153 protein-coding genes and 1 pseudogene are annotated in these 194,571 nt (G+C 71.1%); 78 read left to right on the forward strand and 76 right to left on the reverse strand.

The window, feature by feature from the left end; genetic code table 11:
- Positions 1-772: 772 nt before the first annotated feature.
- Positions 773-1,789 (reverse strand): NAD-dependent epimerase/dehydratase family protein, encoded by a 1,017-nt coding sequence (locus tag OOZ19_RS10150; RefSeq protein WP_266089806.1) that lies wholly within the window; start codon positions 1,787-1,789, stop codon positions 773-775.
- A 120-nt stretch (positions 1,790-1,909) separates the two neighbouring features.
- The gene (locus tag OOZ19_RS10155) at positions 1,910-2,230 is read right to left on the reverse strand and encodes a putative quinol monooxygenase (protein ID WP_266089807.1); all 321 of its coding nucleotides are present in this window, start codon (positions 2,228-2,230) and stop codon (positions 1,910-1,912) included.
- A 104-nt stretch (positions 2,231-2,334) separates the two neighbouring features.
- Here OOZ19_RS10155 and OOZ19_RS10160 point away from each other — a divergent pair, with 104 nt between their 5' ends.
- Entirely contained in the window at positions 2,335-3,162 is an 828-nt protein-coding gene (locus OOZ19_RS10160; RefSeq protein ID WP_266089808.1) for a helix-turn-helix transcriptional regulator, read from the forward strand.
- Positions 3,163-3,349: 187 nt separating this feature from the next.
- Here OOZ19_RS10160 and OOZ19_RS10165 read toward each other — a convergent pair whose 3' ends face one another.
- Positions 3,350-4,024: a TetR/AcrR family transcriptional regulator gene (locus OOZ19_RS10165; RefSeq protein WP_266089809.1), complete on the reverse strand. Its 675-nt coding sequence runs from the start codon at positions 4,022-4,024 to the stop codon at positions 3,350-3,352.
- A gap of 454 nt (positions 4,025-4,478) precedes the next feature.
- On the opposite strand from OOZ19_RS10165, the gene OOZ19_RS10170 reads away from it, so the two are divergent.
- From OOZ19_RS10170 to OOZ19_RS10210, 9 genes are all read left to right on the forward strand, one after another.
- Complete coding sequence (locus OOZ19_RS10170; RefSeq protein WP_266089810.1) at positions 4,479-5,429, forward strand: SDR family oxidoreductase; 951 nt, start codon at positions 4,479-4,481, stop codon at positions 5,427-5,429.
- A gap of 57 nt (positions 5,430-5,486) precedes the next feature.
- A complete protein-coding gene (locus tag OOZ19_RS10175; protein ID WP_266089811.1) occupies positions 5,487-5,702 on the forward strand; it encodes a hypothetical protein in 216 nt (71 codons plus the stop codon).
- A gap of 187 nt (positions 5,703-5,889) precedes the next feature.
- Entirely contained in the window at positions 5,890-6,117 is a 228-nt protein-coding gene (locus OOZ19_RS10180; protein WP_266089812.1) for a citrate synthase family protein, read from the forward strand.
- A 97-nt stretch (positions 6,118-6,214) separates the two neighbouring features.
- Positions 6,215-6,457 (forward strand): GNAT family N-acetyltransferase, encoded by a 243-nt coding sequence (locus tag OOZ19_RS10185; protein WP_266089813.1) that lies wholly within the window; start codon positions 6,215-6,217, stop codon positions 6,455-6,457.
- A gap of 480 nt (positions 6,458-6,937) precedes the next feature.
- Complete coding sequence (locus tag OOZ19_RS10190; RefSeq protein WP_266089814.1) at positions 6,938-7,693, forward strand: SDR family NAD(P)-dependent oxidoreductase; 756 nt, start codon at positions 6,938-6,940, stop codon at positions 7,691-7,693.
- Between the two features lie 216 nt (positions 7,694-7,909).
- A complete protein-coding gene (gene dgoD / locus OOZ19_RS10195; protein ID WP_266089815.1) occupies positions 7,910-9,055 on the forward strand; it encodes a galactonate dehydratase in 1,146 nt (381 codons plus the stop codon).
- Positions 9,056-9,069: 14 nt separating this feature from the next.
- Positions 9,070-9,711, forward strand: coding sequence for a bifunctional 4-hydroxy-2-oxoglutarate aldolase/2-dehydro-3-deoxy-phosphogluconate aldolase (locus OOZ19_RS10200; protein WP_266089816.1), 642 nt, complete (start codon positions 9,070-9,072; stop codon positions 9,709-9,711).
- Positions 9,708-10,625, forward strand: coding sequence for a sugar kinase (locus OOZ19_RS10205; RefSeq protein ID WP_266089817.1), 918 nt, complete (start codon positions 9,708-9,710; stop codon positions 10,623-10,625). Before OOZ19_RS10200 ends, OOZ19_RS10205 begins: the two co-directional genes overlap by 4 nt.
- On the forward strand, positions 10,622-11,494 hold the full coding sequence (locus OOZ19_RS10210; protein ID WP_266089818.1) for an SMP-30/gluconolactonase/LRE family protein: 873 nt from the start codon (positions 10,622-10,624) through the stop codon (positions 11,492-11,494). Before OOZ19_RS10205 ends, OOZ19_RS10210 begins: the two co-directional genes overlap by 4 nt.
- Positions 11,495-11,624: 130 nt before the next feature.
- Here the strand turns inward: OOZ19_RS10210 and OOZ19_RS10215 are convergent, their stop codons facing one another.
- Positions 11,625-12,371, reverse strand: a complete 747-nt coding sequence (locus OOZ19_RS10215) for a FadR/GntR family transcriptional regulator (protein WP_266089819.1) — start codon at positions 12,369-12,371, stop codon at positions 11,625-11,627.
- 402 nt (positions 12,372-12,773) lie between these two features.
- Between OOZ19_RS10215 and OOZ19_RS10220 the strand changes: the two genes are divergently transcribed.
- The 3 genes from OOZ19_RS10220 (at position 12,774) to OOZ19_RS10230 (ending at position 16,739) form a co-directional block, all read left to right on the forward strand.
- The gene (locus tag OOZ19_RS10220) at positions 12,774-14,105 is read left to right on the forward strand and encodes an MFS transporter (RefSeq protein WP_266089820.1); all 1,332 of its coding nucleotides are present in this window, start codon (positions 12,774-12,776) and stop codon (positions 14,103-14,105) included.
- A gap of 205 nt (positions 14,106-14,310) precedes the next feature.
- A complete protein-coding gene (locus OOZ19_RS10225; protein ID WP_266089821.1) occupies positions 14,311-15,411 on the forward strand; it encodes a zinc-dependent alcohol dehydrogenase family protein in 1,101 nt (366 codons plus the stop codon).
- A 38-nt stretch (positions 15,412-15,449) separates the two neighbouring features.
- Positions 15,450-16,739, forward strand: a complete 1,290-nt coding sequence (locus OOZ19_RS10230) for a DUF4380 domain-containing protein (protein ID WP_266089822.1) — start codon at positions 15,450-15,452, stop codon at positions 16,737-16,739.
- 367 nt (positions 16,740-17,106) lie between these two features.
- On the opposite strand, the gene OOZ19_RS10235 is transcribed toward OOZ19_RS10230, so the two are convergent.
- The gene (locus OOZ19_RS10235; RefSeq protein WP_266089958.1) at positions 17,107-17,427 is read right to left on the reverse strand and encodes a hypothetical protein; all 321 of its coding nucleotides are present in this window, start codon (positions 17,425-17,427) and stop codon (positions 17,107-17,109) included.
- A 137-nt stretch (positions 17,428-17,564) separates the two neighbouring features.
- Positions 17,565-17,747, reverse strand: a complete 183-nt coding sequence (locus OOZ19_RS10240; protein ID WP_266089823.1) for a BTAD domain-containing putative transcriptional regulator — start codon at positions 17,745-17,747, stop codon at positions 17,565-17,567.
- Positions 17,748-17,863: 116 nt separating this feature from the next.
- Here OOZ19_RS10240 and OOZ19_RS10245 point away from each other — a divergent pair, with 116 nt between their 5' ends.
- Together OOZ19_RS10245 and OOZ19_RS10250 are read left to right on the forward strand one after the other, a co-directional pair.
- Positions 17,864-18,247 carry an MmcQ/YjbR family DNA-binding protein gene (locus OOZ19_RS10245; protein WP_266089824.1) on the forward strand — a complete coding sequence of 128 codons (384 nt, stop codon included), beginning with the start codon at positions 17,864-17,866 and terminating at the stop codon, positions 18,245-18,247.
- A gap of 8 nt (positions 18,248-18,255) precedes the next feature.
- A complete protein-coding gene (locus OOZ19_RS10250; protein WP_266089825.1) occupies positions 18,256-18,618 on the forward strand; it encodes an MmcQ/YjbR family DNA-binding protein in 363 nt (120 codons plus the stop codon).
- Here the strand turns inward: OOZ19_RS10250 and OOZ19_RS10255 are convergent.
- From OOZ19_RS10255 to OOZ19_RS10265, 3 genes are all read right to left on the reverse strand, one after another.
- Positions 18,533-18,961, reverse strand: a complete 429-nt coding sequence (locus OOZ19_RS10255; RefSeq protein WP_266089953.1) for a CoA transferase — start codon at positions 18,959-18,961, stop codon at positions 18,533-18,535. The two genes, OOZ19_RS10250 and OOZ19_RS10255, sit on opposite strands and share 86 nt — an antisense overlap.
- A 384-nt stretch (positions 18,962-19,345) precedes the next feature.
- A complete protein-coding gene (locus OOZ19_RS10260) occupies positions 19,346-19,636 on the reverse strand; it encodes a hypothetical protein (RefSeq protein ID WP_266089826.1) in 291 nt (96 codons plus the stop codon).
- A 362-nt stretch (positions 19,637-19,998) separates the two neighbouring features.
- Entirely contained in the window at positions 19,999-20,469 is a 471-nt protein-coding gene (locus OOZ19_RS10265; protein WP_266089827.1) for a hypothetical protein, read from the reverse strand.
- Positions 20,470-20,615: 146 nt separating this feature from the next.
- Between OOZ19_RS10265 and OOZ19_RS10270 the strand changes: the two are divergent.
- Positions 20,616-21,409 (forward strand): annotated as a pseudogene (locus OOZ19_RS10270) (transposase family protein).
- Between the two features lie 202 nt (positions 21,410-21,611).
- On the opposite strand, the gene OOZ19_RS10275 reads toward OOZ19_RS10270, so the two are convergent.
- A complete protein-coding gene (locus OOZ19_RS10275; protein WP_266089828.1) occupies positions 21,612-22,535 on the reverse strand; it encodes a sugar-binding transcriptional regulator in 924 nt (307 codons plus the stop codon).
- Between the two features lie 589 nt (positions 22,536-23,124).
- Between OOZ19_RS10275 and OOZ19_RS10280 the strand changes: the two genes are divergently transcribed.
- Together OOZ19_RS10280 and OOZ19_RS10285 are read left to right on the forward strand one after the other, a co-directional pair.
- A complete protein-coding gene (locus tag OOZ19_RS10280) occupies positions 23,125-24,216 on the forward strand; it encodes an alcohol dehydrogenase catalytic domain-containing protein (protein WP_266089829.1) in 1,092 nt (363 codons plus the stop codon).
- A gap of 14 nt (positions 24,217-24,230) precedes the next feature.
- The gene (locus tag OOZ19_RS10285) at positions 24,231-25,538 is read left to right on the forward strand and encodes an RbtT/DalT/CsbX family MFS transporter (RefSeq protein WP_266089830.1); all 1,308 of its coding nucleotides are present in this window, start codon (positions 24,231-24,233) and stop codon (positions 25,536-25,538) included.
- A 527-nt stretch (positions 25,539-26,065) separates the two neighbouring features.
- On the opposite strand, the gene OOZ19_RS10290 is transcribed toward OOZ19_RS10285, so the two are convergent.
- Positions 26,066-27,040 (reverse strand): 3-oxoacyl-ACP synthase III family protein, encoded by a 975-nt coding sequence (locus tag OOZ19_RS10290; RefSeq protein WP_266089831.1) that lies wholly within the window; start codon positions 27,038-27,040, stop codon positions 26,066-26,068.
- Between the two features lie 290 nt (positions 27,041-27,330).
- Between OOZ19_RS10290 and OOZ19_RS10295 the strand changes: the two genes are divergently transcribed.
- From OOZ19_RS10295 to OOZ19_RS10335, 9 genes are all read left to right on the forward strand, one after another.
- A complete protein-coding gene (locus tag OOZ19_RS10295; protein ID WP_266089832.1) occupies positions 27,331-27,876 on the forward strand; it encodes an isochorismatase family protein in 546 nt (181 codons plus the stop codon).
- Complete coding sequence (locus OOZ19_RS10300) at positions 27,873-28,679, forward strand: hypothetical protein (RefSeq protein ID WP_266089833.1); 807 nt, start codon at positions 27,873-27,875, stop codon at positions 28,677-28,679. The genes OOZ19_RS10295 and OOZ19_RS10300 overlap by 4 nt, the downstream gene beginning before the upstream one ends.
- The gene (locus OOZ19_RS10305; protein ID WP_266089834.1) at positions 28,676-28,948 is read left to right on the forward strand and encodes an acyl carrier protein; all 273 of its coding nucleotides are present in this window, start codon (positions 28,676-28,678) and stop codon (positions 28,946-28,948) included. Before OOZ19_RS10300 ends, OOZ19_RS10305 begins: the two co-directional genes overlap by 4 nt.
- Positions 28,942-30,270, forward strand: coding sequence for a serine hydroxymethyltransferase (gene glyA / locus OOZ19_RS10310; RefSeq protein ID WP_266089835.1), 1,329 nt, complete (start codon positions 28,942-28,944; stop codon positions 30,268-30,270). Before OOZ19_RS10305 ends, glyA begins: the two co-directional genes overlap by 7 nt.
- On the forward strand, positions 30,270-32,732 hold the full coding sequence (locus OOZ19_RS10315) for a non-ribosomal peptide synthetase (RefSeq protein ID WP_266089954.1): 2,463 nt from the start codon (positions 30,270-30,272) through the stop codon (positions 32,730-32,732). Before glyA ends, OOZ19_RS10315 begins: the two co-directional genes overlap by 1 nt.
- Positions 32,729-33,970 (forward strand): class I SAM-dependent methyltransferase, encoded by a 1,242-nt coding sequence (locus OOZ19_RS10320; RefSeq protein WP_266089836.1) that lies wholly within the window; start codon positions 32,729-32,731, stop codon positions 33,968-33,970. Before OOZ19_RS10315 ends, OOZ19_RS10320 begins: the two co-directional genes overlap by 4 nt.
- On the forward strand, positions 33,967-34,779 hold the full coding sequence (locus OOZ19_RS10325) for a hypothetical protein (protein WP_266089837.1): 813 nt from the start codon (positions 33,967-33,969) through the stop codon (positions 34,777-34,779). The genes OOZ19_RS10320 and OOZ19_RS10325 overlap by 4 nt, the downstream gene beginning before the upstream one ends.
- Before the next feature lie 62 nt (positions 34,780-34,841).
- Positions 34,842-39,938: a non-ribosomal peptide synthetase gene (locus OOZ19_RS10330; RefSeq protein WP_266089838.1), complete on the forward strand. Its 5,097-nt coding sequence runs from the start codon at positions 34,842-34,844 to the stop codon at positions 39,936-39,938.
- Positions 39,935-41,017 carry a cytochrome P450 gene (locus tag OOZ19_RS10335; protein WP_266089839.1) on the forward strand — a complete coding sequence of 361 codons (1,083 nt, stop codon included), beginning with the start codon at positions 39,935-39,937 and terminating at the stop codon, positions 41,015-41,017. Before OOZ19_RS10330 ends, OOZ19_RS10335 begins: the two co-directional genes overlap by 4 nt.
- Positions 41,018-41,506: 489 nt before the next feature.
- Here the strand turns inward: OOZ19_RS10335 and OOZ19_RS10340 are convergent, their stop codons facing one another.
- Entirely contained in the window at positions 41,507-42,595 is a 1,089-nt protein-coding gene (locus tag OOZ19_RS10340; protein ID WP_266089840.1) for a hypothetical protein, read from the reverse strand.
- A 445-nt stretch (positions 42,596-43,040) separates the two neighbouring features.
- Here OOZ19_RS10340 and OOZ19_RS10345 point away from each other — a divergent pair, with 445 nt between their 5' ends.
- Positions 43,041-44,639 (forward strand): ABC-F family ATP-binding cassette domain-containing protein, encoded by a 1,599-nt coding sequence (locus OOZ19_RS10345; RefSeq protein ID WP_266089841.1) that lies wholly within the window; start codon positions 43,041-43,043, stop codon positions 44,637-44,639.
- Positions 44,640-44,744: 105 nt separating this feature from the next.
- The gene (locus tag OOZ19_RS10350) at positions 44,745-45,230 is read left to right on the forward strand and encodes a hypothetical protein (protein ID WP_266089842.1); all 486 of its coding nucleotides are present in this window, start codon (positions 44,745-44,747) and stop codon (positions 45,228-45,230) included.
- 67 nt (positions 45,231-45,297) lie between these two features.
- On the opposite strand, the gene OOZ19_RS10355 is transcribed toward OOZ19_RS10350, so the two are convergent.
- The 7 genes from OOZ19_RS10355 to OOZ19_RS10385 all read right to left on the reverse strand — a co-directional run bounded on the left by OOZ19_RS10355 (position 45,298) and on the right by OOZ19_RS10385 (position 74,229).
- Positions 45,298-46,224, reverse strand: a complete 927-nt coding sequence (locus tag OOZ19_RS10355; RefSeq protein WP_266089843.1) for an SAM-dependent methyltransferase — start codon at positions 46,222-46,224, stop codon at positions 45,298-45,300.
- Entirely contained in the window at positions 46,224-47,195 is a 972-nt protein-coding gene (locus OOZ19_RS10360) for a diiron oxygenase (RefSeq protein WP_266089844.1), read from the reverse strand. The genes OOZ19_RS10355 and OOZ19_RS10360 overlap by 1 nt, the downstream gene beginning before the upstream one ends.
- An 88-nt stretch (positions 47,196-47,283) precedes the next feature.
- Complete coding sequence (locus tag OOZ19_RS10365) at positions 47,284-48,495, reverse strand: MFS transporter (RefSeq protein ID WP_266089845.1); 1,212 nt, start codon at positions 48,493-48,495, stop codon at positions 47,284-47,286.
- A gap of 11 nt (positions 48,496-48,506) precedes the next feature.
- Complete coding sequence (locus OOZ19_RS10370) at positions 48,507-49,406, reverse strand: proline iminopeptidase-family hydrolase (protein ID WP_266089846.1); 900 nt, start codon at positions 49,404-49,406, stop codon at positions 48,507-48,509.
- Entirely contained in the window at positions 49,403-65,296 is a 15,894-nt protein-coding gene (locus tag OOZ19_RS10375) for a non-ribosomal peptide synthetase/type I polyketide synthase (RefSeq protein WP_266089847.1), read from the reverse strand. Before OOZ19_RS10375 ends, OOZ19_RS10370 begins: the two co-directional genes overlap by 4 nt.
- Positions 65,296-72,324 carry a non-ribosomal peptide synthetase gene (locus OOZ19_RS10380; protein ID WP_266089848.1) on the reverse strand — a complete coding sequence of 2,343 codons (7,029 nt, stop codon included), beginning with the start codon at positions 72,322-72,324 and terminating at the stop codon, positions 65,296-65,298. Before OOZ19_RS10380 ends, OOZ19_RS10375 begins: the two co-directional genes overlap by 1 nt.
- A gap of 618 nt (positions 72,325-72,942) precedes the next feature.
- Positions 72,943-74,229, reverse strand: a complete 1,287-nt coding sequence (locus tag OOZ19_RS10385) for a glycoside hydrolase family 5 protein (RefSeq protein WP_323055115.1) — start codon at positions 74,227-74,229, stop codon at positions 72,943-72,945.
- A gap of 671 nt (positions 74,230-74,900) precedes the next feature.
- Between OOZ19_RS10385 and OOZ19_RS10390 the strand changes: the two genes are divergently transcribed.
- Positions 74,901-75,737: an alpha/beta fold hydrolase gene (locus OOZ19_RS10390; protein ID WP_266089849.1), complete on the forward strand. Its 837-nt coding sequence runs from the start codon at positions 74,901-74,903 to the stop codon at positions 75,735-75,737.
- Positions 75,738-76,056: 319 nt separating this feature from the next.
- On the opposite strand, the gene OOZ19_RS10400 is transcribed toward OOZ19_RS10390, so the two are convergent.
- Complete coding sequence (locus OOZ19_RS10400) at positions 76,057-77,007, reverse strand: LysR family transcriptional regulator (protein WP_266089955.1); 951 nt, start codon at positions 77,005-77,007, stop codon at positions 76,057-76,059.
- An 85-nt stretch (positions 77,008-77,092) separates the two neighbouring features.
- On the opposite strand from OOZ19_RS10400, the gene OOZ19_RS10405 reads away from it, so the two are divergent.
- Together OOZ19_RS10405 and OOZ19_RS10410 are read left to right on the forward strand one after the other, a co-directional pair.
- Entirely contained in the window at positions 77,093-78,379 is a 1,287-nt protein-coding gene (locus OOZ19_RS10405; protein WP_266089850.1) for an aspartate aminotransferase family protein, read from the forward strand.
- 353 nt (positions 78,380-78,732) lie between these two features.
- Complete coding sequence (locus OOZ19_RS10410) at positions 78,733-79,446, forward strand: haloacid dehalogenase type II (RefSeq protein ID WP_266089851.1); 714 nt, start codon at positions 78,733-78,735, stop codon at positions 79,444-79,446.
- A gap of 217 nt (positions 79,447-79,663) precedes the next feature.
- On the opposite strand, the gene OOZ19_RS10415 is transcribed toward OOZ19_RS10410, so the two are convergent.
- Positions 79,664-80,371, reverse strand: coding sequence for a nitroreductase (locus OOZ19_RS10415; RefSeq protein ID WP_266089852.1), 708 nt, complete (start codon positions 80,369-80,371; stop codon positions 79,664-79,666).
- A gap of 70 nt (positions 80,372-80,441) precedes the next feature.
- Positions 80,442-80,843 carry a MerR family transcriptional regulator gene (locus OOZ19_RS10420; protein ID WP_266089853.1) on the reverse strand — a complete coding sequence of 134 codons (402 nt, stop codon included), beginning with the start codon at positions 80,841-80,843 and terminating at the stop codon, positions 80,442-80,444.
- A 313-nt stretch (positions 80,844-81,156) separates the two neighbouring features.
- Here OOZ19_RS10420 and OOZ19_RS10425 point away from each other — a divergent pair, with 313 nt between their 5' ends.
- The 4 genes from OOZ19_RS10425 to OOZ19_RS10440 are packed head-to-tail and all read left to right on the forward strand — an operon-like array spanning position 81,157 to position 85,325.
- Positions 81,157-81,879, forward strand: coding sequence for a GntR family transcriptional regulator (locus OOZ19_RS10425; protein WP_266089854.1), 723 nt, complete (start codon positions 81,157-81,159; stop codon positions 81,877-81,879).
- On the forward strand, positions 81,876-82,895 hold the full coding sequence (locus OOZ19_RS10430; RefSeq protein WP_266089855.1) for an ADP-ribosylglycohydrolase family protein: 1,020 nt from the start codon (positions 81,876-81,878) through the stop codon (positions 82,893-82,895). The genes OOZ19_RS10425 and OOZ19_RS10430 overlap by 4 nt, the downstream gene beginning before the upstream one ends.
- Before the next feature lie 4 nt (positions 82,896-82,899).
- Positions 82,900-84,378, forward strand: a complete 1,479-nt coding sequence (locus OOZ19_RS10435; protein ID WP_266089856.1) for a purine-cytosine permease family protein — start codon at positions 82,900-82,902, stop codon at positions 84,376-84,378.
- Positions 84,375-85,325, forward strand: coding sequence for a PfkB family carbohydrate kinase (locus OOZ19_RS10440; protein WP_266089857.1), 951 nt, complete (start codon positions 84,375-84,377; stop codon positions 85,323-85,325). Before OOZ19_RS10435 ends, OOZ19_RS10440 begins: the two co-directional genes overlap by 4 nt.
- A gap of 60 nt (positions 85,326-85,385) precedes the next feature.
- Here OOZ19_RS10440 and OOZ19_RS10445 read toward each other — a convergent pair whose 3' ends face one another.
- Genes OOZ19_RS10445 through OOZ19_RS10455 form a run of 3 tightly spaced genes read right to left on the reverse strand, consistent with a single transcriptional unit; the run spans position 85,386 to position 89,388 of the window.
- Positions 85,386-86,435, reverse strand: coding sequence for an esterase-like activity of phytase family protein (locus OOZ19_RS10445; protein ID WP_266089858.1), 1,050 nt, complete (start codon positions 86,433-86,435; stop codon positions 85,386-85,388).
- Positions 86,419-87,663, reverse strand: coding sequence for a 2-dehydropantoate 2-reductase (locus tag OOZ19_RS10450; protein ID WP_266089859.1), 1,245 nt, complete (start codon positions 87,661-87,663; stop codon positions 86,419-86,421). The genes OOZ19_RS10445 and OOZ19_RS10450 overlap by 17 nt, the downstream gene beginning before the upstream one ends.
- A 51-nt stretch (positions 87,664-87,714) precedes the next feature.
- Positions 87,715-89,388, reverse strand: a complete 1,674-nt coding sequence (locus OOZ19_RS10455) for an FAD-binding dehydrogenase (protein WP_266089860.1) — start codon at positions 89,386-89,388, stop codon at positions 87,715-87,717.
- 130 nt (positions 89,389-89,518) lie between these two features.
- On the opposite strand from OOZ19_RS10455, the gene OOZ19_RS10460 reads away from it, so the two are divergent.
- Together OOZ19_RS10460 and OOZ19_RS10465 are read left to right on the forward strand one after the other, a co-directional pair.
- A complete protein-coding gene (locus OOZ19_RS10460) occupies positions 89,519-90,697 on the forward strand; it encodes a PucR family transcriptional regulator (RefSeq protein WP_266089861.1) in 1,179 nt (392 codons plus the stop codon).
- A gap of 521 nt (positions 90,698-91,218) precedes the next feature.
- Positions 91,219-91,638: a VOC family protein gene (locus OOZ19_RS10465; protein WP_266089862.1), complete on the forward strand. Its 420-nt coding sequence runs from the start codon at positions 91,219-91,221 to the stop codon at positions 91,636-91,638.
- Positions 91,639-91,939: 301 nt separating this feature from the next.
- Here OOZ19_RS10465 and OOZ19_RS10470 read toward each other — a convergent pair whose 3' ends face one another.
- The 3 genes from OOZ19_RS10470 to OOZ19_RS10480 are packed head-to-tail and all read right to left on the reverse strand — an operon-like array spanning position 91,940 to position 95,527.
- Positions 91,940-94,114, reverse strand: a complete 2,175-nt coding sequence (locus OOZ19_RS10470; protein WP_266089863.1) for a xanthine dehydrogenase family protein molybdopterin-binding subunit — start codon at positions 94,112-94,114, stop codon at positions 91,940-91,942.
- The gene (locus tag OOZ19_RS10475; protein WP_266089864.1) at positions 94,114-95,088 is read right to left on the reverse strand and encodes an FAD binding domain-containing protein; all 975 of its coding nucleotides are present in this window, start codon (positions 95,086-95,088) and stop codon (positions 94,114-94,116) included. Before OOZ19_RS10475 ends, OOZ19_RS10470 begins: the two co-directional genes overlap by 1 nt.
- Positions 95,075-95,527 carry a (2Fe-2S)-binding protein gene (locus OOZ19_RS10480; protein WP_266089865.1) on the reverse strand — a complete coding sequence of 151 codons (453 nt, stop codon included), beginning with the start codon at positions 95,525-95,527 and terminating at the stop codon, positions 95,075-95,077. The genes OOZ19_RS10475 and OOZ19_RS10480 overlap by 14 nt, the downstream gene beginning before the upstream one ends.
- A 219-nt stretch (positions 95,528-95,746) precedes the next feature.
- Between OOZ19_RS10480 and OOZ19_RS10485 the strand changes: the two genes are divergently transcribed.
- A complete protein-coding gene (locus tag OOZ19_RS10485) occupies positions 95,747-96,322 on the forward strand; it encodes a TetR/AcrR family transcriptional regulator (RefSeq protein ID WP_266089866.1) in 576 nt (191 codons plus the stop codon).
- Between the two features lie 38 nt (positions 96,323-96,360).
- Here the strand turns inward: OOZ19_RS10485 and OOZ19_RS10490 are convergent, their stop codons facing one another.
- From OOZ19_RS10490 to OOZ19_RS10515, 6 genes are all read right to left on the reverse strand, one after another.
- A complete protein-coding gene (locus tag OOZ19_RS10490; RefSeq protein ID WP_266089867.1) occupies positions 96,361-97,614 on the reverse strand; it encodes a DUF2399 domain-containing protein in 1,254 nt (417 codons plus the stop codon).
- Positions 97,611-101,807 carry a TIGR02680 family protein gene (locus tag OOZ19_RS10495; RefSeq protein WP_266089868.1) on the reverse strand — a complete coding sequence of 1,399 codons (4,197 nt, stop codon included), beginning with the start codon at positions 101,805-101,807 and terminating at the stop codon, positions 97,611-97,613. Before OOZ19_RS10495 ends, OOZ19_RS10490 begins: the two co-directional genes overlap by 4 nt.
- Positions 101,804-103,054 carry a DUF2398 family protein gene (locus OOZ19_RS10500; protein ID WP_266089869.1) on the reverse strand — a complete coding sequence of 417 codons (1,251 nt, stop codon included), beginning with the start codon at positions 103,052-103,054 and terminating at the stop codon, positions 101,804-101,806. The genes OOZ19_RS10495 and OOZ19_RS10500 overlap by 4 nt, the downstream gene beginning before the upstream one ends.
- The gene (locus tag OOZ19_RS10505) at positions 102,943-104,484 is read right to left on the reverse strand and encodes a DUF2397 domain-containing protein (protein WP_266089870.1); all 1,542 of its coding nucleotides are present in this window, start codon (positions 104,482-104,484) and stop codon (positions 102,943-102,945) included. Before OOZ19_RS10505 ends, OOZ19_RS10500 begins: the two co-directional genes overlap by 112 nt.
- A gap of 227 nt (positions 104,485-104,711) precedes the next feature.
- Positions 104,712-105,344 (reverse strand): HAAS signaling domain-containing protein, encoded by a 633-nt coding sequence (locus OOZ19_RS10510; RefSeq protein WP_266089871.1) that lies wholly within the window; start codon positions 105,342-105,344, stop codon positions 104,712-104,714.
- Complete coding sequence (locus OOZ19_RS10515; RefSeq protein ID WP_266089872.1) at positions 105,341-105,802, reverse strand: PadR family transcriptional regulator; 462 nt, start codon at positions 105,800-105,802, stop codon at positions 105,341-105,343. The genes OOZ19_RS10510 and OOZ19_RS10515 overlap by 4 nt, the downstream gene beginning before the upstream one ends.
- A gap of 371 nt (positions 105,803-106,173) precedes the next feature.
- Between OOZ19_RS10515 and OOZ19_RS10520 the strand changes: the two genes are divergently transcribed.
- The gene (locus OOZ19_RS10520) at positions 106,174-107,082 is read left to right on the forward strand and encodes a DedA family protein (RefSeq protein WP_266089873.1); all 909 of its coding nucleotides are present in this window, start codon (positions 106,174-106,176) and stop codon (positions 107,080-107,082) included.
- 398 nt (positions 107,083-107,480) lie between these two features.
- The gene (locus OOZ19_RS10525; RefSeq protein WP_266089874.1) at positions 107,481-108,221 is read left to right on the forward strand and encodes a lysophospholipid acyltransferase family protein; all 741 of its coding nucleotides are present in this window, start codon (positions 107,481-107,483) and stop codon (positions 108,219-108,221) included.
- A 31-nt stretch (positions 108,222-108,252) separates the two neighbouring features.
- On the opposite strand, the gene OOZ19_RS10530 is transcribed toward OOZ19_RS10525, so the two are convergent.
- From OOZ19_RS10530 to OOZ19_RS10565, 8 genes are read right to left on the reverse strand one after another with little or no spacing between them, the layout of a single operon-like run.
- Positions 108,253-109,065, reverse strand: a complete 813-nt coding sequence (locus OOZ19_RS10530) for an N-acyl homoserine lactonase family protein (protein WP_266089875.1) — start codon at positions 109,063-109,065, stop codon at positions 108,253-108,255.
- Entirely contained in the window at positions 109,062-110,213 is a 1,152-nt protein-coding gene (locus OOZ19_RS10535) for a zinc-binding dehydrogenase (protein WP_266089876.1), read from the reverse strand. The genes OOZ19_RS10530 and OOZ19_RS10535 overlap by 4 nt, the downstream gene beginning before the upstream one ends.
- Entirely contained in the window at positions 110,210-111,607 is a 1,398-nt protein-coding gene (locus OOZ19_RS10540; protein ID WP_266089877.1) for an MmgE/PrpD family protein, read from the reverse strand. Before OOZ19_RS10540 ends, OOZ19_RS10535 begins: the two co-directional genes overlap by 4 nt.
- Positions 111,604-113,016 carry an MFS transporter gene (locus OOZ19_RS10545; RefSeq protein ID WP_266089878.1) on the reverse strand — a complete coding sequence of 471 codons (1,413 nt, stop codon included), beginning with the start codon at positions 113,014-113,016 and terminating at the stop codon, positions 111,604-111,606. Before OOZ19_RS10545 ends, OOZ19_RS10540 begins: the two co-directional genes overlap by 4 nt.
- 49 nt (positions 113,017-113,065) lie before the next feature.
- Positions 113,066-113,566, reverse strand: a complete 501-nt coding sequence (locus OOZ19_RS10550; protein ID WP_266089879.1) for a flavin reductase family protein — start codon at positions 113,564-113,566, stop codon at positions 113,066-113,068.
- On the reverse strand, positions 113,566-113,877 hold the full coding sequence (locus OOZ19_RS10555) for a DUF4387 domain-containing protein (protein WP_266089880.1): 312 nt from the start codon (positions 113,875-113,877) through the stop codon (positions 113,566-113,568). The genes OOZ19_RS10550 and OOZ19_RS10555 overlap by 1 nt, the downstream gene beginning before the upstream one ends.
- Positions 113,874-115,226, reverse strand: coding sequence for an acyclic terpene utilization AtuA family protein (locus OOZ19_RS10560; protein WP_266089881.1), 1,353 nt, complete (start codon positions 115,224-115,226; stop codon positions 113,874-113,876). The genes OOZ19_RS10555 and OOZ19_RS10560 overlap by 4 nt, the downstream gene beginning before the upstream one ends.
- On the reverse strand, positions 115,223-116,572 hold the full coding sequence (locus OOZ19_RS10565) for an NtaA/DmoA family FMN-dependent monooxygenase (RefSeq protein ID WP_266089882.1): 1,350 nt from the start codon (positions 116,570-116,572) through the stop codon (positions 115,223-115,225). Before OOZ19_RS10565 ends, OOZ19_RS10560 begins: the two co-directional genes overlap by 4 nt.
- 124 nt (positions 116,573-116,696) lie before the next feature.
- Here OOZ19_RS10565 and OOZ19_RS10570 point away from each other — a divergent pair, with 124 nt between their 5' ends.
- Entirely contained in the window at positions 116,697-117,500 is an 804-nt protein-coding gene (locus OOZ19_RS10570; RefSeq protein WP_266089883.1) for an IclR family transcriptional regulator, read from the forward strand.
- 100 nt (positions 117,501-117,600) lie between these two features.
- Here the strand turns inward: OOZ19_RS10570 and OOZ19_RS10575 are convergent, their stop codons facing one another.
- Positions 117,601-118,017 (reverse strand): CBS domain-containing protein, encoded by a 417-nt coding sequence (locus tag OOZ19_RS10575; RefSeq protein ID WP_266089884.1) that lies wholly within the window; start codon positions 118,015-118,017, stop codon positions 117,601-117,603.
- A gap of 405 nt (positions 118,018-118,422) precedes the next feature.
- A complete protein-coding gene (locus OOZ19_RS10580; RefSeq protein WP_266089885.1) occupies positions 118,423-120,234 on the reverse strand; it encodes a thiamine pyrophosphate-requiring protein in 1,812 nt (603 codons plus the stop codon).
- Positions 120,235-120,598: 364 nt separating this feature from the next.
- Here OOZ19_RS10580 and OOZ19_RS10585 point away from each other — a divergent pair, with 364 nt between their 5' ends.
- Positions 120,599-121,204, forward strand: a complete 606-nt coding sequence (locus tag OOZ19_RS10585) for a class I SAM-dependent methyltransferase (protein WP_266089886.1) — start codon at positions 120,599-120,601, stop codon at positions 121,202-121,204.
- A 128-nt stretch (positions 121,205-121,332) separates the two neighbouring features.
- Here the strand turns inward: OOZ19_RS10585 and allB are convergent, their stop codons facing one another.
- The 7 genes from allB to OOZ19_RS10620 all read right to left on the reverse strand — a co-directional run bounded on the left by allB (position 121,333) and on the right by OOZ19_RS10620 (position 130,100).
- The gene (gene allB / locus OOZ19_RS10590; protein WP_266089887.1) at positions 121,333-122,703 is read right to left on the reverse strand and encodes an allantoinase AllB; all 1,371 of its coding nucleotides are present in this window, start codon (positions 122,701-122,703) and stop codon (positions 121,333-121,335) included.
- Between the two features lie 420 nt (positions 122,704-123,123).
- Positions 123,124-123,777, reverse strand: coding sequence for a GntR family transcriptional regulator (locus tag OOZ19_RS10595; RefSeq protein ID WP_266089888.1), 654 nt, complete (start codon positions 123,775-123,777; stop codon positions 123,124-123,126).
- 146 nt (positions 123,778-123,923) lie between these two features.
- On the reverse strand, positions 123,924-125,624 hold the full coding sequence (gene gcl / locus OOZ19_RS10600; protein WP_266089889.1) for a glyoxylate carboligase: 1,701 nt from the start codon (positions 125,622-125,624) through the stop codon (positions 123,924-123,926).
- A 172-nt stretch (positions 125,625-125,796) separates the two neighbouring features.
- On the reverse strand, positions 125,797-126,708 hold the full coding sequence (locus OOZ19_RS10605; protein WP_266089956.1) for a 2-hydroxy-3-oxopropionate reductase: 912 nt from the start codon (positions 126,706-126,708) through the stop codon (positions 125,797-125,799).
- Positions 126,708-127,508 carry a hydroxypyruvate isomerase family protein gene (locus OOZ19_RS10610; protein ID WP_266089890.1) on the reverse strand — a complete coding sequence of 267 codons (801 nt, stop codon included), beginning with the start codon at positions 127,506-127,508 and terminating at the stop codon, positions 126,708-126,710. The genes OOZ19_RS10605 and OOZ19_RS10610 overlap by 1 nt, the downstream gene beginning before the upstream one ends.
- Before the next feature lie 352 nt (positions 127,509-127,860).
- Positions 127,861-128,583 (reverse strand): aspartate/glutamate racemase family protein, encoded by a 723-nt coding sequence (locus OOZ19_RS10615; RefSeq protein ID WP_266089891.1) that lies wholly within the window; start codon positions 128,581-128,583, stop codon positions 127,861-127,863.
- 41 nt (positions 128,584-128,624) lie between these two features.
- Positions 128,625-130,100 (reverse strand): NCS1 family nucleobase:cation symporter-1, encoded by a 1,476-nt coding sequence (locus OOZ19_RS10620; protein WP_266089892.1) that lies wholly within the window; start codon positions 130,098-130,100, stop codon positions 128,625-128,627.
- Positions 130,101-130,451: 351 nt separating this feature from the next.
- Here OOZ19_RS10620 and OOZ19_RS10625 point away from each other — a divergent pair, with 351 nt between their 5' ends.
- The 8 genes from OOZ19_RS10625 (at position 130,452) to OOZ19_RS10660 (ending at position 138,070) form a co-directional block, all read left to right on the forward strand.
- Positions 130,452-131,216 carry a bifunctional allantoicase/(S)-ureidoglycine aminohydrolase gene (locus OOZ19_RS10625; protein WP_416309416.1) on the forward strand — a complete coding sequence of 255 codons (765 nt, stop codon included), beginning with the start codon at positions 130,452-130,454 and terminating at the stop codon, positions 131,214-131,216.
- A 142-nt stretch (positions 131,217-131,358) separates the two neighbouring features.
- Entirely contained in the window at positions 131,359-132,267 is a 909-nt protein-coding gene (locus tag OOZ19_RS10630; protein WP_266089894.1) for a LysR family transcriptional regulator, read from the forward strand.
- A 202-nt stretch (positions 132,268-132,469) separates the two neighbouring features.
- Positions 132,470-133,843: an MFS transporter gene (locus OOZ19_RS10635; RefSeq protein ID WP_266089895.1), complete on the forward strand. Its 1,374-nt coding sequence runs from the start codon at positions 132,470-132,472 to the stop codon at positions 133,841-133,843.
- A 210-nt stretch (positions 133,844-134,053) separates the two neighbouring features.
- Positions 134,054-135,346: a flavin-containing monooxygenase gene (locus tag OOZ19_RS10640; RefSeq protein WP_266089896.1), complete on the forward strand. Its 1,293-nt coding sequence runs from the start codon at positions 134,054-134,056 to the stop codon at positions 135,344-135,346.
- The gene (locus OOZ19_RS10645; protein ID WP_266089897.1) at positions 135,343-135,810 is read left to right on the forward strand and encodes a RidA family protein; all 468 of its coding nucleotides are present in this window, start codon (positions 135,343-135,345) and stop codon (positions 135,808-135,810) included. Before OOZ19_RS10640 ends, OOZ19_RS10645 begins: the two co-directional genes overlap by 4 nt.
- A complete protein-coding gene (locus OOZ19_RS10650; protein ID WP_266089898.1) occupies positions 135,807-136,475 on the forward strand; it encodes a DUF1028 domain-containing protein in 669 nt (222 codons plus the stop codon). The genes OOZ19_RS10645 and OOZ19_RS10650 overlap by 4 nt, the downstream gene beginning before the upstream one ends.
- The gene (locus OOZ19_RS10655; protein ID WP_266089899.1) at positions 136,475-137,620 is read left to right on the forward strand and encodes a M20 family metallopeptidase; all 1,146 of its coding nucleotides are present in this window, start codon (positions 136,475-136,477) and stop codon (positions 137,618-137,620) included. Before OOZ19_RS10650 ends, OOZ19_RS10655 begins: the two co-directional genes overlap by 1 nt.
- 75 nt (positions 137,621-137,695) lie before the next feature.
- On the forward strand, positions 137,696-138,070 hold the full coding sequence (locus OOZ19_RS10660) for an MmcQ/YjbR family DNA-binding protein (protein WP_266089900.1): 375 nt from the start codon (positions 137,696-137,698) through the stop codon (positions 138,068-138,070).
- Between the two features lie 58 nt (positions 138,071-138,128).
- Here OOZ19_RS10660 and OOZ19_RS10665 read toward each other — a convergent pair whose 3' ends face one another.
- Complete coding sequence (locus OOZ19_RS10665; RefSeq protein WP_266089901.1) at positions 138,129-139,445, reverse strand: saccharopine dehydrogenase family protein; 1,317 nt, start codon at positions 139,443-139,445, stop codon at positions 138,129-138,131.
- Between the two features lie 223 nt (positions 139,446-139,668).
- On the opposite strand from OOZ19_RS10665, the gene OOZ19_RS10670 reads away from it, so the two are divergent.
- Both OOZ19_RS10670 and OOZ19_RS10675 read left to right on the forward strand, forming a co-directional pair.
- A complete protein-coding gene (locus OOZ19_RS10670) occupies positions 139,669-140,595 on the forward strand; it encodes a carbon-nitrogen hydrolase family protein (RefSeq protein WP_266089902.1) in 927 nt (308 codons plus the stop codon).
- A 205-nt stretch (positions 140,596-140,800) separates the two neighbouring features.
- Positions 140,801-142,057, forward strand: a complete 1,257-nt coding sequence (locus OOZ19_RS10675) for a DUF418 domain-containing protein (protein WP_266089903.1) — start codon at positions 140,801-140,803, stop codon at positions 142,055-142,057.
- A gap of 45 nt (positions 142,058-142,102) precedes the next feature.
- Here the strand turns inward: OOZ19_RS10675 and OOZ19_RS10680 are convergent, their stop codons facing one another.
- Positions 142,103-143,434: an MFS transporter gene (locus OOZ19_RS10680; protein ID WP_266089904.1), complete on the reverse strand. Its 1,332-nt coding sequence runs from the start codon at positions 143,432-143,434 to the stop codon at positions 142,103-142,105.
- 245 nt (positions 143,435-143,679) lie between these two features.
- Between OOZ19_RS10680 and OOZ19_RS10685 the strand changes: the two genes are divergently transcribed.
- Positions 143,680-144,474, forward strand: coding sequence for an IclR family transcriptional regulator (locus OOZ19_RS10685; protein WP_266089905.1), 795 nt, complete (start codon positions 143,680-143,682; stop codon positions 144,472-144,474).
- Positions 144,475-144,478: 4 nt separating this feature from the next.
- Here OOZ19_RS10685 and OOZ19_RS10690 read toward each other — a convergent pair whose 3' ends face one another.
- Both OOZ19_RS10690 and OOZ19_RS10695 read right to left on the reverse strand, forming a co-directional pair.
- Positions 144,479-144,790 (reverse strand): SCO4225 family membrane protein, encoded by a 312-nt coding sequence (locus tag OOZ19_RS10690; protein WP_266089906.1) that lies wholly within the window; start codon positions 144,788-144,790, stop codon positions 144,479-144,481.
- A gap of 111 nt (positions 144,791-144,901) precedes the next feature.
- On the reverse strand, positions 144,902-145,507 hold the full coding sequence (locus OOZ19_RS10695) for a class I SAM-dependent methyltransferase (protein WP_266089907.1): 606 nt from the start codon (positions 145,505-145,507) through the stop codon (positions 144,902-144,904).
- Between the two features lie 100 nt (positions 145,508-145,607).
- Between OOZ19_RS10695 and OOZ19_RS10700 the strand changes: the two genes are divergently transcribed.
- The 4 genes from OOZ19_RS10700 (at position 145,608) to OOZ19_RS10715 (ending at position 149,545) form a co-directional block, all read left to right on the forward strand.
- On the forward strand, positions 145,608-146,033 hold the full coding sequence (locus OOZ19_RS10700; protein ID WP_266089908.1) for a pyridoxamine 5'-phosphate oxidase family protein: 426 nt from the start codon (positions 145,608-145,610) through the stop codon (positions 146,031-146,033).
- Between the two features lie 174 nt (positions 146,034-146,207).
- On the forward strand, positions 146,208-147,035 hold the full coding sequence (locus OOZ19_RS10705; protein WP_266089909.1) for an SDR family oxidoreductase: 828 nt from the start codon (positions 146,208-146,210) through the stop codon (positions 147,033-147,035).
- 504 nt (positions 147,036-147,539) lie between these two features.
- Positions 147,540-148,535 carry a chitinase gene (locus OOZ19_RS10710; RefSeq protein WP_266089910.1) on the forward strand — a complete coding sequence of 332 codons (996 nt, stop codon included), beginning with the start codon at positions 147,540-147,542 and terminating at the stop codon, positions 148,533-148,535.
- 17 nt (positions 148,536-148,552) lie between these two features.
- Complete coding sequence (locus tag OOZ19_RS10715; RefSeq protein WP_266089911.1) at positions 148,553-149,545, forward strand: chitinase; 993 nt, start codon at positions 148,553-148,555, stop codon at positions 149,543-149,545.
- 285 nt (positions 149,546-149,830) lie between these two features.
- Here the strand turns inward: OOZ19_RS10715 and OOZ19_RS10720 are convergent, their stop codons facing one another.
- Together OOZ19_RS10720 and OOZ19_RS10725 are read right to left on the reverse strand one after the other, a co-directional pair.
- Positions 149,831-151,675, reverse strand: coding sequence for an ABC transporter ATP-binding protein (locus OOZ19_RS10720; protein WP_266089912.1), 1,845 nt, complete (start codon positions 151,673-151,675; stop codon positions 149,831-149,833).
- The gene (locus OOZ19_RS10725) at positions 151,672-153,405 is read right to left on the reverse strand and encodes an ABC transporter ATP-binding protein (RefSeq protein WP_266089913.1); all 1,734 of its coding nucleotides are present in this window, start codon (positions 153,403-153,405) and stop codon (positions 151,672-151,674) included. Before OOZ19_RS10725 ends, OOZ19_RS10720 begins: the two co-directional genes overlap by 4 nt.
- Positions 153,406-153,805: 400 nt before the next feature.
- On the opposite strand from OOZ19_RS10725, the gene OOZ19_RS10730 reads away from it, so the two are divergent.
- Together OOZ19_RS10730 and OOZ19_RS10735 are read left to right on the forward strand one after the other, a co-directional pair.
- Positions 153,806-155,308: an SLC13 family permease gene (locus tag OOZ19_RS10730; RefSeq protein ID WP_266089914.1), complete on the forward strand. Its 1,503-nt coding sequence runs from the start codon at positions 153,806-153,808 to the stop codon at positions 155,306-155,308.
- Positions 155,309-155,330: 22 nt separating this feature from the next.
- Positions 155,331-156,491, forward strand: a complete 1,161-nt coding sequence (locus OOZ19_RS10735) for a glycerate kinase family protein (protein WP_266089915.1) — start codon at positions 155,331-155,333, stop codon at positions 156,489-156,491.
- Between the two features lie 132 nt (positions 156,492-156,623).
- Here OOZ19_RS10735 and OOZ19_RS10740 read toward each other — a convergent pair whose 3' ends face one another.
- Both OOZ19_RS10740 and OOZ19_RS10745 read right to left on the reverse strand, forming a co-directional pair.
- The gene (locus tag OOZ19_RS10740) at positions 156,624-157,478 is read right to left on the reverse strand and encodes an alpha/beta hydrolase (RefSeq protein WP_266089916.1); all 855 of its coding nucleotides are present in this window, start codon (positions 157,476-157,478) and stop codon (positions 156,624-156,626) included.
- The gene (locus OOZ19_RS10745; protein WP_266089917.1) at positions 157,475-158,701 is read right to left on the reverse strand and encodes a metal-dependent hydrolase family protein; all 1,227 of its coding nucleotides are present in this window, start codon (positions 158,699-158,701) and stop codon (positions 157,475-157,477) included. Before OOZ19_RS10745 ends, OOZ19_RS10740 begins: the two co-directional genes overlap by 4 nt.
- Before the next feature lie 276 nt (positions 158,702-158,977).
- Between OOZ19_RS10745 and OOZ19_RS10750 the strand changes: the two genes are divergently transcribed.
- The gene (locus OOZ19_RS10750) at positions 158,978-159,388 is read left to right on the forward strand and encodes a hypothetical protein (protein ID WP_266089918.1); all 411 of its coding nucleotides are present in this window, start codon (positions 158,978-158,980) and stop codon (positions 159,386-159,388) included.
- A 496-nt stretch (positions 159,389-159,884) separates the two neighbouring features.
- Here the strand turns inward: OOZ19_RS10750 and OOZ19_RS10755 are convergent, their stop codons facing one another.
- From OOZ19_RS10755 to OOZ19_RS10770, 4 genes are all read right to left on the reverse strand, one after another.
- Positions 159,885-160,880 (reverse strand): 4-hydroxythreonine-4-phosphate dehydrogenase PdxA, encoded by a 996-nt coding sequence (locus OOZ19_RS10755; protein ID WP_266089919.1) that lies wholly within the window; start codon positions 160,878-160,880, stop codon positions 159,885-159,887.
- 30 nt (positions 160,881-160,910) lie between these two features.
- Positions 160,911-161,669 carry a triose-phosphate isomerase gene (locus tag OOZ19_RS10760; RefSeq protein WP_266089920.1) on the reverse strand — a complete coding sequence of 253 codons (759 nt, stop codon included), beginning with the start codon at positions 161,667-161,669 and terminating at the stop codon, positions 160,911-160,913.
- 90 nt (positions 161,670-161,759) lie between these two features.
- On the reverse strand, positions 161,760-163,475 hold the full coding sequence (locus tag OOZ19_RS10765) for a dihydroxyacetone kinase family protein (protein ID WP_266089921.1): 1,716 nt from the start codon (positions 163,473-163,475) through the stop codon (positions 161,760-161,762).
- Positions 163,472-164,419: a sugar phosphate isomerase/epimerase family protein gene (locus OOZ19_RS10770; RefSeq protein ID WP_266089922.1), complete on the reverse strand. Its 948-nt coding sequence runs from the start codon at positions 164,417-164,419 to the stop codon at positions 163,472-163,474. Before OOZ19_RS10770 ends, OOZ19_RS10765 begins: the two co-directional genes overlap by 4 nt.
- 116 nt (positions 164,420-164,535) lie before the next feature.
- Between OOZ19_RS10770 and OOZ19_RS10775 the strand changes: the two genes are divergently transcribed.
- The 4 genes from OOZ19_RS10775 to OOZ19_RS10790 all read left to right on the forward strand — a co-directional run bounded on the left by OOZ19_RS10775 (position 164,536) and on the right by OOZ19_RS10790 (position 168,535).
- Positions 164,536-165,261 carry a GntR family transcriptional regulator gene (locus OOZ19_RS10775; RefSeq protein ID WP_266089923.1) on the forward strand — a complete coding sequence of 242 codons (726 nt, stop codon included), beginning with the start codon at positions 164,536-164,538 and terminating at the stop codon, positions 165,259-165,261.
- Positions 165,262-165,450: 189 nt separating this feature from the next.
- Positions 165,451-166,407, forward strand: a complete 957-nt coding sequence (locus OOZ19_RS10780) for a tripartite tricarboxylate transporter substrate binding protein (protein WP_266089924.1) — start codon at positions 165,451-165,453, stop codon at positions 166,405-166,407.
- Positions 166,407-166,931 (forward strand): tripartite tricarboxylate transporter TctB family protein, encoded by a 525-nt coding sequence (locus tag OOZ19_RS10785; RefSeq protein ID WP_266089925.1) that lies wholly within the window; start codon positions 166,407-166,409, stop codon positions 166,929-166,931. Before OOZ19_RS10780 ends, OOZ19_RS10785 begins: the two co-directional genes overlap by 1 nt.
- Positions 166,928-168,535, forward strand: coding sequence for a tripartite tricarboxylate transporter permease (locus OOZ19_RS10790; protein WP_266089926.1), 1,608 nt, complete (start codon positions 166,928-166,930; stop codon positions 168,533-168,535). The genes OOZ19_RS10785 and OOZ19_RS10790 overlap by 4 nt, the downstream gene beginning before the upstream one ends.
- A gap of 117 nt (positions 168,536-168,652) precedes the next feature.
- On the opposite strand, the gene OOZ19_RS10795 is transcribed toward OOZ19_RS10790, so the two are convergent.
- Complete coding sequence (locus OOZ19_RS10795) at positions 168,653-170,230, reverse strand: GMC oxidoreductase (RefSeq protein ID WP_266089927.1); 1,578 nt, start codon at positions 170,228-170,230, stop codon at positions 168,653-168,655.
- Positions 170,231-170,433: 203 nt separating this feature from the next.
- On the opposite strand from OOZ19_RS10795, the gene OOZ19_RS10800 reads away from it, so the two are divergent.
- Positions 170,434-171,000, forward strand: a complete 567-nt coding sequence (locus OOZ19_RS10800; protein ID WP_266089928.1) for a TetR/AcrR family transcriptional regulator — start codon at positions 170,434-170,436, stop codon at positions 170,998-171,000.
- A gap of 448 nt (positions 171,001-171,448) precedes the next feature.
- Here the strand turns inward: OOZ19_RS10800 and OOZ19_RS10805 are convergent, their stop codons facing one another.
- Positions 171,449-173,815 carry a xanthine dehydrogenase family protein molybdopterin-binding subunit gene (locus OOZ19_RS10805; protein WP_266089929.1) on the reverse strand — a complete coding sequence of 789 codons (2,367 nt, stop codon included), beginning with the start codon at positions 173,813-173,815 and terminating at the stop codon, positions 171,449-171,451.
- A gap of 121 nt (positions 173,816-173,936) precedes the next feature.
- Here OOZ19_RS10805 and OOZ19_RS10810 point away from each other — a divergent pair, with 121 nt between their 5' ends.
- Complete coding sequence (locus OOZ19_RS10810; RefSeq protein WP_266089930.1) at positions 173,937-174,908, forward strand: TIGR03557 family F420-dependent LLM class oxidoreductase; 972 nt, start codon at positions 173,937-173,939, stop codon at positions 174,906-174,908.
- 51 nt (positions 174,909-174,959) lie between these two features.
- Here the strand turns inward: OOZ19_RS10810 and OOZ19_RS10815 are convergent, their stop codons facing one another.
- Complete coding sequence (locus OOZ19_RS10815; RefSeq protein ID WP_266089931.1) at positions 174,960-175,688, reverse strand: phosphatase PAP2 family protein; 729 nt, start codon at positions 175,686-175,688, stop codon at positions 174,960-174,962.
- Between the two features lie 407 nt (positions 175,689-176,095).
- On the opposite strand from OOZ19_RS10815, the gene OOZ19_RS10820 reads away from it, so the two are divergent.
- From OOZ19_RS10820 to OOZ19_RS10845, 6 genes are all read left to right on the forward strand, one after another.
- Entirely contained in the window at positions 176,096-177,457 is a 1,362-nt protein-coding gene (locus OOZ19_RS10820; protein WP_266089932.1) for an ATP-binding protein, read from the forward strand.
- Positions 177,454-177,879: a roadblock/LC7 domain-containing protein gene (locus OOZ19_RS10825; RefSeq protein WP_266089933.1), complete on the forward strand. Its 426-nt coding sequence runs from the start codon at positions 177,454-177,456 to the stop codon at positions 177,877-177,879. Before OOZ19_RS10820 ends, OOZ19_RS10825 begins: the two co-directional genes overlap by 4 nt.
- A complete protein-coding gene (locus OOZ19_RS10830; protein ID WP_266089934.1) occupies positions 177,876-178,244 on the forward strand; it encodes a DUF742 domain-containing protein in 369 nt (122 codons plus the stop codon). The genes OOZ19_RS10825 and OOZ19_RS10830 overlap by 4 nt, the downstream gene beginning before the upstream one ends.
- Complete coding sequence (locus tag OOZ19_RS10835) at positions 178,213-178,845, forward strand: GTP-binding protein (RefSeq protein WP_266089935.1); 633 nt, start codon at positions 178,213-178,215, stop codon at positions 178,843-178,845. Before OOZ19_RS10830 ends, OOZ19_RS10835 begins: the two co-directional genes overlap by 32 nt.
- 96 nt (positions 178,846-178,941) lie before the next feature.
- Entirely contained in the window at positions 178,942-180,198 is a 1,257-nt protein-coding gene (locus OOZ19_RS10840) for a cytochrome P450 family protein (protein WP_266089936.1), read from the forward strand.
- Positions 180,174-181,403 (forward strand): cytochrome P450 family protein, encoded by a 1,230-nt coding sequence (locus OOZ19_RS10845; RefSeq protein ID WP_266089937.1) that lies wholly within the window; start codon positions 180,174-180,176, stop codon positions 181,401-181,403. The genes OOZ19_RS10840 and OOZ19_RS10845 overlap by 25 nt, the downstream gene beginning before the upstream one ends.
- Before the next feature lie 58 nt (positions 181,404-181,461).
- On the opposite strand, the gene OOZ19_RS10850 is transcribed toward OOZ19_RS10845, so the two are convergent.
- Positions 181,462-181,665: a hypothetical protein gene (locus tag OOZ19_RS10850; protein ID WP_266089938.1), complete on the reverse strand. Its 204-nt coding sequence runs from the start codon at positions 181,663-181,665 to the stop codon at positions 181,462-181,464.
- A 317-nt stretch (positions 181,666-181,982) separates the two neighbouring features.
- On the opposite strand from OOZ19_RS10850, the gene OOZ19_RS10855 reads away from it, so the two are divergent.
- A complete protein-coding gene (locus OOZ19_RS10855) occupies positions 181,983-182,150 on the forward strand; it encodes a hypothetical protein (protein ID WP_266089939.1) in 168 nt (55 codons plus the stop codon).
- A gap of 187 nt (positions 182,151-182,337) precedes the next feature.
- On the forward strand, positions 182,338-182,814 hold the full coding sequence (locus OOZ19_RS10860; RefSeq protein WP_266089940.1) for a SixA phosphatase family protein: 477 nt from the start codon (positions 182,338-182,340) through the stop codon (positions 182,812-182,814).
- 136 nt (positions 182,815-182,950) lie between these two features.
- Here the strand turns inward: OOZ19_RS10860 and OOZ19_RS10865 are convergent, their stop codons facing one another.
- Positions 182,951-183,928 (reverse strand): zinc-dependent alcohol dehydrogenase family protein, encoded by a 978-nt coding sequence (locus OOZ19_RS10865; protein WP_266089942.1) that lies wholly within the window; start codon positions 183,926-183,928, stop codon positions 182,951-182,953.
- Positions 183,929-184,023: 95 nt separating this feature from the next.
- Between OOZ19_RS10865 and OOZ19_RS10870 the strand changes: the two genes are divergently transcribed.
- Positions 184,024-184,974, forward strand: coding sequence for an AraC family transcriptional regulator (locus tag OOZ19_RS10870; RefSeq protein WP_266089943.1), 951 nt, complete (start codon positions 184,024-184,026; stop codon positions 184,972-184,974).
- Positions 184,975-185,087: 113 nt separating this feature from the next.
- On the opposite strand, the gene OOZ19_RS10875 is transcribed toward OOZ19_RS10870, so the two are convergent.
- A complete protein-coding gene (locus OOZ19_RS10875) occupies positions 185,088-186,410 on the reverse strand; it encodes an MFS transporter (RefSeq protein ID WP_266089957.1) in 1,323 nt (440 codons plus the stop codon).
- A 268-nt stretch (positions 186,411-186,678) separates the two neighbouring features.
- Between OOZ19_RS10875 and OOZ19_RS30145 the strand changes: the two genes are divergently transcribed.
- Both OOZ19_RS30145 and OOZ19_RS10880 read left to right on the forward strand, forming a co-directional pair.
- Positions 186,679-186,756, forward strand: a complete 78-nt coding sequence (locus OOZ19_RS30145) for a putative leader peptide (protein WP_416309417.1) — start codon at positions 186,679-186,681, stop codon at positions 186,754-186,756.
- A gap of 166 nt (positions 186,757-186,922) precedes the next feature.
- The gene (locus OOZ19_RS10880; protein WP_266089944.1) at positions 186,923-188,248 is read left to right on the forward strand and encodes an MFS transporter; all 1,326 of its coding nucleotides are present in this window, start codon (positions 186,923-186,925) and stop codon (positions 188,246-188,248) included.
- Positions 188,249-188,265: 17 nt separating this feature from the next.
- Here OOZ19_RS10880 and OOZ19_RS10885 read toward each other — a convergent pair whose 3' ends face one another.
- The 7 genes from OOZ19_RS10885 to OOZ19_RS10910 form a co-directional block, all read right to left on the reverse strand.
- A complete protein-coding gene (locus OOZ19_RS10885) occupies positions 188,266-188,481 on the reverse strand; it encodes a hypothetical protein (protein ID WP_266089945.1) in 216 nt (71 codons plus the stop codon).
- Positions 188,482-188,617: 136 nt separating this feature from the next.
- On the reverse strand, positions 188,618-188,806 hold the full coding sequence (locus tag OOZ19_RS10890) for a DUF397 domain-containing protein (protein WP_266089946.1): 189 nt from the start codon (positions 188,804-188,806) through the stop codon (positions 188,618-188,620).
- Positions 188,807-188,815: 9 nt separating this feature from the next.
- Positions 188,816-189,694, reverse strand: coding sequence for a helix-turn-helix domain-containing protein (locus OOZ19_RS10895; protein WP_266089948.1), 879 nt, complete (start codon positions 189,692-189,694; stop codon positions 188,816-188,818).
- A 704-nt stretch (positions 189,695-190,398) separates the two neighbouring features.
- A complete protein-coding gene (locus OOZ19_RS10900) occupies positions 190,399-191,565 on the reverse strand; it encodes an LLM class flavin-dependent oxidoreductase (protein ID WP_266089949.1) in 1,167 nt (388 codons plus the stop codon).
- Between the two features lie 274 nt (positions 191,566-191,839).
- Complete coding sequence (locus tag OOZ19_RS30150) at positions 191,840-191,914, reverse strand: putative leader peptide (RefSeq protein WP_397545473.1); 75 nt, start codon at positions 191,912-191,914, stop codon at positions 191,840-191,842.
- A 286-nt stretch (positions 191,915-192,200) separates the two neighbouring features.
- Positions 192,201-193,838, reverse strand: a complete 1,638-nt coding sequence (locus OOZ19_RS10905; protein WP_266089950.1) for an ABC-F family ATP-binding cassette domain-containing protein — start codon at positions 193,836-193,838, stop codon at positions 192,201-192,203.
- 91 nt (positions 193,839-193,929) lie between these two features.
- Positions 193,930-194,571, reverse strand: a 642-nt coding sequence (locus OOZ19_RS10910) for a hypothetical protein (protein ID WP_266089951.1), incomplete at its 5' end; no start/stop codon positions are given.

Below are 194,571 nucleotides of genomic sequence, written 5' to 3' on the forward strand. Positions count from 1 at the left end.
CGGCAGCGCTGGAAACACCGTTGCCGGGAGGGGCCCTGGACGGCCTCCGCAGAGTGCCGTCGTGGCCGCAGGTCTCGAGCCGGACCGTGTGACCGAGGACGCTGGCCGCCGTGGTGGAGGAATTCGGCCCGCACTCGTTGCGGGAGCGAGCCGGAGAGCGGTACCCGGCTCCAACAGGACGACGTGACCGAGGAACGCAAGGGCGGCAAGGGTTGTCGCTTCGAGCGATGAAGGTGGTCTGCGCCGCTCTTCGCCACCGCACGGTGGTGTTCAGGCCTGCTGTTGTGACGCTGGTGGCGGGAGGATATCGGGAGGATTGGGCTGTCCTGGACCGCGGTGAACTTCACTGAACTGAAGTGTGCTGCACCGGGATATGCTGGGTTTCCAGGTTTTCGAGGTAGGCGTCTCCTGTGGACGCCGCTGGAGGTCAAGGGGTCGTGGCTTCGAATCCCGCCGCCCCGACGGCCGAGAGGGTCTCCGCAGTCAGACGCTACGGAAGCTCTCTTTTTTGATCTTGGTCGGTTCTTCGGAGTCGAGCCCGCCGTTGCTGGAACAGAGATCGCCGTCCGACTCGCCGATTCCGGAGCGACCGTCTACGCGATCGACATCAAGACGGGATTCGGAGCGTTCCGATTCACATCGAGAGATCAGAAGAGCGCAGTGCGACATCACGAACGCGGACGCCGTGCGCCGTACCGCAGCCGAGGCCATCGCGCCGTACCGAGGGCCGCAAGTTGCGCACGCGGGCGGCGGGCCGGGGGCGGGGCGGTGGCTACCGCGCGAACGTGCGCAGATCATCCAGTCCGGCGGCGAAGGTCACGCTCGGCCGATAGTCCAGGTCGGCTCGCGCATTGGTGATGTCGTAGCTGCGGTCGCACCCCATGCTCGCAATCAGCCAGTTGTTCAGCGGCGGTGGGGTAGGGCGGCGTAGCAGTCGCCATGCCCGATCGAGGATCCTGGCAACTGGCGAGGCGATCGCGAACGGAACACTTCGCGCGTGGCTGACATCGGCACCCATGGTCTCCAGGACTGGGGTGAAGAAGTCCCGGATCGGCATCGGAGTGCCGTCGGTGATGTAGTAGACCCTGCGGTCGTAGCCGCGGCTCAGCGCGGCTGCCGTTGCGGCTGCGAGGTTGTCGACGTGGACGAAATCCATGACGTGGCGTCCATTGTCGATCCAGGCGAATTGGTCAGCGGCGGCTGCCGCGTCGCGCAGCGTTGTCATTCCCTTGCCCCAGATGAACGGTGGGCGCAGTGTTATCAGCGTCATCCCAGGGGTGGCGACGTTGGCCAAAGCCCGCTCGGTCGCAAGCTTGACCCGGCCGTACGCGATGATCGGCCGACCGGTCGGCGTTGCCTCAGCGACCACCGCAGGCTTGCGGCGCCGGTCAGTCGACACCGCGGCGGCGCTGATGAGCACGAATCGTTTGACGCCGGCTGAGGCCGCGGCGGTGAACAAGGAAACGGTCGGCCAGTGGTTGTCCCGCTCGAATCCAGCATCTGGCCCCCAGAACTCCATGCGGGCAGCCGAGTGAATCACCGCCTCACACCGGTCGAGGACAGCCAACCAGGCCGGTGTCCGTCTTCCCGTGGGCATATCGCCGGAGTGCTGATCCGGCCCGCGCAGGTCGGCGAGATCGCCGAGGACGGGCGTCGCTCCAGCTTGCTCCACTCGCCGTGCGGCCTCAGGACTGCGGGCCAGTGCCCGCACAGTATGGCCGTCAGCGCACAGGCGGGTGATGATGTGCTGCCCGACGAAACCGCTTCCGCCGGTGAGAAACATGTCCATGCCAGCTCCTATTGCCATCAATGGCTATCTCGTAAGTCGATCTGTTGCACGAGCGCTGCGAAAGAGGAATATCGACGAGAGATGGTCACCGGGCGTTCCCGGCCCGCTGACCGGAAAGCCTTACTCCCCCGGACGGAACGGCCGCAGGAAGCGCACTCCATCGTCGGCTGCCCCGTCCAGCAGCTCCATGAGCTGAGGCGCCAGCTCCTGCCGCCGGGGGGCCTTCAGGTGGCCTTCAAATGCCTCGCGCGTGTCCCAGCGCTCGAAAACGATGAACGTGCCCGGCTGGCCTTCTACCTCGTGGGGTTCGTAGTCGATGTTGCCCCGGTCAGCGCGAGAAGCGGTGACGGTGCCGGCGATGAACGCCTTCAGTTCGGCTTCCTTCCCGGGCTTCGCTCGAACTTCCAAGAGCACGACGTAGCAGTCGAGTGCGTTTTCCATGAGCTTGATAGTGGGCCTGCGGGCAGGTCCCGTAGAAGCCACCGGTCTTCCTAGTACAGCTGGTACCACGCCACGACAGCCAAGCGTGCGGGAGGATGGAGCCCATGAACGACCTCGGAGTTGCGTTGCGGGCCTGGCGAGATCGGCTTGACCCCGGCGCCGCTGGGCTCCCGCACCATTCCCCCCGCCGGGTCGCCGGCTTGCGGCGGGGCGAACTGGCGCAGCTGGCCGGGATCTCTGCCGAGTACGTGGTCCGGCTCGAACAGGGCAGGACATCGACGCCGTCGGCGCAAGTCTGCTCGGCACTCGCCCGCGCGCTGCGGCTGTCCGACGATGAGCAGGCCCATCTCCTTCGCTTGGCCGGCCACGCCGCGGATCCGGACCGCATTCCGCGATTCGTCCCCGCCAGCGTGCATCGGATCGTGGAGCGGCTCGCCGACAGCCCGGTGGCGGTGTGCGACGCCGCCTGGCAGTTGTTGCACTGGAACCCGCTGTTCGCGGCGACCTTCGGTGATCCCACGAAACGAGGCGATGATGAGCGCAACGCTCTGATCTCCCAGTTCGAGAACCAGCCGACCCGAATCCGGCAGACCCCTGTGGAGCGGACCGCGTTCGAGGAGTCACTGATCGCCGACCTGCGCGCTACGACGAGCCGGTACTCGAACGACCCCGACATCAAGGCGTTGATCTCAAGGCTGAACCGCAGTCACCGGTTCCGTGAACTTTGGGCTCTTCGGTCAGTGGGTGACCACCAGGGCGCACACAAGATCGTCATACATCCGGATGTGGGGGACATCGCTCTCGACTCCAATGTGCTCACCACTCAGAGCACAAACCTCCGGCTCGTGGTGGACACCCCACGCGACGCGGAGGCCAGGAGCAAACTTGATCTCCTGTCCACCATCGGCGTCCAGGAAATGACCTCGAGCTGACTTGCCGCCCCGGTGCGGCAAGGAAAATTTCCGGGCTGTCCACGAAAGCGGGCGGCGGTCTTTCGCGCACGGGTGCCAGCCACGTGGGCGTCGAGGTAGTCACCACGACATCGGTGGGATGCCCATGGATGCCAGTGCTGCAATCAGCGACGTGGCGCCGGGAACCTGACTAGGGTCATCGGTCCGATCACCTGCGGTGCGGGCCGAGCAATCCGTCCGCGATCAGATCCGCGAGTTCGCGCGCGGTGCGTTCCTGGCTTTCGCGGGTGATCGGTTGAGCCCGGCCGAGCCGACGCGCGAGCGGCAGCTGCACCAGACCGGCAACCGGGCTGATCACGGCGAAGAAGAGCACGTCCACGGGCACATCAGGCATGCGGCCCGCCGCCATCAGCCGTTCGACGGCCGGAATCAGCGGACCCAGCGTCGGTGCCACGTACCTCTCGTACAAGTAGTCCAGGCGTTCGGACTCACGGCCGAACTCGTCGGCCAGCAGGCGGCCGAGCAGCGGCGCCTCAACGGCTGCCTGGTAGAAGTGGACGATCACGGCACGAACCCGCTCGGCGTCGTCGACGTCGGATTCGAGCAGCGCCCGGCGTTCCACCTGGTCGCCCTCCAGCAGCGCGTCCACCACGGCTCGCCAGAAGTCGGCCTTGGACCCGTAGCGGTCGTTGATGAAGTTGTGGCTGACGCCGAGGCGTCTCGCGAGCTCTCTCGCCGAGGCTCGGTCGTAGCCGAGCTCGGCGAAGGCCTCCATCCCCCGGCGAAGGATCTCGACCTCGCCCGGCACCGGACGCGCCCCGGCCCCGGCCCCGGGCCGCCCCGGTCCTCGCGCTGCGCCGGTCACCGACTCCTCCACTGCCATGCGTTCATTCTCCCCACGGCTTCGACCTCGACTCACCCGAGGGCCAAATTTGACACCCGTCAGATTACCCTTAATCTGACAGGTGTCAGCCAAGGCTCGGACGGAGGTGTCGCGGGCACGGCGATCCTCGGCGCGGAACAGCGGGAACGGCCGACCGCGCGCAACTCGAGATCGGGCATCCTCGCCCAGTTCGGCGACGGTCGCGCCCGGCGTTCCAGGCCGTCCGAACCCGGCGCACCAGGCTGCGCCGCGATCCCGCGGCCTGGCGGAAAGCCCGGCAGGCCGACATCGCCGCCGCACGCGAACTGACCGGAGAACCGCGGAACCCCAGGGCTACCAGCACGCCACCAAACCTGGTCTCGACCTCTGCTCCACCACGGACGACGCCCCATGCCCAGCACCACGACAAAGCTCCACGTTCATGGCGTGCAACTCGCCAGCAGGAGGAACAACAATGGCAAAGACCCCGCCGGACATCCCGGTTCCCGACCTCACCGGCAAGCTCGCGGTGGTCACCGGAGCAAGTGACGGCGTCGGCTTGGGCCTGGCGACCCGGCTCGCCGCGACGGGCGCGGAGGTCATCATGCCGGTCCGCAACCCGCGCAAGGGCGAAGCCGCGCTGGCGAAGATCCAAGCCAAGCACCCGGACGCGGCAATCTCCCTGCGTGAACTGGATCTGTCCTCCCTCGCGTCCGTCGCCGCGGTGGCGGACCAGCTCGTCGAGGAGGGACGGCCGATCCACCTGCTGGTCAACAACGCCGGAGTGATGACGCCGCCCGAACGGCAGACCACGAAGGACGGTTTCGAGCTGCAGTTAGGAACGAACCACCTCGGGCACTTCGCCCTGGTCGCCCGGCTGCTTCCGCTGCTGCGCGCGGGCAAAGCCCGGATCACCTCGCAGATCAGCATCGCCGCCGACCAGCACGCCATCAACTGGGACGATCTCCAGTGGGAACGGAGGTACAACGGCAACCAGGCCTACAGCCAGTCGAAAATCGCGTTCGGCCTGTTCGGCCTCGAACTCGAACGGCGCAGCCGCAACGGCGGCTGGGACATCACGAGCAACCTCTCCCACCCCGGGGTGACACCCACGAACCTCCTCGCAGCGCGCCCGGAGGTCGGACGCGGACGCGATACCACGATGGTGCGGGTCATCCGGGCACTGTCCGCGCGCGGAATCCTGTTCGGGACGGTGGAGTCGGCGCTGCTGCCCGCGCTCCACGCCGCGACATCGCCCAGCGCCGAAGGCGGCCACCTCTACGGCCCGAGCGGCTTGCGCCACCTCTCCGGCCCCCCGGCTGAACAGAAACTGTATTCGCGCCTGCGCAGCGAGGACGACGCCCGCCGAATCTGGAAAATCTCCGAAGAACTGACCGACTTCCACTTCCCTGCTGGGCGCAACTGACGTCGTCAAGTGCTCCGACGCTGAAGCTCTCGAGGCAGAACCAGGGCGTTCCGGACGTTGAACGCCATCGGGGGAGTTGACACCGGCCCCATCGTCGCATCGGGTGCCGTCGACGAGATCTTCTACGCGGGCCAGTACGCAGCCGCCTACAGCCAGGTCTACGGCGTTCCGCCGCAGCGCTGGTCGCGGGCGGTCTGTGACGGTGCGTCCGACCGGGCCAAGGAGGGGGCTCCCCCCACCTACTGCCGCGAGGCCGCGGCGGACACCGAGTGACACACCGCCGACGACGCGCCGGCCACGGTGGCCGACGGCATCGTCGGGTTTTTCCTGAAGCGCCGCGCCACGGTGCCGGCATCGGTCACCCGGTGCACAAGCCGGTCGACCCGCGAGCCGAGAAGCGGTTCGCGGTCGCAGCCGAGCACGGCATCGACCCGGCCGGCGAACGACTCGTGCGCGCGCCGTGCGGGTGGCGGCCGAGCACCGCACCGGCAAGGTGCTGCGGGTCAACGTCACCGGTGCGATCGGGGTGATCTCCACCGCGATGGACCTGCCCCTGCACGTGGTTCGCGGCCTAGGTGTCATGGCGCGGGCGATCGGTCTCGTCGGCCACCTCGCCGAGGAGGGCGACCGGCCGATCGCCGGCCGGATCTGGCGCGAAGCCGAGGAGCGTGCCGCGCAACGGGACTGAGCGGCGAGAGCACACACTCACGACGATCATCGTCTTAGTTCCATTCTTCTCCCCGGTCGTGTCGAAAGAGGGCAGCGTTGATCGCCCGCGGAAGCTGATGGTGCGACCGGAACAGCAGCGGGCGGGTGCGAGGCGGCGGTTACTTGCGCGGGCGGAGGAGCAGGCCCGGCACCTCGGCCTCCGCCAGCTCGTGCCCGCCACGCACGGCGGCACCGCCCTGCCGGACTTCTACCGGCGGCAGAACTGGATCGAAGCCGGACGGTTCCCCGCCGCTCTCCAGGTCACACCCGGCGACTTCCGCGACGAGCACTGGTTCCAGTACGACCTGGTGACCCGGTGATGACGTTCGTCCGCACCTCGTCGCGGCGTGAATGAGCACGGTGCGCCACATCCACGTGGACGACCTCTCCCAAGACGCCCAAGCGGTCGCCGGGCGGCTTGCCGATTGCGTGACGGCGCACGAAGCGGCCGGCCAAGGCGCGGCCGTCGTAGGTACGGCGTTCGGTCGCGGGGTCGGCGCTGCCGAAGCCTCGCCGACCGGCCGGCTTCCGCTGCCGACCGTGAACCGCGGACCCGGCCCCAATCAGATATTAATTACTAAATAATATTGACACTGGAATCGCTACGAGCAAGACTGCGTGGCGGGCGGGCGAGCAGGTGACGGGCGGAGCGTCGCGCCATCGGCGGCGGCACCGGAGAAGACCGTCGGCTGCCGCCGCCCTGAGTCGCAAGCGAGGCTGCCGGGCGGCGTTCGCGGTTTCGCCACGGCAGCAGTGAACGGGTTGGCAGGCACGGCCCGCGAGCAGGAGGAGGCACGGGGATGAGCGGGCGACTGGACGGCCGCGTCGCGGTGGTCACCGGTGGGGCGCAGGGAATCGGCGAGGCGACCGCGCGCAGGCTGGTCGCGGAGGACGCCGCCGTCGCCGTGCTCGACATCGCCGATCGAGCGCACGCCGTCGCTGAGCGGATCCGGGACGAAGGCGGGCGGGCGATCGCGGTGCGCTGCGACGTCAGTTCCGAGAGCGACTGGGCCGAAGCCGTTCGACGCTGCCGGGCCGAGCTGGGCCCGGTGGACGTGCTCGTCAGCAACGCCTTCGCGGTCGACGTGTCGCCCGCGCACGAGACGAGCCTCGCGTCGTGGGAGCGGCAGTTGTCGGTCAACCTCACCGGCACCTTCCTCGGTTTCCGCGCCTGCCTGGCCGACCTGTCCCGCGCCGGCGCAGGGGCGGTGGTGCTGACGTCGTCCGTGCACGCGCTCGTCGGGCTGCCGGGCAGACCCGCTTATGCCGCGAGCAAGGCGGCGATCACCGGTTTGGCCCGCCAGCTCGCCGTCGAGTACGGAACCGTGCTGCGCGTCAACTCCGTGCTGCCAGGTCCGGTGCTCACCGCGGCCTGGGACGGCATCGACGAGTCCGATCGCCGTCGGAGCGCAGAGGAGACCGCGGTGCGGAGGCTGGGGCGCCCCGAAGAGGTCGCCGCGGCCATCGCGTTCCTCGCGAGCGACGACGCATCGTTCGTCACCGGCGCCGCGCTGACCGTGGACGGTGGTTGGAGCGTTTACAAGAAGTCGTCATGACCGTCGCGGCGAGCGTGAAACGAGACTGCGCTCGCAACTGCGGCAGGGGAAGGCACGGGCGCCGCCCTCGACGCGCATCGCATCCGGGGAGATCGGCTGGACGAGGCCGTCGAACTCGGCTCGGCCGGCCGCGCCGGCCAGGACCACGACCGCCGTCCGAGGGCGGCCGACGACGTCGCCCATCGGCGGCACCGAAGAGAAAGAGATGCACTCCCAGTGAAGATCACCTCCGTAGAGACGTTCCTGGTACCGCCGAGGTGGCTGTTCTGCCGAGTGGCCACCGACGAGGGCGTCGTCGGCTGGGGCGAGCCCGTCGTCGAAGGCAGGGCGGAGACGGTCCGCGCGGCGGTGGACGAATTGTCCGAGCTGCTCGTCGGGCGTGATCCGCGCCGCGTCGAGGACCTCTGGCAGCTGCTCAGCAAGGCGGCCTTCTACCGCGGAGGCCCCGTGCTGTCGAGCGCCGTGGCCGGGTTGGACCAGGCCTTGTGGGACATCCTCGGCAAATCGCTCGGAGTCCCGGTGCACCAGCTGCTGGGCGGGGCGGTGCGCGACGAGGTTCGGGTCTACGCCTGGGTCGGCGGTGACGATCCCTCCGCCGTCGCCGAGGCCGCGTCCGAACAGGTCGAGGCGGGGCTCACCGCGGTCAAGATGAACGCCTCCGGCCGCATGGGCCGGATGCCCAGCCGCGCCGAGGTCGACGACGTGCTCGCGCGCCTCTCGGCCGTGCGCGAGGTCATCGGCGACGCACGGGACGTGGCGGTGGACTTCCACGGCCGGTTCGGCGTGGCAGCGGCTCGACGGGTGCTGCCCGAATTGGCGCCGCTGCACCCGCTGTTCGCGGAGGAACCGGTGCTGCCCGAGTTCGCGCACCGCCTAGGCGACGTGGTGTCGGCGAGCTCCGTCCCCGTCGCGTGCGGGGAACGCCTCTACTCGCGCACCGACTTCCTGCCCGCGTTGCAGGCCGGAATCGCGGTCGCACAGCCGGACCTCTCGCACGCGGGCGGCATCTCCGAGGTCCGCCGCATCGCTTCGCTGGCCGAGACGTTCGACGCACTGCTCGCCCCGCACTGTCCACTGGGGCCGATCGCGCTCGCGGCGAGCCTGCAGGTCGCGTTCGCGACTCCGAACTTCCTCATCCAGGAGCAGAGCATCGGCATCCACTACAACGCCGGCGCCGAACTGCTCGACTACGTCCTCGACCGCCGCCCCTTCGCGTTCCCGCACGGCGCGATCGAACGCTGGGACGCGCCAGGGCTCGGGGTGGAAGTCGACGAGGAGGCAGTGCGGAAGGCCGACGAGCGCGGCCACCGGTGGCGACCGCCGGTGTGGCGGCACAACGACGGCTCGTTCGCCGAATGGTGAGAGGAGAAGCGGTGATGGACTCGAGGGAACTGACGAGCCTGCTGGCCGAGCACCGGCTGCTGGCGATCATCAGGGGCAGCGACCCGGCCGCGTGCCGACGCACCGCGGAGGTGCTCGTCGAGGCCGGGGTGCGGCTGCTGGAGGTGTCGTTGACGTCGGCGGACGCGCTCGGTGTGCTCAGCGGGATCAGCGCGACGCTCGGCGCGGAGGCCCACATCGGCGCGGGCACCGTGCTCACCGCCGACGACGCGCGCAACGCCCAAGCGGCCGGGGCGACGTTCGCCGTCACCCCGGCTCTCGCGGACGGAACGACGACCGCGATCGAGCTGGGCATGCCGGTGCTGGCGGGCGCGATGACCCCGACCGAGGTGCTCGCCGCTGATCGTGCGGGTGCCGCCGCGGTGAAGCTGTTCCCGGCAGGCGGCCTGGGGCCCGGCTACGTCAAGGCGCTGCGGGACCCGTTCCCCGGACTGCACTTCGTGCCGGTCGGCGGGATCGGCCTCGCCGACGTTTCCGGTTACCTCCGAGCGGGTGCGCTCGCGGTGGGCATCGGCAGCCCGCTGTCCGGGGACGCGCCGCACGGCGGCGACCTGGGCGCGCTGCGGGCGCGGGCCCGGGAGTTCGTCGCAGCCGCGGGCGAAGGGAGCGGGACGTGACCGAAGTCGTGACCCTCGGCGAGACGATGGTGGCGATGCACGCGGAAGGGCTGCTGCGGCTCGGCACCACGCTGCGCACGTCGATCGCCGGCGCCGAGTCCAACGTCGCGATCGGGTTGGCCCGGCTCGGACGCCGGGTCCGCTGGGCAGGACGAGTAGGTCGCGACGAGCCTGGCGAGCTGGTGCTGCGCACGTTGCGGGCCGAGGGCATCGATGTGTCTGCTGTGGAACACGATGACGCGCCGACCGGGCTGATCCTGTTCGAGCAGCGGCTGCCCGACGTCACGAGGGTGCAGTACTACCGAACGGGCTCGGCCGGTTCCCAGCTCGGCGAGGACGACGCAGTGGCCGCGTTCGGCGAAGGCGTGCGACTGGTGCACCTGAGCGGCATCACCCCGGCGCTGGGCGACGGCCCCCGCTCGGCCGTGCGCGCGGCGTTGCGCCGAGCGCACGAGATCGGCGCCGAGGTGTCGTTCGACGTGAACTTCCGCTCGAGGCTCTGGTCCGCCGCCGAGGCGGCCGATGCGCTCACCCCGCTCGCCAGGCAGGCGCACATCGTCATCGGGTCAGCGGAGGAGCTGGACCTCGTCGGTGGCCCCGAGCGCCTGCTCTCAACCGGAGTGCGCGAGGTGGTGACCAAGCTCGGGGCGCAGGGCGCGTCGGCCGTCACCGCGGACGGGGAATGGAGCGCGCCGGGCCACAGCGTCCCCGTCGTGGACTCCGTCGGTGCGGGCGACGCGTTCACCGCCGGGTACCTGTCCGCATTCCTCGACGGCCTCGGCGTGCCGGACCGCCTCGCGCGCGGCAACGCCTGCGGTGCTTTCGCCGTCGCGACCTCCGGCGACTGGGAGGGCTGCCCGACGCGAACCGAGCTGGGGCTGCTCGGCGCCGGAGAGGGGACGGTGCTGCGATGACCGGCAGCGGCGAACTCGTGTGGACGGCGTGGCCCGGCGAGCGGTTCGAACTCGGCGAGGGCCTGCGGCACTTCGACGGCGGTCTCGTCATGGTCGACATCCTCAGCGGACGGTTGCTCGGCCTGCCGCAGACCGCGGACGCTCCGGCTCGCGTGCTGGCACGCCTCGCGGAACCGCTCGGCGCGGTCGCGCCGCTGGCCGGTGGCGGTTGGATCGCGGCGGCGGGGACCGGTATCGCCGTGCTCGGCAGCGGTGCCGTGCGCTGGCTGGGCCGGCCTGAGGACGACGCCGCGACGCCCATGCGCATGAACGACGGGGCGGCCGACCCGCACGGCCGCTTCTGGGCCGGGTCGATGGCCTACGACAACGAGCCGGGTGCCGGATCGTTGTACCGCGTGGACCTCGATGGGACGGTGCACCGGGTGCTCGACGGGCTCACCGTGCCCAACGGGCCCGCTTTCGACGCGGACGGCGTCACGATGTACCTCGCCGACAGCGCGCACGGGGTCATCCGCCGTTGCACCGTCGACCCGGAGACCGGCGGGATTGACGACGTCGCGGAGTTCGCCACGGTGTCGGACGCGAGCCCGGACGGCATGGCAGTCGACGCCGAGGGCCATCTGTGGTCGGCGATCTGGGGCGCGGGGCAGGTCCACCGGTACGCGCCGGACGGCGCACTCGATCGGAAGATCACGCTGCCCGCCGTCCAACCGACGAGCGTGTGCTTGACCGGAACCCGGCTCGTCGTCACGACGGCGTCCATAGGCCTCGCGGATCCCGCGGACGCGGACGGCGCCGTGCTCGCGGCACCGCTGCCGGTCGCGGGCCTTCCAGCGTGCGTCGCCAAGATCATCGATCAGCCGCGCTGAAGACCTCGATCGAACAGCCACGCGTCCCCCGAGCGTTCTGATCACTCGGCGCCGGGAGGGCCGGGTAACGGCACCGACGTTCGCCGCTGACCGAGCGAACCTCAGCACGGCCCACGCGACCCGCGCGGAGTCACGTACCCGCGGAGGCCGTGGAAGTCGCCGCTCCCCCGGCACCGCTCGTCGAACGACTCCGAACCGCGCGGTCGAAGTCGGTGGCCGCCTTGGCCAACAGGTCGGCCATGGCGATCGACGCCTGCTCCGGGTCACGTTCCCGGATGGCGTCCAAGACGGCCCGGTGACTCGGAACCGGATCATCGGCCGAACCGTGAGGGGTGTGCACGATGGCGTCGCGCGCACGCAGAACCGGCTCCATCAGCTGGTGCAGACGCGCGAGCATCTCGTTCCCCGAAGCGGTCAGCAACGCACTGTGGAACGCGGAATCTGCGGCGGCGGCATCGGCTTCAGCAGTGCCCATGACTGCCAGGCGTTCCTCCAGGGCCGCCAGGTCCGCGTCCGTGCGGCGCTCCGCGGCGCACCGGACCGCGGCGGGTTCGACGATCGCGCGCAGCTCCGCGAAGTCGCGCAGCAGCGCATCACCTTGACCCCCGGCCAGTCGCCAACGGACCACGTCAGCATCGAGCATGTTCCACTCGGCGCGCGGGCGCACGAACGTGCCGCGCTTCTGCCTGGCGGCGACGAGCCCCTTGCCCGCCAACACTTTCAGGGACTCGCGGATCACGGTGAGACTGACGTCCAGCTCCTGGGAGAGCAACCTCAGGTCGAGCGTGCCGCCGCTGGCGGGCTCACCACCGGCGATGCGAGAGCCGAGCGTCTCCACGATCTGCCCGTGTACCCCCCGACCTGCGTGCGACGTCATCAGTGCTTTCCCTCCTCGAGATTAAATATTAAAAGAGTACTTCGGCCGCGAGTCGCTCGACATCGACCCCTGGCGAGCCGACATCGCGCAGCGTTGCCCCTTCACTGATTTCCTCGCGGGGCATTCGGCTCGGATCCCGAGCCGGGAAGGTACCGCTCCGGCCGGGCCGCGACGATGAGCGGCAGCCACCTTCCAGCGCCGACGGGGCCGACGCCCCCCGGTGGGCGCCTCGCCGGCGCCCGTGCCCGAGCAGCGTTCGGCGATGCACCGGAGCACCGGACGTGTTCCACGTCACCATTGAGCCCACCCATTAATTCATATTTAATGACCCGGTCACGACGGAGTGCACCTGGATCCCCGGCACCCGGGGACGAGGGGCGGAGCGGTAAGAGAGATCTCAGCATGGGAATGACCTCGGACGGCCCCGGTCAGCACGGCAACCCCACCTGGTTGGAGCGGATCGGCATCCCGCGGCAACTGCGCTGGGGATACCTCGCCGTCCTGATCTTCATGATCGGTGACGGAGTCGAATCCAACTACCTCGAGCCGTACCTGACCGGCTGGGGCCTCAGCGCCCAGTCCGCGGGGCTGGTCATCAGCGTGTACGGCGCCTTCGTGGCGCTGGGCTCCTGGTTCTCCGGCGTGCTGTCGAACCTGTGGGGGCCGCGCCGGGTGATGCGGTTGGGCGCCGCGATCTGGCTCGTGTTCGAGGTCCTCTTCCTCGTGGTCGCGCTGCCCAGCGGGAACGAATTGCTCGTGTACGTCTGCTACGGGCTGCGCGGAGTGGCGTACCCGCTGTTCGCCTACGCGTTCCTGCTCTGGATCCAGCTGACCAGCTCCCAGGAGACCCGTGGTTCCGCGGCCGGGTGGTTCTGGTTCGCCTACAGCGCGGGATTGCCCACGGTCGGTTCCGCCATCGCCGCGATCAGCATTCCCTTCATGGGCCCCTACGCGACGTTCTGGCTCTCCTTCGTGCTGGTCGCGATCGGCGGGCTGATCGGTTCCTTCGCCGTCCGCGAAGCGCGAGGCACCCGGCCGATGGTGGACACCACGGCTCCAGGGCACAGCGCGCGCGCCGAGCTGCTTCGCGGGATCAGCGTGCTGCGCCGGTACCCGCGCACCGGGGTCGCGGCACTGGTTCGGATGATCAACACGACGCCGTACTTCGGGTTCTTCGTCTTCCTCCCGTCGTTCTTCAGCGACCGGATCGGCCTCAGCACGTCCCAGTACCTCGCCCTGGTGACCTTCATGGGCGTCATCGGGATCCTCGCCGACCCCGTCTTCGGGAAGCTCAGCGACCGGATCGGCTGGCGGCACACCATCGCCTGGGCGGGCGGGGTCGGGTGCGCCGCAGGCGTCCTGGTCCTCTACTGGGTTCCGCAACTCGCGCCGGGGAACTACGCCGTGGCGCTGGCGGCGACGGTGCTCTACGGCATCATGCTCGCCGGCTACATCCCGTTGTCCGCGCTGCTCCCAGCGCTCGTTCCGGAACAGGACAAGGGCAACGCGATGGGCATCTACAGCCTCGCGGCCGGCCTGTCCACGTTCGTCGGCCCGCTCACCTACGTCCTGCTCGACCCGCTTCTGGGGCACACCGGCGTGGTGCTGGTCTACGCCGCCATGTACGTGGCCGGTGCCGTGCTGACCTGGAAGTACCTGGTCACCGATGAAGACCCCGGTGAGCAGCGCCGCCCCACCGCGGTGGCCGCCCGGAACGTCCCCCGCGCCGGGTAGCCATCGAAAGCAGCGGTTCACCACCACGGGGACCGTGCGGAGCGGGCGCCGCCACCAGCGCGACGGCCACGACCCGGGGTGGTTCGGCACCCGCGATCCGCAGCGCTCGGCCGCGAGTTCGGTGACCTCCGGAAGTCAGTACGAGCGCCTCAGCCGCCACCGGTGTCCCCTGGGCCCACCGACCGACAACATCTAGGAACCACGCATGGACACGAACACCGGTACCAACACCAGCGACGCGAGCTTCGCCTCGGCCGTACCCACCGCCATGACCGGAGCGTTCCTGCCCGGCGACGGCACCGTCGAGCTGCGCGAAACGCCGCTTCCGCGCCCCGGACCCGGGCAGGTGCTGCTGCGCGTCCGGGCTTCCGGAATCTGCGGCAGCGACATCCACTACATCTACAACGGGCACGTAGGAGAAGGAGGCGCCGCCTACCGGGGAGTGGTCGCCGGACACGAACCCGCCGGTGAGGTCGTCCACACCGGGCCGGGCTGCGAGCGCCTCCGCGCCGGTGATCGCGTCGCCGTCTACCACATCTCCGGCTGCGGACAGTGCGACGAATGCTCCCGCGGCTACTTCATCGGCTGCACGTCCGAGTCGCGAGCGGCCTACGGCTGGCAGCGCGACGGCGGGCACGCGCCTTACCTGATCGCCGACGAGCGGACCTGCGTGCTGCTCCCGGAACCGCTGACCTTCGTGGACGGCGCGTTCATCGCCTGCGGCATCGGCACCGTGTACGAAGCGCTCACCCGCATCGCGGTCAACGGGGCCGACCGGCTGCTGGTGACCGGGCTCGGCCCGGTCGGTGCAGCCGCGGCGCTGGTGGCACGCGCACTCGGGGTGCGGACCGTGTACGGCGCCGAGGTGGTGCCCGAGCGGATGGAGTGGGCGCGCGGGCTGGACTTGTTCGACGCGGTGCTGGATTCGCGCGACCGGCCGCTGGAGGAGATCGACCGGCTCACCGCGGGCACCGGGGTGGAGGCCGCCGTGGACTGCTCGGGACATCCCGCCGCACGCACGACCGCGCTGAAGGCCCTGCGGGTGCGTGGACGGTTGGCGCTGGTCGGGGAAGGAGGCCAGATGACCCTCGACGTCTCCGACGACGTGCTGCACAAGCAGGTGCTGATCTCCGGGTCCTGGGTCACCTCCGTCCACGGCATGACGCAGCTCGCCGAATTGCTCGCCCGGCAGAACCTGCACCCGGACCGGCTGGTCGCCGAGCGTTTTCCGCAGTCCCAGGCGGGCCGCGCGTACGAGGCGGCGGCAGGACGCGCCGCGGGCAAGGTCTGCCTGGTCTTCGACTGAACCAGCCGATTCCGCGCACAGAGGGGAGCAACCGCGACATGAGCCGCGAGCACCGCGCACGGGCGGTTCGCCGCCGAGTCGGCGGCCACACCGTGATCGACCTCGGCAACGAGCGGCTGGCCCTCGTGCTGGCTCCTGAGCTCGGTGGCCGCATCCTGTCCCTCCGGCTGGACGGCCGGGAATTCCTGCACCGCTCGCCGGAACTGCTGGACGACCACTGCGGCGCGCGCGATCCCGCGACGGTCGCCGCGCACGGTGGGCGGATGCAGGACTGGCGCAACTGGGGAGGGGACAAGACATGGCCCGCGCCGCAGGGGTGGTCAGGCCCGCAGGAGTGGGCCGGGCCGCCCGATCCCGTGCTCGATTCCGGCGAGTACGAAGCGCGGATCGAGCACGACCCGGACGGCGATTCCGCTCGGGTCGTGCTGACCAGCGCACCTGATCCGCGCACCGGTCTGCGGCTGCGCCGGGACATCTCGCTCAGCGCGGGACGCACGGATTACCGTCTGCGGCTCACCGCGACCAACACCACCGACGGGCCGGTGCGCTGGGCGATCTGGAACGTCGCACAACTCCCCGGGCACCCGTCCGAACGCGACGGCGACGGGGTGTGGATCGGTCTCGACGGCGAGCCGGGGTATGGCCCCGCCTCGACACCGCTGGTCGCGGGTACCGGGAATCCGCGCGTCGAGCAGCCGCGGCCAGGCGTCGCGCACGTGCCGACGCAGGATGTCGTCGGCAAGGTCGGCTTCCCGGCCGCTTCCGGGTGGATCGCGCACACCGGCCCGGCCGGTACCTGGGTGCACCGGTTCCCGGTGGATCGCGACGCCACCTACCCGGACGGCGGATCCCGAGCCGAGGTCTGGCTGGAGCATCCGCTCACCGAACCGCTGGGCCACTTGGGCGGCCTGCGCCCCGCGCACCGCATCGTCGAATGCGAAGTCCTCGGACCGCTCGTGGAGCTGGAGCCGGGTGCCTCGACCGAACTGGCCACGTCGGTGGTGCTGGGACCGCACGGCGGTGAGGTGACCGCAGTCGGTGCCTCGGGTTGGTGGAACGAACCGTTGCGCGCGCTGTCGGTGGGCGACGGGACACGCTTGACCGGTCGCTTCGTCCCGTGCGCTGACAACGCGACGCCGATCGGCATCCGCGTGGTCGCTGACGGGACGGAATTGACCACCCACCGCACGGAGATCCCGGTTCGAGCGGGTGAGCCCGTGGAACTCGACGATCTGGCACCGCTGCGCGCAGTGCCACGAGGTTCGGTGATCGAGGTGCTGTCCGATGATTTCGCCGAACAGCCCGCGGGCCGCATCGAACTTCCCTGATCCGGCCACGAACCCCGGCAGAGCGAGCTCCGCGCAAGCCCGCAAACCGGAGTGAATGAAACCAGACCTGCCCGAGATGAGAACCAGGTCAAGAAGGGCCGGCCCCGCGCACTCGGGGATGGTCGGAACTCCGGCGCGGTTCCGGTTATGGCGCTGACGGTTCCGATGTGGAACTCGACGCCGTAGCTCTCGGCGCCGGCTCGTCCGGCGGCCAGGCAGTACGAAGGGGTACGTCACGTGCCATGAGACGACAGCTCCGTTGCGGCGCAACGGAAGCAGAAGATATGTCGCAGGTCTGTCGTGACCGGAGAAAGGAGAAGACCGGTGGGCCGCAACCAAAGCGGCCCACAGGTCCACGGGTGCAAACTCAGGCGTCTACGTACTCCGCCAGGTGCTCTCCGGTGTGGGTGGAGCGCTTGGTGACGAGCTCGGCCGACGTGTCCTCGAAGACGATCTGACCACCGTCGTGGCCCGCGCCTGGACCGAGGTCGATGATCCAGTCCGAACGACGGGAACTTTCCCCTGGACCGCCGATTCCCTGAAGAATGGGCAGCCGCGCCGGACCGAGGAAACGAAGGATCCGCCGCAGTTCCGATACCGAGACCACCACAGCAACTCCCCCATCGGCGGCCGGGGCGGGTTTTTTGGGCCGGATGCAGCTGGTGAAAGCGGCCCTCGTGCTGACCATGCTTCTTGACTGGGAAAGAAGCATGGTCAACCAAGGTTTCATGAGAAGCCGGGTTGAGGAGTCCTTCGCACGAGGCGACCTGCGTCCGTCGCCACGGTCCCGGCACCGTGGGATCTCCGCGATCGCCCCAGAACGGTTCACTGGGCGTCCCGGCTCGGTTCCCGGTCCACGTCGACGTGCACATCCGATGCGAGAATCGATCGGTGCAGGTACTCGAGAGCTCGGCACGGCTCGATCCCCCACTCCTGGTTGATCACCGTGCGCGCCGACGTGTACGCGTGCAACGCCTCCGCTTTCAAGGAGTGTCGCCTGTCGGCCACCACATGTCCGCAGTTCACCGGTTTAGTCGCCGAGCGTCTGGGAAGAGTGGAAGGGCAGACGGCCGACCCGTCGGAAGACGCCTTCAGCGGCCAGAGCAGGAGGGAGTTTGAGAACCTTGGACGGAGAGACCTTGCTGAAGACCGCGGCCGACTGCGCCGACGAGCTGCCCGGGGCCGACCTGGAGCACCCCTTCGGTGCTGACTGGGACGTCTTCAAGGTGCGCGGCAAGGTCTTCATGCTGATGACCGAGGTCCCCGGGCGCCCCGTCGTGATCCTCAAATCGGACCCCGGCGAGGCACTTGCCCTTCGCGAGCAGTACGAGAACATCACCCCGGGATACCACATGAACAAGAAGCACTGGATCACGCTGGAGAGCGGAGACGCCATCGAAGAACAGCTGGTCAAGGAGCTGGTGACCGAGTCCTACCGCCTGGTGGTCGATGGGCTCCCGAAGTCCCGGCAACCGGTCGATCCGCACACGTACGGCCGCGGGTCCTGATCTGCGTCGTGGCAGCAATCGGCGAGCAGCTCCAGGACACCGCGCGTGAAACGGCCCGCGCGCTGCCGGGGGTCACTCACGGGCGCCCGTTCACCGAGCAACTGGACGTCTACAAGGTGGCGGGCAAGGTCTTCCTGATCATCACGGACGACCCGGGCGAGCTCATCGTCACCGTGAAGGCGGAACCGGAGTACGGTCGGCTGCTGCGAGGTCGGCACACCTCGATCACTCCGGGCCGCTACCTCGACAAACGGCACTGGATCTCCCTGGGAACCGGCCCGGACGTCACCCGGGAGCTGGTCGCCGAACTCGTCGACGATTCCTACCACTTGGTTCTGGAAACGCTTCCGCGGAAGCGTCGTCCTGGATGACCATCCCGCGCCCCGACGGTCGAGACGGCCTCCTCAGGTCAGAACCTCGGAGTCCCTCTCCGGTTTCGGGCCTCCAACTGCGGATGTTCGGCGGCTCCTCAACGGCGCGCATCCGGGTGTTGGCGACCTGAGCACGTTCCAGCCGCTCAACGACCTCCTCCACGGTGAGCTCACCGAAGACGGCTCGACGGCCTTGGTGAGCTCCTGTGAGTTGTCGATCCGGGTTCGTCGCGAACCGCGAATCCACCGCCAGAACGGGATTTTCCAGCACGATCTCGCACAGCTTGCACCACTCGCGGTCGTTCTGGACCGCGAGGAAGGCCTGCGATCCGAACCATCGGATACCAGTCTGAAAGTGCTTTCAGCACCGCTTTTCGGCGCGTTGCCGGGGTGTCACCGCGGGAGTTCCGCGCCTCCCTGCACGCGCAGCCGCGGGACCGCCGGTCCGGGAACCGGCAATGATCACTCGGCCGTCCGCGAGCAGGCCGGCGTTGCGCGGCTTCCCACGCCTCGCGGGTGCACCAAAAGAAGAGCCGCAAGAGCACGACCCTCCCCTTTTTTCATTGCCCGAGAAAGCACTCTGCCCGCTCTGGTCATCAGCGGGACGAAGTGGTCAGGACATCGTCCGAGCGCCGGCCCGGTACGGGGGTGGGACGGAATCCCGCACGACGAAGGGGCCGGTCGCGCCCCACCGCCGGACCGACGGCGGAGCGCGACCGGGCCGGCGTCATCGCCGTGCGAGCTCGCAGGCTGCTCCGGCGTGCTCCGGTGTCACTTGCAGGCTCTGCAGTTGAGTGATGCAAAACTCCGGCTTGGGGAACGGTCCCGAACCCATGTTGCAGGCGTTCTCCACCCCGGCGCCGATGACGTAACCGGCTCCCGAGAGGTAGGTCTTGCAATCCTCGGCGGTCGCCTGAGCCGGAAGCGCCGTAACGAACGGGATGGCCGCCGCCGAGACGAGCACGCCGAGAGCTGCACCTAAACGTCGTTTCATTCGTTCTCCCCAGTTAGTGATCACTGCCGCGCAGAAGCTAACGCACAGCTACTTTTACCCACGCCAATATCCCAAAGACGTCACTCGATTGGAGCAGTATTCGTACCGCTTGGAGCAAGCGGAATGCGGACTTGGCGACGTCAGTGAGCCATTTCCACTTGGGTTCAGCCGACGTGGATGAGGGCCTGAACAGCGTTGATCAGCAGGGATGCGTGGTGTGTGCGTGCCGCGATGGTGATCGCCTCGCTCAGCCCGGCCGCGCGGGCCGACAAGGGTGCTTACCGCGCACATCCGGGATTTCGACTGCGGGTGGATGAGGTGGCTCGCTCCCGGCAGGTGACGCCGCACGCGCTGGCCTGTGGCAGTCGCACGCGCCAGACGGAATGTTATGGCCGTCGTCGGCTCACGCGGCGCTGCGATCTCCGCCCGTGCCACGCTGCTGCAGGGACACCGGCCACGAGAGGACCGATGGTCCACGCCAGCACTCCGCTGGTCACGTGCTCTGATCCGGTGATCGCAGCCGTGAGCACCACGCCACCGAAGACCGCGACAACCGCCGCCTCAATCCCGGCGAGATGCCGCACTCCGCTCGCTGCGGCGATACCGAATCCCGTGCCGAAGACCGCTCCGAGCACGCTACCCACCGGGACGGTGACTACGATGGCCACCGCCACCAACCCAGAGAATCCCGACGCGCCCGGTGCCGATCCCGCACTTAGCAGCGGCTCCACGAGCGCGCCGAGTCCTATCATCAGTGCGTAGACCACCCCAGCAGCGGCGCCGAGCACCACACCGTCGCCGGTGCTGCGCAAGAGGATGACTCCGCGCCCTATTCGCGGTTTCAGCGGATCGCGCACGGCACGCACCTCGTCTCCGGGCGACACGAATGCACCCCAACCCGACTGCACTCCCGCGGCGACGTAGTAGACCGTGTTGGCCGACGTTACGAGCCCATGTGGTGAGAACCAAGCCGAAGACGGCTTTCGCGTCCAGGAGTTTCGAGGTGCTTTCTTACCCGTCAGGGATGTCGGTGTCCAGTCGCGCGCTGACCATGCTGGCCGAGGCATTACGGCACGAACGGCGGCAACGCCGAACGCGCTGGCGGCGGCCGGAAACGGGCCAGCAGGCGTTGTTGGTGCTGGCTTACCCGCGCAAAGGCGAGACCTACGCCGACCTCGCGATCGGATTCGGCATCGGCGTGACCACGGTGTTCCGCTATATCCGCGAGGCCCTGGAGGTGCTGGCCGCACGGGCGGCTGAACTGATGAGGCGATCACCATCGCGGCACGCAAAGCGTTCGTCATCATCGACGGAACGCTCCTGCGCATCGACCGGGTCGGCATGGCCCCGGGTCGAGATCGACCGTTCTACTCGGGAAAACACAAACGGCACGGGGTGAACGTGCAGGTCATCGCGGATCGTGCGGGGAGACTTATCTGGACCTCAGCTGCGCTACCTGGTGCCCGTCACGACAGGGGTGCGGCCCGCGAACACGGACTGATCGATGCCCTCGCGACAGCCGAGATCCGAGTCATCGCCGATAACGCCTATCGCGGCGCCGGCGAAAACCTGAAAACCCCGCAACGCCGCCGAGCACGCGAGAACGACCTCGACCAGCGCCCACGGCTGTCAGCAAACCAGAAAGCCGTCAACTCCGCCCATGCTCCGCTCCGCGGACCCGGCGAACGAGCCAACGCACAGCTCAAGAGCTGGAAAATCCTGCGTCGGATCCGAACCTGCCCATACCACGTAACCCTGCTGATCAACGCTATTCAGGCCCTCATCCACGTCGGCTGAACCCAAGTGGAAAAGGCTCAGTGCTCAGCCGTCACGAACGCGGCTGCCGTGATCGGTGGACCGTCCCGCTTGCGCTGCCGCGGCCGGTTGAGGGCGCAGTCGAGTGACACGCCCCTTCGAACTCGGATATCCGCCTCGACACCACTAGGAAGAATTCTCCGGGGAACGAAACCCGCATTCGCGTGCGCCGCACTTCCGCCGATCATCCGAGCGACAGCAGCTCCTCGGCCGCGGTGGCGTCGGTGACGAGGCCGTGGATGAGGCCGGACCGGATCGCGGCGAGCATGGCTTTGATCTTCGTGGCGCCGCCTCCGACCGCGATGACCTCGGGGACCTTGCGCAGGAGTTCCGCCGGGATGGCGATGCAGCGGTCTTCGAGCCCACCGACCACCCCGCCCTGCGCGTTGAGCAGCGTCCCGCACACTTCGGCCTGCACGCCCTTGGCGAGCAGCGCCCGCCGCTCCTCGACGGGCAGCGAGTCGTGCATCTTCGAATCGGGCGGATCCCAGCTGCCGACCCCGACCACCGCGCGGGTCACCGTCCGGTGCAGCTCCAGCGCGCGGGCGATCCCGGACTGGCTGCGCAGTCCGCGGGCCGTCGCGGTGTCGGCGACGACGAACGGCGCGTAGATCGGAGTCGCCGGGCCGCCGTTGACCGCCGACACCTGCCGCACCAGCTCGACGGTGTTCTCCGAGACGGAGCCCGCGACACCCGTCAGCTGGACCACCGGGCACGTCGCCAACCTGGTGAGCGCGGCGGGAATCGAGCCGAGCGTGCGCCCCCAGGCGACACCGAGGCAGTCGTCCTCGGTGACCACGTCGGCGAGCAGGTCGGCGGCGACCTGCCCGAGCTGGCGCCGACGCGTCGAAGGATCGTCGGCCGTGACGACGGCGAGCGCGCGTTCGAGCCCGAAGTGGCGGCGAAGCCGGTCCGAGAGGTCGGCGTCCACACCGGACGGGAGCTCGACGGTGATCCGCACGATGCCCTCGGCGTGCGCCGCGTCGAGCAGCCTCGCGACCTGGAACCGCGACAGCGCCAGTTCGTCCGCGATCTGGGACTTGGTCTGCTTCTCGAAGTAGTGCTTCGTCGCGACGAGCGCGGCCAGCATCTGGCGCTCCGGACCCACCTGGCCTCCCGACTGCCGCCCACGACCGCTCATTTGAGCGGACGGTGTTGACTGATGAGCGGCGCGGGTCGGAAGGTTAGCACTTCGTCGACATCGGGGTCAGACGTGCGAGGAGAGCAGTGCACGGCAACGCGACAGGACCGGCTGGTCGAAGCCGGGCCAGGCGGCGGGGACGAACCACCGCCGACGCTCGACGCTGCCCGAAGCCTCTCCGCGAGCGCACGGCGGCCCACGAGCGCCCGGCTGATCGCCGCCGCGGCGGCTCGGCAAGGCCGAGCTCCTCCCGCACCTCGCTGCCCCTCCCCCTAGATCGGGCGAGGCGGCACCCTGGCGGCAGTGGCGGCGATACCGCGGAACCGAACCGCACGGGACGATGCCGGAGGCGGCGGACTTCTCCGATGAATCCGCCGGTCCGGCAGGTCCCGACCGCGAAGGCTTCCGCGCCACCGGCGGTCCGCGGCGCGCTGCGCGTCGGCGGTGGCGGGCGCTCACCTCGCCGCCGTGGCCCGCAGCCGGCCCCGGGAACGAAGAGGACCTGCCGCTCCGGCGAGCGGGTCGAGCGATTGTGATGGAACCACTGGAGGCAAAGGTGCCGAACCCCATTCCCAGCCGGATGACGGCTGTCGTCGTCCACGGCCCGGAGGACTACCGCCTGGAAGAGGTGGACGTCCCCCGACCGGCCGCGGGCGAACTGCTGATAGAGGTAGAAGCGGTCGGCGTCTGCGCCAGCGACCTGAAGTGCTACCACGGCGCGGCGAAGTTCTGGGGCGATGAGAACCGCGCCGCATGGGCGCAGAAGGGCATCACTCCCGGGCACGAGTTCGTCGGGACCATCGTCGCCGGTGATCAGGAGGCGCTGGGCCACCACAAGGTCGAGATCGGCGACCGGATCGCCTGCGAGCAGATCGTGCCCTGCGAGGAGTGCCGCTACTGCCGCCGCGGCCAGTACTGGATGTGCGGGCCGCACGACATGTTCGGCTTCCGCAACTACAACGGCGCCATGGCCCAGTACACGCTGGTGCCGAAGAAGGCGCGGGCGCACAAGGTCTCGCACGACCTGAAGCCGGAGCACGCGGCCTACGCCGAACCGCTCTCGTGCGCGCTGCACGCGGTGGAACGGGCGGACATCAGCTTCGGCGACGTGGTGGTCGTGGCCGGCTGCGGGCCCATCGGCCTGGGTCTGATCGCCGGGGCCCGGCAGAAGAACCCGATGACGCTGGTGGCGCTCGACCTCGACGACGACAAGCTCGAACTGGGCCGCCGCTGCGGGGCCGACGTCACGTTCAACCCCGCGAAGGAAGACGTGGTCGCCAAGGTCGCGGAGCTGACCGAGGGCTACGGCGCCGACGTCTACCTGGAAGGCACCGGCGCCACTCCGGCGGTCGGGCAGGGCCTGAACCTGCTGCGCAAGCTCGGGACCTACGTGGAGTACTCGGTCTTCGGCTCGGACGTGACGGTCGACTGGTCGATCATCTCCGACGACAAGGAGCTCAACGTCCTCGGCGCGCACCTCGGGCCGCACTGCTGGCCCGCCGCGATCAAGCTGCTGGAGCAGGGGAAGATCCCGGTCGACGAGATCTGCACCCACCAGTTCGGCTTGAGCGATTTCCAGCAAGCCCTGGACCTGGTCGCCGACACCTCGGGTGCGTCGGTGAAGGTCTCGATCCTGCCCAACGCGTGAAGGCGGAGAACACCATGACCGACACCGCCACCGCGCAGCGCGAGACATTCCTCGACAGGATCGGCATCCCGCATTCCCTGCGCTGGGGATTCGTCGCGGTGCTGATCTTCATGACCGGCAACGGGACCGAGACCAACTTCATCTCCCCGCACGTCGAGGCGGTGCTGGGCAGTCCCGCCACCACCGTCAGCACGATCATCTCGATGTACGGCGTGTCGGTGCTGGTGGGCAGCTACCTCTCCGGGGTGCTGGCCGACCTGTGGGGCCCGCGCCGCGTGATGCAGCTCGGTGTCGTCGTGTGGGTCGTGTTCGAGCTGCTGTTCCTGGCCAGCCTCGCCCTGGGCAGCCTTCCGCTGGTGTTCCTGACCTACTTCCTGCGCGGGTTCGGCTATCCGCTGTTCGCGTTCGCGTTCCTGGTGTGGGTCAACGTCGTCACCCCGGTGGAGCGCAACGGCAAGGCCGTCGGCTGGTTCTACGTGATGTTCACCGGCGGCCTGCCGACGCTGGGCTCGCTGTACGCGCTGGGCATGATCCCCGCCTTCGGCGGCGGCACGGGCGGCGAGACCGGGGCGATGGTGGCCTCGATCGCCCTCGTGGTGATCGGGTTCCTGATCGCCCAGTTCGCCGTCCACGAGCCGCGGGGCGACCGCCGCGTCGCTTCGGCGGAGCTGTCGACCACCGAGGTGCTCACCGCGGGCCTGCTGCTGACCGCACGCCGGCCGAAGATCCTGATGGGCTTCCTGGTGCGGCTGATCAACACCGCGCCGCAGTACGGCATGTTCATCATCCTGCCGACGGTGATCGCCGACGAGCTCGGCTGGGGCCAGTCCCGCTGGCTGATCATGACGACGCTGGTCTACGCGTCGAACATCCTGCTCAACGCCGTGTTCGGCGCCATCGGTGACAAGTGGGGCTGGCGGCGCACCGTGCAGTGGTTCGGCGTCTTCGGGTCCGCGCTCGGCCTGCTCGCCTGGTGGTACGTGGCGCACCTCGTGCCCGCGGGCTCGACGTGGGGATTCTGGGCCGCGACCGCCGCGGGCTGCCTGTTCGGCGCGCTGCTGGCCGGGTTCGTGCCGATGGGCGCGATCATGCCGGCGCTCGCCCCGGAGCAGAAGGGCGCCGCGATGGCCATGTACACCACCGCGGCGGGCGGCGCGGCCTTCCTCGGCGCGGCCGTTCCGGCCGTCGTCCTGGCCGTCGGCCTCGGGAACGCGAGCGTGGTGTGGGCGTTCGTCCTGCTCTACGTCGCCGCCTTCGTGATGGTCGGTTACCTGAAGGTCCCGGAGGACGAGAACCGCTCGGCGGTGGCCGCGAGCCGCTGATCGAGTCCGGCCGATCCCCCCGCAGGTCCGCTCGTGGTCCCTTCGACCACGGGCGGACCTGCGTCGTTGCGCACCCGGCCGATCGGGCTGGTGCACCATCCTCACGAGATCACCCGGCCGCTTCCGCCGGTGGAGAGCTCCACGAGATCGCTCGGCGGCTCGCACCCGTGCGATGACGCTCCTGCGCACTGCGACCGGGACCTTCGCCGACGGGTCTCGCCCTTCCGGTGGTCATCGGGTGCTTCGAAGTCCGCCCTGCCGCATCCCGTTCTCCGCGAATCGAATCGCGAACGTCGACGACCGGTTGGTGGATCGGCGCACACCTGCCCAGGGCGGATCGGATCGTCTTTCACGACGAAGGATCGCGAGTTCTCCCGGCACCGCCACATGAACCTGAACGCAAGATGTCCGGATGGCGGGATGCACGGGTCGAGCAGCGCCGTTCGGAGGGATCGGCATTTCGAAGTGAGGCGGTCACCCAGCGTCGGCGAAGCCGCGACGGCGCTTGTGCTCCGAGCGCCGCGGGCTCATAACCGCAGCAAGGCCACCGCCACCGACATTCCGCCTCCGAAGGTCGCCAGCAGCGCGATCGACCCTGGTTCGACGCCGGGGCTGCGGCGCGCCTGGTCCAAGGTGATCGCCGCCGAGGCGGCGCCGGTGTTGCCGTAGCGCTCGACGGTGGTGTGCAGCCGGGCCCCGGTGAGGCCGAGGTCGTCGACCAAGGTCCGGATCAGATTCCCGTTGCCCTGATGGGTGATCACGTGGTCGACGTCGTCCCGGGTCAGGTCGAGGTCCGCGAGCAGTCGGTCCACCTCCGGCGGCACTCGGCTGCGGACGAAGTCCACGACCTCGCGGCCGTCCATGCGGAAGTGGTGCAGCCCCGCCTCGACCGTCTCGATGCTGGTCGGCACCCGGCTGCCGCCCGCCTCGACCCGCACGACCCCGGCCAGCTCGCCGTAGGACGACAGCCGGGCCCCGAGCACGCTGCGATCGCCGGACGCCGGGCCGATCACCGCCGCGCCCGCGCCGTCGCCGAGCAGCACCGCGGTCCGCCGATCGGTGGGGTCGATGACGCGGGAGTAGACCTCGGCGGCGATCACCAGGGCGGTGCCGCCGTCGGCGACGTAGCGTCGGGCGAGGTCGAGGGCGAAGACGAAGCCGCTGCAGACCGCGTTGAGGTCGAAGGCCGCCGCCCGCTCGGGCGCGCCGAGCCGATGGGCGACGACCGCGGCGGTCGGTGGCTGCGGCGAATCCGGCGTGGAGGTCGCGACGACCACGAGGGACAGGTCGGCGACATCGGTGCCCGCCGCTTCCAGCGCGCGGCGGGCCGCGGCGACGGCGAGATCGGAGGTGGCGTCGCCAGGTGCGGCGTAGCGCCGCTCGCGGATGCCGGTCTTGCGCCGGATCCACTCGTCGTCGACGCCCGCGGGCGCCCCCACGGTTGCGTTGTCGACGACCTGCGCCGGCACGTGGGAACCCGTCCCCACCACTCCGACACCCATTGATGACCTCCCGGACCGCACCCGGCCACATGCATCGGAATTCATTTCCGCAAACATTTCGAGAATCAATTTTCGCGCCCGCGAATGGGAGGATAACATGCCATTTTGGTATATTCCACCCCGCCGACAGGTGGACTTCTCGGGGCTTTTATATTATGAGTCTTCCCTGGCCGTGCCACTCGTGAGGGGTTTCCCCTTTTTTCCTCGCTCGGCTGGATGAGTCGACGCTGAAATAGCTTTCGGTGCCGTTTGTTTGACGCGGGATCCGCGACGCGAACGGGAGGTGTCTCGTGCAATTCGGAGGGGCGCTGGTGATCGTGGACGTCCAGGCGGAGTACATGGAATCGGCGTTCAACGGGGCCGCCACGGTCCGGGTGCTGACCGGCCTCCGCGATCGAGCGGTGCAGGCCGGGGTCCCGGTGGTGCAGATCCAGCACCGCGAACCGGGCTTCGGTCCGGGCCTGCCGGGATGGGAGCTCGCGATCCCACCGGCCCGCTCGGAGCGGGTCCTGGTCAAGGACGCACCGGACGCGTTCGTCGGCACCGGTCTCGCCGAGCTGCTGCGCGCGGAGAGCGCGGGCACGCTGGTGATCGGCGGGTTCAGCACCGAGTACTGCGTGGATTCCACGGTTCGCGCCGCGTTGAGCAACGCGTTCGACGTGATCGTTCCCGGCGACGGGCACACCAGCGGCACGACCGGCGGGGTGCTGCCCCCGGCCCAGGTCATCGCCCACCACAACCACGTGTTCCCCGGCCTGTCCGCGGCGTCCCGCTGCCGCGTGGCCCCGGCGGCGGAGATCGACCTCGGTGCCGTCCGGGCGGAGCACCTCCGATGAGCCCGGCCTGGAACGTGCTGCGCGACGGGCCCGGCTCCGAAATCATCCTGGCCTGCGACTTCGCCACGGCGGGACGGCGCATCGCGACGTTCGCCGAACTCGTCGCGCTGACCGGTGACGGGCCGACCGCATGGGAGAGCGCACCGGCGCCTCCAGCGGACTCGCTGGACGGCGACGCCCAAGTGCAGCGCTGGGCCGATGCCGTCCGCGCGAGCGGGCGTCCGGTCCGCGCGGTGCTGGGGTTCTGCACCGGGGCGGTGTACGCCGCCGCGCTGGCCGCGGAGATCTCCCGGTGGCAGCCGACCCGGTTGATCCTGCTCGACCCCGAACCCGGTGACGCGCGCCCGATGCTGGCGTTCCACCGCGAGGTCGTCTGCCGGTTCGCCGCGCTCGCACCCCCCGGCTCCGAGGACACCCTCGCCGCCGCCGAAGCCGCGGCGGCCGAGACCGCCCTGACGCCCTTGGCCGAGCGGCTCGTGGCGCTGTGCGCCCAGGTCGTGGAACCGGCGTGCGCGAACGCCGGGCTCGGTGCCGCCCGCACCGCCGAATACCTCGACGTCGCCGCGTCCTACCTGCACTGGCTGGCCGGCGCCGGTTCGTTGGATCCGCGACCGTCCTGGGCGACGGCCTCGGCGATCAACTCGTCGACGCCGGGCTCGGGCCTGCTCCGCGTCTCGCCCGCCGAGCGGGCCGGGCTCGTCGCCGACGCCGTCCACCTCGACGTCTCCCACGAGGACCTGATGCGCACGCCGGAGGCGGCGCGCATCGCCGCACGACTGGTGAGCGAGAAGGAGCCGACATGACCGAGGACCCCGTGTCCGTTCTGCTGGCGCTGTGGCGGGAGACGCTCGCCCACGACGACCTCGACGCCGACTCCAACTTCTTCGTCCACGGCGGGCATTCGCTGCTCGGGCTGGTCATGCTCGAGCGCGTCGAGGAGCTCACCGGCGCCGACCTGCCGCTGGCCGCGCTGTTCGAGTGCCCCACCCCGGCTCGGCTGGGTGAGCGGGTGCGGGCCGCGACGGCGGGTGAACCCGCCGACCCCGTCCCGACGCGGGACTCGCCGTGCTGAGCGCGGGCACCACCCGGTTGCGCGTCGAGGACCCGGAACTGGCCGGGCTGCTCGACGACGAACTGACCCGCCAGGACGAGGCGCTGTCGCTGGTCGCCTCGGCCGGTGTCGCGGACGCCTCGGTGCTGGCCGCCGGGGCGGCGGCGCTGTCGGACGTGACCGCCGAGGGCTATCCCGGTTCCCGCTTCCACCCGGGGGCCGAGCGGTTCGACGCGGTCGAGCGGCTGGCCGCCGCGCGGGCCCGCGCGGCGTTCGGGGCGAGCCACGCCAACGTCCAGCCGCACTCGTGCTCCGCGGCCAACCTCGCCGTGCTGACCGCGCTGCTGCCGGTCGGCGGCGTCCTGTTGGGACTGCGCCTCGACGCGGGCGGTCATCTCACCCACGGGGCCCCGGCGTCGGTCACTGGGCGCTGGTTCCGGCCGGTGTCCTACGGGGTCGGGGACGACGGGCTCATCGACTACGCCGCGGTCGCCCGGGTGGCGCGCGAGCACCGCCCCGGCGTGATCGTGGCCGGGGCCAGCGCACATCCGCGCCGGCTCGACCACGTGGGGTTCCGGGAGATCGCCGACGAGGTCGGTGCCTACCTGCTCGCGGACGTCTCGCACGTCGCCGGGTTGGTGGCGGCCGGGCTGCACCCGAATCCGATCGACGTCGCGCACGTCACCACGATGAGCACCTACAAGCAGCTCGACGGCCCGCGGGGCGGCCTGATCCTGCTCGGCCGCGAGCACGATCACCCCGGCCCCGACGGCACTCCGCTGGCCCGGCTGATCGACCGAGCGGTGTTCCCCGGCACGCAGGGCACCCCGGCTCCGGCGGCGATCGCGGCGAAAGCCCGTGCTCTCGACCGGGTGCGCGAGCCGGAGTTCGAGCGCACCGCGCGGCTCGTGCTCGACGACGCGGCGGCGCTCGCCACGGCCCTGCGGGGGCACGGGTACCGGTTGCTCACCGGCGGCACCGATACCCACATGGTCGTGCTCGACCTGCGCCCCGGCGGGCCGTCCGGGCTGGTGGCCGAACGCGCGCTGGAGGAGTGCGGCATCCTCGCCAACCGCAATTCCGTGCCCGGCGACACCCGACCGCCCACGGTGACGAGCGGCCTGCGCCTCGGCACCAACGTGCTCGCCCGCCGCGGCATGGGACCGGCGGAGATGGCGCAGTGCGCCCGGCTGGTCGACCGCGTGCTGCGGTGCGTGGCCCCGGTCGATGCGACGCGGTACCGGCTCGACCCGGCGGTGCGCGCCGAAGTGCGCGCCGAGGTGCGGGAGTTGACCAGGTCCTTCCCCCTGCCCGGTCGGCCCGTGCCGGAGGGGGTCCGGTGATGGAGCGGGATCCCGGCCGCACCGCGGCCTGCGCCGGTCCGGTTCCCGGTGGATCAGCCGTCCAGGAGCCCGGTGCCGACGCGGGGGCGACCGCCGTCCGGTTCCCGGCCGACCGGCGTCGCGACCCGGACGCCCCGCGCGTCGACGGCCACGAACCGGCCCGTCCGCTGCCCGCCGAAGCGGTCCGGGAGCTGGCCCGAGCCACAGGTGCCGGTACCGGCGCCGTGCTCCTCGCCGCGACCGCGGCCCTGCTGGCGCGCTGCACCGGCTACGGCCACCGGGCGTTCACCCTGCACCGCCCGGGGAACCCGTCGCGGGTGGTCGCCGTCGAGGTCGGTGCGGAACTGCCGTTCACGGCCCTGGTCGCCCGCGTCTCCGCCGAGCAGGAGCCGGTGGTCGCGGCACCGCCCGGCACGGGCGTGGCGGTGCTGGCGCCCGACGCGCAGTGGCCCGGCACCACCGACGAACTGTGCTTGCGCCTGATCGACGGCGCGTGCCCGCAGGCCGCGGTGGACTACGACGCCGCCGTGTTCGCCGCCCCGACCGCGCGCCGACTCGTGGAACAGCTCGCGACCCTGCTCGACGGCGCGGCTGCCGCCCCCGGCACCCCGGTGTCCGCGCTGCCGGTGTCGTCGGCCGACGAGCTGCACGCGATGCTCGTGGCCTGGAACGACACCCGTACCGCCCTGCCGCTGCCCGGCCCGACGCTGCACGAAGCCGTGGCCGCCAGGGCACGCCAGGACCCGGAGGCCACCGTGGCCGTCGACGGTGATCGGCGGGTCACCCGCGGCGAGCTCGACGCCGCGGCCGACCGCGCGGCCTCGAGACTGCGCGCCGCAGGCGTGCGCCGGGGCGTGCGCGTGGGCGTGTGCCTGCACCGCTCGCTGGAGCTGCTGGTCGCGGTGCTCGGGGTGCTGCGCGCCGGGGGCGCCTACGTGCCGCTCGACCCGGCGCACCCGCAGGCCAGGCTGCGCTCGGCGCTGGAAGGCGCGGGCTGTGCCGCCGTCGTCACCGGGGACGGCACGGTTGGGCTTCCCGGTTCGGCCGCGGTCCCCGAGGTCCGCCTCGACCCCGGCACCGAGCACGATCCGGCCGGCGCCGGCGGAACCGAACCGGAAGACCCCTGCTACGTCATCCACACGTCCGGCACCACCGGCAGCCCCAAGGGGATCGAGCTGCGCCACGCGGGCGTGCTCAACAACCTCGTCGACCTCGGCACCCGCTTCGGCATCGGGCCGGACGACTCCGTGCTGGCGCTGTCCGCGCCGGGCTTCGACATGTCGGTGTTCGAGTTCATCGGCCTGCCGGTGGCCGGTGGCGCGGTGGTGCTGCCCGAACCCGAGCGTGCCGGGGATCCCGCGCACTGGGTCGAACTCGTGCTGCGGCACCGGATCACGGTGTGGAACTCCGCACCGGCGCTGCTCGAACGGCTCGTGGAGCGGGCCGAACAGACCGGCACCCGCCTGGACTCGCTGCGGCTGGCGCTGCTCGGCGGGGACTGGGTCGGCACCGACCTGCCCGCCCGGCTGCACGCCCTCGCACCGGGGCTGCGGTTCGTCGCGCTCGGCGGCGCGACCGAGGCGTCGATCCACTCCACGGTGCACGAAGTTCCCGACTCCGGACCGGATCCCGGCCGGGCGAGCATCCCCTACGGCCGTCCGATGGCGAACCAGCGCGCCTACCTGCTCGACGAGCGGCGCCGCCCGGTTCCCGCCGGGGTGCCGGGAGAACTGCACCTGGCCGGGGCGGGTCTGGCCACCGGCTACGTCGGCGACGACGAGCGCACCGCCGATCGCTTCACCGACTGGTCCTTCGGCCCGGTCCGGCACGAGCGGCTCTACCGCACCGGCGACCGGGCGCGGCTGCACCCCGACGGAGAGCTGGAGCTGCTCGGCCGCATCGACGCCCAGCTCAAGATCGGCGGGGTGCGGATCGAACCCGCCGAGGTGGAGTCCGTCCTGCTCACCCATCCCGCCGTCGCCGCCTGCGCGGTGGCCGCGCCCGCCGGGAGGCTGACCGCGCACGTGGTGGCCCGCTCGGGCGGACCGGCTCCGGCGAGCGACGAGCTGCGGGCGCACGCCGCTCGGAGCCTGCCCGCGGCGTTCCTGCCCACCGCCTGGGCGTGGCCGACCGCGCTGCCGCTGAGCCCGAACGGCAAGGTCGACCGGCGGGCGCTGGCGGCGCCCGCACCCGACCCCACCGGCACCGGCGATCCGCCCCGCGACGAGTGGGAACGCCGGGTCGCGCAGGTGTGGCAGCAGGTGCTGGGCACGGGACCGCTCGGCCGCGACAGCGAATTCCACGCCTCCGGCGGCGATTCGCTCGCCGCGATGATCGTCGTGCAACGACTCGACCCCGACCTGCCCACCACCGAGCTCTACTCCGACCCCACCGTCCGCGGGTTGGCGCGGCGGCTTCGCGACCGCTCGACCCCGAACGCTCCCGGAGGGCCAGACGCATGACCGACCCCATCGGCACTCGTCCCGACCGCACCGATCCCACCGCCGAGGAGCGCATCCTCGCCCAGTGGACCGGCATCTACGACGCCGTCTACCGGCATGCCGGGGACCGCCCGGACCGGGACTTCGCGGGATTCCGCAGCGGCCTCAGCGGTGAGAACTACTCCGACGCCGAAGTGATCGAGTGGATCGACGGCACGGTCGCGCAGGTGCTGGCGCTGCGTCCGCGCAGCGTCCTCGACGTCGGCGCCGGGACCGGCTTGATCGCCCGCGGACTGCTGCCGCACGTGGACCGGTACGTGGGCACCGACATCTCGCCGCGCGGCGTGGACCGGCTCCGGTCCGGGCTCGGCGACAGGGCGGGCGCCGAGTTCGCGGTGCGCGACGCCGACGGGATCGGCGATCTCGGCTCGTTCGACGCCGTCGTGGTCAACTCGGTGATCCAGCACTTCCCCAGCGCCCGGTACCTGTGGCGGGCGCTGGCCCGGATGGCCGAGGTGAGCTCCCCGGCGGGTGCGGTGTTCATCGGGGACGTGCCCGGCCTGCACCTGCGCGACCTGCACCACCTGTGCGTGGTCGCGAACCGGCTGCGGGCCGCGTCGAAGGTCCCGAGCGCCGGGAACGTGCACGAGCAGCTGTCCGGTTCGGCCGCGCAGGACCGGGAGCTGGTCGTGCACCCCGATTTCTTCACCGCGTTCGCCGCCGAGCACGGCCTGTCGGCCGACATCCGGCTCAAGCCGGGCCGCCATCCGATCGAGATGAACCTGTTCCGCTACGACGTGCGGCTGCACCACCGCGCCGACGGCCTGCTCGACCCGGCCGAGGTCGAGCGCACGCCGTGGGACGGCGCCCCGGCCGGGGCGCTGGCCGAGCGTGCCGCCGCGACCTCGGCACCGATCGCGATCACCGGCATCCCGCGACCCGAGCTGACTCCGATCGCGGCGGCCCTGCACGGGCTGCGCGGGCTCGCCCCGGAAGCGCCCGTCGAACCCGCGTCGCTGCCGACCGGATCCGGCGCCGACGCACCCGGCACCGGGGTGCACCCGGCCGACGTGGTCGACGCCGCCGCCGCGCTGGGACGGGCCTGCTTCGCGACGCCGTCGGCGGCCGACCCGACGGCCTACGACGCGGTGTTCGCCGGGACCGCGCAAGCCCGTGGCCTGGCCGTGCCGCCCTCCCCTGCCGCGGACCGGCCGCTGACCACCGGGCCGTCGCCGCTGACACCGGCGGGTGGCCGGTGACGCCGCGCGTGCACGCGGTCCTGCGGGCGGGCGGTGACGGGCTCGTCGTCGCGGCGGACTTCGCGATGGCGGGGCGTCCCGCGGCGGACTTCACCGAACTCGTGGCGGGTCTGAGCACCGCGCACACCGTGTGGGAGACCCTGCCTCCCCCCGGCGGACCGACCGCCGGGACGCGCGGGCAGGACCACGTCGAGACCTGGGTCGCCGAGATCCGGGCCGCCGGGCGCCCGGTGCGCGCGGTGCTCGGGTTCTGCAGCGGCAGCGTCTACGCCGGTGCGATGCACCGCGAGATCTCCCGCTTCCAGGACCCGCCGGAGCTGGTGCTGTTCGACCCCGACCGGGCCGACCGCGCGATGGTCATCGACTACTTCGCCGAACTGGCCACGACCCGGTTGTCCGCGCTGCTCACCGCGGACAAGGTGGAGGAGGCGGTCCGGGCCGGGCGCGCCGTCGACGCCGCCGCGGCCGGGCCGTTGGAGCTGGCCGCCGGGCTCGGCGCGCTGTGCGCGGAGATCCTGCCGCCCGCCTGCCTGCGAGCCGGCCTCACCGGGCGGCGCAGCACCGAGCTCGCCGACGTCCTCGCCGCGTACCTGCACTGGCTCGCCGCCGCCGCCGAGTTCGACGTGCGGCCCCTGTGGTCGTCGGCGACCGCGCTGAACTCGGCCACCGACGGATACGGCCTCGACGCGTTCCCCGCCGCCGAGCGACCCGGGCTGGTCGGGCGGGTCGTGCAGTGCGAGGCCCCGTACCAGGACCTGCTGCGCGCGCCGGGAACGGCGCGCCTGGTCGACGACCTGCTACCGCGCTGACCGACGCCGCCGACCGACCCGCGTCCCCCACATCGGGCCGCCCGCCAGCCGAAGGAGCCGCCATGGACGTCACGTCGTCGCCGCGGGACACCGTTCGCCAGCAGACCGCGCCGGACTCGCTGCCCCTGACCGCCGGGCAGCACGAGGTGTGGCTGCTGCACCGGCTCGACGGCTCCGGTGCCCGCTGCCGCACCGGGGCGAGCACCCGCATCGACGGCCCGCTCGACGTCGCGCTGCTCGAACGGAGCCTGCACCGGGTCGTCGACGAGACCGAGGCGCTGCGGATCCGCCTCGTCGAGGACGGCGACTCGGTCGCCCAGACCGTCGGCGCCCGCCCCGGGGCGGTGCTGGAGGTGGTGGACCTCGGCGCGGACGCCACCACCGCCGACGCCCACCGGGGCATCGAGGACCGGCTCGCGGTGCCGATGGATCCCACCCGCGGTGAGGTCTTCTTCGCCGTGCTGTTCCGCCTCGGGCCGGACCACCACCACCTCTACTTGGACTTCCACCACGTGGCCTCCGACGCCACCGGGATGACGCTGGTGCTGCGGCGGCTCGCGGAGATCTACACCGACCTCGCCGACGGCGGGGCGGTGCGCGCCGGTCGAGGCGGGTCGCTGGCCGAGCTCGTCGCCGCCGACGCCGCGTACCGCACTTCGGAGCAGCACGGTCAGGACCGCCGGTACTGGCTCGACCGGCTCGCCGTGCTGCCGTCGCTGCCCGAACCCGACCCCGCCGTCGGGGTCTCCTACTCCCGGCACGTGCTCGGCTCCGACGTCATCGGGAGGCTGCGGGGCGTCACCTCGACGCTGCGGGTGCGCCGCACCGCGGTGCTGCTCGCGGCGGTGGGGCTGCTCGTGCACCGCCTCACCGGCCGCGACGTCGTCGGGGTGGGGCTGGCGGTGGCCGCCCGCACTCCCGAGCAGGCCGAGACGCCGGGGATGGTGTCGAACATCGTTCCGGTCGCGCTCGACCTCGACGGTGTCCACGACGTCGCCGAGCTCGTCGCGCTGGCCCAGTCCGAACTGGTCGCCGCACTGGAGCACCAGCGCTACCGCGGCGAGCAGGTGGTGCGCGACGGCGGTGGGCGCGGGCGGCTGTCCGGCCGGGTCGACGCCCAGCTCAACGTGCTGCCTCCCGTCGTCGACGTCGCGTTCGGGCCGTGCCTGGCCCGCGAGGACCGCGGCGTCATGAGCGCGGTCGACGTCCCCTCGTTCTGGGGCCGGATGGTGTCGTCGGACGAGATGCTGCTGGAGACGCTCACCGGGCCGGGCACCGACCGCACCCGCACCAGCGCCGACCTCGGCACGCTGCTCTCCCGGGTGCTCGACGTCGTCGGCGACCCGGCGGCCTCGACCCGGCCGCTGGCGGAGATCGGCCTGACCACTCCGCAGGAGCACGCCCGGTTCACCGCCCCGCCCGCGCCGCGGCCGGTGGGTCCGGCCCGGACGCTGACCGCCGCGTTCGACGAGGTCGCGGCAGCTCACCCGGACGCGATCGCCGTGGTGTGCGACGGCGTCGCGACCTCCTACCGCGAACTCGACCGCGCCGCGCACGCCCTCGCGGATCGGCTGGCCCGGCTCGGCGCCGGTCCGGGGCGGCGGGTCGCGGTCGTCGTCCCCCGATCGGCGGGCATGGTGGCCGCGGCGCTGGCCGTGGTCCGCTGCGGTGCGGCGTACCTGCCCGTCGAGCCGGGCGGACCGCCGTCGCGGTGGGAGTTCGTCTGCGCCGACGCCGCGCCCGTGGCCGTGGTGACGACCGATCCCGGCCACGTCGGCCCGGATCTCCCGGCGGTGGTGATCGATCCGGTGGGCCACCCGGTCGACCCGGCCCCGTCCGGCCCCGGCGTCATGCTCGCACCACCGGGCGTGGACGACCCGGTGTACGTCATCTACACCTCGGGATCCACCGGCGCCCCGAAGGGCGTCGTCACCACCCACCGCAACGTCCTCGACCTGCTCGACGCCGCGAGCGGCTGGTTCCCGGTCGGGCCGGGCACGGTGTGGGCGTCGACCCATTCGTTCGCGTTCGACTTCGCCGTCTGGGAAGTCTGGGGCGCGCTGCTGACCGGCGGGCAGGTCGTGCTGGCCACCGACACCGAGCGGCGCGACCCGGCGCTGCTGCTCGCCCTGCTCGCGAAGGAGGGCGTGCAGGTGCTCAGCCAGACCCCGACCGCGCTGGCCGCGCTGCTGGACGCCGCGGCACACGGTCCGGAAGCGGCGGAGCTCGCCTGGGTGCTGGTCGGCGGCGAGGCCCTCGACCGGGATCTGGTGTCGCGCTGGTTCGCCCGGCCGCCCGGCCCCGGCGCACGGCTGTGGAACGTCTACGGCATCACCGAGACCACCGTGTTCGTCAGCGGCCAGGAGATCACCCGCACCGAGGCCGACGGCACCGGGCCGCTGCCGATCGGGTCGGTGCTGCCGCACCTGCACGGCCACGTCCTCGACGGCGAGGGCCGTCCCGTGCCGCCGGGCGTGGCCGGTGAGCTGCACGTGGCCGGGACCGGCGTCGCCGCGGGCTACCTGAACCGCCCGGAGCTGACCGACGCCCGGTTCGTCGCCGACCCGTTCGCCGCCGACGGCAGCCGGATGTACCGCAGCGGCGACGTGGTGCGCCGGCGCGCCACCGGCGAGCTGGAGCACCTCGGCCGCGACGACGACCAGGTGCAGCTGCGCGGCCACCGCGTCGAGCTCGGCGAGATCGAGGCGGCGCTGATGGCCCACCCCCGGGTGTCGCGGGCGGCGGTGGCGGTGCACGGCGATCGCGGCGCCGACGCCCGCCTGATCGGCTACGTCGTCGAGCACCGCACGGCCGCCGACCCGGACGCGCACACCGGCGGCTGGCAGCGCATGTTCGACGGGCTCTACGACAGTTCCGCGCCCGGGCACGCCGAGGCCTTCCACGGCTGGTCCGACAGCGTTGACCGCAGTGCGATCCCGGTGCGGGAGATGCGGAGCTGGCGCGACGGGATCGTCGCCCGGATCCGCGCGCTCCGACCGCGCCACCTGCTCGAAGTCGGCGTCGGCGAGGGTTTGCTGCTGACCGAGCTGGCCCCGGACTGCGACGGCTACTGGGCCACCGACATCTCCGCCGCCGCGCTGGACCTGGTGGCCCGGCGTTGCGCCGACCGGCCGGAGATCACCGACAAGCTGGTGCTGCGCTGCCAGCCCGCGCACGACGTCTCGGGCCTGCCGGCGGGACGGTTCGACACGATCGTCGTCAACTCCGTGGTGCAGTACCTGCCCGACGCCGAGCACCTCGCTCAGGTGCTGCACGGGCTGACCGCGCTGCTCGCTCCCGGTGGCCGGATCGTGGTCGGTGACGTGCGCCGGTGGGGGCTGGCCCCGTTGTTCCACGACGCGCTCGCGGTTCGCCGGGCCGCCGACACCGACGAGCCCACCCCGTCGGACGCGGAACTGGCGGCGGTGGCCGACCGCGCCCGCGCCGCCGAGTCGGAGCTGCTGGTCGAACCGGCCTGGTTCGAGCGGTTCGTGTCGGCGAGCCCGACGCTGACCCGCGCCGAAAGCGCGCTGCAGCACAGCGGCACCACCGAGATGGGCCGCTACCGCTACGACGTGGTGCTCTCCACCGACGACGAGCCCCGCGACCCGGATCCGGTGCTGCTGCGGTGGGGTGCCGACGTCGACGGGCCCGCCTCCTTCCGGGCGGCGCTGCACGATTCCGGCGCACCGTCGGTGGTGCTGCGCGGCGTTCCCAACGGGCGCTTGGCCGCCGATCTCGCCCGCACCGCCGGGGTGCGGGCGGCTCGCGCTCGGACCGATCCCGTCCCGCCGGACCGACGTGACCCGGTTGAGCCCGTCGAGCTGCTCACCGCGGCGCAAGCGTGCGGATACCAGGGGCGGGTGGACTTCTCGGCGGACGACGCGCACGCGGTCGACGTGCTCGTGCACCGCGAGGGGAACCCGCCGCCCGCCTCGGTGCTCGCCGGGACGAGCGCGACGGCGAACACCCCGGTCGCCCCGCACTCGGCCGAGCTGGGCGCCGGGCTCCGCGAACAGCTGCGCGGCCGGCTGCCCGGCTACATGGTTCCGGCGCAGATCGTCACCGTGCCCGAGCTGCCCCGCTCCGAGAACGGCAAGCTCGACCGGGATCGGCTTCCGTCGCCGGAACCGGTGGCACCGGCTCGGCGTCCCGCGACCGGCGGGGTCGAAGGCACCTTGTGCCGCTTGTTCGCCGAAGTGCTCGGGCGTTCCGAAGTCGGGCCGGAGCAGAGCTTCTTCGACCTGGGCGGGCACTCCCTGATGGCCGCGACGCTGGTGGGGCGCATCCGCGACGAACTCGGCGTCGGACTCGGCGTCCGGTCCCTGTTCGGCGCGCCCACCGCCGCCGGGGTGGCCCGGCTGGTCACCGGGGTGCAAGGCCGCGCCGAGGACGGGGCGACGCGGCGGCTGCTGACGCTGCGCCCCGGCGACGGCGGGCGCCCGCTGTTCTGCCTGCATCCCGGCGGTGGGCTGTGCTGGTCCTACGCGCACCTGCTGCCGTACCTCGACCCCGCGATCCCGGTGCACGGCATCCAGTCCCCGCGCCTCGGCGACCCGGACGCCCCACCGCTGACCACGCCGGACCTGGTGCGCGACTACACGAGGCTGATCCGCGAGACCCAGCCGTCGGGCCCGTACCGCCTGCTCGGCTACTCGCTCGGCGGGCTGATCGCGTTCGCCGTGGCCTGCGCGCTGCAGGAGGACGGCGACGAGGTCGAGAGCCTGGTCCTGGTCGATTCGTACCCGCCGTCGCACGCCGCGGGCTACGAGCGCCCGGTCGACGAGTTCACCGACGACGAGGTCGCGGAGTTCCAGCGCAACGCGATCGGCAACCTCACCACCCTCGGCGCCGCACCGCTGACCGACGTCCGGCTCGACGACGAGGTCGTCGCGGGCCTGCGCCGCTGCATGGAGGACGCCGCCCCGATCGCGGCCACTTTCGGCGACCCGGTGTTCCGCGGCACCGTCGAGCACCTGCAGGCCGACCGCCCGCAGTACGGCCCGGTGCCGGACGGGCGTGCGCTGTGGCAGCCGCTGGTCGACGGAGAGGTCCGCGGCCACCTGTTCGACGTGGGGCACAACGAGATGATGCGCCCGCACTCGATGCTCACCGTCGGCCCGCGGATCGGCGAGATCCTGGAACGGGGGCGGCCGTGAACTTCCCGGGAGTGCGCTACGACGAGACGTTCGACTGCTGGGTGGTGACCGACCCCGAACTGGTCCGGCGCGCGCTGCGCGACCCCGCGCTGTCGGCGCAGACCTTGGAGGCGGCCACCGTCGCGTTCTTGCCGCCCGAGGTGCGCGCGGAGTGCGCGCCGCTGCTCGACACCTTGCGCCGCTGGTTCGTCACCCTCGACGGCGAGCCGCACCGGGAGCGGCGCCAGGCCGTGGCGCACCTGTTCGCGACCCGGCGCATCCGCGAGCTCGACGACGTCCTCACCGGGATCGCCGACGCCGCGGTCGGGCGGTGCGCCGCCGCCGGGGGCGGGGACGTGGTGCCCGCGATCGCCGACGTCGTCGCCGCGCGGGGGATCGCGGCAATGCTCGATCTCGACGGCGTGGCGCACGAACGCCTCAACGACTGGGCTCGGGCGGTGTCGGAGTTCCTGGCGACGTCCTACCGGCCGGACCGGGCTCGCGCCGCGCAGACCGCGCTCGACGAGATGGCGGCCTCGGTCCTCGCCGTGCCGGGCGCCATGCCCACCGTCGCGCCGGGCGACCCGGCCGAGCGCTTGGCGACGGCGTCGATGCTGCTGTTCGGCGGCATGGAGACGACGTCCGGGCTGGTGGGGTTCGCGCTGTGGTACCTCGTCGCCAACGGCCTGTCCGAGCGGGTCGCCGCCGACCCGTCGGGGGCCGAGGCCGACGCCGTCGTGGAGCGGGCGCTGGAGCTGTTCGCCCCGGTCGGGCACGTCGCGCGCCTCGCGCTGCGACCGGTTCGGCTCGGCGACGCCGAGATCCCGGCCGGGGCGCTGGTGATGGTCGCGCTGCACGGCGAGGACGTCCTCGCCGCGCCCGGCATGCCCACCCGGTGCCCGGCGCACGGCCCGGCCCGCCGCGATCACCTGGCGTTCGGCGGCGGACCGCACTTCTGCATCGGCGCCCCGCTGGCGCGGGCGATCGCCGGTTCGACGGTCACCGCGTTCGCCCGCGCACTGCCGGAGGTGGCGGTGCGCGAACTGCGCTGGCGGGACAACCCGACCTTCCGAGGCCCGGCGGCGCTCGTGCTGCGGTGAGCCGGCGGCGGGCGGCTCCCGAGGAATTCCGCACCGCCTGCGGAAGTCCGGTTCGACGACAGCGCGGGTAGTACGCCGGGCGTCGAGTCGTGGGCGGCGAGATCGACTGCTCCGAGGTGTCCGATGCGCGGCGGCAGCGGTCGGAGCTCTTCTTGCACTACCGCCAGGACGACGAGCGGTCAGCGCGGAGCGGGCCGTGGACATGACGACGTGGCACGACTACGCCGTCGAATGGACCCCGCAGCACGTCGTCGGCTACGTCGACGGGGTCGAGTTCTTCCGCTCCGAAGACCCGGCGACCATCCCGCCGCGCGCGATGCACCCCACATCCAGCTCGACTGGTTCCCCGACGGCGGCCCGCACGGCACCGGCGCGATGGAGGTGGACTGGATCCGGCAATACCGGTTGTGAGCCACCGAGGACTCCTCGACGGGTGAGGAGGCGTCCGCCCGGCCCCGCGCCGGGTGGCCCCTCCCGCTCTCCGCGAGGTCAGGCCCGCACCGGTCGCCAGCCCGCTTCGCCGCCACCGCACCAATCCCGGCCCACCGGTTCCGGCCGCGCGGCATCGGTCAGCCACCACGTCGCGTCCGGGTCCCAGCCCGCCAGCACCGAGGCGAGGTCGTCCTCGACGGGGACGGCGGCCCCGGCAGTCGCGAGGTACCCGGCCGCGGTGAGGTGCACCCCGTCGAATTCCCGCGCCACCGCCGCCCAGTCGGGCAGCACCCATCGCCCGTCCCGACCCGTGGCGCGGAACCAGTCGTGCCGTCGACCGGCCGTCACCTCCAGCGGATAGCGGCGGCAGAGCCACGCCCACGCCTCAGGACCGTCGATCTCGTGCACCGCCACGTCGGACGGGGTCGCCACGTCGCGGACCGCCGCGCGCTCCCAGCCCATCGAGTCCTCGACGAACCGCAGCCCCGCCGGACCGAGTTCGCCGAGGCGCCGCGTGGTCTGCAGCAGGTCGGAGAGCACCGGTGCCGACCACCACCGCCCGCTGACCGGGGCCCCGAGAGCGTGGTTCCGGTGTCGCGAACGGGCTTCGCCTTCGAGCTCGCCCGCCCGCCACCGAACCAGGTTCTCGGCCGCACGGCCGGAATGCACGCGTCCCGGCTGGTCGGTGAACTCGACCTGGCACTGCCCGGCCAGGTCGATCCCCGCCGTCCACCACCGCGCCGCCGCGCTCGCGGCGACCTCCGCGGCCACCCGCCCGAGCGGGCCGTGCAACTCCGGCGCCGCCGCCAGCACGTCCTCCCCGTCCGGCTCCTGCCAGTACCGCGCGTTGTCGACGGCCGCCGCCAGGGCCTCGGTCAGGTCGCGCTCGCCGGGCTCGCGCAGCGGCACCGCGGCCAGCAGCGCGGCGACCTCGCCGGGAGTCGGGTGCGGCCTGGGCAGATCGGCTCCGGGGCCGAAGAACACCCGCATCCGGCCGCTCTCCGGATCCGCGTCGTAGGCGGCGTAGAAGATCGCCCGGTGGAGGGCGACGCCTTCGGACGTCCCCTTCCCCCACACGCGCGCCAGTTCGAAGCACAGCCGACGCCCGCGCGGACCAGCGAGCAGCACGTGCGGCTCGAACGACATCGGTTCCCTCCTCCCGGATGCGGATCGCGTGCAGCGAACCACGTGAAAACCCTTCCCCGCCACGGAATTCCGGCAGTCGCACGGAGGGTGCGCGCCCGCCCTGGCCGAGCAGTCCGATGATGCTGCGCAGGTCCGGCAGCGGCGGACGGCGGTGCTGCCGGGTTCTTCCTCGTCGCGCCTCGCGGGTGCCGGTGGCGATCCGGACCGCCGAACGCCGACGGCTCGTCGGCCGCGTGCGGCACCGCGTTCGCGCAGGGCGGCCGGGTGCGGGCGCATTCCTCCCGCGGGTCGACGCGGCCGTTCACCGGCCCGGTCGGAAAAAATCGGTGCGAACGCGAGGCGCGGCGAGTTACAGTGCCCCCATGTCCAACTCCCGGATCTACTAGCTCACGGGCACACCACCGCAGTACCAGTGTGCCCTGAGTCAGATCCGGAGAGTACTTTCGTGATCACGGTTAGTGATGTTTCCGTGCGCGTCGGCGCACGCCTGCTGCTCGACCACGTCGACTTCCGCGTCTCCCCCGGCGACAAGATCGGGTTGGTCGGACGCAACGGGGCGGGCAAGACCACGCTCGCCACCGTCCTGTCCGGTGCCGCCGCTCCCGCTTCCGGCGCGGTCGAACGCACCGGCTCCGTCGGATATCTGCGGCAGGACTCCCACCCGGCGGGGTGCGGCGGAACCGCCGCCGAACGCATCCTGTCCACCCGCGGCATGGACGAAGCCGTCCGCGACATCCGTGCCGCCGAAGCGGCGATGGCCGAGGCCGACGGCGCCGCACTGGCGAAGGCGATGAACGCCTACGCGCGGGCCGAAGACCGGTTCCTCGCCCGGGGCGGCTACGCCGCGGAAGCGGACGCGGCTCAGCTGGCAGCACACCTCGGGTTAGGCGAGGACGTGCTCGAACAACGGTTGGACGCGCTCTCCGGCGGGCAGCGCAGGCGCGTCGAACTGGCCAGATTGCTGTTCGCCGGGCACGACACGCTGCTGCTCGACGAACCGACCAACCACCTCGACGCGGACTCCGTGGTCTGGCTGCGGCGATTCCTGTTGGACCACGCCGGTGGATTCGTGCTGATCAGCCACGACGTGGCCCTGCTCGAAGCGACGGTGAACCGGGTGTTCCACCTCGACGCGCAGCGCAGCACGATCGACGTCTACAACGTCGGCTGGGCCACCTACCGGGCCCAGCTCGAAACCGATGCCCGGCGGCGACGCCGCGAACGCCTCAACGCGCAGCGGAAGGCCGAGTCGCTGCGCGCGCAGGCCGCGAAGATGCAGAGCAACGTCAAAACCGCCGTCAGCGCCAAGAACATGGTGCGCAGGGCAGAACGGATGCTCGCCGAGGCCGAACCGGAACGCCGCGACGACAAGGTGGCCCGGCTTCGACTCCCCGATCCGCCACCGTGCGGCAGGACGCCGCTGACCGCGGACCGCGTCTCCAAGGGCTACGGCTCGCACGAGGTGTTCACCGGCGTCGACGTCGCCGTGGACCGGGGCGCCCGGATGGCGATCCTCGGTCTCAACGGCGCGGGGAAGACGACGTTGCTGCGCATCCTCGCCGGACGGGTGCACCCGGATTCCGGCCGAGTGCGCCACGGCGCCGGCGCGCGCGTCGGGTACTACGCGCAGGAGCACGAGACGCTCGACGGTGAGCGGACGGTGCTGGAGAACCTCACCGCCGCAGCCCCGCACCTCGAACACGGGGAGGCGCGGATGGTGCTCGGTTCCTTCCTGTTCTCCGGCGACGACGCGGGCAAACCGGCACGGGTGCTCTCCGGCGGGGAGAAGACCCGATTGGCACTGGCCGCGCTGGTGTGCTCCCGGTCGAACGTGCTGCTGCTCGACGAACCGACGAACAACCTCGATCCCGCTTCTCGCGCCGAGATCCTTCGCGCCATCGCGACCTACCGGGGTTCGATCGTGCTCGTCACCCACGACGACGGTGCCGTCGAAGCGCTGCGGCCGGAACGCGTCCTGCTGCTGCCGGACGGCACCGAAGACCTCTGGCACGACGAGTACCGCGACCTCGTCTCACTCGCCTGACCGATCCCGTTCCGAAGTGGACGATCCGGTCGCCGCCGCGCGCCCGGATGCCGTCGCCGGACGCGTTCTACCTCGATCCCCCCGTTCCCACTCCTCGGAGGACCGATGTCCCACTACCGGTTTTTCGCCCACGACGCCTCCCGCACGACCACGTGCGCCGCACCGCGCTGCACGACGCCCCGGCCGCTTGATTCCACCGCCCGCTGGAAGTTCTGCTCCACCGCGTGCAGGCAGGCGTCGTACCGGGCCCGCCACCGCGACGACGAGATCGACACGGCCGCCGCGGTGCAGGCCCTCGACGACGAGGTGGGCGACGCGATGCGGTCGCTGCTCGACGCCGTGCTGCGCGGACACCGCGAGCTCGGCGATCCGACTCGGCCGAAGACGGAGGCCGTGGCGGACCTCGTGGCACGTGCCCAGCGGGTCACCGACGCCGCGGTGACCCGCGACCGCGCGGCGGGGTTCTCCTGGGCGGATATCAGCTCCTGGCTGGGAATCACGTTCGCGACGGCGCGACGGCGCTACGGCCCGCGCACGGCGGAGAACCTCATCCGATTCCGCACCTCGACGCGTCAGGACACCGCGAGCTGAGCCCTGCGCCTGGTCGCCGAGATCGCCGCCGCGGGGCCCGGCACCCCCGGGCCCCGCGCGCACGACCTCAGAGCGGGCGGACCGCGGAGATGACGGGCAGCACGCCACCTTCGCTGTAGCCGACGTGCTCCACTTCGAGCCCGGCTTCGGCCAGCTGGGCCCGGGTGTCGGCTTCGGAGACGAAGTTCAGGTACTTCGCCTGGATGATGTCGCCGAACAACGCGAGCTCACGACGCAGATCGTGCTCGGCGATGCCGTAGCGCTCCCACTCCCCGGCCCGCTCCGGCGCCTCCCACGGCGGCGGGGGCGGTGGGGTGAGGAAGCTCAGCAGCAGCCGACCTCCCGGGCGCAGCGCCCGCGCGAAGTTGCGGTACAACTCGACCAGCCTGCCGGAATCCGGCTCGTACATGTTGAGCCCGTTGCTGACCAGCAGGTCGAATTCCGAGTCGATGCCGAGCTTCCACGCGTCGGCCAGCACCACGTCGGTCCGGTCGCCCAGCCCTCGGCTCTTCGCGTTCTCCACGGCCAGGGCCAGGGATTCCTCATCGATGTCGATGCCGACGAGCCGGGCTCCGGGAGCGTCGCCGTAGTCCTGGCGCACCAGATCGTCCATCACGCCGCACGGAACGGAGGCCAGCACCGCACCGTCGGTGATCGAGCGCGCGATCTCCGCCCGGAAGCGGTGGTAGCGCTCGCGGGCGCCGGAGAGCAACGATCGGTTCAGCAACCAGAACTCGGTGTCCGACTCGGTGGGGGTGCCCGGCTCGTAGCGGAAGATGTACGAGGTCCAGTAGCCGTTGAGCCCCTGGTTCCGCAGCAGGAAGCGCCCCAGCGGGAACTCCTGCAACCCGGCCAGCACTGCCAGCTCTTCGTCGAGGTCCAGGATCAGCCGATCCGTCGAGCGCAGGCGCTGCTCCACGGTGGCGGCCAGCTCGGACAGCGCGTCGGCGTCCTCCGAACCGGACCCGGGGCGGTGTGAAATCGTCGAGCTCATCAGATCTCCCAGCCGATCTTGCGGAAACTGGAGCGGACGGCGGGGTGTTCGAGCATCCCCGCCTTGCCGAAGGCGCGCAGCACGTTCTGCACGATCGGCATGTCCGTGGTGACGTCGAAACCCGCGTACAGCTCACCGATGGAGCGCTCCGCCTGTTCGCGGTCGCCGAGCACGCTTTCCAACAACTGCGCGTTGAACCGCTTCTCGGACTCCACCGACAGGTACAGCTTCACGAACTCCCCCATCAAGGAGCCGATGGCCTCGCGGAAGTCCTCGGACACCTCGGCCCACAGGTACTTCATCAGGTCGAGGAAGAAGGCGTAGTGCCGCGACTCGTCGTTCATGTGATCGTTGACGTAATAGCGGATGGACGGGTGCACGTCCTTGCTGTCGAAGAATTCGACGAGTTCCCGCACCAGCGTCGTCTCGAAGCAGCAGTTCGCCAGAATCTCGAACACGTCGTGGTACTGCGGTTCGAGGCGCTTCTTGATCTCGGCGACGGCGTGCTGCGAATCGGAGGTGGGGAAGTCGAACTCGCCCAGGTCGGGGTACTGCTCCCGCAGCTGCATGATGAGGTCTTGAGCGATGTAGACGTGGTAGTACTCGTCGATCACGATCGAGTACGTGTTGAGCTTGATCTCGGGCCCGAACTCGACCGGGAGGTCCGAGTAGAGGACCTTCGTGCAGGCCGAGACGATCTCCTTGATCTCCAGGTTCACGATGTCGTGCAGGTACTTGAAGAACGACTGGATGAGGATTCGTTCCTTCGCCTGCTCCCCCAGCGCCGCGACGTTCTCATCCAGCAGCAGCGGCTGGCGGTCCTCCGGGAAGAAGTACCCGGTCTGGGTGAAGTCGATCGTCTTGCGGGGCCGGGTGCGCACCGAGCCTCGCGCCTCCCAGCGGGCCACGTAGTCCGGCCCCAGGCTGCGCAGCCGCGTGTCGTGCGCGGCGGTCTCGTCGGTAGTGGTCATGGTTCACCTTTCTCGCAGGATGCGATTCGGCCGGCCCCGCGCTCGTGCCGGGGCCCGTGTTCGCGGGCCCTGGCACGAGCGGGAGGACTCAACTCGGTTCGGGGACCTTCTCGGTTCGCGCGTCCAGCAGCCGTCGTCCCGACAGCGCCAGCGGCGCGGCGATGAGGACGGCGACGAGCATCACGGCGGCGGGCACGACCGCGGTGCCGGTGAACAGGCCGCTGGAGACCCCGGTCAGGACCGTCACCAGCAGGGCCCGCGAGCTCATCGTCAGAGATGAGGCGGCCCCGCCGAGCTCTGGGATGACCTCCATCGACCGGCCGAACACCACGGGGTAGCAGATGGCGAAGCCGACGCAGAACAGCATGATCGACACCGTCGTGGCCACCGCGCCACCGCCGACCAGCAGGAACAGCACCACTCCCGCGAGCGCCACGCCGAAGCTGATGCGCACGGTGGACTCCGGGCCGCCGAGCAGCGGGATCACCTTCGTCGCCAGCATGCTCGGAATCGCGAACGAGGCCACGATCAGCAGCAGGTGCAAGGCGAATTCCACCGTCGAGAGCCCGAAAGCACCGACGTAGAGGAACGAGCTGGAGGCGATGAACACCATGTACGAGGCGAACAGCAGGCTCGGCACCAGCGACGTCGCCACGAACAGCCCGCTGCCGAGCAGCCTGCGGTAGTCGCCGACGACCTTGCGGGCGCCGCTGCGGTCCAGCTGCCCCTTCGTCTCGGGCAGGAACAGCGCCACCAGCAGCAAGCCCAGCGCGGTGACGGCGAAGACGACGAGGTAGTTCCCGCGCCACCCGATCGTGCGGTTGACCAGCCCGCCCAGCGGCGGGGCGATCGTCATCAGGATGGACATCGCCGCGTTGGTCATGCCGAACATCGCCATGGCGCGCTCACCGCGGTAGAGGTCGCTGATGATGACGAACACCAGGACCACGGAAGTGCTCGCGCCGATTCCCTGCACGAACCGCGCGGCCAGCAGGAATTCGATGCTCGGGGCGATCGCGCAGCCCAGCGCGCCGATCAGCATGATCGAGTTCCCGATGAGCATGACGCCGCGCCGGCCGAACCGGTCCGAGAGCGGACCGTAGACGAGCGCGCCGAGGCAGTAACCCAGGAAGTTCAGGGTGATGGTCAGCTGCACGACCGAGCCCGCGACGCCGAGCTCACGGGCGATGTCCGGGAAGCTCGGCACGGACATGTCGATCTCGATGATGGTGCCGATCAGGGTGACGACCAGCAGCGCCGGGAGGTACTTCCCGGGTGTGGACCGGGTTTCTTGAGTCATTGTTCCGCTTCTCACGAGGGGACGGCGTTCACGACGTTCTCGAAGAATTCACCCCACTGCCGAGCGCATTCCTCGGGCTCTTCCAGATGCGCCATGTGTGACGCATTTGGGATTACCGTAACGCGAGCGTCCGGGAATCCCCGAGAATACGCACGACACACCTTGGGCGAGGTGAAATCGTGTTCGCCGCACGTTAGCAGAACGGGAATGCCCAACTCTGACAACCGGTCGGACCGGTGATAGGAGCGCAGATTCCCCGATACCTGGAATTCGGTCGGACCCCACATCGCGTCGCGCACGATGGGACTCGCCGCGGCCGAGCCGTGCGCCAGCACGTCCGGCCACGGCTGCCGCCTGCACAGGTACCGCTCGGCGAAGTGCAGCATCGCGTCGGCCTGCGCCGAGCCTCCCGGAACGCCCCGCACGGCCGCGCTGATCGCCGAGGCCACCCGCGGCGGCATCCGCATCAGGAGGTCCTGCATCTCGCGTTCGTGGCGCCGGACGCTGAGCACCGGCGAATGCAGCACCAGGGAGGCCAGGCCAGGCGACCCGCGCAGCGCGAGGTCGCAGGCGATCATGGTGCCGAAGGAGTGGGCGTACAGGTGGAAGCGGTCGAACCCGTGGGCCCGCACCACTTCCGCCAGCTCGTCGACGAACCGGGACAACCGCCACAGCTCTGAGTCGTCCGGGCGATCCGATCGGCCGCAGCCGAGCTGGTCGTAGACCAGCACCGGGTGCGCGGGAAGCAAACCGGCCACCGGCCGCAAGTAGTCGTGCGGGGTGCCCGGTCCGCCGTGCACCACCACGACCGGTACTCCCGGAGCTCCGGGGTTGAGCAGCTCGCTCCACACCCGGCCGCCCGGCACTGCGATCCGCACCCCCGCGCCCGGCTCGGCGTCGTGCTCGATCATCGAGTCCTCCCCAGGCCTTCGGCGATGTTCGCCACGTGCGGCATCGCGTTCATGCTCAAGTGGTTCCCCGGCACCGGGAAGTGCCGCCAGCCGCCATGGGCCAGCTCCCGCCAATGCCGGTCCTGCCCCGCGGGGAAGTCCGGGATCTCCTCCTGGTGCGAGAAGAACACGACATCGCCCGAGTACGGCTGGGGCACGTAGCGGTGCATCGCCTCGTTGTGCCTGCACCAGGTCTCCAGATACCTGGGCAGGAACTCGGCGGCCAGCATCTCCTCGAACACCGTTCCGCGCGCCGACCGGGCCAGGTGGTCGATCTTGTCCTGCAAACCGTCCAGGGCTTCGACTTCGGCGAGCGGGAAGATCTCCGGTGGCAGCCCGTAGCGCACCAGGTAGTGCAGGATCTCCACTTCCGACATCCGGTCCGGCAGGTGCCCGTGCGCGGGACTGTCGATCAGCACCGCTTCGAGCGCGCACCCGGTGCGCCGGAACACCAGTTGGGCCATCTCGTAGGCCACGATGCCGCCGAAGGAAGCCCCGCCGAGCCGGTACGGCGGTTTGAGGCCCAGCTCATCGAGCATGTCCACATAGGACTCGGCCATCCGCTCGATGGTGTCGAACTCGGCCAGCCCGTCGAGCATCGGCGAGCGGATCACGAACACCGGCTGGTTCTCGGGCAGGCACTGCGCCAGCTCCCGGTAGAAGTACACGTCTCCGCCGACCGGGTGCACCAGCACGAGCGGCGCGACCAGGTCCGGCTCGCCCTGCTTGACGCGCACCACCGACCTGGCGGGCGCCCGTTCCGGCGACTGCCGGCGCAGCTGCTCCAGCAGCGCGGCCGGCGTGTGGCGCGGCAACGCCATGAACTCGAGGCGACGACCGGTGCCGCGCTCGATCCGCGACACCAGCTGCACGGCCGCGAGCGAATCGCCGCCCTGCTCGAAGAAGTCGTCCTCCTGGCGCACCCCGGTCACTCCCAGCACGGCTCGCCACGCCTCGTCGACGACGGACTCGAGCTCGCCCACCCCTGCGGGGACCTCCGCTGCTTCGGTGCGGGCGGGACCGCGCCCGATCCAGTGCTCGGTGCGGTCGAATGCGTAGCCGGGAAGCCGAACCCGGTCGGCCGGGCCGAGTCCGAACAGCGCGCCGGCGTCGATCGCCGCCCCCGCCGCGTGCGCAGTGCCGAGCGCGGCCAGAGCGGTGGCGTGTTCACCGCCGCGTCCGGGCATGGCCGCGATCGCCGGCGCACCGCCCCGGCGGGGGTTCTTGCGGGCGAACCTGGTCAGCGCCCGTCCCGGCCCGACCTCCACCAGCAGTGCGTCCTCCGTTCCCTCCGAGTCGTGCAGGCGGTCCAGCCCAGCGGCGAAGGCGACCTGCTCGCGCAAGTGCCGAACCCAGTACCCCGGCCGGGTCACCTCGTCCGGGTCCGCCCAGTCACCGGTCAGCCCGGACACGAACGGCGTTGCCGGGTGGTGCGCCTCGACCCCGTCGAAGGCCTTCTCGAACTCGGCGAGAACCGGGTCCAGCAGCCGCGAGTGGAAGGCCCGCTCCACGGACAGCCGCTTCGCGGTGACACCGCGCTCGGCGAGTTCGGCGGCGCACCGCTCGATCGCCTCGACCGCCCCGGACAGCACGCAGCTGTCGGCGTCGTTGACGGCCGCGAGGTCCAAACCGTGCTCCTCCGCCCGGACCTCATCGGCGGGGAGGGGGACTGCCAGCATCGCGCCGGGCTCGGTCGCGGCCATCGCTCGTGCTCGCGCGCACACCAGCCGCAGTGCGTCCGGCAACGAGAACACCTCCGCCAGGCAGGCCGCCACGTACTCGCCCAGGCTGTGCCCGAGCATCGCGGAGGGCCGCAGTCCCCAGGACAGCAGCAGCTTCGCGAGCGCGTACTCGGCCACGAACAGCGCCGGCTGGGTGAACAGCGGTTCGTGCACCCGCGCGGTGCGCCCCAGCAGGTCCTGCTCGTCCACTCCGGGGAAGGCCTCCCGCAGCAGCGAAGCACATTCGTCCACAGCGGACTTGAAGACGGGTTCGGCGTCGTAGAGACCGGTTCCCATTCCTTCGTACTGGGCGCCTTGACCGGGGAAGAGGAAGACCACCGGTCGCCCCTCCCTCGCCGGGACGCAGTCGTCCACCGGTTGGTCGAGCGCGTCGAGCAGCGCGGCCCGATCGGCTCCGACGACCACTCTGCCGAACTCGAACCGGCGCCTCGCCGCCAACAGCGTGTAGCCCACCCGGCCCAGGTCGGCATCCGGCTTCTCGACCAGGTGCGCCGCCAACGCGCGCGACTGCCGCTGCACGGCCTCCCGGGTGCGGCCTGACAGCACCAGCAGCTTCCGGGTGCCGTCGGGCTCCGCGCGCCGCGCGGGAGCAGGCGCCTGCTCCAGGACGACGTGGGCGTTGGTGCCACCGATGCCGAACGAGCTGACCCCGGCCCGGAGCACGTCCCCGCGCCACTCCCGGTGCGCGGTGCCGACGGTGAAACCGCTGCCGTCCAACTCCAGTGCCGGATTCGGCTCGCGGTAGTGCAACGTCGGCACCAGTTCGCGCTTCTCCAGGCACAGCACGGCCTTGATCAGCCCGGCGATGCCGGAGGCGGCGTCGAGGTGGCCGATGTTGGTCTTCACCGCGCCGAGCACGCGGTCCGGCCCGGTGGCGCCGTCGCCGAACGCCGCGCGCAGCCCCGCGAACTCGATCGGATCTCCCAGGGCGGTGCCGGTGCCATGCGCCTCGACGTAGCCGATCGTGGCCGGGTCGACCCCTGCCCGCCGGTGCGCCGCCCGGATCACCGCGGTCTGCCTGCGGGCGCTGGGGGCGGTGTAGCCCACCTTGTCGTGCCCGTCGTTGTTGATCGCCGAACCCTTGATCACCGCTCGCACCGGGTCGCCGTCGGCCAGCGCCCGCGCCAGCGGTTTGAGCACGACCAGACCGACGCCCTGACCTTCGACGGTGCCCTGCGCCTCGGCGTCGAACGCGCGGCAGTACCCGTCCGGGGAGAACACCATGCCCTCCTGGTGCAAGTACCCCGCGGTGCCGAGCTTGCCGATCGACACTCCGCCCGCGAGCGCCACGTCGCAGTCCCCCACCAGCAGCGCCGACGCGGCTTGGTGCACCGCGACCAGCGACGACGAGCACGCCGTCTGCACGGTGACGGCCGGCCCGGTCAAGTTCAGGCGGTAGGCGGTCTTGGTGGGCAGGAAGTCGGGCCGGTTGTGGATCATCGCTTGGTACTCGCCCGCGGGGTCCAGCGGCGCCAGCGCCGGGCGTACGTGCTCGTCCAGGTAGCCGTTGTGCCCCACCCCGGCGAACAACCCGATGCTGCCGCCGTGGCCGCGCGGATCGTGGAACGCGTCCTCCAGCGCGTGCCAGGCGCATTCCAGGAAGACCCGGTGTTGCGGGTCCATGATCTCGGCTTCCCGGCGGGAGAAGCCGAAGAACGCGGCGTCGAACCCGGCGATGTCGCGCAGTCTGCTCTGGGCGGGCACGTAATCGGGGTGTTCGAGCACATCGGCGTCGACTCCCGCCGCGCGCATCCCTTCGAGGTCGTGCCGGACGATCGACTCGTGCCCGGCGGTGAGGTTGTGCCAGAACTCGGTGACGTCGTCGGCATCGGGGAAGCGGCAGGCCATGCCGATCACGGCGATGTCCTGGTCCGCCACCGGAGCCACCGCTCCCGCGGAATCGTCCACTTCGGACTGTCCGGTGAGGTGCGAGGCGAGCTCGGCGATCGTCGGATGGGTGAACAGGTCGTTGAGCCGGACCCGTCCGCGCCACGGTTCGGCGAGCCTGGCGTGCGCCTGGGTCAGCAACACCGAGTTCCCTCCGAGGTCGAAGAACCGGTCGTGCACGCCGACCCGCTCCAGTCCCAGCACCTCCTGCCACACGCGGGCCAGCTCGGCTTCGACCTCGCCACGCGGGGCGACCTGCCGGATCGCGGACTCCGCACCGGGCACCGGCAGCGCGAGGACGTCGAGCTTCCCGCTGTAGGTCAACGGGATCTCGGCCAACCCGACGAGCGCCGAGGGCATCGCGTGCGGTGGCAGCAACTCCGCCAAGTGCCGCCGCAACGCCTCCTCGTCGACGCCTTCATCGGCTGCGGAGACGTAGTAGCCGACCAGCCGTGCCGCCGCCGGAGCGCCGCGCGGGGAGAGGACGCGCGCCAGGCCGTGCCGCACGGCCGGGTGCCCGGACAGCGCCGCCTCCACCTCGCCGAGGTCGATGCGATGACCCCGCAGCTTGACCTGGTTGTCGCCACGGCCGAGGAACTCCAGTTCACCGTCACCGAACCACCGCACGAAGTCCCCGGTGCGGTACAGCCGGTGCCCGTCGACGAACCGCCGCGCGGTCAGCTCCGGGTCACCGGTGTAGCCGTGCGCGAGTCCGGTGCCGCCGATGTGCAGTTCGCCCACGGCCCCGACCGGCAGCGGCATCCCGCCCCGGCCGAGCACGTGCGCCTGCTCACCGGGCAGGGCGCGGCCGATGCTCACCGGTTCGGGCCCGCCGAGCTCGCCGCGGTAGGTCCGCGAAGTCGACCAAATCGTGGTCTCGGTCGGGCCGTAGACGTTGACGACCTCGGCGAAGTGCTCCAGCGCGACCGCCAGCAGGTGTCGTTCCAGCTTCTCGCCGCCCACCAGCAACCGCGTCGCGGTGGTGCTCCGCAGGACTTGGCGCTTCATCTCCAGCAGGCTCGGAGTCATCTGGACGAAGTCCAGGCCCGCGCAGTCCAGTTCTGGGATCATCGGGTCGGCCAGCACGATGCTGCCGCCGGTGAGCAACGTCAGCCCGTACTCCAACCCGAAGATGTCGAAGACGTGATTGGTCATGCTGCACGTGCGCAGCGGGCCGGAGCCCGCGAAGTGCCGCCGGCGGACCGCTTCCACCGTTCGGGTCACCGCGCGGTGCCCCACCACCACGCCCTTCGGGTCGCCGGTGCTACCGGAGGTGTGCAGCACGTAGGCCGGTTCATCGCCGGTCATCGGCTTCTCGCGGTCGGCGGCGTCCTCCCGGCCGATCAGCGCTTCGGTGTCCGGGTCGTCGAGCACGACCACGTCCAGCTCGGGCCACCGCCGCTCGACGCGGTCGGCGTGGCGCAGTTCGGTCACCACGCCCCGCGCACCACTGCCGGTGATCATGCGGTCGATGCGGGCATCGGGGTAGCTCGCGTCGACGGGGATGTAGGCCCCTCCGGACTTGAGCACGGCCAGCAGCCCGATGATCAGCCGTGGGCCGCGGTCGAGCAGCAACAGGAACCGCTCGCCCTCCCCCGCTGTGCTCTCGAGGTGCCGCGCGAGCCGGTTCGCTTCGGCGTTGAGGCGCGCGTAGCTCAGCACCTGCCCGTCGTGCTCCACCGCCGGGGCGTGCGGGGACCGGGCGGCGTGCAGTTCGAAACCCCGGTGCAGCAGGGGATGCGCGGGTTCGGCGGAGCCGGTGTCGTTCCACTCCGCTTGCCGCGCCAGATCGGACTCGTCGGTCAGGTCGAGCCGGTCGGCTGCCGCGTCCGGAGCTTCCACGAACCGGGTGAGCACCGATTCGATGCCGCGCAGCAACCGACGAGCGGTCTCCGGGGCGATCAGCTCACCCGCGAAGTCCAGCACCAGCGCGACGTTCTCCGCGTCCTCCACCACGGACAGGACCAGCGGGTAGTCGCGCTTCTGGTGCCGGAAGCGGAAGACCGGGCGCGGGTCGGACCCCTCGACCGCGGAAGCCGGGTAGTTCTCGTAGATGAACAGCGTGTCGAACAGCCGCCTGCCCGCCGGTTGCAGTGCCGCGAGGTCGACCGCGCTGCGAGCGTTGGCCTCCTGCACCGAATCCTGGACGCCGCGGATCTCGTCGAGCACGGTGCCGGTCCCGTCGTGGCGCACCACCAGCGGCACGGTGCTCAGGAACAGGCCGACGGCCTCGTCGATGCCCGCCACCGGCAGATCGCGTCCCGCGAGCACCGTGCCCACGACGGTGGTGGTGCTGTTGCCGTAAGCGGCCAGCAACCGGTGCCACGCGTACTGCAGGACGGCGTTGAACGTGACCCCACCGCTCGCCGCCGCGCCACGCGCCTTCCGGACCAGGTTCGCGGCGAGCACCTGCGTCTCCTGGCGCTGGTCCTCGACCTGCGAGCGAGTGCCGAGGTCCACGTGCCGCTGCTCCGGTCGCAGCAGGCCGCCGAGATCGCACGGTTCTTCCGCGCCTCGCACCTGTTCGCGCCAATACGCGTCGTGCGTCCCGACCGCCCGGCTCAGGTGCCGATGGCCGGCAGGCGCGTGGTCGGTCGGCCGTGGCACCGGCGTGCCGTCGCGCAATGCCCGGTAGGCGGCGTGCACGGCGTCGACCAGGAGCGGACTGCTCCACCCGTCGAGGATCGCGTGGTGGGTGTTGAGCAGGCAGGTGCACCGCCCGTCCGAGAACCGGAACAGCCGCACCCGGAACAAGCCCGGGGTGCCGAGGTCGTACGGGACGGCCCGGTCTTCGGCGAGCAGTTCGTCGAACGCCCGCTGCGGATCGGGGTGCCCGGTGAGGTCGTGGTACCGCCAGTCCACCTCAGCGTGGCCGGCCACCACCTGCACCGGCTGGTGGTGCCAATCGAAGTAGGTGCGCAGCGCGCCGAACGAACGCTGCGCGGCTTCCCACGCCCGGCGCAGCAGGTCCGGGTCCAGGTCCGCGTGGTAGTCCCACACCGCCTGCACCCGGTAGGCGTCGTCGACATCGCCGTGGCGCATCGCGTGCGCCAGCAGCCCCTGCTGGAGCCCGGTGGCGGGCAGCACGTCGTCGAGCTCCCGTTCGTCCTGCAACCGATCCAGCTGCGACTGGGGCAGGACGCCGTCCACGTCGCTGCCGGTGAGGTAGGCGCGCGGCCGATCGGCGACGGCGGCGACCAGGTCGGTGAGCCGCCGTTCGAAAGCCCGGGCCAGCTGCGCGCTCTCGGCGTCCGGCAGCCGGGTGCCCAGGCGGAACCGCAACCGCCCCCCGACGACCAGGCCGGCCAGGTTCACCGCGTACGGCAGCGCGTTGTCCGGGTGCATCGCCTGCCCGGCGGGTTCGTCGGTGATCCGCCAGTGCTCGCCTGCGCCGTCGTCGACTTGGCCGAGGTAGTTGAAGCACACCGGCGGCAGCGGGCGCTCGTAGCCGACCGCCGGCCCGTAGTCGACACCGTTGCCCGGCACGGAGCGCAACGACTCCTTGACGTCGATCAGCGTGTCCACCTCCGCGTTCGCGGTGCGCAGCGCGAAGGGGTGCAGCGAAGTGAACCAGCCGACGGTGCGGGTGATGTCGAGGTCGTCGGCGAGGTCTTCGCGGCCGTGTCCTTCCAGCACCACACCGTGCTCGGTCGCACCGGTCAGCTCGGTCAGCGCCGGCGCGAACGCGGCCAGCAGCAGCTCGTGCACGCCGGTGCGCAGGAAGCGCGGGCAGTCGTGCAGGACGCGACGGGTCAGCTCGCGATCGAACTCCAGCTCCAGCTCGACCGGTTCGCGTGCGGGGCGCAGCGCTTCCGGCACCGGAACGGCCACGCCGTCCCAATAGGACAGTTGAGATTCCTGCGCGTCGGACCGTTCGGCCAGCGCTCGCGCCCACTGCCGGGTGCTGGTGGGTTTCGGACCGAAGTCCTCGCCCGCGTAGGCCGCGCGGAGGTCGTCGAGGAGGATGCGCCAGCTCACCGCGTCCACCGCGATGTGGTGCACCGCCAGGAAGAGCCGGTGTCCGCCATCGGCGTACCCGCGCAGGCGCCCGACGGCCAGCAGCGGACCTCGGGTCAAGTCGAAGCCGGATTGCCAGGCGGTGAGCACCTCGTCCAAAGCTCGCCGGAACCCGTCCGTCCCTTCGGCACCGGGCAGGGTGCGCACGTCGAGTTCGCGGATCGCCGGGACCACCACGTCCCCGTCGTAGCGGTAGCCGTCCGCCGATTCCCGCATCCGCAAGGCGTCGTGCCTGCCGAGCACGGCCGCCACCGCGTCGCGCAGCGCACCCTCGTCCAAGTCCGGCGTCCTGATCAGGAAGGACTGGTTCCAGTGGTGCGGGGCGGTGAAGCCCTGCGCGGCGAACCACGAGTGGGCGGGCAGCGGCGGGACTCCGCCGTCGAGCACGCCCTGCTCCGCCCGGACCTCGCGCCGCACGGCGGCGCCCGGGAGGACCTGCTCGCAGAAGCTCTCGATCGTGCGGTGCGCGAACACCTCGCGCACGCCCACCGAAATCCCCAGTTCGCGGCGCAACCGGCTCGTCATGCGGATGGCGACGATGCTGTCCACCCCGGCCCGCAGCAGATCGTCGCGGATGCCGAGCCCCGCGGCCGGCACACCCAGCACTTCGGCCCACACGTCACGCAAGCGGGTCTGCGCGGCGGTGCGCGGCGCGACGTGCGCGGACGTGGCGGGCACCTCCGGTTCGGGCAGGGCCGACCGGTCCAGCTTGCCGTTCGCGCTCAACGGCGGTTCGACCAAGCGCAGCAGCTGTTCGGGCACCATGTACTCCGGCAGCCGTTCCGCGAGCAGCGCGCGCAGTTCGGCGGTGTCCAGCTGCTCAGGCGCGAGGTAGTAGCCGATGAGGGCCTGCACCCCGCCGGTGCCCCGGACCACCGCGACGGCCTGGTCGATGCGCGGATGCCGGGCGAGGGCGCTTTCGACCTCGCCCAGTTCCACGCGGTAGCCGTTGAGCTTCACCTGGAAATCGGTGCGCCCCAAGAACTCCATCCACCCCGAACGCGACCACCGTCCGAGGTCGCCCGTCCGGTACAGCCTGCCCAGAGCCGGGTGCTCCACGTACCGAGCCGCGGACAACTCGGGATCACGCCAATACCCCAGCGCCACGCCCGCCCCACCGATGTGGATCTCACCGGGCACGCCGACCGGGGCGGGGTCGCCCGCCGCGGTGAGCACGTGCATGCGCTGACCTGGCATGGCCACGCCGTAGGGGATGCTGGTCCACTCCGGATCGACCGCGCCGATCTCGAACCAGACCGACCAGATGCTGCCCTCGGTGGCCCCGCCCAAGCTCACGACCTCCGACTCCGGGCGCAGGGCGCGGATGCGGTCCGGCAAGCTCGTGGGAATCCAGTCGCCGCTCAGCAGCACCAGGCGCAGCGGTTCGAGCGGCTCCGCCTCGTCCACCAGCAGGCCGGCCAGTTGCGGCACGGTGTTCCACACCGTCACCTGGTGCCGCCGAACCAGCTCGGCCCAGTGCGCCGGGTCCTTCGAACGCCGCTGATCGGGGAACACGATGGCGCCGCCCGCGGCGAGCAACCCGAACAGGTCGTAGACCGACAGGTCGAAGCTCAGCTCCGAGACCGCGAGCACCCGGTCGCCCGTCCCGGCGCCGAACCGCTCGTTGACGGCCAGCACCGTGTTGAGCGCGCCGCGATGGGAGATCGTGACTCCCTTCGGACGCCCGGTCGAACCGGACGTGAAGATCACGTACGCGACGTCGTCCGGGGCGACCGCCGGCAGCACGACGTCCACCGGCTCCGCGGCCAGCGCGTCCTCGACGACGATCAGTTCGAAAGCGGCGAGGCCGTCGCGGACCTCGGCGCGCTCGTGCTCGGCGCGGGAGATCAACACCGTGGTCGCCCCGGCCTGCTCCAACACTTCGACCAAGCGCGCGACCGGCCAATCCACGTGCAGCGGCAGGTAACCCGCACCGGACTTCATGACCGCGGTGGTCGCCACGACCTGGTCGTAGCCCTTCTCCGCGAGCACCGCGATCAGCGGCGACGAGCGCCCTGCCAGCAGCCGTGCGACGTGGTCGCCGTCCCGCACCAGCTGGCGGTGCGTGTGGCTGCGTCCGGTGCCCGCGTCGACGACCGCCACCGCGTCCCAGAGGTCTTCCGCCTCGCACCGCGCGCGGTGCGCGCCGAACAAGGTGCCGTCCGCCGCTTCCCGCTCGGCGTCGTTCGCGTCCGCGATCAGGGCGAGGTCGGCCTCCGGCGTGTAGGACTCCCTGGGCAGGGTCCACTCCCCACCGGCGAGCTGCTCGATCAAGCTGACGAACAGCATGTTGAAGTGCTCGATGTCGGCGCGGTGGAACAGCTGCTCGACGTAGAGCCACTTCGCGGCGAACCCGTCGGCGGTCCGCACCGCCTGCAGGTCGATCCACGCCTGCGAAGTCTGCGCCTCCCAGTACCTGCGGCTGCGATCCTCGTCGTCGCTCAGGTGTGCGGCGCCCTCGAAATCGCGGGTGTCGCCGCCCACCGCACCCGTGAACACGATCGGCGAGACCGCCTTGGCGGTGTCCGATCCGTGCATCCGGGCGAAGTCGCGCTGCACCTGCACACCCGAGTAGAGGGCGTGCGAGACGTCCTCCCACAGCACGTCGTGGGTGCGGCGGGCGAGCAGTTCGGCGTCCCGGGGCTCGTCGACGAAGTGGTGCAGCACCGTGGAGGTGAAGTTGCCCAGGACGTTCCCGACGTCGGGCAGCACCGGCAAGCGGCGTGCGACGGTGACCGTGATCGGGAACTCGGTCGTCCCGGAGAAGTGCGCGAGGACGCTGCCGAACAGCGCGAGCAGCACGGACGACGGTGACAGGCCGCGGTTCGAGGCCTGCTCCGCGAACCGGTCCCACACCTCGGCGTCGATGTGCTCGGTGTGCTCGGCGAACCGCGGGTGCACCACCGCTTCCGGTGGTGTCCGGAACGGCAGCTCGCAACGGGCGGGCATCTCGGCCAGCCGCTGCTGCCAGTACGAGCGGTCGTCGGCGTACCACTGGGAGGAACGCAGCAGCTCGACGTGGTCCTGGTAGTCCTTGAAGCTCGCTGCGGGAAGCGCGGCCGGCGCCTGCTCGTCCCGGTAGAGCGCGTCGAGCCGCCGCAGCAGCGCGAGCCTGCTGCGCACGTCCACGGTGATGAGGTCGAAACCGGTATGCAGCACGCACCGGTCGGGAAGCCTGCTCACCTCGAAGGCGAACAGCGGGAACCGCTCCGGGTCGTGCACCTCGTGCGACATCCGGTCGCGCACGTCGGCCAGCAGGTCCTCGTCGGCGGCGGCGAACTCGTGCACCCGCAGCGCGTAGTGCGGCACCTCCGCGACGGGCAGCACCCGCTGGGACAACTCCTCCAGCGAGAACACCGTGCGCAGCACGTCGCACTCGGCGACGAGCCGGTTGATCGCGGCTTCGAGCCGCTCGGTGTCGAGATGCGGGTAGACGTGCTCGGTGTACACGTGGTTGGCGACGTTGCCGATCTCGTAACCGCCGAGGCGACCCACGAGGTACGCCTGCTGGAGGTCGGTCATGGCGAACCAGCCGCCCGGGTTCGCGCCGATCGCCGCGGGCAGCTCGCGCAGACCGGCTTCGCCGCGCACCGCGCCGAAGTCGCTCGGCGTGTAGCGGACCGCCTCGCGAGTCCGGCAGTGCTGGACGACGTCGGTCAGCGCCCGCACCACCGCGTCCCGCAACCGTTCGGTCGCCTCCGGCCCGATCCCGCTGTCGAGCCGAATCCGCAGTCGGCCGTCCGCGAGTTCGGCGAGCGCTGCCAACGCGGCGCCGGGGGCGACTCCACCGGGCATCGCCACGCCGGTCTCGCCTGGCACGATCCGCCAATCCCCGGTGCCCTCGTCGACGTTCCCGAGGAAGTTGAACCACACCGCTGGCAGGTCCCGGTAGCCGAACAGCGGGCCGTAGGACAGGCCGCGAGCGGGAATCGCGCGCAGCTCCTCCTTCACCGCCCGCACCGAGTCGCCCAGGTCCCCGCGGCACTGCAGCCGCGCCGGGAAGAAGGTGGTGAACCAGCCGAGGGTTCGGGTCACGTCGAGCCCGGCCGCGAAGTCCTCCCGCCCGTGCCCCTCCACCAGCACGTCGTGCCCGTCCTGCCCGGTGACCTCGCCGAGCGCCCGGCCCAGCGCGGTCAGCAGCAGTTCTTCGGTCGTGGTCCGGTAAGCGTGGTGGCAGTCGTCGAGCAGCAGAGCGGTTTCCGCCGCACCGAGCAGCACTTCCGCGCTCACCGGCGGCTGCGCGCCGTCGAGCGGGAATGCGGTGTCGAGCCGCGGCCGGGACTCCCAGAACTCCCGGTCGGCCTCGAAGTCGTGTTCGGCGACCGCACGCGTCCACTGTCGGTAGCTGGTGCCCTTGGCGCCCAGCTGCCGCCCTTCGCACAACGACCGCAGGTCCTCGGCCAGGACCCGCTGGCTCACGCCGTCCACGATCAGGTGATGCAGTGCGAAGAACACCCTGGCGCTGCCGTCGGCGAAGCCGTGCAGGTAGCCGAACGCGTGCAGCGGGCCGCAGGTGAGGTCGAACCCGCGCTGCCAAGCCGTGAGCGCGGCGCGCAGCGACCGGGAGAATTCCGGTGTGCCCTCCGCACCGGGCAGGTTGCGCACGTCGAGCACGTGCAGTCCGGTGTGGACCGGGTCAGCGGTGTAACGCTGCGCACCGTCCGCCCCGATGCGCAGCCGGAACGCGTCGTGGTGGGCGACCAGCTCGCGCAACGCGGCGTCCAACGCGGACGGCCGCAGTTCCGGGACGCGCACCTGGAACGCCTGGTTCCAGTGGTGCGGCCGGTCCAGCGGCAGGCCGAGGAACCACGATTGGACCGGCAGCAGGTCAGCGGGGCCTTCCAGCAGGCCCTGCTCGGTGCTGGTCACCAGCTCGGCCGCGGACCGTTCGGCGAAACCGTCGAGGCACTCGCGCAGCCGTTCCACCGTGCGGTGCGAGAAGACCTCGCGAACGGTGATCGGCACTCCGAAGTCCTGGCGGAGCCGTCCGGTGAGCCGGATCGCGACGAGGCTGTCCATTCCGTGCCGGGACAAGTCCGCGCGAACGCTGAGCTCCCCCGGCTCCAAGCCGAGCACGACCGCGCACAGCTCCCGCAGACTCTTCTCGGTCTCGTCCCTGGGCTCGGCGAACTCCGACACCCGCGGTGCGCGCGGTTCGGGCAGCGCGGCGCGGTCGAGCTTGCCGTTGGCCGTCACCGGGATCGCGTCCAACCGCACCAGCGCGGCGGGCACCGCGTGCTCCGGCAAGGCGCCGCGCAGCAAGGATTCCAGCTCGTCGTCGAGCGCCCGATCCGCCGCGTAGTACCCCACCAGCTGCTCGTCGCGAACGACGGCCGTCCCGCGGCGGACCTCGGGGTGGCGTTCCAGGCCCGCCTCGATCTCGCCGAGCTCGATGCGGAAACCCCTGACCTTCACCTGGGAATCGGCGCGTCCCACGAAGACGACGTCACCGTCGGGCAAGCGCTGCACCAGGTCACCCGTGCGGTAGAGCCGCTCCCCTGGGACAGCCGGGTCCGTGATGAACCGTTCGCCGGTCAGCTCCGGCAGGTTCAGGTAACCCCGAGCGAGGCCCACCCCGCCGAGGTGCAGTTCGCCGACCGCGTGAGCGGGCAGCGGCACGCCTGCGCCGGTGAGCACGTGCACCCGCATGTTGTCGATCGGCTTGCCCAGCCGCACCTGCCCCAACCGGTGATCGGAGCAGTCGTGGTGCAGGACGTCGATGGACGCCTCGGTGGGGCCGTACAAGTTGTGCACCTGCACGTCCGGCAGCAGCGCGTGCACCTCGCGCACCTGGGAGAGCTTGAGCTCCTCCCCGCTGCAGAACAGCAAGCGCAATCCGCGCAGCGCCGCCGGATCAGGGCCGCCGGGTGAGCGCAGCGAGTCGGTGAACGCGGCGAGCATGGACGGCACGAAGTGCACGACCGTGACGCGCTCGCGATCGATCAGCCCCACCAGGTGCTCGGGGTCCTTGTGCCCGCCGGGGTCGGCGAACACGACCGCCGCGCCGAACCAGTTGGCCCACAACAACTCCCACACCGACACGTCGAAGGAGTACGGCGTCTTCTGCAGCACGCGGTCGTCGGGGCTCAGCGGGAAGCGCCGGTTCATCCACCGGATCCGGTTCACCAGGCCCCGGTGCTCGCAGAGCACGCCCTTCGGCCGGCCGGTGGTGCCCGAGGTGTAGATGGCGTAGGCCAAGTCCTCCCCGCGAACGGCGAGCCCGAGGGCGGTGGTGGGCTGGTCCTTCCCGAGCGCGGGGTCGTCGACGGCGACCGCGGGCACCTCGCGGTCCCACTCGGCGGCTCGCACCCGGTCGGTGAGCACGACCGGCGTCGCGGTGTCGCCGAGGACGAACCGGATCCGCTCCTCCGGCCACTCGGGGTCGACCGGTACGTAGGCGCATCCCGCCTTCAGCACGGCCAGCACCGCCACCACGAGGTGTTCACCGCGGTCCAGCAGCAGGCACACCAGGCTCCCCTCGCCCACAGCGCGCTCGCCGCGCAGCGCGTGCGCGACGCGGTTGGCCCGTTCGTCCAGCTCGCGGTAGGTCAGGCTCCGTTCCTGGTGCACCACGGCGATCAAGTCGGGGGTGCGCCGGGCCTGCGCTTCGAAGAGGGCCACCGCGGTGTCCGGGCCCCCGTGGTCGACGGCGGTCGCGTTGCCGGCTTCCAAGGACCGCAAGCGATCCGGTCCCACGAGGCCCAACGACGACATCGGTTCGTCCACATCGGACTCTACGGCGGCCCCGAGGCAGACCAGGTACGAGTCGAGGACCTCCGCCACGAGGTCCGGTTCGTAGCGCGCCACCGCGCACGTGGCGGTCAACGACGTGTCGTCGCCCTGGTCCTTCGCAATGATCGAGATGCCGAACTTCTCCGCCACGTCCGAATACGGCAGCACGTGGTGTTCGGTGCCCGATTTCTCCGGAGCCGCGCGGAAGTTGTGGTAGGTGAACAGCACCCGGACCAACTCGGCCAGGTCCGCGGCACCACCGGGCAGGTCGTCGGTGAGCATGTCCAGGTTGAGCTGCTGGTGCTCGTTGAGCCAGAGCACCTGCTCGTGCACCCGGCGCGCGTTGCCCTGGAACGACTCGTCCGGGCGGTGCTCGGCGATCAGCGGGAGGGTGGTGATGAACGGGCCGACGGCGGAGTCGAACCCGGCTGGGCGGTTGCCGACGGTCGTGGCGACCGCGAAACCGGAACGACCGCCGGAGAACTCGGTGAGCACGTGGTGCAGCGCGGTGAACAGCACCGCGTAGGGGCTGATCCGATGCCGGCGGGCGAAGTCCGCGACCGCCCGGTGCAACCGGGGGCCGAGGTTCCTGGACGTGGTCACGGCACTGTTGTCCGCCGTCACGTCCGAGACGCGCCCCAGCGCCGGCTGTTCGGCACCGGCGAGCCGGCGGGACAGTTCCGCGCGGGCGGCGCGGTGTTCCGGCGACCGGGTCTCGATCTCCTGGTTCGCGGCGTGGTCGATGAAATCCGGTTCCCGGTCCAGGTCCGTGCGCGGCGGCGGAGCTCCGCCGCCGGCGAGGACGTCGTGCAGTTCCGCCAACCGCCCGGCCAGGACCTCGGTGGACGGGGCGTCGGAGAGCATGTGGTGGTGGGTGAGGCCGACGACCGCGCCTCCACGATCGGTGAACTCCACCACCTCCGGCACGACCAGGGCCCCGTCCTGGAGCGGGAACCCGATGCGCGCCCGACCGGCGCGCAGGGAGTCCAGCTCGGCCGCCGGGATCCGGGTCGTGCCGACTTCGAACGCGTCGACGGGCAGCAGGGACCAGCCGAGGTCCTCGTGCACGCGGGTGCGCAAGATCGGCTCCTGCTCCAGCAGGGCTCGCACGGCCCGCCGCGCGATCTCGGGGTCGCCCTTCGGCAGGTCCACGAACAGCGGGATCGTGTAGGTGCAGCCGAGCGCGTCGATGCGGCTCTGCAGGTACATGCCCCGCTGCACGGAGAACAACCTGCGGCCGGAGCGGTCTCCGGGAACCTTGTGCACCGAAGTGGCCCGCGCGCGTTCCGGCGAGTCGATCCCGTTGACGCGCAGCAGTTCCAGCAGCTCGTCCTTCACCTCGGACACCCGGTCCCGCAGTTCCTGCGGGAACCCGGCCTCCTTGTCGAAGGAGAACCCGAGGCGGCCGTTGTCCTTGCACCAGACCAGCACGCGTCCCGCGCGGAGTTCGTGCAGCAGCTCCAGCTCACGCATCACAGCTCTCCCTCTTCCCGGTCCGCCTCGGTGTCCGCGCCGAAGCGCGCGGCGAGACCGGCGATGGTGTCCAGCTCGTAGAGGTCGCGCAGCGACATCTCGTAGCCCAGTTCCTGTTGGAGCACGCGGACGAGCCGCATCGCCGAGAGCGAAGTGCCGCCCAGCGCGAAGAAGCTCTCCACCGCGCTCAGCTCGTCCGGTGAGCGGTGCAGGACGCGGGACCAGGCCCGGGTGAGCGCCCACTGCTCGGCGCCGGCGGGTTCCACGTACGCCGACGCGACGCGCACCGCGGGCAACCGATCGGTCGCGACCTTCCCGTTGGCGCTCAGCGGGAGCTCGTCGAGAACCGCGTACCCGCCGGGGAGCATGTACGCGGGCAGGAGGTCGGCGAGTTCGGCGGTGAGGACTTCGGTGAGGTCGCGAGCGTCCGCTGCGCTGCTCGGCGCGGACAGCTCTTCGGCCGAGACCCGGCCCGCGAGCATCGTGTGCACCCCGCGCTCCGTCGGGTGGAACCCCAGCGCGCAGGTACCGATCCCCTCATCGTGCAGCCTGTCGCGCAGCCGCTGGAACAGGAATCCCGCGGACAACCGCGCTACGTCGGTGTCCTCGCCTTCCCAGCTCACCACGCACCGACCGGACCGCAGCACCGCGTAGGCATCGGTGACGCGGTCGAACACGCCGAACTCGGCGAGGTCGACACGACGCGTGCCGTCCTGCTCGGCGTACTCGTCGTCGCCGGTGCGGGCGAATCCGGCCAACCGCAGCCGTTCCGGCGCGAATCCGCCCGAACCGGTGCCCGGACGGATGCGGCACAGCACGGTGTCGTCGTCGGTGATCCGCTCGTCCACCACCTCCACCTCGTGCGGCACGCCCCGCGCTTCGAGCTCCGCGGTGAGCAGCCCCAGCAGGTGCCCGGCTTCCAGCACGGCGAACTCGCGGGATCGTTCGCCCTGCAGCGGGACGATCGCGGGCCAGTGCGCCACCAGCGCGATCTCGTCCCCTCCGCCGAGGATCCGCTCGGCCAGCGCGTGTCCGCGGAGTTCGCCGGTCAACGGGTGGTGGTAGTACGCGCCGCGCAGGCTCTGCTCGTCGATGCCCGCGAACACGCGCACCGCGTAGCTCCCGCCCGCGGACGGGTAGCGGTACTTCGGGGTCGCCCGGCCGGGCAACTCCACCGCGGCGCAGCACCCCAGCACCGCGGCCCACCCGGCCACGTCGAGCCGGGCACCGCCTCGTATCGGGGCCGCCGTGTCGCGCACCTCGTCGTGCCGCTTGCGGATCAGGCCGAGGTCCACGTCCTCGTCCAGGAACCGCCGGTAGCTCTTGGCCACGGCGTGCACCTCGGGATCCGGCGCGTGGCCGAGGCGGCGCCCCGGTTCGGCGTCGTGCAGCACGCCGTGCGCGGCCAGCAGGAACCCGGCGCGGTCGAGTTCGGCGTCCCCGGTTTCGCCGAGCCGACGTTCGGCGGCTACCAAGTGGCCGACGAGGCGGTTGCGGTCCTCGTCGTCCTGGATGGTGACCACCGCTCGGTCCACTCCGGGAAGGCGGGACAGCTTCGCGGTGATCTCCTCCAGCTCCACGCGGTAGCCGTTGAGCTTCACCTGGAAATCGGTGCGCCCCAAGAACTCCATCCACCCCGCGCCCGACCACCGGCCGAGATCACCGGTGCGGTACAAGCGCCCCAGCACCGGGTGCTCGACGAACCGGGCACCCGACAACCCCGGGTCACCCCAGTACCCCAGCGCCACGCCCGTTCCACCGATGTGGACCTCGCCGACGACGCCCACCGGGCAATGCCCGCCCCACGAATCCAGCACGTACATGCGCTGGTTCGGCATGGCAACGCCGTACGGGATGCTCGTCCACTTCGGATCCACGGCACCGATCTCGAACCAGACGGACCAGATGCTGCCCTCCGTCGCCCCGCCCAGGCTCATCACCACGGAGTGCGGCGCGGCGCGGCGAAGGGCGTCGGGCAGTGCGGTGGGAATCCAGTCGCCGCTGAGCAGGAACGTCCGCAACGACGCGAGGCTGCCCGGTTCGGCGCCCACCTGGTCGACGAGCAACCCGGCGAGTTGCGGCACGCTGTTCCACAGGGTGATCTCGTGCCGCTGCACCAGGTCGGCCCACTTCGCCGGGTCCCTGGTGTCCTCCTGCGCCGGGAAGACGACGGTCCCGCCGACGCCGAGCACGCCGAAGAGGTCGTAGACCGACAGGTCGAAGCTCAGCTCCGAGACCGCGAGCACGCTGTCACCGGGACCGACGCCGAACCGGTCGTTGACCGCCAGGATCGTGTTCACCGCGCCCCGATGGCTGATCGTCACGCCCTTGGGAGTACCGGTCGAACCCGAGGTGAAGATCACGTAAGCGGTGTCGTCCGCGGTGACGGCGGGCAGCCGCACCGACGGATCCGGGTCCGCCGACAGCAGGTCCTCGATGACGACCAGTTCGACGCCGTCGAGCGCCGCGACGTCCTCGCGCAGCCGCTGCGCGTTCGAGACCAGCAGCGTCCGCACGCCTGCCTGCGCCAAGACCTCCCCGACCCGGCCACCGGGCCACTCCGCGCTCATCGGCACGTAAGCCCCGCCGGCGCCCATGATGCCGAGAGCACCGACTGCCTGCAGGTAGCCCTTCTCGGCGAGCAATCCGACCAGGGTTCCTGCGGCGCCGTCCAGCAACCCGGCCGCGACCGAGTGCGAATCGCGGTGCAGCTCGGCGTAGCAGAACCGCTCGTCACGCGCGGCGTCGACCACCGCGGTCCGCCGCCCGAATTCCGGGTCGCCCTTCCCGATCTCGCACAACGACACCAAGGTGGCCTCACTGCCGGGGCGGTGGTGGTCGTTGGCCTGCTCGATCAACGCGAGGTCGGCGGAGGGCAGCGGCGGGACGGGGAACGAGTCCGCCTCCCAGTCCAGCTCCGCGAGCCTCTCCAACAGCCAGCAGTACGCCGCGTGCATGTCCTCGACGACCTGCTCGTCGAAGAGCTGTTCCACGTAGTCCCACTCCGCGACGAATCCCTCGGCCGTCTCGTAGGCCTTGTTGTCCAGCCACACCTGCGAGGTCTGCGAGATCGAGTGGTCCACACCCAGGTAATCGCCGTCGAGCACCAGCTCGAACAGGTTCGCCGAGCTCCCCGACCCGAGCGTGCTGGTGAGCACCGCGGGCGCGACGACCTGGTCGACCGGCAGCCCGCGGGTGGTCTTGAGCAAGCGCTGCACGTCGACGCCGTCGAACAGGTTGTGGTCGATGTCCCGCAGCAACTCGTCGTGCACCTGCCGCAGCTTCGCCGCGATGCCCAGGTCTCGACGTGTGCGGTGGTCGAACAACCCGAGCACGGTGAAGTCTCCGACGAGATCGGTCACCTCCGGGTGCAGCGGCAGCCGGTTGAACAGGGTCAGGTTCACGCACAACCGGTCCTGCCCGCTCCACATCCCCAGCACCCGTCCGTACACCTCCAGGATCAGCCCGGTGGGGCTGATCCCGAAACGGCGGCACTTGTCCGACAGCTCACGCCACACCGGCGCGGCGATCACCGCGCTCTTGCGCCGGAAATGCGGCTTGCCCACGCTCGACGGGCGCATCCTGATCGGCAGGTTCAAGTCGATCCGGTAGTCGGAGACCTTCGCCTCCCAGTAGTCCTGCGCTTCGGCGAGCAGCTCGCTCTCGCGCACCCGCTCGTAACCGAGCACGTAATCGCGGTAGCTGATGCCGGGTTCCGGCAACTCCAGCGCGGGATCCCGGTACCGGCGCGCCCACTCGTCGAACAGCACGCCGAAGCTGGTCATGTCCACGACGATCGCGTCGAAGCTGACGTGCAGCCGGTACACGCCGTCGAGCCTGCTGACCACGACGTCGAACAGCGGGTATTGCTGCGGGTCGTAGGTCTTGTGCGAGTAGCGCCCGCGCAGCTCGTCGAGCTCCGCCTCGTCGCGGAGCTCGTGGCGCTCGATGCGATAACGGGCAACCTCGGGGAGGAACCGCTGCTCACCGTCCTCGAAGACCGTCCGCAGCGCGTGGTGCCGCAGCAGCAGACCGTTGAACGCCTCCTCCAGCCTCGGCACGTCCAGCGCCGCGTACCGGAACTCGGTGTACACGTGCGTGGACAGGTCGCTGAGCTCGAAGTTGTGGAACCGGCCCAGGTAGTAGGTCTGCTGCACGTTGGTCAGCGGGAACGGTTCGTGCAGGTTCGCCCCGTCGAGACCACCGAGCACGAAATCCCGGTAGAGGAACTCGCCCGTACCGGAGCGGACCAGCGGCACCAGCCCGCGCACCGACTTCTCCCGGAACAGGTCCCGGATCTTCAGGTCCACACCCAGCACGCTGTTGATCCGGTTGACCAGCAGGATGCCCAGGATGCTGTTGCCACCGGAGCGGAAGAAGTCGTCGGTGACGCCGACCTCGCGGCCCAGCACCGCCTGCCACAGCTCGCACAGCCGCTCCTCCAGCTCCGTGGCGGGCGCGACGTGCCCCGACACGCGGTGCAGCTCGGGATCCGGCAGCGCGCCCCGATCGACCTTGCCGTTGACGTTGAGCGGCAACGCGGGGAGCGGGATGAGCACGGCGGGCACCATGTACTCGGGCAGCGCGGTGGTCAGGTGCTCGCGGATCTCTTCGGTGCGCTCGGAATCGGCGACGACGTAGGCGGCGAGGAACCGCCCGTCGGCGTGCTCGGCCCCCGAACCATCAGCCACGACCACGAGGCTCTGCGCCACTGCCGGGTGCGTGCGCAGCGCGTTCTCGATCTCACCGAGCTCGATGCGGTGTCCGCGCAGCTTCACCTGGAAGTCGTTGCGCCCGGCGAACTCCAACGTCCCGCCCGGCAGTGATCGGACGAGGTCCCCCGTGCGGTACATGCGCTCACCACCGGCCACCAGGTCCGGCATGAAGCGGTCCGCGGTCTGCTCCTCGTCGTGCAGGTAACCGCGCGCGACTCCGCTACCGGCGATGTGCAGTTCGCCGACCACGCCCTCCGGCAGTGGCCGCCCCAGCTCGTCGAGCACGTAGCACCGCGTGTTCGCCACCGGTCGCCCGATCGGAACCGTCCCGGACGCGCCGACGAGCCGATGAGCGGTGGACCACACGGTCGTCTCGGTGGGGCCGTAGACGTTCCAGCACTCCTCCACCGCCTCGACGAGCTCGGCGGCCAAGTCCGGAGGCAGCGCCTCCCCACCGCACAGCGCCCGCACAGCGAGCTTGCGCCCGGCGAGGCGCGGCACCAGCAGCTGCCAGAGCGAGGGGGTCGCCTGCATGACGGTGACGCCGCCCCGGTCCACCAGGACCAGCAGCTTCTCGATGTCGAGCAGGTCCTGCTGTCCGGCGAGCACCACGCATCCGCCGCGCATCAACGGCAGGAAGACCTCCAGGGTGGAGATGTCGAACGCGATCGTGGTCACCGCCAGGGCCCTGTCGTCGGGCCCGAAACCGATGCGGTCGCCGATGTCCGCGGCGATGTTGGCGAAGTTGCGGTGTTCGACGGCGACGCCCTTCGGCGCGCCGGTGGTGCCGGAGGTGTGGATGACGTACGCGAGGTCCGCAGGGGCCACCGCGATGTCGAGGTCGTGGTTCGGGCGGCCCCGCACCGCTTCGCGGGCGCCCGGGTCGTCCAGCGGTACCAGCGGCGCTCCGGTTCCGGACTCGGCCAGCGCGGCGGCACCGAGGGTGTCGGTGAGCACCAGCGCAGGCCTGGATCCGGAGAGGATCAGTCCGATCCGCTGCACCGGCGCGTCCTTGTCCAGCGGCACGTAGGCGCAGCCCAGCTTGAGCACCGCCAGCAGCGCGATCAGCAGGTCCGCGTTGCGGTCGAGGTGCACCGCGACCGGCGCACCGCGCTCCGGGGCGAACTGCTCCCGCAGGTGGTGGGCGAGCCGATTCGCTGCTTCGTTGAGCTGTCGGTACGACCATTCGACGCCCTCGTGCACCAACGCCGGCGCCTCGGGCGTGCTCCGGGTCTGCCGTTCGATCGCGTGGTGGATCGGGGTGGGGTCGAACTCCGCCGTCGCCGTTTCGAGCTCCATGCGCCGCTGAGCGGGTGGCGCGAGGGCCGTGAAGTCGAAGAAGGGGCGTTCGCCGCCGCGAAGGCCTGGAAGCCGTTCGAAGAACGCGTCCACATGCTCGGACAACTGCGCGAAAAACGGCAAATTCCGCGGGTACGAGATTCGGATCACGTCACGGTGCTCGCAGAACCGCAACACGACCAGGGCTCCCGACGACTCCGGAACGCCACATCCGAACTCGATCGCGAAACCTGAATCCGGAAAGTCCTCGAACACGTCCGTGAAATCGTAGAACGGATTCTCTACCACGCTCATCGGGATCTCGCCCAACGCGGATACCACGTCTCCGACCGCAGAATCGGAGGATATTTCAGCGAATCTCGCGAGCTTTCCTCCGGGGAGGCTCACCACATGGCTGAACACGGCTCGCTTGCGAGAATTCATCAACACTTGCAGCGACAGGGCCAGCCATTCCAGGTGGATGAGCTCGATGCCGCCCGCCGGTACCGCGCACTCCACCGCGCCCCTGGGCACCTCGACCCCGGGCCGGCCGTCCGGTGCGCTCCACCTGACGTGGTCGCCGGAGCACTCCTGCCAGCGCCGCCGAGCTCGCCGGGACTCATCCTCGGCTGCCGCGTACTCGTCGAACCGGCTCTCACCGACCTCTTCGCGAGCACCGCAAGACGTGGCGGAAGCGGGAGCCGACACCTCGCGGCTGAGTTCGATGATCGCGTCCACACAAGCGTCGACCAGGGCCTCGCGCACCGCACCGGCGTGCGGAGACCGCCCGGCCGACCCGGGACATCGGGTGCGGGCGAGCGGCGTGGACTCGCCCGGTCGACCGAGCTCGCAGGTGGCGACGAGGCCGTCGGCGGTCCGCACGAGATCGAGGCCGACTCGTTCGGCACCGGTCGCCGGCAGGCCCGGACCGAACACGATCTCGTGCCCCCAGCCGGAACCGACGACTTCGCCGGGCTCCAGCACGGCGAAGTTCGGATCGTCCCGGCCCGACCACTCCCCCGATACGTCGCGCACGCACGCGGAGTGCCCGGCATCGAGCAGATAATCGACGATCGAATCGGCGAGAGGACAGAATTCACCGCCGAAAAAAACAGCAAGTCGCCGCACGGAATACCCCTCATCAAGCGAACACACGCCTCCCGCGGAATAGCCGCGAAGGCATAGATCGACCAATCCCCGCCAAGACGAATCGGCGGGGCGACTCAGAAGAAAACGGCGCTCTTAGACGACAGCCTTCAACTAACACCCCAGTGCAAGTAGTTCGGCGACCCCAGTCATCACCGATGACAGCACGGTAGCAACCGGAACGGTTGCAATCAAGCCTCCGGATTATGACGACTCAAGGCGATCCACCCTCGACAACCGTTACGATCAGCACAGTTCTCTACGCAACGAACTGCCCGGAATCGCAGTTTGCGTAACGCTTTCCGACAGTGCCGTTCACCGAGGCGCGGGGTGTCGAGGCGCAGAGTGACGTACGCGTCGAACCAGCGGGCGCTCAGCCGCGGTGGGCAGGTTGCAGCCGACCCACCGGGTGCGCGGCGATGGGCTGTGAGCGAGGACGGGGCCACCGCCTCCACGGGGCGGTGCGCCGGATGGTCGACGAAGCCTCGGACTCGCCGAGGCCTCGGGTCAGCCGCCCGCCAACCGGTGCCAGGCGTCGGTGCGCCAGTCGCCGTCGTCGAGGGAGATCCGGTCGCCCGCCTCGTCCCAGTGCACCAGCCCCCAACCGTCGGTCTCGCCGCCCTCCTGCCAACCGACCAGCGGCCAGTAGGCGAAGTTCGCGTCGTTGTCGACCAGGAAGTCCACGAAGTTCTCGAACCACGCGCGCGCCTGGGGGTCCTGCTCGCCGCGCCCCACGCCGAACTCGCTGATCCACAGCGGTGCCGTGTAGGGCTTGCCGTCCTCGGTGACGAAGAACGCCTGCCTGCGCAGCACGTCGTAGAGCTCTTCGCGCGACATGTCCTGGTAGCGCGGATCGGTGGTCTCGCCCGTGCCGGTCGCGCCGCTGTGGTTGGGACCGGTGTAGCCGTAGAAGTGCGCCGAGTAGACCAGCTTGTCCGGCTTCACCAGCTCGTGCGACAGCTCCCGCACCGGTTCCAGCGTCGGCCGCTCGTGCGGCAGCCCGTCGACGGGGAGGCCGGTCCAGTTGATGCCCTCGATGATGATCAGCAGGTTCGGGTTGACCTCGTTGAGGATCCGGTCCCCCGCGCGCTGCGACGCGGCGAACCAGTCGTGCTCATCGCCGAGTCCCCAGTTCGGATCGTCGAAGACGTCGCGGCGCACCTCGTTGTAGAGATCCGCACCGACCACGCGCGAGTTGTCCGCGTAGCGACCGGCCATGAACAGCCAGTCCTCTTCCCACTCCTGGTCGCTCTGCGCGCTGTTCCAGCGTTCGTTGCCGTCGACTCCGCAGCACCAGCGCGCCGTGTTGGTGTGGTTGTTCAAGATCACGGCGAGACCGCTGCCGGTGAGCGCCTCGACGGCCGCGTCGTACACCTCCAGCCGCGTCTTGCCGCGCAGTTCCGGGTTCGCGGCGACCGCCTCGTCGGGCACGGCCGCCTCGTCGTCGATCATGTCGTTGGAGAAGGGCAGCCGGATGCTGTTGATCCCGAGTTCCTGGAAGCTGCCGACGATGTCGCTCATCGAAGCCCGGTCCAGGCCGAGCGGGATGCCGTTGCTGTTCTCACCGTCGTGGTGGTTGGCCGGATCTCCGGCGTCGCCGCTGCCGTTCCACGTGCCGCTGGCGCCGTGCCAGTTCCCGGACTTCAGCTTGAACGGATCACCGTCGGCATCGACGATCCGGCTCCCCTCGGTGTGCAGCGGCCCGGTCCAGGGGTCGTCCCGCTCCCCCGCCGCCGGTACGGCCGGTGCCAGCAGTGATGCCGCGAGCACGGCGGCGAGCGCGTTGGCGATCATGCGAACATCTTCATCATCGGCTCCCCGAGGATCGGCCGATCCGCGGACCGGCGGCGGAACCCTCATCCTCGCAGCGATCAACACGCCGCAGAGATCCGGAAATCCCCGCTTTTCCCGTTCAGCGCGGAAGAACCCGCATCCCGGCGGCGTCTCCCCTGCGACCTCCGTGGTGCTCGGCGCCGTCTCCGCCGAGCCGGGAATCACGCCCGGCCCCGTTCCGCGGGTGGCGCGGCGCGGGTGAGGACGTCGCGGACGGTGGCGAAGGGTGTCGTCGGGGTGGACGGCGTGCGAGCTCGGAGAACTTGAGCGCGCCGCGCGAGGTCCGCCGGAGCGCCGCTTCGCAGTCCGGCCGCAGCCCGATGCGCTTGATTTCGGCGTCGATGTGCCTGTCCAGGAACCAGGATGCGATCCGGCCCACGCCGGGGAACCGAAGGACGATCGCCATCGTGCGGCACACCCGCGCGCGAGGCCTGCTCTCGGTGCTGTCGCGTTGCTTCGTCGACCACTGCGTACTCCCGGATCGGTTTCGACCGGACGCGCGGAGCGCGAGAGCGGACGGCCGCCCGAGCACCCGAACGTCCTAATAGGACGCTCCGGCGACCGGAGGGGTCGGGGCCACGACCGTTGGCAGAACCCTGCACAAGACCCCGCATCAGACACGAGGTGAGACATTGTCCGGCACCTTCGCCGAACCGCACGTCTCGGCCCGCCCGACGCTGGTCCTGATCAACTCGTACACCACGTCGGCCGAGCTCTTCCGCCCGCAGTTCGCGGACTCGGCACTGCGACCCACCGCCAACCTGCTCGCCGTCGAGCCGTACGGGCACGGCCGCACGCGCGCCGCGTACCCGCACTTCACCTGCTGGGACGGCGCCATCGCGACCGTGCAGGTCCTCGAAGCGCTCGGCATTCCCGGGTCGTTCGTGCTGGGGACTTCGCAGGGCGGGTGGATCGCTGCTCGCACCGCGTTGCTCGCCCCGGAGGTGACGCGCGGGCCCGTCCTGCTCGGCACGTCGATGGACTTCGAGAGCCCGCGCAGCCGCGAATCGGGCTGCTGGGACGGGATCGGGTTCAACACGCCGATCATCGAGGAGTTCGCCGGACCGGTCGACGAGACCTGGGTGGTGCCGGACCGGCTCGTGGACGACGTGCTCGCCACTGCTCCGAGCGGTACGTCGGCCGCGGAACGCGAGTTCTGGCTCGCCACGTACCGCGCGAACTACGCCGGTGACACCGGACGCCGCCGCCTGCGCACCAGCACGGTGAACCTGCGGGACCGCGACGGGCTCCACGGCAGGCTCGACGACGTCCGCTGCCCGGTCCTGTGGCTGCACGGCACCGCGGACCCGGTGTACTCCGTGCCCAACGCCGAGGAGGAGATCCGGATGTTCGCGGGAGCCCCCGAAGCTCGCCTGGAGGCCGTCCCAGGCGGGCGGCACTTCCTGAGCGCCTCGGACCCCGGCACCGTGAACCCCGCGACGATCGACTTCATGGAGCGCTGGACCTGAGCGGGCAGCTCCACTGCTGCCCACGGGTCACCGGAAGGCGCGTGGAGAGCGGCCAGGGACCGTCGTTGCCGTGCGCGGGTGGGCGGCCGGACGACCTCGACCTGCTCTCCGCCGTAGCGCTCGAAGCCGGGTTGGCGGGTTCGAGGGCGCGGTCGTCGCCGTGACCCACGGCCGCTGGTTCGCGCGCTCGTTCCACCGGTTCCTGGTGTTCGCCCCGAGAGGCCGGGTGCGCGAGTCGCCGGTCCCGGCCCGGGGCGACGCGCCTCACGCGCGGCGGTGACGGGCCGACCGGCGGGGAACGCGCGCCGTTTCGGCCGTCTCATTCCACGTCCTCGCCGGACGGGCGCTTTGCGTCCTGAGCGGACGGTGCGGACAAGGCGGGGATGTCGGCGTGGGCGAGCAGTGCTTCGACGACGGCGTTCACCCCGGCCCGCGACGTCGTGCCCCGGCGCACCACGATGGTGACGTTGCGGTGCACCGGCGTGGTGAGTTCGCGGGTGACCACCGCATGTCCGGGTGCCACCGCGAGACCGGGCAGCAGCGCGAGCGACCGGCCTGCTTCGACGTGCTGGAGCAGCAGCAGGATGTTGCTGAACCGGCAGGCGACCCGAGGTTCGAAACCGGACTCGTGGCACAGGCGCAGCGTCAGCTCCGACATGTAGGTACCGGGCCGGTCGCAGGCCCAGGTCTCCTCCGCGCAGGCGGCGAGGTCCACGACCCGGCGCCTGGCGAGCGGGTGCTCCGCGGGCAGGACGAGGACCACCGGGTCGGTGCCCAGCGGGATCATGTCGAGGTCTTTGCCCCAGGGGAACTCGACGTAGTCGGTGGTCGTGACGATCACGTCGGCCGCCCCGGTGCGCAGCGCCGCGCCGCTCTCGTGCGGCTCGGACTCGATCAGCTCCACGTGAAGGTGCGGGTGCGAGTGCGCCAAGTGGGCCGCGGCCGGTACGGCGAGGGTGGGGATCGCGCTCTGGAACACCCCGAGCCGGACGGTGCCGATCGGTTCGTTGTTCAGGGCGCGCAGCTCGGCTTCCGCCTCGGCCATCCGGTCCAGGATCTCCCGTCCGCGCCGGGCCAGCGCGATGCCGCTGCGGGTGAGCCGCACGCGGCGCCCGGAGCGCTCCAGCAGCCGGGTTCGAGTCTCGCCTTCGAGCACGGCCAGCTGTTGGGAGACCGTCGACGGGCTCAAGTGCAGCGTGTCGGCCACCGCGCGGACCGTCCCCAGGTTGTCGAGCAGGCCGAGCAGGCGCAGGCGCCACGGGTTCAACACCCCACCCATTGTGCGGCAACGTCGAACAGAAACGTCGACATCGTGTGATGGACGCGCATGGACTCGGGTTCGTAGCGTTGCCGTCATGCCGCACAACAGCGCCGCCCACCTGATCCGCTACTCGGGCCGTGGCGACTTCAGCCCGGCCATCATCGACCGCGCCGCGGGCAGCTCGGTGTTCACCGAGGACGGCCGCGAACTGCTCGACTTCACCTCCGGGCAGATGAGCGCGATCCTCGGGCACTCCCACCCGGAGATCGTCGCGACGGTCCACGAGCAGGCCGGGCGGCTCGACCACCTCTACAGCGGCATGCTGTCGCGGCCGGTCATCGAGCTCGCCCGGCGACTGGCGGACTCGGTGCCCGCGCCGTTGGAGAAGACCATGCTGCTGACCACGGGCGCGGAGGCGAACGAGGCGGCGCTGCGGATGGCGAAGCTCGTCACCGGTGGCCACGAGGTCGTGTCGTTCGCGCGCTCGTGGCACGGCATGACGCAGGCCGCCGCCGGCGCCACCTACGTCGCCGGCCGCGGCGGGTACGGCCCCGCCGCCCCCGGCAACTTCGCGCTGCCCGTGCCGGACCGGTTCCGCCCGGACATCGTCGACGCGGACGGGAACCTGGACTGGCGCAGGCAGCTGAACCTCGGATTCGACCTGATCGACGCGCAATCCGTCGGCGGGCTCGCGGCCTGCCTGGTCGAGCCGATCCTGAGCTCCGGCGGGGTCGTCGACCTGCCGCCGGGCTACCTCGCGGCGCTGCGGGACAAGTGCCACGAGCGCGGGATGCTGCTGATCATCGACGAGGCGCAGACCGGGTTGTGCCGCACCGGCGACTGGTACGCCTTCGAGCGCGACGGCGTCGTGCCGGACATCCTCACGCTGTCCAAGACCCTCGGCGCCGGATTGCCGCTCGCCGCCGTGCTGACCAGCGCCGAGATCGAGCAGGAGGCGCACGACCGGGGCTTCCTGTTCTTCACCACGCACGTCAACGACCCGCTCCCGGCCGCCGTGGGCAACACCGTGCTCGACGTGCTCACCCGCGACCGCCTCGACCTGCGCTCCGGGGAGCTCGGCACCCGGTTGCGCGACGGGCTGCTGGAGCTCGCCGGGAGGCATCCCGCGATCGGCGACGTTCGCGGCCGAGGACTGCTGGTCGGCATGGAACTGGTGGACACTCCGGCTGGCGGGAACGCCGACGAGCTCGGCACCGCCGTCACCCGCCGCTGCGCCGAACTGGGCCTGCACATGAACATCGTCCAGCTGCCCGGCATGGGCGGCACCTTCCGGATCGCCCCTCCCCTGACGGCCACCGACGACGAGATCGACCGCGGCTTGAGCATCTTCGACACGGCGCTGGACGAGGCGACCGGCTGACCCTCGCGTGTTCTCCAGCGGTGGCGCTGATCTCGTCGGCCGCTCGGCGCACCAAGGCACCCGGTTCGACGAAGCGGGATGCGGGACTGCGGTCGCGCGGGCCCCAGGTGCTCACGATCGCCGCCGGACGTCGAGCGCCGGGACCGGGGGCGTCGCGCACGGCGTCGAAACCGGTCAGCGCCTGCTGCGCGGCGGCGAACTCCCGAACCGCCGGGCGGTGCACGCGTCCGAGGACGCGCGGCAGGCCCTCGCGCGTTCGCCGAAAAGCGCCCACCCTCGTGACGGGGGCGCTGACGCCCCGAGCGCTCGGCGCCTCGCCGGGCGCGGGAGGTCCGGGCGGAAGGGGCGAGAACATGCTCGACGAGGTGCGCGTGGTGGCGTTCGACGTCTTCGGCACCGCAGTGGACTGGCACACCGGGATCACCACCGAGGTCGGCGAGGTCTTCGCGCACCGCGGGGTCGAACTCGATCCGACGGCGTTCGCCGATTCCTGGCGCGAGCGCTACCTGCCGTCGATGGCGCGGGTCAACAACGGCGAACGCGAGTGGGCCTACCTCGACGCGTTGCACCGCGAGTCGCTCGACGCCCTGCTCGCCGAGCACGAGGTCGCCGACGCCGTGGGCGAATCCGACCGAGCCCGGCTGGTGCGCGCGTGGCACCGGCTGCCCGCCTGGCCGGACAGCGACGAGCTGCTGACCAGGTTGCGGCGCCGGTACACCGTGGTGGCGCTGTCGAACGGCGGCTTCGGGCTGCTGGTCGACCTGGTCAAAGCCGCGGGCTTGCCCTTCGACGCGATCGTGTCCGCCGAACTCGCGCGCAGCTACAAGCCCGCCCCGGCTCCGTACCTGACCACCGCGCGGCTGCTGGACGTCGCGCCGGGCGAAGTGCTGCTGGTCGCCGCGCACGGCTGGGACCTCGACGGGGCACGCGCGGCCGGGCTGCGCACCGCGTTCCTGGAACGCCCCGCGGAGAAGGGCCCGCACCGCGAGGCGGACCGCGCGGCCGACACCACCTGCGACCTCGCCGCCACCTCCGCCTCCGAGCTGGCCGCCCGGCTGGGCTGCTGACCTTCGCGACGCGCCGCGGAATTCACCCGCGTCGGAGCCGCGGGTCGTGCAGGCGGACTTCGTTCTTCCCCGCCGGTGATCCGAGGTTCGCGGTCGATCGAGTCAAGACGCCCGCGGTCGAACCTCGGCTCGATCCGGTTCTGCTAGCGCCTCGATCCCGCACGGATCGATCCGACGAACGTGCGCCCACGCCCGCGGCGACCACTTGGGCGCGGCATCACCAGACGGGTGTGTCGTGCAGGACCACGCTCTCCTCCAGCGGAACCCGGCCGATCTCGAGGCTGCGCACCGGCGACTCGGGCGCAGCGGTGCCGAACGCGATCCCGAAGAGCAGCTTGAGCTCGTCCGGCACGCCCAGCACCTCGCGCGCGGTGTCGGCGTACAGGCCGTGCACGGCCTGGGGAATGCCCTGGAAACCTCGCCCGTGCAGCGACAGCAGGAAGTTCTGCGCGTACATCCCGACGTCGCTCGCCGCACGCACTCCGTCGCCGAGGCGCGGCACGAACAGGAACGCGACGTGCGGTGCGCCGTAGAACCTCAAGTTGTCGCGCACGACCTCGTTCCGGCGTTCGTGGTCGGACCGCGCGATGCCCAGGACTCCGTACAGCGCCGCGCCGTGGTGCTGCGAGCGCGCCAGGTGGACGCCGTCGCCATAGGTGTCCGTGAAATCGGGCGTGCGCCTCTCCTCGTCGTGCGCCGCGAGCAGCTCGGCGCTCAGTTCGTCGCGCGTCGCACCAGAAGCGACGTGCACCAGCCAGGGCTGGGTGTTGCTGTGCGAAGGAGCGCTCTGCGCGTCTTCGAGCACGCCGCGGATCACCTCGACCGGCACGGGGTCGGGCAAGAACTCCCGCGGTGACCGGCGGGTCCTGATCACGTCGCTGATGGATGATGCCGGGTGCGGGAGGGTCTGCGAATCGCTGAGCATGGAGCCAGCCTCCAACCTTCACATATATGTGAAGGTCAAAGCGGAGTGACCAGGCTCTCCCTCGCTCCGGCTACGAATCGGGGTGCTCCGCCGAGGGATCCGGGACGTCTCGCTCAGCGCGCCCCAACGCGTCGATGTAGCGCGAGATCGCGTCGCGGTTGTGCGCGAGGAACTCGATCTTCTCCGCCATCCGATCCCGCTGCCGTTCCAGGATCTCGCGCAGCTCCGGGTCAGGATCGGCGACGACGATGTCCTGCGACCGGTTCAGGCAGGGCAGGATGTCACCGATGATCCGCGTCGGGATTCCCGAGTCGAGCAGCCCGCGGATCTTCCGCACCCGGTCCACGAGGTACTCGTCGTAGACCCGATATCCGTTGTCCAGGCGCCGCGGCGCGATCAGGCCCTGCTCCTCGTAGTACCGCAGCATCCGAGCCGGGACCCGCGTCCGCTCCGCCAGCTCACCGATCCGCATCGCGCTTCTCCCTTCCTCGCTCCCTCCCACGCTAGAACGCCCCCCGCGGTTCCAGGGGCGCGACCGCCTGGTGGCCATCCGGAGGCCCGCCCCCGGGCTTCGAGAACGGGCGGAGACGTCCAGCACCGCCGAGGCCGACGGGCTCCCTGCACGTCCGGGTTTCGCCTCGGCGACTTCGTCGTCGAGGCCACCAGGAGCTCCGGCAGGCCTAGAATGGACCGCCCGGTCTTCCGGCCGACGTGGAGGCGTAGGACGCGCCGCCCCTTGCCCTCGACGGCGATGCTGGTGTACATGTACCAACATGTATAGACAGGTGTCTCCGGGGAAGCGGCAGCAGATCGTCGACACCCTGACGCGGCGCATCCGCGACGGCCACTACCGGCCCGGTGACAAGCTGGACGGTGAGCTGCGGCTGGCCGAGGAGTTCGACGTGTCCCGGGGCACCGTCCGGCAGGCGCTCAGCGAGCTCCAGCACCAACGCCTCATCGTCACGGAGACCGGGCGCGGCTCGTTCGTCATCTTCGACGGGCACCAGCTGAGCCAGGAACGCGGCTGGGCCCAATCCCTCGCCGGCACCGGCAGCACGGTCGCCGTCGCCGTCCTCGGCATCGAGCGCGTGCAGCGCTCCGAGGTGCCGCTGCTGCCCGCGGACGTCCGGCTGGAGCAGGGCATCGCGATCCGCCGCGTCCGGCTGCTGCGCTCCGGGAAGGACAGCGTCGAGCCGATCTCCTTCGAATGCTCCACCGTCCCCGCGGAGGGACGCCTCGCGGAACTGCCGGAGACCGGGCTGATCCAGGGCTCGATCTCGCAGACCCTCGTGCAGGCCGGATACCTGTCGACGCGTGGCACGCAGAGCGCGGACGTGCACCCGCTGGACGAGCGGGAGGCCGAGATCCTGCGCCACGACGCGGGAACCGCTTTCCTGCGCACCGCCCGCACCTCGTTCACCGACGACGGCCGGTTCGCCGAGCACGTCGTGTCGCTGCTCGACCCGCGCCACTTCACGCTCGCGTCGAACTTCGGGGACGAACGATGACGGCCGCTCCGGATCCCGCATTCGACCGCGCGTACGGCGCCCTGGTGGGGCTCGCCATCGGCGACGCCCTCGGCATGCCGACCCAGTCCATGCCGCGAGAGATGGTCCGCGAGCGCTACGGCCGGATCGAGGACTTCGCCGACGGCGCCGCCGATCAGCCGATCGCCCCCGGCATGCCCGCCGCCTCCGTCACCGACGACACCGACCAAGCGATGATCGTCGCGCGCCTGGTCGCAGACGGCGCCGGGAGCATCGACCCGCACGCCTTCGCCGCGGAGCTCATCGCCTGGGAGCAGGTCATGATCGAGCGCGGCTCGCTGGACCTGCTCGGCCCGTCCACCAAGGCCGCCCTGGCGAAGCTCCAAGCGGGGGCCTCCATCGAGGAGACCGGCCGCTACGGGACCACGAACGGCGCCGCGATGCGCATCGCCCCGGTCGGGGTCGCCCACGCCAGGGACGGTCGCCTGATCGACGCGGTCGTCGAGGCCAGCCGCGTCACGCACAACACCGGCCTGGGGATCTCCGCCGCCTGCGCCATCGCCGCCGCCGTCTCGGCGGGCGTCGACGGGGCGGACACCGCGGGAGCCGTCAAGGCCGCCTCCGCCGCGGCGCGGGACGGTGAAGCGCGCGGGCACTGGGTGGCGGGAGCCTCCATCCCGGCGCGGCTGGACGCCTTCAGCCCGCACGCGCACCGGCTCGGCGCCGAGGACTTCGAGTCGTTCCTGCACGCCGTGGTCGGCACCTCGGTGCAGTCCCAGGAGTCCGTCGTGGCCGCGCTGCTGCTCGTCGAGCGCGGCGCCGAGTCCCCGTTCGACGCGCTGTGCACCGCGGCGTCCCTCGGCGGCGACACCGACACCGTCGCCGCCATGGCCGGGGCGGTTCTCGGCGCAGTGCACGGAATCCGCGCCTTCCCGGAGGAGGCCGTGAACCGGGTGCTCGACGTCAACGGCCTGGATCCGGCACCACTCGCGCGGCGGCTCCTCGCCGTGCGGCGATCGTCAACGAAGATGAGGTGACCCCGTGTCCGAGACCCCGACCGGATCCCCGGCGGCGAGTCCGGTGGAAGCCCCGCAGGCCGGCGCGCTCGGCGCGGTGGAGCAGCGCGGCATCGAACCCGTTCCCGTCTCCGAACGCCGCGGGAACCCGCTGCAGCTGTTCTGGGTGTGGTTCGCCGCGAACATCTCCGTGGTCGGCATGCCGCTCGGCGTCAGCCTCATCGCCCTCGGCCTGTCCGCGTGGCAGGCGGTCGTCGTCGCGATCATCGGCTCGTTCGGCTCGTTCGCCGTCGTCGGCCTGATCTCCATCGCCGGTCGTCGCGGCGGGGCGCCGAGCCTCACCCTCTCCCGCGCCGTGTTCGGCACCCGGGGCAACGCGGGGCCGACCGCGGTCGCGCTCGTGTCGAGGCTCGGCTGGGAGACCGTGAACACCTCGACGGCCGCCCTCGCGATCGTCACGAGCGCGTCGCTGCTCGCGGGCACCGGAGGCGACGCGAAGTCCGCGCCGCTGGTCGCCGTCGCGGGTGTGGCGCTGTTCGTCGGCTTCACCGTCGCCGTGTCCGGGATGGGCCACGCCGTGATCCTGCTCGTGCAGAAGTGGTCCACCTGGATCTTCGGCGCGGTGAACCTGCTGATCCTGGCGTTCCTGGTCGTCAACATCGACTGGGCGGAGGTGGGCCGGGCGCCGAGCGGTGGCCTCGCCGCGGTGCTGACCGGGATCGGCACCATCGTCGCGGGCACCGGCATCGGCTGGGCGAACTCCGGCGCGGACATGGCCCGCTACCAGGCCCCGACCGTGCGCGCGCTGCCACTGGTGATGTCCGCGTCGGCAGGTGCGGGCATCCCGCTGGTGATCATGATCAGCATGGGGTCGGTGCTCGGCGCGTCCGACGCGACCATTGCCACGTCCGCGAACCCCCTGGACGCCATTCGCGACACCCTGCCGACCGGAGTCGCCGTCGGCTACCTGGTGATCTCGTTCATCGGCCTGCTGCTGTCGAACCACCTGTCGGTGTACTCGGCGGGCCTGACCACCCTCACCCTCGGGCTGCGCGTCAAGCGGGTGTACGCGGTGATCGTCGACGTGGTGGTCACGACGGTCGCGTCGCTGCTGTTCCTCCTCGTCGCCGACGGGTTCTACGGGCCGTTCACCACGTTCATCTCGCTGCTGGCCGTGCCGATCTCGGCCTGGGTCGGGATCTTCCTGGTCGACATGATCCGGCGCCGCGACTACGACCCCGACGGCCTGCTCGACCTCACCAGCCGGGGCGCCTACTACTACACCGGCGGAGTGCGCTGGTCCGCCCTCGGCCCGTGGCTGGCCGCCATCGCCGTCGCGGCCCTGTTCATGCAAGTCTCCCCCGGCGACGTTCCGTGGTACACGGGGCCGCTGCACGACACGTGGATCGGCGTCAACGGCATGGCGTGGATCGCGGCGGCCGTCGTCGGCGGAGCGCTCTACGCGGCCTTCGGCCTCCGGTCCGCGGCAGGTGACGACGAATGAGTCCCGGTCGCGTCATCCACACCGGGCAGGCCGTCGTCGACCTCGTCCTGCGCGTGCCCGCGGTCCCCGCTGCCGGTGGTGACGTGTTCGCCTCCGGGCACGAATTCCTCGCCGGGGGCGGCGTGAACGTCATGCTCGCCGCCGCGCGCGACGGTGCTCGCGTGGTGTACGCGGGAGGCCACGGGACCGGCCCGTTCGGGGACGTGGTGCGCGCGGCGCTCGCGGCCGAGGACGTGGAGCTCACCGGCCCGGCCGACCCCGGCGCCGACACCGGGTTCAGCGTCGCCCTCGTCGACGACGACGCCGAGCGGACGTTCGTCTCCACCGCCGGAGCCGAAGGCGCGGTGGACGTGGCTCGCCTGCGCGACACCGGGCCGGGCGAGGGCGACGTGGTCTACGTGTCGGGCTACTCCCTCGTGCACGACGCCAACCGCGCGGCACTGCTGGAGTGGCTGCCGACGGTCCCGGCGTCCGTCGTCGTGGACCCCGCCCCCGTGATCGGTGACGTCGACCTCGACGCGGTGCGCGTCCTGCTGGACCACGCCGACGTGTGGACCACGAACGAGCGGGAAGCGCTGATCCTGTTGCGGCGCCTCGGATCGGACGCCGGTGGCGGCGACGGCGCGGACGTGGCGACGGCGCTCGCCACGGCCACCGGCCGCACCGTGGTGCTGCGGGCCGGAGCGCGAGGCGCGTTCATCGCCCGCCCCGGCGGGGACGTGCTGAGCTGCCCCGCCCCCGAGGTCGAGGCCGTGGACACCAACGGCGCGGGTGACGCCCACGCCGGCGTGATGTGCGCGCGGCTGGCCGCCGAGGAGGACCTCCACGCCGCCGTCCGGCGAGCGGGTGTCGCGGCGGCGATCGCCGTCACCCGCTTCGGCCCCGCAACGGCCCCCACCACCGCCGAGATCGACGCCGCGCTGCGGGACGGGCTCACCGGCCGTTGAAGCCGGCGAGGTTCCGGGGTGGTCCCGATCGCCGGGGCCGTCCGCACGAGCCGCGCAGGCCTAGCCGGGAAGCCGGATGCGGAAGGTGTAGAACCGGGTCGTCTGGGCGTTGTTCTCGTTGTCGTCGCTGATCAAGTACAGCAACCGCGACCCCTTCTGCGGCCCGGCGGTCTCCTCGGGGCCCACGGCCATGCCTTCGACGTTGTCCAGCAATGGATTCGGCTGCTCGTGCCTGCTGACGACCTGCCCCGGGCTGCCCGCCGGGCAGTCGCCGAGGCTGAACAGCAGCGTGCTGCGCACGAACACGTCGGCCGGGACTTCGGCCAGCGCGGGCCCACCCGTGATGTCTTTGTCGTCGGTCAGGCGGATGTCGAAGATTCGCACCGTGTTGCCCAGCCCTTCGACGTACTGCCTTTCCAGGGCGAGCAGCCGATCTTCCCCGGTAACGGCGAGCTCGGCCAACGAGGTTCCGGCGCTGGTTTCGTACGCGTACTGGCGGTCCGGGATGTAGGTTCCGCCCGATTCACCCTGGTAGCGCTGAATTCGCAGGCGGTTTCGCCCTCGTTGGTCGCCGTCGTCGTTGAGCGGCGCCTCCCACCCCGCGTAGAGATTCCGGCCGTCGGCAGTCGCGGCCAGCGACTCGATGGTGCGGCCCTGCTGCGCGCCACCGAGGGGCTCGGTTCGCAGCTGCTCCGGTATGGGCAGGGGACTACCGGCCTCGCGCCCGTCGCTGAGCTGGAAACGGCGGATCGACGGGCCTTTCTCGGAACTCAGCAGGATCGTGCCGGTGCGAGGCTCGACGACCAGGCCTTCACCGTCGATCACTCCTCCGTAGGGCCTGCCGTTGGGGTCGCGCAACGTCAGCGCGGTGTCCGCGGAGAGGTCCAGAGCTTCGGGATCGCCCAGTTCCAGGAGGAAGACGCGGCCGGGTTCGTTGTCCGCGAGGGCGTACCCCTTCGACCGGCCGGTGAGGGCGAACGCCGACAACCCGGTCACTCGTTCGCCGTTCACCTGACTCTCGTCGAGCTGATCGGAGTGGTCGAGCAGGGTGGCGTTCTCCGAGCAGGAACCGCCCGCAGGCACCGGGTGGTGCTCATACCACAGGCCCACCGCCGGTTCCACCGCCAGCCCGCCGACGAAACCCAGCGCGACCGCAGCGGTGAGGCTCAGCCTGAGCCGGGTCCGGCGCGGCCCTGCTCTCGGCACGTCGGCCACGCCGGTGGAGGTGGTCTTCCGCTGCGCGGTGTTGTGCGCGAAGTGCAACGCGCCGACCTGGTTCTGATCCTGTTCCTGCGGTTCCGGCAGGCGTGGCAGCGGCCTCGCGGAGGTCCGCCAGGAGTTCCGGCCCGGTCCAGGTGCCGCGCCGGTCCGGTGGTGTCCTCTCCGCTCGTTTGACCAGTTCCACGACTCGGGCCGAGGCCGGTGCGGGCAGCGAGTGGCGGGCGGACATGGTCACGACTTCGCCCTGCAGCACGTCGATCTCGGTGACCCGCCCGCGTTGCAGGTCCTCCCACGTGGAGGAGCGGGCGTGCGGGTCGACGGCCAGGATGCGGCGGGCGACGCGGCGGAACACGCCGTCGGGGAACCGCAGCAGCCGGGGGATGAGGGCGGGCGGGATCGGGGTGAGCCGGGCCGGTTCCACGCCCTCCGCGCGGAAGGCGGCGAGGGCTTCGCGTTGGCACAGCGCGAGGCAGGCGCGGAAGGCGCGCTGTTCGAGCTGGGTGCGCAGCGGGAGCCCGGACAGGGCGTTGAGGGCGTTGTTGAGGTTCATCAGCAGTTTCCCGTGCTGCACGCCGCGCATGTCGGTGTGCGGCTGCACGGCCAGGCCCGCCTCGGTCAGCACGGCGATGAGGGGCCGGGCCGCCGGGGTGTCGTCCAGCATCAGCGCGCCCTCGCTTCCTTGGTGGAAGTGTCCGGGCCGGGTCTGCACGACGTTGTAGGGCACCATTCCGGCCAGCACGGTGTGCTCGGGCAGCTCGGCGCGCAGCAGGTCCGCGTTGTGCAGCCCGTTCTGGAGGCTGCACACCACGGTCCGCTCGCCGAGGTGCGGGGCGAGGTCGCGGGCGGCGGTGGCCGTGTCCGCGGACTTGACGGTGATCAGCACGATGTCCGCCCCGGCGGCGGCGTCCGGCCCGGTGGCGGTCCGCAGCGCGGACGCGGGGACGTACCGGGGCGGCAGGGTGCCGCCGGACACGGACACTCCGTCGTCCTGCACGACGGCCATGGCCTTGGCTCGCCCGATCAGCGTGACGTCGGCGACCGGCGCGAGCCGTCCGCCCAGGTAGCCACCGATGCTGCCTGCTCCGAACACCGCGATGCGCGGAAGCGCCTGGTACACGGGAGGATTCTGCCTTTCTCCGTACTTGATGGGGCCGGGGACGGCGGACGGTCAGGCGACCGCCTGGGCTGCGGCGCGGCCGGCTTGGCGGCCGGTGAACAGGCAGCCGCCGAGGAAGGTGCCTTCGAGCGCGTTGTAGCCGTGGACACCGCCGCCGCCGAATCCGGCGGCTTCTCCGGCCGCGTAGAGGCCGTCGATGGGGCGTCCGCGGGTGTCGAGGGCGCGGGAGTCGAGGTCGGTCTGGATGCCGCCGAGGGTCTTGCGGGTCAGGATGTGCAGTTTGACGGCGATCAGCGGTCCGGCGGCGGGGTCCAGGATGCGGTGCGGTGCGACGGTGCGGCTGAGCCGGTCACCGAGGAAGCGGCGCGAGTTGCGGATGCCCTGCACCTGGGAGTCCTTGCTGTAGGGGTTCGCGACCTGCAGATCACGGGCCTCGATCTGGCCGCGCAACTGTTCGGCCTCCAGCAGGGGCTGGTCGGTCAGGCCGTTCATCTTCGCCACCAGCTCGTCCAGGTTGGTGGCGACGACGAAGTCCGCACCGCGGTTCTTAAACGCCTCCACCGGCCCGGCAGCTCCTTTGGACAGGATGCGCTCGCGCAGGACCGCTTTGCGGTCGCCGCTGGTGAGGTCGGGGTTCTGCTCGGAGCCCGACAGCGCGAACTCCTTCTCGATGATCTTCTCGGTGAGGATGAACCAGGAATGGTCGTACCCCGCGATGTCCTCGGTGGTGCGCAGGTGCTTGAGGGTGCTGAGCGTGTCGTAACCGGGCAGGCACGGGTCCGGCAGGCGGCGGCCGAGCGCGTCGAACCACATCGAGGACGGCCCCGGCAGGATCCGGATGCCGTGACCGGGCCACACGGGATTCCAGTTCTGGATCCCTTCGGTGTAGTGCCACATCCGGTCGCGGTTGACCAACCGCACCCCGGCGGCGTCGCTGATCTCCAGCAGCCGCCCGTCCACGTGCGCGGGAACCCCCGTGATCATGTTCTTCGGGGCGGTGCCCAGCCGCTGCGGCCAGTGCGCGCGCACCAGGTCGTGGTTGGCGCCGATCCCGCCACTGGCGAGGACGACGGCCTGCGCGGTCAGCTCGAAGGAACCGGCCGCCTCCCGGTTGGACGCCACCCCGCGCGGCGAGGAGTCCTCCGCCAGCACGGTTCCGCGCACTCCCGTGGCCGCGCCGTCCTGGATGACGAGCTCGTCCACTTGGTGGCGGTGGTGGAAGGTCAGCAGTCCTTCGTCGGCCGCCCGCAGGGCGCTGCGCACGAACGGCTCCACCACGCCCGTGCCCGTCCCCCAGGCCACGTGGAAACGCGGGACGGAGTTGCCATGCCCATCAGCGCGCAAATCGCCGCGTTCGGCCCACCCGACCATCGGGGTGAACTTGATCCCCTGCGCGTCCAGCCAGGACCGCTTCTCCCCCGCGGCGAAGTCCACATAAGCACGAGCCCAGCGCACGGCCCACGAGTCCTCGTCCTCCAGGCGGTCGAACCGAGCACTGCCCTGCCAGTCGTTCCACGCCAGCTCGAAGGAGTCCTTCACCCCGAGACGCCGCTGTTCAGGCGAGTTCACCAGGAACAGACCGCCGAACGACCAGTAGGCCTGGCCGCCCAGATTGGCCGCGTTCTCCTGATCGACCAGCGCCACCTTCCGCCCACGGGCGGTCAGCTCGTGCGCCGCGACCAGCCCCGCCAGGCCCCCTCCGACCACGATCACATCCGCGCCCACCACAACCACCGCCCGTTCGTCGTTCACCGCTGCGCGAGCCCCAGCCTGCTTCGGGCCGGTGACCGGTGACCAGCTCGTTCGTCCGGAAGACGAAGTAGGTTTGTCACCCGGTGATGAACAGGAGGCGTCCATGAGCAGGTCTGAGCGGGTCCGGGTGGTCGATCAGGTTCGGGCCCGGCTGTCCGATCTGACCGACTCGACCCTCGACGCGGTCCGCACCGCCGTGCCCGCGTACCGGGACATGCGCGGTGACCAGCTACGCGACGTCGAAGCGATCACGTCGTGGGTGCTCATCCGGCTCCTGCGGGCGTGGGCGGAGGGCGGCGGCGTCCTCGACGACGCCGACCGGAGCCGGTTCCGCCGGATCGGCGCCGCGCGCGCCGAGGACGGCCGCCCGCTCACCGCCGTGCTGCGCGCCTACCGGGTGGCGGCGGTCGCCGCGACCGACCACCTGCGCGAGATCGGTCGTGGCCGGCTCGACGTCGACGACGTCGCCGACCTCACCACGGTGCTGCTCACCGCCTTGGACGACCTGTCCGAATCCCTCATGGCCGGGTACGAAGCCGCGCGCGACCGCCTCAGCGAGGACCTCGACCGCGCCCGTCGCGATCTGCTGGACGACCTGATCGTCGGCAGGCAGTCCTCCGCCGGGGCGCTCGCCGACCGCAGCCGCGAACTCGGCGTCGAACTCGCCCCGGAACCGTCGCTGCTCATCGTCGAACCGGCCGATTCCGCCACCGCCATCGGAGAATCCGCCGCCCACGACCTGTTCCCGGACGCCGGAGCGCGGCCACTGCTCACCCTGCACGGACCGCGCGCGGTGCTGCTCCTGAACGTCCGGCCCGGACCGGAGCTGGACAGGGCGTGCCGGGAGCGCGGCTGGCGGGGTTGTCTCGTCGTCGGCCACCCGATCACCGCCGTCGCCGCGATCCACCGCCTGGCCCGGCACGCCCTCGACACCGCCCCCGCCCACTCCTTCCGCGACCGCGCCCTGCTCGACGAGGGCGACGCCCGGTTCCTGGCGGTGCTCGCGGCCCGCCCCGACGCCGACCCCGCAGCCTTGGACCGCACCGTTCTCGGCCCGATCGCCGCACCGTCCCAACGGCACCTGCTCGACGGCCTCACCGCGTTCCTCGCCGCCGACACGGTCACCGACGCGGCGAACCGGCTGCACCTGCACCCGCAGACCCTGCGCTACCGCCTGCGCCGCGTCCGCGATCTCACCGGCCGCGACCCGCACGACCCGTGGCACCACCTCGTCCTCGCCGCCGCCGCTCAACTCCACGGCGTTCGCGACCAGGCGCACTGACCGAGCCGGAGGAGAACACGGCCCCCAGCCGACAAGCCTCGCACGCCGTCGGCGCCTCGGTCTTCGCCGTCACCGCACGTCGAGCGCTCGCACGTGTTCGTCGCAGGCGGCGACGAGGCCGCCCATCACCAGCCCGCCCTTGTCCGCGCATGCTGCGTACGGTCGTCCGATCACGCCGTTGCTGCTGCGGCGTCGGTGAGGTCCCGGCCGTCCGCCGCGACTCGGCGGACCAAGGCCAAGGCCACCGTGATCCGGCCCGGCCGGCACTGGCCGCACCGGACCACGTGGTCATCGAGCCGTGCCCGCTGCACCGGGTGCAGCTCCGCGTCCGCCGTGGCCGGTGGCCCGTCGATGGTGGTGACTCGTCGGCGGGATCGAGGTCGGACATCGGGATGGCGCACGGGTTGACGGCTTCGCCGTTGAGGTGACTCGTGCACGCCGGGCCGATCGGCCGCTGAGCGCGGATCACCGCGAGAGCACCCCGGTGGGGGCCGGTGACCGGCAGGGACGACACTGATCACATGCGGCAACGAGTCAGCATGATCACGCTCGGCGTGGGGGACCTGGAGCGTGCGCGGCGCTTTTACAGTGCGCTCGGGTGGCGCCCCTCGGCCGCGCCGAGCGACGACATCGTCTTCTTCCAAGCCGGGGACGTGGTCCTCGCGTTGTGGGATCGCGCCCGGCTCGCCGAGGACAGTGCCGTCGAGGACGCGCCCGGCTGGGGTGGAGTCACCGTGGCCCTCAACCTCGGCTCCCGCGAGGAGGTGGACGCCACGATCGACGAGGCCCGTCGCGCCGGAGCCACCATCGGCCGCGAACCGGCGGAGACCTCCTGGGGCGGCTACAGCGCGATCTTCCTCGACCCGGAAGGCCATCCCTGGGAGGTCGCCTACAACCCCTACTGGCCCCTCACCGAAGACGGCGGCCTGAAGCTCCCGTAACAGCACCGCCGTCGTCCGCAGCGCCCGCGACCGGGCCAGGGCGAACCCGCCGAGCTGACCGATGTCCCGCTCGACGACGCAGCCAGCGCGCCGCCACGGCCGCATCCCGGCCGTTCGGAGCAGGCGGGAAATTCCGGTTGCGCGACGCCTTTCACCGGGACGATCGAGCCTGACGACCGCCTGCCAGGTCCGATCGACGCGCTCCGCGAACGGGTTCCGCACGGACTCGGACGACTCGGAGCAGAGCACGGACGAAGGAGGCGCCTGGCCGTTCCGCCAGGCGCCTCCCCGGATGCGGTGATCAGTCTCCGAGCAGGTCCTCGATGGTGATCGGGATGTGCCGGACGCGGATCCCGGTGGCGTTGTGGATCGCGTTGGCCACCGCGGCGGCCATGCCGACCGCGCCGATCTCGCCGACGCCGCGCGCTCCGACCGGGTTGTGCAGGGTGTCGGGGTGCTCGACGAAGTGCACGTCGACGTCGGGGATGTCCGCGTGCACCGGCAGCAGGTACCCGGCGAAGTCGCCGTTGGCGATGCGGCCGTTCGGCTCGACCTCCATCCCCTCGTGCAGCGCCGCCGACACGCCCCAGATCATGCCGCCGCTGAGCTGGCTGCGGGCGGCCTTCTCGTTGATGATGCGGCCCGCGTCGAACACCCCGAGCAGCCGCGACACCCGCGCCTCCCGGGTCCAGCGGTGCACCCGGACCTCGCAGAACTGGGCCCCGAACGAGCTGAACGAGTGCTTCGTCAACTCCTCCCCCGGCGCCGAGGATCCGGTGGCGGACAACGAATCCCGGCCCACCGCGCGCAGCAGTTCGTCGAACGGCATGCTCCGGCCGTCGGCGAACAACTGCCCGTCGGCGTAGGTGACCTCGGCTCCCTCGAACGGCGCGCCCGGCTCGGCGGCCAGTTCCAGCAGGGAGTCGAGGACCGCGGAGGCGGCGACCATCACGGCCGAGCCCGCGCTGGCGGTGGCCGTGGAGCCACCGGACATGCCGCCCGGCGGCAGCGACGAGTCGCCCAGCCGCGGCGTCACCTGCTCCGGCGCGATGTCCAGCGTTTCGGCGCCCACCAGCGAGAGCACGGTCAGCAGGCCGGTGCCCGGGTCCGCGCCGCTGGTGGCGACCTCGGCACGGCCGTCCGCGCCGAGCGTCACCCGCACCGAAGCCGGGAAGCGCAGCGCCGGGAACATCGCGGTGGCCGTGCCGACCCCGACCAGCCAGTCCCCGTCGGTGCGCCCGGTCGGGGTGCGCTGGTCCCAGCCGAAGCGCTGCGCGCCGATCCGGAAGCAGTCGTCGAGGTACTTGCTCGACCACTGGAGGTCTTTTCCGGGCGGGGCGACCGAATTGTTCCGCAGCCGCAGCTCGATCGGGTCCATCCCCAGCTTCACCGCGAGCTCGTCGATCGCGCTCTCCAGCGCGAAGGAGCCGGGTGCCTCGCCGGGAGCGCGCATGAACGTGGTCGGCGGCAGGTTCAGCGGCACCATCTTCTGGCGCAGCGACAGGTTCGGCGTGGCGTACCACTCGCGCGAGGTGCCGTGGGAGGTCGGCTCCACGAAGGAGCGGTCCGCGCCCGTGCTGCACCACGAGTCGTGGCGCACCGCGGTGAGCGTGCCGTCCGGCTCGGCGCCGAGCGAGACCTCCTGCACCGTGGCCGCGCGGCCCGCGGTCGCGGTGAACACCTGCTCGCGGGTCAGCGACGCCTTCACCGGCCTGCCGAGTTCCTTGGCCGCCGCGGCGGCCAGGAACGCGGGCGCGGAGGTGCGCCCCTTGCCTCCGAACGCGCCCCCGACAAACGGGTTCACCGCGTGCACCTGGGACGGGTCCAGCCGCAGGGCCATCGACAACTCGGCGGCCTGCATGTCCGAACCCTGACTTCCACTGTGGATGGTCAGTCCGCCGGAACCCCACCGCGCGACGGCGGAGTGCGGTTCCATCGGGGCGTGGTTCTGCGGCGAGGTCGAATAGGTCTCCGCGACCACCACCGGACTGGCCGCCAGCGCGTCCTCGATGGACTCGACGCCGTCGGCGAGGATGTCCAGCGAGGGGCCGCCGCCGTGGTCGGAGGCGGGTGCGTCCTCGGCGGTCGCGAGGCCCTCCTCCAGCGAGGTCAGCGCGGCCCGCTCGTGGTAGGTGACCTCGACCAGCATCGCGGCGTCGCGGGCCTGCTCGAAGGTCTCGGCGACCACGAAGCCGATCGGCTGCCCGTAGTAGGCGACTTCCTTGTCCTGCAGCGGAACCCACGTGTCGCCGAACGCCGGGAGCGTGGGCGTGGCCAGCTCCAGCGGGTCGAACGGCGAGTACACCCCGAGCACGCCGGGGGCGGCGCGGACCGCGGAGAGGTCCATCGACGCGATCTCACCGTGCGCGATGGTGCTGAGCACGAGATATCCGTAGGCCATGTCGGGGAAGTTGTGGTCCACCCCGTACTTGGCGCGGCCGGTGGCCTTCACCGGCCCGTCGAGTCGGCTGGGCATCAGCGGCTCCCCTCGGTCAGTTCGAGCAGCGCGCGGATCACGGTCCGCTTCAGCAGGGCCGGCTTGAAGCCGTTCGCGCCCCGCGTCCGGGCACCGTCGGCGGCCACGTCGGCGGCGCGCTCGAACGACTCCTCCGTCGCGGGCAGGCCGCGCAACGCCTCTTCGACGGCGCGCAGCCGCCACGGGACGGTGGCCACCCCGCCGACCGCCACCCTGGCGTCGGCGATGCGGTCGTCGCGCACGTCCAGTGCGACGGCGGCCGAGCTCAGCGCGAACTCGTAGGACTGCCGGTCCCGCACCTTCACGTAGGTGGAGTTCGCCGCCCAGTCCAGGCGCGGGACCACCACCTCGGTGATCAGCTCACCCGGCCGCAGATCGTTCTCGACCTCGGGGGTGTCGCCCGGCAGCCGGTAGAACTCGGCCAGCGGCACGGTCCGGGAGCCGTCGGCACCCAGCAGCCGCACCTCGGCGTCGAGCGCGGTGAACGCGACCGCGACGTCGCTGGCGTGGGTGGCCGCGCAGGAGTCGCTGGTGCCGAGCACCGCGTGCATCCGGCCCGCCCTCTCCAGCGCCGGACAGCCGCTGCCGGGTTCGCGCTTGTTGCAGGGCATCGCGACGTCGCGGAAGTAGCTGCAGCGGGTCCGCTGCAGCAGGTTCCCGCCGATGCTGGCCATGTTGCGCAGCTGCTGGGAGGCGCTCAGCAGCAGGGCCCGCGAGATCATCGGGTAGACGTCCGGGTGCGCGGCGATGTCGCTCATCCGCTCCAAGGCGCCGATCCGCAGCCCGTCCTCGGAGTCGAGGCCGCGCAGCGGCAGCTCGTTGATGTCCAGCACCCGCTGCGGGGTGAGCACGTTGAGCTTCATCAGGTCGACCAGCGTCGTGCCGCCTGCCAGGTAGGTCGCCGGTTCCCCGGTGGCCGCTTCGACGGAGGCCGCCGCGTTCCGCATTCCGGTGGTGAGCTCAAAGGGTCGCATCGGTGCGCCTCGCTTGGTCGATCGCGGCGATGATGTTCGGGTAGGCCGAGCAGCGGCACAGGTTGCCGGACATGAATTCGCGGACGTCGCTGACGTCCTGCTCGATCGCGGCACTGGCCGACATGATCTGCCCGGAGGTGCAGAAACCGCACTGCATGGCGTCCTGGTCGACGAACGCCTGCTGCAGCGGCGTCAGCTCCTCACCCTCCGCCAGACCCTCTACAGTGGTCACCGGTTCCTTCACGGTGGCCGCGAGGGTGAGGCAGGAGAGCACGGGCCGGCCGCCGACGTGCACGGTGCACGCACCGCACTGGCCTCGGTCGCAGCCCTTCTTCGGCCCGGTGATGTCGAGCCGCTCCCGCAGCGCGTCCAGCAGCGTCACACCGGGTTCGGCGTCGAGCTGCTCAGCGCTGCCGTTGACTTCTAATGAGATGTGCAATGGAACTCTTCTCCGCTGGGAACTCCGCACCGGAGCAGGGCGGCATGATGTGGTGGGGGTGATGGCCACGTCGAGCACGACGCCGCGCCGGGAACCGGATAAAAATCCGCTGTCCTCATCGAGGCTAGCGGATTAGTATCCGCTCGGCAAACGACGCTGTTCCGGTCGATTCATGCAGTTCAGGAGGCTCTCGACAGCAGAGCGGACGAAGGAGGAGCGATGGGGACGGGCGCGGTGAACCACCGGCGCGCGGACACGCGGCGCAACCACGAGCTCATCGTCGCGGCGGCGGCGGAGTCCCTGTCGAGCACGGGCGAAGTGTCGTACAACGCCATCGCGAAGCGGGCCGGAGTCGGCGTCGGCACCGTCTACCGGCACTTCCCCGCTCCGCAGGACCTCATCCTCGCCGTCTACGAGCGGGAGGTGCGGCACCTGGTCGAGGTGGTGCCCAGCCTGCTGGAGTCCTACCGCCCCGAAGAGGCGTTCCGGGTGTGGACCACCGATCACCTGGCGCACTACATGATGACCAAGCGCGGCCTCGCGAACGCGCTCAGCGCCGCGACCGCCGCGCGCGGCGAACTGCCCAAGACCGCGCACGAAGCGATGGTCGGCTCGCTCGCGACCCTGCTCGCGGCCAACGCCGAGGTCGGCGCGGTGCGCGCGGACCTCGACCCGGAGACGGTGCTGCGCGGCCTCGGCGGCCTGCTCTTCCTCGACCAGCGCGGCCCCTGGCGCGCCCAGACGGAACGGCTCATCGACCTGCTCTGGCGCGGCATGTCCAGCTGCCACGAGTAGCGATCGGCGTGTCTGCGCACGGTGGACGAACCCGCTGATCACCGCGATGCCGAACCGCCGCGACAATCCTGGGCGGCCGTGGAGAGATCCGCGATCAGGTGCTCCAGCAATCGCTCCTCGTGCACGGGAACGAGCTCTCCGTCATAGATCTCCCGCAAACCTGCCACCGCCGACTCCAGATCCGCGGCGGGACGGTGATCCACGCTCAGAGCGCGCGCCCGTGCATAGGCCGGCGCATCGAATCGCCACGGCACCGCCCGCGGCGCGACCGCCAGGACCTGCTCGGCGATCGTGAACCCCGCGCGATCGAAGTCCGCTCGCGCGCGGATCGTGCAGCCTGATCCGACGAGTCCGGCGATGAGGTCCAGCGCGGCGCCGGAGGCGATCCCGTCCGTGCAGACCAGCGCCGGACACCGCGCGCCCAGCGCGTCCGCCGCCGCTTCCGTGACCGTCGGGTTCTCGCACACGAAGACCTCGCAGGCCCGCGCGGTCCACGGCCCGGCCAGGGAGCGGAGCGTCAGCCAGATCGGTTCGCCGGGAGTGGCGCGGCACAGTCGCGCCGCGGCGGACTCACCGCCGATCGGCAGGTTCAGGGCCAGCACACGAGAGGAGACGCCGTCGCAGAGCACACCGGCGCTCGCCCACGCGGCTCGCCACGCGCGCCCGGCGCGGTGCGGCCGGTCGAGTCCCTTGATCGAGGCCAGGAAGCGGGCTGTCCCACGGCCCAGCGGCCGGTCGTAGTCCAGCGCGTGCGCATCGTGCAGGACGTCCGCGGCGAGCCGCGCGAGCCGGATACTCCCGTGTCCCGGCCGCAGCCGGGACACGACGTTGGCGATCTGCGAGCTCAATGCCGTCAGCGCGCCGGTGCCAGGCTTGGGCAAACCGCCTTCGGCGAGCCACTTCCGCACCTCGGACGGTGTCACCCCGGTAGCGCTGAGCTGCTCGACGACGATGTCCCGCTCCGCGGCCGCGGCATCCCGTTCCCGCTCCCGGCGGACCCGATCCGGTTCGATCTCCGTGCCGCCCAGCGCCTCGACCAGGCCACGCACGGTGAGGCCGTGCTCGGCGAGCCTCGCCGCGAGGTCTTGCAGGCGAACCGGTTTCCCGGACAGCTCCCAGCCGATTCCCAGCATGCGGCCCACTTGGGTGCGCTGTTCATCATCGAGGACCACCGCGCTAAGCGTTCCCGATTCGGTGCGGTACCCACGCCGGGCACGAGTGCGGACCGCGTCGAGCACCACCGCCGGACCGGGCAGGGACGCCCATTTGGTGATGCCGGGAGGTGGCGTCATTCCTCGTCCTCGTCGGCGAAGAGACCTTCGGCCAGCGACGCCTCCTCCTCGGCCGACCGGCCCGGACCCGGTACGGCGACCGCCGTCCATTCGCCGCCGCGCCACAGGTACGGAATCGAGTCAACGCCGGGGAATCCCTTGTGCCGGGCGAGGTCGTACACGGCGACGGCGGGAACCGTCGAATACCGGCACCACTCGTCGTGCGCGGTCAGCATCACGTCCAGGTCGAAATCCACCGTGAGCCCCATGAAGGACGCCTTGATCTCCTCATCGACACCGGTCATCGCCTCATCCAGCCAGACGCAGCGCGGCGCCTGGGCATCGGCGGCGTTGTAAGCGACCACCGCCGCGGCGAACAGTGGATGGGACAGCAGGACGACCTTCTCACCACCGGACTTCGAACCGTGCTTGGCCGCGTCGAAGGGAACCCACCTGGCAGTCGAACCCGGCTGGTACTCCAGGGAGATCTTCAACCAGCTCCGGTAGTCGAGCGCTTCCGAGAGCTGCTCCCGCCAGTCTCCCGATCCGGTGTCCGCGGCGACCGATCTGGCTCGATCGATCCTGCGGGAGAGGAAGGACCGCACCTGGTCCTGGCGCGCGGGAGAGAGCTGCTGGTAGCCCTGGGAGAGCGCATCGACCACCGTGCCGGAGTCCGGGTCCGTCGGATCAGCCGTCCACCGCAGTCGGACGGCACTGCCGTAGCGCGTGGAACGGCCGGCCAGCTGGTCGTTGATGTCGGTGAACGTCCTCCTGGTGTAGTCCAGCCGGTCCTTGAGGTGCTCGATGAAGGTGGATCCGAGCAAGGTCGTCAGCACTCGCTGCTGCTCGGCGTCGAACGAGCCTTCCTGCTCCTGGGCCTGGTCGGTGAGCAGAGCCTCGGCGGCTGTCGGCTGCTGCCAGCCGGAGGCGCTGTCCACCAGCACGACGATGCGCGGCGGCGCACCGGCCGATCCGGATTCCAGCACCTTGGCGTCCCGATCCGGGAGCAGGATCTGCCGGAGCTCGGTGAGCTTGTCCTGGCACGCACGCCACCGGCGGTCCTGATCAGCCGCCTCCGGTAATTCCCGGCGCGCAGCACGCATGGAGTCGCGAGCGGATTCCACGGTTCGCCGCTCCGGTTCCGCAAAGCCGATCGGCTGGGCGAGGCCGATGTCGAACACCTCCCACCAGGACTCCAGTGCGGTATCGCGCTGCTGCTCAGCGTCCTTTCGGTGTGCTTCGTGCCGGTCCAGGACCTCCTCCGCGCGGGCCATCTCGCCCCTGGCTTCGCTGTGGTCGGCGTTGAGCTTCACCAGGTCCGCACGGATGTTCGCCAACGCGGTGTCCAGCACACCCCGCCTGTCCAGCTTTTCCTTGTCGTCAGTGGTCAACGACCTCTGCGCCGCAGCAAGCTTGATCCCGATCTGATTTTGTTCCCCGCGCAGCTTCTCCAATTCCGCGGTGACGTCCTCGAACCGCGTGTCCGCCGAGGTGAGCTCTTCGTCGACTTGGGAACGAGCGCCGGTGTGGACGCTGAGCAGCTCCAACCGGTGCTTTAGTTCTTTCAGCGCTTGCTGGTAGTCCCGCAACGCCTCCTCGTGCGCGGCGAGATCGCGCACGGGAAAGGCGTGCTCACTGGCATAGCCGGAGAATGTGGCCCAGGCCTGGTCCCGGCCGGCCTCGCTGCGCCGGTGCGTTTCCTCCGCTCGGGTGACCTCCTGCCTGCACCGCTCCACCTGACGCTCACGCTCCCGCCAGGTGCTGACGGCATCAGTGACCATGCGATCCCGTGGAGCGCGGTCCCGCTCCCCGGCGAGACGGTGCAAGTCGCCGTCGATCGCATCGATCCGCTCGGTCCACTCGGTAATCGATGAGTCGAGTTCCGCCAGCCGAGCCCGGAGGCGCTGCTCTTCCCGTCTCCGCGCGGCCTCGCGAGCCGTCGCGCCCAGGTAGGAGGCAGGCTGGACGGGTTCGGCTCGGCCGGTCAGCGCGGCGCACCGCCACGTGCCGTCCGCGGCCAGCCAGACGGCCGGGCCGTCGTCGGCAGGGCGGGTGTCGAACCAGCCGATCGCCGCGAGCACGGAACGGATCGTCGAAGCCGGTACGCCACCGACGGGCGTGGGCTCCAGCACCGCGGTCAGGCCGTTCGAGGGCCGCTCCGCACCGCCCAGAACCAGGGTGTCGACGGGAAGGCCTCCCGCGCTCGGACTCAGCCCGCCGTCGGGGTGGATCCAGGCATCCAGCAGCCCGGACGCGGCCAAGCTCGCTTCGAGCATGTCGACTTCCACGGCCGAGGCCCCGGCGACGGGCCGCACACATTCCCACAACGGCGCGCCCTGATCGTCCGTGGACGCGGGCCGGTCCCGGCGACGCCATCCGGCCGGTGCTTCCGGTGTGCGCACCGCGGCGGTGCTGACCTCGTCGAGTCGCGCGGCGACGGTGTCGCGGTCGGCGGTGACGGCGGACAACTCGTGCTCGCTGTGCTGGCGCTGGCCGAGGTAGTGGTCCCGGACTCCGGCGATGTGGTGGGCGATCTCCGCGGCTGGGGATCGGCTGGGCTCCGCGTCGCGGGGAGGGCTGGTCAAGTCGGCTACCAGCTCGCACCACTCCTCGACGGTGGCCTCGTCCGCTCGGGCGCTGGTCGCCGTAGCGTTCCACTCGCGGATCTCGCCTCGCAGGGTGTCCACCGTGGTGGTGACCTCGCGATACGCCGCCTCCTGCTCCTCGGCGGCGTCGGTCAGCATCTCCGCCCGATCAGCGAGGATGCCGGCGGAAGTGGCGACCTCGCGCTCGGCGCGTTCGTGGTCGTGGTGCAGCTCCCGCAACCTGGCGAACCGTTCGCGCCGCTTCGAATGATCGACGAGCAGCGCGGCGAGGTCCCGCGGCGGAAGGTACCTGTCCGCGGAATCGCGGAGACCTGCGCGCGGTGCGGCCTCCCTGACCACGTCCGAGGCACGATCCGCGTCCAGGTCGGCCGTGCGCACCTTTTCGGCCGCGGCTTCCGCGTTCGCGCGCACCTGGGACAACTCCTTCTCGGCCACGGCACGACGGCGTTCGGCTGCGGTGCACCGCTCGTCCATCGCACGAAACTGGACGCCGAGGTCGTCGACCCGTCTTACCGCATCCGCCGCTTCCTGATAAGCCGGGCTTTCCAGCAGTTCGCGGAGTTCGATTTCGTGGTGCTGCTGAGCAGTCCCGGCTTCCGTGACGCATCGGCCCAGTTCCTCGACCTGCTGTGCAGCCGCGTCGAGCGAGCTCTCGGCTGCTCGTCGTTTCTTCGTCGTGTCGTCGAGACCGGTGGTGGCCCTGCTCAGCGCGTCGGCTCGGCGCCGGACCACTGTCTGCGCCCACGGTTTCCAGCCCGTGCGGACGAAAACCGCCAGCTGCCTGGCCGCGTGCCGGGTCTCGTCCACCGCCGCCCGCAATCTTTCCAGGTTCTCCCACCCGTGTGCGAGTTGGTCGACCTCCGCATTCGCCAGCGGCGGCAGCGCCGCGCGGAGCGTTTCAGCAAGGCTGGTGGGGTCGAGTCGTTCGCCGAGCTTCGGTTTGCGCAGCTGCTTGAGCAACGCGGTCAGGTTGTCGTAGGCATCCGGGTCAAGCCCGAACAGTTCGGCCGCCACCTGAGCACGGTAGGACCTCGCGCCGTCGGGCACGGTCACGCCGGTGATCTTCTTGAGCTCACCCCGATCGATCGGCCGGCCTGCCGCCAACAGGCGCAGATCGCTGCCAGGTCGCAACGGGGTGATCAGGTGCCACGTAGTGACGCTTCCGGTGCCGCTCCCCCGCCGGGCGCTCACTCCGAGGCCAAGGACGAAGTAGCGCGGTTCCCCGGTTTCGTCGATCCGGCCGAACTCGGCCCACGCGTATCCCGAGCTGGAATCGGCAGGCGGCCTCGGGTCATCCGGTTCACCCGTCGGCAGGAGGTTGAACCGCATCGTGCGGCTCTGGGAACCGAACGGATCTAGCACCGTCGGGCCGACCTCACCACGCAGCAGCATCAACGTGGTCAATTCGAGCACCTTGGTCTTGCCCGCGCCGTTTCCGCCGCGCAGTACCAGCCTTCCGTCGGCGAACCAGAATTCGTCCTGGGAGTACTCCCACAGGTTGACGATGCCGACCCGCAGCGGCTGCCACCGGTGCCGAGCGGGTTCCGGTAGGCCCCCGCTGAGAGCTGCCGAGAGCCACTGCTCGCCGGAACGCCTCGGGGGCGTCATCCCATCACCTCCTCGTCCAGCCTCCTGGTCACCGAGACGATCTTCGGATCGCGGAAGCGGGCCGCCACGGCGGTCAGGCGCCAGCCCGGGCCGTTCTCGGCCGGACGCAGCAGATCCAACGCGGTGAGCAATTCTCGTGCCGTGGATTCCAGAGCGGTTCCCTCCCGAAGTTCGTTGGTCATCGCCTTGTGGTGACGCGCCCGCACTTCTTCCGCGGCGGCAGCGATGGCGGACTCGGTGATGATCGCGTCGATGGCGTGAGTGCGGACCAGTTCGTCGAGCACCATCAAAGTGGCGAAGTCGGCCGCGCGAACGGCCGGGAACGGAAGGTCGGTGTCAGCCTCGTCCTCGCTGATCAACGCCACCCCCTCGCGGCGCTGCTCCGCCCGCCACCCGGTCATCTCCGCGCACCACGCGAGCAGGCGGCGGCGCTGATGGGAGAAGTAGGTGCGTTCGGCTTCGGTCAGGTCCTCGTGCAGCAGCACCGGAAGCTCCACCAGCCTGCGCATCAGGCGGAACCGGGTGGCGTCGTCGTGCGAGGTTTCCGCCGCGGTTTCGCCGAGGGCGGCTCGCAGGGCTACCGGATCCACCATGCGCAGCAGCAGTTCCCGGTTCACCTCGTAGGCGCCGCCGATCGCATCACGCCGATGTGTCCATCCTTCGTGCTGTTCCTCACCGGTACGACCGGTCGGGCGCAGCGCGCCCAGTGTGACCAGCAAACGGACCGCTTGGACGAACAGCCGCCGTTCCGCGAACTGGTCGGGGACGTGCGGGGCGAGTGAGACGTTCTCATGAGCGGACAACGCCCGAACCCGGTCCGAGAGGTCCTGCGTCGTGGTGATGTCCTCCGCGTCCTCCGCCGCCGCGGCAGCGAGGATCGCCAGCACCAGGACACGCCGGCTGGGAGCCGCGAATCGGCGCGGAGCGAGCACCGTTCCGTCGACCGGCGACCGGAACAGGCGTGCCGCGGAATCGGTGACGACCAGCCGGTAGCCAAGCCTGTTCGAGAACCACTCACTGAGTGTGCCGTGGTGGACCCGGACCAAGGACCAGATTTCAGGATGAACCCGGCGATCAAGCACGGGGTTGCGCAGGAGAGCTGTGAACGCGCGTTGCCGATTGACCTCGTTCTGGCTCACGCGGGCTCCATCTGGAAGTGCCAGTTCACCGTGACCAGACTTCCGGCGGGGGCTCGCACGGCGGTGGTCTCGTGTGGCGATGACGGCTTGCGCAAGGTGATCCGCCATCGACCGTCGCCGGTCATCGAGCTGTGCGATGGGGCGCGCATGACCATGCCGAGCAGCTCAAGCAGCAGGTCCAGTTCGGCGTCGCTGACCTCGCCCCAGTTCGCCAGCTGGGTTCCGGAGCGCTGCCGGAGCTGGGCCTCCGCGCCGTTACGCGCGGCCTCGGCTGCCAGCCTCGCCCTCCGGGCGGCGTTCTTGCCTTGGGAGTAGTCGGGGATCTTGGAGCGTCGGCCGACGGCGGCACGCGCCGCGTGCTCCCGGAACCTCGCGGTGATCGGTGCGGGTGGCGCTTGAGACCAGCCGAAATCGTCGTCCTCCGCGGACTCCGCCGCCAAGAGCAAGTGCCGGGCCGAGAACGCACCTACCGCGCCGTCCCAGATCCGCCACGCTGATTCGTCGTCGGGGGCCCGCTCGATGGCCGTCGCCAGCGTCAGCAGTTCCGACCGCCGGGTGACCGCCCCGCCGGTGTCGAGCAGGATCCGCATGGTCCGAGCCCACGGAGCGACCAGGTCCCGAAGTTGACGTCGCAGCTTGCGCGCCTGACCGTTCGGGCCACCGAACCAGGAACCGAGCGCCTCCCAAGTGTGCCGCCACCGTTGAATCTGGTCGGCCAGGTCTTGATCGTCCAGATCGCCGTCCACCGATGCGCGAACGCACGCCCGCCACACCTCGGTGGTGAGCAACGGATCCAGCTCGTGCAGCAGCCCCGCGATGCGAGGGCTGTGCACGTCGACCTGCTCGCCCCACATGCCGATGTAGGCGCGCAACGTGTGCCACAGCTCGTCCTGCTTGTCCGCGTCCGGGCCGCCGGACAAAGCGTGGGCCAAGGTGCGCTGCCAGCCACGGGCGGCCGTGGCCATGGCCTGATGCATGGCGCCGATCTGTTGGAACTCGGTCGCCGCAGTGATGTACCGGGCCTGCTGGACCGACTCGGCAAAAGCGGACAGGCGTTCGTGGATGGCACGCGGGGCCAGCGTGAGATCGCCTGCCGCTTCCTCCGCGTCATCGGTGGACGACCAGAAGGCGTGCAGCGCAGCTGCTCGCGGGGTGAGCTGGTAGCGATCTCGCCGCCGGAGGAAGTCCTCCCCGGTGCGAGCCGGCTCCTGCCAACGGGTCACCACCTGCCACTGCACCAGGCTGTCCATGCGCGTGTCGAGATGCAGCACGTCGGGGGACATCAGGCGGTCAACCGCTTCCGCGGGCACGCGTTCGGTGAGCCGGGCGCGGACCCCGGTGGTCACCTCGTCGAACGACAGGCCGGTCAAGCTGGTGTCCTGCCGGGCCAGCAGCACCTCGACGATCACGCGGTATTGTGCCGCGAACCGCGATGTCAGATAGGTGGGCACGAATTCCTGGCCGGGGAGAAATGCCGACCACGGATCGGCCCCGGATTCCGAAGTCCCGAATTCGGGTGCCTCTTCGTGATCGTCCACGATCTCCAGGCTACGGCGACGCTGTGCTACCTCCCGCAAAACAGTGACACGTCACCCATTCTGACGAGTCAATTCACCGACTGTCATTGTTGATGCCCGACGGCTACATCACGCTCACCGTGAAGGCGGTGACACGGTCGGTGTGCTGCCTGTTAAGAAAATCGACTGCCGCACCGCTCGAATGGTGCGAGATCTTCGAGTCTCCGCCGGATCAGGTAGACATCTCGTCAGTCCCGCGTCGCGAACCAGAGCTTGGCGATGGCGACGACGTAGAGCAGCCCGACGATGCCGTGGACGATGAACGCGGCGATGTTGAGCTCGAAGTTGGAGCCGGTGGGCAGCAGGCAGAGTTCGGAGATGAGGAAGGCGACGGGCCAGGAGGCGATCAGCAACGCCTTCTGCCGCTTCGACCAGGACCGGTTGAAGGCCGCGAGCGCGGAACCACCGGCCCAGGCGCCGAACGAGAGCACGAAGGACGCCGCCGCCGTGGCGCCGGAGATCTCCCAATCGGGGTTCTCGTCGAACCCGGCCGACAACCCGATGAGGCCGCCCACGAGGAAGGTGAGCGCCGCCGCGCCCGCCAGCATGGCGCAGGCCAGCGCGGCGGCGAGCACGGATCCCAGCCTGGCGGACTGCGCGCCCCCGGGCTCGACGCCCGCCGCCGCGGCGACCTGCTCGGGCGTGCCCATCCGCGCGAACGCGTCGTCGACGGCCGCGGAGTCCGCGTCCGGGGCCACGCTCGCGTCGAAGTGCTCGTGCACTCCGGCGATCACGTCCCGGCGAACGGAAGCGGGCGCGTGCCGCAACCGGTCGTTGAGCTCCTCCAGGTAGATGTGCACGCGGGCGTGGGTCTTGGTCACGATCGTTCTCCTGTCATGGCGGAATCGACGGCGCTGCGGAAGGCAGGCCAGGTGGAACGGAAGTTCTCCAACGCCGTTCTGCCCTCCGCGGTGAGCGCGTAGTAGCGGCGCGGTGGGCCGGTCGTGGACTTCACTTGGCTGGTTTCCACGAGCCCCTGCCGCCGGAGGCGGGCGAGCAGCGGGTAAAGCGTCCCCTCGCTCTGCAGCAGGACGTCGTGCGCGCCGAGCCTGCGCGCGATGTCGAGGCCGTACAGGGGCTCCACATCGATCATCGCGAGGATGCAGTACTCCAGCACACCACGGCGCAGGTGGGTGAGAACGGCGCTCTCGTCCAGAACCATGCCACGCAACATACCGGTAAGATCAGAACCGCGCAAAGAAGCCCACCCCCACGAGCGGCGACCGCCGTCCACCGCCGCACCGCCCATCTCCGCGGCGTTCCCGAAGTTGATCCACATAGGACGACTTTGATATTTCCCCCGGACGGCGGGAAAGCCGCAGGAAAAGACCTCCTGCACGACACGCAGGATCCCTCGTGGCCGCCCCTCCGATGCCGGGAGCCGGGACCGCGTCGCCGATCGTGCTGCGGCGACGGCGCGGGCGAGACGGGTGGCGATGTCCGCCGCCCGCGCTCGGCCCGATGAGCCACGCGACCGCGAGTGTGACCGGCGACACCGCATTCGGGCGCGGAAGTCGCTTGTCCATGCCGCTGCGGCATAGTCGAAACTGCTTCCAGATGAGGCGTTCAGGTCGTTCGGCCGACCGCCTCGCGCAGGTCGAACGAGCTCCTCGCCGCATCGAGGGGGTACTGGAAGCAAGAAGGAGAGACATGACTGGTGCAGGCCGGAAGCAGCAGGAGATCGGGGAGGGCGACACCGCCCCCTTCCTGCGCGTGCCGACCGGGGACGAGCCCCACGGCGCGTCGCCCGCGCCCGCGTCGGGGGGCGACGCCGCGGAGACCCGACCGGACGCTCCGGCGGAGAAGAAGAAGCGGTTCCGCTGGCGCAGCAAGGACTACACGCCGGAGGAGCTGGAAGAGGCCCGGCAGGCGTTCCGCGACCAGATGCCGTGGGACCACCCGATGTCGCGCGGCGACAAGGTCCTGGTGTTCGCCACTTTCGGCGTCGTGGTGCTGATGATGGCGTCGATGCCGTTCCGGCCGTTCCTGATCGCCTCGCACCCGCTCGCGCTGAGCGCGGTCACCGGCAGCCTCTCGGCGATCGGCGCCGGTGCGGCGTTCGCCCGCGTCGGAGAGGTCGACCTGTGGCTGGTCGTCGCGGCGGGCGTGTTCGGCATGATCAAGTTCGACTGGCTGTTCTGGCTCGCCGGACGCCGGTGGGGAGCGAAGATCATCGAGCTGTGGGCGCCGGGCGAGTTCGGCAAGCGGTTCGTCGCGCGCGTCCAGTCCTGGCCGCGCTGGGCGATGCCGCTGGTGCTCATCGTCGCCGCGCTGCCCGGCATCCCCGCCCCCGCCGTGTTCGCCGTGGCCGGGTTGAGCGGGATGGGCCTGGTGTCGTTCCTGATCTTCGACGCGGTCGGCGCCGCGCTGATCGCGGGCCTGGTCGCGGGCCTCGGCTACGGGGTGGGGCAGCACGCCGTCGACTTCGTGCTGATGATCGACGACTACGCCCTCTACATCACGCTGGCGCTGGTCGTCTGGGTCTCGATCCAGGCGGGCTACAAGGGCCACAAGAAGGACCAGGAGAAGAAGAAGCAGAAGGAGCAGCAGGCGGCCTGACCCGCCCGAGCTCGCCGACGGCCGCCGCGCCCCTCCGCCGTGAGGGACGCGGCGGCCGTTTCGCCTCGGCGGGCCCCTGGCGACGCGAAGTGCCGCCGCGGCGCGAAAAGCTCCAGGTCCCGCGGACGTACGCCGGGAATCATCACGATCGCCCCGCTCCGGCCTTGGTGGCCACGGAACGGCGCCTGCCCGCCGGCACCTGAGCGCCGGGGGGGGCGCATCGGAGCTCGCCCTGGCCGGGATGCGTGCCTCCGTCGTTGCGCTCCACCTGTCCGGAGCGGACACGCGCCACTACCGATCGTGACCTCCACCGCGACCGAACTCGACGGCGATCAGGGAAAATGTGACGGCGGACCCAGGTGGGCCTGCGCGAAATCACGGTTGCGTAGCCTGACTCCGTGGCTGAGATCGTGTATCCGCCCGTCGTACTGGCGGCCAAGACCATGTTCCGCGTGCTGGACAACCGGCTGCGCGTGACGGGAACCGAGCACATCCCGCGCGAGGGCGGCGCGGTGATCGCGTGCAACCACGTCAGCTACCTGGACTTCATCTTCTGCGGCCTCGGTGCGCAGCCGGCCAAACGGCTGGTGCGGTTCATGGCGAAGAAGCAGATCTTCGACAACCGGATCGCCGGCCCGCTCATGCGCGGCATGCACCACATCCCGGTGGACCGCGCCGCGGGCAAGGGCTCCTACGACGAGGCGGTCCGGCGGCTGCGCGCGGGCGAGGTCGTCGGCGTGTTCCCCGAAGCGACCATCAGCCGCTCCTTCACCGTCAAGCCGATCAAGTCCGGCGCGGTCCGGATGGCCGCCGACGCGGGCGTGCCGGTCGTGCCGATGTCGCTGTGGGGCACCCAGCGGCTGTGGACGAAGAGCCGGCCGCGCACGCTCACCAAGCGCCACGTGCCGATCCACATCCACGCCGGTGAACCGTTCCAGCCCGGCCCGGACGACGATTTCGACGCCCTCACCCAGGACCTCCGCACCCGCATGTCGGCGATTCTGGACGACCTGCAGGCCGGCTACCCCGACCAGCCCGCGGGCGAGGACGACCGCTGGTGGCTGCCCGCCCACCTCGGCGGCACGGCCCCCACCCCGGAGGAGGCAGCCGCCCTCGACGCCCGCCCAAGGAACGACTGATCCGGAGCGGTCCACGTGGCCGACCGGAAGCTCACCCCGCCGCCGGCTCCACGTCCAGCCTGCGGATCAACGGGTCGTCGGGCAGAGCCCGCGGGTAGTGGCGGGAGATCGCCGGGTCGTGGCCGGGGATGACGTGATCGGGGCCGGGGGCGAGCTCGTCGAGCCGTTGTGACGTGTCGCAGTACTCGTCGGTCCGGACCACCACCGAGAACGGCGCGCCGTCGGGTGATTCGCCGCCGACGCGGTTGTCCGAGTAGTGCCGGGCGTCGGAGGCGAGCACCACGTGGCCTCGCGCGGTCGGGACCCGCACCGCCTGCGATCCCGGCGTGTGGCCCGCCGCCGGGTGCACCGTCATGCCGGGGGCGACCTCGTACTCGCCTTCGCGCAGCCGCACCCGCCCGCGGTGCAGCAGGCCGACGAGCTCGCAGACCTTGTCCGCGGCGTACGGGCGGCGGAGGAAGCGGTGCGACATCGACGGCCCGGTGGCGTAGGCGAGTTCGGCCTCGCGGACGTGGAAGGTCGCGTTCGGGAAGGCGCCGAGGTTCCCGGCGTGGTCCCAGTGCAGGTGGGTGAGCACCACGTCGGTGATCGCCGCCGGGTCGAGGCCGAGGCGGCGCACCGACTCCGCGGGATCGCGCTCGTAGTCGATGCCCCGCTGCCGCGCCGTGTTCTCGTCGGCGCCCACGTCGACGAGCACCACGTGCTCGTCGGAGACGGCGAGCCAGCAGAAGCAGTGCAGCGACTGGTCGGTTTCCGGGTACCGGAACCCCGGAGTCGGCGCGTAGTTCTCCCGCGCCGTCCGGTGGCCGATCCCGTAGCGCAGGGCGTAGAGCCGGTAGGTCATGCCGCTCGTGCTCCTCTCGCGGCGATGTCGATGACGATGCGGCCGGGGAATCCGGCGTGCAGCCGCGCCATGCCTTCGGCGACCTCAGACAGCGGGATCGAGAAGGGCGCCGCCAGCCGGTCGACCGGCAACCGGCCCGCGCCGTGCAGGTGCGCGAAGCGGGGCACGTCGCGCCGCGGAACGCCGGACCCGAGGTAGCTGCCGGAGACGGTGATGTCGTTCGCGACGAGCTCGGCGGGCGGAACGGGCCAGCGCGACGCCGGGTTCGCCAGGCCGACCACGGTGAGCCTGCCTCCTCTCCGCAGGGCGCGGTACGCCGATTCCACCGCGGCGACGGATCCGGCGGCTTCGAACGCGTGGTGCGCTCCGCCACCCGTCACCTCCCGGATCCGGTCCGCGGTCGACTCGTCCGCGGGCAGGGCCAGGTCGGCGCCGAGTTCCAGCGCCCGTTCCAGGTGGGCGTCGTGGCGATCGACGGCGATGATCGGGGCTGCTCCGACGGCGCGCAGCCCGAGCACCGCCGCCAAGCCCACGCCGCCGCAGCCGAACACCGCCGCCGATTCGCCGAGGCCGACCTGGGCGGCGTTGAACACCGCGCCCACTCCGGTGCTGACCGCGCAGCCGAGCAGGGACGCCGTCCGCAGGTCCGTTCCCGCCGGTACCGGAATGACCGAGGCCGCGTCCACCACGGCCCGCTCCGCGAACGCGGACACGCCGAGGTGGTGGTGCACCGGTTCCCCGTTCGCGTCGCGCAACCGGTGCCCGCCCGCCGGGAGCTCGCCCGCGGTGTTGCCCGCGTGCGCCCGCGAGCACAGCACCGGACGGCCGTCGCGGCAGAACCCGCACCGCCCGCAGGACGCGACGTAGGTGAACACCACGGGGGCGCCGGGGCGCACCTCGGTCACCGAGCGGCCGGTGCGCGCCACGACACCGGCGGCCTCGTGCCCGAGCACCATCGGCAGCGGCCGGGGCCGGTCGCCGGTCAGCACCGACAGGTCGGAGTGGCACAGCGACGCGAAGTGCACGTCCACCAGCACTTCGTCGTCGCGGGGCTCGTCGAGGTGCACCTGCTCGACCGACACTCGCGCGAAGTCGGGTTCGGCGCCCGGTTCCCCGCGCAGCACCGCCGCGCTGATCGTCGCGTTCACCGCCGGCCCTCCGCGACGAGCGACGCCACAAGTGCGTCCACATCGGACTCAACGCCCAGCTCCCGCACCGTCCGCGCAACCGCCTCCGCCTGGTCGCGGGGAATTCGGCGGGTCGCGTTGCCGAGGAACTTCGCCGTCACGTCCTCGTCAGTGAAGCGGTTGCCCGGTGTCCCCCTGCTCGCGGTGACGCGGTGGGTGATCTCCCGGCCGTCGCCGAGGTGCAGCCGGACCTCGCCGGGGAAGCGCGCGGGGTAGTCGCTGTCCGGATCGGCCGGGCATTCGACGAGCCGCGCCACGGCCAGCACCTCCGGATCGTCGAGCGGGTCGTCGTAGAAGGTGGCGAGGTCCAGCCTGCCGCGCACCAGCACGCTCGCCACCGCGTACTGCACGCTGAACATCGCGTCGTAGGTGGTGGCGGGCGCGATCTTCACCGCGGCCGGTTCGGTCACCTCCGGCATCACGCCCGGAGAGGTGGGGCAGACGATCCGGGTGATGTCGGAAGCTCGCAGCGAGCGCGCTCCGAGCTCGTCGAGCACCTGGAAGGCCGCGTCGGCGAAGGCGTGGGTGAAGTGGCAGCAGGGGTAGGGCTTGTAGGCGGTCTCGGCGGTCATCCAGCGCTCGCCGAGCGTGTCCAGCCCGAGCCCCTCGCCGTCGGGGACGAACCCGAGGTGCGTGGCGAACAGGCCCTTGGTCCCTTCGAACACCGTCGCCGGGCCGCTGAACCCCGATTCGGCGAGGGTGAGCGCGATCAGCCCGGAGTGCGCCGCCCAGCCGGGGTGCACCCGCTTGAGCCAGGAGTTGCGGATCTCCAGCAGCCCACCGGCCTGGCTCCCGCAGAGCCCGAGCGCGTCCCGCGCGGTCTCCGGACCGGCGCCGCGGATGCTCGCGGCGGCGCAGGCGGCGGCGAACGTCCCGGCGATGCCGGTGGGGTGGAAGCCGCGGGCGTGGAACCGCCCGGCTCCGGCTGCCGCGATCCGGCAGCCGATCTCCATGCCGAGCACGTAGCCCAGCAGCAGCCGCCTGCCGGTGGCCCCGGCCTCCTCGGCCGCCGCGAGCGCGCCGGCCAGCGCGGGGGCGGTGGCGTGGTAGACCGCGCCGACGTGGGTGTCGTCGAAGTCGAAGCCGTGGATCAACGTGCCGTTGACCAGCGCCGCCGAGGCCGCGGGCAGTGCGGTGCCGTACCCGATGGCGTGCGCCTCCTGGCCGGCCCCGAGGCGCCGGGCGGCCGTGTGCACGGCGTCGCCGAAGTTCATCGCCGACGAGCCCAGTGCGCTGCCGAGCGCGTCGAGGACGTGGTTGCGGGCTTCGTGCAGCACCGCGTCGGGGACGTCGTCGAAGGTCGTGGCCGAGACGAATTCGGCGACGCGGGCGGACAAGGTCTGCGGTGAGCTCATGCGCGCTGCTCCTCCGGGGAATCGTGCGGGGCGACGGTGTCGGAGAGGCGGCGGCCCGTGGTCCGCTCACCGAAGAAGAAGATCACGAGTCCTTCGCACAGGATGAACAGCGCGGCGGCGATGAACGCGCCGCTGAACCCGGCGAACGCGAACACCGCGGCGATCAGCACGCCGTTGACCGTGCCCGCGAGCCGCCCCATCCCGTTGGCCAGCCCGGCGCCCGCGCCGCGCAGCGCGGTCGGGAACACCTCGGGCAGGTAGCTGTAGATCACGGCGGTGTTGGTCTGCAGCAGCAGGGTGGCGACGAACCCGCCGAGCACCACCAGCCACAGCTCGCCGCTGACGGCGAACACGACCATCGCGGCGCCGCTGACCGCGGCCAGCACCAGGCTGACGGTCTTGCGCTCCCAGCGGTCGGCCACGAGCATCCCGGCGAACGCGCCCGCGAACGGCGCGATGGCGAAGATCGTCGTGATGGTCAGCGTGGTCTCGTGGCTGTAGCCCTGCTCGACCAACAGCGTCGGCACCCACGCGTTGAAGCCGTAGAAGCCGAGGATGTCGAAGACCATCACCAGCGAGGCCACGACCGCGATCTTGCGGGTGCGTCCGCGCAGCAGTTCGCTCAGCGGAACGTGCGTCCGGCCGGAAACCGGCTCGTCCTCGACCACGACGCCCTGCTCCGGGGTGAGGCCCGCTTCCCGCTCGAGCCGCGAGATGATCACTTCGGCTTCGGCCTCGCGGTCCTGCACCAGCAACCAGCGCGCCGACTCCGGCAGCGAGAACCAGGCCGCGATGGCGGGGATCAGCCCGACGGCCGCGACGACGAACGTCCAGCGCCACGATTCCGGCCCGATCGGCACCAGCAGCCGCGCGGCACCGGCGATGAACGGCACGCCGAGCAACCCGATCCCGAGCATCAGCGCCTGGATCCGCCCCCGCTTGTGCTGCGGGAACATCTCGGCCACGTACACGATCAGCACACCGGTCACGGCCTGCACGCCGAGTCCGCTGAACAGCCGGAACACGCCGAGCAGCGCGGGGTTCGGTGCGAGCGCGCACAGGATCGACGCCACCGAGTAGAACACCGTCGCCGCGATCACGACGCGGCGGCGGCCGAACCGGTCGGCCAGCCGCCCGCCGAGGATCGCGCCGAAGAACATGCCCAGGAACGACAACGAGGTGAGCCGGCCGATCTCGGCCACCGACAGGCCCCACTGCTCGCGGATCGCCGGCGCCGCGTAGGACAGGACGTTGATGTCGGCCAGGTCGGCGATGAACAGCGACCCCAACAGCACCATCCAGGTGCGATGCGTGCGGGTCGTCTTCGTCAACCGGTCCAGGCGCGCGACGAGCACGCGCCGGTCATCAGGGGCCGCGGAACCACGCGCGGCATCAGCAGTGCTGTCCATGACTCTCCTTTGAGCACGGGAAGAACACCAGCGGTCGTCGAGGAACACGTCAGCCGATCGACAGTGATCGGTACTTCCCGCCGTGGAACACGAGCGGTTCGGCGGCCGGAACGGTCGCGGTGGCCAGGACTCGGAGCAGGACGATGCGGTGGTCGCCCGCGGGCAGGTCGTCGTGCGGGGTGCACTCGAACCAGGCGACCGCGTCGTCGACGAGGACGGCGCCATCGCCGGTCGAGCTCCACCGCACCCCGGCGAACCGGTCCACGCCCCGCGCGGACAGCCGGCGGCACAGCTCGTCCTGCCCCGCGCCGAGCACGCTCAGGCCGAGGCGCGGCATCGAGGCCAGCACCGGCCACGTCGTCGAGGTGCGCTGCACGCACACCGACACCAGCGGCGGGTCCAGCGACACCGAGGTGAAGCTGCTCGCCGCCATGCCCGCCGGAACGTCGCCGTCCAGCCCGCACACGGCCAGCACCCCGGCCGGGACGGTGCCGAACACCTCCCGCAGCCCGGTGGGATCCGCGACCGGGTGCAACCGGGGCCCGCTCATCACGGCACCACCACGTCGAGCAGCGGGGCGTGCTGCTGCGCGCCGAAGGTGTCGCGCTCCCCGGCGCCTCCCTGGTCGCCGAAGCGGAGCAGGGTGAACTTGAACGCCAACGCCGGGGCGAAGAACGTGCACACCCGCACGTGCGCGACGTCGGCCCGGTAGAGCCGCGCGAGGCGCTCGGGGGTGAGCACGCCGCTGTCGCGGACCCGCGCGAAGGTCGGTTCGTCGGTGAACATCACGTCGAAGGTGATCTCGTGCGGTCCGGCGTTCTTGCTGCGGATCACCTTCGCCAGCTCGCGCAGGGCGGTCATGCGCCCACCTCCTCGCGCACCACGGCGTGCTCCAGCCCGTCGGCCTCCATCAGGTGGTAGAGGCTGAACGCGCACACCGGTCCGATCGGGTTGTCCAGCGGGGTCAGCGGCAGCGCAAGGTTTCCCGCGGTGGCGAGCTGACCGGGGTAGTTCAGGTGCAGCACGCCGATCCGGGCGCTGGTGCAGATCGCCTTGGCCGCTTCCGGCGTCTCGGCGACGACCTCGCCGAGGATGCCGACTTCGTGTCCCGGCACCGGGTTCGGTTCCCGCTGCCCCATCACCGCGTCCCGGCCGTAGACGTGGAACCGCACGGTCGCGGTCCCCGCAGCCAGTTCCGGGTGCAGCTCGGCCGTTTCCGCTTCGACGCGCACCAGGAAGTCGTCCAGCTGCCCGATGAGCACCGGGTCGTGTACACCGCCGATGAAGATGCACCGGTGCCCGGTGATCGCGGCCCCTTCCACCTTGACCAGCCGCCGCGGCGTGGGTTCGAACCGGCTGCCGCTGACGCGCACCGTGCGCTCGTCGAGCTGCCGGTACGCGCAGTCGCCGACGTCGAGCACGCCGCCCGGACCTGCGAGCAGGTCGGGCCTGCTGTTCTCGTAGAGCGTGTGCGCGGCCACCGACAGCGGGGTGCACCGCTGCTCCGGCCCCATCGGCTCGATGTCGAAGGAGTCCGCGCGGGCCGTCGCCAGCGCACCGCCGCCCTTCGGTTCCGCGCAGACACCGCCGCATTCCAGGATCTTGCCGATGTGCCAGGCGATTCCCGGTTCGATGCCGCGCGGCACGAGGAACGCCGCGTACGGCGCGGGATCGTAGGCGCGTCCGGCGACGACCACGTCCACCGGCCCGGACAGCGCCGTTTCGAACGGTTCGGCGCCGATCTGCGCCACCACGGCCTCCGACGAGTCCACATCGGACTCGGTGGGCAGCTCGCCGCGCACGTTCGGATCGATCCTGCCCTGCGCCAGCCGTTCCCGGACCACCGAGCGCGGCAGCTGCGAGTAGATCGCCGCGACGCGCAGCGTGATGCCCTGCTCCACGGCGATCCGGCGCAGCAGCTCGACCATCCGGTCCACCTGCTCGTCGGTGCCCGCCCCACCGGCCGAGCCGATCAGCAGCGGGATCCGGTGCCGGTGCACAGCGCGCACCATCGGCCGCAGGTCGCGCAGGTAGGACTCCTCGGTGACCAGGGTGTGACCGAGCCCCAGCATCGACGGCCCCGGATCGGTGGAACCCGAGTCGACCACGATCGCGTCCACTCCAGCGCGCACGCACGACTCGAAGTCCTCTTCCCGGTAGCCGTAGCCGAGCATGCCCGTCGGCGTCAGGACGGTGACCTCCCCGCTCATACCGCGGCCTCCTCCGGCATCGGCAGCCCGAGGTTGCCCCGCAGCGTGTCCGCGGCGTACTCCGGCCCGACCAGACCGCGGCGCCGCAGTTCCGGCGTGATCAGCCGGGAGAAGTCGTCGTAGCTGCCGGGCACCGAGGCGGCGGCGATCACGAAGCCGTCGCCGCAGGTGCCGTACAGCTCCTCCAGGCGGTCGGCGACGACGTCCGGGGTGCCCGTCACGATCTCCGCCTCGTGGAGCTTCCCGCGACCGGAGAACTCCACGAAGTCCCGCACCGACGGATTCCCCTTGCCGCTCAACGTGATCACGCGGTCGCGCAGGCCCTGGTAGGACATCGCGCGCAGCTCCGCGTCGGTGAACGGCTCCTCGTAGGGGCGCTTGCCGAAATCGGTGTTGAGCGCCTCGCACAGCAGCGCGAGGCCGTCCTCGTCGCGCGCCAGGCCTTCGAGCATCGCCTGCTTGCGCTCCACCAGCTCCGCGGTCTCCGCCGTCACCACGTTGATCAGCGGAGCGATGACCACCGAGTCCGGGTCGCGCCCGGCGTCCTCGACGCCCTGGCGCAGCCGGGTGTAGGTGCGGGCACCGGATTCCACGTTCGCGAAGTGCGTGAAGATCACGTCCGCCCAGCGGGCGGCGAAGGCCTGGCCGCGACCGCTGGCCCCGGCCTGCAGCAGCACCGGCCTGCCCTGCGGCGAGCGCGGCACCGGGAACGTCCCGTGGGAGCTGAAGAACCGGCCCTCGTGCTCCAGCCGGTGGACCTTGGCCGGGTCGGCGAACTCACCGCTGCGCTTGTCGAGGATCAGCGCGTCGGATTCCCAGCTGGCCCACATTCGGGTCACGATGTCGACGAACTCGTCGGCTCGCTCGTAGCGCAGGTCGTGGTCGAGGTGCTCGGTGCGCCCGAAGTTCGCCGCCTCCGAGTCGTTGAGCGAGGTGACGATGTTCCACGCGGTGCGCCCGCCGGTCATCAGGTCCGCGGTGGCGAAGTGCCGGGCGACGTGGAACGGCTCGTAGTACGTCGTCGAGTAGGTCGCGGCGACGCCGAGGTGCCGGGTGGCCGTGGCCATCGCCAGCATCACCACCGTCGGATCCATCTTGACCGAGCGGATCCCGTGCCGGACGGCCAGTTCGTGGCTGCCGCCGTAGATGTCCGGCATCGCCAACCGGTCGTCGAAGAAGGCCAGGTCGAACCCGCCGTCCTCCAAGGTGCGCGCGATCCGCGTGAAGTAGTCCGCGGTCAGGAAATCGCTCGCCGACCCCGGTGCGCGCCACGAACCGACGTAGTTGGAGCAGTTCTGCGCCTGGAGGAACGCGATCAGCGCCATGTTCCGCCGTGAGCTCGTCATCAACACTCCTGGATCTGCTCTGCGCCCGGCCTGCCGGGCGGGCCCGGTGGATTCACAGCGTCGGCGAGCCGTGGCAGCATCACCAAGCGGAGTGACAACATCTGCAACCAACGAAGGTGGCGGGATGGACGACGAGCTCTCCGGACCGGCGCGGGTGCTGCACGTGCTGGAGGCGCTGGCCGGTCTCGAGCAACCGGCGAACCTGGACGTGGTGGCGACCAAGGCGGGGCTGAGCAAGTCCAAGGCCTACCGGTCGCTGCGGGTGCTCCAAGACGAGGGCTACGTCGACCACGTCGGCCGCAGCGGATACCGCGTCGGCAGCCGCGCGGTGGCGCTGTCCTCGCTCATCGGTCCCCGACCGGCGCTGCTGCGGCTGGCCAGGCCCGCGATGGCCCGGCTGGCGGCCGGCGCGTCGGAGACGACGCACCTGCACCTGCGCAGCGGGACCCACCGCGTCGTGATCATGTCGGAGGATCCGCCGCACAACCCCGATCGGCTCGGCAGCACCGTCGGGGAGCGCTCCCCGCTGACCTCCGGCTGCGGGGGCACGTCGATCCTGGCGTTCCTCCCGGACGGGCAGGCCCGCGAAGTGCTGCGCGGCGAAGGCACGCCGAAGCGCAGCGGCCTCCACGCGCTGCTGGCCAGGATCCGCGAGACCGGGTACGCGCTGTCGTTCAGCGACAACCACCCCGCGCTCAACGGCATCGCGGCCCCGATCTTCGATCCGGACAGCGGCCGGGCGATCGGATCGATTTCCATCGCAGGGCAGGAGAAGCGCCTGCCGGAGCGTGCGCTGCTGCGGCTCGTCGACCCGCTGCGAGCCGCGTGCGCCGACCTCGCGCCGCGGCTGGCCGCCTTCCTCGGCCCCAACTCATCGGCCCGCCTCACCCCGCTGGACGTCACGGTCCAGAACCTGCTTCCGGACTAGGTGGCCGAATCCGGGACGCCGCCGCGCGTTCTCGCCCCGCGCGCACGCCGCTCCGGCCCTGATTCAGGACCGGAGCGGCGGCGAGCACGAGTTCGGGGAATCAGGTCATCGACAGCGCTTCGACGAGCTTGCCGACGTCGGGGTGCGGGACGTTCCGGGCCACGTCGGCGATCGAGACCATGCCCACCAGTTTGGATCCGTCGATCACGGGCAGGCGCTTGACCTGGTGCTCGATCATCACGTTGAGCAGTTCGTCGACGGGATCGTCGGCGCCGATCGTCACGGCCTCGCCGTCGTTGAAGCTGCCCGAGTTCGTCCGGCCGGGGTCCTTCCCGGTGCCCAGGCCGCGTACGACGATGTCGCGGTCGGTGAGCACACCCTTGACCTTCTGGTCGGGCCCGCAGATCGGGAGCGCGCCCACTCCGAGCCTGCGCATCTGTTGCGCCGCCAAGACCAAGCTGTCGTCGGTCGCGACGCATTCGGGTTGTGCGGTCATGATGTCCCGTGCGGTGGTCATCGCGTCAGCACCTCAATCCTGCGTGGGTCCGCAACGTCAACGGCGGTCGGCCCCCGGGTGCCCGCTCTCCGCACCACCAAACATCCCTGCCCGAGAAATCCCCGCGCCCTGTGGATGAACCGCGCCATCGTGGACGACTTCTCCGACTTCGCGGAAATCGGCGACCACGGCCTCCGGCGGAACATCCGAGAACAGCCCGGTGCCAGGACGCGCAACGGCTGACCTCGTGCCGGAGGTGTCGCACTTCCCGCGAAACTGCTGAGCGTTGAACCGAGTGCGGCGTGGTGTGCGGAGTGGCCGCCGCGGCGGCGCATCCCGCAGGGAGCGAGGACTTTCCTGATCCGTCCACCGCGTCCGGACGTTGCCGGACCAGGGCGCGCGATCGGCCGAGGGTGGTCTTCCCGCTCACGAGCTCGGCGCGTGGAGCACCGAGCGGGCCTTCGCGCCCACGGTTTCGCGGATGCCGTCGGCGATGATCCGCAGCGCGTCCGGATCACCGGCCAGTTGGGAACGGGCCGTGTTCACCGCCTGCGACACCGTCACGTGCGGCGGGATCATCGGAACGGCCGCATCGACCCGAGCGTCCACCACGGTCGGGCGGTCCGCGCTCAACGCCGCGTCCCAAGCAGCACCGGCCTGCTCGGCGGCGTCCACCCGCACTCCGCGCAGCCCCAGCAGTTCGGCCCACTTCGCGTAGGGCACCTCGGGCAGGTGCTGGGCGTCGGGGAACGGCTTGTCCCCCAGCATCGCCCGCGTTTCCCACGTGACGTAGGACAGGTCGTCGTTGGAGAGCACGAGCACCGCGAAGCGCGGATCCGCCCACTCGCGCCAGTACTTCGCGACGGTGATGAGCTCGTTGACCCCGTTCATCTGCATGGCGCCGTCCCCGACGAGCGCGACCACGGGCCGCTCCGGGTGCGCGAACTTCGCCGCGAGCGCGTAGGGCAGCCCGCCGCCCATCGACAGCAGCGTGCCGGACACGCTGCCCAGCATCCCCGGCCGCATCCGCAGCGTGCGCGCGTACCAGCTCGTCGCGGTGCCGCAGTCGGCGGAGACCATGACGTCGTCGGGCAGGCGCGCGGACAGTTCGCGCACCACGAACTCGGGGTTGAGGCCCGAGGTGTCCGCCGTCGCCCGCGCCTCGCTGTAGGAATCCCAGCGCCGAGTCCACGTCTCCACGTGCTCCCGCCAGCCGCGATCCGTCCGCTCGCGCAGCATCGGCAGCAGTGCTTCGAGGGTGGCGCCGGCGTCACCGACGAGGTTGACCTCGGTGTCGTAGCGGGTCCCGCACCGCGTCCCGTCCACGTCGACCTGGACCGCCCGCGCTTGGCCGGGCGCGGGGTAGAACTCGGTGTAGGGCATGGTCGAACCGACGATCAGCAACGTGTCGCACTCGCGCATCAGCTGCCAGCTCGCCGTGGAGCCGAGCAGCCCGATCGGGCCGGTCACCCAAGGCAGGGCGTCGTCGAGCACGGTCTTGCCCAAAAGGGCCTTCGCGACACCGGCCCCCAGCCGCTCGGCCACCTCGGTGAGGTCGTCCCCCGCGCCGAGAGCGCCCGCTCCCGCCAGGATCGCGACCTTCTCCCCCGCGTTGAGCACCTCGGCCGCCTCTCGCAGCGCGGCCGGGTCCGGCGTGGTGATCGACGAGCTCGGCACCGACGAGGTCCGGTAGTAGCCGTGCTCGTGCGGCGGCTCCGGAACCGCCTCCATCTCGAGCACGTCGCTGGGCAGCACGAGCGCGGTCACGGTGCGCTGCGCCAGGGCGGTGCGGCAGGCCCGGTCGACGAGGTGGCGCACCTGGCTGGGCACGGCGAGCTGCTCGCAGTACGCCCCCGCGACGTCCTTGAACAGGCTCAGCAGGTCGATTTCCTGGTAGTAGCCGCCGCCCAGCGCGGTCTGCGCGGTGTGCCCGAGCAGCGCGACGACCGGCTGGTTGTCCAGCTTCGCGTCGTAGAGCCCGTTGAGCGCGTGGATCGCGCCCGGCCCGCTGGTCACCGCGCAGCACCCGATCGCGCTGCCGCCGTACTTGACGTCGGCGCAGGCCGCGAACGCCGCGGTCTCCTCGTGGCGAACTTGGACGAATTCGGCGGACTCGCGGGTCCGCAGCGAGGTGAAGATCCCGCCGATCCCGTCTCCGGGATAGCCGTAGTAGCGGTGCACGCCCCACTCGGCGAGGCGGGCGAGGATGTGGTCGGCGACGGTGGTCGGAGCACTCACGGGTGTCTTGGCCTCCTCAATCGCGGCCGGACGCACGAGCCTCCGCTCGAAGCGCGCGGCCGGCGGTGTCGTGATCAGTGCTTACCCGTGCGCTCGGCCAGCTACACATGCGTGATCGCCACCGGTCACCGCGGCACTCCACCCGAAGCGCGCGGTACCGGCCGTTGCCCGGCGATTTCGGCGGCGTGGCGGCACATCCGCGCGGCGAGCGAGCACCTCGGGAGCGGGACAGGACCACTCCGCTGGGACGTTGCGCCGAGCACGGACGCCGAGCAGCGCCGGGAGGCCCTCGCGACCTTCGCGGCGTTCAGCCGGACATGGACCCGGTCCGGGCTTGCTCCGGGCGTCTGTGAAGATTCAGCGGGTGACCGTCGAACGTGCGAGCGCGGCCTACGGGCAGCGCGCCGCGGAGTACACTGGCCTCCTCGGCAACATCGAAGCGACCGCCGCCCCCGATCGGGACCTGATCGCCGCCTGGGCGCACGCGCAGCCGGACGGCCCGATCCTCGACGTCGGATGCGGGCCGGGGCACTGGACGAATTGGCTGCACGAGCGGGGAATCGACGTCGAGGGAATCGATCCGACACCGGAATTCTTGGACGACGCTCGCGTTCGCTTCCCGGACGTCCGGTTCCGGGCGGGGCGCGCGGATCGGCTCGACGTCCCGGATGCCGGTCTCGCGGGCGTCCTCGCCTGGTACTCGCTGATCCACCTGCACCCGGACCGGATGCCGGAGGCGCTCGCCGAGTTCGCCCGCGCCATCGAGCCCGGCGGTGGACTGCTCGTCGGGTTCTGCGACGGCCCCGAGCTGGAACCGTTCGACCACGCGGTCACCACCGCGTACTTCTGGCCGATCGAGCAGCTCAGCCGCACGATCGAAGACGCGGGATTCGCCGTCGCGGACCACAACACCCGAGCGGATCCGGGGGCACGGCCGCACGGCGCGATCGCCGCTCACCGCATCGGCTGACCGGCTTCGACCGGCGGGGCGGATTCCCGGCCGCTCCTCGCCGCGGGAGCGATTTCCCCACCCAGCGGAGAAATCGCCGTCGTCGCGGGGAAATTGCCGAGGCCCCAGGTCACCTCGGTGGTGAGCCGTCAGGCCTCGCCGCGGTTGAGGAGCCGGCCGTGCGGGCCGGTCGTCTCGACGTCCGGGCCGACGATGCGGCGCCCGCGCAACCAGGTTCCGCGCACGACCCCGGACAGCGGACGCCCGTGGTACGGCGAGACGGGGTTGCGGTGGCGCAGCTTGCCGACGTCGACGACGAACGCGTCGTCGGGTGCGAACACGCACAGGTCGGCGTCGTGGCCGACCGCGATGGCGCCCTTCCGGCGCATCCCGGCGACCTCGGCGGGCTTGCGCGACATCCAGTCGACGACCTCGGCGAGGCCGCGTCCGCGCACCCGCGCCTGCGTCCACACCGCGGACAGGCCGAGTTGCAGGCTGGACACCCCGCCCCAGGCGACGCCGAAATCGCCGCTGTCGAAGCGCTTCAGCTCCGGCGTGCAAGGCGAGTGATCGCTGACGACGCAGTCGATGATCCCGTCGACGAGGCCCTTCCACAGCAGCTCGCGGTTGCGCGCCTCGCGGATCGGCGGGCAGCACTTGAACTGGGTGCCGCCGTCGGGGATCTCCTCAGAGGTGAAGCTCAAGTAGTGCGGGCAGGTCTCGACGGTGATCTTGACGCCGTCGGCGCGCGCCGAGGCGATCATCGGCAGCGCGTCCGAGGACGACAGGTGCAGGATGTGCACGCGGGCGCCGGTGCGCCGCGCGAGCTCGATGACCTGCGCGATGGCGACGTTCTCCGCGCCGCGGGGCCGCGAGCTCAGGAAACCGCCGTAGTCCTCGCCGTGCGCGGTCGGCGCGTGCTCGATCGCATCGGAGTCCTCGGCGTGCACGATCATCATCGCGTCGTGCCGGGCGAGCAGCTGCAGCGCCTCGTCGAGCTCGGCGGGATCCAGCGGCGGGAACTCGTCCACGCCGGAGTGCAGCAGGAAGCACTTGAAGCCGAAGACCCCGGCTTCGTGCAGCTCCCGGAGTTCACCGAGGTTGCCGTGCACGGCGCCGCCCCAGAAGCCGACGTCGACGTGGACCTTGGGCCGCGCCGTCTCGCGCTTGAGCTCCAGGGCGGCGGCGTCGATGGTCGGCGGGAGGCTGTTGAGCGGCATGTCGACGAGCGTGGTGATCCCACCCTCGGCGGCGGCGCGGGTGGCGGTCTCGAAGCCCTCCCACTCGGTGCGGCCGGGGTCGTTGACGTGCACGTGGGTGTCGACCAAGCCGGGCAGCAGGACCTCGTCCTCGGCGAGGTCGACGACCTCGGCGGCGTCGAGCGCCGCGTCGAGCGGTTCCACGGCCGCGATGCGCCCGTCGCGGATCCCGACGCTGCCGGACGTCTCCCCGTGCGGCCCGATGAGCCGGTGCGCGCGGAACACCACGTCGAACGCCGATCCGGTGGCTGATTCGGCCACGCGGCACCTCCCTGAGCCTGTTCGCCCAACCCTGGTTGGACGGCGGTTCGCGGACTCCCGCACCGCCGACGCCCACCGAGCGGACATCGAATTCCGCAGAACGAAAGTATATTTACTCGTATACGTAACCTAGAAGCGGCACGAGTCCCGAGTCAAGGGAGCGGCCCCCGATGCGGCCAGGAGAAGGCCGCCGACCACCCGCCTTTGAACTCGTGGGCTCGCGTCTTTCGTCCGTGTCATGTCAGCGGCGAAGCCGCTGAGCAGCAACCACCAGAGCAAGCCGACCACCCGCGGGTTCTCAGCTGTCTTCTCGCGAGGACAGCTTTTTCCCTCGTGGCGGAGCCACCAGGGAAAAAGATCCGCAGCGAGAAGTGAGGTTCCGCCAAACGATCACCCGAGCAGAACAAGCCCCCCAGGAGCTCAGAACGCCATTCGTTCCAGCACCATGACCCGGCTCGCCTGCACGTGGCGCTGCGCGACCTCCCACGCGCGGGCACCGTCGCCCGCCGCGACCGCCGCGTAGAGCTCGTCGTGCTCGGCGCACACCCGCTCCGGCTCCGGGTTCACCCGGAACAACCACGCCAACCGGCCGTGCAGCGGTTCCAGCATCGACGTCAGGAGTTCGTTGCGGGACAACGCGATGACCTCGTCGTGGAACGCGGTGTTGGCCTCCGACATGGCCGCCACGTCCGACGAGTCCAGCGCGGTGCGCGCCTGCGCGGCCAGCCGCCCCAGCCGCCCCACGTCGTCGGCGTCGCTGCGCTGCGCTGCGAGCTTCGCGGCCAGCGCCTCCAACGCCTCGCGAACGTCGAAGAGCTCTTCCAGCTGTTGCCGGTCCAGGCTCCGGACGAAGACGCCGCGCCGCCGCGGCAGCACCTCGACCAGCCCCGCGCTCTGGAGCATCCGGATCGCTTCCCGGACGGGCACGCGGGACACGCCGAACTCCGCCGCGAGCTCCTGCTCGAACAGCCGGTCCCCTGGGCGGAGGTGACCATCGCTGATCCGCGCCTGCAGCGTGCCGTACACCTGGTCGCGCAGCGGGACGCGCGCCTCCGCGTCCGGCTCTTCAGTCACAGGCACAAGTTCCTCCTAGCCGGCTGTGCCCACCAGCGTAAGGCGTCCTCTCGGCGTGATCCGCGCAGCGGGGCGGACGCCGACGGGCCCGGCCCGGGGGCGCGACCGCGCGGTCGCCCCCCGCGGGCCGGGCCGGGTCGGGGCGCTCAGCCGAGCGGCACCTCCTCCGGTTCGATCATCGCGTCGATCCGGACGCCGCGCGGGGTGTTCGCCTCCCGCTCGATCATCACTTCGACCAGCACCGGGCGGCTCGTCGTCACGGCCTCCTTGCGGGCCCACTCGATCGTCGCCGCCAGCTCACCGGGTTCGAACACGCGCCGCCCGGAGCAGCCGTACGCCTCCATCACCTTGACGTTGTCGGTGCCGCAGGTGTCGTAGTGGATGTCGACCTCGGTGTTCATCTCGTACCCCAGCTCCGCCTGCCGGATCAGCCCGAGGTACTCGTTGTTCAACATGATGATCACGAACGGGATGTCGTACTGCGCCGCCACGGCCAGCTCCTCGACGAGGAACTGGAAGCCGTAGTCGCCGACGACCGCCGCCACTTCCGCGCCGGGCTCGGCGGACTTCACGCCGATGGCCGCCGGGATCTCCCAGCCGAGCGGACCCGCCTGCCCGCACACCTGGTAGTGGCGCGGCTTGTGCGCGGCCTGGAACTGGCCGGACCAGATCTGGTAGAGCCCGATCGCGGTGACGAAGTAGGTCTCCGGGTCGAACAGGGCGTTGATCTCCCGGAACACCCGCGGCGCCTTGATCGGCACCGCGTCGTAGTGGTCGGGCCGGGTCAACGTCCGCTTCAGCTCGCCGACGCGCCGGACCCACGATCGGTAGCGCTTGGTCGGCTCGCGGCGCTTCACCGCCTCCAGCAGCGCCGCCAGGAACAGTCCGGTGTCGGAGACGACGCCCAGGTCAGGCCCGAAGACCTTGCCGATCTGGGTGGGCTCGATGTCGACGTGGACGAACTTGCGCGAACCGCGGTAGACCTCCAGCGCGCCGGTGTGCCGGTCGCCGAACCGCGCGCCGAGCGCCAGCACCAGATCGGACTCCAAGAACGATTCGTTGCCGTAGCGCTGGCTGGTCTGGATGCCGGTCATCCCCGCGAACAGCTCGTGGTCCTCGGGGAACGAACCCTTGCCCATCAACGTGGTCTGCACCGGGATGCCGAGCAGCTCCGCGAGCTCGCGCAGCTGCTCGTGAGCGTCGCCCAGCAGGACCCCTCCCCCGGACAGCAGCAGCGGCCGGTCCGCTTCGAGCAGCATGTCCAGCGCCTTCTCCACCCGCGGCGGATGCGGGTGCACCGCGGCGACGGGCAGCGGGGCGTCGATCGCGGGATCCCAGTCGATCTCCTGCTGCTGGACGTCCAGCGGCAGGTCGATCAGGACCGGTCCGGGACGCCCGGACCGGGCGGTGCGGAACGCCTCCCGGAAGATCCACGGCGCCTGGGCGGCTTCCTTGACCTGCACCGCCCACTTGGTGACGGGCTTGGCGATCTCCACGATGTCGACCGCTTGGAAGGCCTCCTGGTGCAGCTTCGACGACACCGCTTGGCCGGTGATGCACAGCATCGGGATGGAATCGGCCTGCGCGGTGTAGAGGCCGGTGATCATGTTCGTGCCCGCCGGGCCGGAGGTGCCGATGGCGACGCCGACCCGTCCGTTGGTCCGCGCCCACCCGTCCGCCATGTGGGTGGCGCCCTCTTCGTGGCGCACGATCAGGTGCTTGATGTCGCGGTGCTCCAGCGCCGCGTACAGCGGGAGGATCGCGGCGCCCGGACAGCCGAACGCCGTGTCGACCCCCTCGGATTCCAGGACGTCGACCACAGCCTGCATGACAGGGACTTTGGGCATGGTGTAGGAATTCCTCTCGGATGTGGCGCCACGGCGCGCATCGATCGGGACGAGTCGGCGGTGCTGATCGCTTGGCGGCATTGGGGCCGCCGACTCGTTTCTGGTGGTGGTTCTTCTGCTGGGGTGTCCGGGTGGCGGAACCTCAGCGGCTTCGCCGCTGACAAGAGGTGAATCACGAGCGGCCGTTGAGCAGGGTGATCTGCTTGAGCAGGGCTGAGTGGTCCAGAGCGCCGTCGCCTTGGGCCACGGCGGCGGCGACGAGCTGGGCCACCAGGGTGCCGAGCGGTGCCGTGAGGCCTGCTTCGCGGACGGCGGCCTGCACGATGCCCATGTCCTTGTGGTGCAGTTCGAGCCGGAAACCCGGATCGAACTCCCGGTTGCGCATCTTCGCGCCCTTGGCGTTGAGCACGCTGCTGCCCGCGAGGCCGCCGCCGAGCACGTCCAGACCGGCCTCGGTGTCGACGCCGTGCGCCTCCAGGAACACCAGCGCCTCGGCGAGCAGGCCGATGTTGCCCGCGACGATGAGCTGGTTGGCCGCCTTGACGGTCTGCCCGGCACCGGCCGGTCCGACGTGGACGATCGTGGCACCGACCGCGCCGAGCACCTCCTCGGCGGCGGCGAACGCGTCCGCCGCACCGCCGACCATGATCGAGAGCGTGCCGTCGATCGCCTTGGGCTCACCACCGCTGACCGGCGCGTCGAGCGCCCGCAGGCCCCGTTCCGCCGCGGTTTCGGCGACGCGGCGGGCGGTGTCGGGGCGGATGGTGCTGCAGTCGACGAGCAGCGCGCCCCGCTCCGCGTGGGCCAGCACGCCGTTCTCGCCGAGCACGACGGCCTCGACGTCCGGCGAGTCGGGCAGCATGGTGAAGACGACGTCGGCGCCCGCGACCGCCTCGGCGACGCTCGCCGCGGCCGTGCCGCCGTCGGCGACCAGCTGGTCGACCTTGGCCCGGCTGCGGTTGTACCCGGCGACCTCGTGCCCGGCCTCGACCAGGTTGGCCGCCATCGGGCCGCCCATGATGCCCAGCCCGATGAATCCGATCTTGCGCATCGTCGTGCGCCTCCCTTTCGGTGTGCTGCTGATCAGCGGGCGAGCCAGTCGAAGCTGTCCGCGCTGGCCCCGCTCGGCTTGTACTCGAGGCCCAGGTAGCCGGTGTATCCGGCGGCGTCGAGCGCGGCGAAGTAGTGGTCGAAGTCGATGCCCCCGGTGCCCGGTTCGCCGCGCCCGGGGGCGTCCGCGATCTGCACGTGGCCGATGTCCCGCGCGCGCCGCTCGATCACCGCGTCGAGGTCGTCGCCGTTGACCGTCAGGTGGTACAGGTCGAACAGCAGCCGCAGGTTGTCCACGCCGCCTTCCTCGTGCACCCGGTCGATGACCCGCAGCGCGTCCGCGGCCTTCCGCAGGGGGTAGCTCGGCACGCCGCTGACCGGTTCGATGAGCACTCGCCCGTCGATGCGCGCGGTCGCCGCCGCCGCGCGGATGAGGTTCTCGGTCGCCACATCGTCCTGTTCGGACGGTGCGACGCCGTCGATGCGGTTGCCGTAGAGCGCGTTGAACGCGCGGCAGCCGAGCCGGTCGCCGATGCCGACCGCGACGTCGAGGTTGTCGGTGAACTCGCCGGCGCGCTTCGGGTCGGACAGCACGCCGCGCTCACCGGCAGGCAGGTCGCCGGCGAAGAAGTTCAGGCCCACGAGCCGAACCCCGGCGTCCGAGACGGCCCGCACGAACGCGTCGACCTCGCGATCGGAGGGCACCGCGACCGGGAAGGGCCACCAGTACTCGACCGCGTCGAACCCGGCGGCCTTCGCCGCCGCGGGCCGCTGCAACAGGTCGAGCTCGGTGAACAGGATCGAGAGGTTGACGTCGTACCGGATGGAACTCAAAGGAACCTCCTCGATAGATTTCACATCGCGAAATCTTTATTTTGTATAGTGGTAGATTAGCGAACGTAGATTTGCCGGTCAACGCTTTCCAGCACACCGGGGAATGGCGACGTCATCATCCGTGACGCATCGAACCGTCGCAGCGACACATCCGGAAGTCGTTGCGGCAAAAGGAAGTCAGAACTCAGCGCAGAGCATTCAACTGTCTACTGTGGTCACCACGGGGCAACCCGCGCGGCGCTCCACCGAGCCGAGCGCGCAGCCGAACTGACCGCACCGGGAATCCCGTTGCGGTCAGCTGTGTCTCGGACTTGGTTTTCGCTTCCCCCATGCGGGAACGGGCCGGACGGCCTCAGGAACGGGGCGGCCAGTTGGTCATCTTCTTCGGGCGCGGCGGCGCGTACGTGCGCACCTTCGACGTCGTCAGCCCCAGCCGGACGAGTGATTCCGCGATCGTCACCGCCGCCGTGACCCCGTCGACCACGGGCACCCCGGTGCGTTCCACCACGCGCTCGGCGAGCCCCGACATGCCGCCGCAACCCAGGCAGATCACCTCCGCCCGGTCGTCGTCCACCGCGCGCACCGCCTGCTCGGCGATGGCGTCGACGGCCGCCGCCGGGTCGCGGTCCAGGTCGAGCACGGCCAGCCCGCTCGCGCGCACCGACGCGCACCGGCCGCTGAGCCCCGCCGCGCTGAGCCGGTCCTCGATCAGCGGGACCGTGCGGTCCAGGCTGGTCACCACCGAGTAGGAGCGCCCGACGAACTGCGCGGTGCTCGCGGCGGCTTCGGTGATGTCCACGACCGGCACGTCGAGCAGCTCCTGGAGCCCTTCCCTGCCGTGCTCGCCGTACCCGGCTTGGATCACCGCGTCGAACGGTTCCGGATAGGCCCGGACCGCTTCCATCACCGCGATCGCCGCGAGGTAGCTCTCGTAGTTGCCCTCAACGGATTCCGCGCCGAACGACGGCGTCAGCGGCACGATCTCGGTGCCCGGAGCCGCCGCACCCGCCGCCTGCTTCCCGATGGACTCGGTGATGGCCGCGGTCGTGTTGACGTTGACGACGAGAATGCGCAAGATCCACCTTCTTCATGAGCTGTTGCCGGCCCGGTGCGGGCTCACTCTGCCGCGACCGCGATCGACTCGCCGTCCACGTCCCGCCCGTCGAGGTGGCGGTCGCCGATGACCGCGTAGATCACCGCGCCGAGCGCCGCGCCGATGAACCAGGAGAACCCGGACGCGGAACCGAAGGCGGGCACCAGCGCGACCACGACCGCGATCGCCGCGGCGGGCAGGAACGCCCAGACCGCCTTCGGGTTGTACCCGCGCCGGTAGTAGTACTCGCCTTCCGCGTCCTCGGTGTAGAGGTCCGGGACGTTCACGCGGGTCTTCCGCAGCAGCCAGTAGTCGGCCATGATCACGCCGAACAGCGGGCCGAGCAGCGCGCCGAGACCGCCGAGGAAGTAGTTCACCACGACCGGGCTGTCGTAGAGGTTCCACGGCAGGATCACCAGGCCGATGACGGCGCTGACCAGGCCCGCACGCCGGAAGTTCAGGTGCTTCGGGAACAGGTTCACCAGCACGTAGATCGGCGCCACGAAGTTCGCCAGCAGGTTCACCGCGATCGTCAGGATGATGAGCGCGACCGACGCGGTCGCGAGCAGGACCATGTTCGGGATCGTCTGCACGATGTCGGTCGGGCTGGTGATCACCCGTCCGTCCAGCTTGAACTGCGCCCCGCTGAGCACGACGACGATGACGGCGAAGAAGAGCATGTTCACCGGGATGCCGACCAGGTTGCCGCGCACGATGGACTGGCGGCTCTTGGCCGAGCGCGTGAAGTCGCAGAAGTTCAGGACGAACGTCCCGTAGATCACCACCCAGAGCGCGGCGCCTTCCAGGACCTTCAGCCACATCGCCCCGCCGGTGAGCGGTTGCGCCGTGGACAGCGAGATGGACCAGTCCGCGCGCCAGAACATCCAGAGCGCCAATCCGCACATCGTGATCAGCGTCGTCGGCGCCGCGATGGCCATGTACCGGCGGATCACGTGCATCCCGTAGCTGACGATGAGGACTTGGACGGCCCAGAGCACGAGGAACGTGATCCAGCCGAGCAGCGACAGGCCCAGCACCGATCGGTCCTGCAACCCTCGCAGCGCGGGGAACATGGCCACCAGCAACGTGTTGAGCACCGAGGACGCGAGGTAGGTCTGGATGCCGAACCACGCGATGGCGACGATGCCGCGCACGGCCGCCGGGAGCTGCGCTCCCCTGGTCCCGAAGGCGATGCGGCTCATGACCGGGAAGGGCACGCCCGCCTTGTGGCCCATGTAGCCGGACAGCGTCAGCAGCAGGAACAGCAGCACCGAGGCGAGGGCGAAGGCGGCGAGGATGCCCCACACGTTCAGCCCGAGGGCGAACAGGCCGATCGCGAACGCGTAGTTGCCGAGGCTGTGCACGTCGTTGGCCCAGAGCGTGAAGACGTTGTAGGCGCCCCAGCGGCGCCCTTCCTTCTTCGTCGGGGCCAAGTCGTAGCTGTACAAGCGGGCGCTCGGGGCGCCTTCCGGAGCTGCCGGGCGGTCCGTGGCAGTCATCGAACCGCCTCCAAGCTTGCGCTCGATGTGTCCATTATGTAGCCGATGTTTCCGCTATGTGAAAGTATACGACTGTGATTCGGAAACGGTAGCCATCGCCCCGATCGCCGTCAACAGTCACCGAGCGCGCTCGTCGAGCCGGCAAGTCGACCACGAACTCCCCCGCCGCGGGAAGTGCCAGGACGCGAATCCGCCGCGCACGATCGCCGTCACCGGCCCTCGCCACTCGCCCGCCCGGTTGTGTATACATAAGCGCACCCCCGGCTTCGCTCCTGCTCCACACGAGGAAGGGATCACTTGAACCAGCCGAGCTACTTCTCGCCCGAGGGCGGCCTGCCCTCGCAGTCCACGATGCTCACCGACCGCGCACTGGTCACCGAGTCCTACACGGTCATCCCGCGCGGCGTGCTCCGCGACATCGTCACCAGCAACCTCCCCGGGTGGGACCGCACTCGGGCGTGGATCCTCGCCAAGCCGATCCAGGGGTTCTCCACGACGTTCGCCCAGTACCTGGTGGAGGTGTCGCCCGGAGGCGGCAGCACCCGCCCCGAACCGGAGAGCGGCGTCGAGTCGGTCGTGTTCGTGCTCTCCGGTGACCTGCGGCTGGTCGTCGACGGCACCCGGCACGACCTCGCGCCCGGCGGCTACGCCTACCTCCCGGCCGGTGCCGACTGGTCGGTGTCCAACGACACCGACGAGCGCGCGAGCTTCCAGTGGGTCCGCAAGGCCTACGAACCGCTCGACGGCCACACCCCCGCGGCGTTCGCGGTCCAGGAGCAGGACGTCGCGCCCACGCCGATGCCCGACACCGGCGGCGCCTGGGCCACCACCCGCTTCGTGGACCCGAACGACCTCGCCCACGACATGCACGTCAACATCGTCACGTTCGAACCCGGCGCGGTCATCCCGTTCGCCGAGACGCACGTGATGGAGCACGGGATCTACGTGCTCGAAGGCAAGGCCGTCTACCGGCTCAACGACAACTGGGTGGAAGTCCAGGCGGGCGACTTCATGTGGCTGCGCGCCTTCTGCCCGCAGGCCTGCTACGCGGGAGGCCCCGGCAAGTTCCGCTACCTGCTGTACAAGGACGTCAACCGCCAGATCAAGCTGACCTGACCTGACCTTCCCGCAGCCGCGCAGCAGGGCGGGCGGCGGCCGATCGGGTGAGCGCCGGTGCGCCGGGTGCGCGGAGAGGTCGCGGCGTGCGGGCTAGTCTGCGGCGGAGAACCGCTTCGCAACCAGCACCTCGAGGGTCGGTATGACCACGCCCGGCTTCACGCTCGTCCAGCTCCGCTACTTCATCGCCGCCGCCGAACGCGGCTCGATGACCGCCGCCGCCGACGAGCTGCGCATCGCCCAGTCGGCGGTCTCCTCCGCCATCGCCAACCTGGAGCACGAGCTGCGCCTCCAGCTGTTCATCCGGCATCGGGCGCGCGGGCTGACCCTCACCTCCGCCGGAGAACGCCTGCTCGCCCAAGCACGGGACCTGCTGACCCGTGCTCGCGATGTCGAGGCGGAAGCCCGCGGCAGCGGCGGCACCCTGTCGGGCCCGGTGACGATCGGCTGCTTCGTGACGCTCGCGCCGTACTACCTCCCGGCCCTGTTCGCGGCCTGCGACCAGCACCACCCGGACGTCGAGCTGAACGTGGTCGAGGCCGAAGCCGAGCACCTGCACCAGGCGCTGCGCAGCGGCGGCATCGACTTCGCGCTCACCTACGACCTGAGCGCGCCCACCGACACCGACCTGCACCGCGAGACCATCGCCCTGGCACCGGCCTACGTCATCGTCCCGGCCGGTCATCGCCTCGCGGACCGCACGACCGTCGATCTCGCCGAGCTCGCGCCCGACCCGATGGTGCTGCTGGACCTGCCCTACAGCCGGGACTACTTCCGCGCCGTCGTGGCGACCTCGGGCACGGCGCCCGACGTGCGGTACCGCAGCCAGAGCTACGAGACCGTGCGCTCGCTGGTGGCGCAGGGGCTGGGGTACTCCCTGCTCAACCAGCGACCGCGGACCGACCAGACCTACGGTGGCGGCGAGATCGTGGCGCTCGAACTGCGCGGCGACCGCCCTCCGCTGGAAGTGACGATCACCGCCGTGAACGGGGTGCGCCAGACCGCCCGCGCCCAGGCCGTCATGGATCTGCTGCGCGTGATCCCCTTCTGACGGGCCCGCCCGCCCGGCGGCAGCGCCGCGGCCCCCGGACCGGTTCGCATCTGCTTTTCCGCTGCACCACAACTGAAACGTCTATTGGACGAATCTTCGCGCGCCGGGTCACCCTGTTCCGCACCACTGCGCTCCCGCCGTCGTCGGCCACCAACCCGGCGATCACGTCGGGGGAACGCACGATTCCCCCAAGGAGGCGCGCATGCCCACCTCGCACAACGACCCCGCCACGCCGGAGGTCGAGGTGGCCGCCGATGCGGTCGCACTGCGCCGGAGCGTCGCGGCCGGAGCCGTCGGCGTGTTCGTGCACTGGTTCGACTGGGCCGCCTACGCCTACCTCGCCGGGACCGTCGCCACCGTGTTCTTCCCGGCCGAGAACAGCACGACCGGGCTGCTCGCCGTGTTCGGCGTGTTCGCGGTGTCGTTCGGCATCCGGCCCATCGGTGCCGCCGTGTTCGGGCCGCTGGGTGACAAGATCGGCCGCAAGCGCACCCTGTCGCTGGTCATCTTCACGATGTCCGGAGCGACGCTGGGGATCGGACTGCTCCCCGGCTACGACTCGATCGGCATCGCCGCACCGGTGCTGCTGGTGGCCCTGCGGATGGTCCAGGGCTTCGCCGCGGGGGGCGAATTCGGGAGCGCGGCGAGCTTCCTGGCCGAAAGCGCACCCCGGCGGCGGCGCGGGTTCGGCGTCAGCTGGCTGGAAGTCGGCTCGCTGCTGGGTTTCCTGGCCGGTTCCTTCACGTTCCTGCTGCTGTCGGTGGGGCTCGACGACGGGCAGCTGACCTCGTGGGGCTGGCGCATCCCGTTCCTCGTCTCCGCGCCGCTGGGCATCATCGGCTTCATCATCCGCAGCAAGATCGAGGACACTCCGGAGTACCGGGCGCTCGAAGCCAACGACACCGTCCCGCGCAGCCCGGCGCGAGAGCTCGTGCGCGCCAACAAGCGGGAACTGCTCCAAGCCGCCGGTCTGATGACCGCCATGCACGTGCCGTTCTACGTGGTGCTGACCTACCTGGTCACCTACGAGACCGATCACCTCGGGCACTCGGACGGCAGCGCCGCGCTGCTGTCGACCGCGATCTCGCTGCTGGGACTGGTGCTGGTTCCGGTGTTCGGGCGCTTGTCCGATCACGTCGGGCGCAAGCCGGTGTTCGTCGGGGCCTGCGCGGCACTGCTCGTGCTGGCCACGCCCGCGTTCTTGCTCATGCGCACCGGATCGGCCGGGACCTGGGTCGCGGGTCTGCTGCTGGGAGTGGTCCTCGCCGCGATCCTCGGCACCTACGCGGTGTGGTCGGCGGAGATCTTCCCGACGCGCACCCGCCAGAGCGGCCTGTCCATCGCGTACAACGTCACCGCCGCTCTGTTCGCCGGGACGGTTCCCTACGTGATGACCGTGCTCATCTCCGCGACCGGCAGCACCCTCGTGCCCGGCCCGTACATGATGGTGTTCGCGGTGGGAGGCCTCATCGCCGCGCTGTCGCTCAAGGAGACCGCCGGCAACGCCCTGCTGCGCCCGGAGGACGTCTCCCCCGCACCTCTCGAACGACGACGAGACCCGGTGGACGCGCAGTAGGGGATCCGGGCGGATTCGTCCTGGCGCGCAACGAGGAAGTCCGCGTCCTGCGGCCCGTCCTCCGATCGGCCGCGACCGTCCACATCGAAAAAAGCGAACCAGTGCAGCGAGAACATCTGTTGGACGGAAGTGCCGCGGTGTTCGAGGATTCTCCTGCGGTGGCGCGGTGAACTCGACGCCGGGCCGACCACCGCCGGAGCGGAGGTTGACATGTCGATCGAAGACACCGAGGTGGTCGTCGTCGGGGCAGGCCAAGCCGGTGTGGCGATGAGCGAGCACCTGGGCGCCCACGGGGTACCGCACCTCGTCCTGGAACGGGACCGCATCGCCGAGCGGTGGCGTTCGCAGCGGTGGGATTCCCTGGTGGCCAACGGGCCCGCGTGGCACGACCGCTTCCCCGGGCTGGAATTCGCCGCGGTGGCCCCCGATTCCTTCGCGTCGAAGGACGAGGTCGCGGACTACTTCGTCGAGTACGCGCAGCGGATCGACGCACCGATCCGGTGCGGTGTCGACGTGACCTCGGTGCGCAAGAACACCGGTGCGCCCGGATTCCGCGTCGAGACCTCGGACGGTGCCGTCAACGCGCGCTTCGTGGTGGCCGCGACCGGACCGTTCCAGCGGCCCGTGATCCCGCCGATCGTGCCGGACGGCGCCGTCGCGGCGCAGGTGCATTCGAGCGGGTACCGCAACCCGGACCAGCTGCCCGAAGGGGCGGTCCTCGTCGTCGGAGCCGGTTCGTCGGGCGTGCAGATCGCCGAGGAGCTGCGCCGATCCGGTCGCCGCGTGTTCCTCTCGGTCGGCCCGCACGACCGCCCTCCCCGCCGGTACCGCGGGCGGGACTTCTGCTGGTGGCTGGGCGTGCTCGGGTTCTGGGACGCCGACACCCCTCCGCAGGGGGCCGAGCACGTGACCATCGCGGTCAGCGGAGCCCGGGGCGGACGCACCGTGGACTTCCGCGCCCTCTCGGACGCGGGGATCGAGCTGGTCGGCATGACGTCGTCGTGCGACGGCGGGGTGCTGCGCTTCGCGCCGGACCTCGCCACGAACATCGCGCTCGGCGACGCGAAGTACCTCGACCTGCTGCGCGCCGCGGACGAGTACGTCGAGCGCAACGGCCTCGACCTGCCCGAGGAACCGGAAGCGCACGTCCTCGGGCCCGCCCCGGACTGCGCGACCGACCCCCTGCTCGAACTCGACCTGGCCGCGGCCGGTGTCACCTCGATCGTCTGGGCCACCGGATTCGCCACCGACTACGGCTGGTTGCAGGTCGACGCGTTCGACGAGAACGGCCGACCCGACCAGCGCCGCGGCGTGTCCGCCGAATCCGGCGTCTACTTCCTGGGCCTGCCCTGGTTGTCGCGCCGCGGGTCGAGCTTCATCTGGGGCGTGTGGCACGACGCCCGCTACGTCGCCGACCACATCTCCACCCAGCGGGGCTACCTCTCCCAGCACGCCCCCGACCGGTCCGCCGAGACCGACGAGCACTCCAGGAGCAGCCGATGACCTCCGCCAACGAGGGGAACCAGGTGAACGACCCGATCGTCGCCGGCGGGCACACGCGGATCCGCCCCTTCAACACCCGCGACACCTATCCCGAGCAGAATCTGGACAACGACCTGTGCCAGGCGGTCGTCGCCGGGAACACGGTCTACGTGCGCGGGCAGATCGGGCAGGACCTCGACACCAGCGAATCGGTCGGTGTCGGCGACGTCGCGGCCCAGACCGAGCGGGCCATGGCCAACATCGACATGCTCCTGCGGGAATCCGGGGCTCGGATGGAGCACCTGGTCAAGCTGACGATCTACCTCGTCGACCCGCGCTACCGCGAAGCCGTCTACGGCGTCGTCGGGCGCTGGACCCGTGGCGTGCACCCGATCTCCACCGGACTGGTGGTCTCCGCGCTCGCGCGGCCCGAGTGGCTGATCGAGGTCGACGCCATCGCCGTCATCCCCGGAGGTGCGCGATGACGTTCTCCGTGCTGGGCACCGATCGCACCGGCGCCATCGGCATCGCCGTGACCTCCTCCAGTCCCGCCGTGGCCGCCCGCTGCATCCACCTGCGCGCGGGCGTGGGCGGGGCGTCCTCGCAGAACGTCACCGACCCGCGGCTGGGATCCGCGCTCCTGGACGCGCTGGAGTCCGGCGCCGGGGCGCGCGACGCGCTGGCCGCGGTGGTCGGTGGCCACGAGCTGATCGAGCACCGCCAGCTCACCGTCCTCGAACCGAACGGCGGCGGTGCCGCGCACTCCGGAGCCGAATCCCTCGGCGTGCACCGGGATCGCGTCGGTGCGCGGGTCGTCGCCGCCGGGAACATGCTGCGCTCGCCCGAGGTCGTCGACGCCGTCGTCGACTCCTTCGAGAGCTCGGGCGGTGAGCTCGAAGACCGCCTGCTCCGCGCGCTCGAAGCCGGTTCCGCCGCCGGTGGCGAGGCGGGACCGGTGCACTCGGCCGGGCTCTCCGTCGTCCGCGAAGTGTCGTGGCGCGAGACCGACCTGCGGGTCGACTGGAGCGACAGCCCGATCGTCGACCTCCGGGCGCTGCTCGACCGCTGGCTGCCCCAGCGCGACGACTACGTGACCCGCGCGCTCAATCCCGCTTCCGCGCCGTCGTACGGCGTCCCCGGGGACGAGTGATGGCCGGGGTCGACGCGGCCAAGAAGCGTGCCGCCGACACCGTCGCCGGTGATGCCGAACGGCTCATCCGGCTCTCCGAGCAGCTCCACGCCCACCCGGAAACGGCGTGGCAGGAGCACCGCTCGGCGCGCTGGGTGGCCGAGTCCTTGCAGGAGTCGGGCTTCACGATCACGCCCGCGTACCTGGGGTTGGACACCGCGTTCCTGGCGACCTTCGGCAGCGGCCCCTTCCGCCTCGGGCTCTGCGCGGAGTACGACGCCCTGCCCGGCCTCGGGCACGCGTGCGGGCACAACCTGATCGCGGCCATCACCGCGGGCGCGGCGCGCGCCTTGGCGCCGCTCGCGGACGCCGCCGGGCTCACCATCGAGGTCTACGGCACTCCCGCCGAGGAGGGCGGTGGCGGCAAGGTCGAACTGCTGGAGCGCGGGGCGTTCGCCGGGCTCGACCTGGCGATGATGGCGCACCCGGCTCCCGTCGACGTCGCGGAGGCGGAACCGTTCGCCGTGTCGCACTCGCACGTGGCCTTCCAGGGCAAGGCGTCCCACGCCGCGGCCTACCCCGAGCAGGGCGTCAACGCCGCCGACGCCTTCACCATCGCCCAGGTCGCGATCGGCTTGCTGCGCCAGCAGTTGCCGCACACCGTGCGCGTCCACGGCGTGATGACCAACGGCGGGGAGGCTCCCAACGCGATCCCCGCCCGCACCGAAGGACGCTGGTACGTCCGGGCCGAGGACTCGGCGCAGCTGGCCGAGACCGAGCAGAAGGTGTGGCGCTGCTTCGAGGCGGGTGCCCTGGCCACCGGGAGCTCGCTCGAGGTCACGCCGGAGAGCAAGCCGTACTCGGAGTTCCGCACCTACCGGCCGGCCCTCGACGCCTACGTCCGCAACGCCGAGGAGCTCGGCCGCACCTTCGGCCGGGACCCGGTGGCGCGGCGGATGAACCGCGCTTCCACCGACATGGGCAACGTTTCCCAGCTGGTGCCCGCGATCCACCCCTACGTCGGGATCGGCTCGCTTCCGGCGCTGAACCACCAGCCGGAGTTCGCCGCCCACTGCGTCGGCGGTGACGCCGAGAAGGCCCTCTTGGACGCCGCCACCGCGCTCGCGTGGACCGCCCTCGACGTCGCGACCGGCGACGTCCGCTGAACACCCGTCGTCCGGTCGCGCACCCGCGCCGGGCGACGGGCTCCCACCGTCGGGGGTGCCGCCTACCCTCGCGACATGACGCCCCACGACCTCAAAGCCGCGTGCCTGGCCATGCCCGGCGCGCGGGAGGAATTCCCGTTCGACGAGTCCAACAGCGTCTTCAAGGTCGCCGGGAAGCTCTTCGCGATCAGCAGGCTCGACGCGGAGCCGCTGCGGGTGAGCCTCAAGTGCGAGCCGGACCTGGCGGTGTCCCTGCGCACGAGCTACCCGAGCGCCGTCGGCCCCGGTTACCACCTGAACAAGCGCCACTGGAACACGGTCGTCGTCAACGACGCCGTGCCGGATCCACTCGTCCGGGACATGATCGAGGACTCCTACGACCTGGTCGTCGGCGGGCTGCCGCGCCGCGAGCAGGACAAGCTCGAATGGCTCAAGATCCGCCACGGCTGACCGGTTCCCGCGCTGGCCCGATGCAGGCCGCGCGCGGAAACCGGGAACCCTGCCGGGCCTAGCCGACCCGCTCGACGTCGAGGTCGACTCCGGCCGCGCGGAGCCGGTCGACGAGCACGTCGCCCATCGCGGTGGCCGGGGTGAGCACCCCTGCTCGTTCGGGGAGCGCGTCGCGGTGCAGCGCCAGGGACAGCGCGCTTTCGCCGAGCATCACCGCGGTCGCCTTGTACCCGGGGTCGCCCTGGGCGCGGAACCGCGAGCGGTAGCGGGCACCGGTCGTCGTGGTCGTGTACGTCTCGGTGGTGAAGTGCCCTCGTTCGCGGGTCTGCTCGCTCGGCCCCTCCCCCGCCTTCGGCAGGATCCGGTCGAGCACCGAGCGCACCGGCTTGATCGACATGGCTCCGAGGAACAAGGCCGTTCCGGCGCTGACCGCACCGGCGACGGCCGTCGAGACCACCGGCGTCCGGCCGACGGCCATGGTCTCGCCGTAGTGGAAGTCGCTGCCGTAGGCACCGTCGAGCAGGGCGTTGGAGCGGCGCACGATGCGGGTGTTGTGGCTGGCCATGAAGAACGGGGCGAGGGTCCCGCCGAGTCCGGGGTCGACCTTGGACGCGTCGACCAGCGCCATGTCTCCGGGCTCTTCGGAGCGCTTGACGCGGGCGCGCTCACCGGGGCCCGTCGACAGCGCGTGCGGGTTGCCCAGGACGCGCCGGACGGCGGGGTCCGCTGCCTGCTGCGCGATCACCCGCATCGAGTCGATCGTCCCGCCGCTCACACCGCCGCGGAGCTTGCGCACGACCATGGTGGTGCCGGTCATCTCACCGGTGCCGTCTTCCTGGATCTTCTTGTGCAGCACGTACGTGCCGAGGTCCGAGGGAACGGAGTCGAACCCGCAGGAGTGGACGATGCGGGCGCCGTTGGCGGTGGCCCGGTCGGCGAACTCGTCGATGCACCGGCGGACGAACGGCACCTCGCCGGTGAGGTCGACGTAGTCGGTGCCGGCCTCCGCGCACGCGGCGACGAGCCCTTCGCCGTAGCGCAGGTAGGGCCCCACCGTGGTGCACACGACCCGAGTCCGGCCCGCCATCTCCTCGAGGGTGGCGGCGTCGTTCGTGTCGGCGATGATCAGCGGCCACTCGGCGGCGGGGGCGGGCAGCTCCCCGCGCACTCGCGCCAGCTTGCTCTCGCTGCGCCCGGCCAAAGCGATCTTGGTCCCGGCCGGTGCGTGCTCGGCCAGGTACAACGCGGTGAGCCGGCCCACGAATCCGCTGGCACCGAACACAACAACGTCGAACTCGCGATCGCTCATCGTCACGCCTTCCTTCGGGGTGGCCCTGCCCGGTCCGATGATCCGGCCCGCGGTCTGCTCGTCCACCGCGGAGCGCCACCGGCACCATAACGCCGCACACCATCCCCCAGAGCACCACCACCGCCCCCGGGATCGCGACGATGATCACGGTTCGCGCGGCGGACCGGTCCCGCTCGGCGTCGTCCGGCCGGGCACGTGGTCGACCACGCCAGGCCCCGGTGACGCCGTCGCCGCCCCGATGCGCGGAAATCGAGCTGAGTCGAGCTGCCGATGCGGGCACCATGGGCGGATGGTGGCGATCAGCGTGGCTACGTGCCAGTTCGCGGTGAGCGAGGACGTCTCCGCCAACCTCCGCGACGTCGTCGGCCAGTTGCGGACGGCGCGGCGGCGGGGCGCCGACGTCGCCCACTTCCCCGAGGGAGCGCTGTCGGGTTACGCGGGCTGCGACTTCGGCTCGTTCGACGGGTTCGACTGGGAGGGCCTGCGATCCGCGACCCGCCACGTGCTGGACGTGGCTCGCGAGCTGGGCATCTGGGTCGTGCTCGGCTCCGTGCACCGGCTCGGTGACGACATCGAGCCGCACAACAGCCTGTACGTGATCGACGATCGCGGCCGGATCGTGGACCGCTACGACAAGCGCTTCTGCTCCGGGGACGCCGAAGGGCGCACCGGCGACCTCGCCCACTACAGCCCTGGGGACCACGGCAGCGCGTGGGAGATCAAGGGCGTGATGTGCGGCGCCCTGATCTGCTACGACTACCGGTTCCCCGAGCTGCACCGGGAGTACGCGAAGCGAGGGGTGCGGCTGCTGTTCCACTCCTTCCACACCGGGAACGCGGCGCCGGAGCGGGTCGCGGCCATCGGAGCCGCGATCGGCCCCGAGCACGAGCGGTTCAACCCGGCGGCGACGTTCACCTATCCCGGAATCACCATGCCCGCCGCCATGACGGCGGTGGCCGCGAGCAACCACATGTGGATCAGCTGCCCCCACTCGTCCGCGCCGGAGAGCCTGTGGCCCGCGTTCTTCGTCCGCGCCGACGGTGTTCGCGTCGGGCAGCTCCGGCGCGACGAACCCGGCGTCCTCATGTCCACTGTGGACACAGAGGAGGGACTCTACGACTCCACGGCGCCGTGGCGCCACCGCGCGCTCGCCGGACGCCTCCGCAGCGGTACCCCCGTCGACCACCCAAGATCAACCGACCGAACCTCGCTGTGACGCCCGCGCCGCGTCGGCTCTCCAGCCCTCGCAGCGACTTCGACTCGAATCCTGCCGACGACCAGGCCGAACAGCGCCGTGCGCTCGGGCCGCGGCCGGAGATTCCCGGATCGCTGCGCGAAGACTCCGGAAAGCCGAGACTTGAGCATGCCGTGAGGGCACGGGCTTCCATGGGCGGATCCACCCTTGAGAGGAGCCCGTTCCCGTGTCCACCACGACCACTCCGCCCTTGCCCGCATCCGGTGCCGCAGCGCCCGCGCAGCCGACGCCGCTGCACGATCGAGCGCTCGCGCCGGACCTCGCTCGCGGCATGATGCTGCTGCTCATCGCCCTGGCGCACACCCCGTGGTTCCTGTTCACCGCGACCATCGGCGTCACGCTGATGCACCCGGCCGATGGCGGTGCGGCCGACCGGATCGCGCAAGCGTTCACGATCATCGTGGTCGACGCCCGCACGCACACGATGTTCGCGTTCCTGTTCGCCTACGGCATCGGGCAGCTCCACGCGCGGCAGATCTCCGGCGGCACCTCGGAACGGGACGCGCGGAGGCTGCTGCGGACCCGGCACCTGTGGATGGTCGGATTCGGCCTGGTGCACGCCGTGCTGCTGTGGCAGGGCGACATCCTCGGCACCTACGGCCTGATGGGATTCCTGCTCGTGCCGCTGTTCTTCAAGCGCCGCGACCGCACCCTGAAGATCTGGATCGGCGTCCTGCTGGGTCTCGGCGCCGCGTTCAGCGCCGCCATGACGATGCTCCCCGCCGGAGGCGTCGCGCCGACACCGAACCTGCAGCGGCTCGCGGTCGCCGAAGGCGACTACGTCGCTTCGATGCTGCTGCGCTTGACCGCCTGGGCGCCCGGCCTGCTCACGGGCATCGCCACGCTCGTGCTGCCGGCGGCGTTCCTCATCGGCCTGCTGGCGTCGCGGCACCGCGTGCTCGAAGAGCCGTCGCGCCACCTCCCGCTGCTGCGCGGAACCGCCATCATCGGCATCGCCGTCGGCTGGGGCGCCGGTGCCGTGCAGGCGCTCGTGCACATCGGCGTGCTCGACCTGCCCAACCCTGCGGCGTTCGGGATGGTGCACTTCTACACGGGCATCTTCGCCGGAGTCGGTTACGCGGCCCTGTTCGGCCTCATCGCGCACCGGTTCGCGGCGCGCGGCGCGACTCCGCCGCTGCCCGTGCGCGCGCTGGTCTCGCTGGGGCGGCGTTCGCTCAGCGGCTACCTGGCGCAATCGGTGGTCTTCGTGCCGGTGCTCTCGGCATGGGGATTCGCCCTCGGCGCGCAGCTGTCGAGCTGGTCGGCGCTGTGCGTCGGCGTCGGCACCTGGCTGCTGACCGTCGTCGTGGCGCACGCGCTCGACCGCGCGGGCATCCGCGGCCCGGCGGAGACGCTGCTGCGGAAGCTGACGTACCGCTCCGCACGCGGCCGTGCCCGGAAGGCCACGAGCAGCGCGGCTTGATCGGACGGCAGGGCGCTCGACGTGCGACGTCGAGCGCCCTGGCCGCTACCGCTCGCCCGCCGCGGAGATCTCGGTCAGGGTGCGCCCGGCGGTCTCCGGTGCCAGCGCCTGCGACACCAAGGCACCCACCACGCAGATCCCGGCCGCGACGAGCATCGTCGTGCCCGCACCGAGGTCCTGCATGGACCAGGGGAACAGGAAGGTGCCGATGGCGGCGCCGACGCGGCTGATCGCGGTCCCGAATCCCGTTCCGATGCCGCGCAGCTCGGTGGGCAGCACCTCGCCGGGGTAGACGCCGGTGAGCGCGGTGCACATCGCGTTGGCGAAGGCGAAGACCAGGAAGCAGCCCAGGACGATCAGCGGTGGCGCCGACCCCCACAGCGCGATGACGACGAGCACCACCGCGCACACCCACTGCTGCGGGATCGTCAGCTTGCGGCGCCCGATCCGTTCGATGAGCAGGCAGGACACGACGACACCGAGCAGCGCGACTCCGTTGACGCCGATGGCTCCGACGAGGCCGTCCTCGCCGAGGCCGTAGTGCGACAGGACGCTGGCGGAGAACGTGGCGATGGCGAAGTACGGCGTCACGGTGCAGAACCAGAACACCGAGATGAACGTGGTGGCCCGCCAGTACTGCGGCGAGAACAGCATCCGGAACGTGCCCTGGCGCTGCTGCTCCCCGGTGATGTCGGCGCGGTCCGCCTCGTCCTCGATCCAGGTGTCCGCGATCCGCCGGGCCTCCTCGATGCGGCCCTTGCTCATCAACCAGCGCGGCGACTCCGGCACGCCCAGCCTGCCGAGGAACAGGATCACGGCCGGGACGGTGCTCGTCCCGAGGATCACCCGCCAATCCGCGTCCAGCGCCGTCAGCGCGAAACCGACCACGAAGGCGACCACGAATCCGATGTACCAGGCCACTTCCGCGAACGACAGGCACCGGCCGCGCAACCGCGCGGGCGCGAACTCCGCCATCAGCGGCCAGCTGATCGAGTACTCGGCGCCGATCGCCACTCCCATCAGCAACCGCACGACGAACAGCTGCCAGCTCGAATCGACGAAGAACTGCAGCACCGAGCCGACGACGAACATGGCCAGGTCGATCGTGAACATCGGCTTGCGGCCGAACTTGTCCGCGGCCCAGCCGCCCAACGGCCCGCCCGCGAAGATGCCGATCAGCGCCGCGGCCCCGATCAGCCCCTCGCCGTAGACGGACATGTCCAGGTCGGTGGTGATGGTGCCGATCACGGTGCCGACGATGCCCAGGACGTAGCCGTCGATGAACATCCCGCCGGCGACGACGATGGTCAGCCTGATCAGGAATCGCTTCCTGTCGATCGAGCTGCGCGTGGTGTCCGCTACCGAGTTGGAGGTCACCGGCTCGTTTCCTTCCCGCGTGGAGGACTTCGAACCGGCCACGCCCGGCATTGCCGCACGGGTTTATAGCGCGACCCCGCGACCCCGCACGCACTCGGGGCGGTTCGCCCCCAGCACCGGTGACCCGTCCCGCACGACCGGCCACCCCCAGCAGCACGCGTCCACTTTGTGAACGCGACTGTTAGGGTGGTGCCGCGGCAGGTTCAGGGGCCGGAAGCGCTCCGCGCGGCAGGAGGCGGAAACGGATGGGCGAGGCACCCGAGCAATCGGGGATGGTCAACAAATCGGTGACCAAAGCCGTCCGGTTGCTCCGCGAACTGGCCGCTCAACCGCGGACCGGGGCCACCGTCACCACGCTCGCGAAAGCGGCGGGACTGAGCAGGCCGACGGCGTTCCGGCTGCTGCACAGCCTCGAACAGGGCGGTCTCGTCGACCGCATCGACACCAACTACGTCCTCGGCTGGGAACTGGCGCGGCTCGGCCGCAACGCGGACCCGTACGCGGGCCTGGTGGCGCACGCGCAGCCGCTGCTGCAGGAGCTGGCGGACGAGTTCAACGAGTCGGTGACGCTGTCCATCCCGAACGCGCAGGACGGCCTGGACCTGGTCGCCGAAGCCGCGGGCTCGCACGTGGTCGGCGTCCTGTCGCAGAACATGGTCGGCAGGCACTACCCGATGCACGCGAGCTCCACCGGCAAGGTCCTGCTGGCCGAGCAGTCGGCCGATCAGCTGTGCCGCACGCTGCCCGAGGAACTCGAGGCCTTCACCCCGCACACCATCACCGACCGGGCGGCGCTGCTCACGGAACTCGGGCAGGTCCGGGAGCAGGGCTTCGCGACCATCGACAACGAGCTCGAACCCGAGCTGCTCTCGCTGTCGCGCCCCATCCGGGACAGCGCCGGGACCTTGGTGGCGATCCTCACCCTCAACGGTCCCCGGAGCCGCTTCGGCCGCGCCCGCATTCCCGAAGCCCTGCACAAGATGCAGAGCACCGTCGACCGGCTCGCGGAACTCTTCTGGCGCGACTCGGAAAGCGCGTGAGCGGTCACACGCCGCGGCGCGACTCGCTCGGGGTTCCGCAGTAGGCGATGCCGAGCAGCAGTGCTTGGAAGACGGCGGCGAACGCGACACCGGCCCACAGCAGCGGCCCCTCCAGCTGGACGAACACCAGCGAGGTCGGCGCCGTGACCAGGAAGCCCCAGATTCCGGCGAGGCTGGCGTCGGCCCGGTCGACCAGCAACGCGTCCCCCGCGGTCCACAGCCACACCGCGGACACCACCGTCAGGTAACCCAGTCCCGCCGGGTTGAACAGGTACCGGTGGAATGCCGCGGCCCAAGAGCGCTGCGAGCCGTGCATGGGAGACCTCCTGGAAGACGATCGCTGGAACCGATCTCCACTATCCCGGCGGGACGGTTTCGACCGCATGAGCAGTTCTACCCATCCCCACCGACAGTCACCCGCGTCGCGTCATCCGCGGCTCAGCAGCGAGACGAGGAACTCGGAATCCGCGTTGAGCGGACGCAGGTCCCAAGTGGACAGCTTCAGCTCGACCGCCAAGCCGGAATCCGCCGCGTCCGCGAAGAACTCGTCGAACCCGTACCCCCGCCCGGCGCCGAATCCGACCGCGACGCGCCCCTGCGGCGCGAGGTGTTCGCGGAACCGCCGCAGCACCGCGACGCGCGTGCTCGGCGCGCAGAAAGGCAGCACGTTCCCGGCGCACACGACCACGTCGAACGGCTCGGTGACGCCGCGCGCCGGGAGGTCCAGCTCGGCCAGGTCACCGACGAGCCAGCGCGGGCCGGGGTGATCGTGCTCGGCGGCGGCGATCAGCTCCGGGTCGACGTCGACTCCGACGACCTCGTGCCCCGCCGCGGCCAGCTCGGACCCGACCCGGCCGGGGCCGCAGCCCGCGTCGAGGACGCGCGCGCCGCGGGAGACCATCGCGTCCACCATCCGGGCCTCGCCCGCGAGGTCGTCACCGGCCCGCGCCATGCCGCGGATCCGCTCGACGTACCAGGCGGAGTGCCCGGGGTCGGCCGCCACCTTCCGCATCCACATGCTCTGCTCGACCATGCCCCCATCCTCCTCGACCGGTGCGCGGGCACGGCGGGGCGCCCGCCCTTCCGGTTCGCGGATCGCGCGGTCGTCGGTGCCCGCCGCTACCTTCCGTGCCATGGCCTTGTCTGCACAGGAACGAGAGCAATTCCTCGCCGAACCGCACATCGGGGCGCTCGCGGTGGCGTGGACGTCCGATCGAGCGCCGCTGACGGTGCCGATCTGGTACCAGTACTCCCCCGGCGGCGAGCTGTGGATCAGCACGGGTCCGGAGTCGCGGAAGGCGCGGGCGATCCGCGCCGCGGGCCGGTTCAGCCTGATGGTGCAGCGGACGACACCGACGATCCGCTACGTCTCGGTGGAAGGACCGGTCGTCCGGACCGAAGCGGGCACTCCGGAGCGCTCCCTCGAGATGGCGCGGCGCTACCTGCCGCCGCAGCAGGCCGCCGAGTTCGCGGAGTACGAGCGGACCCAGCTCGGCGAGCACGTGGCGATCTACATGCGCCCGGAGCACTGGTTGTCGGCGGACCTGGGCTCGGTGTAGCGGTCCCGCACCGCTCCTCGACCGAGGACGACGGGCGTTCCGGTCGAGGAGCGACTGCCCGCACCTGGTCAAGCTTTAAGTCAGTCAGCTGATCTAGGTGTTAGCGTGGTGGCTGATCAACCGGCACGAGCCGGTTCGGGCAACGTCCGACGAGCTTGAACTGCGAGGAGTCCCATGTCCCCCACCTACGAGCAGCCCGCCCGCGAAGTAGCGGTCGTGATCGGAACGGGCGGCATGGGCCAGGCCATCGCACGCCGCGAGGGCTGCGGACGCAGGCTCGTCCTGGCCGACTTCGACACCGCGCCCCTCGGGCGGTTCGCCGACGTGCTCCGCGACGAAGGTTTCGACGTGACCGCGGTGGAGGTGGACGTCGCGGATCGCGCCTCGGTCGCGTCGGTGGCGGCGCTCGCCGACGGGCTCGGCCCGGTCACCCGCGTCGTGCACACGGCGGGCGTCTCCCCCATCCAGGCCGCCGCGAACGTCATCCTCGCCGTCGACCTCCTCGGGACCGCGTTCGTGCTGGCGGAGTTCGAACGGGTCGTCGCGGCGGGCGGTGCCGGGGTCGTGATCTCCAGCATGTCCGGCCACTTCTCCCGCCTCAGCGCCGAGGACGAGCGGGCACTCGCCGTGACACCGGTCGAGGAACTCCTGGACCTGCCCGTCGTGGCGGCCGTCGCCAGTCCGGAAGCCGCGTATCCGCTGTCCAAGCGGGCCAACCAGCTGCACGTGCAGGCCGCCGCGACGGCCTGGGGCGCGCGCGGCGCCCGGATCAACAGCATCAGCCCCGGAGTCATCTCCACGCCGATGGCGCGCCAGGAGTTGGCCAGCGAGCACGGCGACCGGATGCGCACCATGATCGACGCGTCGGGCACCGGGCGGATCGGCACCACCACCGACATCGCCGACGCGGCGGCCTTCCTGCTCGGCCCGGCGGCCTCGTTCATCACGGGCGCGGACCTCCTCGTCGACGGCGGCGCCGTCGCGGCGAACCGGCGGTTCTGACCGCTCCACCGCTATTCCTGATGTCCATCGTGGACGTATGGATCGGCGTCGGTTCGCGCCGCTCGTCGAGTTCCACGGACCGGACGAAGACCGCCCCTTTCCCAGAATTGCCATTCGGCGTCCGCGAATCAGGCGCCACGAATGAAATTCGCGGCTCTTTCGACGAGGAGGGAGCACGACCACGCCGCGTCAACGCGCCGGCCGGGCAATCCGGCACCACGGGGGCGCGGCCCGTTCTTCCCGAATCGCCGATTCCGCAATCCTGCACAAGGACGACTCCACGTACCGCACGATGGCGGAATCTCCGGGCAGAGCTTGGCGAAAAAGGTCTAGACCCATTGACGCCGTGATCGGGTCCACATAGGTTTGCCGCCCGTCGGCAGCGGCGCCGAACACGTCGCGCCGACCCGTCCGCAGCAGAACCCGGACCGAGCGCGGCGCGTTCCGGGATCTCCTGACCACACCACACCGGTCCCCGGACCGGGCGGGTAGAGGAGAACACCCTTGACGACGAAACCGATCCGATGGGCGGCGCTGGCGGCCGGCCTGCTGGTGCTGCCGTTCACCGGCGGCCCCGCGGCCGAGGCCGCGCCCGGCGAACTCCGCTCCGCGCCGTACTACATGCCGCTGGACAACGCCCCGCAGGACATCACCGAGGCGATCGAGGCCAGCGGCCAGAAGGACTACATCTTCGCCTTCGTGCTCGCACCCGACGCCGGTAGCTGCACCCCCACCTGGGACGGCAAACCGGGCCAGGAGGTCGAGACCGACACCGCGGTCAAGGCGAAGGCCGACGCCGTGCGCGCGGCGGGTGGCGACCTGTCGGTGTCCTTCGGCGGTTACAACGGCATCGACCTCGGTGCCGCCTGCCCGGACTCCGCCTCGCTCGCGGGCGCCTACCAGCAAGTGATCGACAAGTACGGGCTCACCCACATCGACCTCGACGTCGAAGGCGACGACCTCGGCGACGTGCCGGGCGAGACCAAGCGCTTCGAGGCGATCAAGACGCTCAAGCAGAACAACCCCGAGCTGCACGTCACGCTGACGCTGCCGACCACCACCATCGGGCTCAACGACGCGGGCAAGGCGGAGATCCAGCGCGCCAAGGACATCGGCGCCGAGATCGACCTGTACAAGGTCATGGACTTCGACTACGGCGGCCCCGCCGACGACATGGCCAACAGCGCGATCGGCGTGGCCGAGGCGGTCCACGAGCAGATCCGCGAACTGCACCCCGAGCTCGACGACGCCGCCGCCTACGCGCGCACCGGCGTCATCCTCATGAACGGGCACACCGACCAGCCCAGCGAGCTGTTCACCCAGGACACCTTCCGCGCGGTGCTCGACTACGCGAAGCAGCACCAGCTCGGCAGGCTCTCGTACTGGTCGATGAACCGGGACCGGGTCTGCACCGAGGACGGCGGCTGGGCCGACGGCAAGTGCAGCAGCGTCGAGCAGCAGCCGTACGAGTTCACCCAGATCTTCGCCGAATACCAGTGAAACCAGGAGAATCGCAGATGAAACCCCTGTCCAAGCTGGTGGCCGCGATCGCCGCCACCACGGTGCTCCCGCTGTCCGCGGTCTCCGCGGGCGCCGCCGAACCGGCCCCGGCCGCACCTCCCGCGCCGCAGGCACCGGCCGCGGAGATGAAGGTCGCGCCGTACATCGACATCACCCAGGACAAGCCCACGCTCGCCGAGGTCGCGACCGCCACCGGGCAGAAGAACTTCACGCTCGCCTTCGTGCTCGGCAGCGCCGCCGGGTGCACCCCCATGTGGGGCGGCGAGAAGGCGCTGGACGACCCGAGCATCGTCGGCCAGATCGACGAGCTCCGCGCGCAGGGCGGGGACGTCATCGTCGCCACCGGCGGCGCGATGGGCCCGTACCTGGAGAGCGTGTGCGGCAGCGCGGACGAACTCCTCGGCGCCTACAAGCAGATCCTCGACGTCACCGGCAGCAACCACCTCGACGTCGACGTCGAGGCGACCATCCCGGAGGACGTCGCCAACGAGGCGCTGGCGAAGTTGCAGGCCGAGCGCGGCACGAAGGTCAGCTACACGCTGCGCGTGCAGAGCGACGACACCGGGCTCGACCCGTACTCGCTGCAGGTGCTGCAGAGCGCCGCGAAGCACGGGGTCGACGTGCTGGTGAACCCGATGGCCATGGAGTTCGGCTCCACCAAGCCCTGGGGTGACGCGGTGATCGCGGCCTCCGAGAGCGTGCTGAAGCAGATGAAGGAGATCTGGCCGGACCTCAGCGACGCCGACCTGAAGGCCCGCCTCGGCGTGACCCCGATGATCGGCCGCAACTACAACGGCAACATCTTCACCCCGGACAACGCCCGCCAGCTGCTGGACTGGGCCAACGCGAACCAGATCGGGCTGCTGTCGTTCTGGTCGGCGGGCCGCGACAACGGGAGCTGCCCCGGCGGCGCGGTCTCCCCGACGTGCAGCAGCATCGAGCAGGCGCCGTACGAGTTCACCAACATCGTCAAGGGATTCGGCGCCTGACCGACCCCGCGACCGCGAACGCCCCATCCGGCCCGCCGGGTGGGGCGTTCTCCTCGTGCGGCCCCGCGGAGCCCCGGAGCGCGTCCTTCGAACTTCCGCTCCGGCGTTCCCCCGGGTCGTTCGTGGCGTCCTGTCAGCGGCGACCGCCCGGACACCGGCACGGCTGCGGGTTCTCAGCGAACTCCTCGCGAGGACCGCGATTTCGCTCGGACGTGCATCAGGAATCGATCCCGGCGAGAAGGCCGCGGAGGTTCCACCGCCACGCAGAACGAGCTCACCAAGTCCTCAGCCGCCCTCCGGCGCGGCCGGACCGGTGAACTGGGCAGAGTGCAGCGCCGCGTACGCCCCACCGGCGGCGATCAGCCCGTCGTGCGAGCCCTGCTCGATGATCGCGCCACCGTCCATGACCAGGATCGTGTCGGCGTCGCGGATCGTGGACAGCCGGTGCGCGATGACGAACGCGGTGCGCCCGGTGCGCAACGTGGCCATCGCGCGCTGGATCAGCGCCTCGGTCCGGGTGTCGACGGAACTGGTCGCCTCGTCGAGCACGAGGATCGACGGGTCGGCGAGGAACGCCCGCGCGATCGTGATCAGCTGCTTCTCCCCCGCGCTGACACCGGTGCCCTCGTCGTCCAGGACGGTGTCGTAGCCGTCCGGCAAGCTGCGGGCGAAGTGGTCGACGTGCGCGGCCTTGGCGGCCTCGACGACCTCCTCGCGGGTCGCGTCCTGCTTGCCGTAGGCGATGTTCTCCGCGATGGTGCCGCCGAACAGCCAGGTGTCCTGCAGGACCATGCCGGTCGCGGCGCGCAACCGCTCCCTGGACATCGTGCGGGTGTCGACGCCGTCCAGGGTGATCCGGCCCGCGCTGATCTCGTAGAACCGCATCAGCAGGTTGACCAGGGTGCTCTTGCCCGCCCCGGTGGGGCCGACGATGGCGACCGTGTCGCCCGGCTCGGCGATCAGCGAGAGATCGTCGATCAGCGGCTCGTCCTGCTGGTAGCGGAACGCCACGTGCTCGAACGCGACCCGGCCGCGCGGGCGGTCGGAGGCGGGAGCGTCGTCGGGCGACGGTTCCTGCTCGGGCGCGTCGAGGAAGTCGAAGACCCGCTCCGCCGAAGCGAGTCCGGACTGCAGGAGCGCGGCCATGCTCGCCACCTGCGTCAGCGGCTGGCTGAACTGCCGGGAGTACTGCACGAACGCCTGCACGTCCCCGACCGACAGCGCGCCGGACGCGACGCGGAGCCCACCGACCACCGCGACCAGCAGGTAGTTCAGGTTGCTCAGGAACATCATGCTCGGCTGGATCAGCCCCGACAGGAACTGGGCGCGGAACCCGGCCGTCGCCAACTCCTCGTTGCGCGCCCGGAAGGTCTCGGCCGCGTCCTGCTGGCGGCCGAACGCCTTGATGGTGGAGTGCCCGGTGTACATCTCCTCGATGTGCCCGTTGAGCTCGCCGGTGCTCTTCCACTGCGCCGCGAACTGCGGCTGCGCCCGCTTGCCGATCCGGTACGTGACCAGCGCCGACAGCGGGATGCTCAGCAGCGCGAACAGCGCCAGCAGCCCGGAGATGGAGAACATCACCGCGAGCACGCCGAAGATGGTCAGCACCGAGACGACCACCTGCGAGAGCGTCTGCTGCAGCGACTGGCCCACGTTGTCGATGTCGTTGGTGACCCGGCTGAGCACCTCACCGCGGGACTGGCGGTCGAAGTGGCTCACCGGCAGCTTCGCGAGCTTCGCCTCCGCGTCCCGGCGCAACCGGCTCGCCGTGCGCTGCACGGCGCCGTTGGTCAGGCGGGCTTGTGCGACCCCGAACAAGCCGGAGGCGGCGTAGACCGCCAGTGCCACCAGCAGGACGGAACCGACCGCGGCGAAGTCGACGCCGCCGCCTCGGCCGGCGCCCGCGACGATCAGGTCGGTGGCCTGCCCGAGGTACTTGGGCCCGAGCACGCTCAGCGCCACGCTCACCACGGCCAGCAGCACCACGACGACCAGCAGCGGCCGTTCGGGGCCGAGCCGTCCGAGCAGCCGCCGTCCCGAGGCGACGAAGCCGGTGGGCCGGTTCCGGTCGGGCGGGCGCTGCGACGTGGTCCCCTCGCCGGTCGGGCGGGTCCGTGCGGGGGCGCTCATGCCGCTTCCTCCTCGGTCAGCTGCGACAGGACGATCTCCCGGTAGGTCTCGTTGCCCTCCATCAGCTCCTGGTGGGTGCCCACCCCGACGAGCCGTCCCGCGTCGAGCACCAAGATGCGATCGGCGTCGCGGATCGTGTTGACCCGCTGGGCGACGATGACGACCGTCGCCTCCGCCGTCTCCTGCCGCAGCCCGGCCCGGACCTGCGCGTCGGTGGCGTAGTCCAGCGCGGAGAACGAGTCGTCGAACAGGTGGATCTCGGGGCGCCGCACCAGTGCCCTGGCGATGGCGAGCCGCTGGCGCTGGCCGCCGGAGACGTTGCTGCCGCCTTGGGACAGCGGGGCGTCGAGCCCGCCGGGCAGCCGGCGCACGAACTCGGCGGCCTGCGCGATCTCCAGCGCGTGCCAGAGGTCGTCGTCGGTGGCGTCCGGGTCGCCGTAGCGCAGGTTGCTCGCCACGGTGCCGGAGAACAGGTACGGGCGTTGCGGGACGACCGCGACGGTCCGGGTCAGCGTCGCCGGATCCAGGTCCCGGACGTCGACCCCGTCGATCAGGATCGTGCCGGTCGTGGCGTCGGACAACCGGGGGATCAGGTTGATCAGGGTGCTCTTGCCGCTGCCGGTGCTGCCGATGATCGCCGTGGTCTCGCCGGGCCGGGCGTGGAAGTCGATGCCTTGCAGCACCGGTTCCTCCGCGCCCGGGTAGCGGAAGCCGACGTCGCGCAGTTCCAGGTGGCCGCGCCGGTGGAGTTCCCGGACGGGGCGCCTCGGCGGGCGGACCGTGCTCTCGGTGTCGAGCACTTCCTGGATGCGTTCGGCGCACACCTCGGCGCGCGGGATCATCATGAACATGAACGTCGCCATCATCACCGACATGAGGATCTGCATCAGGTAGCTCAGGAAGGCGACGAGCGCGCCGACCTGCATCGCGCCGGAATCGATGCGCCCGGCGGCGAACCAGGTCACGGCCACGCTGGACACGTTCACCACGATCATCACCGTGGGGAACATCAGCGCCATCAGGTTCCCGACGCGCAGCGCGGTGCCGGTCAGCTCGGCGTTCGCCTCGCCGAACCGGCGCTGCTCGTGGACGTCCTTGTTGAACGCGCGGATGACCTGCAACCCGTTGATCTGCTCGCGCAGGATGCGGTTGACGGTGTCGATGCGCACCTGCATGGCGCGGAACAGCGGGCGCAACCGGGCGACGAGCAGCGCGATCAGCACGCCCAGCAGCGGCACGACCACCACGAGCAGGCCGGAGAGCACCGCGTCCTGGTCCAGCGCCAGCACGATCCCGCCGACGCACATGATCGGCGCCGTGATCATCAGCGTGAAGGTGACCAGCACCAGCATCTGGATCTGCTGGACGTCGTTGGTCGTGCGGGTGATCAGCGACGGCGCCCCGAAACGCCCCACCTCGCGCGCGGAGAAGGACTGCACCTGGTCGAACACCGAGGCGCGCAGGTCGCGGCCGAGCGCCGTCGCGGTCCGGGCGCCGAAGCCGACGGCGCCGATCGCGCAGATCAGCTGCACCGCCGCCACGACGAGCATGACGCCGCCGACGCGCAGGATGTGGCCTTGGTCGCCGGTGAGCACGCCGTTGTCGATGATGTCGGCGTTCAGCGCGGGCAGGTACAGCGTGGCGACCGTCTGGACCAGCTGGAGCACCACCAGCGCGATGATCGGCAACGCGTAGGGCCGCAGGTGGGCCCGCAGTAATCGGAGCAGCACGCGATCCCTCTGCGGAAGTCGGGGAGACCTCCGCGGACGGCGAAGGACCACCGGCCAGCTTAACCGTTGTTCGACGTGCGGTTACGCCGTTCGACCTCGGCCCTCGGGGCCGGGCGGGCGTTGTGCGCACGTTGTGCGCTGGTGTCCGAATGGCGCGGCCTCGGCGGGATTCTCGCTGCGGGACCAGTTCCCCAGTGGCTCCGCCGCGAGGGGAAGTGCTGTCCCCCGCGAGAATCCCGCTGCGAACCCGCGGGTGGTTCCACCGCTCTGGTGGTCGGTGCTCATCGATTCCGCCGTTTTGACAAGACCGGAGGGCTCGCCTGCTTCGTCCCCGCGCACATGAGGTCGTCCTCATCGAAAGTTCACGGTGCGCTCAGCCTGGGCGTCGAAGGTTCACCCCATGGACGCCGAGCGGGATACCGAACCGGTGCGCACGGACTACGCGACGCGGCCGATGCGCGCCGCCGGTCTCGCGCCGGAACCGCAGTCGGGCAACGGCTGGGCGATCGTGTTCACCCTGGTCGCGCTCGGCGCGCTGGGGGTGCTGGCGGTCATTCCGGGCACGCTCGGCGGGCCCGGTGAGCTCGGATGGCACGGCCTGCTGACGTTCTTGGTGTTCGCGGTGGCGGTCGGCGGCTGGATGAGTTCCCGGCTCGACGACACGTTCGTCGCGGTGGCCGCGGCCGTGCTGCTGGTCGTGTTCGGGGTGCTGGATTCCGAGGACGTGTTCGAGCCGCTCGGCGAGGACCAGATCTGGCTGCTGATCGCGGCGTTCATCCTGGCCGCCGGGATCAACGCGACCGGGCTGCCCGCCCGGCTGTCGGTCGCGCTCGTGGCCCGCGCCCGCCGGCCTCGCGGGCTGTTCCACCTGATCACCGCTTCGCTCGTGATCACCGCTCTGCTGGTGCCGAGCACCAGCGGGCGGGCGGCGCTGGTGCTGCCCTTCTACCTCACCTTGGCCGCGGCGTTCGCGGCGCGGGAACGGCTGGTCCGAGCGCTCGCGGTGCTGTTCCCGACCGTGGTGCTGCTCTCGGCCGTCGCCAGCCTCGTCGGGGCCGGCGCGCACCTGGTGACCAGCGAGATCCTCGCGAGCACCGTCGACGTGCGCATCGGGTTCGCGCAGTGGTTGTGGTGGGGGTTGCCGTTCGCGGTGGCGAGTTCGCACTTGGCCGCCGAGGTCGTGCTGGCGCTGTTCACCCGCCACGCCGATCGCCGCGCCCCGCTGCGGGTCGACGCCGAGGCGCTGCGCGCGCAGCTGGAGGTTCCGGATCGGATGCGGCGCGACGAGATCCGCGCGGCGGCGCTGCTGGGCGTCGTGGTGCTGCTGTGGAGCACCGAGCCGCTGCACGGCCTGTCCCCCGCCCTCGTCGCGCTCGGCGGCGCGGTGCTGATCACCTCGCCGCGGCTCGGAACGGTGCGCTTCGGCGCGGCGCTGTCCGAGATCCCCTGGTCGTTGCTGCTGTTCATGGCCGCCACCGGCGCGCTCGGTACCGGGTTGACCGAGTCGGGCGCCGCCCAGTGGGCCGTGACGAGCTTCCTGAGCGGGGCGCCGCGCTCGACGGTGCTGCTGACCGTGGTGGTGCTCAGCGTCGCCGCGCACCTGGTGGTGCAGTCCCGCTCGGCGCGGTCCTCGGTGCTGATCCCGCTCGTCGTGCCCGCCGCGCTCGCCGTCGGCATGAACCCGGTGGCGCTGGCGTTCGCCTCGACGGCCGCGGCGGGTTTCTGCCACACCCTGCCGTCGTCGGCGAAGCCGGTCGCGATGTTCGCCCGGATCGAGCAGGCGCCGACCTTCGCCCCGCGCGATCTGCTGAAGCTCTCCGCGCTGCTCGGACCGGTGATGGTCGTGCTGGTCCTGCTGTTCACCCGCTTCGTCTGGCCGCCGCTCGGCCTGCACCTCGACTGACAAGTCCACAATGGAGGAAACCATGTTCCGCTTTCTCGTCGCTCCCACCGGGTTCAAGGAGTGCCTGGACGCCGATGCCGTCGCCGCCGGCATCCGCGCTGGCATCCGCAGGGTGGTCCCGGCCGCGATCGTCGACACCGTCCCGCTGATCGACGGCGGCGAGGGATCCGCCCGCATGCTGGCGAAGTCGACCGGCGGCGAGCTGGTCCCGGCGACCGTCACCGGACCGGTCGGCGCCCCCGTCGAGTCGCACTTCGCGCTGCTCGGCGGGACCGAACGGGGAACCGCGTTCGTGGAAGTGGCGGCTGCGGCGGGGCTTTCCCTGGTGCCGCGGGGAAAGCGCGATCCCGGCCGCACGTCGAGCCGCGGTGTCGGCGAGCTGATCGCGGCGGCGCTGGACGCCGGCGCCAAGAAGATCATCGTCGGTTGCGGTGATTCCGGGATCTGCGATGGCGGCGCGGGAGCGTTGCAGGCCCTCGGAGTCCGCGTGCTCGACGACTCCGGGCACGACGTCGGCCCCGGCGGCGTGCCCCTGCGCCAGGTGCGGCTGATCGACGCGGACGGCGTGGACCCCCGATTGTCCGCGGTGGAGGTCGTGGTCGCGGTCAACCCGAAGAACGTGCTCAGCGGCCCGAAGGGCGTCGCGCACGTCTACGGCCCGCAGAAGGGCGCGTCACCGGCGCAGGTGGCGCAGCTGGCGGCGGCGATGCACCGCTGGGGACTGCTGCTGCACCGGCACAGCGGCATCGACTTCGCCGAGCTGCCCGGCGGCGGCGCCTCGGGCGGAGTCGGCGCGGGGCTCGCCGGGGTGCTCGGCGCCCGGCTCGCCTCGCGGTTCGACGTCTTCATCGAGAGCACCGACCTGGATCTGCGGCTGCGCGCCGCCGACCTGGTGCTCACCGCCGAAGGCGCCATCGACGCCTCCACCGCCCTCGGCAAGATCCCCTCCGAGGTCGCGCGCCGCGCGAAGCGCCAGGGCAAGCCGGTGATCGCGCTGTGCGGCACCATCGGCCCCGGTGCCGAGAGCAGCTACGACACCGGGATCGACGCCTACGCCGGCATCCTCACCGGACCGGTGGCGCTCGCCGACGCGATCGAAAGCGCCCCCGAACTCCTCGCCGACGCCACCGCCCGCACCCTCCGCATGCTCCTGGTCGGCAGCACCCTGCGCGTCGCGGCCTAGTACTGCGACGGCACTCTCGCGAGCAGGTGGACCACGTTGCGGGCGATGGAGATGGTGGTGGCTGAGCCGGATCGGGTCCACGGGCGGGCTTCGGGTCGTCCCACGGGGCCGGTGCCGCGGATGCGTTCGCGCTCACCGGGCCCGGCAGGTCCTGAGGTAGCTGAGGAACGATGCCTGGAGGCCGGTCACGTGCGTTTCGCGCAGGACCGCGCTGGTGACGGCTCCGCCGCGTGAGGTGAGGCGGTGGAGGACGGTGGCCGTGCTCTTCGTGATGCTCTGGTAGATGGCCAGGTCTCCGAGCAGCTCTCGCTCGTTGAGGGTCACGTGGAGCTTGGCGGCGTGCTGCCTGTCACCCATCTCCTGGAGCTGGGCGAAGATCTGGCTGTCCTCACCGGCGACGCCGGGGCTGCCCGCTCCGATGCTCTCGAAGAGCGCGTTGCCGGTGAGCCAGGTGTAGAGGCTGAAGAGGCCGCCGTAGGAGTAGCCGAAAAGGCCGTGACCGCTCGTGGCCGTGCCGTAGTCGCGTTCGATCCGCGGGTGCAGTTCCGCGGTGAGGAAGCTCAGGAACGCATCGGCGTGGGTGTCGCGCAGTTCGGCGAGGTAGGCGTCGGTTTCCTCGCGCGTCCTCGCGCCCGCTCGATATCCCGCCTCCACGGCATCGATGAGCTCCTCGGCGATGGGCTCGCCGGGGGGCACGAGGTCTCTGTTGCGCAGCCGATCCCAGTGCTGCGCGTCTTCGCCCGCGTAGCCGACGCTGACCTGGATGTAGGGCTGGATCCGCTGCATGGGATCCGCTTGGGTGACGATGAGCGGAGCCGTCATGCCCACGGCCCAGTTGCCGTCGAGCACGTACACGGCAGGTGCTCGCGTCGTGGCGGGGTCGTAGCCCGGTGGCGTGGTGACCCAGACGCCGTAGTCGTGCCCCCCGCTGGAGCGCATCTCGAAGTAGTCGGTGTCGGCGAGGCAGCCTTGCCACATGGTGCTCATCGGAGGTCCTTCACAACACGTCCGGCTTGGACGACGAATACGGCATTGGCGGGGTCGGAGAAAAGCTTCGGATCTTCGAGCGGGTTGCCGTTCCAGAGCACGAGGTCTGCTTGCATGCCGGGAGCGATGACCCCCACCTGGTCGGACAAGCCGAGGATTTCGGCGTTGGTCTTCGTGGCCGCCACGAGTGCTTCCATCGGCGTCTCCAGCTCTGCGCGCAACGTGAGCTCTTCGCCTCGACGGTCCTGAGCCGGACCGATGAGATCGGAACCCAGCCCGATCCGCACTCCGGCCTCCTTGGCGACGGCGAGCGCCTCGGTCATCCGCTCACGAACGCCCGGCACACGATCGCGGGTCGACTCGCCGAGACCTGCTCCAGCGGTGTCGTGCAGCAGTTGCTCGACGACAGCGAACGTGGGCACGAGGGCGACCTCGCGAGCGGCCATCAGGGTGGCCGTGGACTCGTCGAGGTCGGTGCCGTGTTCGACGCAGCGCACCCCGGCCTCGACCGCGTTCCGAACGCCTTCGTTGTTGTGGGCGTGGACCGTCACGTAGGTGCCCCGTGCCGCAGCTTCTTGAACAGCGACGGCGATCTCTTCCACGGTGAACTGGGTGTCGGCCAACCGGTCGTGCGCGCCGACCACTCCGCCGGTCGCGCAGAGCTTCAGGAAGGAGGCTCCGCGGCGGAAGGCCTCGCGCACGTTGCCGCGCAGCTCGCCTGCGTTGCCCGACATCGTGGACAGGGCGACCAGACCGGGAACGTGATGGCTGCTCCACAGCTCGGTGGGTTCCCAGTCGGCTCCGTAGTAGCCGTGCCCACCGGTCTGGCACTGGACAGGTCCGCACGACAGGACGCGTGGCCCCCTGACCTTGCCCTTGGCGATCGTGGTGACGACGCCGCCGTCGATCCCGCCGGTGTCCCGAACGGTCGTGAAGCCGGCGTCGAGCGTCGCGCCGGCCGTGGCGAAGATGTCTGCCGCGATCTCGGCGGCACTGATCCGGAACGAGAACTGCGGCTGGATCGGGCTCGACAAGCCCAGGTGTACGTGGGCGTCGATCAGGCCGGGCGTCATCGTCAGCCCCCCGGCATCGATGCGCGCGCCGCGTGCGCCGGAGGCACCGAGCTGGGCGATGCGCCCGTCTTCGACGGTGACGTCGACGTCGACGGGGTCGCGCCCCGACCCGTCGACGACCGCCGCGCCGGTGATCTGAAAAGGTCCCACGAGTCATGTCCTCCGCCCTCGGTGAGCTGACTGGGACCATGGTCGGAGCACCACGGCACATCAGTCTTTTCCAATGGATAAACTGCGGGAGTGATCCTGTCAAGCACGGAACGCACCGGCGACGCACGCGAGCGCCTCCTGGCTCGGCTTCTCGACGCCTTCGCCGAGGCCCTTCCCGCACCGGAGGTGTCGCTCCGCGAGATCGCCGCCCGGACCGGGACCAGCCACGCCCTCCTGCGATACCACTTCGGATCGCTCTCGGGGGTGCTGGCAGCCATGCTCAAGGCGCAGCGATCCCGTGACAACGAGGTGCTTTTCGAGGCCGCCCAGCACGGCACCTTCGACGACCTCGTCGTGGCGATCTGGCGGACCTACACCCGCCCGGAGCAGCTGTCGCGCGTCCGCGGCTTCTTTCACGTCGTGGGCCTGGCCGCGTACAGCCCGGAGAACTTTCGCGAGTTCATCGACTCGCTCGACGACCTGACCGAGATTCTGGCCTCGCTCGCGGAACGCGAAGGGCTCGACGCCGAGGAAGCGCTGACCACGGCCTCCGTCACCATCGCCGCGATTCGCGGCATGCTCCTCCAGGAGGTCCTGGCGCCGGCGGCCCGCTCGGAGGACGCGGTCGCCTTGATCCTGCGCATGAGCGGAGGCCGATCCGTTCCGCGGTCACATCCGGAGCCTTGAGCGCCGGATGCCGTGGTGGAGCTGATCTTCAGTCGTTTCGCCAAGTCCGAACCGAAAAGGCGTCCGCGCGGCCCGGGTGCGGCGTCAGCGCACCGGCACCGGGGTTGCCGGGGCACGGTGGGCGATCGAGGAGTGCAGCGGCGACCGGCCCGAGCGACCGGCACCGCGACCGGTTCTCAGCGGCCTTCTCGCGAGGACGGCGATTCGCCGTGCACGGCGTCGATCCCGCGGCGAGAAGGCCGCTGAGAGCCCGTCTGCGTACTTGGTCCGCGTTGTTGGTCGCTCGGCGGGCCTTCGCCGCTGAGCAGTGATCAGCTTGAGCACGCCGACCACCGGCGGGTTCTCAGCGGCTTCCTCGCGAGGACGGCGATTTCGCGGTGTAGGGCTGCTACATGAGAAAACGATCCCGCAGCGAGGAAGCCGCTGCGGTTGCGCCACCCGGACACCTGCGCAGACCAAGTTCAAAGACAGCCGCTGAGGTCGGAAGGCAGGCCCCTCAGCGGGCCTTCGCCGCTGCCCGGCGGCGGGCCACCGCGATGGCGACGTCGAGGGCGTTCTGGCTGGACGTGGTGCTCGCGATGCCTTGGCCCGCGATGTCGAACGCGGTGCCGTGCGCGGGCGTGGCGATCACCACGGGCAGCCCGCCCTGGACCGTCACGCCCCCGTCGAAACCGAGCAGCTTGACCGCGATCTGGCCCTGGTCGTGGTACATCGTCACGATGCCGTCGTAGTTCTCGCGGGCCAGGAAGATCGTGTCCGACGGGAACGGTCCCGCGACGTCGATGCCGCGGGACTTCGCCTCCTCCACGCCGGGCCGGATGTGGTCGATCTCCTCGCGCCCGAACAGGCCGTTCTCCCCGTTGTGCGGGTTGAGCGCGCACACCCCGAGCCGGGGCGCGTCGATGCCGGAATCGTGCAGCAGCGAGTGCAGCAGCTCGATCGCGGCGGTCACGTTCGGCGCGGTGACCCGCTGCGCCACCTCCTGCATGCTGATGTGGCTGGTGACCCGCGCCGTCCAGAGGCCGTCGATGATGTTGATCTCCGAGGTGGTGCCCTCGTAGCCGAGTTCCTTGGCGAACCAGCGGAGCTCGTCCTCCTCGTGCATCCCCGCCCAGTGCAGGCTCGTCTTGTTCAACGGGGTGAACACGATGCCGCCGACCTCGCCGGCGCTCGCCATCGACACCGCGCGCCGCAGCTGGTGCAACGTGCGCGCACCGGCGGCCTCGGACACCTGGCGCGCCGGGATCGGTTCCGCCGGGGCCGAGCGGTCGTCGAGCAGCGTCACGGTGCCGGGCTCCGGGGTGCTGGAGAGCGGGATCTCCACACCGGCGACGGCGGCGGCGTCGTCGAGCTCGGCGCGATCGGCCAGGACGTAGATCTCGGCCGCGGCGCTGTTGCGCGGATCGGCGAGCAGCTTCGCCGCCAGCTCCGGGCCGACGCCCGCCGGGTCGCCCAGCGTCAGCGCGATCTTCGGGCGGATGGAGTCGTTCATCGAGGTGTCCTCTTCATCGGGATCGGTGGGTCACCGGCCGGAACCGGCGCGCAAGTGGTCGTCGGCGAGTGCGAGCAGGCCGAGCAGGCCTTCGACCTGCCAGGCCGCCCGGCCGACGAACAACCCGCCGGTGCCGGGCACGGCCAACAGCTCGGCCGCGTTGTCCAGGTTGACCGAGCCGCCGTAGAGGACTGCCTCGACGTCGCCGCCGAAGCGGTCGTGCAAGGCCGCCATCACCGGCGCCACGTCCGCGGGCTTCGGCAGGCGGCCGTGCTCACCGATCGCCCACACCGGCTCGTAGGCCAGCAGCACCGAGGACGCGTCGGCGCACCCGGCCAGCGCGGCCTCGGCTTGGGCCACGACGTGCTCGACGGAACGGCCCGCCGCCGCGACCTCCGCGTCCTCGCCCACGCACACCAGCGGGATCAGGCCGTGCGCGAGGGTCGCGCGGACCTTGCGGTGGACCGTCTCGTCGGTCTCGGCGAAGTGCCTGCGCCGCTCGGCGTGCCCGATCTCCACGATGCGGGCCCCCGCGTCGGCGACCTGGCCCACCGACAACTCGCCGGTCCACGCCCCGGATTCCGCCCAGTGCGCGTTCTGGGCCCCGGCGAGGATCGGGGACTCCGGGCCGAGCGCCGCGGTCACCTCCGGCAACGAGGTGGCCGGGGGCACGACGAACGGCCGCACACCGCTCGGTTCCGCCGTCCACCCGTCGCGCAGCGCGCGGGCGTAGGCGACGGCCTCCGACCGGGTCTTGGTCATCTTGAAGCTGGTGCCGATCCAGAGCACGTCAGCTCGTCCCGTCAGCGGTGGGCGCGGCGGCCTTCGCCGCCGACGAGGACACCGGGCCGCCGGTGCGGCCGGTGACGATGCGCGAGGTCATCGAATGCCTCCCGGAGGCGTCGTGTTCAGCGTTGCGGTGAGGGCGGTGACGACCAGGGCGAACGAGGTCGCTCCCGGGTCCGGGGTGCCGAGGCTGCGGTCGCCGTGGGTCCGCGCCCGGCCGCGGCGGGCCGGGATGTCGGCGGTGGCGGCAGCGGCGGTGGTGGCCGCTTCCGCCGCGCGCACCAGTGCTTCCGCCGGAGCGGCCCCGGCTCGGGCCACCAGTTCGGCGAACGGGGCGGCGGCGTCGACCATCGTCTTGTCGCCGGGGGCGGCCCCGCCGAGCCGCGCGACCGCGTCGACCGCCCGGCCGATCGCCGTCCCGAGCAGCGGCCCGGTCACGGCGTCCTGATCGCCCAAGGTCGAGCCGAACGCGCTGATGGCACCGCCCCAGAGCGCGCCGGAGGTGCCGCCCGCGCTCTCCGACCAGGCCGCGGCGGCGCGGGCGAGGACCGTGCCGGCACCGGCACCGGCCGCGCGGGCCGTCTCGGCCGCTTCGGCGGCGGCCAGCGATCCCCGCCGCATGCCCAGACCGTGATCGCCGTCCCCGGCGACGGCGTCGAGCCGCCCGAGCCGTTCTTCGTGCTCCGCCAGCACATCGCGGGCGATCTCGAAGGCGGTGACGACGAGGGCGGCGTCTCGGTGGGACTCCGCCGATCCGGCGGCGACGGGCGGTGCGCCGGTGTCGCCGAGGTCGTCGGTGCGGGCCGGGCGGGCGGGAAAACCGCCGCGCCGCCACGCCGGGGTGTCCACCGGATCCGCCCACAGCTCGGCCAGTTCGTCGTCGAGCGGGGTCACCGACAGCGAGAGCCCGCTCATGCCGAGGCTGCTCATCTGGGCGCCCACCACGGGATCCACCGGTTCCAGCCCGGCGCCGGCGAGCCGTCGAGCGATCCGGCCGTAGACGACGAACAGCTCCTCGCCACCGATGCCACCCATCCCGTTGAGCAGCACCGCGACCCGGCCACCGCGCACCGCCGCGGGTTCGGCGAGCACGCCGTCCACGAGCCGATCGGCCACCTCGGTGGCGGACCCCAGCGGATGCTCGGACAGGCCCGGCTCGCCGTGTACGCCGAGCCCGAGCGCCATCCGGCCGGGCGGCACCTCGAACAGCGGTGCCGCCGCGCCGGGCAACGTGCACCCGGAGAAGGCGACCCCGAGCGAGCGGGTCACCTCGACGGCTCGGCGGCCGATGCGTTCCACGTCGTCGAGTCCCATGCCCCGCTCGGCGGCGGCGCCCACCAGCTTGAACACCAGCAGGTCACCGGCGATGCCGCGGCGCAGCCCGGCCTGCTCGGGGGGTGCGGAGGCGACGTCGTCCACGACCGCCAGCACCCGCGCGTCGATGCCCTCGGCGCGCAACTGCTCCGCGGCCAGGCCGAAGTGCAGCACGTCGCCCGCGTAGTTCCCGAACCCCAGCAGCACACCGCTGCCCCCGGCGGCGCGAGCCACCGAGCAGACCTGCGCCGCGGACGGCGAGGCGAACACGTTCCCGCAGGCCGCGCCGTGGGCCATGCCGGGACCGACCCACCCGGCGAACGCCGGGTGGTGGCCGCTGCCGCCGCCGATCACCACGGCCACCTGCCCCGGCGGCGTGCTGCTCGCGCGCACCACGCCGCCGCGCACCGCGCGCACGTCGCGGGGGTGGGCGGCGACGAACCCGCTCAACGCGTCCGCCGCGTACCCCGCCGCGCCGTCGTGCAACGTCGTCATCGCCGATCTCCCAGCTTCGCGCGCAGCAAGGTGCGCAGGTAGTCGCGGTTGCGCGCCGACACGCTGAGCCCGTCGCCGCCGTAGTGCTCGACGCACAGCGGGCCGTCGAACCCGTGCTCCAGCGCGATCTCCAGGGCGAGCCGGTAGCTGATCACGCCCTGCTCCATCGGGGCGGGCACCGAGAAGTACGCGCCGGTGTCCGGGTCGTGATCGCGGTGGTAGTTCTTGACGTGCCAGTAGTTCGCGTGCGGGAGGGTCAGCTCCAACATCCGCGCCCAGTCCTCGACGGGGCGGTGCAGCCGCACGATGTTGCCGATGTCCGGGTTGAGCCCGACGTTGTCCAGGCCGATGTCGGTCACCAGTGCCACGGCGCCTTCCGCGGTACCGAGGTAGGTGTCCTCGTACATCTCCAGCGAGACCGCGATGCCGCGTTCGGCGGCGTGCTCACCGACCTCGCGGAAGCGCCGCACGCAGGTCGCGCGGGTGCGCTCGTCGTCGAGCGGGTCCTGCGGGCCCGGCACCGTCCAGAACCAGAGCGCGTCGCGCTGGGCCGCGGTGAACGGGCGGTGCAGGCCGGCGCAGACCACCGGGATGCCCAGCTCGGCCGCCGCGTCGATCGTGCGGTGCAGGTAGGCCAGGTTCTCCTCGGCGACCGCCGGATCCGGGTCGATCGGGCTGCGCCGCGCCACGGAGATCGCGGTGACGCCGAGCCCGGCGCCGCGCAGCGCTGTTCTGAGCTCGTCGCGCCGGGATGAGCTCAGGTCTCCCGGACGCAGCCAGCTGTCGGTGAGGTCGACGTGGTCGAAGCCGGCGGCGGCGATCTCGGCGAACACTGCGCTCCACCGCGCGGCGGGAGCGTCCTGGACGACCGTTCCGTCGCGCTGGACGCTGGGGAACTGCAGCAGTGCCGCACCGATCGGCCAGGTCTCTGCGGTGAACGCCATCGTTCGTCTCCCGAGGCTCGTTTTCAAAGATGCTATAGGATCCTTCCTGTATCGACAACGACGAGGCGTGTCGTCCGCCTGATCGTCAGGAGCCGCTGCGCTATCGTTGACCCACCATGAGCACCGATGCGCCCGCAGGCGGCAGGTCGCCGCGCACCACCAAGAACCCCGTCGCCCGCCGAGCACTGCGCGACACCGTGTACGACGTCGTGCTCGAAGGAATCCTCGACGGCACCTACCCGCCCGACGACTCGCTCGGCATCGACCAGCTCGCCCGCGACCTCGGCGTCTCCCCCACGCCCATCCGGGAAGCGCTGGTGCAGATGGAGCACACCGGACTGGTGACGCGGGCCGCGCTGAAGGGCTACCGGGTCGCGCCGCTGCTCACCGACGAGCAGATGGCCGATCTCGTCATGGCGCGCACGGTGGTGGAGCTGGCCGCGGTCGAGCAGGCCGTCGCCCGCGGAGCGGAGCTGATCCCGCAGCTCAGGGTCGCCCACGCCCGGCACACGTTGAGCGCGCACAAGGTCGGCGAGCTGCGCTCCGCCGGAGCCCGGCCGGACGACTACGCGGATCTGCGCGAGTACTTCGACTCCGACTGGGAGTTCCACCTGGTGATCCTGCGCGGATCCGGCAACCGCTACCTGCTGCAGATGGCGGAGTCGCTGGGGACGCACGTGCACCGGCTGCGGCAGTCGCTGGACCGCGAGGTCTTCGACGTCGACGAGGCGGTGACCGAGCACGCGGCCGTGCTCGCCGCGTTCGAGAGCGGGGATCCGGTCGAGGCGATGCGCGCGCACCTGCAGGGCGTGGCCCGCCGCTCGTTGCCCGAACGGGCCTGACCGCTCCCCGCGCGCGGCGCCTTTCCCTTCCCGCACGGCGGCGGTTCTTCTTCCTCCCCCTGTCGGCGGTGACTCGCCGAACGGTCTTGTCGTTCCTCGAAGCGCCACCTACTATCGCTGAAATCCAATAGGATCTTTGATCGATGGGGATCGAGTGGGGTGCTGAGCCCGCTCCGGAAGGAACTGACAATGCTGTCGCGCTTCCTCAGGATCGCCGCCGCCCTGGCGGCGATCGCGGTGATCACCTCGTGCTCGGTGCGAGCCCCCGTACCCGACGACTGGCGCGCCCGCGGCTCGGTGAGCGCCGTCGTGGCCTTCGCACCCGGCGGCGGCAGCGACCGCTCCGCGCGCGTGCTCGCCCAAGGGCTCAACGAACTCGAGCACGGCTACGACGTCAACGTCGAGAACAAGGAAGGCGGCTCCGGCGCGGTCGGCTGGGCGACGTTCCTGGCCGAGGAGGGCAACGGCAACGCGCTGCTGGTCGCCGAGACCGCGCTCAACACCCTTCCCCTCGTCTACGAAGACGTCCCGTTCACCTACCGCAGCTTCACCCCGCTGGTGATGTTCGCGCAGGACTCGCGCATGGTGGTGGCACCGGCGGACTCCCCGTTCGAGACGTGCGCCGACGTGGTGCGGGCCAGCGCGACGCAGCGGGTCGTGTCGGGATCCAGCGGACGCACCGGCGCCGACGCGCTGGTCGTCGCCGAACTGACCGGGGCCGGCGGCGCGGTGGACGTGGTCCCCTACGGCTCGACCGGCGAGGTGATGACCGGGCTGCTGGGCGGGCAGATCGACCTGGCCCCCGCGAGCGCGGCCTCCGCCAAGCCGTACTTGGAAAGCGGCGACGCGAAGGCGTTGTGCACGATGACCGAGCAGCGCTACGACGACCCTGTGCTCGGATCCGTGCCGACCGCCCGCGAACAGGGCATCGACGCGCTCGTGACCATCTGGCGCGGCGCGCTCGCACCCGCCGGGATCGCCGAGTCGCAGCGCCGGTTCTGGATCGACGAGCTGCACCGGGCGATGCGCTCCCCGGCCTACCTGGACTACATCCGCAACGACCTGCTGATCCCCGCCGACCTCAGCGGCGACGAGTTCGGCAGGTTCCTCGACGACTACGACCGCCAGATGCGGGAGGTCTTCTGATGAGCTCCGCCGAAGCCGACCGCACCTCGCCACCCCGGCCGGGGATGCTCGCCGCGCACCTGTTCCTGACCGCGCTCGGCGCCGCGTTCGCCCTGGGGTCGCTGGCCTACGACTGGACCACCGAGGACGGCACCATCGGCGCCGCGGTGATGCCGCGCGTGGTTGGCGTGCTGCTGGTGGTGGTCGGACTCGCCCTGGTGCGCCAAGAACTCTCCGGTGCGGCCCCGGCCGACGACGACGCCCCGCCGGTGACCGGAGCCGCGGCCCCCGCCGGCAAGTACCGGATGCCGATCGTCGTGGTGACCATGTGGGCGGCGACCGCGCTGGTGCCGGTGCTCGGGCTGCTGCCCGCGCTGGTGCTGGCGATGTTGTTCCTGCTCACCGTGGTCGAGCGGATCGCCCCGCTGCGGGCGGTGCTCATCTCGGCCGCCACCTACGTCGTCGCCCATCTCACGTTCGTCACGCTGCTCGGGGCGCCGCTGCCCCTCGGGCTCCTCGACCCGACGCTGTGGAGCGCGCTGTGATCGACAACCTGGTCCTGGGCTTCGAATCGGCCCTCACCCCGGAGAACCTGCTGTGGTGCTTCATCGGGGTCGTGCTCGGCACGGTGATCGGCATCCTGCCCGGCCTGGGGTCGGCGACCGGTGTCGCGATCCTGATCCCGGTGACGCTGACGCTGTCCCCGCTGACGGCCCTGATCATGCTCGCGGGGATCTACCACGGCGCGCAGTTCGGCGCGACGATCACCGCCATCCTGATCGCCACTCCCGGTGAGGCGTCCTCGGTGATCAGCACCTTGGACGGCTACCAGATGGCGCGGCGCGGCCGGGCCGGTCCGGCGCTGGCGATCTCGGCGCTGGGCGCGTTCGTCGCGGCGATGGTGTCGCTGGTGGTGCTCGTCGCGGTCGCCCCGTTCTTCGCCGAGGTGGCGTTGGAGTTCGGCCCGCCGGAGATGCTGGCCATCATGGTGCTGGGTCTGGCCACGATCGTCGTGTTCTCCGGCCGGAACCTGCTGCTGGGCTGCGCGATGGGGCTGTTCGGCATCCTCGTCGGCTGCGTCGGCGTCGACACCGGCAGCGGAGTCGCCCGCTACACCTTCGGCGAGGTCGACCTCTACGGCGGGGTGCCGTTCGTGGAGGTCATGATCGGCCTGTTCGCGATCGGCGAGTTGCTCCACCAGCTCCGCCAGGGTTCGGCCGAGCCGATCCGCGCGCGGTTCCGCGACCTGCTGCTCACCCGGGAGGACCTGCGGCGGGCCGCGGCGCCGACCGCGCGCGGCACCGTCGTCGGGTTCCTGCTCGGTTGCCTGCCCGGCGCCGGGACCACGCTGGCCTCGTTCATGGCCTACGGCGCCGAGAAGCGCTTCTCGAAGAACCGGCGCCAGCTCGGCAAGGGCGCGATCGAGGGCGTGGTCGCGCCGGACGCGGCGACCAACGCGGCGTCGAACGCGAACTTCATCCCGACGCTGGTGCTGGGCGTTCCCGGCGGTGCCACGACCGCCGTGCTGCTGGGCGCGTTCCTCGTCTACGGCATCCAGCCCGGGCCGCAGCTGTTCGACACCCAGCCCGCGCTGGTGTGGGGACTGCTCGTCTCGTTCTTCATCGGCAACGTCCTGCTGCTGGCGTTGAACCTGCCGCTGGCACCGGTGTTCGCGCAGTTGCTGCGGCTGCGCTACGAGATCCTCTACCCGCTGATCATCGTCACCAGCCTGATCGGCGCCTACACGGTGAAGAACAGCCTGTTCAGCGTGTTCGTGACCTTGGTGTTCGGACTCGTGGGCTATGCGATGAAGCGGTTGTCGCTGCCGGTGGCGCCGCTGGTGCTGGGCCTGGTGATCGGGCCGCTGTTCGAGAAGTCGCTGACCCAGAGCTCCGCGCTCGCCGGGGACGCGGGGGTGGCGAGCCTGATCTTGGGCAGCACCACCGCGATCGTCGTGCTGCTGGCCGCCGTGCTGCTAGTCGCAGGCCCGGTGCTGGGGCGCGCGATCCGAGGACGCACCGCCGGTGCGCGGGACGACGACGCGACCGGAGGTGCCGAGGCGGCGGTGCCCACCGCGCCGCGCACGACGGCGAACGACGAGGGCTCGGCCACCGACCGCGCGGAACCGGGCGACTCGGACTCCCGCTGAGCGCGGACGCACGGCGGGAAGGGGCGCCCTCCCCGCCGTGCGTCCGACCGGGCTCCGCCGGGAAAACCGTGCCGCGCGGCCGATCCCGCGCTCGGCGCGCCCTTCCGGCGCCGACGATCAGAACACCGTGCCCGCGTCCTGAGCGATCAGTTCGTCCGTCGCCCGCTCGGCGACGGCCGCGATCGTCATCGACGGGTTGCAGGCCGCGCTGTTGCCCGGCATCAGCGCCCCGTCCAGCACGTAGAGCCCGCGGTGGCCCTGGACCCGACCGGCGAGGTCGCAGACGGTGCCCATCGACGCGCCACCCAGGGGGTGCCAGGTGTTGGGCACCAGCGAGGTCGTGTCCAGCCGGATGGCGCCGTCCCCCGCGATCCGGGCGACCCGGTCGTCGATGATCCGGCTGAGCTCGGCGTCCGCGTCGCGCGGCCAGTCCAGCACCGCGTCGTCCTTCGCCGAGTCGTAGACGAACCTGCCGCGCCCCTGGCTCACCCCGTAGCCGACGAGCATCGTGGTGCGCAGGTCCGGCAGCGGTGGCAGCGAGGCTTGGATGACCGTGTTCGCCGTCGCCGGGTCGTCCCACTCCAGGCTGCCGTAGACGACGGGGCCGCCCTGCGGCGCGCCGAAGTCGTCGGCGAAGTTCGTCCAGGTGTAGATGCGGTCCCCGTTGGAGCCCCAGTTCGAGCCCAGCCCGTCGGGCATGTCGGGGATCTGGTCCTTGGCCGCCGCGCGCATCAGCAGCTTCGTGGTGTTCGCCGTACCGGCCGCCATGACCAGCGCCCCGGCCGTGATGATTTTCTTCTCCAGCACGGTGCCGCCGCTGTCGATGCGGTCGACGTGGACTTCCCAGCGCCCGTCCTTGGCCATCGCCACGTCGGTGACGTTGTGCTGGGTGGCGACCGTGACGCGGCCGGTCGCCTCCGCTTGGGCGATGTAGGTGACGTCGACCGAGTGCTTGCCGCCGTTGTTCACGCCCATGCTGCAGTCGCCGTTGGTGTAGGACGCCTTCATCTCGCCCGCCAGCTCGCGCAGCGCGAAGTCCCAGTCGATCGGCATCGGGATCTTCGAGAGGTCGTAGCCCGCCGCCTCGGTGTTGCGCGCGAACACCCGCGAGGGCTTGTACGTCTTGCTGTTGATCAGCTCGTCCGGCGCGGTCCGCAGCTTCAGCATCTCGGCGACGCGCGGGTAGTGCTCGCGGTCCATGCGCGCGTAGTCGAGCTGCTCGGGCATGTTGGCGTTGAACACGTCGGCGGAGGGCTGCAACGTCATCCCCTGGTAGACCAGCGAACCGCCGCCGACGCCCGCGGCGCACATGATGTCCATCCCGTTGCCGGGGACCTGTTCCAGCAGCCCGGTGTAGGGGGCGAACGGCATCAGCGGCAGCCCGAACAGCGAGGGCGTGGAACCCATCCAGGACAGCCGCGAGTCCGGGGACAAGGGGCTCGGGAACGTGTCGGCGTTCGGGCCGGTGGGCCAGCGGCGCCCGCGTTCCAGCACCAGGACGGGCAGCCCTGCCTGGGCGAACCGCAGCGCCGTCACTCCCCCGCCGAAGCCGGAGCCGATGACGACGACGCGGTGCTCCTCGCGGGTCACCGGGACCCGGTTCACGGCCGCGAGGGCCTGCGGGGCGCTGATCGCGGTCAGCCCCGTGGCGACGGCTGCTCCCTTGAGTGCGGAACGGCGGCTCAGTTCGGGCATCGGATCTCCTGCGCGGTGAGGGCGTGTCGCGGAGTTCGCGGACCGCCGGGTGACGGCCACGGCCCGGAGCACGAGCGGTCCTCGCTGATCAACGGGGGTGGCGGATCGGAAGTGTAGGGAGGGAAACCGAGAGAGAGAACCGGTCGACGATCTCACTACGCGCGGGTAACATCTTCCGACGTGCGCGAACAGCGAGGTGTCCGTTGCTGACCCCGCAGCGCACCGATGCCCGCCGCAACCGCGAGATCATCCTGCGGGCGGCCGACGAGGCGTTCGCCCAGGGCTCCGAGGTCGTCCCGATCGAGGAGATCGCCCGCCGCGCCGGACTCGGGCGGGCGACCGTCTACCGGCACTTCTCCGACCGCTACGCCTTGGCCACCACCGTCGCCGCGCACCGGCTGGAGACGTTGAAGTGCATCGTCGGCACCGCCGAGCGCGACCGCCGCACCTTCCGGGACCTGCTGCACGTGGTGCTCCGCGAGCAGGTGGCCAGGCGACCGCTGGTCAACCTCATCCGGGAACTGCCGGAGCACGAGCAGCGGCGGTTCGCCGACTCGCTGATCGCCGTGCTCGCGCCGGCGTTCCGCCGCGCGCAAGCTGAGGAGGAGCTGCGCGGCGACATCGAGCCGGCCGACCTGGTGCTGGTCCTGGAGATGATCGAAGGCGCTCTGTCGTCGAAGCTCGTGCCCGCCGACGACGAAGCCGCCATCCGCAAGCTGATCGCCGTCTCCCTCGACGGCCTCTACCCCCGCCCGGAGTCCCCGGCTTAGGGATCGTCCGGCCGATCTGCACGGCTGCTCCGGTGGTCGCCGCGCATCGGATGCACCGCTGACCGCGGAAGACCTCCTCCACCTGCCGTCGGCCGAGGTTCATGTTCGTGCGCTGTGGAGAGTCGGTTTCCTTCCCGGACGGAATCGCGCACGGTGTTCGTGGCGGGAACCGCACCGGCGAACCGGGGCATCGCACCCGGGCAACCGGCCGCGCCCTACCACCGCTACCGCGTGACGAGCCGGTTCGAGTCGTCACGGGCACCGCCCGGCCGAGCCCCGAACACGGCGTCCGGGCGGCGGTCACGCGCACGTCCTGGCGCAGTCGCCCCATCAGCGGAGGCCGGCTGACCGAGCTGTGACCGAACCCCCGCAGGCGACGGGGGATCCGATCGCGTTCGCGGGTCGGAGACCGTCGGCCGCGGCCGGTACCTCGTCGAAGTCCGCCGGGTCACACCACCGCTTCGTCGGCGTCGTCCGGTTTTCCTCCCGCTCGGACGGGGAGGTCGTCGAAAGCGGCCGGGGGTTCCTGCCACGGGTCGGCGAGCGTGCCGGCTCGGGCGTCGCGGACGGTCTCCCAGACGCGCTGCGGGGTCGCGGGCATGTCGACGTGGCGGACGCCGAGGTGGCTGAGGGCGTCGACCACCGCGTTCTGCACCGCGGGGGTCGATCCGACGGTCGCCGACTCGCCGATCCCCTTGGCGCCCAACGGGTTGTGCGGGCTCTCGGTCACCGTGTTCGCCGTCTCCAGCGCGGGCACGTCGGCCGCCGACGGCATCGCGTAGTCGGCGAGCGTCGCGGTGGACGGGTTGCCGTCCTCGTCGTAGGACATGTGCTCCCACAGCGCCTGGGCGATGCCCTGGACCGCGCCGCCGTGCTGCTGGCCGCGCACGATCGTCGGGTTGACGATCCGGCCGCAGTCGTCGACGGCGATGTGCCGCAGCGGGGTGACGTAACCGGTTTCGGTGTCGATCTCCACCACGGACACGTGGGCTCCGAACGGGAACGAGGCGCCGCCAGGTGCGAAGTCGGTGTCGGCGGCCAGCGGACGGCCCTCGGCGGCGGCGGCCCGCACCAGGTCCGGCCAGCTCAGCACGGTGCTGGGCACACCGGCGACGCCGAGTCCGCCGTCGGTGACCTCGATGTCCTCGGGTGCGGCTTCCAGCTTCGTGGCGGCGAGTTCCCTGGCATGGCGCAGCACGACCTCCGCCGCCGCGCGCACGGCGCTGCCGCCGACCTGCAGCGACCGGGATCCGCCGGTGCCGCCGCCGCGCGGGACGGTGGCCGTGTCGGACTGGACGAACTCGACGGACTCCATCGGGAGTCCCAGCATGTCGGCGACGATCATCGAGAACGACGTGGCGTGGCCCTGCCCGTGCGCCGAGGTGCCGACCTTGATGGTGGCGCCGTCCTCGTGCACCTCGACGGCGGCGAACTCGCCCGCGCCACCGCCGGTGATCTCCACGTAGGTGCTCATCCCGATGCCCAGCGCGAGCGGATCGCCCGCCGCTCGCCTGCGGGCCTGTTCGGCGCGCAGCTCCTCGTAACCGGCCAGGCGCAGCGCCTCGGTCAGCGCGAGGTCGTAGTCGCCGCTGTCGTAGCTCGCACCGGTGAGCGTCGTGTACGGGAACTGCTCCGGCCGCAGGAAGTTGCGCCTGCGCAGCTCCGCCGGATCGATGCCGAGTTCGGCGGCGGCCATGTCGATGAGGCGTTCCAGCATGGCCGCGGCCTCGGGCCGACCGGCGCCGCGGAACGCGCCGACGGGAGTGGTGTTGGTGAGCACCGCGACGCCGTCGTAGCTCAACGCCGGGATCCGGTACACGCCTTGCGACATCAGCCGCGTCGGGCCGAGCGCGAGCGCGCCGCCGAACCCGGCGTAAGCACCGGCGTCGCCGATGACCCGCGCGCGCAGGCCCACGATGTCCCCGTCGCGGGTGAGCCCGAGTTCGCCGTACTGCACCTGGGCACGGCCGTGCGGCATGGTCTGCATGTTCTCGGAGCGGCCCTCGACCCATTTCACGGGCTTGCCGAGTTCGCGGGCCACCGCGACCGCCGCGAGGTATTCCACGGCGGCACCTGCCTTCCCGCCGAACGCACCGCCGACGTGCGGGGCGATCACCCGCACGCGTTCGGCGTCCCAGCCGAAGGACGCGGCGAGCCCGCTGCGCAGCGCGTGCGGCATCTGGGTGGAGGCGTAGGCCGTGACTTCGTAGTCCTCGTCGGGACCGCCGGGCAGCACGGCGAACGCGTTGCCCTCCATCGGGACGACGGCGAGGCGCTGGTTCTCGATCCGGGCCCGGACCACGACGTCCGCGCCGGCGAGCACGTCGGCGCCCGCGGCGTCGCGGGCGCCGTCGGCGATGTTCGAGCCGTGCGCCGGGAACTGCGCCGGGGACTCCGGGTCCATCGCGTGTTCGGGGTCGACCGTGACCGGCAGCGGTTCGTATTCGACGTCGACCAGTTCCAGCCCGTCCGCCAAGGCCGCACCGCTGTCGGCGACGACGATGGCGACCGCTTCGCCGACGAACCGCACCCGGTCGCTCGCCAGCGGGTACCGGGGGAAGTCGCCGAGTTCGATGAACGGCGCCAGGACCGGCATGTCCAGGTCCGCGGCGGTGAACGCGGCGACGACGCCCGGCGCGGCGGCGGCTTCGGCGACGTCGATGGAGGTGATCTCGGCGTGGGCCAGCGGCGAGCGCACGAAACCGATGCGCAGCACCCCGTCCAGCGGGAGATCGTCCACGTAGGTGCCGCGACCGCGCAGCAGTTCAGGGTCCTCGACCCGGTTGACCTCGTTGCCGAGCAGGGATCCGACCATGATCCGAGCCTAGCGGGGGAAGGGGCGATCGCCCACCACCGCGCGAAGTCCGTTCGCGGCGGGCCGGGCGCCGACGGCTGCCAGAGCGCGTTCACCGTGCCGTCCTGCGAGCCTGGAGGGCATGGTTCGGATCGGATACACCTTGATGACCGAGCAATCCGGCCCGCGGGCGCTGGTCCGGCACGCGCCGCTCGCCGAGGCCGCCGGGTTCGACTTCGCCGTGATGAGCGACCACTACTCGCCCTGGCTGGAGAGCCAGGCGCACTCCCCCTACGCGTGGAGCGTGCTGGGCGCGGTCACCCAGGTGACCGAGCGCGTGGAGCTGATGACGTACGTGACGGCACCGATCCTGCGCTACCACCCGGCTGTCGTGGCGCAGAAGGCGGCGACCATCGGGCTGCTCTCGCAGGACCGCTTCACGCTGGGCCTGGGCGCCGGGGAGAACCTCAACGAGCACGTGGTCGGCCGCGGCTGGCCGCCGGTGCACGTGCGGCACGAGATGCTCCAGGAGGCCGTCGAGATCATCCGGGCGTTGTTCGGCGGCGAGCAGGTGGACCACGTGGGGCGGCACTTCCGGGTGGACCAGGCGAAGTTGTGGGACGTGCCGTCCCGGCCGGTGCCGATCGGCGTCGCCGTCTCCGGCCCGGAGTCGGTCCGCCGGTTCGCGCCGCTCGCCGAGACGATGATCTCGACCGATCCGGATGAGCGCCTGTGCCGCGCCTGGGACTCGGCGCGCGGCGGCGATCGCAAGGTGGGTCAGCTCCCGGTGTCCTGGGGTCCGGACCGGGACGCGGCGGTCAAGCGGGCGCACGAGCAGTTCCGCTGGTTCGCCGGGGGCTGGCGGGTCAACGCCGACCTGCCGGGCCCGGCGGGTTTCGCGGGCGCGACGCAGTTCGTGCGGCCCGAGGACGTGGCCGCGAACATCCCGTGCGGCCCGGACGCGGATCCCATCGTGGACGCGGTGGCCTCGTTCCGGGACTGCGGGTTCACCGACGTCGCGCTGGTGCAGGTCGGCGGCGACGACCACCAGGACGGCTTCTTCGAGTTCGCGCGCAGCGAGTTGCTGCCCGCGGTCCGCGCCAAGCTCGGTTGACGGCACCGCCGAGCCGCAGCCGGACGATCACCCGGCGGAACCGGGAACAGGTCAGCGGCGCACGGCCGGGAACTGCACGGTCGAGTCGTCCACGACGGGCAGTTGCACGGTTTCGTCCTCGCGGTCGACCTCCGGGCCGGGCCCGAACGCGAACGCACCGGCGGGCAGCAGCCGGGCCCGTTCCACGACCGGGACGGCCAGTCCGGCCAGCCACGGCAGCAGCGCCGCGACGAGCGCGCCCAGCGACAGGCCGACCAGCACGTCGTGCGGGTAGTGCACGCCGACGAACACCCGCGACAGCCCGGTCAGCAGCCCGAGGGTCACCGCGAACCAGCCCCAGCCGGGGCGGGCGCAGAGGATGGCGACGGCAGCCGCCGCGGCGATCGTGGAGTGGTTGCTGGGGAACGACCAATCGCCGAGCTCGGGGCAGGTGGCGATGGTGCTCATCCGCGCCACCGCGCGGCAGGGGCGGTCCTCCTGGATGAAGGACTTGACGATCTCGCTGACCCCGTAGGCGAGCACCGTGACCGGCGCCAGCAGCGCGGCGCGGGCCATGATCTCATGATCATCGCGCCGGGCCCGCCAGAACAGGTAGCCGAAGATCAGCAAGAAGGCGATGATCGCGCCCTCGGTGAACACCTCGCTGAACACCTGGAACCACTCCGGGCTCGCCGCACCGGCCCCGGCGATGCCGCGGTACCAGTCGGTGCTGACGTCGGGGACGTACGGATTCGGTTCGGAGCGCCCGGCTAACAGCGGCTGAACAACGGGTGTCGACATTCACAGCATCATATGAAGATCAACCCACTGGTCTCGGGACCGCCTCCACCGGAACTCGCGGACCTGCGTCGATGCCGTCCACCGCGTCGGATGCGCACGGGTGCCGGGGGCTCGTGACACCGGGGGTGCCGGTCTCGCCGACGACCGCGCTCCCGCCGGGCGCGGCTCCGCGCCGACGCCGCCCGGAGACGACAGGCGCGCATTTCGCGCAATACCCCCATCGGCCGCTCGGAGTATCACCTATCACAATTTTCCCCTCGTGCGAATCAAAATCGGCCAACTGTACGCAAAGTGATCAACATTCGCTACGGTGGCCCGCGTGCGCCGTGGCGCTGCGTGCGGCAGTGCCACGTGCCGGCTGGTACGGCCGAGGACCCGCGCACTGGCGCGGGATGGGTGAGGACGCGATGCAACAAACGACAGGGTGGATACTCGGCGGCCTGGTGATCCTGGTGGTGCTGCTCGGGGCCGCGGTGGCGTTGTTGAGCGCTCGGTTGCGCCAACAGCACAAGGAGATCGAGCAGTGGTCGCTGGCCGCCCTCGAACCACCCGCCCCGCCCGAGCCGGTGCAGCCCGAGCCGGTGCAGCCGCAGCACCCCCCGGAACCAGCGCCCGCTGCGGTGCTGGACGCGCCGCTCACCGTCGAGCCGGACGAGGCGTACCGGCGCGAGGTCGTGCAGGGAGCTCAGGAGGCGCTCGGCGGCACGATGCGCCGCATCCTGGCGTTGACGAACAACGCGGCGGGGCGGCTGCACGAGATGCAGCGCTCCCACGGTCCGGACGTCCTGGAGGACCTGCTTCCGATCGACCACCTGCTGGCGCAGGCCCAGCGGCGGGCGCAGCTGGTGACGGTGCTCTGCGGGTCCCCGCCCGGCCAGCAGCGCAGCCCGCAGCTGATGGCGCGGCTGGTGGGCGCCGCGCAGTCGCGCATCCACGACTACGAGCGGGTTCGGCTGTCCACTCGGGACACGACGACGGCGGTGCTGGGCCGGGTCGTGGAGCCGCTGAGCGCGGCGCTGGCCGAGCTGCTGGACAACGCGACCCGCTCGTCGCCGCCCACCGCCCCGGTGGACGTGATGATCACCGCCGAGTACCACGGGGTGTCGCTGGAGATCCACGACGGCGGCGTGGGCATGCCGCCGGACGCGTTGAACCAGGCGAACGCCGTGCTGTCGCGCGGCGCCACCGAGATCGAGCTGACCGAGCTGGGCAACCCGCCGCGCACCGGACTGGCCGGGTGCAGCGTGCTGGCCGCGAGCTACGGCTTCGCGGTGCGGCTGGACGCGGCCTCCAGCCGGGGCGGGCTGCGCGCGGTGCTGCTGGTCCCGCACGGCCTGCTGACCACGCTGAACCCGCAGCCCGCCCCCGGCGCCACCGCGCCCTCGGCTCCGGAACCCTCCGTCGTCGAGCCCGCCGAGCCCGTGGCGTTCGGCGACCCCGTCACCGAACCGGCCGAGCCCGCACCGCGCCACCGTCAGCCCGAACCGGCCGAGCCCGCCACCACCGCGTCCGGCCTGCCCAAGCGCCCGCGCCGCACCATGACCCGCTCCGGCGACCTGTCCGCACCCGACGGCGCAGCCCCGGTGCAGGCCATCGCCGACGGCGCGCAGCGGCGCACGGCGGACGCTTCGCAGAGCCTGCGCGGCCTGCAGCGCGCGACGGGCGCCAACTCGGCCGCCGAATTCTCCGCCGCCGCGCGGGCGTCGTCCGATTCCGAGCAGCCGGACGCGGCGGACAGCTCCACTTCCAGAAGGGATGCAGACGCATGACCGAGACGGCCCCGACGGCGCCGAAGCCCGACCGGAGCTGGGTGCTCGACGACCTCGTCGAGCACTCCGGGATCCGGGCGGCGATCGCGGTGTCCGGTGACGGGATGCTCCTGGTCAAGAACAACGGACTCGACCAGGCCGATGCCGAGCGCTGGGCAGCGGTCAGCTCGCCGCTGCAGGCCTGCGCCCGGCACGGGATGGAACCGCTGGGCTACCCCACCGGCGGTTTCGAGCAGGTGCTGGTGCAGCACGCGCAGGGGTACCAGCTGCTGCAACCGTTCGGTGAGGAGTCGTACCTGGTCCTGGTGACCGACGCCGACGCCGATCTGGGCGTGGCGTCGACGGAAATGCAGGTGACGGCCAAGCGCCTCGGGCAAGAGATGGGCACGGCTGCGCGCACCGCCGCCAGGCGGCCGACGTGAGCCCCGGCCCGCATCGGCGGGAGTCGGACCTGGTGCGTTCGTACGTGCTCACCCGGGGGCGCGCCCGGGCGCAGCACCAGATGGAGCCCGCGGCGCTGGTGCGGGCGGCGGCGCACGGCACGATGTCGGAGCTCGATCCGGATCGCCGCCGGATCGTGCAGGTGGCCCAGGGCGGTGCGCTGGCGGTCGCCGAGCTCGCGGCGCACGCCGGGCTGCCGCTGACGGTCACGCTGGTCGTGGTGTCCGACCTGATCGATGAGGGCTACCTGGTTCCGGCCTCGGCGGAGCGCCCGTCGGCGGCCCCCAGCCCTGACCTGCTGCAGGAGGTGCTCAATGGACTCCGCCGCCTGGACACCTCCGCCTGAGTCGGCCTACGTGGCCCCGACGGTGCGGCGGTCGGCGAAGATCTTGATCGTCGGCCCGGCCGGGGTCGGCAAGACCACGTTCGTCGACACCATGTCGGAGATCGTCCCGCTGCACACCGAGGAGTCGCTGACCTCGGCCAGCGAGGGCGTCGACGACCTGCGCCACACGCCCGCGAAGTCGACGACGACGGTGGCGCTGGACTTCGGGCGCCGCACGCTCAACGACCAGCTGGTGCTCTACCTGTTCGGCACGCCCGGCCAGCAGCGGTTCGCGTACCTGTGGCGGACGTTGGCGAACAACTCGCTGGGCGCGCTGGTGCTGGCCGACACGCGGCGGCTGGCGGATTCGTTCGAGGTGATGGACCGCGTCGAGGAGCTCGGGGTGCCGTACGCGATCGCGGTGAACGCGTTCGACGACGCGCCGCGGCACTCGGTGGCGGAGCTGCGGGAAGCGCTCGATCCGGACCCGGCCACGCCCGTCGCCGTCTGCGACGCCAGGGACGAGGCGTCCTGCGCGCGGGTCTTGATCGAACTCGTCGAGCACGTAGTGGCCGCGTCGTCGACGGGCAGGCACGCGGCGGATCCGACGGTGCGGTTGTGACGGGCGCCGCGCGCGCCGCGCCGGTGCACCCGTTCGGCCGCGCACTCGCCCGCGTCGCGATCCTCTCCTCCACCCAGTCCTGAGCACGGAGCCACCATGACCGCCCTTTCCCCTGGCCACCCCCAGCAGCAGGCCCGCATCCCGCTCTACGGCGACGAGTTCACCGCCCACCCGGAGGAGGTGTACTCGCAGCTGCGCGCGCGGGGCCCGATCGTGCCGGTGCTGCTGGCGCCGGACGTGCCCGCGATGCTCGTCGTGGACTACGACACGGCGTTGCAGGTGCTGCGCAGCCCGCACGTGTTCGTGAAGGACTCGCGCCGGTGGCAGGACACCGCTCCTCCGGACACCCCGGTGCTGCCGATGATGTCGTGGCGGCCGAACACGCTCTACGCCGACGGGGAGCGGCACGCGCGGCTGCGCCCGCCGGTGGAGAACAGCCTCTCCGCCGTGAAACCGGCCCAGCTGCGGCGATTCGTGCAGTCCAGCGCGATCAACCTGATCCAGGGATTCACCGGCCGCGGCCACGCGGACCTGCTCGGCGAGTACGCGGCGCAGCTGCCGCTGCTGGTGCTGCAGCAGATGTTCGGCTGCCCCGCGGAGATCGCCCAGGACATGGTCGCCGCGATCGCCGCGTTGTGGGACGGCACCGATCCGCAGCTGGCGAACCGGTACTTGGAGACGAGCGTCGCCGACCTCGTCCACTACAAGCGCGCCAACCCCGGCGACGACGTCACGACCCGGATGATCGAGCACCCGCACGGGCTCGACGACGACGAGCTGGTGCACCAGCTGATCATCACGATGGGCGCGGGCGCCGAGCCGCTGGGCAACTGGATCGCGAACGCGCTGTACCTGCTGCTGACCGAGCACCGGGTGGCGGACGCGGTGGCCACCGGCAGCGTCGCGCTGGACGAGGCGCTCGACGACGTGCTGTGGCGGTTCACGCCGCTGACGAACTACGCGATCACGTACCCGCGGCACGCGCTGCACCTCGGGCAGGTCGCGCTGGCCGCGGACGAGCCGGTGGTGATCTCGATGGCGGCGATCAACACCGACCCGGCGTTGCACCCGGCAGGCCAGGTGCCCGCGGGCAACCGGGCGCACCTCGCGTTCAGCGCCGGCGCGCACACCTGCCCGGCGAGCAGGCCCGCGCGCTTGATCGCGACCGTGGCGTTGGAAACGCTTTTGGACTACGTTCCCGAGGTCGAGCTGGATGATCAGCAACCGCTGCAGTGGCGGCCGGGGCCCTTCCACCGGGCGCTGACGGCCCTCCCGGTGCGCTTCCCAGCAGTGACCACTCTCGCCGAACCCGCCGCAGGAGGATCCGAATGCCCCCATCACAGTGCCCGGTAGCCGCTCTCGACCCGGCCGGTGCCGACGTGCACGGGGAGGCCGATCGGCTGCGCGCGCACGGCGCTGCGGCCCTGGTGACGCTGCCCGGCGACATCCCGGCGTGGGTGATCACGGATCACGGTGAGCTGCGCGGCCTGCTGGCGGATCCGCGGGTGTCGAAGGATCCCCGGCAGCACTGGCCCGCGTGGATCAACGGTGAGGTGCCGGGCGACTGGCCGCTGATCTCCTGGGTGGGCGTGGACAACATGTTCACCGCGTTCGGGTCGGAGCACACGCGGCTGCGCGGCCTGGTGGCGAAGGCGTTCACCCCGCGCCGGGTGGAGGCGTTGCGCCCGCGCATCGAGCAGATCACCGCGGAGCTGCTCGACGAGCTGGCGGCCGAACGCGGTGGCGAACCGGTGGATCTGCGGTCGGCGTTCACGTATCCGCTGCCGATCGCGGTGATCACCGACCTGTTCGGGGTGCCCGCGGAGCTTCGCGGAACGCTGCGCCACATCGTCGACGAGGTGTTCCGCACCTCGGCCACCCCGGAGGAGACGGCGGCGACGGCGGCGCAGATGGGGCAGTTCCTCGCCGACCTGATCGAGTCGAAGCGCCGCAACCCCGGCGACGACCTCACCAGCGGCCTGCTCGCGGCCCGCGACGACGAGGAGAACCGGCTCAGCGAACGGGAGCTCGCCGACACGCTGATCCTCATGATCGGCGCCGGGCACGAGACGACGGTGAACCTGCTGGGCCAGGCGGTCGTGGCGCTCACGACGCACCCCCGGCAGCGGGCCGCGTTGCGCGCGGGCGACCTGAGCTGGGACGACGTCGTAGAGGAGACGTTGCGCTGGCAGCCGGCGCTGGCGAACGTGCCGCTGCGGTTCGCCACCACCGAGATCAAGCTCGCCGACGGCACGGTCATCGCCGAGGGCGACGCGATCCTCGCCTCGTACGCGGCGGCGAACCGCGACCCGGGCCACTACGACGAGCCGGACGTGTTCGACGCGGGCCGCGGCGCGCGGGATCACCTGGCGTTCGGCTTCGGCCCGCACTTCTGCCTGGGCGCGGCGCTGGCCAGGCTGGAGGCGCACATCGCGCTGCCCGCGCTGTTCGCCCGCTTCCCGGAGCTGGAGCTGGCGGTGTCCGATGGGGAGCTGGAGTCCTCGGAGTCGTTCATCTCCAACGGCCCGCAGCGGCTGCCGGTGCGGCTCGCGGGCTGACCTCGCCGGGCCGGACTCTCCGCGCGCTCGGCACGAGTTGGCGGGAGGTCCGGCCCGATCACCGCGGCGGGGGCGGTCCGAACGCGCGGCGAACCGCTTCGGCGAGGAACCGTCGGCGCTGCTCCTGCTCGGATTCGGGATCGTCGGCGGTGGCGGCGTAGAACAGGCTCGCCGGTGACCAGGCGAGCGCCGTCGTGGTGACTTGTTCAACGCTCCTGGAGCACCAGGTGCGGCCGATCGACCGGGTGGCGGTCGTCGGCATCGGCGGCCTGGGACACCTGGCCGTCCAGTTCCTGGCGAAGTGGGGGTGCGCGGTCACCGCCATCTCGACGACCCCGGTCAAGGAGCAGGACGCCCGCCGGTTCGGCGCGACGGACCTCATCGCCACCGGTGAGGAAGGCGCGCTGCGGGAGGCCGCGAACTCGTTCCACTTCGTGCTCTCGACCGTCTCGGCGGACCTGCCGTGGGACGGACTACCTCGGCATCCTGCGACCGCGAGGCACGTTGTGCGTCGTCGGAATCCCGAGCGGAACGATCACCGCCACCGCCATGAGCCTGCTCCCGGAGGAGAAGAGGATCGTGGGCGGCGTGACCGCCTCGCCGACGCGGAACCGGCAGATGCTCGAATTCGTCGCCCGTCACGGCATCTCGGCCGCCGTCGAGACGTTCCCCGTCGCCGACGTCGAACATGCGCTCGACCGCGTCCGCCGAGGCGCCGCGCGCTACCGCGTGGTCCTCGAACTCTGAGCCCGCGAGCGACGACGGCGACGAGCCCGCTGCCCCGGCCGGCGCCGATCCGCCCCTGAGCCGGTACGACTTCGGTCCGCCCATTCGGGACGTTCCGACCGGTCCTGCACCGAGCAAGATCAAAGATTCGCGCCGAACCGAGTTTCGACCACTACCCTGGACGGCACGACGATGAGGAACGGTGGCGATGACACGCACTCTGGTGGTGTGCAGGCACGCGAAGTCGGCGTGGCCGGACGACGTCGACGACTTCGAGCGCCCGCTCACCGAACGTGGCGAACGGGACGCGCCGGAAGCGGGGAGGTGGCTGGCCGAGCGGGTGCCGGACATCGGTTTCGCGCTCTGCTCCCCCGCGAAGCGGGCGCGCCGCACGTGGCAGCTGATCGCGGACGTGACGGGCAAGGCCGAGACCCGGCACGACAAGCGCCTCTACGGCGCCACCGCCGGTGAGCTGATCGCGGTGCTCAACGAGCTCCCCGACGAGGCGGAGACCGCGCTGCTCGTGGGCCACAACCCCGGCCTGGAGGACTTGGTCGCGGTCCTCACCGGCGCACCCCACGAGCTCAAGACGGCGGAGATCGCGGTGCTCAGCGGCACCGGCTCGTGGACCCAGGTCGAGCCCGGCTGGGCGACCCTGCGCGAGACCGCCACGCCACGGGGCTGATCACCGCCGCGCACGGACTTCGCCGCTGACGAGGCGGCGACCACGGGGCTCATGCCGAAGCGCCGCCGGGAACGAGCGGGCCGTGCCAGGCGGGTTCCGCCCGCCAGGCACGGTCCGCGCTCGCGGAGCCGCCGGTTCAGCCGGCAATGACCACCTTGCCCAGCCTCGCCCCGTTCGCGAAGTGGGAGAACGCCTCCGGCGACTCGTCGAACGGGAAGATCCGGTCGATCACGGGTCGCAGGCGGTGCTGGTGGACGACCCGGTTCATCCGCTCGAAGTCGCTCCGGCTGCCGACGGTGATCGCGCGGAGCGTGGCGCCGCGGTTCAAGAACCGCGTCAGGTCCATGCCGCCGCCCGATCCGAGGTTGCCGACGAGGGAGATCGTTCCGCCGTGGGCGAGGGCGGCGATCGACCCGGCGATCGACCCCGCCCCGCCGATGTCCACGACGCGATCAACGCCGCCGGTGAGTTCCCGCACCCGGTCGCCCCACTCGGGCGTGCTGGCGCGGTCGACGACTTCCGACGCCCCGAGTTCCCGCAGGCGGCGACCCTTCTCCGCGCTGGAGGTGGTGACGAGCACCCGCGCACCGGCCAGGCGGGCGAACTGCAGCGCGAACACGGACACCCCGCCCGATCCCTGCAGGAGCACGGTGTCGCCGGGGCCGACTCCGGACAGCGCCGACCACGCGGTGAGCGCGGCGCACGGCAGCGTGGCCGCCTCCTCGAACGACAGGTGCTCCGGCACCGCGACGACGCTCTGCTCGCCGACGGCGATGTGCTCGGTGAGCCAGCCGTCGCGCTGCACCCCGTACAGCTCATCCCACGAGTGCAGCGCGCCGTAGACGCGGTTCGGGTGGAAGGTGCTCAGGACGCGATCCCCCACCTGGAACCGGGAAACCCCGGCCCCGACGGCCTCCACGGTGCCCGCGCCGTCGGAGAGCGGTATCCGCCCCGGCGGCACCGCGACCGGGTACCGGCCCTCGACGATGGGCAGGTCGCGGGCGTTGAGCGAGCGGGCCCGCACCCGCACCAGCACTTCACCGGCCGCCGGAACCGGCACCGGTCGCTGAGCGGGAACGACCGGGCCGTCACCGCGCACTTCGAATGTCCGCATGTTCGTAGCTCTCACCCCTCGACCGTAGGCAGAACGGGCTGGACGAGTTGTATCCTGCGGTCCACGATTCGGTGCAGATCGTCCAGAGGAGCGCGGTGGACCCGGTCAACGACCTCCTCGCCACGATGAAGATCGAGAGCTCGCGGTACGTGCGGATCACCGCCCGCGCGCCGTGGGGGATCTCGTTCCCGGCCCGCCACCTCGCGCGGCTGCTGCTGGTCTCCAGCGGATCGTGCTGGCTCACCTCCACCGAGCTGGGCGAACCGCAGCACTTGGTCGCGAACGACTGCTTCCTGGTCCGGGCCGGTGTGGAGTTCGCGTTGCAGGACGAGCTGGGCCGCGCGCTCGTCGACTGCGACGGCATGACCGTGCACGACCCCGGCGGCACGGCCGAAGCGGGCGGCGACGGGGCGCCGACCGAAATCGTCTCCAGCCGGTTCACCTTCGACGCCGTCGCCGCGGACGCCCTGTTCTCGCTGCTGCCGCCGTTGTTCCGGCTGAGCCTGGACACCGACCCCGGCCGACTGCTGCGCGCGACGTTCGAACTCGTCGCGCAGGAGTCCGCGGCCGACGAGCTGGGGGCTGGCTTCGTGACGAGCCGCCTCTCCGACGTGCTGTTCGTCCAGGCGTTGCGCGCCTACTGCGCGGACGTGGGCGGCGGCACCATCGGCTGGGTCGCCGCGCTCCGGGATCCGCGGCTGGCCACCGCGATGCGGGAGCTGCACGCGGACTTGGCGCACCCGTGGACGGTCGACGTGCTGGCCCGCGAGGCGGGGATGTCGCGTTCGGCGTTCGCCGCCCTGTTCAAGGAGAAGACGGGCGACACACCGCTGGACTACCTCACGTCGTGGCGCATGTACCGGGCGAAGACGCTGCTGCGGGAGACCTCGTTGAGCGTGCAGGAGATCGCCGTCCGGGTCGGCTACAACACCAGCACGGCCCTGAGCCGCACCTTCCTGCGCCGGGAAGGCGTCGCTCCCGGCGCCTGGCGGAAGTCGGCCGACGCCGACGCCCGGCGCTCCGCGGTGAACCGCGGCGGTGGCTGAACGGCCACCGCCGCGATCGAGGTGTTCGGCGGCCACCGCGGAAATCGATCCGCGGCGAGGGAGCCGCCGAGGTTCAGTCACCCGGCCCGCTACGCGGGTCATGCTGAACGGACCTACGCGACCGGAGCAGGCTCGGACTCGGCGAGGTCCCAGCGCCTCCGGCGCACCAGCACCGGGACAGGGTCGCCGCGGTCCTGCGCGGTGAGCACGGCCGCGCGGGTGCGGCGCCACCACACGGCGGTGCGGAACGCGCTCAGCAGCAGGAACGCCACGAGCGCCAGCAGCGCCACGCGGTAGCCGCCCACCAGTTCCAGCACCAGGCCCACGGACAGCACGCTCAGCGCGGTGGCGCTGTGCCCGCCGACGTTGGCGATGCCGGTGGCGGTGCCGACCTGGCTGATGGGGTTGTAGTCGCGCACCAGGGCGAACGCGATGCTGGAGACGGGACCGCCCATCGCGAACACGAGGAACGCCGCGCACACCACGGCCAGCGGTGGCCGCGCGAAGCTCAGCAGCACCAGCCACGCCAGCCCGTTGCCGGTCAGGTAGCCCAGCACGATCGGCATCCGGCACGCCGGGAACCGCCCGATGAGCGCGCCGATCAGCGGCCCGCCCGCGACCTGCCCGATGATCAGGAGGCTGAGCACGACGCTCGCGGTCGCCGGGGGCACGCCGACGCCTTCGACGAGGTACGGGTAGCCCCACAGCAGGCTCAGCGCGTTGGGCACGAACATCGTGCCGAAGTGCGCCCAGAACGCCAGCCGCGTGCCGGGGATGGCCCAGGCCGAGCGCACCTTCCGCAGGATCTCGCCCGCGTCCTCCCCGCGCGAGGTGGTGCCGGGAACGTCGCGGACCACACCGGCGGTCACCGCCGCGTAGGCCGCGGTGATCCCGCCGACCAGCAGGAACGTCCAGGTCCAGCCGAGCGCGCCGAGCAGCGCGGTCAGCGGGAACGTCGCGGCCACCCCGCCGAGCGCGCCCAGCGCTGCGGAGAGGGTGGCGACCAGCGCGTACTGGCGCGCGGAGAACCGAGTCGCGACCAGCCGCAGGATGCTCACCCAGGTCAGCGCGTCTCCGACGCCGAGCACGCCGCGCGCCAGCAGCCCCATCGGGTAGGACGTGGCGAGCGCGAACAGCAACTGCCCGCAGCCCAGCAGCAGCACGGCCGCGGTGAGGACGCGCCGCGAGCCGAAGCGGTCCACCAGCAGCCCGGTGGGGATCTGCATGGCGGCGTAGACGCCGACCTGCAGCACGGTGAACGCGCTCAGCGCGGCGGGCCCGACCTCGAAGCGCTCGATGGCGAGCGGGCCCGCGACGCCGAGCGTGCCCCGGTGGAACACGGCCGCGAGGTAGGTGATGACGGCGACGCCCCAGATCAGCCACGCCTGGCGGGCGGAGCTGGACGGCGGGCCGAGGTCGGCCGAGGTGGCGGCGATTCGGGTGACCGGTGGCGCAGCGCCGCCACTCTGATCACGATTGTCCGTTTCCCGACTCTCCGGTCGGTCGGCAGCCACGTCGAACCCCTTCCCCGCGTTCTTGTTCCACACCCATCGTCGCGCAACCGGCGCGGGAAGTTACCGCCGCACGACGTGCAATCCGCCACAGTGAACGTCCATTGTGGACATATCATCGGATCGGAGGCCCGCACGTGGTGGCCGACACGGAGTTGTTGACAGCGACCGGCGGCGTTCCTAACGTCGGCGCGTGCGAACGGTTCTGCTCACGACGCGTCACCACGTGGATCTGCTGCGGGTGACGTCGGCGAGCTGTCCCCGCTCCTGACCTTCCCCGCACCCGCCGCGCCGACTCCACCGGACCGATCGGCGCGGGCCGGTCGCGCGCCGGCGGAGCTCATCGCGAACGCACGTTCCCCTCGCGACTCCGCGCGCCGACGGGTGCCGTTCGCGCCGCGCGCAGCGCGGTTCCGCCGCAGCCAGGAGCCCGACGCATGAGCACCGCCACGACCGAACCGACCGAGCACGGCTCGCCGGAGAAGAACGTCCGCACCGTCATCACGTCGAGCCTGATCGGCACGACGGTCGAGTGGTACGACTTCTTCCTCTACAGCACCGCCGCCAGCCTGGTGTTCGACAAGCTGTTCTTCCCCACCGCCGATCCGACGGTCGGCACGATGCTGGCGTTCACCACGTTCTTCGTCGGTTTCGTCGCCCGCCCGCTGGGCGGGATCCTGTTCGGGCACATCGGCGACCGGATCGGCCGCAAGCGCACCCTGGTCACCACCATGATCGTGATGGGGCTGGCGACGGCCGCGATGGGCGCGCTGCCCACCTACGAGCAGGTCGGCATGTGGGCTCCGCTGCTGCTGGTGCTGCTGCGGCTGTTCCAGGGCCTGGCGATCGGCGGCGAGTGGGCCGGGGCCGTGCTGATGGCGGTCGAGTACGCGCCACCCGGCAAGCGCTCGCTGTACGGCTCGTGGCCGCAGGTCGGGCTCGCGCTCGGGCTCGGCCTGGGCACCGGGCTGTTCGCGCTGCTGGGCAACGTGCTCGACGACGAGCAGTTCCTCGGCTACGGCTGGCGGATCGCGTTCGGACTGAGCCTGGTGCTGGTGCTCGTCGGCCTGGTGATCCGGCTGCGCGTCGCGGAAACCCCGGCGTTCCAGCAGATGCGGGCGCTGCAGGGCACCGCCCGAATCCCGTTCCTGGAACTGTTCCGGGACCGCGTGAACCGCCGCAACACCCTGCTCGGACTGCTGTCGCGCTGGTCGGAGGGCGCCGCTTTCAACACGTGGGCCGTGTTCTTCCTGACCTACGCGACCGGCACGCTCGGCCTGCCACGCAACGACGTGCTGGTCGGTGTGATGGCGGCGGCGCTCGTGCTGGCGGTGCTGATCCCCGTCGTGGGGCGGCTCGGCGATCGGCATTCGCCGCGCAAGCTGTACGCGCTGGGCTCGGCGCTGTTCGCGCTGTCGGTGTACCCGGCGTTCCTCGCGTTCCAGACGCGGAGCCCGCTGCTGACCGGAGTGGTCGTCGTGCTGGTGCTCGGCGTGGTCCACTCGGTGATCTACGCGCCGCAGGGCACCCTGTACGCGCAGCTCTCGCCGGTGCGGCTGCGCTACACGGGGATGTCGTTCATCTACCAGTTCTCCGGCATCTACGCGTCCGGCCTGACACCGCTGATCGTGACCGCGCTGCTCGCCGCCGGCGGCGGCACCCCGTGGCTGGCCTGCGGCTACCTGGTGCTCACCGGTGTCATCGGCACGGTCGCGAGCCTGCTCATCCACGGCGAAGACCTCCACTTCGACACCACTCGGTGACGCGGTGTTCAGCCTGGTCAGCGGTTAGCGCGGATCCAACGGCGGGCGCGGAGCTTGACGTCCTCGCCGCTGACCCAGGCGGCGGAGACCGGAATGCGGGCGACCAGGCCGTGATCGTGGTGCTCGAAGGTGCGATCACCGTTGAGCACCGCGATGTGGCCGTCCTTGCGCCCCCAGCGGAACGTGAGGTCGTGCGCCTCCTCGTAGTGCCACACACACGGCAACGTCGCCATGCCGCCGCCTCCCCACTCACCAATGGTAACCATCCGTCACTATTGATCACGTAGAGTACAGCTAGGATTTACCGTGCTACACGCGGCTCGGCCCTCGGCTCAACAGCCGAGGGCCGAGCGAACTACGCGCACACGATCACTGGAAGCGGCCGGACTTGATCGCACCCACGAACCGGCCGAACGCGGCAGTGGATAAGCTCAAGACCGGCGAGCACTCCCCCAGCTTGGAATCCCTGATCAGCGCAGCACCGCGCACCCCCGCGGTCTGCACGCATTGGCCGCCCTGCGTCGAACGCGACGACTTTTTCCAGTTGCACTCGGACACCCGCGCCTCCTACTGGCCATTCGAATAGATCGAGGCGAGTGTAGCGAGACGAGCTCTCGTATCGTCAACGGACAATGCAAGGTTCTGCAATACAGAGAAAACCCGGCCGAATTCTGCCGTCTCCGCAGGGTTGTCGACGATGTGCCCGCTCAGCGTGGTATCGACGAACACCACATCGGCGTGCTTCTCGAACCGGAGCAGCATGAATCCGCCTTGGAGCGCCGGATGACCACCAGCGTCCAACGGGATCACCTGCAACTTGACGTTCGGGCGATCAGACGCCCCGATCAGCGCGGTGATCTGGCCTGCCATCACGCCAGGGCCACCGATCACGCGATGGAACGCCTCCTCCGCGATGACCACGTTCAACAGCAGCGGCTGGTCTTCCGCGAGCCGATGCTGCCGCTGCGCCCGCGCCTCCACCCACTCTTCAACACTGTCCGCGTCGAGCGACATGCGCCCGGATTCATGAATGGCCCGCGCGTAATCCCGCGTTTGCAGCAATCCTGGAATCACATTGGTCTCGAAGTTGAAGCCTTCGATCGCATCAGCCTCGAACCCCACATAAGGCGTGAACCAGGTCGGCAGTTGATAAAGCGTCCACCAACCGCCCTTTCGACTGTCCGCGCGGAGCTCCTGAATCCGCTCGCGCGTCTCGTCGTCCACGCCGTAGAACGTGAGCAGCACGTCGAGATCGTTGCGGCCCGGCCGCGACCGAGCCGACTCCCAGTGTCCGATGCTGGACCGGTTGCGGCCGACGCGCCGGGCCGCGTCCTGCTGATCAAAGCCCGCCTTGATCCTCAGCTCGCGAAGGATCTGACTGAGCCGGAGCTGTCGAGCGCCCGCCATGCCACCAACCTCATGTCCACTCTTCCAGGGGATCGTCACTTGTAGCGGGTAAAAGTTACCGTGCTACAAGTTCACGTATGACAGCACAGAGTTTAAGCACCGCTACTGAGAGTGCGAGGAGGTGGGCATGGGTGGGCTGGCACTCATCCACCACGCCGGACGGCGTGGTCCACATGATCGAGCCCGGCACGAGGCGGAAGACGTTGTGCGGACTGGTGATCCGCAGACCTGCGACCCGCTGTGCGGCATCCTGCCCGGCCTGTGTCCGGGAGTCGCTGCACCGCTGCATCCGCTCGCGCTGCTCCGGATCATCCGCGAGACCGGTGCGCCGTGGGCCTGCGGACCCAGTGACGGACGATGGCATCGTCTCCAGCGGTCTCATCGAGGGCCGCTGCGCTGCGTCTGCGGTCACCTCGTACACGGCCCGGCGCACCTGCGCAGGGTCCGTCCGAACGCCGGGCACCTAGGGCGCGCGCTCTGCCCGTCCGCCGCGGGCGCACTGCCGACGTTCATCGCCTGATTCCGCGCTGAAGCGCGAAGAGCCCCGGCTCGCGGAACTCCCCGCCCCCTCCGAGCGAGCCGGGAATCGTCCGGCCCACGTACCCCGACACGGGCCGGGCGGCCGGTTCCCGCCGCTGCCGCGCCGATGCTGCCCCGGACGACGGCGCGCGGCGGCGGGATCTCCGGTCCGCACCCGGGCACACCCCGGGTGCGGACCGCGAAAACCGTTGCGGTGGCGGAAATCAGGACGCGGCGGCGGGCTCCGGGGAACCGGCGAACGGGATGCTCTGGCCCGTCGGCTGCTCCGGGTTGCCGGGGTGCCGCCACAGGCCCTTGCGCTCCAGGATCGGCAGCACGCCCTCGCCGAACCAGTACGCCTCCTCCAAGTGCGGGTGGCCGGAGAGCACGAACTCGTCCAAGCCCAGCGCGGCGTACTCCTCGATGCGCGCGGCGACCTCCTCGTGGCTGCCGACCAGCGCCGTCCCGGCACCACCGCGCACCAGGCCGACACCGGCCCACAGGTTCGGGTAGATCTCCAGGTCCGCCGTGGAACCGCCGTGCAGGTCCAGCATCCGGCGCTGGCCCTCGGATTCGCTGCGGTTCAGGCCGCTCTGCACCTGCTCGATCGTCTTCGGGTCGATGGCGTCCAGCAGCCGCCGCGCCTCGGCCCACGCCTGCTCCGAAGTGTCCCGGCTGATCACGTGCAGCCGGATGCCGAACCGCGGCGTGCGGCCCTGCCCGGCGGCCAGCGACTTGATCCACGCGATCTTCTCCGCGACCTTCGCGGGCGGCTCGCCCCACGTCAGGTACACGTCGGAGTGCTTCGCGGCCACGTTGCCGGCCGCGGGTGAAGAACCGCCGAAGTAGATGTCCGGCACCGGGTCCGGCGTGCGGGTCAGCTCCGCGCCCTCCACACGCACGTGGTCGCCGCTGAAGTCGACCCGCTCACCGCGCCACAACGCGCGCACCACGTGCAGGAACTCGTCGCACCGCGCGTAGCGGCCCTCCTTGTCGAGGAAATCGCCGTAGGCGCGCTGCTCGTGGCTCTCCCCGCCGGTGACCACGTTGAGCAGCAGCCGCTTGCCGGAGTGCCGCTGGAACGTCGCGGCCATCTGCGCGCCCAGCGTCGGCGACAGCAGGCCCGGCCGGAACGCGACGAGGAACTTCAACCGCTCCGTCGACTCCGCGAGCATCGCCGTGGACAGCCACGCGTCCTCGCACCACGCGCCCGTCGGCGTCAGGGCACCCTCGAAACCGAGCTGCTCGGCGCTGCGCGCGATCTGACCCAGGTACTGCAACGTCGCCGGGCGGGCCCCCGCCGCGGTCGAGGTCGCGACGCCGTGACCACCGCCGACGAGGTAGCGGCTGTCGCCGTAGGTGGGCAGGAACCAGTGGAACGTGAGCGACATCAGAGGTCTCCGAGGTGTCGGGCGGGAATGAGCGGGCAGTGGATTCGGGAGCTCGACGCGGCTTCACGAGCGATCCGGCGCCGCACGGCCTCGTGGGAAGATCATCGACCGGCTGCCGGGTCGAGCGATTCCGGTTGCGGGGCCGCGGTTTTCGAACCGCCCACCGAGTTCCGGGAATCGAGTCCTACGTCGAACGCGGTTGACCAGCGGCCATCTCGGGGCGGTCACGAAGCCAGGAGGTCACGGCACGAACCGGCCTCGGCGGAACCGAACGTCAGCGGCGACAGCCCTGCGCCGCGACGCGCACGAGATCCACGTGACGGCGTCGGGTCAGCAGCGGCAACAGCACCCGTCCATCCGAACAAAGCCCCCCACCACTGTCAATGTGACCTCTAGCGGGTATCGGCAATCGCTTGGCCCGTGGTCGGGCAGCGGAACCTCAGTTGCTTCCTCGCTGCGGGATCTTCTTCCCAAGTGGCTCCGCCACGAGGAAAAAGCTGTCCTCGCGAGGAAGCAACTGAAAACCCGCCGGTGGTCGGCTTCTCGACGTGGGCTATGCGCTTCGCGCATCCAGGCACGGCCTTCGGCCGCAAGGATTCGGCTTCGCCGTTGACAGGGCACTGGTCAAAGCCCGTTCAGGATTCGGTCACTCGGCCGTCGTCGACGTGCAGGCGGCGGGTGACGTGCACTGCGTCAAGCATCCGGCGGTCGTGGGTGACCAGCAGCAACGTTCCCTCGTACGAGGCGAGCGCCGACTCCAGCTGCTCGATCGCGGGCAGGTCCAGGTGGTTCGTCGGCTCGTCCAGCACCAGCAGGTTCACCCCGCGCGCCTGCAACAACGCCAACGCCGCCCGCGTGCGCTCACCGGGCGAGAGGGTGTCCGCCGGGCGCAGCACGTGCGCGGCGAGCAGGCCGAACTTCGCCAGCAGCGTGCGCACCTCCGCCGTCGGCCACTCCGGGACCTGCGCGCCGAACGCGTCCAGCAGCGCCTCCGCACCGAAGAACAACCCGCGCGCCTGGTCGACCTCGCCGACCACGACCCCGGATCCGAGCGAACCGCGCCCACCGTCCAGCTCCAGCCTGCCCAGCAGGGCCGCCAGCAACGTCGACTTGCCCGCGCCGTTCGCCCCGGTGATCGCGACCCGATCGGCGAAGTCGATCTGCAGGTCCACCGGCCCCAGCGTCATCGAATCCCGGTGCACGACCGCACCGTGCAACGTCGCCACCACCGAACCCGAGCGGGGCGCGGCGGCGATGCTCATCCGCAGCTCCCACTCCTTGCGCGGCTCCTCCACCACGTCGAGCCGCTCGATCAACCGCTCCGTCTGGCGGGCCTTCGACGCCTGCTTCTCGGTGGCCTCGCTGCGGAACTTGCGGCCCACCTTGTCGTTGTCAGTGGCCTTGCGGCGGGCGTTCTTCACGCCCTTCTCCATCCACGACCGCTGCGAACGCGCCCGCGCCTCCAGCGACGAGCGGGTGTCGGCGTACTCCTCGTACTCCTCGCGGGCGTGCCTGCGCGCGACCTCCCGCTCCTCCAGGTACGCGGCATAGCCGCCGCCGAACGACCGCACCTGCTGCTGGGCCAGATCCAGCTCGACGACTCGGGTCACGGTCCGGGCCAGGAACTCGCGGTCGTGGCTGACCAGCACGGTTCCGGCGCGCAGCTCCGAGACGAACCGCTCCAGCCGCTCCAAGCCGTCGAGGTCCAGGTCGTTGGTGGGTTCGTCGAGCAGGAACACGTCGTAGCGGCTCAGCAGCAGCGACGCCATGCCCGCCCGCGCCGCCTGCCCGCCGGACAGGCTCGTCATCGGCTGGTCGAGCGCGACCTCCAGACCCAGTTCCGCGACGACGCTCGCCGAGCGTTCCTCCAGGTCGGCGCCGCCCAGCGCGAGCCAGCGCTCCAACGCCGTGCCGTACTCGTCATCAGCGCCGGGACGTTCCTCGGTGAGCGCTTCCGTCGCCGTGTCCAGCTCCCGCTGCGCCGCCGCGACCCCGGTGCGCCGCTCCAAGAATCCCTGCACGGTCTCGCCGGGAATCCGATCCGGTTCCTGCGGCAGGTGCCCCACCGTCGCGGTCGGCGGACTCAACCGCACCGACCCTGCCTCGGCGGGCAGCAGACCGCCGAGCATCCGCAACAACGTCGACTTGCCCGCGCCGTTCACCCCGACCAGGCCCACCACATCACCAGGGGCGACGACCAGATCAAGACCGGAGAACAGGACCCGCTCACCGTGACCGGCGGCGAGCTCCTTCACGACAAGTGTGGCGCTCATAAGGGCTCTGATCCTAGTGCCCTGGTCAGCAGTGATCCTTCGGCGCCTGCGCTCATACCCAGCGGACCCATCCGGCGGTGGTCGCCCCTCGCTACAGCAGGGGCCGCTCGTACAGGCCTTCATCTGTCAGGCCGTAAAAGTGGAACTCCCCAGGCTCCTGCCTCAGGCGTGCTGCGAGGGCCTCGAGATGGTTATTACCAACACCGACGTATCTGATGCCGTTGGACCGCCGCACGCTTTCCGCCATGGCGGCCTCTCGCTGACCGCGGAAGGCTTGTTCCCGGCTAGCCAGGCTCCCCTGTCCGCCATTGCCGGGTGCGGCCCCCGCTGCACCTCGTTCAAGCAGTTCCCCGACGAGTGCCTTCACGTACGAACGCACCGGATCCTGGTACCGCTTTCCCTGGCGGCCGAGCAGGTGGTCCGCGAGGTTGGCATCCCCCGGCAATGCATCGATGAAGGAGTCGAGGTGGCGCGCGCTGTGCATCACCGCGTCCCAGGTGCTGGCGGGTTTGTCGCGCTTCTTCGCCAACTTCTCCCTGGCGGGCTTGGGCTCGGCGTGGTTCTGCACGTCCTTGCCGTAAGCCCAGGCGATTTTCAAGAAGCGCGACGAAATCTTCCCGAAGTAACTCTCTTCTTGACCTTCGGAGATTTCATTTACAACTCGTTTCAGAATGAGGTTGGTAGTTGGCGGTAGCAGATGAGGGCGCAGCCGAGTTGGAGGAGTCCGAGGTGG

The organism is Saccharopolyspora sp. NFXS83 (genome assembly GCF_026241095.1).
GTDB lineage: Bacteria > Actinomycetota > Actinomycetes > Mycobacteriales > Pseudonocardiaceae > Saccharopolyspora_C.

Coding starts and splice junctions, on each gene's coding strand:
- OOZ19_RS10150 (WP_266089806.1), bottom strand. CDS start 1,789: ATGGACATGTTTCTCACCGGCGGAAGCGGTTTCGTCGGGCAGCACATC.
- OOZ19_RS10155 (WP_266089807.1), bottom strand. CDS start 2,230: ATGGAAAACGCACTCGACTGCTACGTCGTGCTCTTGGAAGTTCGAGCG.
- OOZ19_RS10160 (WP_266089808.1), top strand. CDS start 2,335: ATGAACGACCTCGGAGTTGCGTTGCGGGCCTGGCGAGATCGGCTTGAC.
- OOZ19_RS10165 (WP_266089809.1), bottom strand. CDS start 4,024: ATGGCAGTGGAGGAGTCGGTGACCGGCGCAGCGCGAGGACCGGGGCGG.
- OOZ19_RS10170 (WP_266089810.1), top strand. CDS start 4,479: ATGGCAAAGACCCCGCCGGACATCCCGGTTCCCGACCTCACCGGCAAG.
- OOZ19_RS10185 (WP_266089813.1), top strand. CDS start 6,215: ATGGTGCGACCGGAACAGCAGCGGGCGGGTGCGAGGCGGCGGTTACTT.
- OOZ19_RS10190 (WP_266089814.1), top strand. CDS start 6,938: ATGAGCGGGCGACTGGACGGCCGCGTCGCGGTGGTCACCGGTGGGGCG.
- OOZ19_RS10200 (WP_266089816.1), top strand. CDS start 9,070: ATGGACTCGAGGGAACTGACGAGCCTGCTGGCCGAGCACCGGCTGCTG.
- OOZ19_RS10210 (WP_266089818.1), top strand. CDS start 10,622: ATGACCGGCAGCGGCGAACTCGTGTGGACGGCGTGGCCCGGCGAGCGG.
- OOZ19_RS10215 (WP_266089819.1), bottom strand. CDS start 12,371: ATGACGTCGCACGCAGGTCGGGGGGTACACGGGCAGATCGTGGAGACG.
- OOZ19_RS10220 (WP_266089820.1), top strand. CDS start 12,774: ATGGGAATGACCTCGGACGGCCCCGGTCAGCACGGCAACCCCACCTGG.
- OOZ19_RS10225 (WP_266089821.1), top strand. CDS start 14,311: ATGGACACGAACACCGGTACCAACACCAGCGACGCGAGCTTCGCCTCG.
- OOZ19_RS10230 (WP_266089822.1), top strand. CDS start 15,450: ATGAGCCGCGAGCACCGCGCACGGGCGGTTCGCCGCCGAGTCGGCGGC.
- OOZ19_RS10235 (WP_266089958.1), bottom strand. CDS start 17,427: ATGGTCAGCACGAGGGCCGCTTTCACCAGCTGCATCCGGCCCAAAAAA.
- OOZ19_RS10285 (WP_266089830.1), top strand. CDS start 24,231: ATGACCGACACCGCCACCGCGCAGCGCGAGACATTCCTCGACAGGATC.
- OOZ19_RS10290 (WP_266089831.1), bottom strand. CDS start 27,040: ATGGGTGTCGGAGTGGTGGGGACGGGTTCCCACGTGCCGGCGCAGGTC.
- OOZ19_RS10300 (WP_266089833.1), top strand. CDS start 27,873: ATGAGCCCGGCCTGGAACGTGCTGCGCGACGGGCCCGGCTCCGAAATC.
- OOZ19_RS10305 (WP_266089834.1), top strand. CDS start 28,676: ATGACCGAGGACCCCGTGTCCGTTCTGCTGGCGCTGTGGCGGGAGACG.
- OOZ19_RS10315 (WP_266089954.1), top strand. CDS start 30,270: ATGGAGCGGGATCCCGGCCGCACCGCGGCCTGCGCCGGTCCGGTTCCC.
- OOZ19_RS10320 (WP_266089836.1), top strand. CDS start 32,729: ATGACCGACCCCATCGGCACTCGTCCCGACCGCACCGATCCCACCGCC.
- OOZ19_RS10330 (WP_266089838.1), top strand. CDS start 34,842: ATGGACGTCACGTCGTCGCCGCGGGACACCGTTCGCCAGCAGACCGCG.
- OOZ19_RS10340 (WP_266089840.1), bottom strand. CDS start 42,595: ATGTCGTTCGAGCCGCACGTGCTGCTCGCTGGTCCGCGCGGGCGTCGG.
- OOZ19_RS10350 (WP_266089842.1), top strand. CDS start 44,745: ATGTCCCACTACCGGTTTTTCGCCCACGACGCCTCCCGCACGACCACG.
- OOZ19_RS10355 (WP_266089843.1), bottom strand. CDS start 46,224: ATGAGCTCGACGATTTCACACCGCCCCGGGTCCGGTTCGGAGGACGCC.
- OOZ19_RS10360 (WP_266089844.1), bottom strand. CDS start 47,195: ATGACCACTACCGACGAGACCGCCGCGCACGACACGCGGCTGCGCAGC.
- OOZ19_RS10365 (WP_266089845.1), bottom strand. CDS start 48,495: ATGACTCAAGAAACCCGGTCCACACCCGGGAAGTACCTCCCGGCGCTG.
- OOZ19_RS10370 (WP_266089846.1), bottom strand. CDS start 49,406: ATGATCGAGCACGACGCCGAGCCGGGCGCGGGGGTGCGGATCGCAGTG.
- OOZ19_RS10375 (WP_266089847.1), bottom strand. CDS start 65,296: ATGCGTGAGCTGGAGCTGCTGCACGAACTCCGCGCGGGACGCGTGCTG.
- OOZ19_RS10385 (WP_323055115.1), bottom strand. CDS start 74,229: ATGATCGCCAACGCGCTCGCCGCCGTGCTCGCGGCATCACTGCTGGCA.
- OOZ19_RS10405 (WP_266089850.1), top strand. CDS start 77,093: ATGCCGCACAACAGCGCCGCCCACCTGATCCGCTACTCGGGCCGTGGC.
- OOZ19_RS10410 (WP_266089851.1), top strand. CDS start 78,733: ATGCTCGACGAGGTGCGCGTGGTGGCGTTCGACGTCTTCGGCACCGCA.
- OOZ19_RS10415 (WP_266089852.1), bottom strand. CDS start 80,371: ATGCTCAGCGATTCGCAGACCCTCCCGCACCCGGCATCATCCATCAGC.
- OOZ19_RS10420 (WP_266089853.1), bottom strand. CDS start 80,843: ATGCGGATCGGTGAGCTGGCGGAGCGGACGCGGGTCCCGGCTCGGATG.
- OOZ19_RS10430 (WP_266089855.1), top strand. CDS start 81,876: ATGACGGCCGCTCCGGATCCCGCATTCGACCGCGCGTACGGCGCCCTG.
- OOZ19_RS10440 (WP_266089857.1), top strand. CDS start 84,375: ATGAGTCCCGGTCGCGTCATCCACACCGGGCAGGCCGTCGTCGACCTC.
- OOZ19_RS10460 (WP_266089861.1), top strand. CDS start 89,519: ATGAGCAGGTCTGAGCGGGTCCGGGTGGTCGATCAGGTTCGGGCCCGG.
- OOZ19_RS10465 (WP_266089862.1), top strand. CDS start 91,219: ATGCGGCAACGAGTCAGCATGATCACGCTCGGCGTGGGGGACCTGGAG.
- OOZ19_RS10470 (WP_266089863.1), bottom strand. CDS start 94,114: ATGCCCAGCCGACTCGACGGGCCGGTGAAGGCCACCGGCCGCGCCAAG.
- OOZ19_RS10475 (WP_266089864.1), bottom strand. CDS start 95,088: ATGCGACCCTTTGAGCTCACCACCGGAATGCGGAACGCGGCGGCCTCC.
- OOZ19_RS10485 (WP_266089866.1), top strand. CDS start 95,747: ATGGGGACGGGCGCGGTGAACCACCGGCGCGCGGACACGCGGCGCAAC.
- OOZ19_RS10490 (WP_266089867.1), bottom strand. CDS start 97,614: ATGACGCCACCTCCCGGCATCACCAAATGGGCGTCCCTGCCCGGTCCG.
- OOZ19_RS10495 (WP_266089868.1), bottom strand. CDS start 101,807: ATGACGCCCCCGAGGCGTTCCGGCGAGCAGTGGCTCTCGGCAGCTCTC.
- OOZ19_RS10500 (WP_266089869.1), bottom strand. CDS start 103,054: ATGGCGGATCACCTTGCGCAAGCCGTCATCGCCACACGAGACCACCGC.
- OOZ19_RS10515 (WP_266089872.1), bottom strand. CDS start 105,802: ATGTGGATCAACTTCGGGAACGCCGCGGAGATGGGCGGTGCGGCGGTG.
- OOZ19_RS10520 (WP_266089873.1), top strand. CDS start 106,174: ATGACTGGTGCAGGCCGGAAGCAGCAGGAGATCGGGGAGGGCGACACC.
- OOZ19_RS10530 (WP_266089875.1), bottom strand. CDS start 109,065: ATGACCTACCGGCTCTACGCCCTGCGCTACGGGATCGGCCACCGGACG.
- OOZ19_RS10540 (WP_266089877.1), bottom strand. CDS start 111,607: ATGAGCTCACCGCAGACCTTGTCCGCCCGCGTCGCCGAATTCGTCTCG.
- OOZ19_RS10545 (WP_266089878.1), bottom strand. CDS start 113,016: ATGGACAGCACTGCTGATGCCGCGCGTGGTTCCGCGGCCCCTGATGAC.
- OOZ19_RS10550 (WP_266089879.1), bottom strand. CDS start 113,566: ATGAGCGGGCCCCGGTTGCACCCGGTCGCGGATCCCACCGGGCTGCGG.
- OOZ19_RS10555 (WP_266089880.1), bottom strand. CDS start 113,877: ATGACCGCCCTGCGCGAGCTGGCGAAGGTGATCCGCAGCAAGAACGCC.
- OOZ19_RS10560 (WP_266089881.1), bottom strand. CDS start 115,226: ATGAGCGGGGAGGTCACCGTCCTGACGCCGACGGGCATGCTCGGCTAC.
- OOZ19_RS10565 (WP_266089882.1), bottom strand. CDS start 116,572: ATGACGAGCTCACGGCGGAACATGGCGCTGATCGCGTTCCTCCAGGCG.
- OOZ19_RS10570 (WP_266089883.1), top strand. CDS start 116,697: ATGGACGACGAGCTCTCCGGACCGGCGCGGGTGCTGCACGTGCTGGAG.
- OOZ19_RS10575 (WP_266089884.1), bottom strand. CDS start 118,017: ATGACCACCGCACGGGACATCATGACCGCACAACCCGAATGCGTCGCG.
- gcl (WP_266089889.1), bottom strand. CDS start 125,624: ATGCCCAAAGTCCCTGTCATGCAGGCTGTGGTCGACGTCCTGGAATCC.
- OOZ19_RS10620 (WP_266089892.1), bottom strand. CDS start 130,100: ATGACTGCCACGGACCGCCCGGCAGCTCCGGAAGGCGCCCCGAGCGCC.
- OOZ19_RS10625 (WP_416309416.1), top strand. CDS start 130,452: ATGCTCACCGACCGCGCACTGGTCACCGAGTCCTACACGGTCATCCCG.
- OOZ19_RS10630 (WP_266089894.1), top strand. CDS start 131,359: ATGACCACGCCCGGCTTCACGCTCGTCCAGCTCCGCTACTTCATCGCC.
- OOZ19_RS10635 (WP_266089895.1), top strand. CDS start 132,470: ATGCCCACCTCGCACAACGACCCCGCCACGCCGGAGGTCGAGGTGGCC.
- OOZ19_RS10640 (WP_266089896.1), top strand. CDS start 134,054: ATGTCGATCGAAGACACCGAGGTGGTCGTCGTCGGGGCAGGCCAAGCC.
- OOZ19_RS10645 (WP_266089897.1), top strand. CDS start 135,343: ATGACCTCCGCCAACGAGGGGAACCAGGTGAACGACCCGATCGTCGCC.
- OOZ19_RS10650 (WP_266089898.1), top strand. CDS start 135,807: ATGACGTTCTCCGTGCTGGGCACCGATCGCACCGGCGCCATCGGCATC.
- OOZ19_RS10655 (WP_266089899.1), top strand. CDS start 136,475: ATGGCCGGGGTCGACGCGGCCAAGAAGCGTGCCGCCGACACCGTCGCC.
- OOZ19_RS10660 (WP_266089900.1), top strand. CDS start 137,696: ATGACGCCCCACGACCTCAAAGCCGCGTGCCTGGCCATGCCCGGCGCG.
- OOZ19_RS10670 (WP_266089902.1), top strand. CDS start 139,669: ATGGTGGCGATCAGCGTGGCTACGTGCCAGTTCGCGGTGAGCGAGGAC.
- OOZ19_RS10685 (WP_266089905.1), top strand. CDS start 143,680: ATGGGCGAGGCACCCGAGCAATCGGGGATGGTCAACAAATCGGTGACC.
- OOZ19_RS10690 (WP_266089906.1), bottom strand. CDS start 144,790: ATGCACGGCTCGCAGCGCTCTTGGGCCGCGGCATTCCACCGGTACCTG.
- OOZ19_RS10695 (WP_266089907.1), bottom strand. CDS start 145,507: ATGGTCGAGCAGAGCATGTGGATGCGGAAGGTGGCGGCCGACCCCGGG.
- OOZ19_RS10700 (WP_266089908.1), top strand. CDS start 145,608: ATGGCCTTGTCTGCACAGGAACGAGAGCAATTCCTCGCCGAACCGCAC.
- OOZ19_RS10705 (WP_266089909.1), top strand. CDS start 146,208: ATGTCCCCCACCTACGAGCAGCCCGCCCGCGAAGTAGCGGTCGTGATC.
- OOZ19_RS10715 (WP_266089911.1), top strand. CDS start 148,553: ATGAAACCCCTGTCCAAGCTGGTGGCCGCGATCGCCGCCACCACGGTG.
- OOZ19_RS10720 (WP_266089912.1), bottom strand. CDS start 151,675: ATGAGCGCCCCCGCACGGACCCGCCCGACCGGCGAGGGGACCACGTCG.
- OOZ19_RS10730 (WP_266089914.1), top strand. CDS start 153,806: ATGGACGCCGAGCGGGATACCGAACCGGTGCGCACGGACTACGCGACG.
- OOZ19_RS10735 (WP_266089915.1), top strand. CDS start 155,331: ATGTTCCGCTTTCTCGTCGCTCCCACCGGGTTCAAGGAGTGCCTGGAC.
- OOZ19_RS10740 (WP_266089916.1), bottom strand. CDS start 157,478: ATGAGCACCATGTGGCAAGGCTGCCTCGCCGACACCGACTACTTCGAG.
- OOZ19_RS10750 (WP_266089918.1), top strand. CDS start 158,978: ATGCTCAAGGCGCAGCGATCCCGTGACAACGAGGTGCTTTTCGAGGCC.
- OOZ19_RS10755 (WP_266089919.1), bottom strand. CDS start 160,880: ATGAACGACTCCATCCGCCCGAAGATCGCGCTGACGCTGGGCGACCCG.
- OOZ19_RS10765 (WP_266089921.1), bottom strand. CDS start 163,475: ATGACGACGTTGCACGACGGCGCGGCGGGGTACGCGGCGGACGCGTTG.
- OOZ19_RS10770 (WP_266089922.1), bottom strand. CDS start 164,419: ATGGCGTTCACCGCAGAGACCTGGCCGATCGGTGCGGCACTGCTGCAG.
- OOZ19_RS10775 (WP_266089923.1), top strand. CDS start 164,536: ATGAGCACCGATGCGCCCGCAGGCGGCAGGTCGCCGCGCACCACCAAG.
- OOZ19_RS10780 (WP_266089924.1), top strand. CDS start 165,451: ATGCTGTCGCGCTTCCTCAGGATCGCCGCCGCCCTGGCGGCGATCGCG.
- OOZ19_RS10785 (WP_266089925.1), top strand. CDS start 166,407: ATGAGCTCCGCCGAAGCCGACCGCACCTCGCCACCCCGGCCGGGGATG.
- OOZ19_RS10795 (WP_266089927.1), bottom strand. CDS start 170,230: ATGCCCGAACTGAGCCGCCGTTCCGCACTCAAGGGAGCAGCCGTCGCC.
- OOZ19_RS10805 (WP_266089929.1), bottom strand. CDS start 173,815: ATGGTCGGATCCCTGCTCGGCAACGAGGTCAACCGGGTCGAGGACCCT.
- OOZ19_RS10810 (WP_266089930.1), top strand. CDS start 173,937: ATGGTTCGGATCGGATACACCTTGATGACCGAGCAATCCGGCCCGCGG.
- OOZ19_RS10815 (WP_266089931.1), bottom strand. CDS start 175,688: ATGTCGACACCCGTTGTTCAGCCGCTGTTAGCCGGGCGCTCCGAACCG.
- OOZ19_RS10820 (WP_266089932.1), top strand. CDS start 176,096: ATGCAACAAACGACAGGGTGGATACTCGGCGGCCTGGTGATCCTGGTG.
- OOZ19_RS10825 (WP_266089933.1), top strand. CDS start 177,454: ATGACCGAGACGGCCCCGACGGCGCCGAAGCCCGACCGGAGCTGGGTG.
- OOZ19_RS10835 (WP_266089935.1), top strand. CDS start 178,213: ATGGACTCCGCCGCCTGGACACCTCCGCCTGAGTCGGCCTACGTGGCC.
- OOZ19_RS10840 (WP_266089936.1), top strand. CDS start 178,942: ATGACCGCCCTTTCCCCTGGCCACCCCCAGCAGCAGGCCCGCATCCCG.
- OOZ19_RS10845 (WP_266089937.1), top strand. CDS start 180,174: ATGCCCCCATCACAGTGCCCGGTAGCCGCTCTCGACCCGGCCGGTGCC.
- OOZ19_RS10850 (WP_266089938.1), bottom strand. CDS start 181,665: ATGCCGACGACCGCCACCCGGTCGATCGGCCGCACCTGGTGCTCCAGG.
- OOZ19_RS10860 (WP_266089940.1), top strand. CDS start 182,338: ATGACACGCACTCTGGTGGTGTGCAGGCACGCGAAGTCGGCGTGGCCG.
- OOZ19_RS10865 (WP_266089942.1), bottom strand. CDS start 183,928: ATGCGGACATTCGAAGTGCGCGGTGACGGCCCGGTCGTTCCCGCTCAG.
- OOZ19_RS10880 (WP_266089944.1), top strand. CDS start 186,923: ATGAGCACCGCCACGACCGAACCGACCGAGCACGGCTCGCCGGAGAAG.
- OOZ19_RS10885 (WP_266089945.1), bottom strand. CDS start 188,481: ATGGCGACGTTGCCGTGTGTGTGGCACTACGAGGAGGCGCACGACCTC.
- OOZ19_RS10900 (WP_266089949.1), bottom strand. CDS start 191,565: ATGTCGCTCACGTTCCACTGGTTCCTGCCCACCTACGGCGACAGCCGC.
- OOZ19_RS10905 (WP_266089950.1), bottom strand. CDS start 193,838: ATGAGCGCCACACTTGTCGTGAAGGAGCTCGCCGCCGGTCACGGTGAG.